Origin of the sequence: Pedobacter steynii, assembly GCF_900103665.1 — a bacterium.
Classification (GTDB): domain Bacteria; phylum Bacteroidota; class Bacteroidia; order Sphingobacteriales; family Sphingobacteriaceae; genus Pedobacter; species Pedobacter steynii.
Map to the genome: position 1 here is coordinate 1 of NZ_FNGY01000011.1, position 230,686 is coordinate 230,686.

Genomic DNA, 230,686 nt, shown 5'->3' on the forward strand with positions numbered 1-230,686 from the left:
AGGGCTGACCTTTACCCCTGTTTTTTGAAATGATAAATTCTGTTTCTGTTAGTTCCATACACTGTTTTTGTGTATAGCCTTTTTAGGAATCGACAGTATCCCGAAAGCAGATTTTACCTTGTCTCGTCCGGCTCTGGCTATACACTTTGTTCCAGCAATGCCCTGCATTGAAATAAGTTTGATCCGCTAGTTCCAATTGTCTATTTTAACATCGACGGGATCAGGAGTACCTTTTCCGGTTTCGATAAGAGACTTAAGGCTCATCAAAAATATCGCCCATTTAGTACTGCAATGGTGCATAAACTCTACAGGTTCTTTCCAGTTCAGATGTTTGAAAAGAACGATAATATAGTCGCCGTCCTGTTTCAATTCCCAGTTAATCGTTGTATCCATCCATTCTTCTGGTCCTTCTGCTACCTCCCATACCACATGGGTAGGTTTGTTAAGCCCGGAAACCTTCATATCGAACCCTCCCGCTCCAAAGCGGAATTTAATGATGCTGCCAACCTGATTTCCTTCTCCCTGAGTGTTGTTTGTCCACCAGCCGGCCAGACCACTTTCTGTCGTCAATGCCTGATATACATCATCAATAGACGATGTTTTAATTCCAATTCTATGCAAGATATCTGCCATGAGTAATTCCTCCTTTTTTTTAGTAAAAATAAGCGCTTACAGGCTGAGATACAGGGTGTAAAATAGACATTACGACGGGTTGATTTGGACAATTAAAATTTTTATATTCGTTAAAAAGAAAACATGAAACACCTCACTATAGTCGTTCCGGATGGACAAAATAACCTAAGCAGCATCATAGGGGCTTATAAAATTTTCACAAGGGCCAATCAGTATCGGGTAAATACCGGAAAAGAAGAATTGTTTAAAATTGAGCTGGCAGGTGTTTCTAAAGAGGTGAATTTCTATGAAGGTTTGTTTTCAGTAAAACCACATGTTCATATTGCGGCGCTCCGCAAAACTGACCTCATTATTATCCCATCATTAAACCACAATTATCAGGAGGCCGTAAAAGGAAATCAGCTCCTGATCAACTGGATCGAAAACCAATATAAATCGGGAGCTGAAGTAGCAAGTATATGTACCGGGGCATTTTTGCTGGCATCAACCGGTTTGCTGGATGGAAAAAATTGTTCAACACATTGGGCCGCCGCAGATAATTTCAGAATGATGTTCCCAAAGGTGACTTTACATGCGGATCAGCTAATTACTGACGAATATGGAATCTATACCAATGGAGGAGCTTATTCCTTCCTGAATCTGATGATTTATCTGGTGGAAAAATATTACGACAGACAAACGGCCATCTTCTGTTCCAAAGTCTTTCAGATTGAAATAGACAGGCAAAGCCAGTCGGCATTTACCATATTTACCGGTCAGAAAATGCACAGCGATGAAATGGTGAGAAAAGCACAGGACTATATCGAAAGCAAACTTGACGAGAAAATATCTGTTGAACATTTATCTACGCTTTTTTCTGTTGGCAGGCGGAATTTCGACAGAAGGTTTATCAAAGCCACAGGAAATACGCCTGTTGAATATACACAAAGAGTGAAAATTGAATCGGCGAAAAAAACATTTGAAACTACTCAAAAGACAATTAGTGAAGTAATGTATGCAGTAGGCTATTCCGACCTGAAAGCATTTCGGGAGGTTTTTAGAAAAATCACAGGGTTATCGCCATTGGAATACAGGCAGAAATACAATAAGGAATCACTAAATTATATTCAATAGCTCAGAGGTTAATGTGTCCAGATCACCCCGCTATAATGTCTATTCTGCCCTACCCCAATTCACATATTTGTATGTAAATTTATGATTAACTTAAGTTAGAACCCTTGTCATAAATTAAGAGAGAAAGCAGCGGTAATTTCTTATGAATTCTAAATCATCAATTTAAATCCAAAAAATATGAAGCTTAAAAGTTTAGTAGTCGTACTGTGTTTAATCATAGGCGGTCAATTGGTAAAGGCGCAGGAAAAAGCAACTGATATGGTAAAGGATTGGGAAAGGTCTAAAGCCTATACTAAAGAATATCTGGATGCGATGCCGGAAAGCGGGTATGCTTTAAAGCCCACTCCCGAAATGCGGTCTTTTGCAGAACAAGTATTACATCTGGGTGATGCCAACTATGCTTTCGCTTCGGCAGCAACCGGCACAAAAAGTCCCATTGGCCAGGGCGAATTGGAAAAAACAAGCGATAAATCCAAAGCTAACGTGAGCAAGTTGGTGTTAGAAAGCTATGATTTTGTGATTGATCAGATCAAAAAAGCGCCTGAAGCACAACTTGATGAAACGACCAAATTGTTTGGAAAGTTCGAGATGTCTAAAAGAATGGCTTTAGCTAAGGCTTTTGAACATCAGGCGCACCACAGGGGGCAAGCCACAGTATACCTCCGACTGGCAGGTGTTAAGCCTCCGCAGGAAAAGTTGTTTTAATATCAACAAAAAAGGCCGTCTCATTTCTCTAAAAATGAGCTACCATACTTATTGCGAGGAATCCCTGGCAATAAGTATGGTATCCAAAATAATTTCCTCAGGAATGTTTCTATAATAATGCTCTTCCTTAATCAGTTTAAGAAACAGTTGAGCAACCACCTCGCCCATTTTTACGGTTTGCTGATCAATGGTACTTAAAGCTGTGGCAACATGTGCTCCAAAAGTTTCATTGGCAAAACCGATTACTTTTACCTGATCAGGCACCTTAATTTTATATTCTTTTAATTTCTTAAGCACACCCAGACCTGTATAATCTTCGAAGGCAAACACACCATCGAAAAGGATATTGTTTTCAATTAAATTTTGAATACACTGATTGCCGAAGTCCAGAGAAGGGGAACCATAAAAGATTAAGGCTTCATTTACAGGCAAATTATATTGCGACAATGCATCCCTATATCCCCTCAGCCGTTCCTTAAATATGGGAACATCCTGATCTGTAGAAAGATGAACAATATGTTTACATCCTTGTTTGATTAAGTGTTCGGTAGCTGAAAATCCACCTCTATAGTCATCGATTCTAACAGAGGGAACGCAGACTTCCTTAACAATACGGTCAAACAGCAACAAAGGAATGTTGCGTTTCTTTAAATCGGTGAAGTGATCGTAATTTGAAGTTTGGAGTGCTATTGAAGAAATGATCCCATCAACCCCAGATTTTATCAAGGTTTTAACTCCAAGAACCTCATTATCAAACGATTCTTTTGATTGATACAATAATACGCTGTAATCATTTTTATTCAATACAGTTTCTATACCTTGTACCACGGAATTAAAAAAACTTCGGTCTAATGTTGGCACCAGTATGCCGATAATATTTGTACGATCGTGTTGAAAAGAAGCAGTCATATCTCTTAAAACAGATCTTGTTGAAGCCTTAATTTCAGGAGCGTCATTTAACACTTTTTTTCGGACGGAAAGCGGAATATTTGAGCGGCTTTGTGTACTGGATGCCTTATACTTAAGTCGATATTGTTTTTGAAATATTACAGGTGATAATCCGGTTAACTCTTTGAACTGTTTGTTAAAATTAGAGTAGTTATTGTAGCCGCAAAGGAAGCTGGTTTCGGATATATTATAATTATCTTCCAGTAATAGTTTTGTCGCATGGCCGATTCTCACTTCTTTTATAAAATCGACTAAAGTCCTGCCGGTTTTCATCTTGAAGAAACGACAAAATGATGCGGGCGTCATCGATAAAATATCAGCAACAACAGGTAATGAAACATGATTACTGAAGTTCCGGAATACATAATCATATACTTTGCTGATTTTTTGTCCTTCATGAGCATTGTCAACAACGTTGAAATAAGAGGAAGACAGTGCCTGTTTTGTCTCCGACTGCGCAAGTATATCCAACAACTTTAACATGAGCGCTGTCCTTGCCATTCCTTCGGAAAGCAGCATTTCCTGCATCACTTTTTTTGCCTTTGGTATCGTTATGCCAGAAAATGAAATTCCTTTCGAAGCGTTGGAGAAGAGCTTATTCAATTGAATTGCCTCCGGACTGTCCAATAATTGCTGCCCTAGAAAATCGGGTAAAAAATGAACCAAAATCGATTGAGACTGAGCCGTTGGATCCAGCTTTTTATCATATTGCCAGCAATGAGGCAGGTAGCTCCCAAGAAGTATCAGCTGTGTTCCCTCAAAGTCAAGAATATGGTCTCCGATAAAATATCTGCCGCAGTAATTTTCAAGCAACACGATTTCAAAATACTTGTGAGATTTTAAGACATTGCAAGGCTTGTCTTCTAATATTTCCGACTGAATGGTAAAGGATTGATCGGGTGGAAACATCAAATTTTCGTAAATACACTGCATAGAAGATTTAAATTTTAATATATAGCCAATTGATTCATTCTCCTTTTTTATCCTGAGCCAGGTAAGCTTATTAATTTAGTGCGCTTACCTGGTTTAAAGATCTACCTCAAAAAACTTAATTCTTTATCAGCTTTACGGATTTTACCCTCCAATACTCATCACCGGTCATATTGGCTACAAAACCAATAGAAACCTGTGTTGGTTCGTTTATGATAAAATCAAAACGCTGATCCTTTAATGAGGCAAATTTTATTGAATTTACAGGGACAAGCGCTACGTCCGGTAGTGTTGAACCTGCCGCTGCAACCACATAAACAGGGTTTGAAAAGCTATTATTCCCTAAAGCAGCTGAAAAAGTATAATTGCCTGCCGGCAAGGTAAATGTTTGAAATATCTTTCCATTAACTACGGGAGCCGCCCCCAGGCCTGACTCCATTGCTAAAACAGTACCATCATCTGAAGCCCAACCTCCATTACCTCCATGATTTAATACTGGATTGGTTACAATCCAGGCTGTTGGATTTCTCCATCTACCCGTACCGCTCCCTGTTGTGCTTGTAAACGGTTGCTGATAGTTTGTAAAATAGAGACTCGTTACATCCGCTTTTATGCCATAAGTCTGATAAGCAACATAAAATGTATCAATAGCTGTAGGATTGGGCAGATATGCTGTCCTGTAGCTAATCGCACTACCTAATTTAAAGTTTGGCAGTCTTGTAGTTAAGCCGGTTGGAACAGATCTGATCAGCGTATCATGCAGCTTATTATTGTTATCTGAGTACTTAATTCCCATATTTATAATGCCTGAATTTGCATTTACATCTACCCAGTTGATCGATGCAGAACCATCGGGCTGGATGGCGGTATCTGTTATTCCTCTGTTTATGCAGGAACTTTGGTATAAAGCTCCATATACCTTCACTGCCGCATTTACCGGGACAGAAATATGCCCCAGGGCATCATACGTTCTTATTTGAAAACCCATAATTCCTTCAGGCAAATCAGGTATCATTACTTTAGCCGTGTCTACACCCGGGGTTCTTTTAATAGTCACCTCTACCGAATCCTGGCGGCTGTTCCAAAAGACTCTATATTTAACTATGTTCAAATCTGAGGTAAAAAGACCGGTAACCTTTACTCTGTTTTTTCCGGAAAAAATCTTTACTGAATCCATTTTCCCAGGGTAAACTATTGCCCCCCCCTTCATGTATTGGTTTTTATAATCATCCATTTTTGTGCAGGCGCCTGTTATTAACACCAGCAATGCCACTATATAGCAAGCTATGATTTTATATCGTTTCATATATTTATATGTTTTCACCTATCATTTATTAATTATATCAGTAATCATGAATATTTCTCCATCAGTTTTTTCAACTGTCAAATGGGACGGGTATCGCATAATTACTCCTGCCCCCATAGCGTAAACTGGGTCAGCGCCATCATATAACTTCCCTGCCAGTTAATTACATACCTTATTCTTACATAGCGATAAGGAGCTGCCCCTACCGGAAAATTAAACTGCCAGCCACTTTTGCCTGATGCACGATCCGCACCTGTTTCAACACCGTAGGGACTTCCTGATGGTTTGATCACGGTACAGGTGACGAGTTTAGTCCAGCTGGCATCTAAAGCGCCATTTGGATTCGGTTGATTAGAGCCCCAGATTTCAAAAATTTTCGGACTACCATTGGTAAAATATAAACCAGTACCTTCTAAATACGGGCTCAACAGCAATCGGCTAAAGATGTATGCTTTGCCAAGATCCAGCGTTATATTTTGTGGGCTGATTGCATTTTGTAAGCTAATAAAATTGCGGTTAAAGGTGCCATTAAAGATATTACTCACACCGTTTCCCACCCAATCGGCTACCGCATCGCCAGGCAATGCATAGTGTCTCCAAATAGATTTCGGCAATAGTTTTTCGAATAAAGGGGTAATTGTTGTAAACAATGTGTCCGAATAATTTAACCACCGGTCTCTTACCAAAAAAGCATATTTTCTGGCTATTGCAGGCTGCCCCCTGTTCGAACCGACTATTGTATCACTGTTGCTATAGATATTTTGCATGGTACTTGTTTGCGTCCATTTACCCGTACCTGTCGTATCTACCAAAGGAATAATGGCTAAATTTTCCTGCGTAGGATTCTTGCAGCTAACATCAAACCCACCAAAAGTAGCCGTAACCTTGAGCGATCTGCGGGCCAAATTTATAGCTGGCGTTAAAGGGTTTACCGTTATACTGACCGGCGTCGAAGCGACTTCGCTGGAATTTACAGCATACAACTGCACCGCATGAGCCAAGGTATCTCCGAAACCCACTAAAGTTAATGTATTGGTGTAACGGGAAGCTTTTATCACTTGTTCAGGGCGCCCCTCGGCGGTCTGGTAAACCGCTTTTATATAGAGCAGGTCTTTATCATCCGGCAGTATATAGGTAAGGGTAGCTTTTCCATGTAGGTTTGTGATGTTTATTCCAGATACTACACCTGGCTTGTTATTATTAATAACAATGGGTTTGTTTAAAACATCCTGTTTACAGCCTGTCCCAACTATTAAAAATAAAGCTATATATAAGAAAGTTCCTGATTTTATTGTTTTCATTTTTAAAATATTTTACAGTTTAAAATAAATGTGCCGTCTGTTCTTTTACCAGTTAGGGTTCTGCATCAAATTTGGATTTACGAGCAAAGACTGATCTGCTATTGGCCACAGATAATCACGCGGTATGACAAACTGTTGTGAAAAAAATGTAATCTCGCGGTAATACAGACTTGGATTACTTTGCGTGATATCCCAACCCGTTATATTGCCGTTAAGCTCTGTCGCAGCTGTTTTCCAGCGCAATAAATCCCAGTAGCGTTGCCCTTCAAAACAAAGTTCAATGCTGCGTTCCTGCTGTATGATGGAGCGCATGCCTTCCTGAGTGCTAAACTTAGAAGGGCTATTGCTAAAATTTGTCCATGAAGTTTGTACTGACTGCAAACCTGCCCTTGCACGTACCTGGTTAACGTAATTATAGACCTCAGCACCAGGTCCCTGGGCTTCATTTAAAGCTTCCGCGTATAGTAAATACAAATCAGCCAATCGTATTTCGGGCCATGCATAATTCTGAAAATTAACACTTGACCAGACAAAACGCCAATTCAGTAGTTTTTTCATGTAATAACCCGTAATAGGATTTGGTGAAACAGCGCCGGGCTGCCCTCTCCGTGATTTCAGGTTCCAGGTATTTTCATCGTTTAAAGACGGACTGTTGGCCATATACCAAACACCACCATCAAATCCTAAATCAGCATAATATCTTGGCTCCCTGTCAAAGTTTAATCTTGCTGTTTGATAGCTTTCTATCAGGTTAAACCGTTCCGCGCGAGTGGCTGTCCTTAAGGTGGTGATGTTACTGAAATCAAGTGTTTTATCTTCATTTACAGGAACACCATTTTTGGTATAAAACATTTTCGCTATTTTTAAAGTGGGGCCTATCTGACCACTGCCGATGACATTGTTAGCGCCCGCAGGATCAAACCTGCCAGCAGCCGATCCCTGTATATTTTGTGTATTGTTATTGTGCGTTAAGCCCCATATTAATTCACTGTTCCATGGTTCACTTGTCGCATTTCTGACACTCATTTGCGTCATCGTGGTATCACTGAGACGATTGGCCTGAGCGGGAAAAACATACAGCTTTATATTAGCTTTGGCGCATAAATCTATAGCCGCTTTGCACGCCGTGGCAGCCCTCTGCCATTTGGCTAAACTATAGGAAGGATTAAAAAGCGCCTCACCATCCTTGTTTTTAAATGAATGATAGTCGGAATTCCCATTAAATAAAGGACTTGCAGCGGTAACCAATAATCTCGACTTTAAACTCAATGCAGCAGGACTGGTAACCCGCCCCAATTCAGTTACCTGATTCGTTATGGTTAAAGGAAGATTCGCGGCGGCAACATCCAGCAAATTGGAAATATAATTCACCACACTGTCTACCGACTGACGCTTAACCTGCATCTGCTCTAATGGAGCACTAATCGGCAAATTCTTGTCTATTACAGGAATAGGGCCATAAGCTCTGAACATCATAAAGTGATAAAAAGCTTTAAGAAATTGAGCTTCGGCAATCCACCTTGCTCTGGTGTCGGGATCCAGGTCGTGAACTTTATCTAAATCACTGATATTTTCCAAAAACACATTGCAGTCTCTGATGGCTTTGAAATTAGCCGATCCGCCTGAAGAGCCTTCCATATAATTAACAAGCGGATTTACGCTATTCTGGTTTCCTCTTGCAATTTCCCAGGCCGGTACATTAATTTGGGGATAAGCTATCCAAAGCTCATCACCTGCCGTAAGACCTGGGTTAGCTAAGGGAGTTGTTTGATTAGGCAAATAGGAATAACAGGTGAACAGATATTTCTCAGCCTCTATTTTGGAAGCGAAAGCATGGTCCGTTGTAGGCACATTATCGGGTACAACGTCTAAATAGGACTTTTTGCAGGAAGTGCTGAATAATATCAGAAGCATAAATATGAAAATCATGCCAAGCAGCATTTTTCTTGCGCCACTTTCATTAAATCTATTATAATACATATAAATTATTTTTTATTTAAAATTAAAACCCTGCCATAATACCTACGTTAAACACCCTTTGCACAGGGTATCCCAATCCTGAGGCCCCCATTTCCGGGTCCCAGAGTTTGAATGCGCTTAAGGCAAATAAGTTGGTACCATTTAGATAGATACGCCCGCTACGCAAACCCAGTTTCTTTAAAAGTGGATCAGGAATATTGTATCCGGCTTCCGCTGATTTCAATCGAAAAAAAGAACCATTTTCTAACCACCAGGTAGAGGATTGACTATTATTCGGGTTAATTGTATTGTCTAACCTTGGCCAAAAAGCATACGAGTTTTGTTTAGCCTCGGACCAGTGATTATTGGCAATAAGCGCCAGCAATCCATTTTGACTGCCCCCATCAATGGCAAAAGGTGTGATAGCGGCCGAGTTAACCAAAAATGACGATCTGGCTGAACCTTGAAAAAATGCGCTGATGTCAAAATTTTTATATCCAAACGAGAAGCCAAACCCATACATAATTTCTGGTGTAGCAGGAAATCCAATCGGGATCCTGTCGGCATTCGTGATTTTCCCATCTCTGTTGATATCCCTGTATTTAATATCTCCTCCCATAACAAATGAACCAAATTGCTGTTGAGGAGAATTGTTAACCTCATACTGATCATCAAATAACCTTTCTGCCGCAAGACCATATATTTGGTCAGCTGAGTTACCAACATGCGACAAATACCGTTCATTAGCGGAGTATTTAGGTTCCAAATCGGCGATAATCTTACTTACCTGATAAGTAAAGGTTCCCCGCGTTTGTAACCATAATGAATTATTAAATGATTTACGATAGTTTAAAGCAGCCTCTATTCCCTTGCCCGAATTAATACCCGAGTTAGACTTGAGATTTGCCTGAAGCCCCATTGAGGAAGGTACATTTGTGGTGATATCCCCTGTCAGCAGTATATTACTCACATGTTTCCGGTACGCGTCCAGCGTTAAATTCAGGTCATGGAAAAGCGTTAAATCCATACCAATATTGGTTTGTTTAGTCAGCTGCCATGTGATATTCCGGTTTTCATACTGCCTTGTCACTACAATAGGTCTGTTATAACTAAAATTTGTACCAAAGGCCCCTGCATTCCCGCCATTTAAATTCACATTAGATAAATAGAAGAAACGTTCATTCGCCGAGCCAATATTATCATTACCTGACAACCCATGTGTGAACCTGAACTTTAACTGGTTAATTGTATTTAGCAATGGTTTAAAGAACTTTTCGTTAGATACAATCCATCCTGCTCCTATTGAAGGGAAAAATCCGAACCGGTGATTGGCTGCAAATCTTTCTGAACCGGTGTAGCCAAAATCATATTCAATCAAGTAACGGTTATCATATCCATAGGTAAACCTGCCTGAAAACCCTTGATTCCGGCCCGGTAGAGAGGTGACTAAGTCGGTAGCGTTTCCTGTCATATAATTGCTCATTGTACCGATCAGCAAACCACCAATACTATGTACGTCGTTAAATACCCTGGAATAATTAATTGCCGCCTCTCCATAAGTAGTGGAATTAACAATAGTGGATGCCGGATTCTGATTGTAAGTCAGGTATTCTGTAGGAGGTGAACCGGGGGATCCATTTATTCCGGTATTCAGCAAGCTCAGACCGGTAAATACACCGTTTACCAGGTTCGACTGATAATAATAGGGGCTAACACTTCGGGCGACCTGAAAATCTGCATGGCGTGAGGTATAAGCCATTACCCGGATAGATAAACCCGGTGTAATACCACCCAGATTCTGTTTTAAACTCACTTGCGCGGTTAAGTTGCTCGTATTTTGCTTTTGAAAGCCCGAAAGAGATCGCGCATAAGGATTCGTATATAATCCATTACCTGGCAGCATCAGTGCGTTTCCAAACAACGGATGTTTTTCATACGGCAATAAATTAGCGGGATAAACCGCGGGAAAAGCGACGGGGTTGCTCGATAAAGCACTGTTATAAACCCCCTTCCCACCACCTATTGGTCCGTTATAGCTATCAAACTGCCCTTTAAGGCTGATCAGCACTTCAGTTGTTTTTGTAACGTTTAAATTAACATTTGATAAAAGAGAATAAGATTGGAGCTTAATATTGTTGCTAAAGCCATTGATTGAGTTACCCTTCAAATTGCCATTGTCAAGATTATACGTCATCGCTATATAATATTTTGACCTGTCTGTACCTCCGCCGGCATTCAAATTGACACGTTGATTATTGGTCGTATTTTTAATCAACTCTTGTATCCAATTATTATTAGGATATAACAATGGGTCATCTCCCCTGGCAGTGTGATCAATTTTATTTTGATCATAAGGCAATGAACCCAGGGGGTTTCTGGTTAGCATCGCCTCATTGGCAAGCGTCATGTAGGTGATGTTATCTGCGAATGAAATATTCTTGGTGTTGGCAGATGTGGAATTCTCTATACGGAAGTTTAATTTCATTTTCCCTGATTCACCTATCTTGGTATTGATCAATATCACCCCATTTGCTCCCCTTGCACCGTACACTGATGTTGCAGTCGCATCTTTAAGTATAGAGAACCCGGCAATGTCATCGGGCTGCAGCCTGGCAAGATCCGTAGATGAGGATTCAATACCGTCGATTAAAATGAGTGGAGTGCTGTTCGTTGCACCAATGTTCCTGATAAAAAACGAGGCATTGTCCTTGCCGGGTTCCCCACTTCGCTGATAGGAAATAATACCGGAAATTTTTCCTGCCAACATGGTGGTCAGGTTGCTGGTAGGACCTTTAAGCTCTTTCGGATCAATTGTAGTAATGGAACTTATCATGGTTGTTTTCTTCTGGGTACCATAGGCAACCACAACCACATCTTTCAATGTAGAGGAGGTTCCCTTTAAAACAACATTAATTTCCTGGCGATTTTGAACAGGTATTTCAATCGGGTTAAAGCCTACATAGGAAAACACCAGGGTCGCATTAGCATCAGCCTTTATAGTATACTCCCCTTTAACATTGGTGACAACCGTTCCTCCCTTAGCGACACCTTTGATATGCACGCTGACACCTGGTAATGGCAGGCCCAGGGTATCGGTTACCCTTCCATGAATATTGACCGGCTGAACAACCTCTGATCTTTCATTCCGGGGAGAAGGTTGATCAAGCCTCAGTAAAATATTCTTATCAACCAATTTAAAGGTGATCATTGAATTTTCAAAACAAGCTTTCAATGTTTCATCAATTGAGCCGTTGGTCACATGCACAGTGACCCTTGCTTCTTTTATCCCTTTGTTGGTATATAAAAACACATACCCCGTTTGCTTCTCAATTGAATGCAAGACCTTTTCTAAAGAAGCATTCTTTTCATTAAGGTTTATTTTTTGGCCATAACTTTTGCCATAAACCTGCATTAACGCCATAATTAAAAAAACAGCAGTTAGTTTCATAACCAGAAATAGTTTAGGGGGTAGCCATGCCTTCGGCCTAGCTATGGAGTAATCATTAAATTCCATACTTTTGTAAAAAATTGGGTTAATACGTGAGATAGTTTGAGCAAATTATTTTTCCCGATAACATCGGGAGGGTTAACCCAAATAATTCCGTAGAGGTGCTTCGACTCACCTCTGCGGTTTTTTTCATTTCATCTCTTTTTTTATTCTGTAAAAGAGATGAAATCTATTTCGGGCCAACCTTGCAGACTGGAAGCTAGGTTTGTAATTGTTTCTTCATGTTTGTTTGGTTTTAATATTTGGTTGTTTATTTATTCGTTAAGGCATTACAATGATCTTCTTTTTTATTCCTTCATTTTCAATCTTAAAATGAATTTTAAAGTAACTAAGGATATCTATGACCTGTGAGGCATTTACCGCTCTGTGCAATTTCCCTGTAAATAAAGTTTCCGGGATTTTCCCACGATACTCTACATCTACATCGTACCATCGTGACAGTTGTCTCATAACAGTTTCAATACTTGCGTCCTGAAAGTCAAACAATCCGTTTTTCCATGCGATCACTTCATTTATATCCACATCAGCTACGAGAATATTGCCCTTTTCGAGCTGCGCCTGCTCTCCTGGTTTAAGTATTTTGGCACCAACCGTTGATGATACTTTTACTTTTCCCTCAAGCAAAGTAGTTTTGACTACATTTTCGTCACGATAAGCATTGATATTAAAGTGTGTCCCTAAGACTTCGACGACTTGACCATTACTGACAACCCTGAAAGGTTTGGTTGCATCATGTCCTACTTCAAAATAGACTTCCCCGGTAATCTCTACCCTGCGCTCTTTTCCGGAAAATACAACGGGATACTTTATAGAGGATGCAGCATTCAGCCAAACATTAGTCCCATCAGCTAAGGTTAGGCGGTACTGACCACCACGTGGGGTTGCTATGGAATTGTAGGTTATGAGCTCTGGATTTTGAACAGGAGTTGCGATTTTCTTATAAACGACCTGTCCGTTATTGGTTTTGTTGATGTTAATTCCGCTTTGGCTTGCCAGGGTCTCATTTTTTGCATCGGTCAAAATGATCTCTTTTCCATTAGCCAAAGTCAATACAGCCTTGTTACCCCCCGGGGCAATGTCATTATGCTGAACCTGATTATGAACGGTTTGCTGACCTGATATGGATTGATGCCATAAAATGTATCCACCGACTGAAATGAACAATAAGACCGAAGCGACAGCAGCTATTTTTTTCCAGGGAAAAAGTCGGGTAATGATTGTTTCACCTTGTTCATGCCGCTCAATCCGCTCTCCAATTTTGGCAAGCAGGCTGGAATCAGGAATAGGAGTAACCGGAGAATCCTTCAGAATTCGCTGGTAAGATTCGATTATCTGCTCATATTCCTCAAGGTCTAATGTTGAAATCAGCTCCATAAATTCCTCCTTCTCGGCGGTCGTTATGGTTCCTTTTGCAAATTTCTCTAAAAAAAGTCTAATTTTTTGCTCGATCATTTCTTTGCTAATTATATAGAAGACGAACGACAAGCAAAAAAGTACACCTCGTTTTTAAAAAAAATAAAAAGTAGTTGTATGTTAAAGAAAAAAGGGGATCAATACATACAGCAGAGGCCAGCCTGTATGGTAATGAAGATGCTGTTTGATGAAGAGAATAGCCTCATACAATTGCTTTTTGACTGCCGACTTACTGATATTCAAAGAGCCGGAAATTTCATCAATAGACATATTCTGCTGTGTACGCATATCGAATATCTTCTTTCTTTGAGGAGTTAAGCAATCGATTGCCATTTCGGCCGAAGTTAAATATTCTGAATAGATTAGGTTGTTCTCCAGAGGTGAGCCCTTAGACTCCTCCTGATGTTCCAATTGACCAATTATTTTTTGGAAACATTGCTCACGTTTGCGGGCATCAATTAGTTGATGCTTGGCCATCTTGAATGTATAAGCCTCAAATGACTTCAAACTAGTTAAAGTTTCCCTCCGAATCCATATCTTCAGGAATACCTCCTGAACTATTTCTTCAGCCTGCTCTTTAGAAGCATCGGTAAAAGGATAAACAAAACGGTATAATAAAGGCGTATAATAAGTATAGAGCTGAGAATAAGCATTACTGTCCCCTGATGCAACTCGTTCGAGAAGCACCTTTTCGTCAAAGACAGGCCCAGAATTTTGCATCTATAGTTTGATTTTGTATTTGGTTTCAATCGAAATTAGTGGTGTAAAACGACATTTCCTAATTTCAGGAAACATAAAAACTATGCAAACGTTTGTCTTTCAATCAAAAGGCCATTTTTAAAATTAGCATTATAATAGGAGCAATCAAAACATAACTTTCCTCATCTTTTGATTGCTACTGCCCCTTATTCCAATCTATTTTAAATACATACGTTTCGGTAAGGGATTGATCGGGCGGAAGCATGAAATTTTCGGAAATACACTGTATAAAAAAATTTCAATCATCTTATTTATTCATTTTGATAGATTTGAAAGTCAGGCAAGCACCTCCACCAGGTGCCAGAGACACATGTAGGATTTCTTTACTGGAAACGGTCTTTTTATCAAGGATATATGTTTCTCTGTTTGTAAGATAGTGCGCATCAGCCCCATCTTGTATGATTTCAACTTCATATTCACCTTTACCCAGAAAAGTTAGCGGAATGTTCAGCTTTCTTCCTGATTCACTGGTAGCAGCCCCTACTAAAAAAGTATCCTTGGTCTGTCGCATCATGACAATGTACTCGCCTATCTCGCCTGCCAGTGTCTTGCTCTCTACCCATGGCATCTTTTGCCCGGAAATGAAACGGAATAAAGGAGGATATTTACGATAGAATTCCGGAATATCAGGTATTATGGTAGCTCCCGAAAAAGTGATTAAAGTACGGGCAGCTTCAGCGGTCAGTGTAGATGGAACAGGCAGATTACAGTCTGTGCGGGTAGTATTACCCTGACGCAAATCAAACATACCATTGTTCATATCTAAAGGGCCCGCAACCATGTTAACAAAAACAGAAGTAACAAAAGTTTTCGGCAGAAATATTTGATGTCCGTCCAACTGAGCCTGACAAAACTCTCGTGTAACCGCGTTCGGCCAAGTGCGCATCTGTCCGTAAGGGTGAACCGGATCATCATGATAATCTACCAATAAATGGTTTTCCGCACAAAGCCTGGTTACTGTTTGCGTCCAACGATTTTTTTCTTCATGATTTCCCCTCATAAATCCATATTTAACACCTGCTGCTCCCCATTCCCCATACTGTTTTAAAGTCTTTTCGATTGGGAATTTCTTACCTCCCACATCGTTCAGGTAAAGCCATATTCCTACTCCCTTTTCTTTTCCGTACTGAATGAGTTTGCGCACATCATTAACTTTATCACCAGATACCGGATCCGAATCCGAATGAAATTCAGGCCCATACCAATTTGCGTCTAGCACTAAATAACCTAAGCCTTGCTCTGCTGCAAAATCAACAGCACGCAGCCATGATGGATAGGACATCTCATAGCTGAATCCGTCCGTTTTTGCACCGTTCATTCTCCAATCCCACAGTGCCAGACCGGGTTTTACCCATGAAAAATCGTATTCGGGCAATGGTGCAGGGTTTAGTAGTTCGATGATATGCGAATCTGTCAAAGCTCCCCGCGTTGTTCCATACAGAATAACACGCCATGCTGACTTATATCCAGGGTACAATTTTGCAGGTTTGGACGAAAGCGTAAATACCCGTCCTCCCTTTTTTGCATTAAGAACCAATGGCTCCCCATCAATTAAATAAGCTTCATGGATGGCTAAGTAGTCCTGACTATCTGCTTTTATCGTCATAGGAGGTAATCTTCTGCCATCACTTTCAGTTAGCAGTTCCGGCCCGATGTTGTGATTCTCACCATTGTAACACCATGCAGTAAAATTGTCGGTAAAGTGGTAAGCTGTTAGTTCCGAAGTAACCCCTATGGTCTTTGTTTCCGTTGAAGGAACTTCGTACCGGAAGGCAATTCCATCGTTATATACGCGTGCTACGATTTGTATGTTTTGTAATAAATTGGATGTCTGATTGCTTATCATCAAAACGAGTTCATTGAAATGGTCGTCTACTTTTGCCCGTTTTCCCCAAATCGGCTTCCAGACATCTCTTACTTCCCGACGAGATGCGCGCACTACCTTCCATCCGACATAAGGGATCACATCCCCATTTTCCAACTTAAAGCCCAATGGAGATCGATCAATAAGTTGTCTGTTCTTCCCTTTGAAAGAATAGATGAATTGTCCGTTTACATTCCGGGACAATTCCATTGTCATACTTTTATCCGGGGACTTGATTTTGTACTTTCCCAATGTATCATTCCCATATAGCGGGTGTAATCCAAGAAAACCAAGAACCCCAATCAGCAGGAAATAGTATCTAATTTTATTTTCCATAATATATTTTTATTTTATTTAGAACGAAATTCCAGAATTCCGCCTTCCATGATATCTTTCACCGGTATAAATGGCTTGTCAAGCACTTTTCCATCAAAAGAAATTTTAGTTAGCAACGCTTTCTTGCCGACTTCTGAAGCTTTGATAATTAATTGTTTATTGTCTTTCAACCTCAATGTGACCTCTTTGAAACGAGGTATACCAAGGGCATATTCACCGGAAGCCGGCGTAAGGGGATAAAATCCCAACGTACTGAAAAGATACCAGGCTGACATTTGTCCACAGTCATCGTTACCTGACAGACCATCAGGTTTGTTCTTGTAATTGCTTTCGATAATCCCCGGAATTCGCAACTGTGTTTTGTCCAGCCGATCACAAAAGTTGTACATATACACAAAATGATGGCCTGGTTCATTGTCATGGTGGTAATGGCCTCCATCGAAATTCTTGTCCAATTCCGAAGCAAACTGTTCTTTTCCACCAAGCAGATCTACCAATCCAGGAACATTCTGCATTACACAAAATCGATACGTCCATTTCCCTCCCTCTGTAAACCCTTCGTCCGGACTGCCCCAGTTTCCGTTTGTCTTACGCGCCTGAAAGAATCCCGTTTTCGAATTATAAAGGTTCTTATAGTACTCCGAACGCTTCATCAATATTTTATAGTCCTCCATATGTCCCAAACCTTTTGCCATTTGCGCAATACTGTAATCATCCATTGCAAACTCCATCGTGCCTGAAACAGATTCATTGGTTTTATCAGCGGCAACGTAACCCAGTTTCATATAATTGGTCAGCCCTCCTCTTGCTTCGTAGTTACCAGTCCATAGTTGACGGTCTGCCCAACGAGAGCTATCGTCACCTGCTGGCGCAGAAAATGCATTCTTCCGGATGGCCTTATAGGCTTCCTCAAGATCATAGCCTCTGAATCCATTCACATACGCATCGGCTATAACAGCATCTGAATGCGTTCCGATCATAATATTCGTATAGCTGGGATTCGGCCATTTGGGTATCCATCCGCCCTCTTGATACATCTGCACCAAAGCCGTCACCATTCCATTCACACGGTCAGGCTGAGTCAACTGCAGCCATGGATGCTGGGCACGAAATGTGTCCCATAGAGAATAGGCATTATAAGAGATTCCTTCGTGTACCTTATCATCAAACGCGCTGTAGTACCTGCCATATTCCGAGAACTCCCTGGGGTATTGCATCGTACGAAAAAAAGCGGTATAAAATATATCCAGATCATCTTTTGAAGCACCTTTAATGGCAATTTTACTCAAATTTGCAGACCAGATTTCTTTTACTTTCTTCTTGGTATCTCCGAATGAAGCCCTTTCCGGCATCTCCTGTTTTAAGTTGTCCTGCGCCTGAACATAGTCGATAAATGACGATCCTATTCTGATCTCCACCAGGTCTGTACCAGCAGCAAATTCTATATATCCTCCAACATTGGAGCCTTCTTCTGTTTGATTTCCTTCTTTTTTAAGGCCGTCTCTCCAGGTTCCATGAACTTGAAATGGCTTAGAGAATTTCAACACGTAATACCCTTTAAGATTTTTTAGCACCGGGCCTAAGTGGCTGTCGTGTCTTTCTTTGTTATATATCCTAACTTCCTGCTTATCCGGAAGTACCTGTATACCTCCTCCATCTTTTTCACGTCCGGCCTCAAGGAATAATATTGCTTTCTCGTTTTTTGGATATTTTATCCTGAAAAACGAACACCTTGAGGTAGCGGTGAACTCCGTTGTAATTGTGCTTTCCTTACTGACACCATATTCAATCTTATATGAATAAGGGGTTGCGACCTCTTTGGATCGATCAAGCTTTACGGCACGCTGTTCAGGCTTTATTTTTAAACTTCCAACCTGAGGCATCAGAGTAAAAAAACCATAATCACCCATCCAGACTGCCGGCTGATGAGTAGCCATAAATCCGAGCAAATGCGCATCGCGGTGGTGATACATTGTTTTTGAAATGTCATTAATCCGCGTCACAGCACACCACTGCGTCATCCCGAAAGGTGCGCTTACAGCAGGCGTCGTCCCTCCGTACTCTGTAGGATGTTTTCCATCGCTTCCGATAAACATGTTTACGTGCTTTATCGGCTCCTGAGCGTCAGCAGGAAGCATACAGATAAACAATAACCAAAACAGTGCACCCGCTTTAATATTTAATAATTTCATCATATTTTAATTCAATTGTTCAATTACAAAGAAATAGGCCGGAGCGCTCTGGTTCCACATCATAAAGCTGTTTTACGATTTTTTTTTAATTTAGCAGAGCATCTTTATCTTTACGTAAAGATGCTCTTACTTTATCAATAGATTTTCTATCTATTTTGCATCTGTGAATTGAAAATCTGCAGTTTGGATCCTAGTGACCGGCTGATTATTGACAAGCGACAGCGATTGTTCGATTCGCGGGCCTTTCGCAACAAAGCCATTCTCCGGCAACAGATACTTCTTTCCACCAACTGTTGTATTATAAGGCTTCTTACCGAAATTGACAATCACCTGAGTACCATCGGAAAACAACGTGCGCTGAACGTCCCGGTCAGCTGTCAGGAATTCATGACTGAGCATTTCCTTTTCTGCAATTGCCTCGTGCAAATTGCAGACATTGCGATACGTCCTCAGAAAGGTCTCCCGGGCTATTTCCCATGATCCTTGCTCATTTGGACCGGGACCACCTGTTTTTTTGTTGGCCCATAGGATTGGCATCGTTCCGTAAAGGATATTAAAAGCATCCTTCTTTGCAGTCAGCTCCGGAGCAGCACTCAAAAGAAAATCGTTGGAATCTCCCCAATACCAAGTGGATACAACACAATCATGAAAAACCAATTCCCAGAGCGGAGCACGATACTGATGGCCGATCCCCCATTTTTCGTACTGCTCCCATTTTGGATAGTCTTTCTTTTTGGGGTGTTGAAGATAGGGTGCAGACCATGCATAGTAATCGGTACCCCCACTCATCATGCCCTCAATATAATCGATTACCGGAACAGACCACCACCGGCCGTGTTCTCCACCTGTAACCAGGCCAAGCGACTGGACATAGCCAAGCAGGTCAACCCCGGCTTGGCGCTTCTCCGTACGTGTTAGCAGATGCTTTTCGTCGTAGCATTCGTACAGGTCTTCAGCCGTGGTCACGTCTATAAATCGTCCAAGATACGGGCGGGTCTTTAAAACCTTAGGGATCGTCAACTCCGCAGCGTGCCTCCAAAAGGCAGGACACCTCTTCATAGACTGTTTCCCATCCCATGAACGCCATGCCAGCATGCGTGTACTGTCACTTTTGAGCACTACGTTTTCCGGCACCAAATCGTGACCACTATCAATTATGCCATTTGCTTCCAGCGGAAAAACATCCTGATAGGCATCGTAAGCGCTCGTTAAATAACCCAGTTCGTTAATGGCCTTCATTTCCTCTGGTGGTGCAGAACCATTAATGATCATCTTCTTAACTCCGGCTGCTTTTGCCGCCTTTGCAAACGCGAGGCTTTCGCCATCCCAGACATCAACTGCTCCAAACAGGCGGTTCAGGTTCGGGTTTTTCTTAATCTTTTCCGAGAAGGGCACGATCAGCCCATGTTTTTGAGCATAGGTCCGATAGCGTTTGGCCAATGCCACATAGCCCCCCTGGGAAATAAAATTATAGATCATACGCCTCGAATATCCAAAGCGCTTCAAACTTGGTCCCCATCCTACACGGGGTGCAACTACCTCATGATCTCCAGTCTTAAGTGGCACCATGTCGAAGTAAGCATCGTCGGATGTTTCCAATATGATTCCATATCCAAACCCCTTCTCCATATCACAGACTCCTACCCAAGGCATATCGAGCAAAGAAGTACCGAAACGTTTTTGAGGAAAAGGTTTGAGGTTTAAAGGGTAGAGGTGGCCATTGCTGAAATCGGCGATAGCAAGAGCCCCACTCTCCGAGTTGAGTTGAAACGGATCGAGAAACGGAATTTCTTCAATCACCGTATTCCGATCCTTCATATCTGCCTCAATAAACAAGTCGGATGATGTATTTGACAAGGTCAGTTTCAGCGTCAATACATAGGGCTTAGTCCCGAACTCCGTCTCAAATTGCAGACCTCGTACCGGGCCGTCAATGGCACTAATGTTTCGAACATGGCGCTCACTCAGGGGCGCTTGCTTCCATTCCCGCCGACCACCTTTATCGTAGACCGTCAAGGCACCACTTTTAGCGTCAACGTTTACCTTTAAATGGTCGTTTTCCAATAACCACGTGTTACCCTTCTGCGCAACACGGGTTTTGGAACTCTCAACATCTGATCGCTTGCTTGTCCTGGAAGACTGCCCTTTTACGACCAAAACAACAAGAACGACTAAACTTATGATTACAAATATTTTTTTCATTTCAACTCTTTCCTATTTAATTTACTGCGCTTCTTTTTTTCAAGAAACACAGGTTAGCTGTACGACTCTTTAATAACCTGGATTTTGCTTGATTTTCCCTTTTGATTCATCAAGGATATTTTGAGGGAGCGGAAATAAAACCATATAGGACTGCGCACTTATATATCCTTCCTGATGAGCAGTTGAGATAAACTTATTATGACGGATTAAATCCCTTCTACGATGACCTTCACAAAATAATTCCCGGCCTCTTTCATCCAGGATAAAATCACTGAATGCGTCCTTCCCTGCAGTTGCTGATGCCGGAATAGAATTAGGTAGTCCAACACGCTTACGTATTTGCTCTACATAGCCGATGGCTTCTGGAGTTGGACCATTTTGTTCATTAATAGCTTCCGCCAATTCCAAAAGGACATCCGAATACCGATAAATCACTTTATCGTTCCCAGCCTTTTCAGATGTTTGCTTCGGATCTTCCGGATATTTGATTGGAATCGCCCCATTCTTCAAATGTTCGTAATTGTAGCGGGTTGCCAACACTGAGTCAGTTGCTCCTGCCGGCAAGTATTTAAACTCTCCAATCAGGGACTTCAGTCTGTTGTCTCCTTTTTCATATTTATCATAAAAACGCCATGGCGTGCTATGCACATTCCATCTTTGGATCAGCGTATTTTTCAACGGATAATTAGGTGGAACAACATGTGTCATCCAGGTATTACCATCTCCCCCTTCAGAAAGGCAGGAAACCGCCCAAATGACCTCTTTGTTTTTCTCATTCTCCACAGCAAAAACAGAAGCATAAGAAGGTTGCAGTTCATATCCAAGTTTTAATATCTCCCGGCAAACCTGTTCAGCATCATTCCAACGCTTTTCCTGCAAATAAAGCTTGGCCAATATGGCATAGGCAGTCCCTTTAGTGAAACGTCCAAAATCAGGCCCGGCATATCTTTCGGGCAGTACGGCAGCAGATTCCTTCAAATCTTTCTCGATCAGGTTTACAAAATCATTTTTCGGCATCCGTTCCAGAATAACTTCATTTCCCGGATCCCTCAAAATTGCCGGATCCATCACTACACCGGCTGTACCATAAAAATCATATAAAAAGAACATGTATTGCCCACGTGCACATTGTACTTCAGCTACAAATTCCTGTTTCCGTTTGTCATTCATTGGTGTACGCTGCAAATCATCCATCAGAAGTGTCGCCCGGCTTACATGCTTGATCCAGTCACTATAATGCTTTGTTACCGCATTCGTTGTCGAATTCCATATGAATTTCTCCACGACCTCTAAATCAGAACGACGCAGCCCCATATCATCGGCTGCCAGGTTTGACAACATCAGGTAGGTTTCTACATAACAATCATATATTCCGCCTTGTCCGCGCATGGGGCTATAAATCGCGGTCACAGCTGCCCGGGCATCATTTTCATTTTTGAAATAATTATCCGGCATGATTCTATCTTTTATGATAGGGTCTAAATTACTCAAGCAGGAAGACATCCCTAATACTAAGAAACACATTAGGGTATATACTACTTTTCTAGTATGCAAAAATCTTTTCATTTTCTATGATTATTAAAAAATTACATTTACTCCAAAAGAAACAGTTAATTGAGTTGGATAAGCCGCTATGCCATCCATTTCCGGATCTACGCCGCTATATTTTGTAATAATAAACGGATTCTGTATATCTGAATAAAGACGAAGACTTTGTACAACTTTACCCAGGCGCTTTATCTTAGGTAATGTATATCCTAAGGTTATATTTTTACAGCGTAGAAAATCTGCATTTTCCAGCCAAAAATCAGAAGGTCTCTCGTATGGATTAGACACGCTGGTCGGATACTTCCCATTTTGATGATCATGAGTCCAACGATTTTTTACGGCATCAGCCATATTTGATCCGGCTCTTAACGCATCAGAACCATTTACATAACCCAGATATGCAGGCGGATCCAGTTTCCTTCCGAAATAACCATAGAAGAAAACATTCAGGTCAAAATTCTTGTATTCAAAAGTATTTCCGAAGCCAATATGAAACTTGGATGTTCTTGTACCGAGATAAACAATATCTGCATCGTCCAGTTTCCCATCCGCACCAGCCACCAATTCACCATTCGCCCCACGTCCATTCACATCCTTATATTTAATCATACCAGGTTTGGCATTTGGCATATGCACAAGCTTTGAGCTTCCATCCGGATTCATGTCGGAAGTCCGTACCAATCCGTCAGACAAATAAATATAATAAGGATTCAACATGTCTTTTGCATTTTCGTAAATGGCTTTCTTCCACTGAGGGTTTCTTTCCAGCCATCGGTCACGATATAACGAAAATGTAAAATCTGTAGACCACTTAAAGTCACCAGTCAGGTTGCGGGAACCAATTCCTAATTCAAAACCTTTACTGCCTTTTGCACCAATATTCGCCATAACGGTATTAATTGGATTATACTGCATTAGCACCTTCGTATCAAGCAAATCTGAGACACGTCGGGTAAAGAATTCCACTGAGCCGGTTATCCTGTTTTTGAAAAATCCGAAGTCCAGCCCCAGATTGAGTTCTGTTGTCGTTTCCCATTTCAAATCAGGGTTGGCCAACTGGCTCTGGGATACGCCGACTGAAGACTGATCACCGAAAATATAATTAGATCCGGTTGAATATAGTGCCAGTGAATTCGCTCCTATATTGGAATTACCGGTCTGGCCGAAACTGACACGCCATTTCAGGTCGGATACCACCTTCTGTTCTTTCATAAAGTTCTCGTTTATGATGCGCCAGGCAAGAGCTACAGAAGGAAAATATCCCCATTTATGATTTTTCGCAAATTTGGAAGAGGCATCCCCACGTATCGTAGCTGAAACCAAATAACGGTCATCATAATTATAGTTTAAACGAGAAAATACTGAGCCTAAGATTTCTTCGTTAGCATAGGAACCAACTCTTGGTTTTATGCTTTCACCCGCGCCCAAATTATTCCATAGAAATGCATCCGTAATAAAACGGCTGTTTCCGGCATCAACGCCATCTGTAGAAAAGTGTTGGTAAGAGTATCCCCCCATTGCTGATATCGTATGACGATCAGCAATCGTTTTAACATAAGAAGCTGTGAGATCAAACAATTCGTTTGAACGATTCAAAAATGCCCTGGTAGCCTGTCCACCTTCCTTAAGTCCATATAATGTCGTTTTAGGCATATATGTATTTCGCTCGCCTTTTTCCTGCTGAAAGCCTGCATTCATTTTTACATCCAGGCCCTGAACAGGAGTTACTGTCAAATAGAAATTGCCCAGCAATCCATTGATTTTATTTTGATCGCTTACATCCAGCAAAGAAACCGCATTCGGTAAAAAGGGCAGGTTCGGGTCTAGCAGAAATTTTCCCTCTTTATCGTAAATAGGAAGTGAGGGGTTCGAGCTCATCGCTGCCCTAATTACACCCGCATTTTCATTTTGGCCATTGCTCAATGCCACATTCGCATTGTTAACCTGACTGATATTAAGGTTAATGCCGGTTTTTATAAATTTCCCTAATTTCTGATCAAAGTTTGCCCGGCCGGAATAACGTTTAATTCCATTATTCTTAATAACGCCAAGCTGATCAAAGATGCTTCCAGAGACGTAATAAGATGTTTGTTCCGTCCCCCCTCTCAAAGACAAGTTGTGTTGGGCAATACGCCCGTCTCTCTCTACCGCACCCAGCCAATCCGTGTTTTGTGCGTTAGCAATATCCTTTTCGGAATACTTAGGAACATAAGGGCTGGCTACAGATCCCGGGTCTATATTTCCATAAGGGCTTATTCTATTGTTGGATAACCAATTTTCATAAATCACCCTATTGGTCTCTTTCATAAAGTCCCAGGCATTTAACATCTCTATTTGTTTCACCTTCTTTTGCGTTGACATGGATCCTGAATATTGAACTGTTGCACGTTCTCCATTTTTACCGCGTTTGGTTGTAATTAAAACAACACCATTAGCCGCACGGGCGCCATAGATCGCTGTTGCCGCTGCATCCTTCAAAATTTCAATCGATTCAATATCCCCCGGATTTAAGTTATTCAAAGGAGATTTACTTCCGGAACTATACTTTCCGCCACCTGGCTCCATATTTTCGGCAGAAATAGGATAACCATCAATGACATAAAGCGGACCTGAATTACCAGCACCACCGGAAGCGTTACCCCTGATCTGTATCCAAACCCCGGATCCCGGTTGGGCACTGGTCTGAGATACCTGCAAGCCCGAAGCTTTACCTGACATCATTTGGCCCAATGACATATTTCCGGTTTGAGGCAGGTCTTTAGCTTTAATCTGGCTGACCGCACCAGTCAAGTCGCCTTTCTTCACGGCTCCATAACCTATGACAACTACTTCCTCCAGATTTTTAGCGTCATTTGCTAAGACGATGTCGATCGAAGATTGCCCATTGACCTCTCTCGCAACCGACTCATAGCTTACATGCGAGAATAGGAGTGTCGCGGTTGACTTCACCTTGATACTATACTGTCCATCCGAACCGGTCAACTGATTGTTCTTCACTCCCTGTTCGCCCACAGATATCCCCGGCAAAGGTTTTCCGTCTTTATCCAGAACGTGTCCGGACACTTGAATCTGTCGCTGCGGTGTCTGAGGGAGATCTTTTCCCTGCCGTATTAGAATGATATTCCGATCCTCGATTACATAACGGATATCCGTTCCTTTAAATAGTTCGTTCAAAACTGTTTCCAGCTTTTCATTTTTAAAATGAGCTGCAACGGATTTGTTTAAATTGATCACCATGTTATCATAAATAAACAGGTAACTGGTTTGCTTTTCAATCTTGCCGATCGCTTCCTTAAGAGAAATCGCATTCGCATTTATCGAAACAGATTTGGTTTGCGCCGACACCTGTGCGCTCGCTAAAGTAAGTGCGATCACAAAAACGGCATATCTGGCTTTTTTAACAAATTGTAAAATATTTTTTAAGTTTATATTTCTCATAAACGTTTATTATTTGGTTGTGCTTGGTCCAGGTTATGAATAATTACGGTGGAGAAAATCTGGCTCTCCTTTTTGAAAGTGGGTCTACTGACTATTTCCGTCATAGGCGTTATGTGTTTAAGTTTATATTTGGTTAACTACACATAAGACGATTTAGCAAAGACTATCCCTAGCCCTTTTCTATAATTTTTATTTTCAGTATCCCAGCGTCAAAAAAAAACGGACTATCAGATTGATATCCTGCTGATTTTAAACATTTCACAAAAAAAATGCTAATGAATTATGTATTCATTAGTTTCAAAATCACGCTGGTAAGTAAAATCATTGTTCAATTGCAAAACCCTTAGCATATGCTCCACACCATCATCCATCCAGAATTTCCCGGTGTATCTTCTATTTGCCAACTTTTTGTTTTTATTCGTAATTTTAATGTGGTAATAGATTTCCACTTTTTGAAACAGACTTTCTACAGACTCATTTTCGAAACACAACAGACCTTCCCTCCAGCGGTAAGGATCCATATTACCTATGGTATCAATTCTTAAATTTCCATGCTCCTCTACTACTTTTTGATTCGGATGGAGTATAAATTTCTTCCCCTTCGCACTTTCGATTTCTACACGCCCACTCATCAAAGCCGTTTCAAAGTTGTCAGTCCCATAGGCCTTGACGTTAAAATCTGTCCCCAACACTTTGACCGCATAGTTTTCCGTTTTCACAATAAACGGCAAGTGCTCATTATGCACCACATCCAGGCGACCTTCCCCGTTCAGATAAACTTCTCTTTTTTCAGCATCGAATCTGCCCGGAAAACGGAAGGTACTGTTCGCATTTAGCCAAACCTTCGTGCCATCCTGCAAAATCAGCTCCACACGCTGACCAGCGGGCACATGAACGGTTTGCATACCCATCGGGTCTTCTAAGGTTGATTTTTCCTTCCATATAAATGACCTCACATTCCAGAACAAACTGATCACCAACAATACAGCAGCAGCTGTACGAAGCCAGGAGAGTCTGATGATGTTATTTTTACGAGGTACTGCTGATTCCTCTTGTTCTTCTATGTCCTCCCAGACCGACACGACATAAGCTTTATGGAGGGATTGATATTCGTTTTTATGGGTAGGGTCTGCCTCAATCCATTCCAATACCTTCCGTCTTTCTTCATCAGAGGCCTGACCATCAATGTATTTTAACAACAGTTTTTCCATAAGTAAGATAGTTTCGTAAAATAAAGACGATTGAGGGCCCCACTTCCCTAACCAGATTAAAAGAAAAACAAGAAAACACTTAAGTAATCTTTCAGATTTACGGAGAGTACTTTCAGTGCTTTAGACATGTGATATTCCACCCCTTTTACCGATATATCCAATTGTTGGGCAATTTCTTTACCGGAAAGATTTTCCTGACGGCTCATTAAAAAAACCTGACGTGTCTTTTCCGGAAGCGACTGCAATGTCTGATTGGCAATCTCTGTAATTTCTTTAGTGAGCATCTCTTCTTCATGCATGCTTTCGAGGGTATCGATGCGCAGTTGCAAATCTCTACTCTCCCAATCTTCAATTGATTCTATTATTTTACGCCTTACCTTCTGATGTTTGAGATAGTCCAGTGATTTATTCTTAATGACCCGAAACAGGAAACTCTTCACCGACAACACCTCTTCCTTCTTCATCCGTTCCCATAGTATACACAAAGCATCGGATGCAATATCTTCCGCGACTTCATCCAGACGCACAAAAGATTTCGCAAACAGAACCGATCGATGATGATAACTTTTAAATAATTGAGCAAAGCTTTGTTTCAGCGTTTCCATTACATAATTAAGGACTCCTGCAAAGACTTATCTTTTTATCCTGACAAAATTCCCTATATTATTCTGTCAGATCTTTAAAATTGGCCGCTCGCAAAATATTGTGAAATGTAACAATTTTATGTAATAATCATAATACTTAGTGTTAAATAATGTTTTCACAAAGCGTATCACTTGATCGAAGCCTTTGATGTCATTACCAGAGATACTCTAAAATGAACGCGATCTGTTTAGGAATTAAATCGGGATGTCGGGAGAAAATATCAGTGGAAAAAACTGCCCTTCCATTTGCTGTCCTGCTTTTATAGGTGGCACACCTTTGAGCAATATTTCGTCCGTATTGGATTTTGTACCGTCAGTAAATACATTTAGAACGAACGCGCTTCTGGAACAAGGTGATTTATTGGGAAACGAACCATGAACCATTAAAGGATGATGAAATGTAGCATGCCCCTTTTTGAGTTCGATAGGAACAGGCTTAAATTCTGCCTTCTGTTCTTCTGTTAAGTACTGCATCAAGCCCTCCATATCACCTGCCAGATCTGGCTTATCCAGCAAGCCCCAATTGTGACTTTTAGGTACATAATATAAACAACCGTTTTCGGTGCTGGCATCATCCAATCCAACCCAGCAAGTTAAATGCTGCATCGGTCCTGTACGTGTCCAATAAGAATAATCCTGGTGCCAGGCCACAACTCCCCCATGTCTTGCTGGTTTACAAAACAACTGATCATGCCAGAAACGTACTGCCTTATTGCCTAAGATCTGACTGGCAGCCATGGCAAAGGCCGGATTCCATATCACATCGTGAAATCCTTCTGTAATGCGCCATGCCCCTAATGCATGAAATAAAACGGAATCAGGATCAACGGATTCATTACTGTGAAACTCATGGAACAATCCATTCAATGGATGTTTGGGATCTACAATTTCCTCTAATTCTTTATGCAGGCGATCAATCTGCCATTCATCCAATAATTTTACGCCACTCAGGTATCCGAACTCTTTAAAAAAATCCAGTTGTTCATTACTGAGTTTGTATGGTTCCCAGTCGGACGATTTTACCGGCCATTTAAACAGATCGGAAATAAGCTGATGTTTTTTTGAAAGGTCCTGGTTAGTTGGCATGGTCATCAATTTTATGAAATGTCAGGTAAATAGATTTTTTCTTTATAGATCTGACATCGCAAATTCGATATTCTCCGATTAAAAAAAAGTAATCTGATTACTTAAAAAAGAAACTATCTTATCTATTTTTCTTATCTTGAAACAGGCATTATAATAATAAAAGTTTTTTTTTACGAGGTTTGATTTACTTAAAGAAATGATTTAAGATGAAACTTATCGAAGAAAAGCTGCCATTAAGCAGCGATTGTTCCTTTATAGTAAAAACCTTTACAACGCCAGAATATGAATTGGGCTGGCACCACCACATCGAGTATGAGCTGGTATTGATTATTAAAGGCGAAGGTACCAGCTTTATCGGTAACCATATTGGCGAATATCAGGCACAAGACATCTATTTTATGGGATCGAATCTACCCCATGCTTTTCCTAAAAAACGAGCTGAAATGATCGCAAGTGCTCTTGTTATACAATTTAAGGACAATTTCTGGGGAGATGATTTCCTTGATTTACCAGAGTGCAAACGGTTAAGGGCATTATTAGACAAGGCCCGTTATGGTATTAAATTAACTGGAAGTGTTAAAAAGGAACTTGCAGTAAGTATCAGCGCCTTAGAACACAAACAAGGGCTGCAACGGATTATTGGCCTTTGTCAATGTCTGGACATGATGAGCCAACAGGAAGATATCCGGCAACTTTCGACCTTAGAGGCGGCTAAGTTAATTGATAAAGACAATGGAAAGATCAATAAGATTTTTCAATATACAATGCAATCTTTCCAGCAAAAGATTAGTTTAAAAGAAGTTGCAGATCTGGCCTGTATGAGCGTACCTGCATTTTGTAATTATTTCAAAAAACGCACGAAAAAGACCTATTTTGATTTTCTCGCTGAGATACGCATTAGCCACGCTTGTACCTTATTGCTGGATACAGCTAAACCCATTGTGGAGGTCTGTTTTGAAAGCGGATATAATTCCCTACCTAACTTCAGGAAACAGTTTTTCAAATTGAAAGAAATCGGCCCACTGCAATACCGGAAAAAATTTTCCGGTATTTGAGTAACAGACCGTATGAGAATAATTCGGCTCAAGTTTAATTTTATCTCTGGTAGCGTATATTAAATTCCTTTCACATCCCTGTTATCATTAAACCAGCCATTATTCACATCGCCATCACATTTCTCAGTTAATATCTTTTTTAAAGTTTCCACTTTATCGGGCTGTTGTAGTATCAGATCATGTTCTTCTTTATAATCGTTGGGCAAATAATAGAGCTGATAAATTTTCTTCGCTGCAAGGTACCGCAGCTTCCATCCATCATTAGTGACTAATGCCGGCCCCATAGGCGATGCGAAGGCAATGGCATGATGTTGTGTTTCATTTTTCTTTCCTTTTAAGGTCGACAAAAACGAAACGCCATCTTTTTTGTCTTTTGGCTTTACCTGTAACAGTTCTGCCATGGTTGCCATAAAATCGTAATTGCCCACCAATTGTTGCGATACCACATTTTGTTTAAAATATCCCGGCCAACTTACAAACAAAGGGACTCTGGCACCGCCTTCCCAATTCATTCGCTTTAAACCAGCCATGCCATTATTGCCATCAAACACATCACCACCAATACTACTATAAAATTTTTCGCTAATGTTGTCGAATCCCTTTCCGGTTTGCATATTCTTGTAGGGCTTCTCTACACGGCCTTTGTAGCTGTAGTACAATTCGTGGCCATTATCTGAAGAAAAAACGATGATGGTATTTTTCTCCAAACCCGTTTTTTTCAACTCATCCATAATTACACCTACGTTATCATCCAGCTTCTTAAGCATGGAAGCATATTCCTTCTCAATTTGCGTTAGTTTGTTGTTAAAAACAAAATCGGGATGAATAGCTGGAATAGCCACAGGGCCGTGAGGCAACTGCGTAGAATGGTAAAGAAAGAATGGTTTGTTTTTGTTTTGATGAATAAACGAAAGCATCTTATCTAAAAACAAATCCTGTGAATAAACCGTTTTTCCCTCCATGTTCCAACGTTCATTCTCACCTTCTACCGAGCCCCATTCGCCGGTTTTTCCAGCATCGGGTCTGGTGTTACCCGGAATAGAAATCATCTTACCGTTTTCATGCAAAAACATAGGATAAAAACCATGACATTGCTGATGGTCGTAATAACCATACCAGTAATCCCATCCATGCTTTTTCATTTGTTTGGTAGTGGTTACAAAACCATAATCCAGTTTTCCAATTTCACCGGTAACGTATCCAGCCTGTTTAAATACTTGTGGTAAATAGGTAATGTCGGGTTCATTATTAACCACACTATCTACTTTGGCTTGTGCCTGCTCATCAGACAATAAACCTTTGGCTACCTTTTCATAAATACCCGCTTGGGTTAATACATATTTCCCTTTGCGGCAATCGCTATAGCCAGTGATTAAGCTAGCCCGCGATGGTGCACAATAAACACCTCCGTACGAACGGTTAAAACTTACGCCTTGTTTTGCAATCTTATCAATATTCGGCGTCTTTACGATTTTCTGTCCGTAATACGATAGCATGCCACGCCCCATATCATCGGCAAGGATATAAATAACATTGGGCTTTGATACCACAGCCTTTTGTGCATTACCCGTAAATGCCTGTATTGAAAACAAAATATAAAAAGTGATTTTCTTCATTTCTCTTTAATAATTTTTATGGTTGATACCGAATGAACAGAGCACCATCTGTTGACATCATACAATAAAGCATGTTCCCGAAATCGGGAACATGCTTTTTGCTTTACTACCAGCCTGGATTTTGTATAATATTTGGATTAAGTGCAATTTGAGCAGTGGGAATCGGATACAAATAATATTTGTCTAACCATCCTTTCCCTCCGGCTACAGGATCATCCCAAACATAGCACCTGCCGGCATCTTTCCCAGTAGTAACAAACTTGAGTGAAGCAGGCAAGCCACCCTGCCAGGATGAAGCTAGTCTTGCACCCAAGGGTTGAACATTGATGAAATAATCCGCCTTCTTCCATCTTCTAACATCATGAAAACTAAAGCCTTCCCCCATCAATTCAACCATTCTTTCTCTTCTTATTTCCCAAAGTACCGGCTCCACCAAAGGATCACGTAAAGGATCAAAAGCAGCATTAATATCAGTCACAATCATTTGACCGACATTTACACGTGCACGCAGTTTATTAATAGTAAGGTTGGCTGCGGATTGATCGAATTCTCCCAGCTCATATTTTGCTTCCGCATAGTTTAGCATCGTTTCTTCTATATGAAAAAGCGGAACATCGGTTGTTGAAAAATTAGCACCACCTGTAACATTGGTTTCAGTGTTGTAATACATGTAAAAATAATAACCCGTATTGCAGGAAACAGGTGCCTGATTAACTTTAGCTCCTTGTATATTGGGAGAATTCAAAATAACAAAGGGCTGCCAGCTTTTTACAGGGAATGACCTGTTAGCCGTTTTATCTAATGCATTCATTACATCGATGTATTCTCTGTCCAGGGTATTGCCGGTATGACTCCAGGTCGTATTGTTAAGCGGTCCGTTTACTTTATATGGAGGAATTACCCGATATAACAAACGAGGATCCCGATTCCTGAATTCGTCATTTATAGTGGCATCGCCGTTATACAAAGGACTTTTTGAAATGGTTTTACCATCAATGCACAAATATCTTTCTAAAGTCCGGGCATGCATTTCCACTTTCTGGCCACCGCCTCTTTCAGCTCTCGAAAATGGCTGCATCATAATGGAGTTTGTATACTCCTTGAACAAAAAGACACCGGGATAATCTTTTAATACTTCAGAAGACCATAACTGTTGATAACTACTACCAATAGCTGGTGTAGCATCTATCAATAATTTTGATACACGGGCACACTCTGTTAAATACATGTTTGCATTTTGGAGGCTATGGTATTTCCTCCATGTTCCTTCAAACAAGGCAAACCTGGACAACAATGCTCTTACCACTTTTTGATTAATCGTATTGCTGGATGCGCCTTCACCCTGAACTTTAATATTTGTTTCGGCATATTGAAGATCTCTTAAAATGTTAGCGGCGACCTCATCCCGTCCTGTTCTTGAACCTTGAATGATATTTTCGTCTGATTCTTTCACGACATGTTCCAGCCATGGTACATCTCCAAAACGGGCCAGTAATTCCAGATAATGATATGATCTAAAGAACAAACCTACCGAACGCCAGTGTTTTTTATCGATATCATTCATTGTTGACTGATCAATATGATCCAGCATGATGTTAACACTTCGTATAAAAGAGAAGTCCCAACCTCCTGCATTTTGTTCAGGAGTAACCAATTGCCATGCCCATGGATTTCGCAATTGGGCTTTATTCTGTAAAATACCACTCAAAAAATCGCCATTATACATACAGCCAAGGGCATCATTGGTCCCTACATATTGCACATGAGTGGGACTTTCGAATATATCATACAATGACCACCCGTACGTTTTAAAATTATCGTAAGTAATAAAAGCTGTTTCCTCAATAAGTCGGTCTTTGGGATATTTGTCTAAAAAACTCTTTTTGCAGGAATATAAACTGATTAATGCAAGTATATAAATAGTTGTTCTTTTCATTGCCTTTAAATTAGAAGTTAACATTTATTCCAAATGAATAGGTGGCCATTTGAGGATATTGCCAGGATAGCAATTCCGGATCCAACCCGGGTATCAACTTAGTGAAGGTGAGCATGTTCTCACCGCTAAAAAATATCCGGGCGCCTGTTACAGGGATCTTTCCAAACCATGATTTTGGAACAACATAGCTAAGTGAAACATTTTTTACACGAAGATAAGAAGCGTTCTGAAGGAATTTAGTTTGTACTCTCTGATTAACCGCATGCGATTCTCCGGCATCTTTGTACAACCGGCCATAATACGCATCTTTGTGCTCCGGTGTCCAATAATCTAATTGGTATTTGTTGAAAGTGGAGAATTTTCCGGCATGTGGAAACATCAGATCTCCCCCAATCCAATAGTCTCTTTTAGCTACCCCCTGCAGCAAAATAGATAAATCCAGATTTTTCCAGCCAACAGAAGCATTAAACCCAAAATTATAACGGGGGCTGTTATTACCTATAACTTTTCTATCGCCGGAATTAGTCAACGTACCATTACCAATATCAATCTGATTGGTGGAATTCGAATCATCCATGAGGTTTTTATATTTTATATCTCCCTCATGCGAAATCACTCCCTGAATAGCAACCACATCTTTTTTCAAAGCACCATTAGCTTCAAAATCATCGGCAGTATAAAATCCATCGGTTACATAACCCCATACCTCACCCAGTTCCATTCCTTCATAGTAATCGCTGAGTACTTTATTTTCATTACGATACCTGGTAATGACACTTCTGGAATTGTACAAGTTGAAAGCTGCCGAATACCTCCAGTCACCTATTTTATCACGCCATTGTATGGAAAACTCCCATCCTTTTGTTTTAAGATCTGCGGCGTTTTGCAATGGTGCCTTTACGCCAACTACTGCGGGAAAATCAAGCCCTGGCGCCAACATCCCGAGTGTATTTCGTTCGTACCAATCAAAATTTGCGGAAAACCGGTCCCCTAAAAAGGCTACATCAACGCCAATGTCAATCGTATTTACCTTCTCCCAAGTAAAATCTTTACGTACCAATCCAGGTGTTGTCAACGAGGTAGGTCGGAGGCCATTGGATATCCAGAATGGTTGGTATGGGCTCATAACTGAATAAAACTGGTAGTCGTCAATGCTCTGATTGCCCAGGGAACCATAAGATGCCCTGACCTTAAGCGTATTCATCCAATGACTAAATGATTCCATGAATGACTCCCTGCTTAACACCCAACCGGCAGATACTGAAGGGAAAAACCCATAGCGATGATCGGCAGGGAATTTGGAACTACCGTCGTACCTGCCATTGGCTTCGAGTAAATATTTGTCTTTAAAATTATAGTTGAGGCGATAAAAACCACTCCGTATGGCATATTCATTAAACCGGTCTTTTGATTCAATTATTCCTGTACCTCCTGAAATGGAGGGCAGACCATTACTAATCATGTAATAGTTCTTGGATGACAGGCCTTCTGAAGTACTTTCCTCCTGGTTGAATCCAGCTGTAAGTTTTATGGTATGAGATTTCAAAAATGTTTTCTCATGGGTCAAATAGGCATTCAGGGATTTATAGGTCATCTGGCTTATCTCTTTAAAATAAGCGGTAGATTGATCAGATGGATCTAATGCATTTTCAACCCCCCGCTGCAGCCAATACAAATTGTTGTACCATTTATGATCTTGAATATTGGTTTCGTAAGTATATTCAAGATAGCCTTTAAGTCCATTAAGAGGTGACAATTCGGTACGGGAAAAGACGCGGGTATTTTTATTTAACCAGCTTTCCAGGTCACTGTTCCTGATAATATTTGAAGGTGTGTTTACCGGATACATGACACCATTATACGGCAAAGAATCTTTAGGGTAATAGGAAGGATGTGAGGTTCCAAACAAACCAAATTCACCAGAATTTTTTGGTGTTGTTCTATACCCATTTGCATATTTAACATCCAGTGAAGTGGCAACCCACCGGTTAATATCTGCGTTTACATAAGCAGATACGTTGGTTCTTTTATAAGCATCTTTATTGGTTATAAGTATCCCATCTTCCGATGTCCGTCCGAGCGAGAACCGGTAGGCGATATGCTCACTGCCCCCAGATGCGGATATATTGTGAATGTACTTGCTAGCCGCCCCTGAGGTCATATCTTTGATCTCATCATTCGACTTTAAAAAATAGCGATAGCCCTCGTCCTCAACCCATCCTGCCTCCGGGAAATTGCCTGGATTAGCATTATACTGTTTAATGAGGCCGAGCCATTTATCTACATTCTGGCCTGACCAATAAGTTGTATACCCCATATCTTTATAACCCTGGATCGTTTCTATTGGCGAAGCTTTTTCAGGAATATCGATCGGCTTTTCAAATGCAAAATTGCCATTATAGGTTAATTGCGTTTTTTGATTTTTTTTACCTTTTTTGGTGGTAATAATAACCACTCCGAAAGACGCCCTTGCTCCGTATATTGCAGCCGAAGCCGCATCTTTTAACACAGAAACTGTTTCAATATCCGCAGGGTTTATCAGGTCAAGATTTGTAGTTACAACGTTATCCACTAAAATCAAAGGGCTTCCACCGTTTATAGAGGTGATACCGCGTATATTTATGCTTTTACTTGCTCCGGGATTTGCACCCCCCGAAACAGTAAGGCCCGGTACCGCTCCCTGCAATGCAGATCCAACATTAGCAACTGGCCGGTCTCCAAGAACCTTGTCCATAGAGACTACAGAAACGGCTCCGGTCAGGTTGCTTTTCTTTTGCGTGCCATACCCAACTACGACCACCTCACTTAACTCTGATTTATTCTCTTTGAGAACAATATTAATACTTGTTTGATTTCCCACAATGATGGTCTGAGTTACAAAACCTACAGCGGATACAATAATTTCTTGTTCTCCGTTTAGTATCGAAATCGAAAAGTCACCATTTTCATTTGTATAGGTTCCCTTTTTTGTCCCTTTTATCAAAATACTTACAGATGGTATAGGTTTACCGCCCTCGTCGACGACCTTCCCTTTAATGTCAATTATTTTAAGTCTTTTATCAAAAAAAAGCTCAGGAAGTCCTTCCTTCTTTTTAATAGAGATCACTTTACCGTTAATTTCATAAGCCAGATCAAGCCCGTCCAGTGATTTTTTAAGTGCATCTTCAATACTGGCATTCCTTATGACAACATTTATCTTTTGTGTTTGGTTCAGTGTTTTAACATCATAAATAAAGCTATAGCCACTTTGTTTCCGTATTTCCTTTAAAACAGTTTCCAAAGATGCATTGCGCTGGTTTATAGTAATGCGCTGGCCAAATGTCGCTGCACTGACCTGCATTAGAGATGCTATTAATATTACGGTGGTTAATCGCATAATTAGCAAGATTTTATGGCATAGGGCATTAGGTATACCCCATTTCACGGTATATTTTTTATACATTTGATAAGTTTGGTTATGTAGTATGCCTTTACTTTCCACGGCGGGGCAACTACTGGTTACAGTTGATAATTTATTGGCTGGCGCCAAACATCAACCAGGTCTTACTATAAGGTCTGGTTGTTTTTTCCACTTTTTCTATTGTAAGTTTTTAGCTATAGTTCCTTTCTTTTTATGGTTCATCATGCGATGTTTTAAATAGGCTGATGAATATTATTTATTTATGTAAATTTTCTTCCCTTCGATCTTAAACTTTACCAATCCGGCAGATTCTATTGATTTCAAAACAGAGGACAGTTTTTCATTTCTCGAAACCCATCCCCCTATTTCCATATCATCAGGGACCGAAGCATTGTAAATGATTTCTACATCGTACCATCTGGCAATTTTTCGCATCGCAACTTTAAAGTTTATATGGTTCAGATATAATTCTCCATTCTTCCAATCTGTAATACTTTCTATATTGACTTCTTCAACTTTGATTTTACCGCTGTTATTCAGGGCCTGCTCACCCGGTTTTATGATTTGTTTATTTATACCGTCAGTTACTTTAACGGAACCTTCCAACAATGTAGTTGCAATTATCGGTTCGTCTGCGTAGGCATTCACGTTAAAATGTGTTCCCAACACCTCTACGCGCTGTCCTTTACTTTCTACAACAAAAGGATGCGTTTTATCTTTGGCAACTTCAAAATAAGCTTCTCCTTCAAGTTTTACCAAACGCGCGCTGTGCCCACGCTCCATAAGGCCGGCAGAATAAGTTAAACTTGAGGCAGCGTTAAGCCAAACTTTACTTTTATCAGGGAGGGTTAAAATATAAGTTTCACCTTTAGCTGTACTTAGGGTATTGATTTGATTAAGATTATCATTGGTTTCTTTGACCTCATAAACAAGCTGCCCGTCTGCTGTTTTCGTTACACTGATACCGGTTTCTTTGGCAATTTGACCATTTGCAGCATCGGATAATCTAATTTTTTTTCCATTGGCCAAAGTAAGGGTAGCGCCTTGTTTGCCTGGGGCAATATCCTCTGATACTGAAACAAGTTCAGGAGTATGATCAGGATCAGGGGATGTATAAAACCAAATGCAGAAAGCAATAGCGACTAGTGCAGCTGTGGCAGCAGCTATGCGGGGCCACAGCCTGAAGGTTTTTGGGGTAGCATATCTTTTATGAAATTCGACCAGTGATAACTCTGTATCAAAACCATTCATTACTTTCAGATCAGAAAATACATTGGTTTTATTGTTAAATGAATCAAACATACGTTTAAACGAAGCATCCCCTATCAGTTTTGCCTCCAGTTCAGCTTTCTGCCGAACGTTCAATTTACCTTCATGATATGCTGCAATCAGATCTGCCAATTGCAATAGATTATCGGTTTCGTTCAAGTTCATCTGGGTTGATTTTACTATGAAACGACGCGAGTGCAAATTGTCCCGAATAAAAAATAAGATTTTCAGAAAAAAATTAAGATTAGCGTCCTGTGCTCCCTGCCAGCAACAAGAACATCAGAAAAAGATCTAATGGGATTTTGGATTTTAAGGTGGCTATTCCTGTTGATTTGAGGTTTCTTACCGTTTTTTCGGATAAGCCCAGCGTCGCTGCAATATCTTCATTCTTCATGCCTTCGAAATAACTCATTTCAATAATTTTTCCTGAATGCCCCGGCAGTTCTTTGATTTCCACCAATATTTTTCTGAGTACCTCGGCCCTCACCAATTCAAAGTCATAAGACCCTTCATCTTTCCAGGTTAAGCTAAATTCAAACTGCCGCTCTTTAGCATGTTTATTCTGCTTTAAATAATCCAGGCTGGCATTTCGGACAGCCGTGTACAGCCATGCTCTGGCATTATCCGTTTCGTTAAACTCCCGTTTACTCAGAATCAGTTTGGTAAAGACTTCCTCAACAACATCTTTAGCTGTTTCTACGTCCCCCACCATCTTCAAGGAGAAAAAGCACAATGCCTGAAAATAAGTCCGGTACATATTATTAAAGTGCTCTTCCGATGGTATTGACATTACGCTTTAGTATTACCCGATTAATTTCACCTATCTAATATACGGCATTTGTTGCCGCCAAAGCTGTATATAATATTCGATATTCTCAAATGAGAAAATTAAATCGTCCAGGTAATTTAACAGGAAATATTAAAGCACAGCAGCAAGATTTTAGAGGCCGAAAATTAGCCAATCCATAAAAACGGTAAGACACTAAAAATCAAATATTTGAATAAAAAAAGAGAGAATCTCATTTCTGAAATTCTCTCTTTCTGTTGTGCTCCTAGATACATATCTCACGAACTCCTTTATAAAGGACATGAGAAATACGCATTTAAAGCTCCATATATCCTTTTCTTTTTAGAACCAGCAACCGTTTCTGCTGCCATTGCACTGCCTGATATAGACAATGCTCCGGCAACTAAACCAATGCCTTTTACAATTCTCTTCTTTTCATTTATTTATCTTTAAAGAGTGTTACTTCTGCCAGTCCAGCCCTACCCTCGCTTGCAGATAATATGGAGACTCTGAAATACTTGATTGTTTTCTTGAAACGAACGGGTTTAAAGTCCCAGCCTGTACATTCCTTTTCGTACACCGGTTCCCAGGTTTTACCGTCTGAGGATACCTCTACCTTATGACGATACTTTGAACTATCTTTTTGAAATCTTACCCGACTTCCAACCACCGTTGTTGATTCTTTCAAGGTCAAAGTAACCACTTGAGGAACTTGATCCTGATTGGCTATCCACCAGCTGTAATCATTGCCATCTAATAAATTTGTTGTTGGAAAATCAGGATGAGAAGATGTTGTAGAAACATTGCTTATCTCCACTTTGGGTTTAGTAAGAAAACCTTTATCCCATTTGGTAGGCTTCACTATTGCACCATCTTCTTCCCGCCCTTTAAACTCGCCATGTGTACCATCCGGCAAATGCATCCCTTTGTATGCGACTGTGTTTATGGTTAACAGGCCTGCTTTCATTCCCTTTGATTCAACCTGGATTTCTATTTTTCCCGCTTTTTTGGATGTTCTGATAAATGCGAAGCCAATCCCTGCCTCTACAGCCTGAGGATTGATTTCCACTCTCGATATACCGTCACCAATCAAGGTACCCTCGCCTTTAACCCGAATAAAAATTTCAGATTTTGCATCATGAACTACTGAACCATTGGCATCGCAGATTTTGAAATAAACGGGAATCATATCTGATCCATCTGCTACAGGAGTGATATGGTGATCAGGAACAACAATCTCAATGTGATCGGCCTTACCTGCCGTCCGAACTGCGTGCTCCGTCACCTTTTTCCCATTTATATATCCTATGGCCTTCAATTCTCCTGGTTCAAAACCTCCGGCATCGAACACAAAACTGGGACTCCCACCCTTAGCTACGATATGAGGATACACCTTCGCTCGTTCAGCACGGGTCTGTTTCCCAATCAGCTTATTGTTTCTATACAACTCAACCGCATCACAATTTGAATAAACTGTGATTTCGGAAGTTGAGGTTTTGTACTTGCCGGATGAGTTAAAGGAAGCAACAAATACCACCGGTCCCTCATACAGTCCCTTTTGCGAAATTCCACTAGGCCGCATGCTCTGCATCATATAATAGGCAAACTTCGGATACCGATTCACATCTACTACTCCTGAATACATCGTTTCTTCCTCTGCACCCCTGGTATAATCGTTGTAACTCCACATAAAATGTCCTCCCATCCGAGGATTGGCATCCAGCATACACCAATCAAAATATCCGTCACCGTTCAATTGCCTCAAACGGCTACGCCCTTGCCGCATCTGTTCATACTCGTTTTCAACCATGCTTACGCGGGGTTTTTCCCCCACACCATCTCCCCATTCCCTTGAAAAAAGTGGTTTAATAGCAATCTGATCTTCCAAATAATTACTCATCACGCTCCCATCTTTAGGGAACTTGCTGACCTGCTTATAGAAAACATCATAATAAGGTTCTGTTTCTTCATGGCTAAAATAGTCGCCGGCTGTATAAAGCTGATCTCCCGGATACTCTTCATGCGCTGCATCAAAAATACGTTTGACAACTTGTAGAGGGTAGCTTGTCTCATTCAGTGCCGTTTCCCATAATATAATAGAAGCTCTATTCCGATCCCTTCTGATCATGTTTCGCGTTATAGATTCGAGGCGATCAGCAAATACTGGATTTTCATTGAAAATCTGCCAACCCGGCACACATTCCACAACCAGCAGTCCATATTTATCGCAAGCGGCCAAAAAAGCCGGATCCTGAGGATAATGCGCTGCTCTCACCGCGTTGTATCCTCCTTTTTTCATCTCAATAACATCCCGCTCCTGCATTGAATTTGACGCAGCATCACCGACGTTAGGAAAAGCTTCATGACGATTGGCGCCTACCAGATACAGGTGCTTTCCATTGATAAAGAAACCTTCATCACGGGTAAACTTAATTGTTCTGACGCCTATCTTTTCTGTTCGAATATCTACAACTTTTCCATCCTCAAACAATACCTGACTCTCCAACGAATACAAATAAGGTGTATATGGGTACCATAATTTAGGATTAATCAAATTCAGATCCTGCTCAATCAACGTATGCTTATTTGCTCCCAAATGAAATTTGCTTTTGTTGCTGGCCACTACTTTTCCGTTTGCATCTTTAAGCAGGGTCTGCAAATATCCTTCTTTCGCAGTGGCATACGAATTGGCAACTTCGGTTTTCACATGAACGAGTGACCGCTTCTCATTTACTTGCGGATAGGTTACAAAGACGCCACTTGCCCTGGTACTATGTTCAGACAATTCACTTGTAATATGAAGTTTATCTGTCACAGTCAAATTTGCATCACGATAAATACCGCTGTAATAGTAAAAATCTAATCGATCTTGCGGTTTGCCAGGGGGAGTCAGCGGATCATATTCTGCCGAAACACGAACAGCGATCACATTATTTTCATTGTTGAATTTTACTTTGTCCGAAACATCCATGGTAAATCCCACATATCCCCCGTGATGGATACCGACACTTTCTCCGTTTACAAACACTTCGCTGTTGCTCATAATTCCTTCAAAATTGAGAAGAACCTGCTTATCAGCCTGATCTTTGGATAGTTTAAAGTAACGACGGTACCATCCGACACCGTCATAGATAATATCAGCTCCGTTGTGTTTCTTTTCCAATTGCATGATATGTGGTAAAACTACCGGCATCCATTTTGAATCGTCATAATTGAGCATCTGGGCCTGCTTCGCATCGCCCCTATAAAATGCCCAACCTGTACTCAGGTTATAATCTACCCTCGGTTTTTTACTTTTACTGTTTGCTTCACCAATCTGCGTCAATATGATGATCGCAAGAACAATGCATTTTTGAAATACTCTAGACATCTTTATTTTATAATCGTTTACTAATAACCCTTATCTTCTGAACTCGGCTGAGTTAGGATAGGGTAGCACTTCTATAGTGTTAATGGTTGCGCCATTAACAGTTTGGCGTAGCCCAAATACGTACACATTCTTCTTAGTTCCAGAATTCAACCAACATTCAGGCAAAAAGAACTCACGTTGTGGGCCTGCTTCCCAATGGCGACCGATGTTATGTCCATACTTATGCATCTTTTTCCGGGAAAGAAAATTCAACATCGAAAGGCATTTTGTTGTTGTAAACTAAACGCTCCGGGCCTTCGTTTGCATCGCCTGCAGAACCCCGTCCACGATCAGTTTCTCCAACAAATAATGAATTGTCAATCCCCTATGCCGTTCTTAATACTCCAGATCGAAAGCCGCTTCTGAATAGGAATGCAGCACCCTGTTCAACTCCGTTTACAGTTTCAAAGAATCCCCCTTGAAATGTGATTCATATCTTGATCGCCTACTAATATCTGCCCTTCAAAAGGACCGAAAGCCCCCTGAGGAACTAAAAAAATCAAATGCTTATAATTTCATCTCTAAGACAAATATTCCATTTCAGTCTGAGGGCTACAACATCAAATTTGATTATTAATGATTCAATTTTTGCCCTACACACGTATCTTATAATCCTGATCTTAGTCAATCAAAAGGAGGGCTAAACAGCCTACCTCTTTACAGGCATTATCAGCAGAAAACAACCAAATTCCTGATACATTCCGGCACCTAACTTAGGTTAATGAGTCAAAAGTCCAGCCCAATCTTTATTTTCCAGCAAAACAGATTACACAACCGTATAAAAAGATGGATATGATTCTATATAACCAGTCATTTAAATTTGTTGCAAAACAGAGCGATAAGTATGAAACTTACTTATAACAATATTCTTAAACCATTCAAATTTTGATCAATACCGAAGTTTTTTTGATAACCAAAAGCGGTCAACAACATCAGGTTCTACGTCCTATCTGTTAATCTGGCCCTAAATTTTTGCAAGCCACGAAGACGTAAGAGCATTCTACCGACCTTTCCACAGTTAGCCAATTAAAAAATTGTCTATTCGCTCCATTTTGCCTGTATATTCCATCGATCAGGCTTAATGCATCTATTCTATATTGGAAAAACAAAAACTACAGGTTCTTTTACGAGCTATGATCAAACAAAGGCCTTTTGCTTCGATAGCAGGAAATTGTTTTCTTAAAAAATCTCCTATGCTTTTTTAAGGGTACTCCCTTCAACCTGAACTCAAAAAATTCATAGATAATTTAAGGAAAATGGCTGGGATTAGTGAGTTGCTTACTTTCCTATCACCATAAGTATTCAAACCAAAAGAGCAAATAAAACATTGGAATATACAAAAAAAGCATCAGTTTGACAGCTGAATAATAACTAGTTTTGTTCAGGGAAACATCTATTAACACACTATTTACGTGTTGACATTTTAACGTCATTATCAAGAAATCTTGTTTTAGTTAGTCATCCTTGCCTCCTTGGCAACGTTTCCCCACAAGCAACCAATTGATTATAGGCGAGCTAAAATAGCCTCAGTTAAAGTAAAACAACAAAATTATGATAAAAAATACATTACTAGGTGCAATGTTGATAGTAGCCACCTCTTGCAGCCAAACATCACAGCAAAATGCACAGAACGAGAAGAAATCTGGACCAGAAACAGAAAATAGTACCAGCCTACTAATAGGTTCTTGGGTTGAGCCCAACCCGATCAACAAAAATGAAGTACAAGGGATTACCATTAGTAATGATGGAACAGCAAAATCTATTAATATGGCAACACTGGTTTATAAAAAATGGTGGAAAGAAGACAATAAATTGGTTTTGGTGGCTGAAAGTATTGGTAATGGCTCCTCTAGTTTGGACACGACCAAATATGAAATTATAAAATTGAATGACAAAGAGCTGGAATTAAAAGATAGAGCGTTAACGATTTACTATAAAAAAAAGTAAAAAACAGCCGCGTTACGCAAAGGCACCAACCGGTAGGCGTTAGGGGGACTTTTGTTTTCGACTATAGAAATTGCCTAAAACGCAAGAAAGCCTTAGATTTCTCTAAGGCTTCTCTCTGTGCCCATAGAGGGACTGTTTTCGCATCATTTTATTGATGATTTGAAGAAAATTGCAAACTTAGACACGTTGTTTAATAGCGAGCCCCTTAGTAGAGATTTCAAGCTAAGGTATAAGCGATGTTATACTAATCAGGAAAGGAATAACAAGCCTTTAACGCAGATTTGGGCAGAAAATGGATTTACAAAATACAAGACTGATTAACCTGATAAAATTTCAGTTTTGTCAAATGGGATGATTTTGCTAGTGATGAAACTACAAAATCATCCCTACTAGAGATAGTCAATTTCCGATCCGTCACTAGTAGGGATAAATTAGCAACTCCATAACACGTTGATATAACTTTTGGATCAGTCAGTGTCGTATCCAGTTATATTTTGAGGAAGAATTATCTTAACTATAAGAGTAAAAGGATGTTAATTCTTTGTATCGTTGAAACGTTGGTTAAGTGTCTTGATCAAGATAAACAACTGCTTTTCATCCGGAGCCTCGCCGTAGATCATATTCTCAAGCATTTCTTTATAATCTGTCTGGTAACCTTTTAACATGCCTTCAGGTGGATAAAAATTAATATGTGTGGTATGCAGCAGGTCATAATTAATTCCCTTCATTTTATTATAGAATCTTCGATGATGTACAATAGCCGCATAAAGATCTTTACTTTCCAGTGCTTTTTGTCCAACCTCAGTATCCATCATCCTTGCAAGATCATGATAATGCCGCGACATCCGTTCTGTTTTTATGATGACTACTTCGCCCCTATGGAATTGCTCATGCAATAAAAAAGCTTTCTCCAAAAAAGTTTTGTGTGGTTCAACAGCCAATACACTAAATGGTTCTTCGGCATAGGCCTGATTTGGGAAGTGTTCATACAATAATGATTGCACAGGCATTGGTGTATAAGGTTCGAGTTTTGAACGCACACTGACTTCAATTTTCACTTCATCAGCCAGATATGGATTTGGATCATATAATGAGGTATATTTTACGAACAATTCCTGAGGGTCTTTATCAGGCATCCCTTCAACAACTTTACCGGCTTCAATAATAATCGCATCTTCTGGGACGCCGAGTGCCATAAGCTGTTCCGTCAGTGCATTTTTCAATTCATTACTTGTAAATGCACATCCAGCCCTTTTGAGTTTGTTTAAATAAGCAGACCCAGGACTTTCCTGGTACTCCATACCAAACAGTTGAGGCGACATTGCAATATCAATATCCTCAGAAAACCTGTTGATCAGCTTCCAACATTTACTTAAGGAAGTTCCCCCTTTAAAAATCAGCAATTCTGCATATGGGGTTTGAAAAAGTGCTTTTAATGTCAGCGTTACCCACCAGTCTTTTTCCAAGGCCTTAGGAATGATTCCGCTTCTGGCCTCTGCCTGCGCCAAACTTGTCCGGCGCTGGTCATCGGTTAATTTAAGCCATCCTATCATTTATTTAAGATTAATTTTAGTATAAAATCATGAACAGCAGCTGATGCCAACTTCAAATCCTGCTTTAAAATTATAGGATTTTCTTTTTCTAAAAGATTACTCAGTTTTAGCTTAGTTGATTCATCAATCTGATCAGTACCTAGTTCCTCCAGCGCTAAGATAATCAAACCACTGAGTTCACCTTTAAGCGCCATTTTCTTGGGAGTTGTCGATTTAAACCTAATGGTATTCTTCCCCACCTTAATAATCCTACCATTACCGTCCGTCAGATAAACCAGCTTGGTAGGCACTTGCAAAGTCAACCCTAGCTTATGCAAAGCGAATGCGCCAGCAGGCTTAATCTTTACTTTTTCTTTTTTTGCCAATGCAATAGCAATTTCTTCTGTTGAAGGCAGAATCTCACCAAATAAAGGATCTTTCTTGGGTAACACATATAGCCCATGTCCCAATCTTTTAATCGTTCCATCAGCAGCAAGTCTGGATAAGGTTTTTTTAATTGCATTCTCAGTACCCTTCCCACGGAAATCAGATGGTACAATTAATTCTCCACGTTTATAACGCTTGATATTATCTTCAATTGCTGCATGTGTTGTAATCATAATAATCAGCTATTTATCAAAGATAATCAAAAATAACAATTGTCACCTTTTTATTTATTTAAGTGACAATAATACATTTTTTTTGTCACCTTTTTAAATATTTAAGTGACAATTTTACCTACAAAAATATAACATATATATTTATATATCAGTATATTATATAATAAAAATCTATATCACAATTTAAAAAACGTACGGGTAAAAATTATCCATCCTATAAAAACATAATATGGGTAAAAAAACATTGAAATATGAATCATTTGCTTATGTCAAAAAAAACAACTAACTTAGCTTTTCTTAAAAATGTATACATTTTTAAGAAAAGCTAATAAAAATTCACATTATTACCCAGTAAAACCTTACTAATTCTGGAAATAGAAATTAATTAAATGCATTATATAATAATATCGACCTAGTATACGTTAGTTATATATAACTAACGTATACTAGGTCGATACCTTTATCAATATTGAAAATCGAATGGCGAATAAGTCCAGAATCTCTATTGCCCTTACCAGTATAAAGAATCGGCTGCTCAAATATCAACCCCATATCTTCCATGAGGAAGATTTAAGGCATATTTTTCTGAAAGGAAAGAAAAAATGGAATCTGCCTGCAGCAATGAACCATCGGAAATTTATCGAAGCATTAGAAAATGAAGGGCTTATTGGTTTATGCCATTTTGATTTTGAAACGGAATGGCACGAAGGCTACTATTTGCACAGCAGCCCTGATTATTACGTTGTTTCCCAACTCATACCCCATTCTTACATTTCACATGCTTCGGCATTAAATATATGGGGGATGACTGAAGAGACACAAGATAAAATTTATGTGAACAGGGAGCAGTCTCAAACCCAATCAAAATCAATTAAAGGAAAATTAGTACAAACAGGAATAGACTCAGCCTTCAAAGGTCCTCAACGCCAAACAGGATTAGTAACGATATTCGATGGTAAGGAAGTAATCTTTGTGAAAGGTAAATCCACGAACCAGTTGGGGGTACTGGACTTTGATTTGAAGGGAAAAGAACAGATCAGGGTTACTGACCTGGAAAGAACATTGATCGACTGTGTAGTCAGACCTGCTTACGCAATTGATCCAACTCTGATGATAAAGGTATTCAGAAAGGCCAAAGATTTCATAACGGTATCTACACTAGCAAATTATTTAGACGAATTAGACTACACTTACCCATACCATCAATCCATCGGTTTTTATTTAGAAAAAGCTGGAAATTATACTGAATCTGAGATTCATCTGTTTCGGTCAAAAGTCATTGAATACAACTTTTACCTCGCCTACGGCATGACAGAACCAGCCTATTCTGAGAACTGGAAACTATATTTCCCGAGACATCTGGAGTAAACCGGATCTAAATTCAAAAAGGTTGTAAACAATAGCAGACTAAAAAAGTTAGTGTGTGGAAAAAGATTAGATAATTATCTAATTATGGTTCCGTAAATTCGCAATAGGTGTTAATTTACAGGGGATTAAATGAACAAGAGCAATACTGTTAGCCGGGGAAATCGATTTGAAGAGCGGGGCTATGATTTAATAAAAGCCGCTGTAGAGAGGCTAGAATTTGGCGTTTTACCTGAATGCTGCAAAATTTTCAGAAAAAAAAAGTACTACTCCAAAGAACTCGAAGATTATATAGAATTCGATCTAAGTGTAGAAATCTGGTTACCTGGCGCAGAAGACTATTCGTTTGTCTATTTGATAGAATGTAAAGATTATCGCACCAAAATCCCTGGAAATGATATTACAGAATTCATCAATAATGTCAGACTAGTCCAGGGACTCAGGGTAAAAGCAGTAGTAATTACGACTACCGAACTACAACCGCGTGCATTAAAGCTTGCGCAAAGCCAGAAAATCATGTGGATACTTGTTAAAGGCGACAGTCATGTCACCAAACTATACAGTTCCAGCAGAAAAAAAGATATCGATCACGATACAGATCTGCTACAGATCAATAAAGAAATCGCACAATTACAAGAAATCAGTTCATTGTTATTTAGCGGGGAAGAATCTAAGATAGAATGGGACGGCTTTATGGAAATGCTCGTAAAACATTCTTTAGAAGGTAATTTACCTGCTCAAACCGAAGATACCGAAACAATTAAGCTGGAAAGACTTTCATCTGAAAAGATCAAGATCATAGCAAATAACATATTAGATGATTTCGATCCAAATATCAGAAAACACTTTTTAGCATTGAACACGGAAGAATTTATAGCCTACCTGCAAAACAAGCACGGTGTGGAGGTAAAGCATGAAAGTATTCCATATGATAACGGAAGGGATAATAGCGGGGCCTTTATTCCAGAAACGAAAACAATACTGATCGACAATAGTATCGTAGGTACAGACCGGTACAAATATATACTTGCACACGAAGCCGGGCATTTCTTTCTTCATGGTCATTTAAAAATTGATCAAAAAAAATATGACAACCAGGAGGATTCAAAATATAACCACAAGACCAAAAGGCATCAGCTACTGAATGAAAGAAATTTTTTAGAATGGCAAGCCAGTAAGTTTGCAACCTGTCTTGTAATGCCCGATTTGAGTGTAATGGTCAAGTTAATCCTTCATCAGAAGAAAAATAACATCAATCATGAGGGAAGAATGTTCGTCGACCACGTCGCAGAAAATCTACAAATATTCACTGTTACCATTGATGCACTGCGCAACTTTTTCGAAGTGAGTGAAATCGTTATGGAATATAGACTGGCCGATCTTAATATCTTAAAATATGGCAAACAATTCAAGCGTCCAAGGCCAACCTATCAAACTTTAACCTCCAGAGTTAAAACTATCGGCCAATTACTTGGACAGGTATTTAGTGATATGGAGCTAAAGTTCACCAACAATATGACGAAAACAACCGAATAATCAATGATCCGAGATCGCGCCATTAAGCTTGCCTTCGATCAACAAGCAGGTATTTTTTTACATGCGGATGAGGTTTTCGCCAATACCCGTGACGCATTTGCCCTCAGGGAACAATATAGCAGAAGAAAACTCCTTTGTTATGAATGTGACGAGCCTTTATTTATCGCAACGAGTAAGTTTGACAGACTTTTTTTCCGACATGGCCCCAATGCAGGAAACTGTATACTCAAAGATCAGGAATTTTCCGGATTTGAATTGGAGCTTTACAACAATACTTTGCAGGCAAAGGAGAGCCAGCGTCATCACGATCTTAAAAATAAAATAGCTGAACTTTTAAAGATTACTGATGGAGTTGAAAAAGACTCAGTTTTTGCTGACACACAATATCTTTTTCATGGCAAAGAAAAGCGAAGACCAGATGTTTATTGTAAGTACAAGGGGAAGGAAATGGTTTTTGAGATCCAGCTTTCGGCACTTTCTTTACGTTACATCCTGGATAGACGAGATTTCTACCGTAAAAAAGGGATTTACCTCGTCTGGATATTAGATGCCTTCGATGTAAATGGGCAAACCCATACAGAAAGGGACATTAAATATCTGAGCTCCTATCAAAATTTCTTCAAACTGGATGAAAAAAGTATTGAAATGAGACTGGTTTGCACTTACAAATCTCCCCACCTAAATGAAAAGAATCAAATTATCACTCCATGGAATAAAAGGTCGGTTACATTAGACCAATTACAATTCTGTCCGGAAGAATTACAACTATATTACCTGAACTATTCTGAAAAGCTAAAAGAAGCAGAGGACAAACTTGAAGCTATTGAAACTGAAACTATCAGAAAAGCACAGGAAAAGCAAGAACAGGAATATCATCAAAGGAGCCAGAGAACTGTAATTGACTTGATGAACAAAATGGCAGCTTACTTTAAGGGTAAATATAACTTCTATAAATTCTCTTCCTTTATTGATCCTCTTAGTGAAAAGGAGTTAGTCTTATTTAACCAAAAACTTAACTTCAACAGAATTTATAAAGGACAAACACAATTAAATCATTACCTCAACGTCGCAACAAAAGACGACCATAGCTTTATTAGTTTTTTGCTGAAAGAACGGCGTATCGAAATGGATGTGAATAAAAACGACCTAAATGGCAAGAGTACACTTCAACAGCTGCTGACTAATCCGTTTCTTTACACCTGTAGGAATATGCTACTTCCCTCTCTTTTCAAAAGGGGATATCTACTAACTCAAAATGACATCGATTTTTATCAGCAGATGTCCCACCCCCTCCAACATGACATTGAGGCAGATATTGTACTTTTAAAAGCGTACAATAGCCTTTCGGACAAAAAGCTTGCAGACCTTATTTTTCGAAATTCAAGACTGATTGAGATCATAGAAAGTTTCCGGCAAAAAAAGATCATAGGCACCAGGTTGCCGGGTTGGTTAGCCGTTGCGATGAATTTAGTAACCAGCCACAAACGTTACTGGAAATACATAGAGGAAGCACTTCGTTATTATGAATTGCTCGACGTTATCATTGCGCAGGATAAAAAAGGAAATTTTCAAAAAAAAATAGCAGAATACCAACTGAACATGCCAGTACAGCAGGAAGATGTTGGCGAAATGTTGCGGGATCTTTTTCCTGAAGTGTATCTCTGACTCACCTTTTGAATAAGATTAATTTGTTGGATAATTTCCAAAACTTGTAAAATCTTTATACAACGCTTAATGCCCGTAGGGCCACCCGCGATTTTAGCCGATGCCGCGGGCATGGCAAATGGCGGGCAATCTGTTTACCAATGTGTGCGGTTTTTCTCCGCACTTATTGGTAAACTCGCCTTATCAGCATTTACAATTCAATCAGCAGTCTTACCGCCAGTGCAAATTTTGGCGGGCAGTCTTCTGTTTCAACATATTGCATTAAGGTATGCAAGGTAAAAAGGCAAACCCTGTCTTTAAACAAACGCTTGGCAAACAGCTTCCCGCAATGGTTAAAGCTGTCCCCGTATCTCCGGAGACAATCAAATGTACGGTCAGCCAGAAAAGTCCAGTAACCATGCTGGATGACATTGTTGCCCCAGCCCCTTGCGATTTCTTCGCTGTCGTCAATAGTCTCTACCGCACAGTTTTTCAGGTAGCTGATGTATTTAGGAATTTCCTCAGGGAATAAACTGTGCAGGATTTTAATTTTATCTTTTAAACTTAAACGGTATATCGGTTTCATGATCATTAAGAATTAGCAGGTAGATTTCTACCCGGAATTTTACATTCAAAAATTAACAGTAGTTTGGAAAAAACATGGGTACGGCCAGTTTAAACCTTTGGTTATAGCATCCTGTTTCAGCGTACTTAGACAGTTGATTGACTGTGATAGTAGCATAATCCAGGAAAAACAGGTGGCTTGCAAAGGCTTCCGAACTGGATTCCAACTTAGGGCGTTTGTTTTCCAAAAGCTGGAGGATATACCCCGAGGTGACCCGCCACCTTTCAAAGTGCATTAACCTAGGATTCCACAACTTCTCATAACCTTCCTGCCGTTCATGTAATTGCGTACAGAATTTTTGCAGGTGGTTTAAAAACTCCGGTATCTCATTGGGGAAAAGCAGATGCAACAGTTTGGCCTTTTCCTTGGTATTGAGTTTTAACAATGGTTTCATGATGATCAGTTTAAGGGGGACTGCTCCCCCATTAAAAAATAAATGAATTCAGGACAGCGCCATCCTTTGGGCGAAATCAGTACAGAGGTCAAAGGCTTTTTGGCCTCTTTGCAAGCCTGTGCCGTACATGATGGATTTAAACTTGCTTTCTTCGTCCTTATAATTGCGCACGTTTTGAAAATATCCGGTAACGCTGTTATAAGCACCAAACAAAGTTCCTTTTGTAGTTTCCTCCTGTTGTGTCGGGCTGCTCATGGCGTATTCAAACACATTTTCAACCGTATTTTTGTAGACCGTGGAAAGCTCTTCAAATTCACCATTGCGTAAGGATTCTACCGTTTCCTTATTTGGTGCCATCGCAAATTGGATCAACCGTTTCACCTCTTTATCCGTAATCCTGACCTTAGCCCATTGGTTAAATACACCTTCCAGTTCATTGGCCAGCTGGTTACTGATTCCTAAAAGCTGGTGCGCTACCTTTAACCTGTCCTGCACATTGGCCGTATGCTTTATGCGGATGCAATTGGTTTTATTACGCAGGGCAGCGTTTAAAGTATTGTTACACACGATCCTTGTGGGTGTAAAGGCTGCTGTAATACTACCGTAACCATCGTGTGAAGTCGTGAGAAAAAGATATTTTTCAATGCAATCGTTGCGGCCTACACGGATGTAATCCGGTAATTTAGCAGTAATAAAAATGCGTTCACCCTTACCTAAAGCGCCCGCAGTTTCATATAAGATGCCTTCTTTCCCGCCCACAATGCTGTCAAAAAAATCAAAAGCCTGAAGGTTCTGCACGATCTCATAATCTTTACCCACCACACCCAAAACCTCGTCTGTATCTGTGCGGAGCGTAGCGAAGTAGTCAGGCACTAAAATCCCGGACTCGACCGAATCAAAATAATCATCCGCATCGGGATCATTAAACACCTTGTTATTGACTGCATCTACAGTAAACAACGGCCGTTTTTCAACGATATAATCCAGCCCCGCAAATTTCAAGGCTTCCGCACTGGTCGGGTAATCCTCTACAACCGTGCCCAGGTTGTGCCATGCTTTTTCTTTCACACTGAAAAAACTGTGTTTTCCGGTCTGCTCATTATAATTTAAATTATGTGCCATGATTAAGGTTTTAAAGGGTTAAACTTTTGTGTTTTCAATAAATCAGTTGCCAGTACCCGCACATTTTGAGTGCTGCTCAGGCTGTAAACCGTGTTACGCTCAAACTCCTGTATGGTATCGGACAGGCTTTTTAACTTGCTGTCCACCTCTACAATGATGGTCAGGTGTAAAAAGTGCTTTTTCATACGGGTTCATTTTGGTTCACATTCGGGTTTCTGATCCTCGACAATAAGATTTCTGTTTCCAGTATGTTGACGTTTGCAGTATCAGTCATGCTGATTTTTGACTGATTTTCTATTTCGCTGACGATTTTTGCGATACTGGTATGATCGGCGTGGACTGCCACACGAACCATGATAAATAGGGTTTCGTATTTCATTTTTAGAATGATGTTGTTTAGAAAATTCGGCTAACTGGCGGTAAAATTCCTGCGGGTTTTCCTCCCTGAAGTCCTGACCATAACCGCCATGATAGATCTGGTCTAAGAATTCGATAAATTTGGCTAACATATACAAAGTGTTAAATGGAAAATTAACGCCCCCGGTATACAGGGGCGTTACCCAGCTAGGCAGGGATCAGGTTAACAATATCCAATTCCACCTCTTCCAGTTTTTCCGTACACAATGTGTTCACCTGTTCGGCTACCCCCCTGATGATGGTCGGGTTTTTAGTGGTAAAAGTTTTGCCGTTATCGTCCTTAATGGTCAGCAAACACCCTTGATAATAATTGCCGTCTGTTTCATCCACGTTATCCTTTAACTGCAATTCAAATTCTTCAAGGGTGGTAATGATGTTTTTTAAATTGTCACGGTGCCTGGTCTTGCGGGCAAGATCATCACCGAGTTTAATGTGGCGTTCCAGTATCGCCCTTTGTTCTGCGATCTTTTCCGCAATACTGGCTTTGATCTCCACTTTGCTAGGTTCTTTAACGGCATCCTGTTCCGCAGTTTTTTCCTCCGGCCTAACAGACAAACTATTTACCGGATTGCCATGAACAAAAGCAGGGGCTTCCGGCTTCCACTCTTTGGTGGTTTTGTTAGCTTCCTCATTTGGCTTTATTGTAGTTGCGTTGTTGTTTACTACTGCTGTTTTAGTATTTTCTGCTGTTGTTTTTCCGGTTTTAACGATTACATTTTTCATGATGCTGTGATTTTAAATTGAATGATTTTTTAAATGATTGATAATTTGAGGGCGTAGCCTTTAGCTTCCTGTCATTTACGCCCTGCTATGGCGGTGCTTTGTTCTGCTGTGTTTTCATGTCGGTAATATTTTTTGCCATTTTGCCCTGCCCTTCGGCAGAGGCCTTTCCTGGCTTTTTGATATTACCCGCACCTGATTTAGCAGGGATGAGAGGCAAGGCTTTTGGAAAAAAAATACTACCCGAGTGAAGCGAGGTGTGGAGATTTTTTTTTCAAAACAAGCGGAGTTTTTACTCCGCCGCCTTGACTAGGTCAGACCTGCGGATCAGATATTTGTCAATCAAACAGCCTAAAACCCTTATATTTCATCATCTTAAAAAATCTTCATTAAAATCAGTTCATCAAACCTAACTGTCCAGTGAAATTAAACCCGGTTGTTTTTTGTACCAGTAATCTGCAAACGAAAATTGGCACCTACCTCTTTTGCTATGCTTTTGGATGGAGAGCACTTGAAAATGGAAAGATTTTATTAGTGGAGAATTTTGATCAGGTAGATATTTAGCAAGTTAAACCAACGAAGAAATTGTAACAACGGTTTCAGCATATGTATAATAAGGTTCTCTAAATTCAACACGACTAGCTATATTTATACTATAAATATAATTAACGACCTTATCATGAGTACTACTGAACCAAATCCAGAAACCTCCGACATACCTCGGAAAATATTTACGCATTTCATTGAAGAATTGAAAACGTCAGAGATTCCCCTTTCCATAATTGAGCAATTGGAAAAGACAATTCTTACTGAAGGAAATTTCACTGAACAAGCACTTAGAGCAGCTTTAACGATTAATACAGAAGTATGATATTAATCAGAAAAATTGAAATTTTTGAATTTCGTGGGATAAGACATCTTGAAATTGATTTTAAGAAGAAGAATTTTGCCATTTGTGGAAAAAATGGCACCGGTAAAAGCGGCATCGTAGATGCTGTTGAATTTGGATTAATCGGCGACATATCCAGGCTTGCAGGAAGCGGAACAGGTGGAATTTCCCTGAAAGAACATGCCCCACATGTAGATTTCCGTAATGACCCTTCTCAATCAAAAGTTATTGTCACAGTGTATATTCCTTCTCTTAGTAAAGAGGTTACTATAGAGCGATGTGTTGCTGACATTCACAATCCAACCATAAAACCCGGAACACCAGATATCCTGGCAATTCTGAACGAGGTTAGTATGCATCCGGAATTCACCTTATCGAGACGTGAACTGATTAAGTATGTTATTTCAGCGCCATCTGATCGGGCAAAACAAGTACAGGTTCTTTTACGTCTAGAAAAGATTGAGACTTTACGAGCAGCCTTACAAAAAATCGCTAATGCAGATAAAAATGCAGTTCCACCTTTAAAAAAGCAGAAAGATGAAGCAAAACAAGAATTACTTACAGCCTTAGGAATTACAGAATTTAAAACAGAAAAAATCCTGCAGGCTGTAAATGATTGGCGTGTTAAGTTAGGCCTGCCTGAACTAACGGAACTTACACCCAGTACATCATTCCGGACGGGATTGACAGAACAAATTGCTAAAAAACCTGTTAACATCTCAAAGCCCCACGCTTTAACAGAAATTGAGAGTTTAAAGGCACTTTTGATAACTTATGCTACTTTTGGTAAATCACAGGATTTAAAAGATATACATACCAAAATAACGGCTTTAAATTCAGACAAAACCGCACTTACTAATCTTACCCGGGAAGAGTTTTTCCAATCAGCACTTGCGCTTGTTGATGATGATTGCTGCCCGGTTTGCGACACTGACTTGGGCATAGACGAACTACAGTCCATACTGAAGAAAAAACTTGAAAGTTTTGAAACTGTATCAGCCAAAAGAACTTCCCTTGTAAAAGATATGGAAGTTTACGCTGATACCTTAAGTAAACTATTGGCTGAAGTACGTGTAATAAAAGAGTACGGTTCTTCTTTAAAACCTGCTATTGAGACTAAACAGCTGGATGAATTTATTACGGTTATCCAGACAAAAATGAATCAGATAAAAGCCTTTTTGCCTATTGATGAATTATTGGATGGTCTCAATTCATATGGAGAGGTTCCCAAAGCAGTGGATGAGTTGATCCAGACAATTGAAGTCGCTATCCAAGCGATACCAGAACCCTCACAGCAGGATGCCGCACGTGACAGTTTATTTATAGCGGAAGGAAAACTCGAGAGTCTAAGAAAAATTTCGTCCACACACAAACAAGCAGATGAGCGCAGCAAAATCAGCTTAACCACCTCCGCAACTTATGGTAAAGTCGTTACTAGCACACTCGAAGACCTGTACAAAGATGTGGAAGCTAACTTTACTGAATTATATCGCTTTATCAATGAAGATGATGAATCGGAATTTACAGCCCAACTAACTCCTTCGGCTGGTAAGCTTGGTTTCCAAGTCGATTTTTATGGTCGGGGTTACTTTCCTCCGGGAGCATATCATAGCGAGGGACATCAGGATGGAATGGGGCTGTGTTTATACTTGGCGTTAATGAAACACCTGCTAGGAGACAATTTTAAATTTGCTGTCCTTGACGATGTGTTGATGTCTGTCGATACAGGTCACAGACGTGAAGTATGTAAAATGCTAAAGGAAAAATTTCCAGATACCCAATTTATATTAACTACACATGACGAAGTATGGTTAAAGCATATGAAGACAGCGGGTCTTATACAATCAGCTGGTGCAATGCAATTCAGAAAATGGGATATTGATCATGGTCCTAATCAATGGAATGATAAAGATGTATGGGGAGAAATCACTCAGCATCTTAAAAAAAATGATGTGCGTGCAGCAGCTGCATTATTACGCCATTATCTGGAATACCTCTGCGCCGATATCTGCGATAAATTAAAAGCAAGGGTAGAATTTAAAGGGGATGCAAATTATACCCTTGGAGATCTGCTATCTCCAGCCACAAGCCAGTTAACAAAATTACTGGATGAAGGAATAAAAGCTGCGAATTCATGGGGTAAATCCGAGGTGGAAGCAAAATTACAAATACAGCAAACAGCGTTAAAAAATAAGATTGCAACATCAAATCTTGAACAATGGCAATCCAACAGTGCGATACATTACAATGAATGGGCAAATCTTGAGGAAAAGGATTTCGCCCCTGTTGCTGAAGCCTTTAAAAATCTGACAGAGGCCTTTACTTGTCTCGAAGAAAACTGCAATTCACTTTTTTATCTTACTTATGATAAAGGTCAAAAGGATACTTTAAGATGCTCCTGTGGAACTGTTAATATTAATCTTAAAAAGAAATAGCTATCCCGATAAAAGTATGAATCCCAATGAAAAGAAAGAGATCCTCAAAAACCTGAGTGAGAAGGAATTTCGTCAAGACTTAATTATACCACTCCTAAGCAAGATTGGATATATCGCACCAATTGAATATCATGGAGTTAACGAGCGAGGTAAAGATATTATCTGCTTTGAATACGATCGGTTAAAAGAACAGCGATTCCTGTCAGTTGTGGCGAAAATTGGTGACCTTACAGGAAATGCGGCTACAAATGCAGGATTAATGACTGTTGTAAATCAAGTTCAGCAAGCCTTTGACAATCCCTATGAAGACTTGTATAATATGCGCCAGCTATTTATCAATGAGGTTTGGGTAATGACTACTGGCAAAATTGTTAGCGGTGCTCAGGATTCAGTAATTCATACTTTACGCAAAAGCAACCTCGACAAACAAATCAGAATCATCGGTGATGATCGATTAATTGAACTGATAGACAGACATTTTAGCACATACTGGAATTCAAGCTCCGAAACAAAGGAAAGCGTTATTATCCAACGGGATAGATTATTATCTTTTCTTGAAGAGCTCCTATCTTCCAACCAAGTGGATAAAGCAACAATTGAATCTATAAAGTCCTCTATTCTATACTCATCTTACAACCCCCGGATATCCAGCAATATTGAAGGGCTTAATATATCGTTTGTTTCTTCGTACTCGGTTGAACTGGCTAAAATAGATCCTGATTTTGATGACTATATCGTGTCAAAGTCTTATGGAATAACAAGCCGAATTTTCCAGGAAGCAAAGAAAAATCTCCGATATAGCTTTTTTGACATAGAGGACACCATTGACCGGGCTGACAAAATCTCGAAGCTGACCGACCCCTGGGAATTTGTTGTTGAGGCTGACAGCTACCTCTTAAACGAATATCCATTTCATCGAGCATTTGGTCGCGCAACCTCTGATTTTGTAAATAATATAAGTTATATGGAGGAGGGGCTGCGGGAACTAAAATATTTCAAGTCGTTTTTGAAACATAAAGACAAACTTGATTGGGTGAAAAATCTAAGTAAATCCATAGTCAATCTTTTACCTGAAATTGAAAATATTATCAGCAATAGCAAGGAAGATGAATTAGTCATAAACTATATCATCAACCAGAAGGAGAATATCATTCAAATAGAATATGATGCATCAACTCCATCGATCTGTTTCAAAACAAACTATAAACGGATAGAAATTGACGGATATAAAAGAAATAAAGACGGTACAATAAACCCTTCAAAGGTCATAGATTCAGCCTTGTTTCAATTTAGGGAATATATCGAGAAACTCCTTGAGTACGATGTAGACAAATGGCTTGAAGAATATATTGAATAATAAAAGCCCATAAAATCCACAGGGCTCAGCTATTAACCTATAGATGAATCTAATTCATTGGTAAATAATTTTCAATCAAGTTGAGTTTTAACACTCTGCGCCTTGTCGATCCTATCAATTATTTCAAGGTTTATTACTCTTTGGGCTTTAGGTTTGGTTTGTAATCCGGATGTGTGTACCGTTGCCAAAAGATATAACTGGAATAGGCATATTCTTTGGTCTTAAGGTGATCGATTTGAGGAATGTGTTCGACCATGAAGTCAAAGGAACCGCTCCCATCGCCAACACAAAGATGTTCTTCTATAAATTTATAAACGTCTACTGAAGGCTTAGATGGTCCAGGCAAAACAATTGCAAACTGTCTGCTTATACTTTTTGTCTTTAGATTAAAAATGACTAAAAAACTTTGGAGTTCTTGAGGCTGACTAATAATATTTATCCCCTCTAACGCTTTAGGGAATTCAGTCTTGATCCAAAACACATTTCCGAGAATATTTTTTTCGGGGTTCAATATCTGTTCTCTAACCTTATATAATCCACCGTTGATGAGAAAACCATTTCCTAAATTCGCATAAGCCAATAAATAGGCAATCCTCAATAAAGCAACATCTGCCCTTCTCTGATTGTATATCCGATTAACATTTAGGGTAAACGTAGGACTCGTCCATTCAAGTGGTTTAGTAAACCCAAATACAGGGCTATAGGTTGACACCGTTTTCGGAGACATTTTATCCAAAAAGAATTTGGAATGTGCAGGATTTGAAATTTTTGGTTCGACGTTTAGTACTAGCTTACCATCTTTATCAATAATAACAGATCCGTTCACCTTTCTTCCGTTAATTTCAAAACTTGCTCTGCTATTTGATCCAGGAAGGAATGACTTGGAATCATTTTCGAGCAAAACATTCAAAAGATGAACGTCCAGTTCGTGACCACTTTTGGAATTGCAGGACTTGCAAGTTAATGTTAATGGCTTACCTCCTAGTGAGACAGGTGGAACATCTTCGAGTGTCAGCGGATTTTTAGCGGTATGAAGCAAATCTTCTGCAAAAAAAGGATCAAAACAAAGCGGACAGATGTAGCCATCGGAAAAATCTGGCACAAAGTTTACATCCGGATGTTCTTTTACCCATTCCAAATTTTGTGAGAAAAGATTAAAAATCCTCTGCTTTTTTTCGCGGTTATTCATCTAGCTGAATTAAAACTATTGTTAGGTTATCTAAAGCTACATATATCAGTTCTATATTCTCAGCATCAAAAGATCATTACTTGTCTCAAAGAAGTTTGCGTTGTAAAAAAGTAGATCTTATAATTGGTAAATGCAGAAAATCTTCCATTTAAGGACCTTTAATACTCGGCATCCACTTTTTCACCCTTAAAATTAAATCAAAGCATTTTCCTCTTCTAACACCAGGTTCGTAAATGTGATGAAAGGATCTACAAAATAGTAAAGTCTAAGGATTTTTACGATGTCTTTATTGAGCAACTTTACAGAATAAGGATCACCCGACTTATCAGTTGGAAACCTAAATATCCTAGAATTTGAATCAAAATTATGTATTATGCTGTACAACTCGTCATACACAGGCTTATAGCCTTTGTATTGTTCCTGCACAACGGGACTTAGTTTTGACTGATCAATTTTTGACAGGTAATCATCATAACAATTGAACAAAGTCGCCAGTGAATGTTCCCATGTCAAATCTTTTTGACTAATGAGACTAGAAGTAGCTTGTATCCGCTGTATATTAAATTTGAGGGCAAGTTCAAGGGAATGCCTGATCAGGAACATCAGCGGAAGATATACCTTATGTATATCAAAGCCATCATTGATGATTCCCTCAATTAGCATTTCTATTGTACCGTCAAACTGTGTACGTAATATGCCAAGTCCGGCACATTCTCTCATATGAAAGGTCAGATCCCATTTTTTCGTTTTAGACGTATAATCAAATGGAGTACAAAGTTGGTCTAAATGAAATGTGTCTGAAGATGCAATGGAATTGAAAAGTTCAAGGGTAGGACATACTTCGATTCTTTCCCCATTTGGAAAATAACTTTCTCCCGTTTCCTTATTGAGATCATATCTTAGATTTGCTCCATCATTGACAAAAACCTGGGCGCTTAAAATCAACTGAAATTCATCAGGGACTAGAGTCTTATCAGGGAACGCATTTAAAATCTCCTTAAAATCATGTGAAATCGGAATGTCAAAATTATTGATCATCAAATTCTTTTTCAGCAGTAATTCAAAATTATGTCGTATCAAGAACAAGACTGGTTTTGATAGTGAGTTCAAAGCGTACTTCTTTGACAATCCTTTATCTAAAATTTGTCGAATGGTATAATTGTAACATTCATAATAGTGGTCCCAGCTAAACATATGAGTCTTGCTGTTTATTTTAAAAAGATCTTTAACCCTTCTATTCTCCAAATCAAGTTTCGTGAATAACATAATTTTTTAAGTTCTAAGCTTGTTGCAGTGAAATCTTTGTACGGCAGTAAAGTTCGACAATTTCAATAATGCATCAATTGATCATTTAAATCAATTTGCAACAAACTATTAGGTGTAATAATGTATCAGAAAAATAGTTCCAAATTAATAATGAAACGTTTACAAATCAATATCGTCACTTTAGCGAACAAAGATTAAAAAAGAAAGGCTGCCAGATGAAACGGCAGCCTTTCTTCCCCAAACAGATATAATCTATTTACTTTCTTTGTTTTTTAATTCCGTTACCTCGGCTCTTCCTGCCTGTGCAAGTACCTTGATTTCTTGGTAAGCCTTACGTAATCTAGTACCTGCGGCTTTGTTTCCCTTTTCATGGAATGCAGTTGCGTTTGCTTCTGTGGCAGCCACTAAATCTTTCAGTTTTTGAAATGTTGACATGATAATAAATTGGTTTTAAAAAGTGAATGTATAAATAACTGTTTGATTTCAGCAGTTTACATGCTCATTTCCTGGTCTTTGACAGCATCTTTACTCTTATTCAGCTTCTTGCTGAAATTGTTTTCTTTTCCCATTGCTTCTTCCTTCGTCAGCTTCTGGAACTGCTCACGGTTTTCAGGCTTGCCGTATTGATTGTAAAAGTTGAGGTTGCCAAAGCGAGGCATCGCCTGCATCCGCAAAATCATTGATTCCCCCTCTCCATTCACGACATTAACCAGCGGTCGGCCGCCGTCTTTTAGTTCTGCGATTAGTTTTTCAGCTGTTTCCGGTTTACCCATTTCCTTAATGGAGTAATTGTCCAATTGCGTTTTCAGATCGAACCCATAACCTTCACTGTACTGTTTGATCTTCAGGTTACCATAGTTATCTCTTGGTTCATTAAGGAGATAATTATTCCAGGCCTTATAATTAGCTCCTTGTCTGCTGACCAGATCATCCCGATAAGCTGAGCCGCCCTGGAGCATATTGGCACTCTGTTTCATGTTTAGGCCTGTTCCCCGATTGACAAATACAGTATTGCGAATGGGATCAATTTTGAACGGAACCTGAAATTCCTTGACCACATAATCTACTTTGCCGTCTTTCATCGTTGCTAAAGTTTGACGGTAATCCAGATTTTCCCGATCTGGAATGCCGATAGCCAATTCGGCATCACCTGTTCTTTTTTTAAAATTTTCAATTGCAGCAATTGGGCTTTCAAACCGCTTGAATTGTGGTTTACCTTTATCATCCTGGGAAAGAATGAAATAGTCCTTGCCCTTTTCTGCTGCTTTGGCGCTGCTCAAAGCCAGATCATACTTGTTGAGGTAATAAAATTCGTTGGCGGAACATTTTAAATGCATGGTGGCTTCCAGGTAGCCTTTACGGGATTCCAGTTGTCCTGTGACCTCGATGATTGGAATGCCTCTTTCCATAAGTTCCTCTACTTTTTTTGCCATTTCGTCCGGGACTTTCAAGGCTTTCACCTGTGCCCTGAATTCCTCTAATGAATTTCTGTTCATACGTTTTGTATTTTATGAATGATTAACTGATGTGCAGGGACTGATCCTGCTGTTGTTTCTTTTCGATCTTTGGACTTTTTGTATGGCTTTTGACCTGTTCAGGCACGAGTTTCAAAGCAGCTTCCTTTTGCTTTTTCAACTGACCTATTGTAATAGGCTGTTGCCTGTCATTCAGGATGGTAATTTCTTTGTTTAAAGGGTTAGCCTCTAAGTAAGTGGTTTTACCATTTAGTTGTTTTAAGGCAATCTGATTGCCTTCCTCCATACCGTTAATGGCATTATTAGAAGTCAGTTCAGGTTTATTCAGTGCTTTGGCAATTTTGGTGACTTCCTGTCTCAAATTGAAATCATGGTCTGCTGGTGTTTCTTTCAATTGAGGTTTCCCGTCAGGAGTCAGATTTTTAAAATCAAGCTGCATCCATTTTGAAGCCATCCTGTTTTCACCAACAGGGTAGTATTTTAGCACCGCTCTTCCCTGTAATAGGTTTGCTGCTTCCCTCGCATTGATTCTCAGATTCACATCAAAGGTATAAGACCTATTTTTTTCAGGATTTGACCAATCTTTCAGCATCCCTGTATAGCTTAACATCTGGTACTGCCCGGAAGCATCTTTCTCAAAATTGACCTTTACCTCGTAGTTGTTCGTACCCCAGGGGGAGATCAGATCAATCGAGGTCTTTGCTTGCTCAAAATCAAGCTTCTGGTCAAGTTTGAGCTTTTCAAGATTTAAGCCAAGTCCTCCAATTGTATCATTAAGAGATGCGAGATTTTCCGTTTTGAGCTTTTTGAATTTTGCCATCTGAACAGGTTGATCATACAAAACTAATTTAAGCCTGCGTAGGATACGGATCAGGGGATTTGGATACAGTTGTTTTTCCAGCTTACCCACTGTCTTTCTGACCATATCCAGCACCAGTTTTTCATCCTGACTGGCACCCTTTGAAATCCGGTTGATCCCTTCCTGTAAAAAATCATACTTCTGCCTGGCAATGTCTTTCTCAATACCTTTTCCGAACACCTCTTCCAGCATGATCATTTTATCCTGCCAGTTTTCGCAAAGCACGATTGCCCTGTTGACTTGCCTTCCCATGTTACTTTAGTTTTTTGCTATTGTCCCTTAACAGCAAGGGATAACCTGCCTTCAATTTCTGTTTAACCCGTTTGATCCTCTTGGTAAACAAAGATTTGGCAGCATCTATGCCCGCCCCGGCGATTTGGGTGGTTAGACTTTGGTCAATACCCATTAACCCTATCCTACCGATGGCATCACTACTGCCTTCATTGATGGCATCTGTGAGTAAAACTTCGGGTGCATTGATACCCTGCATGGCATCCCGCTTATCAAATACGGTTAAGCTTACAGGAATGACAGAGGTACCGAGCCGGATGTTTTTGATTTGCAGGTTTAACCGTTGGTTGCTGAACTCCGCCAGGCCAAATACAGCATGCCCTTTGGGAATGAGCTGGCCGTTTAGCCTGATACTGTCCAGCAACCTGAGTTCTACCACTGAACCCTGTACGGCCTTTTGGTTGGTAGCGATTACCGCAGGAATGGTTTTAAACAGGCTATCTGTATCAACAGGGACAGCTTTCTGGGATTGTTGCCGTACCAGTTCTGGGTTTTGAACCGCCATGATCTTATCCATTAAAGAATTGAGCTGTGCCATTTCAGGATCGTCACCACCGGAAGATTGCATGTTTTTCATCAGACTTTCCAGTCTGGCAACGTCTTTAGATAGAGGAGCATCAGCCGAACCGGAAGCTGTTCTTTTAATGATTTCTTCATAGCTTTTTGAAGGCGCAACCGGATTATTGATTTCCCTGTTAATAGCAGCCAGTCGTTCATTAATCTGTTTGGTCTGCGGATCTTCCGAAGGGGTGAAACCTAAACGCCCGGCTACCGCTTCAATTCCATTTGATGCAGCTGAATCGCTTTCAGTCAACTTGTAAATGTCCATTTTATCGGTTGGCTGCTCTGTTTTAAACTGTGCGTCCGGTAAATTTGTATTGATGCCTTTTGCCGGAACATCGACGGCTGTTTTCTCGGCCTTTCCCCAACCCATAGCATAAAATGCCACTGCTGAAAACAGAAAGACCAATAAGGGCAGGAATAACAAGATCCTGCGTTTGTCTACACGTTGTTTTTTCATTCTTATATTTTTTTTGTGTTTATTAATATTTTAATGATCAGCTAAATCCCTGTACAAGCAACAGCAGGCAATAACTCCCAAATGCTGCGCAGAAACAGATCAGCAGGATCAGCCAGCCTTTGCCGGATATCTGTGCCGTTTTTGTGTTCAGGTAATCGGCTGTCTTACGTTGTGCTTTTAGGATGTGACCTGCAATATTTTCCGCTTTGCGCTGTTGCCCTGGCGATAAAACCTTGTCCTTTTTTTTCTTAAATAGGTTCATGTGCTTTAGGATTTAGGTCTGCGTTCAATACCGTTTCCCAGTTTTGGATCAAAAAGCCATGCGGGTTATTGTCCGTCTGGATGTTCAAGTCCCTGACTGTGCCCTGCGTGACCAGCCTGCGTAGTACCGTACTGCTGGCGCGTACCAGTTTTTGGGTGGCGTAACAGATAAAAGTATAGGGGTACTGGTTAATGTTTAGCCGGGTGCTGTCAATGGTAATTTCCTGCGAAATATTAGCGGAGATCAGGTTATTGTAATACCCCTGTTCTTTGAGGTTATCAAATGCTTTTTTCGCACTCTGGTCGGCCAGGTACAAGGCTTTGGCCATGCTGGCTTTGATGGCCTTGTCATCAGGACTGAGGTTAAAGAAATATTGGTGAAAGGTCTTGATGTGATCCCTTAGCTCTACTTCCAGGTTACTCTTTTTATCTGAAGCAAAAGCCTCCAGCACTTTGCCATTATACAGGATGTGTACGGTCTGTCTTTCCTGCCGGATGACCTCGCAGAATTTATAGATACCAAAGCAGATAGTGACTACATTCGCCAGCAGGAAAAAGATACTGAATTTTTTAATGTGCTGAAAAGCACTGTCTATGTTCTTGAGTTGTTTAAACATGATTCTATAGGTTACTTGCCGGATACTTTGTCTTTGAAATAGTCATTGCCGCTGGCTTCAGCTATGCCCTGGGCGAGGTTGGAACGGGCATTGTCAAAACGGTCTACGATCATGCCCGCACCGCCTTGTGCGGCACCCATGACATTACTGCTTCCCCCCGTCACCAGTGAATTGACCTTACTTAACATGGCATTGCCCCCACCCGCATGAATAATGTAATTGGCAACATTGGGAACGGTGAAGTAGCCGACAATACCAATGACAAGGAAAACTAAATATGCCGTGTCCTGGGTACTGAAGAAGGTGTCTCCTTCATTGCCAATCTGGGAAATATCGATCTTCAGCATGTTTTCCTGTATTTTTCCCAGGATGCTACCGAAGATATTGGCAACGGGCAGCCACATAAAAATATTGACATACCTGGCAATCCAGACCGTCAGTGTATGCTGGAACCCATCAAAGACCGCAAAGCCGAAAACCAATGGGCCAAGTATGGCCAGCACGATCAGGTAAAAAGTCCGAATGGTGTTGATACAAAGGGCGGCAGCGGCAAACAAGACCTGTAGGATTTCCGACATCCATTGCTTAATGGAGTTCCTGAAGTTGTAATAATTCTTATCCATCCAGAACTTCACATCATTGCCCAGGCCTTCAAAAATACCTTCTTTTGTACGTTCCGGGTCTTTCGGATGTGTGAACCGGTACCACTTGTCACTATCGCCATTCCCACTTTCGCCCACATACATCTGCCATTGCTTGCTCTTTTTTACAGCTTGTTCTTTTTGTTTCAGTAAAGCGGCAATCGCCTTATCCGAATCTTTCACCATACTGCCCGTAGCTGTAACCACTGGCTGTAAACCCCCGTTCATCACCGAAATGACCATCGGGAACAGCATAACCGCCATGCCCAGGGCGAAAGGACGCAATAAGGGGTAAAAGTCGACAGCCTCGGCAGCGGCAATCTGCCGCCAGACCCGTGAGGAAATGTACCATAGGGCACCAAACCCCGCCAGCCCACGGGCTACACCGATCAGCTTGCCACAAAGGGGCAGCATGTCATTGTAGACATTGTCCAGTACAGGCTGCATGCCGCTGATGGAACCAGCCAGGCCACCACTTTGCCCGAAACAAATGGCGGGTAAGGCAAATAGCATCGCCAATGCCGTAAAAAATACGGTCACTAAATTCAATTTGTGTTTCATAATTAGTTGAGGTTATAGAACTGTTTTGTTCCCGCTACATCTGCTTTTTCTTTTTGCCTTTGGCTATTCAGCATACTGGTCTTGAGGTTGAAACTTCGCAGGAATATCAGCTTGTCCTGGGTATCGGCAAAAATCCGGTCAATGGCCTGCAAGCGTTCATCATCGCTCATCCTGAGTTTATTGGCAGTGATCACCAGAGTCAGCTGATCTAAATTGTCAAGGCTCTGATCAAACAGCTGGCTGTATACCTTGCCCAAATAATCCAGTTCTGAAAGCGTGAAATTGCCACCGGAATTGAAGCGTTTAAAAGCAGATTTATATTCCGAAACGATGTCAGATTGTGCTGTTATAATGTCTGCGATTCGCCTGTATTTCTTCACTTCAGGGCTGACCAGCATCATGGCATCGAGAAAAACCTCATGCAGGGAAAAATTGCCCTGGGCTATATTCTTTACTGAATTATAACCTTTGGACACGACATCATAACCTTTTTTCATGCTGGAAAGGATGCCCTTTAACTGGCTCAACTTCTCGACATTTAACAATAATTGCTGCGCTTCCTGTGACTGCCCAAATGATCGTGCTATAGAAAAAAGAAGGAGCAGTAATAAAATGATCTTTTTCATATCTATTCTTTAAAGTGAAACATCCTGATCAGTTCACTGATCTCGTTTTGTTCTGAAGCTTTTTGTCGAATCAACTGGGTGGTATGGTTACAGAAATCCTGCGTAAATGCCGACTTATCCAGCATGCTTGTATAAATTTTGTCCAGTCTTTTCAGCCGTTCATCTTCCTTCATCTCCAGTTTTCCTGAAGTAATAACCAATAGCAATTCTTCCAAATCGGTATAACATTCGGCTATGAGTCCTTCGGCAACCAATGAGACATAAGTCAGGTTATCGGTAGACAGAAAGCGGCTGCTTTTGATTGCACCAAAGGATTTCAGGATACCGATCTGCAAAGCAATAACTTCTGCTATGCGGGTATCTTTGCTTATCACAGGACTGACCTGCTTTAACGAACTGATAAAAGCATCGTGCAGTTTAAACTCCCCATTAGAAATATCCTTGATGGTTGTTAAACCACCGTCTACAATTTGGTAGCCTTTCTTTAGGTACCCCGCATAGACTTCAAAAGCTGCGATCTGCTGCAACAGGTATTTTTTCTGAGTTTTCTTTTGCTTAAAGAACTCCGCCCAGGTTTGCGCCCGACTAACCGATGCCGTACCTGCCAGACACATAAAAACCAGGAAACACGCTGTTTGCTTAATCCAGTTCATAAATCTGCTTTAAGGTTCTGAGTTCAATAGCTGATTTCGCACGTTGGATGGACAGGGTAATGTTCTGCTGGTTAAACTGTTTCAGGTCGGAATAATTCTGATCGATTTGATCAGCCGCAGCCGCAATTAGCTCCAGTCTTTTCGCATCTGACATTTGTGTCTTGAAAGAGTTGATGACCACAAAGACCTGGTCTAAGTTCCTGATGCTGGCATCCAGTATTCCTCGGTACACTTCTTCCATATGCAACAGTTCGTCCCCGGTAAAATGCTTATCCTTATGGAACAGACCAATTGCCCACCTGTATTCCTGGACAATGGCGGCCTGTGTTTCCGCAAGGTCTTTGATCCGCTTATAGGTAGAAATCAAAGATTTGACTTCCCAAAGCTTTTTGTAATAATCGGCATATAGTTCCTTCTGTCGTTCCGTCCAGTCCGAAATCTCGGTAAGCTTGAATTTGGACAACTGGTTTTCAATGACCTTCTGCGCATTTTGCAGCCAGATCGTTTCATTTTGCAGGCGCTGAACCTTCAGGTCAACCGCCTTGATTACTTTTTTAACGCCCGCTTTGATCACCTCTACAATGGCCAATTGCGCATTTGCCCCTGTGGGCAAAGCAACCAGTAAAGTCATCGCACTCAAAGGCAGGACAACCATATAGGTTTTCATACGTTTAATGATGTGTTTTTTAATGTTGTGCATAATTTGAATTAGTTAATGCGCTGATACGTGCTGTTTTCCAGCGTTAATATCCCTTTGGTTAAATCAAATGAAATGATCCTTCCTTTGCGGTTCTCGGTCATGCTTTGCGAGCCTTCATCAAATACCGCTTTCCATTCCTCGGTTTCATGTTGTGGTCTTCCTTTTTTACCAGCCTCATCAATGACCTGAAATTTAGTCGTGCGGTGGATCAGGTAATTGTGGTCTTTATCATGTTCCACGATCAAAGTATCATCAGCTACGCTAAACTCACTGGAAGCATGGTTGACATAGGTACCAGTAATGTTATTTTGGGAAATGCCATTGCAGGCAATGAACAATAAGGCTACAAATGCCATAAATAAGGATTGAAATTTTAAGAAGTTTTTCATGATCTTTTGAATTTGATTGTTAAATGGTTATAAACTGTTTATTCCGTTACGGATGTCAGCTGCAAGTGCGGCGACTCCTTTATGGATGTCACCGTACTTAGCAGCGTACTCCTCAACCTTCATCTTCTCGCTTTCTTCTGTTGTGTAGATTAAATATTCCTCAAGGCATAGCTCGTTGCGGTAAACATTCATTTGCTGACCGCCCTGGTCCACAAAGATTTCCCTATATGGATTACCTTCTTCATTGGCCTTGTTGAGCGATAGTAAAAGGGTTTTCGCCTTATCCGATAAGCCCAAAGCTTCCTGTAGCTTATCAAACTTGTTCATAAACTTGCGCATGTCCAGGAACAGCTTGGTATCGGACAGGTTAATGACCGTTTCCTTGATGATTGGTGATGAGATCAGGTCGTCTACTTCCTGAGTAATCAAAGCGGCTATCCCATTGAATTTCCTTACAGTTTTGTAGAGGTACTTGATGAAATTTGCCATGCCGGATTTTGCAATGGCAATCCATGCTTCGTCTATCGCCAAAATCTTTCGCTTGCCTTTCAGCTTCCGCATTTTGGAAATGAACATTTCCATGATGATGATCGTCACAACCGGAAAAAGGATCTCGTGCGATTTGATGTTGTCCAGTTCAAACACAATGAACCGTTCATTGAGCAGGTCAAGGTTCTCGGTGGCATTCAGCAAATAATCAAATTCGCCACCCTTATAATAAGGGTTCAAAACGTACATAAAGTTCGACAGATCAAAATCCTTTTCCTTTACGTCCCCGTTCTTCAGTACCACCAGGTACTTTTCCATTAGGAAATCATAAAAGGAATTAAAGCATGGAAAAACATCAGGATTTTCGCTGAGATGTACATAATATAGGGTAATAGCACCGGAGATCGCCACATATTCACTGCGGTTATAATCTTCAGGGTCTTTCTTCCATAAGGCAATGAGCAGGGTTTTCAGACTTTCCTTTTTCTCTACGTCCAGTTTGTCTCCCGCACCGATATAAAAAGGATTAAAGCGGATCGGGTTTTCCTCTGTATAAGTAAAATAATAGCCATTGACTGCCTGGCATAGCCCCTTGTAACTGCCACCAATGTCAATGGTCACGCAGTGCGCACCCCCATCATAGAGGCTACGGAGCAGGTGGTTCATAGCCAGACTTTTACCTGCACCGCTACTGCCGCAGCAAAATAAATTACGATTGGTAATCAGTCCTGATCTCATCGGGGCATTGAACAGGTCAAGGTAAACCGGCCTGCCATATAAACGATCCCCCAGACGGACACCGGATTCATCAGACCTCTGGCCGCCTTCCATATTCAGGAAGCAAGCCGCCTGCTCCACAAAAGTGTCGAAGGTATCATTCATCGGAAAATCAGCCGCATTGCCAGGCATTCCGGCAAACCAGATTTGCGGTGCCCCATCGGTTTCTTCTTTGACCACCGCATCCATGACCGCCATTGCAGAGCCGACTTTATTCTTCAGTTCTGCCAATTCCGAAACATTGTCCGTCCAGGCCAACACATTAAAATGCGCCTTCACCGGAAGCTTTTGTGTGGCAACGGCCTCATTTAAGAAGTCATTGCAGGCATCCCTGCCAATGGCATTTTCACGGGAATAGGCTGATAAGGATTGCAGACGCAGTTTCTTGGCCTCCAGTTGTTTGATCGTCTTCTGTGCATCACCAATAAACACAAACTGGTTGTACACGTGGTTACAGTCCAGCAGTTGACCTAACGGGGTGGCAAAACCGATGCTGTATCTGGTTTTATCCGTTGAATACTTATCATAGTTGATCCTTGAACCGCATATGGCAGGCAGGTCAACTGCATCCGATAAAGTGTACAGCTGACAATACTGGTCACCAACCCGGATTTCATCCTTAATATGGATGTCCCTGATGACAGATTGCTGGTTACGGTTTAAAAGGAAACAGTATTTTTCGATGACTCCTGGTTTATTGGCTGTTCCAGCAAGTTCATCATCATTCAGTCTGCGCAAACCTATGGCACCGCTGTCTGAAAGAATGCGTTCAAATTGTCCGCAGGCCGAATAGAAACTGGCAAATACCCTGTTGTCTTGCTCCATTACCGGGGCAATGGATTTACGTAGAATGTTAGCATAACCAGATGAGGACAATTTCCTGCTATTAGGCTTTTGCGTCAGGAAGATAAAACACTGGTGGTCTAAATAGGCTCTGCCTCTAAAGAACTGCCCAGCTGCATTAGACAACATATTGTCTGTGGCAACAATTGGCTTAAACTTCGATTTAAGGAACCAATCTGCTTTATGAAACACGGTTCCCTGGTTCAATACCCGCAGGGCTTTGACAAATGCCTGATGTCCAGTCTCGAAATCAGCGATGGATTGCGTACCAATCACTGGTAAAGTTACCTCGTAGGCTATGGTGACATCACCAAACATGGAGATCATGGCACCGGATTCTACTTTCCAGATGGGCAGGATTTTTTCAATCTCGATCATACAGCTCATACGCTTTTCCTCCCTGACTTCAGTCCGGTAAATACCCGCCTTGATCTGAACTTGAGATAAGTAGGCAAGCCACGCTTTGCCATAAATTTGCTTAAGCCATGTACGCCAAAACGCTTAGAAAGCCGGGTTACTGCAAAGAACAGCCCGCCACCTAAACCCAATATCAGGGGTAAAACAATGACCAGTGCTACACCCAAAATGTATAATAAGGCAAAGGAGATCAACAACACGACCAACCCAGCGGCTAAATACGCGATATACTGACCATACAAGCCCCTAAACTCTATGGGTTTATTGATGCTTTTATTGATTTGATATATTGAACTCATAGTTTTTTGTTGTTTTAACATCATAGGCGGACGAAACGCTTACGCCATCTTATTCCAAGCTGCGCTCCGTCCGCTATGATCATTTCTTAATCTTATACGCCAAAGAAGGATTTAAGGACAGTCGCCACGATCACCAGGAAAATGCAGGAACCAAACCACGCTGCAGCCACCTTATTGGTGTCCGGCTCACCCGCATTCCACTTGTTAAATACCTTAACTGCACCAATCAAGCCCACTACTGCACCGATGGCATAAACCAGATCGCAACCTGTATCGAAATAACCCGACACCTTATCTGCCGCAGCCCGGATTCCAGCTTCACCGTCTTGTGCCCTTGCCATCACGCTATTCAATACACTGTACACGCAAAGTGTGATGGATAGCAGCCAGACTTTGCCCGATAATTTTTTCTTTAGCCCAAAAGGATTACTGATTTTTTTCTTCATATATCTTGTTTAAAAATTCCCTGTTCGGCGGAAAGATTTCTGCCATTACCTGTGGCAAGGAATTCAAAAAAGACTATTGGAAAATCGCCACTACACCCAAAGGTTTTCCAGTTCTTCTGCTGAGAGATGAAAAGGCGCATGTTCACGGATGAAATCCTTTAATTCAGGTGCTAGCCCAGAGGAAGCGACTTTTGGATATTTGTTCCTGATCATAGCGAACAGCGAAAAGAAATCCTCCTTGCTCCCATCTTCCTGTTCAAGAATAGCGCAAATGCTTTTAATCTCCTGCTGCACATCAGCCAGTTCTCCTAAGGGATCTAATTCAGAACTAGCCAATTCTCTAGGCAGGAAGCTGAAATCATCCGCTTCAACTATGCTTACCCCATGTTCCTGCACGGACGCACCGATCAGGTTATCCTCCAGAGTGTCTACCTTGTTCTGCCAACCATGCGGCAAAGGCTCCGAAGATTTACCTTTCTCACCGGACAGGAAGTTTGAAATCTCTGTCTTGTAGTACAGCAGTCCAACACCTACGTACCAGACTACACTCAAGATCAACGCAGCAATTAAGAACTGCTGCCATGTGAATGCTTCTAACATCATAATATTTTGATTTTTTTCCGCTGCAACATTGCCTCGGAATTTCAAAAACAAAATTTCAAAAGTTGGAAATTAGTTGGTCTCTAGTAGTGATCAATAAATGTCAAAAAAACTCAAAAACAATCCTTAGACATAGATAAGGAGAGGATTTATGAATCGTCATCGTCCATATAATCCAATAAAGCAACCCGGATCAGATCAATAAAATGAGTACGTGCAATCCTTTTTCTTCGTTTGATTTCCCGAAAGCGATTGGCCGGGATGCCAATCGTTACGCCAAAGCTGTCCTCCAGCCAACGAAATATATCTGCAAGTGAAGCTTTGTTATGGTTTATCTGTTTAGATAGGTAGAGTGCATATCCAAGTTCTACCAGATTAACTACTTCGCCTGTCCAATCAAATTTTTTACTTGTGCCACCGATCATCGGCGTTATCGCCAGATCTTTTATATCCAGCTTTTTAAGTTGATCCAGAATAAAGTCCTGTAACAGTTCATAAGCAATGAATTTGGCAAAGAGATAATCACCACCAGTACAGAAATCAGGATCGAGCTCAGGTAAGTCCATGAGTAAGGGGGAAGAAATAAGAGTCTCCCTTAGAAATAAAGAATCATCCAATTCAGTAAAGCCAGAACGATAATATCCATAATAAAAGGCATGTTGTTTAAAAAAACGGGAAACAAAGGCTAGTTCTTCCAATAAATATGTTCTAACCATTTCATCAGTACCTACAGGCTTCTGACTCATCAAAGTAAATAGGGCTACATGAAAGATTTTCTGAGCATAATATTCCGGCTTTTCAAACTTAAAGAAATAGATCTCCTCAAATTTATCTTTGAAAGCGACTGTGGTCACGGTCGTCCTGACTTCATCTAAGAAATCGTTAACCAGGTTAATAGATTGATTGAACTTTTCTACTAGAGTAAGTTCCGGCTTGTTCAAAATTTCGGTCAGTTTAACGCGAAGCTTTCGAAAATCCTGCTTTGAGATGTTTTTACGCATAGGGAGTGTTGTTTAAAGTAAACCTAAACTGCCTGTTGACTGGCAACAATTAATACACACGGTATAGGAATTCGTAAATATTTATCATAAGCAAATTGATTTTAGTTAAAGTCCAAAGTACAAACGCATCGATAAAAAAACGTAAGGGTAAACCCTGATTTTAGGATATAGGGATAAACCCCTAGCGACCAAAACCAAACTCATCCCCAAGTAACCCAATAAAAAAACACGCCCAGAACTTAATCTGGAACGTGTCAATTATCCCCATAAATAATTATTGATGTTATTTCTACAAACGAATTTTAGATAGCAAAGATTTGATTCATTTCACACCTAGATTAGACGGTTCATTGAAAATCTCTCTAAGTGTTTTAAAGTTTAGATCGCGGTTTGCTAGTTTCCCCGCCTCAAGACCAAAGAGTTTTTCCATAGCTATAACCTTTTCGTAAGGAATGTCCTGTGGGTCATCAATCTCAATTCGTCTGTAATTGTGAAATGTATTAAAAGCTACCCCTAAAATTTTTGGAATCAACCTACTCGCTTTCTTGTAATCCGTTACATTCAAAGAATACAGATATTCATCAATTTTATATTTTTTCATTTCTTCATTCCTATTTTATGTCATTAATAAATGTTTTTAACGTTCTGACAGCTTTCTTTGATTCATCATTATCAGCTGTCTGATGTATGTGGTGAATTAAATAAATTACCTCAATTAATTTTTCAGTATACTCCCGAAGGATTACCATTTCACTACCGTCCTCCATCACTTCATCTATAGTAGATAACCTGTAGGCATATTCAACGAATTGACTAAAAATATGTCTCCATTCGTTAATATCTTGGTGAGCAAAAAAATCCCTAAAGAATATATTAGTATCTTTTAATTCATTTGGAGACAGGAGTCTGAAACAAGATGGCCTAATACTTTCAAAATGAGTTCCAAAGACAATTTTATCCAATCCGGACACTGGCTCATTCTGATGTAATGAGAAGGTTAGATCTTCTGAGAAAAAGATGTACCCTACCTCCAAAAATTTCAGCAACTGCCTATAGTTAAAAAAATAGTGGTCGCTATTACCGAATTTCTTTTTTGAACAAGCAGATTTTATCATATCTCCAACTTCTTCTCGAAATCCATTTAAATCGCACTCGCAGGTGCAAAATTCAACAATAAAGGCAACCGGATTATCTTTCTCCTCCTCTGAAAGATATGTGTAGTGAAGTTTATTTTCCATATACTCATTATTAGCACTATCATAATGAGCCTTATTAGCATAGGATTACCAACAATAACAATAGGGCTGGCTACACGCCTAGTCTAATGTTCACTGGCTCTGACAAAGCCAACCTAACCTTTCGATTAGGCACCCAACAAAAGACATAAGCGAGCACCAGCCCTATAGTACAATATAGGGTTTGGCTGCTACACTTACACTCGTTGGGTTCTAAACTGTCAGATTTATGAACGAGGCTCGATAAGCAGTTCCAATTTTTACATGAAGAACTGCAAAAATATTATTTATTCTTAATTACTCTTAAAATTTATTTCAACGTTCCATAGCTTTTTAAATTATAATCAATACAAAAATCAGTAAACAATAAATAAATATAAACACAAATCAATTAAAATCAAATATTAAATCAATAAAAAATAAAGATCATACATTCTAATTTTAGATACTTTAAAATATTTAGAAATTGAGAAAACACAGGGATTTAAAAGGACGAGGAAAAAGTTTGTATTCAGCTGTGACGATGAGCCAGTTTTCCAATAAAGAAGCTGCTTTGAGGGCAGGGTACAAAGACAATACCTTCTATTCTCATGTAAAGCAAGAATACCTGGATTTTAGCATTCTAGCAAAATATGGTAGAGCAATCAATTATGATTTTTCTATGGAATACCCCGAAATGGATGATATATTTCCTACCATAGTTAACAAAAACGCGGATCACTACAAAGATTACGATTCTCTTCAAACAAAGTACATGACACTTTTGGAGAAGCATAAAGACTTAATGGAAAAGTACACTGAAATCCAAGAACGAATTAATCTACTAGAGAGTAAGCTAAAAAAATAATTTTTTTTATCATAGTTAAAAGACAAAACAATAGCGTTTCACAATTGTCGATCATTCCGACCGACAAAACCAAGCATACCTTGTAAATCTATTTTTTTATTTACTCCAGTCTTAGAAAAAATTTTCTGAACGTGTGAGTCTACGGTTTTTTCGGTAATGTAGAGCATCTCACCAATTTGTTTGTAAGTCATGCCACTACATAGTAATTCTGCAATTTCACATTCTCTTTTTGTCAACTTATAATTTTGGCAATTATGTTTAAAATCCTCTCTTTGTTTTTCGACAAGTTGATCTCGAACCATAAGACGTACTTTTTGTTTCCTCTCATATTTTCCAGATCTCATTAAGAAAAGAATGGTTATAATGACAAATCCAATGTTGGTAAACAAAACTTCAATCCATTGGCTTATATTAAAATAGGCAAATACGGCCAAGCAAACCCATGGAAACACAGCAAAATAAACCAGAATCATTTCGGTTTTTTTTAATGGATATAAGGATGCTTGGTTATGTTTAATAGATTTCCGAATCTCGCGAAGGATCGACCATAAGATATAGAGCGAATAGATAAATGGAATAATGAGTCCGTAATTAATTGAAAAGTCAAGATCCTCTGTATAAGAATAGATGATAACAAAAAATACCACAAAAGGTAAGAGCACAAATAGCGGTACTCCATAAACCGCCATAAAACGCAAACTTCTCAGATTAAAGGATTTGTAAAAATAAAATGGAAAATACGATGCCATTAGAAAACCTGAGCCGTAGGCAATGGTGTTCTGGATATGAACTGATATTAGCGTGATATTTTTATCGGGAAATAAGCCTCCAGTTAAATTATATACAATAAGTAGCAGAAGCAAAATCAGATACCATAGTCTGCCTTTATCCTCTGGCCATACATAATAAGATCAAATTTGTACGCCAAACATCATCAGTTCGATGATCAGAAAAATAAGAGTCAACAAGTGCATTTCGGAGCCGAAAACCAGCATAACGAGCAGTTAATTAGGAATGACATTTTGATTAGTTAGCAATTAATATTTAAGAAAATATAGTCTGTAGCCTACATCCTCATCTGTATAGACTGATAATCCATTTGCAACATAGAATGGCAGATTACGCTCAGTTGAAGTCTCTAAAATCAATTGACGTTTCATTTCAACGCTATCTTTTATTAACTCAGACATTAGATGGCTACCGATGCCCTGGGATTGGAATGAGATATCAACTGCCACAAACCACACATAATATTTTAACCTTTCAGCGCGTTGAGCTTTAGCGACTATAGATTCTTTCTTCAGAATTTTTAAGACATTAAATAGCCCAACGACGGACAAAACCAATTTGACATTTCTTAAAATTGATTTACAAGTCGTCTTCTTTTTTTCAGGATAGAGAACAAGGGCACATGCTTTCATATCTTCAGAAATATAGACAACGCCGAAATCCATACATTCATCAAAGGCATATTCCATCAACCGGTCTATCCGTTGATTACGACCTGCACGACTACCCACTAAGTAACTAACACTCTTATTTTCTGAGAATGAACCACTTAAAATCCTAATTACTTCTTTCCTATCAGAATATGTAGCTCTTTTCATATTTACAAACGGTTATTTCATCTTAAACTAAGCCTAAGAGCTAGTAAACATATGGTTTTTAAAATGTGTCAATTTATTAACCCATTATTATTATTAAACGATTAATTTAACGTTATTATTACCCATACAAAGGATATTGATTAATATTTAAACAAAAAAAATACTTTAGTTATTTTTCATATAATAATAAAGAAAAATATAAACACACAAAAACCTGAGCGATTATTTTATATCCTTAAATTCTTATATCAATCATCTTATGCATTAAAGAAGAATCACATGGACATTGGCTTTTGCTGTTTTTGACTTCCTCTTTTTTTTGTTAGAGGAACTGATTTACGGATGTCGCGTCTTTTAACGTTGCGCTTAGCTATTTCTATTGGTGCATCTTTTTGTAGATCTTTTAATTCATCTTGCACCAATCTTTGAATATCACTTTTTATCTTGTAGTAGTTCTCTTGCAAATCATCATGACTTACCCTTCTAATAACAGGTATTTGCACATAAGCCGCCTCTTCCTTTGCAATGGCCTCATGGTCATTCTGAAGCTCCGCATGGAACATTTTCAGCCTAATCTTCTCATTTGGACTATCTGCAACTATACCAACAAATTCCCCAGAGGATAAAGTCGCTATCTTTGAGGCAGGGATGGCATAATCTAGCTGCGTAGATTTTGAGATAGAGGTTTCACTGCTATTTATACTCAGGCTCTCCCTATCCTGCAGGATTTTTCCAAAGGTTTCAGATAGCTTTTTTGCACTTTCACCTGTAACTTGACCACTAATGATATTACCGGAAATTCCTGCTATGATTTCTGCAAACTCAGCTCCATACTCCTTCTTCATTTGCTCAATAGACTGGATTCCGAGCGTACAACTTATTAAATTTGATCTGCCTGTACTGATCGTGCTAACGATCCCCGTTGCCACTAAAGTAGGGAACTCATCAAAGATCAGGCTGGACTTCATTTTACCTTTCTTGTTAACCAGCTTCAATAACCTGCTAACGTATAAAGACAGTACAGCTCCGTAGGTTTCTATCTTTTGGGGATTATTGCCCATACACACAACTTTAGGGGCCTCAGGATTATTGATATCCAAAGTAAAATCATTACCGGAAAGTACGTAATACAATTGCGGGGATGACAACCTCGCCAGTCCAATCTTTGCACTGGCTATCTGACCTTCCAGTTGTGCCATTGCGTTGTTCCTGTAGGCTGAAATAAAAGGATTGATCAATGCTTTTATTTCTTCTTCCTGCTGCAATAAAGCAAACAAAGGATCATAATCGATCATCATCAGTTCTATGACATGAGGTAAAGTGCAATATTTGCCATTCTTATATTTACGCAGGTACCAGATAATGGCCGTTAAAAAGTTAATCGGACTTTCCACAAAGAAATCCCCGGTCTTTTTTAACCATTCCTTATTTAAACCGAGCATGATTGTCCTGCTTGATTCGGTAGCATCGGTGATATCCTCCATACTTTCTGGGTCAAGCGGGTTGCAACGATGTTTGGGATGCTCCAGATCAATGACATAGAATTCCGGTTTAACTTTATAGTTCTTATGGTATTTAAGCAATTTGTTATAAGCCATTTTACTTAGATCGTCAAACTTGAAATCATATAATAGCATAGAGAAACCCTTTTTAAGGTGCTGGTCTATAATGTGCCGGATCACAAAATAGGTCTTACCCGCACCTGCCGAACCTGAAACTAAAATGCTCCTGAATGGATTAACACAATTGACCCATCCGTTTCTGACTTTGCCTTTCAGCTTATATTTCGTAGGCAGGTTAATTGAATATTCATTTTCTAAAAGCCTTTCTTCCTGCGGAAAGGTTTCATTCTCAGAATTGAATACATCCTTACCTAAATTGAGCTTAATCAACCTTGATAACCAGTTTCCTCCGGAAAGGATCAGCAAATAACCTATACCAGTTAAGCCAATATACAGGCCAGCTATGAGGGGTATGCTCCCTTGCAGATAAAGCACCAGCAGGCTAAGGAAATATACGGATAGCCCACTTAAGATGTGAACGACTATGCTGTTCTTCTGGATTTTCTCATTCTTTTTGCCTTTTGCGCCTAATAAGGATATGCACAAAAACAATAAGGCGGCCAGTTTGGGTTTGAGCCAGCCGTTAAATAAACCCGTCTTTGCGATATTGCTGACCATACGGTCTGTGATCTCTGCTGTAAAACCCCAATGCTGAAAAGCTTTATAGCAGAGGATATAAAAATGAATGACTAATATGGCTATACTGATTAATCTGGTTAGATCAATGATCTTGCGCAAGCCTTGCGCATCTTCTCCGGTATTCATAGAATAATTTTATAAGGTGAGTTCCTGATTGATCTGTTGATTGCGTTTCTTACGCTTTTTCCTTTTACGCGGCATTCCAGTAACGTATTCTGGTCGTGATGTCTCCAATAACTTTTCTAGGAAATGGGTAGGGTTAGGTAATTTTAAATAGGTATCTGATGCGGATTCGGCTTTCTGTTCCCTTCGCAATGCGAGGCGCAATGTTGATTTCTTTTCAGGATTAATCTGCTTGCTGACTTTGCTAAACTTTTCTGTAATGGCCTTTGCACTGTAATCTTTCCCCAAATCGCTGCCGTTGAATACTACCTTGTTCCGGTGGTCTATAAATGTGGTCCCGAAAACGAAACCCTGTTCATTTTCCCGGAATGCGACATGAATTCCAAGTTTGCCAGCTTCTTCCTCAAATCTTGATCTGGTAATATTGCTGTATTTGCCGAATACCTGATCTATCCGCTGTTTAAGATTTACCTTATACTGCTTTCGCTTTTCGGCGTTCCCTTCAAACTTCTGCTCTAAATTTCGCAGTGTCGGTTTGCTGTAAAATGAACTGGCCTTTACCGGAACACCAACAGAAATACCCTTTGCATCCAGTAAAGAGAACATAAGTCCTTTGTTTTCATACATAGGCGTATGTTCCGCACCACGCAGTGCCGTTACATTAAAGCATTTCAGAACGGCATTGTATTCCGCCAGTGAAGTAAACTTGTAATCTCTGGTGACCGCGGTAATGACGTTACTGATTGCCCGTTTCGTGGGTATTTTGCCATACTTTACTTTTTGAGGATCAGCCTTTATAATCCCTGAATTTTGTTTAATCATTTTTGATTCTGCTTTAACCAGATTGTATTCTTCCTCAATTGCCTTCCTTGCTTCCTCGGATTTCAGTGCATTGTTGTGCAGATCAATACGTTTCCCCTGGGCGGTGATATTTGTCGTTACGATATGTACATGCATATGGGCGGCATCATCATGGCGGTAAACCAGAAAAGGCTGGTCATCATAGCCCATCTTTTCCATATAGCTGTTTGCGATCTGTTGTAACTCGGAATTATCAAGATTTTCACTGGAATGGAAGTTCAGGGAAATGTGAACGGCATTTGTTTTTACGTTGGGATTTAATTCCAGTAAATGCTGGAAACGATTCAGTTTCTGGTTAAAATTCATTTGCTCAATTTCTCCGGCAAAGCCGCTTGCCATAATCAGGTTAGCTTCACCTTCATTCACCTTGTTTTCATTGTAATGCAGTGCGCCACGAATGCTTTTTCCTGCGTTTATTTTTGCAACCATTTGTCAGCGAGTTTAGAAATGAGGGTTAACAGTTCATCTACTTTCTTATCCACTTTTTTATACTGGTTGGCCACTTTTAATACATAAAATGCCCGGTGTGTTTCTGCTTTATCCTGATTGAAGCTGCGGGTGATCTGGTTGATATTGATACCAATTGCCTTTAACTCCTTACGGATCAAGGCCAGTTCCTCCATAGTGGCATTCAAGGTCATGTCTTTATAGAAAAGCGTAATCTTTTCCTGGCTCAATAATTTCCTGGCAACACCACCAACAGAATGACAATCACTGTTCAGCCGGATCTTATCCAGCCGCATATAAACCTTTTCTGTTACCCTTGTCCGTACAAAACGGGTCAGCAGTTCATCAGGATTGGGTGATTTCTTTCTTGGCATGGTAGTGTCTTTATAGGAGTTAAAAAGAGGCAAGTTCCGCAGCCGCTTTAAGCCAACTGGTAAGCGGCGAAAAGGGTTTTCGTGGACGAAAATATATCTTTGCTTAGACCACGCGGGCTACAGGAGGCTCCTTACAGCAGTGCTTTTAAACGCTTGTTAATTGTTGAACTAAGTTTGAATGATTATGGGAATGTTATTGTTCGATTTTGTCGGGTGTCCGGTTTGGCCAGAACTGTTCCAATGGGACGAAACTCCTTAACAGTTGCCGGATTTTCTGACGGGGCGATTGTTTCACCATTTTGAATTTCAGGTGCGGGCTGCCGTTAAACTTGCGGCCTTTTACATTGGGGTCTTTGTATCTGCTCATGGCTATCTAAATTTTGATAGCTCAAAGTTGAAAAGCTTGAAAATGAGTTGGTCACTAGTAGTGATAAATAAGCATTTTAGCACTAACTACAAAGTTATTAACCTAATATGCTCTACATGACACATAAAACCTTAAACACGACTATTGAAGCGATTGATGCAATAAAAGAATCTCAAACTCTAAAACTAGAGACAGAACATTACCTATTAAAAAATTATGATATATCGATTGATAAAGTAGAAAAAGGCTATTCAGCAAAAATTCTTTTTAAACCCTTTAGCGGTTACAGTTCTAGCCAAATGCATTTTATTGAATTTCCTAAACCTATAAAATTATCCAGTGAAAAAAGCACCTATTTTATTCCTGAAAATTCAATTCACTTGAATCAGCACTTTACGGATTTTAACAATGACGACCCAACTATTGAAATAACCGGGAGTATAGACAAACTCTCAACTGCTGAAGATGATTCAAATTTTGATGGAAAGTATTTAAGACTTGTAGTTCCAGTTATTTCGAGTCAAGGTAAACTCCGTAATGTTCGAGGATGGAGCTACAAGACCGACTTACCTGCAAAAGATGGAAATCTTATAAAAGTTATTATTAATAATTCTGAATATCATTTTTTTGAATTTCAGATTGATAAAAATTCATATCTGGTGATTGATACTACAAGCATATGTAATACACAGATATTTAAGAACGTCAGCCACGCCATTTTACTTGCACTGGGTTTTCTTTATGGTAATGTTTATTTGGATGAAGGATTTATCTTATCCTCCGAGACAGCCGAATTTACTCAAATAAGTGATATAAGCTTTTCGACTTATCGCGAATCCATGATGACAGGGTACAGAATTCATACTACAAATGCATACTCTGTTTACAATATGACAGGTAAGGATGAAATTGAGATAGAAGCAAAAGAAGTCGAGGTCAAAAAGTGGATTAATGATATCGTAGCGATTGAAGAGCCAATATTTAGTGGTCTTTGCGAATTATTTTATAATAATGAACCGATATCCCGCGCAGTTATAGTTACACTCCAAGGAAATCTGCTAGCGTTGGAAATAAAGGGGTCGGCATATAGTCTTGCACTTGAAGCAATAACAGCTGTTCTTATGGGAGAAAATGATGAAAAGAGACCCAAACCAGTTACAAAGGAAGTATTCAAAGAACTGAAGGATAAATTTCTTGGAACCTTAGATGAGATACTGCCTCCAGACGCCGGAAATGAAACTGCTCGAAAGATTTTTAAAAGCCGTATAGAAAACTTAAACAGCCCTACTAATGCAGACAAGCTTCAAAAATCATTCGATTTAATAAACTATAAGCTAAACGATTATGAACAATCCGCTTTAAGAGCGAGAGATAAATTCCAACATGGAGAACTCCCTGTTTCTGACAATTCCGATGATATAGTATTTCAAGAAGTTTATTTCATGACTTTAATTATGCATAGGCTGATTTATACATTGATTTTAAAGCGTATTGGCTATAGTGGCTACATTATTAATTATCCACAACTTCATTCCAATATAACCCGTAGGAATTTAGGTGAAGAGCTGTTTTATAAACTATAGTAGAGTTATTATTAAAACATGTTTATACTACTAACCATAAATTTTATTTAAGCTTACTCGTCATTAGTAGTGATGAATTTATTTTAGCCATCTTTTTTAAAAGTTTATTCATCACTACTAGTGACCAAGCTATTTTTAAGCACTTCATGTTTGCATTCCAATCTGCAAAACATGAGAGACATAAGAACTACCGGAAAACGTACCATAACCCCTCAAAAAGTTATTAAAATTCTCGAAGAAAATGGGACAATAGTTAACAATACTGAAGCCGAACTAATTTTGGATTTCATGTATAAATTCGCTAATTTATCAGTTAAACAGATAATTAGAAAGGATTCCGGCGAAAATAACCCAGACGTCAGGACACCGAGAAAGCTGTTCAAATAACTGATTTATTAACCAATATTAACATGAAAATGAAAGGAGAAATTTAATGAAAAAAGCATGTTTATACATCAGGGTGAGTACTGATGAGCAGGCAGACAAGGGCTTTTCCCAGCGGGATCAGGCCGAACGTTTACAAACCTACTGTTTAAGGAATCATATAGAGGTTACCAAGATCATCTTTGAGGATTATTCGGCCAAAACTTTTAACCGCCCCGAATGGAACAAACTACTAGCCGAAATGAAGCGGTCAAAAGGCAAAGACTTCGATTATATCATGTTCACCAAATGGGATCGGTTCAGCAGAAATACAGCTGATGCTTACCAGATGATCCGCATCCTCAATTTAGATTACTTTGTTGAGCCAGTTGCCATTGAACAGCCTTTGGATGTAGAGGTGCCTGAAAGTAAGACGATCCTAGCCGTTTATCTTTCCATGCCTGAAGTGGAAAATGACCGAAGGGCATTGAATGTGAAATATGGCATGAGAAGGGCAAAAAAAGAAGGTAGATGGATGGGGCGCGCACCAGCAGGCTATAAGAACAAAACTACCGAAGATGGTAAAAAATATATTGCCATATATGAACCTGAAGCCAGTTACATGAAATGGGCGTTTGAACAGTTAGCCGAAGGTACTTTTGCAACTGAACATGTTTGGATGAAGGCAAAGGAAATGGGTTTAAAGTGCGGGCGCAGCAGTTTTTGGGATTACATCCGAAATCCTGGTTATTGTGGGAAAATTAGAATTCCAGCGTTTAAAGACGAGGAAGCAAGGCTTGTGGACGGGCAGCATGAACCGTTGATTTCTGAAAGCTTGTTTTATAAAGTTCAGGATGTATTGGAAGGTAGAAAGCGCCAGTTCAAGCAGAAACAGGGCAACAAGGCCGTTTCTCCACGTTCTTTAGCATTACGAGGCTTCCTGATTTGCCCTAAATGTGGTGAGGTACTTACGGGCAGTGCATCCAGAGGACGCAAACATTATTATCATTACTATCACTGTAAAGCAGGTTGCCCTAGATTCCGGGCGGATATGACCAATATCTTGTTTGAGCGTGTACTTAAGCAGTTTGTACCCAGGCCAGGAATGGCGGAATTATTTATTTCTGTGGTTTCTGACGCTTATTTTGAAAATCGAGCATCAAAGGCAGACCGTTCCCGAACCATAGAAATTATTAAGGAACAAAATAACCGCATGAATAAGTCGATAGAATTGTTAATCAATGATGTCATTAGTGGAACTGAGTACCAGAATATCAAAAAAGACTGCGAGGAGAAGATCGAAAGGGCTAAAGCAGCGCTGCAAGAGCTGACTGAGCGGGATTCAGAGGAACTTGATATAGAAAATCTGGCAACCTTAGCGACATCTAACCTTAAAAAACTGACTCAGTTTTACTCAGAGGCCGATTCTGACGTCAAAAGATCAATAACTGGTTCGATTTTTCTTGAAAAATGGGTTTTTGACGGTGAAAATCATCGAACCACTAAAATGAATAAAGCGGCTCAGCTTATCTATCACATTAACAAGAAGTTAAGGCATAAAAAAACCGGAGCAAATTTTCTTGAAAAAATTGACTCCGGTAAAGTGCACTTGTAGGGATTCGAACCCCAAACCTTCTCATCCGTAGTGAGATGCTCTATCCAATTGAGCTACAAATGCATTTCCGTTTTCGTTGTTTCGGTAACGGACTGCAAAAGTAGTGTTTGAAATTGATTTTACAAATTTTATTTAAAAAAAAATCTACATTTTCAATCAGACAAACGCCCTCTTATGCTTCTATGGAACGCTTAATCGCATCAAAGTCAGGCATATTACCTGCTTCTTCCAACACTTCTGAGTGAATAATTTTTCCTTCTTCATCAATTACAAAAGCCGATCTTTTGGAGATTCCTTTCATATTGAAAGCAAATTCTTCGTATAAAGCGCCGAATGCACCAGATGCTTCTTTGTTAAAATCAGACAACAAAGGGAACTGGTAGCTTTGTTCTTCTTTGAATTTAGCCAATGTAAACGGAGAATCTACAGAGATACCAACCACATCCGCATTCATTCCCTGATAATAGCCAAAGCTATCTCTCATCGTACAAAGCTGTGCAGTACACACCCCTGTAAAGGCTAATGGGAAGAAATGAACAACCAGTTTTCTACCTTTATAATCAGATAGTGCTACTTCTTTCAGGTCTGAGCTGAATAATTTAAAATCCGGGGCTTGATCGCCAACTTGTAATGCCATAATATATATAATTTATTTATCCTTTAACTGTTCGTCCAATATCGCTAATCCTTCCTGAAAACTGCGGGGCTGATAACCAAGATCACGAATTGTTTTATTTAAGATGAATCCTGTTCTTACCGGGCGTTTTGCACTCTGGTTTAAAGTTGCTGCGCTGATCTCTTTGATCAGGCTTTTATCCAGGTTCCAGTAATCTGCAACCTTCCCAACCAGTTCAGAAATACTCATCATATCTTTCCCCGAAGCATTATAAACACCTTGCGCATTCTTAGATACCGCAAGTAAGCAGCAATCAGCAAGATCTTCTGCCAGGGTTGGCATCCGCCACTGGTCATTCACGACATTAATAGGCTCGCCTTTTTCCAAAGCACCTTTTGCCCATAATACAATATTACTGCGGCTCATGTCACTTACAATACCATATACAATGATCGTTCTCAGGATTGCCCATTTTCCACCTGCAGCAATAATCGCATTTTCGGCTGCTAACTTCGTTTGTCCGTAATAACTCAAAGGACATGCCGGGGCAACCTCATCATACGGTCCGTTTGCACCATCAAAAATAAAGTCTGTAGACAAGTGAATCAGCTGTACATCGAATTGTTTACAGACCTGAATTAAGGTCTCCACAGCAGCTACGTTTAACTCATGTGCCAGCTCTTTTTGCGACTCACAAGTATCCACATTTGTCATTGCTGCCGTATGAATGATCGCATCCGGTTTATATTTCGCTACAACTTCGGTCACATTTGCCGGATTCAGGATGTCCATTTCAGCATAAACATATCCTTCTTTAACAGGGAAACGATTCTCTCCTCTGGAGGTCGCGATCAGGTTAAAATCTTTTGTTGCCAGGACACGTTCAGTGATCTTTTGCCCTGTAAGGCCGTTACTTCCAGTTACTAATATGGTTTTCATCAATTATTTTTTCTTTTTAACAACGAAAGAACCAGACAAAAAAACTCGCTTTTTACTACTAAAAAGCCGCTGTCTGAAGCCCGTTTTATACCCGCTAAATTATTCATTTAAAAACTGTGGAAAAACTTTTTATTTATATATGCAATTTATGTTGGAAAATCTTAACTTTGCAAACCGAATTGTGGGCTTACAAAACGGCCTTTAACAAATTGATATTTATAATTTTACCCAAAACAATATATGCCTAACATTGGAAAAATAGCGCAGATTATAGGACCGGTAGTTGACGTGAGTTTTGCTGACGATGCTCATTTACCTCAAATTTTCTCTGCATTAGAGATTGAAAAAGAAAACGGACAGAAGATCGTTTTAGAAGTTCAACAACATCTTGGTGAAGACCGCGTACGTGCAATTGCAATGGACTCGACCGATGGTTTAGTTCGTGGCATGAAAGCATTAGATACTGGTGCGCCTATCAAAATGCCTGTTGGTGATCAGATTAAAGGTCGTCTATTCAATGTTGTTGGTGAGGCTATCGACGGTATCAACGCAGTTGATAAAACCGGCGGAAGACCAATCCACAATGCTCCTCCTAAATTCGACGAGCTATCAACTGAATCAGAGGTACTATTTACAGGTATCAAAGTAATCGACTTATTAGAGCCTTATGCTAAAGGTGGTAAAATCGGTTTGTTCGGTGGTGCGGGTGTAGGTAAAACGGTATTGATCATGGAATTGGTAAACAACATCGCGAAAGCGTATGCTGGTTTATCAGTATTTGCCGGTGTAGGTGAGCGTACTCGTGAAGGTAATGACCTTTTACGTGAGTTTATCGAATCTGGTGTAATCAACTATGGCGAAGAGTTCCTTCATTCAATGGAAAAAGGTGGATGGGATCTAAGCAAGGTTGACACAGAGAAACTAAAAGAATCTAAAGCAACATTGGTATTCGGTCAGATGAATGAGCCTCCTGGAGCACGTGCTCGTGTGGCTTTATCTGGACTAACCGTTGCTGAATACTTCCGTGATGGTGATGGCGAAGGCGCTGGAAAAGACATCCTTTTCTTCGTTGATAACATCTTCCGTTTCACTCAGGCAGGTTCTGAAGTATCGGCACTTTTAGGTCGTATGCCTTCTGCGGTAGGTTACCAACCAACTTTGGCAACAGAGATGGGTTTAATGCAGGAACGTATTACTTCAACTAAACGTGGATCAATTACATCTGTTCAGGCGGTTTATGTACCTGCAGATGATTTAACGGATCCGGCTCCGGCTACAACGTTTGCCCACTTAGATGCAACAACAGTATTGTCACGTAAAATTTCTGAGCTAGGTATTTATCCTGCGGTGGATCCATTGGATTCAACTTCAAGAATCTTATCTCCGGCGATCTTAGGTGATGAGCACTATAACACTGCTCAACGCGTAAAAGAAATCTTACAACGTTATAAAGAACTTCAGGATATCATCGCGATTCTTGGTATGGACGAGTTATCTGAAGAGGATAAATTAATCGTTCACCGTGCGCGTCGTGTTCAACGTTTCTTATCTCAACCATTCCACGTAGCTGAGCAATTTACAGGCTTAAAAGGTGTACTTGTTGACATTAAAGATACCATCAAAGCATTTAACATGATTATGGATGGTGAAGTTGATGAATATCCAGAGGCTGCATTTAACTTAGTAGGTGGTATCGAAGATGCAATCGAAAAAGGTAAGAAACTATTAGCTGAAGCAAACGCTTAATTAAAGCGCTTATACTTTGAATATGACACTAGAAATATTAACACCAGATAAAAAAGTCTTTGAAGGCGAAGTAACCGCGGTTACGGTACCAGGTACCATGGGTTCTTTTCAAATTTTGAAAGACCATGCGCCTATTATCTCCACCTTAGAAGATGGACCAGTAATTATCAAAAGCAAAAACGGCGAAGAGACCTTTGTAATTAAAGGTGGTGTGGTTGAGGTTTTGAAAAACAAAATTATTGTCCTGGCCGAAGGAGTAGCTTAATATTTAAAGCATAATATATTAAAAGGATGTCTGCAGAGACATCCTTTTTTTTTGCCTTATGAAATCACTTCTTCATTAGAGAGCGCTGAATCCCAAACTCCCAGCGGTTAATTTTGCCGCTCTTACCATCAGAAATATTCTCGAAACGTTCTATCCCTTTATTCATCCGGATGTACAATCGTGTAGAACCACTTACTTTGACTTCCGCATCCAGGGCCAATGACATGAAATTCTTAAATGCCTGCTGATCATCAGTTATCCTGTATTTATACCGGTTGGTATGGAAATTCCATTGCGGCCCTGCTCCGATACGCAGAAAAGGCATGGGGTTGACCTGGAAAAGCAAGGGCACCGACCAATAGCCCATCCCTTTCATGCCTGTCTTCAAGCCGTCGACAGCGACTATATTTTGTACCCGGGTTCGGGTATACAAAACTTCTGTCTGTAAACTGAGGAATGGCAATGGATCTAAATTCAGATAAAGCCCGAGCTGATAACTGATGCGGTTCTTATCAGAAAAATTGGGATTACTCCTCACATCAGTAGTGACACCGCCAAATTTATAGCCGATGTCTACCTGGGCCAGAGCAGAGGAATTACAAATGGTTACAAACGCTAAAATCGCCGGCTTCTTTTTCAACAGGTCTAAGACCTTCTTAAGTTTAATGTTTAATTCAATGTATATCATATATAGGTGTAACTATATTTTATATACAACTGAAAACCGGATAGGGACTAGTGCTGCGACTACTTTATTCTATCCATGAAAGCATTTTTGTAAGTAATACCTATTGGAATAGCGCCATGTACATTTTTCAAACGGACCACATTCCCTTCTATCATCTGAATTCCGGAGATCCGGATGATATAGGAATTATGCACACGGACAAACTGTGCCATGGGAAGCAGCGATTCCAGATCCTTCATATTCATGAGTGCCTGCACGAGTTCTCCATTTTTATAGATCCCCACGTAATTCCGCATCCCCTCCACATAATCAATCTCATCGAAGTTGATCTTGATCAGCTTTCCTTTTTGCTCGGTCTTCACGAAAAGATAATCCTTTCGCTCCTCCTCTACTTTTACCTTGTCTAAACCAGCTATTAGCGTCATTGCCTTCTGGGCACTTTTTAGAAATCGTGGAAAGATGATCGGTTTAAGCAGAAAATCAATAACATCATGCTCAAAACCTTCCATTGCAAATTTACTATATGCGGTGGTAAAGACCACATGATGCTTCCCTCGTAACGCCCTCGTAAATTCCAGTCCCGACAATTCAGGCATTTCAATGTCGGAAAAGATCAGGTCTACCTCCGCTGTATTCAGAAATGCCAATGCCTCCAGCGGATCTGTCGAACTGTAAGTCAATTCCAAAAATGGAACGCGTTTAATGTAAGACACAAGGAGGTCTACAGCATGCTGTTCATCGTCTAGCACTAAACATCTAATCATACACAAGAAGGTTATTTATTTTCCAGGTAAGCTCCATCCCCTATTGAATGTACTTCATCCGGCTCCACTATAAACATTAGTCGTATTATATTTCGTTTTGTTACGCCCAGAAGGCATATTTTCTTAAATAACATGAAATCGATACCGGGAATCGTCAAATCGATGTAGAAAATAATTGCCCTATAACCAATTCCTATAAATTTACTTTAAGACTAACCATCAGTAATAAAGTTCATTCAGAAAAAAGATCCCCCTTAATAATTTCCCAATAGCCCTGCTTCAGCGAATACCCCCAGCTGATAACAGGGCTTTTTTTATGTCCGTTATTCTTACAAAATTTACCAATTTTTTCGGGGTTTTCCACATTTCAGGAAGAAAATCACTAAAATTACAATGCTTGCATAATACCCATACCGAATACCGATTTCATATTCGGTATAGTAGCAGCCAATTAAAGATATTAAAAACACAAATTATCAAGAATAATATTTGTATATTGTAAAAAATAAAAGAATAATATTTTTTTTCAATTATTTTTAGCTGGCTATTGGAAGTGTAGAAGCCAAAGCCTAAATTGGATTTACAAAGCAACAACAAATAAAGAACAAAATGAACCTTATTAGCACCGCCTTAATTATTGTCATTATTAATGTGATTCTTCTGCTGATTACTCAGAGGGATAAGGCGCTGTAAATGAATATTTAATAAAAAAATATACGCAAGCGCCCCCCAAAAGTGGCGCTTTTTTAATGAACCAATAAAAAGAACAAAACATCAATCTACAACCAAAATGAAATACCATAATTCAAATACAGTGTTATACTTAGACGGCAAGTTCCAGAAAGCCGCCAACACAACTGCCGATATCTACGGGCAATCGCTCCATTATGGCTACGCTGTATTTGAAGGGATCAGGGCATATCATACCCATAACGGAACCCGCATATTTAAGATCAGAGAGCATTTCGAAAGGTTAAAAAAATCTGCAGAACTGGTAAATATGCCTTTTCCATGGGATATCAACAACCTGATCAAACAAACCTATAAACTACTGGAATTAAACAATTTAAAAGACGCATACATCCGCCCATTGGTATATGCTGCGCCAAATATGCAATTGGTTGCCGCAACCGATGTTTCCATCATGATCTGTGCCTGGGAATGGGGAGCCTACCTTGGAAATCAGCAATTAAAAGTTTGCATTTCCAGCTATGAGCGTCCAAATCCAAAATCGACACCTATAGAAGCTAAAGTAAGTGGTAATTACGTGAATTCTATCTTAGCCACTACAGAGGCAAAACGCAAAGGATTTGATGAAGCCTTATTGTTAGACATGAACGGCAATATCGCGGAAGCGCCTGGAGCAAATATTTTTATTGAGAAAAACGGAAGGTTATACACCCCTCCTCTTGGCAATATCCTGGCTGGAATCACCCGTGCTACAGTCATCGAATTATGCCGCATACTGGACATCGAACTGGTAGAAAAGCACCTGACGGTAAAAGACCTGAAACATGCAGACAGCGCTTTCTTCTGTGGAACAGCTACAGAGATTGCAGGCATCGCTTCTGTCGACGAATATCAGTTCCCAATCCGTTGGAACGACAGTGTTGGTGCCACAATACAACGCACTTATAAATGTTTGGTTTTAGAAAAGCAAAATTACGAAGTAATCATATAATATGTCACAATCACCAGAAATAAACCGCTACAGTAAAGTATTCACGCAGGACCCAACCCAGCCTGCAGCACAAGCCATGCTATATGGAATTGGTCTGACCAAGGAAGATATGGACAAAGCACAGGTCGGTGTTGCCAGTATGGGATACGATGGAAATACCTGCAACATGCACCTCAATGATTTAGCAAAAATTGTTAAAGACGGGGTCTGGGATAACGGAATGGTCGGTTTAACCTTCAGCACCATCGGCGTAAGCGATGGCATGTCAAACGGAACAGATGGAATGCGCTACTCACTGGTTTCCAGAGATGTAATTGCCGATTCTATTGAAACGATTTGTGGCGGACAATATTACGATGGCGTAATTGCTTTGCCAGGTTGTGATAAAAACATGCCGGGTTCTATCATGGCAATGGGCCGCTTAAACCGCCCGTCGATCATGGTATATGGTGGAAGTATCCACTCCGGAAAGTATAAAGGAAAATCATTAAATATCGTATCTGCTTTTGAAGCCCTTGGCGAGAAACTGGCAGGTACCTTAAATGAAGAAGATTATCAGGGCATCATTCGCCACACTTGTCCGGGAGCCGGCGCATGTGGAGGAATGTATACCGCAAATACCATGGCTTCGGCAATCGAAGCATTGGGCATGAGTTTGCCATACAGTTCTTCTTATCCTGCATTGAGCGAGGAAAAAAGAAAAGAATGTTTAGATGCGGGTAAAGCCATCCGTGTTTTATTGGAAAGAAATATCCTTCCTTCAGACATCATGACCGAAAAAGCATTCCACAATGCGATTGTAACGGTAATGGTTTTAGGAGGTTCTACGAATGCAGTGTTGCACTTAATCGCAATGGCGAAATCAGTAGGATTAACCTTAAAATTAGCAGATTTCCAGGCGGTGAGCGACAGTACTCCTGTATTGGCGGATTTGAAACCAAGCGGACAGTATCTGATGGAAGATGTTCATGAAATCGGTGGTGTTCCGGCGGTATTAAAATATCTGTTGAAAGTAGGCTTAATTCATGGCGACTGCTTAACAGTAACCGGAAAAACACTGGCTGAAAATGTAGCAGATGCTGCTGATCTTGATTTTGATGCACAGAAAGTAATTCTTCCGGTAACCAACCCGGTAAAAGCGACAGGTCACTTACAAATGTTATATGGCAACATCGCCGAAAAAGGTGCGGTAGCCAAAATCAGTGGTAAAGAAGGAGAAAGATTTGAAGGTCCGGCAAGGGTCTTTGAGGGAGAAAAATCATTGATCGCCGGAATCCAGAGTGGAAAGGTAAAAAAAGGAGATGTAGTAGTGATCAGACAGGTAGGCCCTAAAGGAGCACCGGGAATGCCGGAAATGCTAAAACCAACTTCGGCCATTATTGGTGCAGGATTGGGAAAATCGGTAGCCTTGATTACCGACGGACGTTTCTCCGGAGGTACACATGGTTTCGTAGTAGGACACATCACTCCTGAAGCATGGGACGGTGGAAATATCGCTTTTGTACATGACAACGATACGATCATCATTGATGCGGTAAACAACACTTTACACCTGGACATTACTGAAGAAGAAATGGAAAAACGTAAAGCGGTTTGGAAACAGTTGCCACCACCAGTCAAAGGCGGCGTCCTTTATAAATACCTGAAACAGGTAAGCGATGCCAGTGAGGGCTGCGTTACCGACGCCTACACTCACTAATTAACCGAAACCCCTATACCTAAAAATAAAACAATGAACACTGCACAAGAGGAAGCAACAACCTTAACGGAACCAAAGAAAACAGTAAATGTTTCCGGTTCTGTAGCTTTATTGGAAGGATTAATAGCTGAAGGCACGGATACCATTTTTGGTTATCCTGGTGGCGCCATCATGCCTATTTACGATGCGATATACGATTATAAAGACAAGTTAAAACATATTTTAGTACGTCATGAACAAGGCGGCACACATGCCGGACAAGGTTATGCACGTACTTCCGGCAAAGTCGGCGTCGTATTCGCTACGAGTGGCCCCGGAGCCACCAACCTGGTAACAGGTTTAGCAGACGCACAGATCGACAGTACACCTATGGTTTGCATCACCGGACAGGTATATGCACACCTTTTAGGAACGGATGCTTTCCAGGAAACGGATGTAATTAACATTACTACTCCGGTAACGAAATGGAATTACCAGATCACTGATGCAACGGAAATTCCGAGTGTATTGGCGAAAGCTTTTTACATCGCCCGCAGCGGCAGACCAGGCCCGGTATTGATCGACATCACCAAAAACGCACAATTGCAAATGTTCGATTATGAAGGTTATGTACCTTGTGATCACGTTCGCAGTTACCGCCCGAGACCAAATATCCGTAAGGAGTATATCGAACAAGCCGCTGCGCTGATCAATTCTGCAAAAAAACCTTTCATCCTTTTCGGACAAGGGGTTTCTTTAGGAAATGCAGAGCAGGAATTTAAAGCTTTTGTAGAAAAAACCGGAATTCCGGCAGCATGGACCATTATGGGTGCCGGTGCAATTCCTACAGATCACCCTTTAAATGTGGGGATGTTAGGGATGCATGGTAACTATGGTCCAAACGTGCAAACCAATGCCTGTGATGTACTGATTGCGATAGGAATGCGTTTCGACGACCGTGTAACGGGACGTTTAGATAAATATGCAAAACAAGCCAAAGTAATCCACCTGGATATTGATCCTGCAGAGATCGATAAAAACGTAAAAGCAGAAGTTCCGGTATGGGGCGATTGTAAGCAAACCCTTCCTCTTCTGACTGCTTTAGTGGATCAGAAAGAACATAAAGAATGGTTGGCGGAGTTCAGGGCTTTCGACAAAACAGAATTGGAAACAGTCATTCATAATGAGTTAAACCCGCAAAGCGGAGAATTGACCATGGGTGAGGTGATCAACCAGTTAAATATCCTGACCAAAGGTGAAGCGATCATCGTAACCGATGTGGGTCAGCATCAGATGGTAGCTTGTCGTTATGCGAAGTTTAACCACACCAGAAGTAACATTACGAGCGGTGGTTTAGGCACAATGGGCTTCGGCTTACCTGCAGCGATTGGTGCTAAATTTGGCGCGCCAGACCGTACCGTAGTTGCTGTAATCGGCGACGGTGGTTTCCAGATGACGCTTCAGGAATTGGGTACGATCATGCAAAGTGGAATTGACGTGAAGATCATGATCCTGAACAACAGGTTCCTGGGTATGGTTCGCCAATGGCAGCAATTGTTCCATGAGAAACGCTACTCTTTCGTAGACATTACCAGTCCTGATTTCGTGAAACTTGCCGATTCTTATTATATCGCAGGTAAAAAGGTTTCTGAACGTGAAGATCTGGTGAGCTCATTAGAAGAAATGTTAAACCACAAAGGTTCCTTCCTTTTAGAGATAATGGTAGCCAAAGAACACAATGTATTCCCAATGGTTCCGCAAGGAAGCAGTGTAAGTGAAATCAGACTTAAATAATTAGCAGATCATGAGCAGTTCTCAAGAAATAAACGAAAAACAGGAATTTACGATAACGGTATACACGGAAAATCAAATCGGATTACTGAACCGTATTGCCATTATTTTTTCAAGAAGAAAAATCAATATAGATACCTTAAACACTTCGCCATCGGAGATTGAACACATTCACCGTTTCAACATCGTGATTCACGAAACGGAAGAAGTAGTGCGTAAACTTTCCCGTCAGATTGAAAAGCAGGTAGAGGTATTGAAAGTATATTTTAACACCAATGAAGACATTATCTGGCAGGAAATGGCGCTTTATAAAGTGCCTACCGATACGATCGCCGAACTGGTATCTGTTGAACGTCTGTTGCGTGAAAATGGCGCAAGAGCGGTAGTGATCCGTAAAGATTACACCGTGTTTGAAACCACAGGTCACCGCGAAGAAACGGACAAACTGATCGAAGTATTACAACCTTACGGGCTGATAGAATTTGTCAGAAGTGCGAGAGTAGCGATCATCAAGGACAGCGAAGGCTTTAACCGCAAACTCAGAGAATTCGAACGCAGAGAGCCGGGACAGGAAGTGATTGAAAACGAATTCCTTGATAAAGAGAAAAACGTATTCAGTATGTAATTCGAAAAGGCCGAAAGCCTTTCTATAAATAAATATTAAACAAAAAATTAGAACCTATAAATAACCATTAAAAACGATGTCAAACTATTTTAACACACTACCTCTTAGAGAAAAATTAAACCAATTGGGTGTATGCGATTTCATGGACAGCTCTGAATTCCTGGACGGCGTAAATGCCCTTAAAGGAAAAAAGCTGGTGATTATCGGTTGCGGTGCACAAGGACTGAACCAGGGTTTAAATTTAAGAGATAGCGGTTTAGATGTTTCTTATACTTTGCGTAAAGAAGCGATTGAAGGTAAAAGAGATTCCTGGAAAAATGCGACTGAGAATAACTTTACAGTAGGTACTTATGAAGAGTTGATCCCTACAGCCGATGTATTGATTAACCTTACTCCTGATAAACAACATACTTCAGTAGTTACTGCAGTAATGCCTTTGATGAAACAAGGTGCTACATTGTCTTACTCACATGGTTTCAACATCGTGGAAGAAGGCATGCAGGTGCGTAAAGACATTACCGTAATCATGGTAGCGCCTAAATGCCCGGGTAGCGAAGTAAGAGCAGAATATGTACGCGGTTTTGGTGTACCTACGCTAATTGCAGTTCACCCTGAGAACGATCCTCAAGGAAAAGGTTTAGATCAGGCTAAAGCCTATTGCGTAGGAACAGGTGGCCATAAAGCAGGTGTTTTAAAATCATCTTTCGTGGCTGAAGTAAAATCAGATTTAATGGGCGAACAAACGATCCTTTGCGGATTGTTGCAAACAGGATCTATCCTTTCATTTGATAAAATGATTGAAAAAGGAATTGATGCTGGTTACGCTTCTAAATTGGTTCAATATGGTGTTGAAGTGATCACTGAAGCCTTGAAACAAGGTGGTATCACTGCCATGATGGACAGATTGAGCAATGTGGCTAAAATCAAAGCATTTGAAGTTTCTGAAGAATTGAAAACGATCATGCGTCCTTTATTCCAAAAACATCAGGATGACATCATGAGCGGTGAGTTTAGCCGTGTGATGATGGAAGACTGGGCTGCTGGTGATAAAAATCTATTGGCATGGCGTGCGGCTACCGGCGAAACTGCTTTTGAGAAAACTCCTGCTGGCAATGTTAAAATTGGCGAACAGGAATATTTTGACAATGCATTATTAATGGTTGCTTTTGTAAGAGCAGGTGTGGAACTGGCTTTTGAGACCATGGTAGAAGCTGGAATTAAACCGGAATCTGCTTATTACGAGTCACTACACGAAACTCCGTTAATTGCAAACACGATTGCCCGTAAAAAATTATTCGAAATGAACAGGGTGATTTCTGATACTGCAGAATACGGTTGTTACTTATTTGACCATGCTTGTAAACCACTCCTGGCAGATTTCATGACTAAAGTTGATACTGACCTGATCGGTAAAAACTTCAACGACGGTAAAGATGGTGCTGTGGACAACAGAGCATTGATTTCTGTAAATGAAGTGATCCGCTCACATCAGGTGGAAGTTGTAGGTGCTGAATTAAGAAAGGCAATGACTGCAATGAAATCTATTAAAACTGCCTAATCATAAAATTAAAAGGACTCGGGTGTTAAAAACCTGAGTCCTTTACAAAGCAATAAAAAATGTCAAAAACATTAGTAGAAAAAATTTGGGATGCCCATGTGGTAAAGAGTGAAGTCGGATTTCCGGATATTTTATATATCGATACACACTTGATACACGAGGTGACCTCCCCTCAGGCTTTCGATGGTCTACGCAAAAGAGGCTTGCCTGTTTTCCGTCCGCAGCAAACTGTGGCTACGGCAGATCATAATGTGCCTACCTTAAACCAGCTGCAACCGATTAAAGAAGAACTTTCCCGTTACCAGGTAGACATGTTAACCAAAAACTGTGCAGAATTTGGCATTGAGCTTTATGGTTTAGGTCATCCTTTCCAGGGAATTGTACACGTAATTGGTCCGGAGTTGGGCATCACCTTGCCAGGAAAAACCATGGTTTGCGGAGATAGCCATACTTCTACACATGGTGCTTTTGGTGCCATTGCATTCGGAATCGGTACTTCTCAGGTGGAGCAGGTTTTTGCCACGCAATGTTTATTGCAGCAGAAGCCTAAAACCATGAAAATCGAGGTGAACGGTGAACTGGGACAAGGCGTTACTGCTAAAGACATTATTCTATATATCATTGCTAAAATATCTGCTGCCGGTGGTACCGGTTATTTTATTGAATATGCAGGTTCTACCATTGAAGCTTTAAGTATGGAAGCGAGGATGACGATCTGTAATATGAGCATTGAAATGGGTGCCAGAGGCGGTCTAATTGCCCCTGATCAGATTACTTTCGATTACATTAAAGGCAGAGAATTTGCACCTGCAGGTGAAGAGTGGGACAAATCACTGGCTTATTGGAAAACATTATACAGCGATGCTGATGCTAAGTTTGACAGCGTTTTAACTTTCGATGCAGCAGACATCAGCCCAATGATCACTTACGGAACAAATCCGGGAATGGGAATGGGTATCGCAGAACATATTCCTTCTACGGCTAGTCAGGTTTCTTCGGAACAGGCATCTTTCCAGAAAGCTTTGGATTATATGGGCATCGAGCAGGATACAGAACTGGTAGGCAAGCCTATTGATTACGTATTTATCGGCAGTTGCACCAATTCCAGAATGGAAGATCTACGCGAAGTGGCGGAATTTGTAAAAGGCCGTCAGAAAGCAGAAAATGTGACCGTTTGGATTGTACCTGGTTCTAAGCAAATTGAGCAGCAAGCAATTGCTGAAGGATTGGATAAAATCTTTGAAGCAGCAGGATTCCAGTTGCGCGAGCCTGGATGTAGTGCTTGTTTAGGTATGAATGAGGATAAGATCCCTGCAGGAAAATACTGTGTATCTACTTCCAACAGAAACTTTGAAGGAAGACAAGGTCCAGATTCCCGCACATTCTTAGCCAGTCCGCTTACCGCAGCTGCTGCTGCCATTACCGGAAGGGTTACGGATGTAAGAACTTTATTGAACGAATCTGAACACGCTTAAATAGAAGTACAATGAAAAAATTTGAAAAATTGACCTCGGCGATTGTGCCTTTAAATATAGAGAATATAGATACCGACCAGATCATTCCGGCCAGGTTTCTAAAGGCAACAACGCGCGAAGGTTTCGGTGAAAACTTATTCCGCGATTGGCGTTACAATGGTGACAACACCTTAAAAGCAGATTTCGTGTTGAACAATCCAGCTTTTAAAGGCCGGATTTTGGTAGCAGGAAAGAACTTTGGTTGCGGTAGCAGTCGCGAGCACGCAGCATGGGCGATCCAGGATGCAGGTTTCGATGTAGTGATCAGCAGTTTCTTTGCCGACATCTTTAAAGGAAATGCATTGAACAATGGTTTATTACCGATTCAGGTGAGTGATGAGTTCTTGGCGGAAATCTTCAGCACGGTAGGTCAGGATCATACTGCCCAGCTTGATGTTGATTTGGAAGCACAAACGGTAACCAATGTAGTAACCGGATCTAAAACTGATTTCGAGATCAACCCTTATAAAAAATCCTGTTTAATCAATGGTTATGATGACATCGATTTCATCTTAAACCAAAAGCAATTGGTCGTAGAATTTGAACAAAACAGATAATGTCACAACCCGTCGTCCATATCGCCCGCTTTAATCTAAAGTACCACCAGAAACCGGTGTTACAGGATTTGAGCTGGGTAATAAACCGCAATGACAACTGGTTACTGTGTGGATCGAGTGGAACGGGAAAAACATCATTGGCTAAAGCAATCGCTGGCTTAATTCCTGTTCCTAACGGAGAGGTTAAGATCAACTTCAATCCCGAAAGCAGCTTACCAGCTTTGGTGCACTATGTCGCCAACTGGTATCAGTTTAAAGACCTTGAAGGCGCTTCAAACTTCTACTATCAGCAACGCTATAACAGTTCAGTTACGGTAACGACAGCTACAGTGATCGCTGAACTGGAAGTTTATGGCAAAGAACACAGGCTTCAATTTGAAGAAATTGAGCATATTTTGGAAGCTCTGGGCTTTACCTCCTTAAAAAACTCTCCGCTAATCCAGCTATCCAGCGGAGAACATAAAAAATTACAATTGGTAAAAGCCTTATGGTTAAAACCCCAATTGTTAATCCTGGACCAACCTTATAATGGATTGGATACCGTTTCCCGTAAAAACTTAAATGTATTGCTGGAAGAAATCGCTTCTGCCGGAACACAGTTGATTTTAATCAGCAATGAAACGGAACTTCCTGCGGTGATCAATCGCTTTGCGGAGATCCGGGAAGGTGCATTAAAGGAGATTTCTTTTGAAGAACGCGCTTTAGACCTTGTAGAAGAAATCAGCAAACCTGTTCCTTCGTTTTTAAATAATGTCTCGGTTTCCTCCACTGCTGATCACATCATCAAAATGATCGATGTCAACATCAGTTATAGCGGGAAACAGGTATTGAAGAACATTAACTGGGAAGTAAATTCAGGAGAAAAATGGCTTTTGCAAGGATACAATGGCTCTGGAAAATCAACTTTGTTGAGTTTAATTGCTGGCGATCACCCACAGGCCTATTCCAATAATTTTTACCTGTTCGGCAATAAAAGAGGAACAGGTGAAAGCATCTGGGAGATCAAAGAACGTATTGGCTTAATATCACCTGAATTACATTGGTATTTTGATGCTTCTGCTACAGTATGGCAAAGCATTGCATCCGGATTTTACGACAGCTCAGGTTTATTTTGCAATCCTGGTGCGACCAAACATAAACAGGTAGAGGAACTGATCCAGTATTTCGGATTAGGGGAATATAAAAACAGGTTGATGAATGAGCTTCCATTAGGCAAGCAACGATTAACCCTACTGGCCCGGACCATTATTAAAAACCCGGAGATCTTAATTCTTGATGAACCTTGTCAGGGTTTAGATCAGCAACAAACACAACATTTTAACAAGCTGGTGGATGAACTGTGCAAAAATGGAACAACATTGATTTACGTTGGCCATTTTGAATCGCAACTTCCAGGCTGTTTAGAGAAAAGAATTTTATTAGAAAACGGAGAAGTAAAATCCGTAGAACCGATGTTACAAACTATCTAGAACTATGAAGAAAAATATATTAGTTATTCCCGGCGACGGAATCGGACCTGAAGTGACCACTTGGGGTAAAGCAGTATTGGAGCAAATTGCCAAAGGTTTCGGACATGATTTCAGTTATGATGAAGCACTGATGGGCCATGCAGCAATTGAAGCAACAGGCAATCCACTACCCGATGAAACGCTGGAAAAAGCTAAAAAAAGTGATGCCATTCTTTTTGGTGCGGTAGGTCATGCGAAGTATGACAATGACCCATCTTTAAAAGTACGTCCTGAGCAGGGCTTACTTAAAATCCGTAAAGAATTAGGTTTATATGCCAATCTGCGCCCGATTTTATTGTTTGACGAATTGTTAAATGCTTCGAGCATTAAACCTTCTATACTAAAAGGTACAGATATCCTGTTTTTCAGGGAGCTGACAGGTGATGTTTATTTCGGAGAGAAAACCCGCTCTGAAGACAACAATACCGCTTCTGACCTGATGATCTACCATCGCTATGAGGTAGAAAGAATTGCCCGTAAAGCATTCGAAGCAGCAATGCAACGTAGAAAAAGATTGTGTTCTGTAGATAAAGCAAACGTATTGGAAAGCTCCAGATTATGGAGAGAAACGGTACAACAGATTGCGAAAGAATACCCGGAAGTACAAACCGATCATATGTTCATTGACAATGCAGCAATGCAGCTGATCAAAGATCCGAAACAGTTCGACGTGGTATTGACAGCCAACCTTTTTGGCGATATCCTTACAGATGAGGCTTCACAGATTGCAGGTTCTATGGGGATGCTGGCTTCAGCTTCTGTTGGAGAAAGCACTGGTTTCTTTGAACCGATCCATGGATCAGCACATGACATCACCGGAAAGAACCTGGCCAACCCGCTGGCTTCTATCCTATCGGTATCCCTGATGCTGGAAATCGGCTTCGGACTAAAAGATGAAGCAAAAGTGATCATCGATGCGGTAGATCAGGTGCTGAAAGAAGGTTTCAGAACCAACGACATTGCCGACGATACGACCAACCCATACAAAGTTCTTGGAACTAAAGAAATGGGACAATTGGTCTTGAAATATATTACACAGAAAACTAATCCCTAAACTCCAAGAATTATGTTACACGATCCTAATAGAGTCTATGTGTTTGACACCACCTTACGTGATGGTGAGCAAGTACCGGGTTGCCAGTTGGCAACTCCAGAAAAAATTGAAATTGCAAAGGCACTGGAAGCACTTGGAGTGGATGTAATTGAAGCTGGCTTCCCTATTTCCAGCCCTGGTGATTTTCAAAGTGTAGTAGAACTGTCTAAAGCAGTACGGGAACCGATTATCTGTGCCTTAACCCGCGCCAACAGAAAAGATATAGATTCGGCTGTTGCGGCTTTACAATATGCAAAAAGACCAAGAATCCATACGGGAATTGGTTCTTCAGACATGCACATCAAATATAAATTCAACAGCACCAGAGAAGACATTCTTCAAAGAGCAGTTGAAGCAGTAAAATATGCGAAAAAGTTTGTAGAGGACATTGAGTTTTTCGCAGAAGATGCGGGTCGCGCAGACAATGCATTCTTAGCGCAAATGATTGAAGCAGTAATTGCTGCCGGAGCAACGGTAGTAAACATCCCTGATACAAATGGTTATTGCCTTCCGGATCAGTATGGCTCCAAGATCCTTTATTTGAAAGAAAACGTTAAAAATATAGACCAGGCAATTATCTCTGTACACTGTCATAATGATTTAGGCCTGGCAACGGCTAATAGCCTTGCAGGATTGATCAACGGTGCCCGTCAGGTGGAATGTACCATCAACGGAATTGGAGAGCGTGCAGGAAACACAGCGCTGGAAGAAGTGACGATGGTTTTAAAGACACACCATGCACTGAATTTAAAAACGAACATCAACAGCAAACATTTCACAGAGATCAGCGCTATGGTGAGCCGCATGATGCACATGCCGGTACAACCGAACAAAGCGATTATCGGACAGAATGCTTTTGCACACAGTTCTGGTATCCATCAGGATGGATTTTTGAAACATAGAGAAAACTATGAAATCATCAATCCGGAAGATGTAGGTTTAAATTCAGCAGATATCATTTTGACAGCACGTAGCGGTCGTCATGCTTTGAAGCATCACTTAGAGCGCTTAGGTTATGAGATCGACCGTCTAAACCTGGATCAGGTTTATGAGCGCTTCCTGATCATGGCTGATGAGAAGAAAACGATCGGTGATGATGACATTCTTTATCTAATGAGTGATACGGAAGAAGGTGCGGTAAAAAACGGATACAAACTGAACCTGTTACAGGTACTTTGTGGTGATCCGTTGAGCCCTACGGCGAGCATCAGACTGGAATATGATGGGGTAGAGAAAGAAGCAATGGCCACCGGAAACGGACCTGTAAATGCAACGATCAAAGCGATTCAGACGATTGTCGGAAAGGACATCACGCTAAAAGAATTTACCATCCAGGCCATGCATGGCGGAAGTGATGATGTGAGTAAAGTAAACATGAAGGTTGCCTATGAAGGAAAATCTTATGTGGGCTATGGTTTTAGTACAGATATCGTAAAGGCCTCGGCCAATGCCTATCTGGATGCAATGAATAAATTTATATAAGATGAGTGTAGAAAAAGAAGTTGTACTGGATTTTCTGGCGGCAGCAGAACGATTGAAAGGTACGGTAAAACGTACCCCTTTGGAATATAATGCAGGACTTTCTAAAACCTACCAGGCGAATATTTATCTGAAAAGAGAAGATTTGCAATTGGTACGCTCCTATAAACTAAGAGGTGCTTACAACATGATCAGCACGCTGGAGCCGGAACAAATGGCACAGGGTGTGGTATGTGCAAGCGCGGGAAATCATGCACAGGGTGTAGCACATTCCTGTAAAAAACTGAACATCAAAGGGGTTATTTTTATGCCGGAAATTACCCCGAGACAAAAGGTGAAACAAACAGAAATGTTTGGTGGTGACCATATTGAAATCATCCTGGTGGGTGATACTTTTGACGATTGCTTAAAAGAAGCCCTGGAATATACCGCAGCCAATGGAATGACTTTTATCCCCCCTTTCGATAACACAAAGGTGATTGAAGGTCAGGGAACGGTTGGTGTGGAGATCTTTGAAGACCTCCCGGAACTGGATGTAGTGATCATGCCTATCGGTGGTGGTGGACTTGCTTCTGGCGTAGGCAGCTATCTGAGAAACCTGAAACCTGGAATTCAATTGATCGGCGTGGAACCTGAAGGTGCGCCTTCTATGAAACATGCGCTAAATACTGGTGCTCCGGTTTTACTGGGCGACATTGACCGTTTTGTAGATGGTGCAGCAGTGAAAAGAGTAGGAAACCTCACTTTTGAATATTGCAGGGAACTGTTGAATCAGATGTTACTGATCCCTGAAGGAAAAATCTGTACAACGATCCTGAAGTTATATAATGAGGATGCCATTGTGGTAGAACCTGCAGGTGCACTGGCTGTAGCTTCCTTAGATCAGATCAAAACGCAGATCATAGGTAAAACAGTAGTGTGCATCGTGAGTGGTGGTAACAATGACATTGAAAGAATGCAGGAAATCAAAGAGAAATCATTACTCTTTGAAGGATTAAAGCATTATTTCATTGTCCGCTTTCCACAAAGACCAGGAGCGTTAAAGTTGTTTGTGAATAATGTATTGGGCCCTCATGATGACATCACCCGTTTTGAGTTTATCAAAAAAACCAATCGGGAAAATGGTCCTGCATTGGTAGGTATCGAGTTGGCAAAACCAACGGATTACGATGCACTATTGCAAAGAATGAAGGAATTTAAATTTGAGATCATCGAATTGAATAACGATCAGACACTTTTCGAATATCTGGTATAACAACAATAGATAGGATCACCCGGCCCGGCTCAATAGGATTGAACCGGGCTTTTTTGTGATCTGAAGAATTTATTGCTTATTGATTTTGCACAAGAGACCTTCCATCTATACTAAAGACATCAAAAGACACCGCTGGATTTCCAATGACAGGAAGACCAACTTGTATCATTGCACCAATCTTTATCTTACCCACAAATACTTCCTTCCAATAGACGTCGGTTGCACTAAAGGACCCCGCATCAACAGCGTAATTCAAAAGTTGACTACCAGAACCGCCAACAGTAGAAAGAGCAGCGCTAGGATTTACTTCAAGTCCTCTTGTGATACACATCACCCTATCGAAATGCTCAACATTACTAAGGCCTTCAAAGAAATTCGGTTTCAGTTCTATAGATCCCGAACTTTCGCGACGAGGCAAATTATTTGTTAAATTCTGATAGGTTATATCCACTGTAGGTGCATAACCCCTATTAGGATCAGGTGATCTATATAAACTAAGTGCCATTCCAACACCTCTCCATGTCCCGAATATATTTAAATGTTCTGCTCGTCCTTCTAATGCCGCAAAGCTTTGGTAACCTAATGCATCAGAATGCAAATTGTATGCTTTACTTCGGAAAAGAACCCTTCCTCGTTCTTTATTAATAATATGCCATTCTCCTAGTTTCGAAGTAAAACTGTTTCTTTGTGGGGCTGTAAGTTCAAGACTTTCGGTAGAGACCAAATTTGATTGACTTAGCTGCTGAGCTCTTTGAAACGAAACCTCCTTGTACGTAGTCACTCCTTTCTCTCCGAACTGTAAATAATCATCTCCGACTTTGACGAATCCATTTTTGCTTGTTAATATAGCTTCACTAATACCAGAGTTATTTATTCTATAACTGTCCTCGGTAAATAGAAGACTCCCCTTATATTTTTCCTTGAGATTTGAGAAGCCTCTGAAATAATTTTCTTTCGATCCCTTTTCAAGCTCGTTAAGTTCTTCATTAAAATGCTCATATACGGTTTGCATAGATGTAAAATTCAGAGACTTTTCCCACTGTTGCCTCTGACTCTTATCCATGCCACTAACAACTTTGTAATAATCAACAAAGGTTGAATAGTCTTTGAACGCTAAATGATCGCCTTCCAGCTCAACATCACGTTTAATTTCCCCTTTGACGGAGGACTCTTGCTTTTTACAAGAAGAAGTCACCATTGCAAATGCAATAATGAATAGGTAAAAATTGTTTTTCATAGTAATTTTTCTTAAAAGGAACAAAACAATATTATATTAATATGTATATTACATTATTTAACATAATACGATCAAAAGTACATTTTAAAATATAAAAAACATTATTAAAGAAATTATTTTCATTAATAATGTTTCAACACCTATAAAAATAGTGCAATAAATCACAAATTTTCACAATTAAGAACTTATTAATTCAAATATATAGCAGATATAAAACAATAAATCATACATGCATTACTTTATCAGATACTTAAGTAAAATTCACAAAGTATTTTAAGACTATAGATACCCTCACAAAAAAGTTTTTTCTAATTTTATCCTTCATTAGCGCTTTAACTATCAAAAGCACTAGAAATCACATGGAACAACAGCAACTGATCAATGAGGATATACTTCTGGAGAAATTCCCTGGCAAGGGAGGCTGGACTTTTGCACGCCTTCCAGGCATATCAAAGGATAAGCATAGACCTTTCGGGACTAGAAAAGTAAGGGGCTTTATTGATAGCTATGAAGTAAAAGATACTGCGCTGATGCCAATGAAAGAAATGCTGTTTATTACCGTAAGAGCAGAAATACGCAAACAGATTGGCAAACAGGCAGGTGATTATGTAAGGATTGTCTTATACGACGATAGTGAACCTGTTTCCGAAATCCTTCCTGAAGATTTTATTGAATGTTTGAAGGATGAGCCAGCTGCATGGGTATCATTTCAGAAACTAAGCAAGGTGAAACAAGAAGAATGTTTTCAGTGGCTGATGGAATCTCCGGTTGTTCAAACGAGGATTCAGCGCATGGCCGATGCGGTCACGAATTTAGCATCCGGATTACCCTTTCATGCTACAAAAAGATAGGTGTAAACTCTTAAAAAATGATCAAAATCCCTGTAGTTGCATAAAGATCAGAACTAGTATATGCAAAATTATCTCAGAGAAAAAATCATATTATCAATCAATAAACCTGCATTAAATACCTTATTCATAACATTATTCCGTATAACATTTTAATTACAGTATAAGTAAAAGCAAAATTGTAATTTTATGGCAACAGATTTGCTATACGAACATCAAACACACAAATCATATGAAAAGAATTTTATTACTACTCATCGCTACGGTCACGCTAGGCTTGACTTCGTGCAAGAAAGACACTATCATTCAGGAATCATCAGCTGGTAAAACGTATTATTTGGACATTTTGCCATCGGATTGGGTCAAAAACACAAATGGAAGTTACTCTTTTAAATGGAATACAAATGCGATTAACGACGACGTGTTGGCATTCGATGCCGTTGTTGTATATTTTTCACATCCTGTCGATGACAAAACAGATATCGCTCTACCATATACGTTTAATGATGAAATTGCTAGTTATCAGATAGCACCTGGTTATATACAATTTGATATGCAAAGCAAATCAAACATATCTACCACTCCACGACCACCAATAAAGATTCTCGTTAAAGTAGTTGTTCTTCGTTCAGATAAAGTATAGTTTAAATGCTTATTTTGTAATTTATAACTTTAAAAAACGACCAATGTTCGCTTGAACATGGTCGTTTTTTTTATGCTCTCCCCTGTTCAACTGAATCGCTCTGATTGTTACCCCATTTCTTTCCAGCAACAGTTCTTCATAAAAACCTTTGTAATAAACATCCTTCACCTCAAAACGTCTGCTGTTCCAGGAATTGCTTAACTCTACCCATTCCGGATAAAATACCGCATTGCCTTCCTTGATTTCAAGACCAAGTTTTTTTGCATCATCAGTATTGAGTACAACGGCATTTCCCAACATCCGGGCAGTATAAATATGATTTGGATGGTTATAAATCTCTGCAGGCTTTCCTCTCTGCATCAGATGTCCATCTTTCAGGATCAGCAATTCATCTGCTAAGAACAATCCATCGGCAGGATCATGAGAAACCATAATCACCGTTACTCCCGTTTCCGCGGCAATTCTTTTGATATCTGCTCTAAGCTGATTTTTCAATAACGCATCCACCTGACTAAAAGGTTCATCCAGTAACAGCACTGAGGTATTGGTTACTAATGCTTTTGCAATGGCCACCCTTTGCTGCTCTCCCCCACTCAACTGCGTAATCTTTTTATCCTTCAGGTGATCAATGTGTAGGTGAAGCATCATTTCCATCGTCTTCTCATGCTTATAATGCACGTCTGTATTCGCCATCATGGAAGCGATATTGTCATACACTTTTGCGTAAATATTCAGGGAGAAATCCTGAGTCACCATTTTCATTTCCTTATGACCAGGAATCAGTTGTTCATTTGGCCCGAGGATACGTTCTCCGTTAAAAGTTACTTCTCCTTCATCAACACTCAGCAATCCATAGATACATTTCAGCAGGGTAGATTTCCCACTTCCACTTTCGCCGATAATGGCGATGATCTCCCCTTTGTTAATATCAAAGCTGATATTCTGTACTCCTGAAGCTTGTTCCTGCTGGTATTGTTTGCTGATGTTTTTAACGCTGATGATTTGTTCCTTCACCCTGTAAAGATAAAGTATTTACAGCCGTCATGAAAAGAGCGCGGGCCGGTTTTTCTTGTTTCTACGTAAAAAAGCCGCTTCATCAACTAATGATGAAACGGCTTCCGATTATATTTGTGTGCGTGTATTTCTTTTTACAATCCTAAGGTGACACCAAAGGACATATTTCTCAGGCCTTTTTGTGCCGTAGTCGTAAACATATCATTGAAATAATATTTAGTAAAGAGCCCAATTGCGCCATAACCTATACGGACAGTTCCACCATAACGGAAAGGTTCGAAATTATAGTCGTCTTTAAACTTCTCTTTTCCTCTTTCTTTGCTGATCTGTTTCATTTTAGCATTTAACAGGAAGGCCACTTCAGGACCTACGACAAAGTAAAAGCGTTTTCCACTGGCATTCTCTTTTGTACGAAATTCAAAATTTAGAGGAATATGTACATAGCTGCTTGACAATCTGTTTTTTGAGAAGTTAATGCCATCTTCTGTGTAGGCCATTGTCGGGCTATTTTTTAACAAGGTAATGTCCCTTTTCAAACGAATCATCGTCCAGTCAAAACCTCCTGCCACATAAATCTTAAAATTAGGATTAAAACGGTAACCAAACTGAAGGACATCAAAAGAGAACGTGCTTGATTTTCCACCGGTATAATCCAGGAACTCATTGTCTTTGGATAAGGAAAAACTGCCATTATCTACCAGTCTTGTAAATCCCCAGTCTAATCGGGTAAAGGTAATTCCTCCAATAAAACGACCTTTTTTGGCATTTGCTTTCTTTACGTTATCGCTCTTCACCCGGCCTACAGAAATGCTCGTTTCACTACCGATGGATATGCTAATCCTACGTTTTGTCTGGGTACTATCCTGCTGTGCAGATGCGCTTTGAGTCATAACACCGGCAAGTCCGCTTACCAAAAGTGTTGTTAGTAATAATCGTTTCATATGGTTGGTTTGTTCCTAATCTTATTTATTTTTTCTCGAATTGAATTTCAAAATGCCAATGTTGACAGCTATTAAAGATGAGTTGTCATCATCATCCGTATTGAATTGTATAATTTTCTTTTCTCTTTTATCTAATTTATCTACCACAAAGTTGATCACATCTCCTACATTTCTGATGCCTTTACGTTCCCGTACTTCTGTCTCTGCGATTTGATTGCTCTGCTCAGTGATTACCGGAGGATCTACTTTTGCGATCATGATTTCTTTTTCCAGCGTAGCTACCGATTTGATTTCTTCTTTCTGTTCAGGAGCAACATCTACCACTTTAATCTGTTGACGCTTAACGTCCGGGTTTGGTTGCACCGCCAGCTGACTATTTTTACGAACCAGGTTCTCCAGCTTTACTTTCGGTGCCAATACCAATGGTGTACTTTCAGGACGCGCAACAACCGGTTCTTCAACCACACTGTTCTGCTTAGATGGTGTTACAGGAAGCTTTTCTACCTTTGCGGTTTCAGCAGGGTTTCCCTGTAATTTTAAAGGTTCAGTTTTCTGAGAAAGCAACCCAATCGTCGTCGCAATAACCACTACCGCCGCTGCCGCCCAGTATACCGGGAATGCCTTTTTTTTCTTTGGTGTCAGTTCTTTCTCAATCTTGCCCCATAAGTTGGAAGAAGGTTGAATTTCGGCCTCCTCAAACCTGTCTTTAAACAACTGATCAAAATCTTTATCCTGCATAGCTTGCATAATCTATACCCTCCATTTTTATAATCTCTTCTTTTAAGATCGCCCTTGCTCTCGACAACTGCGATTTACTTGCTCCTTCAGAAATGCCCAGTGTTGCGGCAATCTCTTTATGAGAATATCCTTCGATGGCGTACATATTGAATACCATCCTATATCCATCTGAAAGCTTTTGTATCACTTTCAATAAATCCTGCATCCCCAAACGGCTAAAGTCAAATCCGGTAGCAGGTTGTTCGTAAGCATCTTCAATCGGAACCACATTTAAGGTCCTCAGGTTTTTGCGGTAACTTTCAATTGCAGTATTCACCATTACCCTTCTCATCCAGCCTTCAAAAGAACCATCACCTCTATACTCCCCAACCTTTTGAAAGATCTTAATATAACCCAGCTGCAATACATCTTCCGCTTCCATTCTATCTTTTGCATAACGCATACAAACTGCCAGCATTTTGGACGCAGTTTGCTGATAAAGCGCTTCCTGCATCTTTCGCTTACCGGCTTTGCAGCCTTCCATGAGTTCCTCTATCTTATACTGCGTCAAAATCATTGTCTGTTTGGTATATAGAAGATGTGCATAACAACAGAAAGGTTGCATGCAAAAGAAAATAAAATGAAAAAAGAATATATCCCCATGAAAAAGGGAGAAGAAGGGCTAGCAGTCGTGCTTTTTCCTGTAGTGTTTGTACCATTTTACGGCGAGCATAATGACCACAGCAAATATAATCAAACCTATAAGACCATAAACCCAATTTACGGCACTTTTAAGGACTACTGTAAAGACAATAGCAACCAGGAGGATAGTTGCGACTTCATTCCATAAACGAAGCTTAAAAGAGCTCGTTTTGCATTTCCCATGTTTCAGCTGTTTCATGATCCGCTGACAAAGGAAATGGTAGATCAGCAATAAGACAACAAAGGCAAGTTTTACATGAAACCAGCCTGCCTGCAGCAAACCAGGACTCAAACAAACCATACTCACCCCCGCTCCAACTGTAAGTATCATTGCAGGTGTGGTAATGATGTGCCAGAGTTTGGCTTCGATGCGCTCGTACTCTCTTTGCAGGATATTCCGTTCTATTTCAGGCTTATCCTCTGCTTCAACATGATAAATAAACAAGCGGACACTATAAAACAAGCCCGCCATCCAGCTTACCATAAAAATGATGTGAACAGAGAGTATGTAGCGATAGTATTCCATTTATTCTATTGTTTATTTTTAGGATTAAAAGAGGCTATTTAATCAAATAGCCTCTTTATTATATTTTAGTATCTGAATTCTTTAACCACTTCAATCGCATATTTCACGTTATCAAATGGAATATCAGGCATGATGCCATGACCAAGATTAAAGATAAATCCATGCTCTCCACGCATACGCTCAAACAATTGAAGGATGTGCTTTTTGATGACCGGTTTATCCGCATATAAGATATGTGGATCCAGGTTACCCTGAACCGCGATACCTGCAGGAAGTGCTTGTTTAATGTTTAAAAGATCTGCATTCCAGTCTACCGAGATCACATCTGGTTTGGCCTGAGCCATGATTGGTGCAAATACTGAACTCCCTTTACAGAAAGAAATGACAGGAACGTCTTTTCTGTTTAGGTTGGCAATGATTTCCTGGATATAACGGTGAGAGAACTCCTGATAATCGTTCCATGATAAAGCCAGTGCCCAGCTATCAAAAATCTGGATGGCATTTACCCCTGCAGCAATCTGAAGATTCAGATAGTCTGCTGTAACTTTTGCAATTTTCGCAAGCAAGCGATGCGCCAGTTCCGGATGATTGTGCATCAGCAATTTCGTCAGTTTGAAATCTTTTGAAGAACCGCCTTCTACCAGGTAGCTCATTACAGTGAATGGAGCACCGGCAAAACCGATCAAAGGAATACTACCGTTTAAACGTTGCTGAATCACTTTAATCGCGTCAGCTACGTATTCTAATTTGTCCAGTACATCTACATTCAGGTTATCAATATCCTGAGCATTACGTACAGGGTTGGCGAATTTAGGACCGACACCCTGAGTAAAACTCAAATCTCCGCCCATTGCCTCACCTGTGACCAATATATCGCAGAAAAGAATGGCGGCATCAATCCCCAACAAATCAACAGGTAACATCGTTACATCAGCAGCAATTTCAGGCGTTTTGCACATCTCCAGGAAAGAGTATTTGTTTTTGATTTCCCAGTATTCAGGCATAAAACGACCTGCCTGGCGCATCATCCATACCGGTGGACGTTCTGTTTGCTTTGAAAGTGCGGCATCTAAAAATAACGTATTCATGTGTAATTTGTTTGTTTATAAGCGGTTTGCTTCTTGCTCTATTTTATTAATTATCTCTTGCGCCTTTGGTGTTACTGCCAGCTCTTTAGCCTTTTCAATATAAGCTTTTGTGCGTTCCACATCCTTTTTACGGAGTGCCAGATTGGCCAGGTGGATCAATACAAAAGCTTTATCGTTCTTTCCTCCAAGAGGAAAGCGGCTGGCAATCTGAAAATGATGTTCTGCCACATCATATTCTTCTCTTTTCAATGCGATATTGGCACGCATAAATTCATAATACCCTCTCCTGTTCCGGGCTAACCGGTCGGGATTAGGTACTTCTGCCAATATCTTTTCTGTTTTTTCGTAATCTCCATTCTTAAAATGTTTGGAGGCCAGTAAAATGGAGCTGTGTTTAAAATGACTCCAGATCACAAAGGCAAAGAAAAAACCGGCCAAAACAGCCAGTTGAATCTGATCGTAAAAAAGGCATACTCCTGCTGCAATCACGAAGAGTGCCATCAGGGCATACCTGCCTTTTGCGTTATACATTAATGAATATCCGTGAATTTATAACCTACACCTCTGATGGAATGGAAATACACCGGGTTTTTCTGATCTGGTTCGAAATACTTACGGAAAGTCAGGATAAAGTTGTCAATCGTACGGGTAGATGGATATACATCATAGTTCCATACCGTTTCCAGGATCTGCTCACGTGATACTGCTTCGTTCTTACGTTCGATCAGCAATTTCAACAACATCGTCTCTTTCTTCGTCAGGGGAACAATTACACCATCGTCCTGTTTCAATTCAAAAGAGTTGAAATAGATCGTTTTATCGCCGATTTTGTAAGAATTGATTTCTTTAAGGTCATCCGCTTTCATGCTGCGTTTTACCAGAATTCCAACCCTTAAGATCAGTTCTTCCAGGTTAAACGGTTTTACCAGATAATCATCAGCTCCTTTTTTCAATCCCATCACACGGTCTTCACTTGTGTTTTTGGCCGTTAAGAAAAGAATAGGAACTTCTGTATTTTCCAGTCTGATGGTTTCACACACCTGGAATCCATCCATCTCAGGAAGCATGACATCCAGAATGATCAGGTTAAAACGTTCTTCTTTAAAAACTTTTAAAGCAGTTTTACCGTCTTTTACTGCATGAACTTTGTATCCTTCAAGTTCAAGGTTTAATTTTATAGCATCTAATAAGTGGTCTTCATCTTCAACCAGTAGTATTCTTAATTTCTGTTGCATAATTATCAACTAAATGTGATTTCAAAAATAGCACCTTGCGGTACGTTATCTCTAACGCTAATATCAGCGTCGTGCATTTGTAATACTTCCTTAACAATAAACAGGCCCAATCCTGTGCCTTTTGATTTTCTTACATTCTCATTACCGACGCGATAAAATTTATCAAAGACCAACATTTTTTCTGCATCAGGAATACCCGGCCCCCTATCTGAAACCTTTAAAAACGCATGCCCGTCTTTTTCCGCCAATTCGACATCTACATGTGCACATGGACCTGAATATTTGACAGCATTTTCGACAAGGTTAGTCACCACGGAAGACAAAGAGAACTGATCCCCAACCACCTTTACCCCAGGCTTTACCGATAAGGTAATCACCTGCTCGCATCCACAGGAGTGGATTTGTAAGCGGTCTGTAATTTTAGTCACCATTTCTGAAAAGTCAAACTCTTCCTTAGGGAAAGAATAAGAACCGTTCTCAATTTTTGTAGCCAGCAACATGTTTTCCACCAAATCATCCAGGCGCTCAATGTCCTTTAAGGAATTGTTCAGCAGGGAAGTTTGTCTGGCTTTATCCAGGTCGCGCTTAATAATCGTTTGTATAGATAGTTTTATAGCAGCCAATGGCGATTTAAGCTCATGCGTTACAGAAAGTAAAAAATTCTGCTGCTGTTCTCTTAAACGGTCTTCTTTTTTGATCGACTGATGCAAAAAGTAGGCACCTACACATAGCAGGAATAAGAATACGGATCCCTCTCCCATTACCATCGCCATCCTTGCAGGCTCCAGCTTTACGACAAGCGTTCCCCAGGAGATCAACTGTACCAAAGAGTACAGTAACATGAAATAAAATATAACGATTGATTTCTTCAAGGTGCCCCGCTTTATATACTATAAATATACTTTTTAATTTACTTATTTCTGAAAACCACGTCAAGACTCTCCAGGATCGCTCTTTTTGCTTTCTCCAGTTCTATCTTCGTATGCGCTGCAGAAACAAAACCTACTTCATATCCTGAAGGACCGATATAGATTCCCCTGTTCAGCAATTCTCTGTGCAACACTTTGAATTTCTCCATGCTGGTCGGATCGATATCATCCGCCGACTGGATCTTGTCTTTATCCGTAAATGCCAGCCAGAAGATAGAACCTACATGGAACACTTTCAATTTATAATTCCTTGCCGTTGCAAAACGCTGAATGCTCTCTGCAAACTCAGAAGCTTTATTGTTCAGTTCTTTATAGAATCCTGAACGCAATAATTCCGTAAGTTGTGCAATCCCTGCTGCCATTGCTACCGGGTTGCCCGATAATGTTCCTGCCTGGTACACCCCTCCGTCAGGAGAAATATGTCCCATGATTTCAGCTGAAGCGCCATACATTCCTACCGGCAATCCACCACCGATGATTTTACCATAAGTCACGATATCAGGTTTCACGCCATAATGTGCCGCAGCACCTTCAAAGCCCAATCTGAATCCGGTAATCACCTCATCAAAAATCAATAAAGCTTTATTTTCTTTACAGATATTCTCTAAGTATTTGATGTATTCCACATCCTGCATCAACAACCCGTTGTTTGCAGGAATACCTTCAATGATCACTGCTGCTACTTCACCTTTAAACTGTTCGAAGGCTGCTTTGATGGCATCTTTATCATTCAAGGGAATCACAATCGTTTCCTGAGCGAATGATTTAGGAACACCTGCCGAAGAAGTTTCTCCGAAAGTAACCAAACCTGAACCTGCTTTTACCAATAGAGAATCGGTATGTCCATGGTAGCAACCTTCAAACTTGATGATTTTATCTTTACCGGTATATCCACGTGCCAGTCTGATCGCAGACATTACTGCTTCTGTACCCGAGCTCGTGAAACGGATTTTTTCTACAAACTTGTTGTTTTTGATGATCAGTTCTGCCAGCTCATTTTCTAAAGCTGTAGGTGCGCCAAAGCTCATCCCGTTCTGCATCACTTCTGTCACCTTATCCCTAACCTTTGGATGGTTATGGCCGAGTATTAACGGACCCCAGCTACCGCAAAAATCTATAAATTGATTTCCATCGGCATCCCATACAAAACAGCCATCTCCCTTTTGAATAAACAAAGGAGTGCCATATACTGATTTAAAAGCCCTTACCGGAGAATTTACTCCACCCGGAAAATAGTTTTTAGCTTTTTCATACAGTTCTGCCGACTTTTCTCTTGAAATATCAGGTTTACTGCCCGTACTTACCGGCATGTCGCCTTCATTTCCTGAAAACATTTTTTTTAAAGATTCTAACATATTTTTATTTCCTTACAACCAATTCTTTTCAACCATATCCCTGATGTGATAAGTCGTAATGATACTTGCTCCTGCACGCGCAAAGGCATGCATCGTTTCCATTACTACTTTCTGCTCATCGATCCATCCTCTTTGTGCCGCCGCCTTAACCATAGAATATTCACCGGAAACATTGTAACATGCAATCGGCAAATCTGTATGTTGTTTCAGGTTGTGCATCACATCGAGGTAAGCCAAAGCAGGCTTCACCATCAATACATCTGCGCCTTCACTTTCATCCAGCAAAGCTTCTCTCAAAGCTTCATTTCCATTTCTGAAATCCATCTGGTAAGCTTTCCTGTCGCCCTTACTAGGTGCACAATCTGCTGCCTCACGGAAAGGACCATAATAAGCAGAAGCAAATTTTGTAGCATGCGACATGATCGCTGTGTTTACAAAACCTTGTCCATCCAGTAACTGTCTCATTGCGGCAATTCTTCCATCCATCATATCCGATGGTGCAAGCATATCAGCACCTGCCTGCGCATGCGTCAGCCCCATTTTAGCAATCACCTCTACCGTAGGGTCATTCTGAACGTAATCGTCTTTTAAAATTCCGCAATGTCCATGAGTCGTGTAAGAACAAACGCAAACATCGGTTACAATGTATAAATCATCTCCAAAATTTTTCTTTAACAGACGAACTGCTGAAGGAACCAGGGAGTGATCATGATAAGCGGAAGCCGCATCTTCGGACTTCTCATCACCCACACCAAAAAGCATGATCTTGTTTACACCAAGCTTCAATCCTTTTTCCACATCGCTCAATAAAGTATCCTCAGAAAAATGGCTGATCCCCGGCATCGCTTCTAAAGGATGAATTACATTTTTACCCGGTACGATGAAGTACGGATAAATAAACATGTCTTTAGATAACCTCGTTTCAGCTACCATTTCCCTCACTACAGGATTTTTTCTCAATCTACGCGGACGGTGCACCATATCAATTATTTATTATTTTATATCTATTCCGTAAACAGCTTCTGCCAATCCGATCTCATCGGGAGAATAAGGCTGAATGTATTTTACACCCATCTCATCAAATTTCTTCCCTGTAGAGTTTCCGATCGCAATCACCTGTTGTCCGGGTTCTAATAAGTTTTCTACAAAATAAGCGTCAACATTAGAAGGGCTGGTAAAGATCAGTACTTCCGCATAAGTCTGGTCTACATCCTCTTCAATCACAGTTTCATAAATCGGCAGGTCAACTACCTTGGTATCGGCTTTTAATGCTTTCTGAATGCTTAATAACGAGTCCTGTGCCCTTGGGAACAACACTGTTTTTCCAGCTACCAGTTCTGCGAAAAGATCTGCTACCTCATCAATATCCCCACCTTCACCAACGTAATCAGCAAGATGTCCTGCTTTTCTCAAAGAATCTTCAGAACCTCTTCCCGCTACACCAAACTTCACATGTTTAGGCAACAATGGTTTCAGATTGAAGAAATACTCCACGCTATTGCGGCTACTGAAGAAGATCCAGTCTATATGTTTCAGGTAGAAAGGGTCCAGCACATTCACAATCGGGAACGTACGGATCAGTGATCTGCCTTCAATTTCTATCTTATGTTTTTCTAATGCTTTTCTAAAATAGCTATGCTCACCAACTTCTCTGGAGATAAATACCTTGGAAGGTAATTTCCTGCCCGGGCTAAACTTAGCGACAATCTGTTCTGCAACACCTTCTAAGCTATCTACACGGCAAAAGTAACGGTCGGGGAAGTGCTCATCAGTTTCTGCTTTGGAAGTCCAGATTTCATATTGTCCGTCTTCTTTCTTGCAATAACAACCCAATGGCATGTGACAACCACCTTCAAACAGGTTTAGCACTTTACGTTCTACACCGATGGCTTCAATCGTTTCCTGATGGTTTAACTGTTGCAACAGGTCGAACAATTCCTGATCATTTTCTCTGATCTGAATCGCCAATGCGCCTTGTGCAGGAGCAGGAACCAACTCTGTGGTATCTACGACCTCTACATGAAACTCTGAAAGGTCGATGTTCAGACGATTTACACCAGCTTTAGCCAATAAAATCGCATCATAATCTTCATCTCTTAGTTTCTGAATTCTGGTAGGCACATTACCCCTTAAATCTTCGATGTTCAGGTCCGAACGCAACGAAAGCATTTGTGCTTTACGTCTGTTGGAGGAAGTACCCACCATTGCTCCCGTTTTCAGGGAAAGCTTTTGTTTGATGTCTACACAGTCTTTCAGGATCAATAACAACTCGGAAGGATCTTCACGTTCTGTTACTGCAGCAATGATTAGTCCTGCAGGATGTGTGGTAGGTAAATCTTTATGAGAGTGTACGGCTATATCAATCGTCCCACCTAAAAGTTCTTCTTCAAGCTCTTTGGTAAAGAATCCTTTGCCTTCCAGCTTGTCCAACCGAAGGTTTAAAATCTTATCTCCCTGAGTCTTGATGATCTTCAATTCGGCTTCAGCACCAATCTCTGCAAGTTTGTCCTTAATGAAGTTGGCTTGCCATAAAGCGAGGTCGCTGCCTCTTGTACCGATAATAAGTCTTTTCACGTTAATGCTAATTTTTCCGCAAATTTAGCTATTCTTTACCAATATCTCCTTTGCCATAACCATTGGAACACTGATGCATTTTTTTTCCATGTAATTCATCACTTTTTCCAATACCAATCTTGAGTTTTCATCAAGACCGTTGATCTCGTCGGCAAAGACGCCATTGATAGCAGTATGCTTAATTTCCTTGATTTTCTGAGGAACAGAACTCATTGCAATCTCTATTTTGCGCTGACGTAATACCAATTCAAAGTCCTTGATATTTTCTTCTATAATGTGCTCGGCATTCACCAGCTCATCATAACGTTCCTGAATATTTTTGCGGGCAATCTCTTTAAGAGATTCAACTTCTATAAAATGAATAGGGAATTCTGCTACCACTTCAGCAGCGGTATCGTTAGGAATCGCTAAATCGACGATGGTCTTTTTACCGGTTTCTCCATTCAGAAGTTTGGTGTAGATTTCTTTAGTAATGATGGGTTCAGTAGCACCTGTACAGGTAATAATGACATCAAATCCCTGGTTGTAATTTTCCAGTTCGGTAAGCGGATAGGCTGTACCATTTAATTCTTTGGCCAATACCTCTGCATTTTCTAATGTTCTGTTGAAAATGGAGAAGTTGGAGTATTTATGTTTTTTAAGATACTGAGCTATGTTTTTGTTGGTCTCACCAGCACCGATAATGAGGAGCCTGGAGGTGGCGGACATTTTAAGGTCGCGCAGCTTGCGATAAGCCAAAGAAACGATAGAAACCGGATTCTTTGAAATGTTGGTATGGGTATATACTTCTTTTGCTGTCTTTACCACTCTGCCCATGATCATCCGCATATAGTCTCCTGTGAACCCGGCAACGCGGCAGGTTTCATAAGCTTTTCTGACTTGTGCAAGAATCTCTTTCTCCCCTACTACCAGACTCTCCAATGAGCAGGAAGTCCTTAACAGATGGTTGAAGGCAGCCCCCTGTTCATATACAGAAACGTTCTCTACGAACTTATCCATGTATTCTTCGGGTAATCCCATGTTCAATACCGTAAGGAAGCGGGTGATGAATTGCTTGTCCAGCGTGTGATCGGAAGTGAATACAAACTCGACCCTGTTGCAGGTCCCCATGTAGAATATTTCTTTAACACCTAACTCCGATTGAATGTTTCTCAATCTGTCGTCTAATGTCTGCTCACATATCACCAATTTACCCAATGCTTTTAGGTCAATATGTTTATGCGTAAAAGCAATGATCTTTAAATATTCCAAAATGTCGTATCCCTGTTTATTTTTAGCGTAACAAAAGTAACAACCGAACGTTATTTCACTGTCATTATGGAGTAATTAAGAGCTATTTAGAACGATTTCAAATAATAAAATGATTGTCTAAACATCTTTTCTTTAAGTTTGTTATATAAGGTGAATAGATTATTATTTTTCATATATGATTATAAACGAGCAGTTTACATTAAGCGGATCATCAGGGAAACCCATTATTGGCGACTGTACTTACGACGATAAATCCTTAAATCCGGCAATTATAATTTTTGTTCATGGCTTCAAAGGCTTCAAAGATTGGGGTGCACATCATCTTGTTGCCCGCTATTTTGCGCAAAAAGGATACAGATATCTCAAATTTAACCTGTCACACAGCGGGGTTACGTCGGAAAATTTAAAAGATGTAACGGATTTAAATGCTTTTTCATCGAATACGGTGAGTAAGGAACTGGCCGACTTGAATGAAGTGATTGGCTATGTAAGTTTGCATTATTCAGGTGTTCCTGTTTATTTGATTGGGCATAGTCGTGGGGGTGGTTTAGCAATCATTCAGGCAGCAAACGATTCCAGGATTAATAAGCTGGTTACCTGGGCAGCTATTGCTGATTTTTCGGGTTTATGGAAGGTGGAACAGGAGGAAGAATGGGTTAAGACAGGTCGGATATTTGTAGAAAATGCACGGACAAAGGAGAAAATGCCATTAAATAGTACGCTTCTGGAGGATTTTAACGTACATAAGGAAGAGTTTGACATTTTACAGGCTGCAGGACGGATTTCCATTCCGTGGTTGATTATACATGGTGATGAGGATGTGAATGTAAAGTTCAGTGTAGCACAGGAATTGGCTCAGAAACAATTGAAGGCAGAGATCCATAAGATTGAGGGCGCAAACCATGTGTTTGGTGCTTCGCACCCTTATACACTACCTGACTTGCCAGCGCATTTGTTGCAGGTATGTGAGAAGACCCTGGAGTTTTTGAGCAGTTAGGAGTAGGGTTTTAAAGGAGAACTGATTACTTACATAAAAAAGAGATAAATTATTCGAAGGCTGGAACCTTTGCCCTGAAGGGGGCAAAATTCCTAGGCCTTTTCATAACATATCTCTTTTTTCTTTTAATCCTGCTCAATTGGGAGTATACCTGGTTAGAAGCAGAACCTAACTGGGTGCAGACCTTAACTGGGAGCAGAATTTAACAGGGCTCAGACCTCAATTCAGATCAGGTATAAGCGCTTACTTAACTGTAAAGGCAACTACTGTAGTGCCCCATAACAAGCTTACTTTACCTGATTTCTCAATTTTGAAAGTCATCTGTTCTGTTGGCGTTGCTGCTTTTCCTGGTTTTACCACAACACGTAAAGCATCATCGGCTTCCGTATAGTTCGTTCCCCATTGCTTCCATGTTTTGTTGAAAATGATGGTCCATTCTTTTTCACCAGGGATGGTGTATAAACCATACTTGCCTGCAGCAAGGTCTTTTCCCTGAACTTTTACGGCTTTGCTTACTTCAAATACAGTGGCTTCATTGGCACCTGTACGCCATACTTTTCCAAAGGGCGCAATTTCAACGCCTATTGTTCTTCCTTTTACGGAAGGCTGACTATAGTCAATGCCAATTGTAGTGCCGGAGCTCGTGGTTTCTTTTACGCTGGCCGGAGGGCTTGCTTTCTTTTTCTCTTGTGCAGAGGCTGTTACCAGTGTAAATAAGCTCACAAATAAGGTTAATACAAATATCTTTTTCATAATCAATAAAGTTTTTTTAGAACTCTAAGATGCTGAAAAAAAATAGAAGAAGATAGCTTAGGCTAACAATAACTAGCTTATAGCCACAGAATTGTGACAATACATTTTGGATTGGTTACTTTACTTCAACCCAGTTCCCGTCTTCCCTGATCAGGTCGATCAGATCATCCAGTGCACGTTCCGCGTTTACGTTTTTCTTAACCACTTCTTTACCACGATATAAAGTGATTTTTCCGGGGCCAGTACCTACATAACCATAATCGGCATCCGCCATTTCACCAGGGCCATTCACGATGCAACCCATGATTCCAATCTTGATTCCTTTTAAATGATCGGTTCTTGAACGGATCAGCTGGGTCGTTTCCTGGAGGTCAAATAAAGTACGGCCGCAACTTGGACAAGAGATATATTCGGTTTTGGAAATACGGGTACGGGTAGCCTGCAGGATTCCAAAACTGGTGGAGTTTACCAAAGGAAGACCAACTGTTTCGGCAGCATTGATCCATACCCCATCCCCTAGTCCGTCGGTAAAAAGGGCACCAAGATCCGTTGCAGCGTATAACATTAAGTCGTCGGCGTTGAGTTCCGGGTAGTTTCTTTTAATGATGACAGGTATCTGAAGGTTATCCTTTAAGAGTTTTACAAAGAGTTCTCTTTGAGCTGCCATTCCATGTATTGTATTGGTTTCTAAAACCAACACCACATTTTCTTTGAGGATTTCAAGGTTGGCATTTAATGCCTCAACAGCATCTATGCTGACCAGGTTTAAGTGTTCATCCTTTAGCTCCGTTTTTTCATAATCTGAGAAAGGAAGCAGCGGGTGGCAATTATTTTTATCCGCCAGGCCCAGCCAGGTCTGATAGTTGTAGATTTGCTTCAGGTTTCCGGGAAAGGAGAACGAAGGAAGTCCATCACCCAGATAAACCAGGTCACAGGCCTGATCGGCCATATTATATTTATCCAGTCCGGCGCTATATTTATAACCTACCGCCCCCAGGAAGTAAGGATCTTTTAAATTTTCTTTTGATACATCCAGCATGACTACAGGATGGTGATGCCCGCCAATATGCTGTACAGGTTTTGTTGGCCTGCGGTTGTATTCATAAGGATGATATGGAAGGTCCTGTATCCTGATTTTTTCTCTTTCTGCAGAAAGGTCGGTTACCAGTGCACGATTTTCATACCTTAAGGCGAGGGCCTTTGCTACCGGTGCTTCAAACTCCGGATCTTCTGTCAGCGATACGCGGATGGTATCTCCAAGGCCATCTTCCAGTAAAGCACCTATGCCGACAGCAGATTTAATCCTGCCATCTTCGCCATCGCCGGCCTCAGTTACCCCAAGGTGTAAAGGATAATTCATCCCCTCTTTCACCATCGTGGCGACCAATAAACGGTAAGCCTGAACCATGACCTGCGTATTGCTGGCCTTCATCGAGATCACCAAATTATAGTAGTTTTGATCCTCGCACATGCGGATAAACTCCATTGCCGATTCCACCATTCCTCTTGGTGTATCGCCGTAATGACTCATGATCCGATCTGATAAGGAACCATGGTTGGTACCAATTCTCATGGCGGTACCGTATTCTTTACAGATTTTCACCAAAGGCGTGAATTTCTTATAAATACGCTCCAACTCCGCCTGATAGGCCTGCTGGGTATATTCTATATTTTCAAAACGTTTTTTATCTGCGTAATTGCCAGGGTTGACCCTTACTTTCTCTACAATTCTTGCCGCAGATTCTGCAGCATTGGGCGTAAAATGAATATCTGCAACCAGAGGGACCTTGTATCCGCGGAAAAGCAATTCTTTCTTGATATTGGCCAGATTTTCTGCTTCCTTGATACTTGGAGCCGTGATCCTTACATACTCGCAACCGGAATTCACCATACGGATGGTTTGTTCAACGGTACCAATGGTATCCATCGTATCTGTTGTAGTCATAGACTGAATCCGGATCGGATTCAAGCCCCCCATAGGGATGTCACCTATGTTTACCTCGCGGGTAAGGAACCTGGAATATTGTGTTAAACTATTACAATATCCACCATTTAACTCTTTTTGAACAAATACGTCTTCCATCAATTTACGATACAAATATGAAGCAAAGATAAAGATTATGTTTATTATATCAGTCTTTCCTTAGTCACCAGTGTCTCTGCAATAAGGTCATGAAAGCATTGTTGCTTCCGGTTTAGGAAACTATACAGGTAGCCAAAGAAGACCGGAAGGACAGATAAGATCTTTGCCGCATTCCTGCCATAGGAATTGCTCAGGCTGATGGGATTTCCTTCCATATTTGTCACTTTAATGCCCAGTAATGCTTTTCCTACGGTAGCCTGCTTTGCAGAGGCTTCGGCGATACTGCTATAAAAGAACTTGACAACCGGAATAATGGGAAGACCGATCAAAACCGCAGCAATCCGCTCATTTTTTTCTCCTAAAAAGAGAAAGCTCAGCAAGACCAGCAAGGCATAACCAATAGTAATAAAGAAATAATCTATGACTGAGGCCAGCAATCGCTGGTCGAAAGAGGCAAAATACTGAGGGGCAGTTTTGCTGTATTTAAAACCAAGAAGCTCACGCAGTTCCGGGAACTCGTGAGCTTCTTTATAATCGTCCATTCCAGGCTTTCTGATAAAGGTTCCCGGAAGGATTTCTAAGTTTTGTAATGATGCTAATGGATAAGGTCCTGTAGGCTTTCCGTTAATGACAACTGTGTATTCTCCTTTAACAGGACTTTCCATTATTAAATGTTTATATACTGATGAATTCAGCGTTTAGTAACGCTTTACTTCAAAGTTACTCAATCCTCCATCCAAATTGATAAATATCTTTTTTGTGGAAGCACTATAATTTGGCGTTTCATAAGTACCATCTTTCAACTTTGTAAAACCGTTAAAATCTTTGGCAGAAAGACCTGTTTTGGTTTTAATCCTGCATCCCGATTCCGTAGGGATATTGATCTTAACATCCGCCACACCTGTTTTCACATTGATGTCGGTAATTGGAAGTAAGGCACCGAATTTAATGTCCAGCGCGGCTGCACCACCATCAAAGTTAAAGGCACGCAATTTATACTCCGAGAAATCAAAATTCACTTCTCCTGCACCCATGCTCATGTGAACTTCCCATTCAGGTTTTTTATTCAGGCGCAGGTCTACATCATTTCCTCCATCACTCATCGACCAGCCGGATTTCCCTTTCATTTTGAAAGTTAAATTACTCACACTATCGGACACGACATTTTGTAAAGAAAATACGCCTGCTCTTTTTTGCACCTCTGCGTTAATCAGGCTATCTGTTTCTCCCTTTAGATCAAAGGACGTACCACCACCCGAGATGTTCAAAATGGCTTTTTTTGCCAGGGAATCAGCATAAGGTTCCGAGAAGCTCAGTTCTTCATAGTTTTCTTCGGAATTGATATCGTCTTTGATGCGGTCTCCAATCCAGCGCTCTCTATTTTCCGGTACCTGTTGTCCTTTTACAAACAACATCGCTAAGGTAATCACCAGTACTCCGATGGAAACCATTCCACCAACCTGGGATTTGTTCCTGCTGAACAAAATATTTACACCAGCTATGATCAGGAATATCGGCCAAAAGCGGAATACACTGCGCCAGTAAAAATCAATGATATTAAAGTTCTCGAGAAGGAGTACGCCGCCGATAAACAACAGTACAATACCCCATATAATTCTATCCGTTTTCATCTGTATAGATTTAAATTTTTAATGGTCATGTTTAGTAAACCTGTCTTCTGCAGGTGTATCGGTACCCGGTTCCGGGCTTACTGTTGGCTGAACTCCCTCAGGGCTTACCGGGTTTACCGGATCTACGGGTGCAGAAGGGCCGTTGGGTGCAGTTCCTGCATTCCCTTGCTCCTGCTGACTTTTCCAGGTTTCCCAGGCATTTTTATTTTTACCCTTCATGATGAAACTTACCCCGATGGCTACAAAAACCAGCGGCCATAATTTACCAAGGCTAAACCAGAATGGAATAATGTTAAACTCATTCATCAGGAAGTAAAGCCCGATCACCAACAGGAATAACCCGCCTACAGTCCTTCCGGTCTCATTGTTGCTTTTTTGAAAGGGCCTACCAAAATCAGTCATCTTAGAACCTGCCTTAAAAGGATCCTCATTGATACCTGGCGAAGTCCAGCCTGTAGAAGAACTAGTGGTTGAACCTGTAGGCTCAGCCGTATTTTGCGGTTGTGTAAACGCATTTGGAGAGTTAAACGGATTGTTTTTCTGCCCTTTATAATATTCGTTGAATCTTGAGAATTTTGCCGCCGGGTCATTATTCACCGGAACAACAATCCACATTACAATATATACCAATATTCCCGTCCCCACCAAAAATATAGTGGAGAGTACAAACAACAGCCTGATTATGGTTACATCAACCTCCATATACTCTGCAATTCCCGATGAAACACCTGCTACTACTTTGTCGTGCTCATTTCTAAATAATCGCTTGTCCATAATACTTTCCTCCTTTTCTTTATTTATTTATTCTTTAAAATTGTATTGGCTTCAGGGTCACTTCATCAACATTTACACCATCGCTTAAATTTAAAATCGTGTATAAGGTATTGGCAATATCTTCCGGTTGTACAAAACGCTCAGCAGGAATTTCTGTTCCTTCCCATGATGAGGTCAATGTTGATCCCGGCAAAATCGCCGTTACTTTAACGTTGTATTCAGCTAACTCCCCTCTGCATACATCATTAAGACTGAGCAAGGCCGATTTAGTTACACTGTAACCTCCTGCATTTGTTACAATTTCTTTACTTGCTACCGAGCAAATGTTAAAAATATGCCCGGAACGCTGCGTACGCATCATTTTACCGAAATATTTAGAAAGATAATAAGGGGCCAAAAGGTTCAGATTCAACTGTTTCTCCAATGAATCATCGGCCTCATCCAACAGGATTCCCGGCATAAATATCCCCGCATTGTTCACCAAAACGTTCAATTCTGTCATTTCTGCCCTTACTGCTTCACAAAAAGCATAAAGGGCAGATTTACTGCCCAGATCAGCAACATAAGTAAAGACAGAAACACCTGTATACTTCAATTCTTCGACCAAAGCAGCGAGTTCTGCTTCACTTCTGGAACAAACAGCAAGGTTGTATCCGCCTTCCGCCAGCTTAATAGCAATGGCTTTTCCGATTCCTCTGGTAGCACCTGTGATTACCGCATTCATTTTATCTCAATTTGGCAGCAATATTACATAAAATGCCATAGACTCCGTAGCCATTTTGCCAGTTAAAACCGGACAAAACACCCGGTAATTGAAATAATTATTTAATAAATAAAGAATGTCCCAACAATTTTTGTTGTTTCTTTGTAGTATTATTGCATTATTACCATAGCTAATTTTTCATTAAATGAATTTCACCAATTTTGGCAGGTACATCCTTTTATTAAAGGCCGTATTCAGAAAGCCGGAAAAGTTAAGTATATATATGAAGGCCATTTTTAAACAAATGGACTTTATCGGCGTCGGCTCTATCGGACTAATAGCCATCATTTCGACCTTTATCGGTGCGGTAATGACCTTGCAGATTGCCTTTCAGCTGGTGAGTGACTTTATCCCTAAAACCATTATTGGTTCTGTAAACCGCGACTCCAGTATTCTGGAACTCAGCCCAACCATTACGGCAATTGTACTGGCTGGTAAAATCGGATCTGCCATCTCCTCAGAGATCGGAACGATGCGTGTGAGTGAACAGATTGATGCCCTGGAAATCATGGGAATCAACTCTCCGGGATACCTGATCCTCCCAAAAGTCCTTGCCGGAATTACCATGGTCCCGCTATTGGTGATCTTATCAATGGTATTGAGCATTGGTGGCGGATACATCGGAGGAACATTATCAGGAGCAGTTTCTGCAGCTGAATATGTACAAGGGATTACCACTGATTTTAACCCTTATACCATTGTTGTAGCCCTGGTAAAAGCATTTGTTTTTGGATTCATCATTACTTCTGTTCCTGCATATGAAGGTTTTTATGTGAAAGGCGGAGCGCTGGAAGTAGCACAGGCAAGTACCAGAGCCGTTGTAGTAAGTTGTATTACTATTCTGGCATGTGATTACATCGTAACCCAGTTATTACTATGATCGAAATCAAGGACATCTACAAATCGTTCGGCGACAATGAAGTTTTAAAGGGAATTTCAGGACAGTTTAAACCAGGGGTAACCAATCTGATTATTGGAGGCTCCGGTTCCGGAAAAACAACTTTATTAAAGTGTATGATTGGCTTACACCATCCTGAACAGGGAAGTGTAGAATATGATGGGCGTGAATTTACGACCATGAACTTTGAAGAGAAGATTGAGATCAGAAAAGAGATCGGCATGCTTTTTCAGGGTTCCGCACTCTTTGACTCGATGACGGTAGAAGAGAACATCATGTTTCCTTTAAATATGTTTACCGATCAGAAACGTAAAGAAAAGCTGGACCGGGTAAACTTCTGTCTGGAGCGCGTAAACCTGAGCGGAAAAAATAAACTTTTCCCTGCGGAACTTTCCGGAGGGATGAAAAAACGTGTGGGAATTGCCCGCGCAATTGCCATGAACCCTAAATATCTCTTTGTCGATGAGCCCAACTCTGGTTTGGACCCTAAGACCTCCATCGTTATTGATGAGCTCATCAAGGAGCTGACAGAGGAATACAATACCACCACTATTGTGGTGACCCACGATATGAACTCCGTTATGGGAATTGGTGATTACATCTTATTCTTACACGAAGGAAAGAAATTCTGGGAAGGATCAAATAAAGAGATCGCCCATACTGATATTCAAGAACTAAATGATTTTGTTTTTGCCAGCCGCTTCATGAAAGCTGCAAAAGACAAATTTTAAATACCCATATTTTTATGATAAGCCTGTTAACACCCACACACTGGAAAGATTATGAGTTGATTGATTGTGGTGATTTTGAAAAATTAGAACGCTTTGGCAACCTTGTGTTGTGCAGACCTGAGCCTCAGGCCGTATGGAAAAAGGTCCTTTCTGAGCAGGAATGGAAAAAACTAACCCATATCCGGTTCAAAGGACGCTCCGCGACTACCGGTGAGTGGATGAAGAGCTCCGCACACCTGCCCGACAGATGGAATGTAAACTACAAAAATGACGATGTAAGCATCAACCTTCGTTTAGGGCTTACCTCTTTCAAACATGTTGGTGTTTTCCCGGAGCAGGCGGTAAACTGGGATTACATCTCATCCTCTGTTAGAAAATTCAAAACCCCGGTCCCTAAAGTACTCAACCTTTTTGCCTATACCGGTGCTGCGTCATTGATTGCAAAGGCAGCAGGTGCAGATACGACACACGTAGATTCGATCAAACAGGTGGTAAACTGGGCTAATGAAAACCAGGAACTGTCGAACCTTAAAGATGTCCGCTGGGTAGTGGAAGATGCTTTAAAGTTTGTCAAAAGAGAACTAAAACGCGGTAAAAAATATAACGGGATTATCCTTGATCCACCTGCATTTGGACATGGTCCGAATGGGGAGAAATGGAAACTGGAAGATCACATTCAGGAAATGATGCAGGATGTCGTACAGTTATTGGATGAGGAAGAACACTTCTTAATTCTGAACACTTATTCCTTGGGATTCTCCTCTGTGATTGTAGAGAACCTGATCAGGACATCTTTCCCACAGGTACAAAACCTGGAAACCGGAGAGCTGTATTTACAGGCAACTTCCGGAATAAAGTTACCTCTTGGTGTTTTTGGAAAGTTCAATACTTTCAAATAGACCGATAAAAAACAAAGCGTCGGGGCCTAATCCGACGCTTTAAACACACCTAAACCCCAGCAACACCTTACTGGTTATAGACTTTTCTAGCCTTTAACGGCCAATTCATTTACGATTCTCCGCCAGTTTTCATCTTCCGGAATGCCGGGTTTACGCTTTCCAAAAAACTGAACGATAATATTTCCTTCGACATCAAAAACTTCTATACTCGTTACGATTCCATCTTTTGTCGGCTTTTTCACCAACCAGAGCGAAGCAATTCCATCCATTCTTAGATGCATGTTAAACTCCGGATCAAGCACATTGAACCACGGGCCTGTCTCCAGAATCTTTTTCAGCAATCCCGTATGAATCTGAATACAACCGGCACTTCCCGTAAAGACCATGATCTCCAGGTCTGTATCAGAAACCTTATGTAACATCGTTTTCAGGGAATCCAGGGTAACCGGGATCGCATGCCCCTCTGGCGCCAGACGAAGCGCCTGAGTACGCGTCAGGCCATAAGTATTCAGCAAACCATGAAAATCATGGGTATCCTCTAAATCCAGCCATGCCTGTTTAAAATCAGCTACCGCTACTTCGGCATCTGCAAGTTCTACTACAGGTGCTTTGGCTTCGCCAAATGTTAAAGGAATCTGTTGATCTTCGGCAGTATACTTTGTCACCAAAGCCTGATATGCATCCTCATCGCTACTTTCGGTCAGGTAGATTTTATGTACCGCCTCTCCATCTTTTCCAAAGAACTGTAAGCTCTTACGTTCATTTTCGCTGACTGCAAAACCGGAAGCCCATTGGCCCATGAACAACCTCAGGTCGATATCGGGATTCACCGCCAGTCCGATTGAACCACGGAAAGACACTTTTTTATAAATCCCTTTACGTTCATGTACACAATGGTCATTTCTGGTTAATGCCATCACATAGCCCAATCCTTCTACTTCTTTCAAAATTTCCGGAAATTGCTCCTGCAAACGAACCGCAGACTCCCCTACTGTAGTGGCAATCAGTGCCGCTTCAGAAGTCGCCAGTTGCTTTGCAGCATCTCTGATTCTAACCTTTGGATGTTCGGCTTTAAAAGCCGCCCACTGATTTTTTAAATCTAATGTCTTTTCCATAATTGTTATTTTAATATCGTTGCCGGTACCACCAATGGGCAGGTATAACCTTCACATTCCATCAGTTTTACTTTTATACTGAATGTTTCATGTATATTTTCACAATTGATCACTTCAACAGGCAGTCCTTCTGCTACTTTTTTTCCATTCTTCAACATCATAATCCGGTCTGCAAACCTCGAGGCAAAATTGATATCGTGCAGAATGCAGATGACACAATAACCCCGGTCCGCAAGCGATCTTGCCAACACCATAATCTGTTGCTGGTACTGTAGATCCAAACCATTAGTGGGTTCATCCAGAAACAGGCAGGCATTGGGACTGTCGTAAATCTGAGCGATGACCCTGGCCAGCTGCACCCTTTGTTGCTCTCCACCGGAAAGCGTATTGTAATCTCTGGAAGCCAGGTGGGTAATTCCCGTTTCTTCCATCACCTGTTGTACAATTTTGAAATCTCCCACTGTTGGCTTTTGCTGAAAGTGAGGATACCTTCCCATCAGGACGAGCTCATTGACCTGGAAAGAGATGGAGATCGTATTGTGTTGCGACAATACTGCCCTTGTCTTTGCCAGATCTTGCAGTCTGTAATTGTCTAATTCTTTACCATTGATCGTGATCTTTCCGCTAAAAGGCTTGATTTCACGGCAGAGCAATTTCATTAAAGTACTTTTACCAGCACCATTGGCACCGAGTATGGCCAGCAATTCGCCTTTACCTGCATCGAAACTCAGGTTATCCAATAACTTCTTACCCCCTGCCTTATAGCTCAGTGCCTTAACTTTGATCATTTATGGATTATTTTTATTTCTTTCAGTAATGATAATATATATAAACACCGGTGCGCCGATCATGGCTGTTAATATGCCTATAGGTAATTCTGCCGGCGCAACGACTGTTCTCGCGATCAGATCCGCCATTGTTAACAATGCAGCTCCCAGTAATGCAGCTCCCGGAACAACCAAGCGATGATCTGCGGTAAAAGTCATCCGCAAAATATGTGGAATGATCAGCCCTATAAAAGCAATCATTCCTGCAACAGCTACCGAAGCACCCACAGCCATCGTAGCCATAGCAATGATGATCCGTTTAACCACCTTTACATTCACGCCCATATGCATCGCCTGAGATTCTCCCAATGCAAGCGCATTTAATGATTTGGCCAAAAAAGGCAATCCAAATACCGGGATCAATACAAATGGCAATAAGGTGGTTACTGTTGGCCAGCTTGCTCCGCCCAGACTCCCCAGACTCCAAAAGGTGATGTTCCGTAACTGTGCATCAGTTGCCATATACGTCAGCAATCCGATAAAAGCACCTGCTAATGCATTAATCGCAATTCCTCCCAGCAATAAAGTCGTAATAATGGTTTTTCCATTTCTCATGGCGATGCGATAGACAAGCATCGTCGTTAATCCTGCCCCGATAAAGGAAGCAAGAGAAAGCGCATAAAAGCCAATAACGCCCGTCAGTTCTTTGAATATTTTAGTTTCTAAAACAATCATAATTACTGCAAATAAGGTCGCCCCTGAGGAAATGCCAATCAATCCAGGTTCAGCCAGCGGATTGCGGAAGAGGCCCTGAATTGCAGCACCGGAAACGCCCAATGCAGCGCCAATCAGTACGCCCAATAAAACCCGTGGCAACCTTAAATTTAAAAATACGGCCGCCTGCTGCGCTTCAAAATTCTGATGTTCCGATAATCCGGTATGGTAAGCTATAATAGAAATCAGCTCAGAAAAACTGATTTGTACCGCACCTACACAAGAGGAAATGACCATCGTCAGGACCAGGACAACAGTTAAAATTAAAAGGATATATCCAGTATTTTTGATCACTTTATCTTCTCTGCTAATTCTGTTACGGCCTGCCCTAAGCGTGGACCAAAGCTGGTGAGCAATTCACCTTTCATCGTTACAAACCTTTTGTTCTTTCCTGCATTGGTTTGGGAAACGCCCTGTACGCCTAAGAGTCCATTTGCACCACCTAAGCTTTCCAGGCCATCATCAAATAAAAGGATCACATCCGGATTCGCTTTCACCAGGGATTCTGAAGTCAGTGGTTTGTATTCAGCAAACTCAGTAATGGCATTTGTGCCTCCTGCCAATTCAATCACTTTTTCAACCGGGGTTCCTGTTCCCCCCACCATCATCGTACCTGTACCACGCGCATAGATAAACAGCACTTTAGGCTTTTTAGGGTTGCTGATGTGCTTTTGCGCTTCCGCCAGTTCTGTTTCAAAAACTTTGGTCAGCGAGTCGACTTTTAAGGTATGATGCAGACTGTCGCCAACCGCACGGATCAAATCTTTTGTTCCTTTCGGCGTAAACTCCTGGTTAAACAGGATCAGCCTGATTCCTGAACTCCTGAACTGGGCTGCCAGCTGGGGGCTTACTTCTTTCGCGATTCCCACCACGATATTGGGTTGTAGGGATAATACGCCTTCTGCATTGATCCTCCGGTTATGTCCTATTTTAGGCTTGCTTTTCAGGCGCTCCGGATAATTGCTCGTAATATCTGTCCCTACAATATTTTTCTCCAGACCCAGGCCTGCCACAATTTCGCTGATTGTTCCATTCAGGGAAACAATTTTTATGCTATCGGGAAGCTGGTCTTTATTCTTTTTTTCTGCACCGACATTGCAGGCAGAAAGTGCCGCTGCTGCTGCTGTACAAAACAGTATGATTAATCTATATTTCATTGGAATATAATTGTTTTTTATCGGTTATGAAGCTATCATGCGCCTATTCATTACTTTTTGTAAGCGGTATGCTTATGATGGTTTCATCAGTATCTTTTTTAATTAAACCTGGGATTGTTTGGTAAAAAGAGGAGCTTCCGGCATCCACCGGAAGCCTCCTTCAACCTAAACTAACCAAATTTTAGCCCTTTTTAACGAGTACATATTCCAGCACCGGCTCACCGCGTTTACCCGCGTCACCAGCACCCATTGATATGAACCTCAGTTTATATACATTTCCTGCAGCGTCTTTAATCACATAAAAGCGATCTGTTTTCACGCCTGTTGCCGGACTGGTCGAACGCCAGTCCGATCCTATTACATTTCTTTCTCCCTTAAAGGTTGTGGTCGCAATGTTACTTTCTTTGTAATCCGCATAGGCTACTGTTGTAGTAGCCACCTGTGCTGCCTGAGCACCACCAAGGTTGTTTACAAATACTACATCAGAGAAACCATAAGGATATGGTGCTGTTCCCATCAGTCCATAATAAACTGACCAGGTCCATACGAAGTCCCATTTGGCTTTTGAGGGCTCTACATTCACTACTTTAGCGGATTCGTCAAAAGCGATGAATACAAAATTATTCGCAGCATCTTTAGTGATATCCAATGTTTTGAAAGTAGTTTCTTTCAACTTCGCATATTGTAAAGTATATCCGTTGCCCTTGCGAAGAATGCGGATTTTCAATAAGTTATCAAGAGATAGAACAGAAGTATGACTTCCACCAGAAGGGTTCACAATGTAGACCTTGTTATCTGCATCGGTTGCAGAAACATTCGCGATAATATCTTTGGTCACATCGCCATACACATTGTCTATGTTTACAAATGGTTTAACATCATTCGACTCCGGGGTTCCCAGTTGAATGGCCAGGTCATTTAAAACGACATCCGTAGCGGTCACTGTATTTAGGTCTGCTTTAGCACTCAGTTTAATCGCTGACGTTCTGTTGGTGTTGTTTAGTTTCACACGGAAATCAGTTCCTGATGAAAACCCCAGAACCCAGCTATCTCTCTTTACGTTCACCATGGAATTGCTGCTTAAATCCACAAAGACAGAGTTTAGTGCTCCGCTTCCTGCCTCAGCACCTGCAATCCCTTTTAAGGTCAGACGGGAACCTTCAGAAGTGATCGAGCTAAAGCTGAGCTGAGTCTTCACTGTAGTACCCAATACGGTTGGATTTCCCGCAAAACTAATGGTAAAATCTATCTTTTCTGTTCCGTTAATCACCGCATTTGCTACTTTTTTAACTTTAAAAGAAACCGATGTTCCCCCGGCAGGGATTGTCAACGACAGCGTATTATTTGCCGCAGCCGGCTCAGTAGTGTATTCCAGTCCATAACTCAAACCCGTATTGGTCAGGTTTACCGTTAAGGGAACAGCCACAGAAGAAGCCGTTGCCAGGTTAATTTTCACTACGGCTTCTGTCGCCGCAGCTTCCAGACCTTGTTTGGCGCTTTCAAAATTAACCGTATTGTCCGGTGCCGGCGGATCTGACTTTTTACAGGAAACGACCCCGGCAGCTAAAGAGATGATCAAAAGGAAATGGAAAACTTTTTTCATATATTTTTAATTTGATTAGTAATTATTTTTTAGACCAGTGCATTGTTAAACCCAGGAAATAAGAGCGGCCGAATCCGAATGGATTATTGCCATCACCAACATGTCCGCCGCTTTCCATACCAACCGTCCTTACTCTGGTTACATTGAAGAGGTTTCTTACGCCTCCGTTTATGGTTAAGTATTTATTTACAATTTTATTTAAGCTCATATCTGACATATGAAAAGCAGACATTTGGTTCAGCCTGGCCACTTGTTTTCCATCAACAGTACTACTGGTATAAGCGGATTGTTTCCCCGTGAACTTATAGAAAAAACTAACGCTCGTTTCCAGCTTAGGAATTAGGTAACTGATATTTGTACTTACTTCAGGCGACCAGACATATTTAGGATTGCTGCCTGATATCTCTTTTTGGCCTGACAACTCATTATATTGCCCGATATAAGACAATCCGAGGTTTGCCTGAAGATTTTTCCAGGACAATACACCAGTCCATTCTCCGCCCAGCGTTCTGGATTTATCGAAGTTCAGGTAAGTATTTAACCGGTCATTGCCTTCCACTGTTCCCAGAACGATTCTATTTTTGTAATTGTTTAAAAAACCACTCAATATCGTATTCAAGCGGAACTCCGGACTATTTTTCAGGGTCCAGGAAAGAGAAGTATTAAAACTGTTTGAATGTTCAGCCTTAAGGTTTAAGTTGCCGGCAATATCATGGTTTGCATCTCTGAAATAGAAATACAATTCCCGTAATACCGGTGCCCTGAATCCTCTGGCGTAAGACAATCTGAAATCCAGATCCTCATTTAGCCTGATTTTGGTATGCAATGAAGGAATAAAGGGCGGCGCATCGTATACTGAATTCTTAACCATCCTGAAACCCGGTTTAATCTGTATCGCATCTGTCAGCTGTAACTGTGAAGAGAGGAAAAATGCATAATCATTAATTGCAGGTTCTCCTGCGATCCGGTCGCCTTTTCCTGTACTGCGGTTAAACTCTATTCCAGGCTGTAAAATAACCTGAGGAGATAATTTATATTGTAAGGTACTGCGAAAGAAAGTCGACTTCATGACGTCTTTATCCTGTGACCCCGGTTCAAGAGATAAGGTTTCTTTTCCAGTATTCATTTCCTTGTTTGTAGATAAAGTGCGACGGCTATAATCGGTATATGATCCGGCCATATCCAGACTTAGGTTATCACCAAGGAAGAAAGAACCTTGTACCTGGTGGAACCAGCGTTTGGAAAGGTATTGTTTATCCGCCGCCACGGGTGCAGGTAATGTAGGATCATAATCTCCGCGAAGAGTTAAAGTTTCGTCTGTTCCGTTAAAGCGGTACCAAAGGTCCATTTTACTGTTCTTATATCCTGTGGTTGCAGCCGTTAGCCATTGATCTTTTGGCAGCCATTCCTGTGCACGTCCCGTTTTGTTTCCTTTCCAGCCACCAAAATTATTGCGGGTTCCCGAAGCACCTGCATGCCAGCCATTTTTCTGCCAGTTTACACTGAGGTATTCATTATGAATGCCTTTATTATCGAAAGCATCATATTCTTTTCCTGCCGTTTCTTCCTGCACTCGGGCAGTAACGGAGAGCTGATCGGAGTTCCCCCTCTTGGTGATGATGTTAATCACTCCGGCCATGGCATCCGTTCCATAAATTACAGACATCGGACCTTCCACAATTTCAATCCGTTCTACCGTATTGATATCAATCTGGCCAAGACTTTCCTTATCTACCCCCCGATCCATCATCGGCACCCCATCCAAAAGAATTTTGATTCCTGAACTGCTGCTGTTCAGTCCCATAAATTTAGGATTACTGACTCCGGTCATCGGATCAGTGGAGAAGCGAATCCCAAGTTCAGTGCTCAATATGTTTTTTAAATCAGTTGCTCCGCGAAGTTTAATCACCTGGCTGCTGATTGTACGAATATTATATACTGAATTGCGAATAGATTGCGGTTCATACAAACCGGTAATTACGACTTCATTTAGCTCATAGGACTTTTCTCCCAGCAGAACGAAGGGAATTTCCTGTTCCTTTCCTGCAATCACTGTCACCGGAATTTCGATTTGCTTTCTGGTATTCGATTGAACCACCAATACCTGTGAACCTGAAGGAGAAGAAATCCGGAAAGTGCCATTTTTCATCGTATATACAATTCTGTTCAGGCCTTTGAGAAAAACCATCACATTCTCAGCGGGTAATCCATCAGCGGTGTTTACTTTCCCTGAAATCACTCCTCCCTTTTCCTGAGCATGTACAACGAGGACAGACATCAACAGCAAAAAAGGAAGTATTAATCGTTTCATCAAGCAATCTATTTAGAATCGTTTTAAATAACTCCGCAAGTATACGGACTTATTTAGAATAGTTCCAAACATTATTTATAATTGTTCTACATAACGCGTGATAATTTTGAGTATTCCTTTCCGAAACAGCTTTTTTATTCCTATAAAGAACCTTATACTTGTAACAATTTTTATCTTTAAAAAACAATTACCACCATATGAAAATACCACAGTTAGCAGGAACAGTTTTAATCGGAATGGCATCACTTGGTGTATTCATCAGCTGCACTTCCGACGCAAAGAAAACGACCGAACAGAAGAAAACAGTTAATGCCAACGGAGATACCGTGATTACTGCAGAACCGGAAGTAGGGACAGTAAGAGAGGCCGTAGATACGGCAAAATACAATTCACTATTGCAAAAGCTTGCCAATGGTGATACTACAGGAACCTGGCCGGTAAAAAACCAACCTTACCCCCTTGCCGGAGCAATCCTTCCTTTTAAACGTATCGTTGTTTATTACGGAAACCTTCACTCTAAAAAAATGGGTGCTTTAGGAGAATATGCACCTAAAGAAATGTGGAGCAGGTTAAATGCAGAGATCAAGCATTGGGAGAAGGCAGATCCTTCGACTCCTGTTCAGGCTGGTGTGCATTACATTGCTTCTGTAGCAAGCGGAACCCCGGGAAAAGATGGCAAATACATCAACCGTATGGGCGACAAGCAGATTGACTCTGTATTAAAGATTGCTAAAATGCAAAACGCGATTGTATTCCTCGATATACAAGTGGGTTTAAGTACGATCAAGGCAGAACTGCCAAGATTGGAAAAATACCTTCAGATGCCACAGGTACATTTAGGTATTGATCCGGAATTCTCGATGAAAGATGGAAGCAAACCTGGTAAAAAAATCGGAACCTATGATGCAGCGGACATCAATTACTGTACTGAATACCTGGCAAACCTCGTAAAAAAATACAACCTTCCTCCAAAAGTATTCGTCGTTCACCGTTTCACCAGAAAAATGGTAACGAACTATAAAAACGTCAAACTTCGTCCAGAGGTTCAGATTGTAATGCACATGGATGGATGGGGCGAGCCGGAACTTAAAAAAGGAACCTACCGCCACTTTATCTTCCCGGAGCCAGTTCAGTTTACCGGATTTAAATTGTTCTACAAAAATGATTTAAAAAAAGCACCAAACAGATTAATGACACCGGAAGAGTTGCTTAAACTGAAGCCAATACCGAGTTACATACAATATCAATAATGGAAAAGAGGATGCCGAAAAAGCATCCTCTTTTTTTATGCTTATCCTTTTCTGTTTCAAAAAATAAGTCTGAAAATCCAGGTATAAGACACGGTTAAATTCTTCACCGGGCCTTGTCCAATTCCTGTTTTACCTATACAGGTTCTAACCTAGGTCTATACACGCTCTATACTCGGTGCACACCCGCTTGAAAGCCTGTTAAAGGCGGGTAAGCAACGAATCTAAATGGAGCTTAAAGTGCCTGTTTCTGCCAGCATCTCTGACCTGAATTGAAACCACTAAGAGCGGAACAGGACTTCAGTTCCAATACCTTCTATTTGTGTGGTAACCCTCTGAAAAAAGAAAAAAAGAAAGAAATCAGAACGTCAGCTTCGCCTCAGCCTTAGGATTGTCCAGTTTAGTACTTTTCCGCTGACCGTTCAAAGTCACATGAACCATATTGGACTGGGAATCATGTTCATCGAAAAGAATGTCATTCCGGATATCAAAGTTTTTAATGGTCCCTAATTTTTCCGTTTCAAAATAACACCAGGCGGCATCCTCTTCAATCTCGTAACCAATATATTTTAGCAGCAAAGGCTTTTGATTCGCCTTAATCTGTAAATGCTTTTGCAGGTAATCCGCGATCAGCAGGTCAACCTTCTTCCGGTCCACAGGTTTTAAGATGTTCAGCTTCGCTTTATACTTATGGTCCAGTGCTTTTTCAAAATCATCAAAGAAAACACGCACGCTCACCTGTACTGTTTTTGTTTTCGGATTTTGCGTGATTTCCGTTACGCTCACGTAAAACGGATGAAAGAGATGCAGGAAAGAGATCAATAAAATTTGGAACATACTTGCTTGTAAACGCCCTGAAATTAAAAAAAAGTTTGTATAATTAATTCAAAATTACGATTTTAAACCCCAATGCAAGATTTTTGGCTTTATTTCCAGTTAGGTTGGCAACATATTTTAGACTGGCAAGGATATGATCATATCCTTTTCGTAGTGGTATTGTGCGTTACCTACGCCATCAGCGACTGGAGAAAGGTACTGATCCTGGTTACCGCTTTCACTGTTGGCCATAGCATTACGCTGGCATTAAGTGTCTTCAAATTAATTACCATCAATACCCCACTTATAGAATTTCTTATTCCGGTAACCATCCTGATTACTGCCAGCGCTAATATATTAAACAAAAAGCCGAAAAACCGGGGCACGAATTTTAAATATCTCCTTGCGTTATTTTTCGGACTTATTCATGGAATGGGCTTTTCCAACTACCTGAAAAGCTTACTCGGAAAAAGCACCAGCATTGTAGTAGAGCTCCTGGCCTTTAATCTGGGACTGGAAGTTGGTCAGGTAATTATTGTCGTTGGAATTCTTCTGCTTTCCTTTCTACTCATCTGGATTGTAAAAATAAAGCGATGGGACTGGAATTTCTTCATCTCATCAGCTATATTTGGTATATCATTTATTATGGCTGCGGAGCGTTTTTCTGCTGCTTTCTTAAATTGATCTGCTGATTATAAAATAAGCAGCCAACCAGACCAAACTATTCCTAAACCCGATGAAACGTAATTTACTGCTATTTGCTACACTCTTTTTTGCCATAAACACCTATGCCCAACATTTAAACAACCCAGGCTCAAACCATGGAAATAAATTTGAGCAACTGGGAACCATCATTTCAGACCCGAATTCTTACCGCTCGGCCTCCGGTGCACCTGGTCCGGCATATTGGCAACAACGGGCAGACTATGAAATCAATGCCACACTCGACGAGAAAAACTTACGCCTTACCGGTTCAGAAACAATCACTTATTATAACAATTCGCCCGATCCACTGAGTTACCTCTGGGTACAACTCGATGAAAATGAACATAAAGCAACCAGCGACAATAAGCTGACTGAAACGAGTAAAATGAGCGATCAGATGGATTATCAGTCGCTTTCCGGTATTATAGGCGAAGCAAATGATCTTGGTGTAAAAATCATCAAGGTAACGGACGAAAAAGGAACCCCACTTCCTTATACCATCAACAATACCATGATGCGGATCGACCTTCCCGCCACGCTTCAACCAAAGGGGAAATACAAGTTAAATATCACCTGGGACTATAAGATATCGAACAGAATGACTGTCGGCGGCAGGGGTGGTTACGAATACTTTGCTGAAGACGATAATTACCTTTTTACCATTACCCAATGGTTCCCTAGAATGGCAGTGTATTCAGACGTGCAAGGCTGGCAGAACAAGCAATTCGAAGGCAGAGGAGAATTTGCATTGGTATTTGGCAATTACAAAGTTAACATGACCGTTCCCGCAGACCACGTAGTTGGTGCAACCGGTGAATGTCAAAACTATGCACAAGTGTTGAACAGCGGTAGCCTGAAAAGATGGAATGCTGCCCAAACAGCAACATCCCCTGTAGAGATTGTCAATCTTGAGGAGGTAAAATCTGCCATGACAAAAAAGTCAACGGCAAAAAAGACCTGGACTTATACTGCTGAAAACGTGAGGGACTTTGCATGGGTATCGTCCCGCAGGTTGGTATGGGATGCGATGGCAACTCACATCAATGGAAAAAAGATTATGGCCATGTCTTATTATGGTCCTGAAGCCTATCCATTATATAATAAGTATTCGACAAAGGTGATCGCACATACCTTAAAAGTATATTCAAAACATACCATTCCCTACCCTTATCCGGTAGCGATCTCTGTAGAGGCTGCAAACGGGATGGAATATCCGATGATCTGTTTCAACTATGGCCGTGCGGAAAAAGATGGAACCTATACAGAAGCCATTAAATATGGAATGATCGGTGTGATCATCCATGAAGTAGGACATAATTTCTTTCCCATGATCGTCAACTCTGATGAAAGGCAATGGTCGTGGATGGATGAAGGGCTTAATACTTTTTGCCAGTATATGGCGGAGCAGGAATGGGACAATAACTATCCTTCACAGCGCGGCCCTGCACATAAGATCGTGGATTACATGAAAATGCCTAAAGATCAGCTGGAGCCGATCATGACCAATTCAGAAAACATCATCAACTTTGGTGCAAATGCTTATGCAAAACCGGCCACAGCACTGAATATCCTAAGAGAAACTGTAATGGGCAGGGAGTTATTCGACTATGCCTTCAAGGAATATGCGAAACGATGGGCATTTAAACACCCTACTCCTGCAGACCTGTTCAGAACGATGGAAGATGCTTCAGCGGTAGATCTTGATTGGTTTTGGAGAGGCTGGTTTTTCGGAACTGATCCGGTAGATATTGCTTTAAATGATGTTCGCTATTACCGCATGAACAGCATGAAACAAGCAGAAGAGAACAAGGTAGATAAGAAGACATTTGAAAAAAACAATGACAACATCAGCAGGGGAAGAAACCGTTCTGAAGGCGTAAAGTTTGCAGTAGAGCAGGACACAACGCTACAGGATTTTTACAACAAATTTAACCGTTTTGAAGTCAGCAAGACTGCTGATGAGCAATTTCAAAAGTATTATACTTCCTTATCTCCCAATGAGAAAAAACTATATGAGCGCAAGAAAAACTTCTATGAGCTTGATTTTTCAAATGAGGGAGGATTGGTGATGCCGATCATTATCGAATGGACTTTTACTGATGGAACTAAAGAAGTAGACCGCATCCCTGCTTATATCTGGAGAAAAGACGAGAACAAAGTGACTAAAGTTTTTGCTAAAGATAAAGAAGTGGTTGCAGTACAGCTTGATCCTTACCGCGAAACTGCCGATATCAATGAGAATAACAACTCATGGCCGAGAAAAGCTAAACCTTCAAGATTTGAATTGTTTAAGCAACAGCAATCCCCGAGAGGAGCTTCTGCGGGGCCGAACCCAATGCAACAGTCCAGGCAAAATTAAAACAGCAATTCCTTTTGTCTTGTATCATTAAGCGCATACAAGACAAAAGGAATCTTAGCCTTTCCTTAGGCAGGCAATCACCAATAATACCAATGGGCACACCGAACAAATGGTCCTGATCGTATGCCAGTTGTTCCAGGGTCCTGCAAAAGCTTCACGCATCATTTTAGCTTGTTCCAGCGATGATCCCTGTAAAGAAAATCCATCCAGCTGGTTATTCAAAGGGATATTGCCCACAATGGTTACCCCAAAACTTCCGACAATAAAAATTACTGATGCCGCGAATATCCATCCAAATTTAGGAGAACCGGTTTGTCTGCGATAGGCCAGCGTTGCCAGAACCAAAAATAGAGGACTCCCTAAAAAACTAAAGAGAAACACCGGGTTTACGATCGCCTTATTGATCTCCTGCATCGCCAGGAGATACTGCGTATCCGGCAAATGCCTAAAAGCAAGATTTATGGATACCGAAAAAGCATAGAACAATCCCGCCATTAAAGCGGTCGTGATGGTGGCCAGAGCCAGTAAAAGAGAGGAATACCTGATCATATAGAAATTCTGATTTAATAAGACACGCCCGGAGTCTGGTGCACATAGGTCCGGTCACTTAATTGTTTCAACATAAAGTCGGCCACATCAGCGCGGGAGACTTCTACCTGAATATTTTTATCTGTAGCAGCAAAGCCATGTTGGTATACCCCCGTTTTAGCCTTATCTGTCAGGTTTCCCGGACGGACAATCACCCAGTCCAGTTTGCTTTTTTTAATATGCTGCTCCTGAAGCTCGTGGTCTTTAAATGTTTTCCTGAGTACAAAAGGAACAATGATATATTTGAAAATAAATGAGGTCTTGTCCAACACTTTTAAACTATCCCCGTAACCCAGGGAAGTCTGACAGATCAGCCGTTGGATTCCCGTACTTTCCATCGCCTCAATGATGTTCTTTGTGCCCTGAGAACGCATTACTCCTACCTTATTTGCCGGAGAACCCAGCGCCGATAAAATCGCATCCTGTCCTTGCATTGCAGGAATCAGCGATTCCCGGTTCATCACATCTCCCTTAAAAGTTTTCAGATTTGGATGTTGGAGGGATAACTTCGATGGATCACGCACAAATGCGGTTACCGTATGTCCTTGTTCAAGTGCCTGTTCTACGATGTGGCGCCCTGTACCGCCTGTTGATCCGAAAATAAGTAATTTCATATGCTGTCTTTTTTAAGACAATATTACGCCTGCTCAGATTCTAAAAATAGAACAAAACCGACAAGGTTCTATTTTATCAGTTCGGGGAAGTTATCGGCAACATGAGGCGCCTGTTTTTGGTATTGATAGGGGGAGAAACCTGCAAATTCTTTGAAAGTCCGAATAAAATGAGATTGATCGGAATAGCCATTTTCATAAGCTATGTCGGAGAGCTTTTCATATTCATTATTTTTCAGCTGACTCAAAGAAGCCTGAAAGCCACAAATCCGGGAAAACATTTTTGGAGAAATACCGACATGCTGTTTGAACTTCCTTTCGAGACTCCGCTCCGACACTTTCAAGTCTTTTTGTAATGCTTTCAGGGAAATCGTTCCTTTCGAACGGATCATCATCGATAAGACGTAATCCGTCTGCGCATCTATTTTATGATCATTTTTACGAATCTGGGCAAAAATATAGGCACAAAGCATATTGATCTGCTCGGATACATTCCCCATATTCAGCAATTGCTCCCTTAAATAATATCCCTGTTCGGTAGCAAACAAGTCCAGATCAATACAGGTATCCGTTAACTCATTTGCATTTAAGCCAAAAACAGATTTCAGGGCATTCGGAAAAAAGCAAATGCCTATCATCCTGGATTTCCCAATTGAGATTTCTGCATGGGTGGTCGCCTGCCCATACAATAAGACATTAGGCATCTCTTTGTTGTTCTGTTCAAACAATCCGGCTGCCCCATTTTGAAAGATTAAGCCAGGGCTACCGTCTGCGATAACTCTGAATTGGTGATTCATTACCCCAATCTCCAATGTCCAGATATAACGGACATAGTTACTAAGGTATGCCGGAGCAGGAATTTGTTCGTACCTCATCTTCGTATCACAACAGGGTTTTGGTAGTTTTTGAATAAATTTATCTCTAATTATTTAAAAATCAAAGCAATCCTACTATTGATTCTCCAGCAGCACATCTCCCCAGGCATTCAATTGCCATAATATCTTAACCAGACTATTTCCGGTTTCAGTTAAATGATATTCCACTTCCAATGGCTTCAGTTTGACGATCTGTTTTGTCACAAGTCCGCTTTCTTCCAGTTCCTTTAACTGCCGGCTTAAAACCCTGCGGTTAATATCGGCAATGTGATAAAAGAACTCGCTTGGCCGTCTCAGTCCTTGCTGCAAATGCCAGACAATAGGAATTTTCCATTTCCCGCTAATCGTATTTACGGCATGTTCCAGAGCACAGATTTTATTGTCGGCTACACGGATCTTATTTTTCATCTCCAAAGCGGGTTTATGAATGTCTTCTGCGGATGGCAGGGTAGGACAATTTTGTCCCATATTGACATTACAGTTAATACGGCCGAATTTAGCATTTCAAATAAAATTAAAGAAATGAAAGAAAAAGTAGCCCTCAGAAATCAGCAGTTTAACCAATACGTAAATGAGAAAAACAATGCGCAATTGTCTGAACTTTATACGGAAGATGCCCTCATTTTCCCACCGAAACAACCCGCAGTTCAAGGCAAAGAAAAAATCAGCGATTTCTTTGGGGCGGTATTCAATCAGGGGATCAATAAAGGCGACTTTTCCACCAACGAGATTCGCATTGAAGGAAACTTTGCCTATGAAACAGGAAATTACTTCCTTTTTGCAGGAGAAGGACAGCTGGTTGCACAAGGACATTATATGTATGTCTGGAAATACGTTGATGGAGAATGGTATATACATCAGGACATTTGGAACGACTAAAAAAGAGATTTCCGGTTAAAAAATCATGAAATAATTATTACCTTTTTTAGGAATGAACTTTCCTGGAGATTAGCGGTTATCTTTAATAAAAAATAACCCCATCTACCATGGAAAACCAAATTTTACCAGAACTGTCGACTAAGATTCAGGGCCTCTTCTACCTAAGTGAGTCTGAGGCCCCCTTAGTAATTGAGAAGCTCGGAGTGCTTCCAAAAGAACAACTGAATGCAAAGATCGCAGAATTGAACGCAGCGGCTCCTGAAGCCTTAATCAACGTAAAACCAGAAGACTTTTTTGAAAAGATCTTAAAAAGTGCAGACCCTAACGACGACATTGTTGTGGCCAATGCCAACAAATTCCAGGAGCTTCATACTTTTCTAAAAGGTAATTTCTCCGGAATCCAGGTAACCCGGATCGAAGACGGCGTAAAAGTTCCGATCATTATTACGGCATTCTTACCAGACAACACCTGTATTGCACTCACTACTTATGCTATAGAATCTTAACTCATCCATCCTATCCCTATGAAAAATTTCATGAAACATTGCTATGTGCTGGGCATGCTATGCCTGGTACTGGCCTCCTGTAAAAAAGAAGCTCAACCAGAGCTAACGGAACACCAACACAACTCAGCTGTCGCTGCCATACACACAGAAAGTACTCAATTGTTAACAGAAGGCTTAGAAACCGGCAGCAAGGGTGCTTATGCTTCGGCTTCAGTTACCCTGGGCTCAGGCTCCTGGACGCTGGACGAGGCCCTGATCGGCAATAGCGCCGCGGATGTAAAATCAGGAAGCCAGTCGGCCAGAATCCGCAATACAGGTTCCCTTTCTATGAACTTTAACATTACCGCGGGCGATAGCACTACCATTAAAATTGACCATGCTAAATATGGCTCAGATGCGTCCAGTACCTGGCAGTTATGGATCTCTACAAATGGCGGTACAAGTTACACACAAGTTGGCAGTACCATTACCACCAGCAGTAGTACCTTACAAACCGCAACTTTCCAGGTTACCAATACCGGCAATATCCGCCTCTCTGTACGTAAAATTTCAGGTGGCACCAACCGGATTAACATCGACAACATCAGTGTAAGTACAGGTACTGGTGGCGGAACAAACCCAGGTGGGGGAACCGCAGGAGATGACAGCCATTTATTATTGGGCAATCCGAATGGCGCAGTAGCAAACATTACCTCTCCAAATAATTATCTGATGGATCAGACCTATTATACCATCGCCTACAACCGCGACAGAGGAACACCAAACTGGGTGAGCTGGCATATCCAGTCGTCGGATATTGGGAGCACCCCAAGAACCAATGATTTCAGAGCTGATTCCGCTTTACCTTCAGGCTGGTACCAGGTGCAAAACAGCAGTTATTCGGGATCTGGATTTGACAGAGGACACAATTGTCCGTCCGGCGACAGAACCTCTTCGACCGCAGCCAACTCTTCTACCTTCTTAATGACCAATATGATTCCTCAGGCACCGAACAACAACCAGCAAACCTGGGAAGGTCTGGAAAGCTATACCCGCAGCCTGGTAAGTGCTGGCAATGAAGTTTATGTGATCGCTGGTTCTTATGGAACAGGTGGTACAGGCTCAAATGGCGGAGTAACCAATACCATCAATAATGGTAATGTGACCGTTCCATCTAATGTCTGGAAAATCATCGTTGTATTACCAAATGGAAACAATGACATCAGCAGAATTACCAGCACCACAAGAGTGATCGCCATCAATACGCCAAATACAAATACCATTAACAGCGACTGGAAGACTTACAGAACTTCAGTGAACAGTATTGAAACAGCAACAGGCTATAGCTTCTTTGCAAGTATCCCTGCAACAATCCGTACTGCGCTTAAGCAAAATGTAGACAACCAATAAGAAAAAACCTATATACTAAAAAAGCCGCCCTATGTTAGGGCGGCTTTTTTGTTGGTATTGGAAATTAAAATAATCCCAACTGTCCTTTATTGTCTATGTCAACATCATCAGGATTTGTAATCTCTAATGTGATTTTTTTTACTGGTTTTGAATCATTCCATGCCTTTTTAGGCTTTTCCGGAGCCACAGCTTTCTCTTCAACAGGTGCTGTCTGGGGTTCAGGAGTTTCCGCCAGAGGTTCTGCTACAACCGGAAGGCTTTCTTTCGGTTGCTCCTCAATAGCTGGCTCAACAACAGGCAACTCCGTAACAGGTTTTACTGCTTTAGGTACTATAAAGGCTTTCTTCTTAACAACCGGCTCTTTTACAACTACATCTTTTGCAATCGGTTCTGGCGTAATTTTTTCTTCTACAATTGGCTCTGGAGCAATCGGTTCTGGCGCAACGTCCGCAACAGCTGGTTCTCCAGCCGGAGTGTCTGCAATGGTTTTTTCCGCTACCGGCGCTGCTACAACAGCTTCGTCAGAAACCGTCTTTTCAACCAATACCTTTTTAGCTTTCGTAGCCACAGGCTTCGCAGGAACTTTTTCCTCTTTTTCCTCAGCAACATCCTCTGGACTCCCCTCTTCAGTTACTGCCAAAGCTTCTTCTTCAGTTACCTCCAAAACCTCCTCTGCTATTTCCGGAAGGCTGGATTCATCTTCAGCGCTTAAGGCGACTGTAAATTCCGGAACATCAGCAGGCTCAATCTCTTCCTCATCAACAGACGCACTATCCTCAGCTCCCTGATCAGGTTCCGAATCCCCATCCTCTGTTGCTTCCTCTTCAGTTACAGCTTTTCCTTCTTCGATCAATTCTTCTTCCTCCTGGTTGAAGATCTCTATATTCTGAACATCATGCTGTGTCAGTCTGTTTCCGTTTGCGCGGATTCCCTTAACGTCAATAAATTCTGCTAATACGATCTCCAATGTCTCAGGGATCTGTGTTTTACCTTTCAGTACATCCACTTTAAGCATGGCTTCCGGATTGCTCGTCAGGTGCAGGAATTTCGATCCGTTCTCTTCCGAGATTAAGCTGAGCTTCTTCCCTACGCCGATCGCTTCAAAAACAAAGCGCTTGATAAAGTGATTCTTAGCCTTTCCTTCATATTGCACCACCGTAAATGGCTTTTCTGCATCAAATTTCTGGATTAAAATCAGGTCCGCATCAAAATGGTTGCTCAGTTCAAAAGTACTCAGCTCGTACCAGCCATCTCTATGCACCTGAAGGATCTTATCATCCCCATCAAATTCACCAAGATATTTACCACGGCCATCTACATTCAGCCTTCTTAGCAAATCATCATACCAGATCTTTAATCCCGACAAGGTTGAAACACCCTTACTTTTTAGCAATACCTTTTTGATCGGGTATTTAGACACAATATTTCCTTGCGAACCACGCCCTTTAATTGCGATGTCCGCATAGTCCAGATCAAACTGGAGTTTCTTTAACTTCGTATGTGGTTTCAGTAAGATCGTTACGATCTCAGCTTCCCCATTAGGGTTTGCAGTAAAGTATAAAACTTTAGATCCCTTACTTCCCTTAGTCAGGTCGTATTCCTTATCACGGGTTACCCCAACTACGGCAAAACGTTTGACATAAGAAATGCCACTCGCCCCATCTTTATAGATCAGGTTATAAATCGTCCGCTCATCACCTTTCTTAAATACCTGGGCATGAAGAATTCCTTTACCCACAAAATTCTTGTCGGCAACCTTGGTGATGATACATTTACCATCTTCCCTGAACACGATGATTTCATCCAGATCAGAACAATCGGCAATAAACTCATCTTTACGCAAACCTGTTCCGATGAAACCATCTTCGCGGTTCATGTATAACTTCACATTGGCTAAAGCAACTTTCGATGCTTCCACCCTGTCGAACAAACGGATTTCCGTTTTACGCTCCCTGCCTTTGCTATATTTATCGAGTAACTTCTGAAACCAGGCAATGGCATATTCCGTCAGGTGACGCAAATGATTTTTAACCACTTTAATCTCATCCGCCAAAGATTTCATCTGCTCATCTGCTTTTTTCACATCAAAGCGGGTGATACTGCTCATCGGTTTATCGATCAGCTTTTTAAAATCTTCCGGTAGAATTTCCCGGTAGAGCTGTGGCATAAAAGGTGCGAATAATTTATTCAGCACTTCGACAACAACATCAAAGTTTCCTGAATTCTCGTATTCCGCATTTTTATACATCCCTTCCTGGATAAAGATCTTTAGCAGGGAGCTAAAGAAAATTTTCTCCTGAAGTTCATGTAGTTTAATTTCTAATTCCTGTTTTAATAAAGCCTTGGTGTTTTGGGTATTCTCGGTAAGAATATCGTTCACACTCATAAAATGAGGCTTATCTCCTTTAATGATACAGGTATTCGGGGAGATCGAAACTTCGCATGAAGTAAAAGCATAGAGGGCATCAATGGTTACATCAGGAGAAATTCCCGGAGCCAGCTGAACCACAATCTCCACATGTGCTGCGGTATTGTCTTCTATCTTCTTGATTTTGATCTTTCCTTTATCATTCGCAGACAAGATGCTATCGATCACAGAGCCTGTAGTGGTACTAAAAGGAATTTCCGTAATCACCAGTGTTTTCTTGTCTTTCTCCGTAATCTTGGCCCTTACCCTGATTTTACCGCCACGCATCCCCTCGTTATATGCAGAAAAATCTGCCATCCCTCCGGTAAAGAAATCGGGTAATATATTTGGGCGATGCCCTTTTAAAGCTTCAATCGAAGCCTCCAGCAATTCAATAAAATTGTGAGGCATGACTTTCGTTGCCAGACCCACTGCAATACCTTCTGCTCCCTGTGCCAATAGCAAAGGAAACTTTACCGGCAAAGTGATCGGTTCGTTGTTACGGCCATCGTAGCTCAATTGCCATACCGTAGTATCCCCATTGAAGACCACTTCATTTGCAAACTTAGACAGGCGGGCTTCGATATAACGTGGTGCAGCAGCGCTATCCCCGGTAATCGGGTCGCCCCAGTTTCCCTGGCAATCGATCAGCAAATCTTTTTGCCCGATCTGCACCATGGCATCACCGATAGAAGCATCCCCATGCGGGTGATACTTCATTGTATTTCCGATAACGTTTGCTGCTTTATTAAAACGTCCGTCATCCATCTCTTTCAGCGAGTGTAAAATGCGTCGCTGAACAGGTTTTAAACCATCATTTATGTGTGGCACTGCCCGATCAAGAATTACATAAGAAGCATAATCGAGGAACCAGTTCTCGTAAAGGCCATTAATAGGAATTACGGTATGTTTGCTTTCTTCGTTTATGTTGTTTTCTATTTCTTCGCTCATCAAAAAAGGATTGGATGTTGTAAATATAAGGGTTGAAAACGAAATTCTATGAACCGAGTTGCTAACAGTTCTTTGTTAAGAATCCCCTTTTTACAGGGATGAATTACACCACCAGCCGCACTTCGGTAAATACGAAGGGCAATAGGTTTTTAATTCCCTTAACTTTTATAATTTCACCGTTGATGCAATAGAACAAGACTTCAATTTCCTGTTTTTGCTTCTGTTCTACCTCCGCCATAACCTGTAAACAGGCACCACAGGAAGTGACCGGTTTTTCGATGACAAAGTTATCAGTTTTTGCCGTAATTGCCATACTTTCGATCACCGCATTTGGATCCGATGAACCGATGGCAAATAAAGCAACTCTTTCTGCACATAATCCCGAAGGGTAAGCTACATTTTCCTGGTTACTTCCCAATACCACCTGACCTCCCTTTAACTGAAGTGCCGCTCCCACTTTAAACCTGGAATAGGGTGAATACGAGGTATTTAGCGCCTCTTCTGCCTTTAAGCACAATGCTTTATCGTTTTCACTTAGCTCCTCCAGTCCCTTAAACGACTGGTAGCTGATACTAAAATTTCTCTCATTCATGGTTTAAACATACAATTTTTCCATATTTCATGAACATGAAATTTTAATCCCTTGTTTTAAACAATTTTATTATATTGATTGTAGATATACTATAATAACCCTAAAAATGCCTCCGGTGGCATGATTTTGGTTAATAATAGCTAGAAACTCTCAATTAAAATCAATTGAATAAATATATACGTAAAAGTCTTAAAGTTGTACTTTGGATTATCGCCAGCATCATTATGCTCGTTGTCCTTGTTGCACTTTCCCTAAATATTCCTGCTGTCCAAAACTTCGTAAAGGATAAAGCCATCGCCTATCTGAAAAATAAAACCCATACCGAGGTTCGCCTGGAGAGCATTCATATCGCTTTTCCAAAAGACGTAGTCCTCAACAAGTTTTATCTGGAAGATAAAAAAGGAGATACGCTGTTGTATGCACAGAAACTTGCCGTAGACATTAGTTTATTCAAATTACTGAGCAAAAAGGTAGAAATCAACAACATCTCCCTGCAAAAGATCAGGGCCAATGTGACCCGTATTACCCCGGATACCGCTTTTAACTTCTCCTTTTTAGTAGACGCTTTTATGTCTGAAGAAAAAAAGCCGGAAGAGCAGGTACAGAAAGATACCACCTCGACGCTTAAGTTCTCCGTTAGCAAGATCAGTTTGGAAGATATCGGCATTGTTTACAGAGATGATGTTGCAGGAAACGACGTTAAATTAAGCCTGGGTGAGTTTAAAACAAACATTAAGGATTTTGATCTCGATAATCAACGCTATGTGATCAAGACCCTTTCCCTCAAAAATTCAAATTTAAAATACTTCCAGAAAAAGCCTTTGACCCAGTTAAAGGAACATCTGGAAAAAAGCATTGATACCGCAAAAACGGAATCAGGAAAACTCCCTTTTGTGGAGGTCGAAGATTTTGCCTTCAACAACATCAGGATCGCTTTCGATGACCGGCTCTCTAAAATGAGTGCAGATGTGAACCTGAACGAATTGCTGGTCAACAAGCTTATTGCCGACCTGACCAACAATAATTATAAAGCTGAAACGGCGAAGATTAACAATTCTAAGGTCAGCTATACTGCCGCTGCCAGCGAGATGAAGGCCAACGTAGATCTGAAAGAATTTTCTATCAGCAAGCTGATCGCCGATCTGAGCAAGAGTAAATATCAGGTGGATGAGGCAACGCTAAACAATTCGGATGTCCGCTTTGCCTTTAAGCCTGCAGCTCCGGCCAAGACCGCTCCAAAAGCAGACACGGCGTCATCTTCCGCCCCCATCTCTTTGCTCCTGAGTAAATTGAACCTGTCTAAAAACAATGTACAGTTCGACAATATGTCGGAAAAGCCAGGCAAGGGAATGGACTTCAACCACTTGAAAATAAAAAACCTCGGACTGGTTGCAGAAGAACTGGGCTATGGTTCGGATGGCAGCATCAAAGTGAAAGTCAAAGAAGGAATGTTAACAGAAAAAAGCGGCTTCCAGTTATTGAAACTCCAGGGTGATGTCCTTTACTCGGACAAAGCCGTAAAAGTAAAAAACTTCTTGCTGAAGACACCCAACACTGCTGTAGAGAATGCTACGGAACTGAATTACACCTCGATGGAGGATCTGACGAAACATCCGGAACGCGTAAAGATGAGCATGTTGTTCAAAAACTCAACGATAGGGCTTAAAGACGCAGCCTATTTCAGCGACGCTGTTCCGCTGGAATATAGAAATGAAAAAATTAAGGTTAATGCCAGTGTGAATGGATATCTGAATAACCTCTCCATTCCCCGCCTGCAGATTTCAGGATTAAAAAGCACCAATATAGACATCAGCGGAACTGCCAAAGGATTACCGGATATGAACAAGTTATTCCTGGACCTGAACATTAAGAAATTCGCTTTAACGAAAAAGGATCTGTTGGTTTTGATACCTAAAAAATCATTACCAACAAATATTGAATTGCCGAATGCGATTCAGGCAAACGGTAAATTTACAGGCTCGCTGACCAATTTTAAGACCGGCTTTAATATCAATACAGACATGGGAGCGGCAAAGCTTCTTGCCAGCATGAAAGGTCCGAAAGGGAAAGAAAGTTATACCGCAGATATCAATCTGAACAACTTCAATGTGGGCCGCTTATTGAAACAGCAGGCACAACTGGGCAAAATAACAGCAAAAGCGACTGTTAACGGAACAGGGCTGGATGCTAAAAAAGCCGCGGTAAAATTCAATGCAGAGGTGATCAGTGCCTATTACAACAAATACACGTATAAAAACTTAAAGCTAAACGGTACTTATGCGCAGCAGAAGTTAGACCTGAAAAGTAATATGGCGGATAGCAATGCCAATTTTAACTTAACCGCAGCGGTAAACATCGCCGGTAAATATCCGGCGGTAAAAGCCAAAATGGATTTAGGTCAGGTAGATTTAAGGAAATTAAATTTCAGTCCGACTGAATTTAAGGTTGCAGGAACGGTAGACGCTAATCTGAGCACTGCCGATGTGGATTACCTGAACGGAGATGTTTTCATCAGGGGGCTGCAAGTGGTAAAAGATGGACAACGCTTCAATGTGGATACCATTAATCTGCATGCAGAAACCAGTGCTGAAAGAAGTTTACTGACCTTAAAATCAGAACTCATGAGGGCCAGGATTGACGGACAGTATCAACTGACCAATCTGGCTACAGCAGTAACCAATCAGATCAATAAATATTACCAGTTCGGAGAGGTGAAAAAAATCCCTGATCAGCGGTTCCGTTTCTTTGCGAGAATCTATAATCCTAAATTCATTCAGAACTTTGTTCCTGAATTAACCACCTTCTCCCCCTCTATGGTCTACGGACTATTGGATACGAAGAAAGACAGCTTAACGATGAAAGCATGGGTTCCACAGGTGGTTTATGGAGATTACAAGGTAGATAGCACGAAGCTAAGCATAGACAATAACGACCAGAAACTCAATTACAAGCTGACGGTGAAGAGCATGCAAAGTCCTTCCATCAGCCTGTTCAATACAGAAGTTAGTGGTGCTGCCGTAAATAACAACCTTGGCGTCAATATCTTTTTAAGAGACAGCAAGCTAAAAGATAAATATGTACTTGGCGGTAATTTCCAATCCATCAATAAGGATTTCCGCTTTAGTCTGGACCCTCAGAAACTATTACTGAATTATCAGAAATGGGCCATATCGCAGGACAACTATATTCAATTTGGGCAATCAGGTATCTCCGCCAGAAGTTTTGACCTGAGTAAGGATAACCAGTTACTGAGCATCAACAGTGTCAACAACGAGCCTAATTCTCCTTTGAAAGTTTTGTTCAAGGATTTCAGGATAGAAACCCTGACCAAATTTGCAGAGCAGGACAGTGCTCTTGTTGGCGGATCGATCAATGGGACAGTAGACGCAAAAGACCTCGTGGGAACGCCTAAATTTGAGGCCAACCTGACCATCGATCAGCTGCGCTATCAGAAAGACCAGCTCGGTACATTGAGAGTAGCGGTAAACAACAATACGGAAAATGCTTTTGAAACGAATATTGCCTTAACCGGGGTGCATGAACTCCGCGCAAATGGTTTTTATTATACAGCGCCCAAAAGTGCATTGGACCTCACTTTGAATATCGACAAGATTGACCTGAAGAGTCTGGAAAGTGTTTCTATGGGACAGATTAAAAATGGTTCAGGAACGATTACCGGACAGCTGTCGGTAAAAGGCGAACTTACAGCGCCTAAAATATTAGGGGATATCAATTTTAAACAGGCAGCATTCACGGCAACTTATGTAAATTCTTATTTTAAAATGCCTGATGAAACCATCAGTTTCACTAATGAAGGCGTTAAATTTGACAATTTCAGCATCCTTGATTCTATCGGACAACCTTTAAAGGTAGAGGGAATGATCTACACCACAAACTATCAGGACTTCCGCTTCGGACTGGATGTATCAGCTAATAATTTCAGATTGATGAACTCCACGGCCAAAGACAATGAAATGATCTATGGAAAGGTATTTGTCAGCACCCGCTCCTTTAAAATCAGAGGAGACATGAACCAACCGGACATCAACATGAACGTGCAGGTAAACAAAGGGACAAAATTCTTCTTTGCCATGGTCGATTCAGACCCATCCATTGTTGATCAGGAAGGAATCGTCGAATTTATTGATGAAGATGCTCCACCATTTAATGGCAAAAAGGCAATACATACGGATAGCATTCCTAAATCTGCGTTCAAGGGGTTCAATCTGAGCGCGGATATAGATCTGGATAAAGAAGCAGAATTTACTGTTGTGGTGGATGCAGCTACCGGAGATCAGTTAAGAGTAAAAGGTGAAGGCAGTCTGAATGCAACAATGGATCCTAGTGGGAAGATGAGTCTGACTGGACGATACCTGTTATCAGACGGTGCTTATAACCTTAGCGTTGGGCCTAAAAAAATGGACTTTAAGATCCAGCAGGGAAGCAGCATTGTCTGGACAGGGGAACCGACTTCAGCAAACGTAAACATCACCGCAGTACGTGAGGTGAACGCACCGGCGATAGATCTGGTTAACGATCAGGTACAGGATCAGGAAATGTTAAAGAATCAGGCCAAACAAAAATTCCCGTTCCAGGTCTACCTTGACATTACGGGAGAATTGATGAAACCCATCATTGCTTTCCGCATTGCGCTCCCGGAAAATGAGAAAAATGCACTTGGCGGAGCGGTAGAAACCAAGTTGCAACAGGTCAATGCAAATGAAAGCGAATTGAACAAACAGGTCGTTGCCTTGCTTGCCTTAGGTCGTTTCATAGCCGACAATCCATTTCAGAGCCTCGCCACCGGAGGCAATAACATTGCTGAATCTTTCGCCAGATCAAGTGCGACCAGATTGCTGGCCCAGCAGATGAATAACCTGGCCTCCGACCTGATTAAAGGGGTAGACATTAACTTCGGACTGAATTCCTCGGAGGATTACTCTACCGGAAAAATGGAAAACAAGACTGATCTGGAAATCGGTTTGTCCAAAAAACTATTGGACGACAGGTTAACGGTAACCGTGGGTAGTTCCTTCGGATTAGAAGGGCCAAAACAAGCCAACCAAAGCAGCAATAATATTGCAGGAAATGTCAACCTCGAATACTTGTTATCAAAAGACGGACGTTACCGTCTGAGGGCATACCGACGAAACCAGACGGACGGCATCATTGAAGGTCAGATCATAGAAACAGGTCTTGGTTTTGCCCTTGTAGTGGATTACAACAGGTTCAAAGAGATCTTTAGAAAATTCAGAGACAGAGACAACAGAAATAAGAAAAAAGAACAGAAGCCCAAAGATGAGAAAGCGAATTAAACCTATATTATTTATGATTTCGTGTTTGATGATCGCTGCCTGCAGTACGACCAGACACTTGCCTGAAGGAGAAAATCTGTATGTAGGTGCATCGGTGAAAATCAATCCGGATTCCAGCGGAAAGATTAAAGACGAAAAAGGGATTAAAAGTGTGTTGGAAGGTAAGACCAGACCACTTCCCAACAGTTCTTTTCTGGGTTTCAAGTACAAGCTCTTCTTTTACAATTTAGGAGGAGAGCCGGGAAAAGAAAAAGGATTAGGCCGTTGGCTTCGCAATAAATGGGGACAGCCTCCTGTACTGGGAAGCCAGGTAAAATTGAAATACAACAATGATGTGCTGAGAAGTTACCTCAGCACAATAGGTTATCTACAGGCAGAAGTGACTGGTGATACTGTGGTTAAAAACAAAAAAGTGAAAGCCATTTATACTGCGCAAACCGGCGAAAGGTATAAAATCAACAAAGTCACCTTCCCTAAAGACAGCAGCGGAATAGCCGCCAACATCAATAACAATTCTTCAAAATCGCTCTTAAAAGCTGGGAATTTCTATGATTTTGAAACAATCAAGAATGAACGGATCAGAATTGACAACGACCTTAAAGAAGCGGGCTACTTTTACTTTAGTCCGGATTTCCTGCTGATCCAGGCAGACAGTACCATCGGCAAAAACAGTGTTAACCTGTTTGTAAAAGTAAAGGAAAGCACGCCTGATGTTTCAAAGAAGCCGTATACGATTAATAACATCACCATTTATCCAAATTATAATTTAAGAAACGACTCTGCCATTAAAGCCGCTGAGCCGGTATTGTATAAGGATTTCAAAATCATGGATCCTAAGAATACGTTTAAATTGGGTGTTTTTGACCGTCTGGTGTTTTTCAATAAAGGGGAAACCTATAACAGAAGAGATCACAATCAGTCTTTGAACAGAATGGTTAACATTGGTACTTTTAAGTTTGTAAAGGCCGATTTTATTCCGGTAGACAGCTTTAAAAACAATCAATTGAACATCGACTTCTTTTTAACCCCATTAAAGAAAAACTCACTCTCTTTCCAGGTCACAGGAACCAGTAAATCCAATAACTTCGTGGGATCAGAAGTAAAGATCACACAGACGACAAGGAACGTTTTCCGTGGAGCAGAACAACTGGAAGTCAGTGCCAGTGGTGGCTTTGAACAACAGATCAAAGGCGGGCAATCTAAACAAGGAAACTCTTATTCCCTAACCGGACAGGCAAAACTGAGCTTCCCAAGATTCCTTCTGCCCTTCTTCAAATTCAACAGTACCAATGCTTTTATTCCAAGAACCAATATTCTGGCTTCTTACCAGATCCTGAGCAGAGCCGATTATAGCTTAAATGCGATCAAAGGAGAATTCGGGTACAATTGGAAAGAAAGCATTTTCAAAGAGCATACTTTTAATCCGATTTCCATTAACTATGTGAAAGCCAATTTAAAGGATAGCTCTGTACTTAAAACAAGTCCGGCATTAAGAAATTCATTGGAAAATCAATATATTATTGGCCTAAACTACAATTTCACCTATAATAACCAGGTAGACGACAGCAGAAGAAACAATGTTTATTTTTCAGCAGACCTGGAAACTGCGGGAACTGTAGCCGGACTACTTACCTCTAAAAATGACATTGGAAAGAAAACCTTATTTGGTACTGCCCTTTCCCAGTTCATACGTCTGGAGGGTGATTTAAGAAATTATTATAAGCTCAATAAAAACATGACCTGGGCGAACCGGCTAAATGTTGGATATGGCTATACCTATGGGAACAGCACTACCCTTCCCTTTGTTCGCCAGTTCTTCGCAGGAGGTAGCAGTGACATCAGGGCTTTTGGCGCCAGAATCCTGGGCCCCGGAAGCTATATATCAACAGACAACACGTCTACCTTCAGAGATCAGGGTGCCGACATTAAGATCATGCTAAACACAGAGCTACGTTTCAAAATCGTGAGTATTTTCTATGGCGCCTTATTTGTTGATGCTGGAAATATCTGGACCAGGAAAGAAGACCCCAACAGACCCGGAGCTCAATTCAAGTTCAACAGTTTTATGAATGAAATGGCAGTAGGTACCGGTGCAGGATTAAGAATGGATGTTTCCTTCTTTGTACTCCGTTTAGACGCGGCCTTCCCGATCAGAAAACCATACCTCCCGGAAGGAAAAAGATGGGTCATCAACGACCTTAATTTCGGCGATAAAGCCTGGAGAAAAGAAAACTTAACCTTTAATCTTGGGATAGGATATCCTTTTTAAGCAAGAACATGAACTTTATAAAAAAAATAATCCGCTTTCTTAAAGCAACAGGTCACCTGTTTATTGCGGCCGGAAAGGGCTTTATTGAGGACAGGGTAATGAAGCTCAGTGCTGCATTGGCTTATTACACGATATTTTCCCTCACCCCGCTGATCATTATCATCATTTCTGCCGCTACCTTATTTTTAGGAGACAACATGGATCCCAACACCAAATTATTTGGTGAGATCAGCGAACTCGTCGGTAATGATGCTGCGAATCAACTGCGGAGCTTTGTTAACAATGCCAATTACTCCGGAAAAAGCACCTTCGGGTTGATCATTGGGATTGCTACACTGGTTATTGGTGCCACCGCAATATTTATTGAAATCCAGGATAGCATTAACCTCATCTGGAAAGTAAAAGCCGTTCCTAAAAAAGGATGGAAAAAATTCCTGACCAACAGGCTGCTCTCCTTTTCGCTCATTGCTTCCCTAGGCTTCCTGTTACTCGTTTCTCTGGTGGTCAATAGTATTGTCGTCGGCTTAGGCAATAAGATCGCGCAGTACATCCAGATTGAAGAAGTATCAGAGATCATGATGCTCGTAGTGACCAATGCGCTTACGCTTGCGGTAGTGACCTGTATCTTTGCCACTATATTTAAGGTATTACCAGATGTCCGGATCAGGTGGAAACCTGCCATCATCGGCGCCCTGTTTACCGCCCTCCTGTTTGGTCTGGGTAAATATGTGATTGGAATTTATATTGAAAAAGGAAACCCGGGTTCTCCCTTTGGGGCGGCCGGATCCATCATTGTGATCCTGCTCTGGATTTACTATACCGCGATTATCTTATACTTTGGCGCAGAGTTTACACAAGCCTATGCGGAGAAGTATGACCATGGAATTGCACCAAGTAAATATGCGGTACTGACCCGAACTATTGTGGTAGAGAGTGAAGCGGAAGTCCTTCCACCACAACATCCGGAAGATACAGTAGATGCGGAAAAGGGTTAAGCCGATTCCGCAATTACTGATTCATCATCTATGTTTTCTTCATCTACGATATCATGACTTACCGCAGCTGTAGCTGCGCTTTCATCTGCTGAGACCAATGCCTCTATGGTATCTTTTTCCACCCTTAGGTTTCTGATGATGTGTTTCTGTCTGTCTGGCGTATTTTTACCCATATAGTATTCCAGCAAACTCTTAATCGTCTGATCTTTCAGGATCACAGGGTCCAACCTGATGTCTTTACCGATGAACAATCCAAACTCATCCGGTGAGATCTCTCCCAGTCCTTTAAATCGGGTGATCTCCGGTTTGTTACCCAGCTTTGCAATTGCAGCCTTACGCTCCTCATCGCTATAGCAATAAATCGTTTCCTTTTTATTACGAACACGGAATAAAGGAGTCTGAAGGATGTATACGTGTCCTGAACGAACCAGATCAGGGAAAAACTGAAGGAAGAAAGTCATCATCAACAAACGAATGTGCATCCCATCCACATCGGCATCGGTAGCAATTACGATATTGTTATAGTGTAAACCCTCTAATCCATCTTCAATATTTAAAGCATGTTGTAAAAGGTTGAACTCTTCATTTTCATACACTACTTTTTTAGTCAGCTCATAACAGTTCAAAGGTTTCCCTTTTAAGCTGAATACCGCCTGACAATCCACATCCCTTGATTTGGTGATCGATCCCGAAGCAGAATCTCCCTCAGTAATAAATAAGGTAGTTTCGTATCTTTTTTCATGGGTGCTGTTGAAGTGCACCTTACAGTCTCTTAACTTTTTATTGTGCAGGGATGCCTTTTTAGCCCTGTCGTTGGCCAGCTTTTTAATTCCGGCAATGTCTTTACGCTCCCGCTCCGACTGCAGGATTCTTTTCAATAAAGCATCGGCAACATCTGTATGTTTGTGCAGGTAATCATCCAGTTCTTTCTTCACGAAATCATTGATGAAAGTCCTTACAGAAGGCCCGTCCGGTCCCATGTTCTGTGAACCTAGTTTTGTCTTCGTCTGCGACTCAAATACCGGCTCCTGAACACGCACAGAGATCGCGGCAATAATGGATGCCCTGATGTCCGCAGCATCGTATTCTTTCTTATAAAACTCTCTGATCGTTTTCACGACCGCTTCTCTGAATGCAGCCTGGTGTGTACCTCCCTGAGTGGTATGCTGCCCGTTTACAAATGAATGGTAATCTTCCCCATACTGTTGTCCATGGGTCATGGCAATCTCAATGTCGTTTCCTCTCAGGTGAATAATCGGGTAACGAATGGTTTCTGCACCTGCATGTTTATGCAACAAATCATACAATCCTCTTTCAGAGAAATATTTATCTCCGTTAAAATTGATGGTCAGCCCGGCATTCAGGAACACATAGTTCCAGATCATGCTTTCCACAAAGTCAGAGATATAGTGGTAGTTTCTGAAAATACTTTCATCCGGATAAAACGTAATAGCGGTACCATTGCGCTGAGTAGTATCAATGATCGGATTGTCGAGCACGATCTCCCCTTTCGAGAACTCCACCTTTTTGGTTTTATTATCGCGGTAAGATTGCACCGAAAAACTGGTGGACAACGCATTTACGGCTTTCGTACCCACCCCATTCAGACCTACAGATTTCTGAAAGGCATTGCTGTCATATTTACCCCCGGTATTAATTTTGGAAACACAGTCTATCACTTTACCCAAAGGAATCCCACGACCATAATCGCGTACGTTTACTTTTTGATCGGAAACAGTGATTTCGATGGTACGTCCGGAGCCCATTACAAACTCATCAATAGAGTTGTCCATGATTTCCTTAAGCAATACATAAATCCCATCGTCCTGCGCAGAACCATCGCCAAGTTTACCGATATACATACCGGGACGCAGTCTGATGTGTTCCTTCCAATCGAGGGAGCGTATACTATCTTCGTTATAATTCGGTTCAGCCATGATGTATGTGTGAGTAGATTTACAAATTTAAGGTAATATGCCGGGGAATCAATCACAAAGTTTCAACAAATACACATTTTCCTGTATCTTCAAAGAATAAAACCGACATCCTATGCCGCCTAAGAAACAGCTCTCCCTCTTCGACTTATCTATGATTGTGGTGAGCCTGGTCATAGGGATGGGCATATTCCGGACGCCGGTAAATGTCGCTGCCGGCGCACAGGTCCCGGAACTATTCTTTTCTGCCTGGATCATAGGCGGATTGGTGGCACTTTGCGGCGCGCTTACCTATGCCGAAATCGGCTCCAGGTTTCCGGTAACCGGCGGTTATTACAAGATCTTTTCTGCATTTTACCACCCCTCCATTGCCTTTGCCATCAATTGTATCATTGTTGTTTCCAATGCCGCTTCTGTAGCAGGGGTATCCCTTATAGGATCAGAATATTTCAGTAAAATTATCCTGCCTGCAGAACTGCAGACTGAATTCTCCAGAATCATCATTGCAGCCATCACGATCGCTTTATTTTATGTACTGAACCTCATGGGCCTGAAAGTAAGTTCAAAAACGCAGAACGTACTTTCTATGGTCAAAATAGGGATGGTCCTGATCCTGATCTGCGCTGTTTTTGCAGGGCCGGGAGCAGAAAACATCAGCAGCAGTCTTCCTGCATTTAAGACCACCACAGGAATTGCGCCCAGCTGGACGGATTATGGAAAAGCCCTCGGCATTTGCCTGATTGCGGTATCCTTTACTTTTGGAGGTTACCAGCAGGCCATTAATTTTGGCGGGGAAACCAAAGAAGCCAACAGGGTAATTCCCAGGGCAATCATGACCGGTCTGGCCATCATTATTGTGTTATACATGTCTATCAATTATGCCTATGTAAAAGTCATTGGCTTTGAGCAACTGAAAACAGCAGAAAGTATCGCCGCCATCCTAGCCGGGAAACTATTTGGTCCCGCAGGCTTCACGATTCTCTCCTGCCTGATCTATTTGTCTGTATTGGGTTATGTTAACGTGAACCTGCTGAGTAACCCAAGGGCGATGTACGCCATGGGCGAAGAAGGTGCGCTCCCAAAAATCTTCAAGAAAAGAACTAAAAAAAATGAAGTGATGTTTGTCAGTCTAACGGTCTTTGCCATCACCTCGATCTTCACGTTGTTTTATGCACAGACCTTCGACAAAATCCTGAACTATACGATCTTTTTAGACTGTATTGGAATGGCAACCTCCGCAGCAACGATCTTTTTTCTTCGCAAACGGACGGCACACCTCGATAAAAAGACGATCTACAGCATGAAATTCTATCCCTTACTGCCGGTTATTTTTATTGCTGCTTATTCCTTTGTAGGCATCAGCATTTACCTGAATGATCCCGAAGCAGGAAGAAATGGCCTGTTGATTTTTGCAGGATTTATCCTCATCTATTTCATCAACCGCTTCTTTAATGGCAATACAACCCCGCAAAATGAACAGAACTGATCACACTTATATAGCTACCGAAGCCCTTTATTCATCATGCCGATAAAACAATTGCCCCTAAAAAAAGAAATCGCCTACGCTGCCGGAATGATGGGCTGGAGCGTTATGACCAATATCATCATCGTTATGCTACCCTATTTTTATCTTCCACCCAACAATTCAGGTTTACATCCTTTAGTGCCACAACTGCTGGTATTCGGAGCTTTTAACATTTTGTCTTTGATTGCTGCTTCCGGAAGGTTATTTGATGCGATCTATGATCCTTTTATTGCCTCGCTGAGCGATGGTAGTCAGCATCCAAAAGGCAGACGAATTCCAATCATGAAATATGCGATCATTCCCGCAGTCATCTTCTGCTCCCTGGTCTTCTATCCATTGGTAAAGGGAGAAAGTGTAACGAATGCCTGGTGGCTCACTTTTGTACTGGCGGGCTTTTTCATCTCTGTAACGACTTATATCATTCCCTATAATGCACTATTGGCGGAACTTACCCATAGCCCGGACCAGAAAGTGCGGTTATCCACTTATCAACAGGTCGGCTTTGTATTTGGAATGATCATCGGCGCATTGTGCAATAATTACGCTGATATGATCCAACATTTTTTCCAGGTTACCGACCGCGCCCAGGCTTTGCAATATACCATCTGGGGACTGGCCATTTTCTCTGGTCTGGTGATGATCTTACCGATTATATCGATCGATGAAAAGGAGTTTACGGAAGGAAAGCCCACACATATCGCCTTACTTCCGGCCATTAAAAATACGTTTAGAAATTCCAACTTCAAGTATTACCTGATTTCCGATTTCACCTATTACATCGCCCTGAGCATCATTTCCAGCGGCTTACTCTTCTTTGTGACGGTACTGTTGGGACTGCCAGATTCTGATGGTGGCAAATTTATGGGGATCATGGTAATCCTTTCCCTGGTATTTTATCCTTTCATCAATTATGGTTCAAAAAGATTCGGAAAAAAGCCTCTCGTTCTGGTGGCCTTTGGAGTGCTCAGCCTGATATTTGTTACCATTTTTTTCCTGGGGAAACTCCCCTTCTCTTCGACAATGCAAATGTATATCCTGGTGATCTGCGCTTCCTTTCCCCTAGCCTCCCTTGGAATTTTGCCCAATGCCATCCTTGCCGATATCGCACAACAGGATACCCTGGAAACGGGCGAAAACCATGAAGGCATGTTCTTCGCCGTAAAATACCTCTTTGTAAAGTTAGGACAAACAATGGGCATTGCTATTTTTGCCATGCTAACGGTCTATGGTAAGGACCCGGGTCACGACTACGGACTCCGGTTAAACGGAGTGGTAGGCTTTGTCTTATGTGTCCTTGCTCTATTGTTTTTTAGCCGCTTTAAAGAAAACAAACCCACTAACTAACAGCGATTTAAGTATAAATTCATGGAACACATAAAAGCCAAAAGTTATATGTACCTTTGGCGGGAAACGATATTCTTTCGTTTCATTATTATACATTAAAATACAAACACATTGTTATTCGAAGAATTAAACCTGATTGAGCCCATTTTAAAAGCGCTGCAAACAGAAGGTTATACGCAACCTACCCCCATACAAGAACAATCTATTCCAACCATACTTCAAGGCAGAGACTTATTAGGATGTGCGCAAACCGGTACAGGTAAAACTGCTGCCTTTGCGATCCCTATGCTTCAGCTTTTAAGTAAGCCACATACAAATACTAAAGTTCATAAAGCCATCAAAGCATTGGTATTGACACCAACGCGGGAACTGGCCATCCAGATTGAGGAGAGCTTTAAAGCATATGGCAAAAACCTTCCGATCCGTCACCTGGTGATCTTCGGTGGTGTGGGACAAAAAGCACAAACAGATGCCCTTCACCGTGGTGTCGACATCCTGGTTGCCACTCCCGGCAGATTATTAGATTTGATGAATCAAGGTTTTATCAACCTTCGTGATATCGAAATCTTCGTTCTGGATGAAGCAGACAGAATGCTGGACATGGGTTTCATCCATGATGTTAAAAAGGTAATCACAAAGCTTCCTGTAAAAAGACAAACCTTATTTTTCTCGGCAACCATGCCGCAGGAAATTCAGAAACTTGCAGATACCATCCTGACAAGCCCTCTAAAAGTGGAAGTTACTCCGGTATCTTCTACCGCAGAGAAAATCAAACAGGAGATGTATTTTGTAACTAAGAACGATAAGAAAAACTTATTGATCCACATTTTACAGGATAAAACAATCGAAACTGCATTGGTATTTACCAGGACTAAACATGGTGCTGACCGCATCGTAAAAGACCTGATCAAAGTAGGAATCAAAGCAGAAGCAATCCACGGAAATAAATCGCAAAATGCCAGACAAAGAGCATTAACGAACTTCAAAGCAAAAGCAACAAGAATCCTTGTGGCTACCGATATCGCTGCCCGTGGAATTGATGTTGATGAGCTAGCCCATGTGATCAACTATGAATTGCCGAACATTCCTGAAACTTATGTACACAGGATCGGTCGTACTGGTCGTGCGGGATTAAGTGGAACGGCCCTTTCTTTCTGCGATGCGGACGAAAAAGATTTCCTTAAAGATATTGAGAAACTAATTGCACTGAAAATTCCGGTAACGGAAGATCATCCTTATGCCATGAGCTGGCAAAGCCTGATGAGCGCCGCCGCAGAAAAACCCAAAGGTGGAAACCCCAGAGGTCAGGGTGGAAATTCCCGCGGACAAGGAAGCAGAGGGAATGGGAAACCTGCAGGTGGTGGTCAAGGTGGCGGACAACGTGAACCTAACCTTAGCGGTGCCAAGAGAACACCTAGTAGCGGAAGCCGCAGGTGGAGCTCTAAAGGAAGCAAGTAAAAAAAAGGGGCGGAATTTTGCTCTAATCTAAAAATCAAGCATACTAATCGAAGATTGAAATCTTTTGCCCTGAAAAAGGGCAAAATTTTCTAGATCTTCTCTTAGCATACTTGATTTTTTTATTAAATGCTGTATTTCCTGAGGGGAGAAACCAAACAGGGAGCAGAGGTTTGGAGTAAACTTATTAGGAGTAAATTTATCAGGGGCAGGTTTATCAGAACAAGCTTATTAAGCCTAATCTATTAGGACCAGACTTCTCAAAGCAGAATTTTAAGGGTAAATCTATCAAGAAGCAGATTTATCAGCGCAAGATCATTTATACAAGAATGTATTTCTTAATCCTGCAAGTCACTCTTTTTTTATCACATTACCTGATATGGCTTACCGCTAAAAAAGCTACTCCCTGCCTGTCTTCAAAATTTATTTCTAAAAAAATCATTAAAAAACATTTTTGTTAAACTTTTTTTAACATCAGACGTTAAGTATTTTCTATATCTTGTATATAGTTAAAAACAAAATCTATCAAAAAATGAAAAACTTAATGAGCAAAATCATGGCTCTTGTAATGGTTGTAGCCTTTATGGGAGCTACAGTTACCGGATGCAAAAACAAACCGAAAGATGCAGACCTAAAAACTGCGGTGGAAACAGCAATACAGGCTAACCCAAAACTGAGTGCTTCCGGTGTAACCGTTGAAAAGGGAGTGGCTACACTTTCCGGACAGGTTCCTGATGAAGCAACTAAAGAAGAACTGGGTAAAGCAGCAGCTGCAGTCCCTGGCGTAACTTCTGTGGTAAACAACCTTACCATTGCGATTACCAATGTTGAAATTGCTGCAGATAGCCCATTAGCTATAGCTGTAAAAGATGCAACAAAAGATTTCCCAACCGTTACGGCGACTGTCGCAGATGGTATAGTGACCTTAAAAGGAGAACTTCAAAAAGCCAATCTACAGAAACTGATGATGGCATTAAACGCATTGAAACCTAAAAAAGTCGACAATCAATTGGTGATTAAATAATTCAGGAGGAACATAAAAATGGCTTTACAAGAAAAATATAAAGAACTGATAGACGTTGCAACAGCTGCAGGCGTGAATGAATTAAACGTACGTGAGCAAGACGGCGTGTTATACATTGATGGTGCAACCAGTGGAACAGTAAAACAACAACTATGGGATACCTACGAACGCCTTGATCCCAATTACGCATCAGGTGATGTCGTGATGAACATCAACAGCGTTGCCGGCGTAGCAGACGGCAGTAAACTAAAAGTAACCACCAACAGTTCAAACCTAAACATTCGTAAAGGTCCCAGTACCAATGATGACATTATTGGTAAAGCTGCCAGACACGAAGTGGTTACACTAGTAGGAAAAGAAAATGACCAATGGTGGCTGATCAAAACTGATCAGGGGGAACAGGGTTACTCTTTTACTCAATACCTTACCCCTGTCGAATAAGGAATAAAAAAACCGGAAAAACAACCCGCTATTTACGCTGGGTTCTGCTCCGGATAAAAACTGTATCCTCAGAGAAGACATAGAAATTTTTGCCCCTTCAGGCAAAAGGTTTCTGTCTTCGAAGAGTGATGCAGTTTTTTCTTTTAGACTTTTCTAATCCGAATGATGTGAAGCCAATGCATCACTTTCATGATCGGATATGTTGGATCAAACTCAAACCATCGCGAGGCGAAGTTCGGGTTATTTGGTTTTTTGTGGTGGTTGTTCTGAAACAACTCTCCCAGCATCAGGAAATCCAATGGCAATGAGTTTTTACTATGGTCATCATTATCGTGGTTTGAGTAGCCATATTTATGTCCACACCAGTTCACAATCGCACCATGAAGCGGCCCCATTAAGAAATGGATCGGCAGTAATAAAAACATCCACCATGCGGTAGCAAATGCTACATAAAACCATATATAGAAACTAATAAATATAATTCTGGTGATCCAGGAATCACCAATCTTATCAATGATTGGCCATGACGGGTATTTATCTCTGAATTGTTCTTCAGGTTCTACATTATATTTTGAGTAATTGAGGTAGATATTTTTTGTTTTGATCATCATTCCCCAAACATCTTTTACAAAATGTGGAGAGTGCGGATCCTTTTCCGTATCACTAAAAGCATGGTGCATGCGGTGTAAGATGGCATATGCTCTTGGGTTTAAAAAAGAGGAGCCCTGAGACAGGAAAGTAATGGCATAAAAAAACTTCTCCCAAAAACCATTCATTTTAAACATCTTATGTGAAGCATAACGGTGTAAAAAGAAAGTTTGTGAAAATAGGGAGAGGAACCAGTGTAAAAGAAAGAAAACTAAAATGATCATATTTGTTTGTATACGTACGGCTATTAGATTTATACGGATGTTTGGGCTGCAAAATAGCAAAAAAAATCCCGTAAAAGTTTTACCAATACGGGATTATATCATAGATTATATTGTTTTACCTGCCAAAGTCGTCCTGTACCCTCACGATATCGCTTTCATCAGATGGGTTTTCCGGATCGGTATGTTGCCAGATCTCTGAGACGATTCCCCAATCATCCAGACCAATCAGACGGTGTCTTTCTCCTTGTTTTAGCTTGATTGTTTGTGCTGGTGCCAATTGCTGAACATCGCCTTGCTCATCAGTTTCACTGATACTCACGCCTACTGTACCATTTACCACTCTCCATATTTCTGCACGACGGTGGTGATATTGCCATGAAAGACGTGTTTTTGGAGCTACAATTAATATTTTAGGGCTCAATTTACCTGAAATCTTTAATTCATCAACATTTAATCCATCAAAATAAACATTGGCAAACTGCTGCGCCTGGTCTTCATCGATTACAAAAAAACCTCCCCATGGGCGGGTTTCATCACGATTAACCACATTAAATCCTTCAATCTTTAAGCGTTGAGCTACGCCATCGAATATTTCTTTTTTCTGATCTGACATTTTGTTCTGATATTTTACACGCCAAATATAATAATATCGCTGTAAAATGAAACTCCTGTTCAGGGGATTAAGACAGCCGACTGATTTCCAGCAGGTCTTCATTCAGATCGACAATCAGGTCATAGAGCAGTGCTACATTCTTGTCGCCGCTATTTATTTTCTGATCGAGAATCTCATAATAACACTCATGAAACTCCTCATAAGTTTCATCAGGAACATCGATCACCATCAGTTTAAGCTGACAACTTGTATGGTATAGCATCTGCGCCATGGAGAGATAAACACCTGGCAGGTTATCCAGCAGGTCAGTGTAAGTCTGGCTTCCCCAATCCATCAGGTAGCAATAATAATTATCTGAGGCCAGCAAATTGTATTCCTCATTACTTAAAACCTCCACTTCATCCAGGTTATTGATGAGAAAGTAGGTACTTAAGCACTGGAGGGTCTTATCTACAGAGGACAGCAATAGCTTCACGACCTCATCATCTACCGATCTGAGCAATTCATAATCAGTATCAGAATTCGAATCTGCATCAACCAATCCTTTCAGATCCGAAAGCTCCTTCTCATGAGCAAGAAGAAAACCATTTTTACAAAACTCATTGATCGCAAAGCTCAATACGTGTGGCACGATCCCTTTAATTGCATCTTCCAAAATTCCCCCCTTTCGAATATTTAAGTTTTTAAAGCTAAAAAATCTAATGTCATAACAAAACAGAAATGAGAAGAATTAATTTTTTCATGATACCTTTAATCATGGAATATGAAATCTCAGATATTGTGATCATCTACATCAGAAATCAGTTCAACCCCTTCCTAAAAATTGGAGATCGCATTTATTATCAGGTAGAAACAGGGCTCCCACACCCAATAGCAGAGTGTTTAATTACCCACCTCGATCTATATTATCAGTATGAGCTAAAAGAAGATCCTGACATGACAAATAGATTTTATTACGAAATACAGGACCTCAATTGTCATAGTAATGTTTAATTTCAATTCATTGAAACTTTCTTATAGTGAAGTCCGTTATAGTCATAGTTTGTTTGGTTTAGGTTGGTCTGTGGTGGGCCAACCATCAATTAACAGGGATACCTCTCCAAGGTCATCCCTGTTTCCTTTTTACAGCTTTTGTAAATAAAAAAAGCCCTTTTCAGGCATACGGTTAAGTTTGCTCAAAAAGGGCTTATCATATTCGGAAAAGCTGGCTATTTTTCCAGCAGTTTTTTAATTCTTTTAACAATATAATCAATATCGAATGGCTTGCTGATGTAATCATCTGCGCCGGCAGTAATACTGAGTTCTTTATTCTGATCATTTGCGGACATTACAATAATCGGAATATGTTTGGTAAAAAGATCTGATTTCAGGTCTTTACAAATCTCGGCACCATCGCCATCCGGCAACATGACATCTAAAATGAATAGATCAGGCACAGAATCTTTCAATTTTTCTTTTAATTCTGTAAAAGTAGACGAAAGTTGTAATTCATATCCCTCATCCTTAAGTAAAACACCAATTATATATCTGATATCTTCATCGTCTTCAAGTACATGTATTCTTTTGATCATTTTTAATTGTTTTTAAATGGAACTTCAGCGAAGTACTAGCAACAATTTTGCCATAGATTGCAAAAGGGAGTGTAATTGTTACGATAATCTCATTAACATAAAAAACAAGATTAGTTTTTCAAGTCAACATTCTTTGTAGAAACATTTATTTTGGTGATGATTTCATCCAGCTCCAGCGCCGACCGTTCCAGCATTTCCAGCAAGGAGACATCTGTCTGGTTGCGTTCAGCATCAGCTTTCAGCAAATTAAGGATGCCAGCGATATTACTTACCGGCCTGCGAAGTTCATGTGAATTGTTCCAGGCAATATCTTTGAGCATCTGATTTTTACGCAGCAAACGTTGCTCATAATTCTTGCGCAGCGTAATATCCCTTAATGCACCCACCATCTTTTCTGCCTGCCCGTTTTTGTCCAATAAAATAAACGCCTGATTGGAAACATACTTATAAGTTCCATCAGCACACTGTAACTGATATTCACAGCGCCAGGAGTTGCTGAGCTGCGCCAGGGATTCCTCCATACTCTGCTCCACCCGTTCTCTGTCGTCGGGATGAATTTTACTCAGGATCCATTCTCTTGTATTTTCAGAAATTGCGGCTGTGTATCCAAAGATTTCTGTAAAACCATTCATCCAATCCAGTTGATCCGTCCGCGGACAATATTCCCAGATCACATCATTCGTCACACTCGTTACCGTCTCATAGACATCCAGCAGTTCTTTAATTCGTTCTTCTGCTTTGACATGTCTTTCTATATCAATCGCAATTACTGTATAAGCCGGTTTCCCCCGGAATATGGTTTTATGATGAGAGATCAGCATATGAAAAACATCTCCGTTTTTCTTTTTATGCAGCCACACTCCAGATGCCCGGCCTTCCGGATGTTCCGAATTCAGGTATTCTTCCAGTTTATTCCGTTCTTCGGTTGGCCTCAGGTCAAGTACTGTCATTTCTAAAAGCTCCTTCCTGCTATAGCCATATTTACTGACCATCACTTCATTCACCTCCATCAGCCGGTAACTGCTTAGGTCTAATACATAAATAGCCGCAATAGAGCCTTCAAAAAGCTGTTTATAACTTTTCTCTACGCTGGAAAGACTTCTGCGGTGCATTTCGATCAACAGAAACAGGATCAGGCCGGAAACGATTAGAAAAATGAGGTTCTTATAATCATATAGAAAGCTCATGTCCTTCCCTGGAGTACGTTCATCGAGTCTTTCTATCCAATGACTACCCAGATTTAACCAGACCGCCCCCAAGGCAATATAGACGAACGTAATAAAGGCTGATTTTTTCCGCATGCTGAATTCTGCTTAACCTTCTTCGATCAATGTGAGGTCATGATACATTTCTTCCAGCATCTCTGTAGGCTTTACATTAATTGCCAGTGCAATCAGATAGAGCTCTTCAGCCCTGAGCTTGGAAGTCTCCCTCAGGGTAAGCTCATTCATTCTTGCCTTTGTCAACCCCGTCTTTCGTGCTACCTCAGACTTATTTACAGAACGCTGCCCCAAGTAATATCCCAGTTTAGTCATAAAATGTATAGATTTTTTTAACATTAATATAGATAAATATATAAATGAAGAAGATAATCCATACTATAATTGGTTAAATTAAGGTATTATCTATACTTTTGTATAGATAATCTATACAAACCTTATTTCTTAACCCGTCAATATGAAAGAAGAAAACAAAAAACCGGTCAGCCTGACCTTTAGTGCACGCATGTCTGCTTTACATCTGGCCATGCTATATAGCTTTATGATTAAAAGAATCTCCAAAGGCTACTCCACAGCAGAGGCCTCCTTCTTAATGGGCTACCACATAGATTTCATCAAACAAAAGGAAGAGCTGAAAAGTATAGGCTTCTCTTTTGAAGACATGCATTCTTTCAGACATGCCATGGAAGAGATTTCTTTAAGGGCGATGACTCCCGGGTTTGAACAACAGAATTACACGAAAGACTATCTCCTGAAAAAGCATATCGAGGGGTCCAGAATTGAACATAAGATGTTCCGTATAGAAGAAGATCGGTCTGAGGTGCTGGTTTTCCAACTCATGGAAGAGAACCCCGATTACATCAGGTATCAGACCGCAGAAAAGGAAAATGCAGCCGAAGTGAAAGCCATTTTAAATGTTCTTTTTGAAGGTCGTCTGTTTTTTAGTCCGCAAACTCCTTTAGCCATTTATCAGCGTTGCCGCAGCGCTATCGGCAATGAAAGCATTGAACCCCGGTATATACAGGCCGCACTTACAGCACTCACAAAGAAAAATAATTTTCCGAAACTCAAAAGAATCAGATCAAATGAATACGGTTGCAGGTATGAAAAAGTATTTGAATAACCATAACACATCGTTCATGAAAAAAGATAAGCCCAAATTAACCATTCCCCTGGAATTTAAAATTGCCTGTGCCACCTATCATTTAGCAATACCAGAAGTGCTACAGCTGTTCATAGATCACATTTCCTTTTACGATTCCCTAAGCCATAAGTCCAATGACTGTTATCGCTTTGCCACAAATACCTTGCTAAGTCATCCTCATCCACCCATTGAAGGGATCAGCCCGGCTTTTCAAACCAACAGAGATGCCATTATAAAATATGTAAGGGAGATTGTTCACATGAGTGTAAGGCCGCGAACCGCTGAAATTAAAAGAAGAAAGATGTGCATTCCCATTGTAAAAAAGATTTTCAACCTCATGGAACCCAAAGTAACCACCTCCCGAACCCTGCAGCTTGACGAAGCAAATACCCTTCAACTCGGGATCGATTTTTCCATTATGTGCGAAACCCATAATTGCCAGCCGGAAGTATACCTTCAATATTTTATGGATCAGGTTTCCCTGCCGGAAACACATGCCCGAATTGGATTACATCAGCTATTAGAAAACCATGCCATGGCATTTTTCTGCCAGGCCATTACCAAATCTAATGCCCTCCTTAGCTCCCCTTCCCATAAAGCCTTACAGATCGAATTTATCGACCACATCCAGGAGCTGCACCTCCGCTTATTTATTGTCCGCAGCCTGGAGAAACGACGTCAAAAATATTACGAATTATATGAAAATTATTACCACAAGCTCATTCAGTCCGTTTAAAATAAATCAGAAATTATGATCCTTAACTTAAAAATCAGTCTCCCGGAAGACTTCAGTATGCTGTGCGAACTGTTTCAGGTTGATCCTGAAATGATCATTCAGAAATTCGTCAACAGGGTCTCCTTTCCCTTTTACTACAGCAGGCCAGATGGCAATGAACGCTGGGCTACGCTATTCTTCCTCAATGAGATCGTTGAGGGCAGCCCCCAGATTCAGGCAGAGCTTCCACTTCATGAACCGTTTATGGATGCACTTGCAGAAGTGGTCTTTAAGTACCTGGATGGCGGGAACAAAAATGTAGAAAAAGCAGAGACCGCAGGGAGGAAAATCATGAAGAAATGGCACAAACAGATCTTAGCCGAAAGAAAGAAATAACATCTCCGTCATTCTGTGTTTATCATCTGGATGACGGGAGATGTTATCTCTTTCCGGCCTCAATAATTATACTAGATTTGTACAATGGAGCCTTCAACTCATACCTCAGGAAGGGCAAAAATGATCAGATCCTGGGTAGTCTTATACTTTGACAGTTTATATTCCTGGGCTTTTTATAAAACATCAAGCAAGGAATCTGCAGAGGACCTTGTCCAGGATACTTTTTTAGTCGCCCTAAAGTCTATTGATCAGTTTGAAGGAAAATCGGATCCAAAATCATGGCTATTTGGAATTCTACGGCATAAAGTCATGGATTATCACCGCCAAAAATACAAGAACCCCGGCATCGTGGCACTTGCAGCAATTGAAGGTAGGACTGAGGCTCTTTTCGGCACCTTATTCAATACTCATGAAGAGTGGAATGCAACAGAAAGCCCTCAACCATGGCAGGAAGAGCCCGCTCATCTTTTAGACAATCCTGATTTTAATGAAGCGCTTCAGGATTGCCTGAAAAAATTACCCTTAAACTGGTTTTCTGCAATTCAGTTAAAATTTCTGGAAGAAAAAAAACCAGACCAGGTGTGTCAGGAATTAGGAGTTACGCCGACTAATTACTGGCAAATCATCCATAGGGCAAAGTTACAACTCAGAAAGTGCATACAGATCAACTGGTTTAACGGATAACGAAAATGAAGAAAAAAATTATACACCTGGTCTTACTTTCCTGCGTAAAAGCAACAGAACTGATAGAGAAAAAATCGCTATTTGGTTTATCATGGATAGAAAGACTGCAACTCCGTCTTCATACCAATGTCTGTGATGGCTGTACCATTTATCAGCAGCAAAGCATATTGCTCGACAAAGTTCTTCAAACTCAGTCCATCAATTTTGACGAACTAAGCCTCCTTCCTCAAGTTAAAAATGAGTCCTTAAAACAAAGCATTCTTTTAAGTCTGGATAAAGCATCCGACTAATTTCCATGCTAAAAAATGCGCTGATGCCCCCATCAGATCATCAGCGCATTTGATTTATTTGGCTTTTATCCAGGTGGCAATATCATTCACTAATATTCCTGATACACTGACAGGTATTCCGTATTGTGACATATTTCCCTTTTCTTTTTGGGGGCTCAATAGATGGTTCAGATCAGGATATAGTTTTAGTGTCACATTCTTTTTCTTACCTAAAGCCGTATTCCATATTTGATAATCCTGCGGAGATATCTGAAAATCAAAACCTCCCTGTACAATCATCATCTTTTGTTTGATCAGCTTTTTTGCTGTTCCAACCTGATCATAAAGGTTTAAGTCAATCCAATAAGCTGCCGGCAAGCCCAACAATAAAGAATCAGGTTTAACCAGGCCCAGTTTGGTGATTCTGGTTTTTGCTGTTTCCTTTAAGGCCTCTTCCAACTGTTTCTTTACTGCACCGGTAGTATCTTTCACCTGTGCTGCCGCATCCCTGTTTTGTTCATCAATCAGCTCCGTTAATTTCCTTGCCGGAGCTGCTGCCAGGATCAGGCCATTCAGATCCGGGGCAAGTGTAGCCAACCTTGGCGCGAGCATGCCACCCATGCTGTGTCCGAACAGGTAAATTTTCTTTTTATCTGCTCCCGGAATTGTCCGTGCCAATGCAATCGCTGCGAGTGCATCGTCTGTTACGGCTTCCTTAACAGTGAATACTTTGTTAAATTCACCTGGATAGACCAGCGTTCTTTTCACATAGCGGATACTCGCAATGCCTTTAGTCGCTAAACCGGCAGCAAGATCTTTAAAAGGTTTGTTGGCTCCAACTGTTGCATCCATATCGCTAGCACCGGAACCATGCAGTAAAACAACGATAGGGAAGTTAGAACCTTTAGCCGGAGTAGTTAACATACCCACCAGGCTATGGCCGGCTGTCTTGATATAAATCTCTTTTTCTTTATACGCATTCGTATCCGCATACACTGGTCTCAGATATGATTGCTGGTTAGACCTCTGCCTTGGGAAGAGCCCCACCATTTTCTCGCCTTTATTAAAAACCAACAAAAATCCCTGGGTTTCTTTTTCAAATTTAACATCTACAGAAACTGCAAAAAACTCACCTTCTGCTTTACTTTGCAGGACATCTGTACTCAGTACCTTTCCATAATTTGTCTGCAGACTTTTCCAGATCGTCTCCAGATTTTCAGGTGTAATCTTAGACTGCACACTTTCATCGAAAAAGGACTGTGCTTCAGTGAATTTCTCCTGTTCCATCAGTTTAAAGAAGTCGTCAGAGCGGTTAAACAAGGACAATACCCCTTGCGAAAACCCTGTTATGCTGAGAAACAGGGCAAAAAACAATAAAATAATTTTCTTCATGTAATTGCGGTCGTAATTATAGATTATTATGGTTGCTAATAAACCAAAGTTAGCATTATTTGATTCCCTTTTGGAGATTTCGCTGCAACAAAAAAAGGGTCATAAAGACCCTTTTTTCAATATCACATACTTCATTTAATTGTATCCGGAGTTTTGCTTTAATATCCCCTGACTCCGATCAATCTGATTTTGCGGAATCGGGAAATATTCGTCCCGGTCTTCCATCACAACTGGCTTCAGGTAAGGAAAATATTCTCCTTCAAACTGGAAATAACTATCCAGCGTCTGCTTTGCAATCCCCCAGCGTACGAGGTCATAAAAACGATGTCCTTCCAGAGCGAGTTCCAGTCTGCGTTCCATGCGTACTGCATTCCGTGCATAATCCTGATTCGGGAAGGAAGGATAAGGATTCACCTGATAAACCGCTACATTTACCCCGTTCACTTGTTTCGCCTGCAGCTTTGCAGCTCTGGCACGCACCTGGTTAACCAACATTAAGGCATTCGGCACACTTCCGGCTTCCACTTCACATTCCGCAGCCATCAGGTACACATCCGCCAGACGGATGATATTTACATTCAGCCCTGTCACATTGGTATTTCCAGGACCTGTTCCACTGGAAACCTGCGAAGCATCTATTACATTTTTATAGGCTACAAAAGGGCCTCCGTTAGACGGTTCACGAATCCAGGAATCGCCTTGCATCACTCCCCAGTCATGGAAAGGCACCCCCCTTCTCCCCATGGTATAATCTATACGGGGATCTACCCTAAGCGCTTTATCCACTTCGTAAGTTTTTTTCTCTGCGTCGCTAAGACCGAAATCAGACTTATAAGGGTTAGTTCTGTAATCCTGCGCTACCAGATAAGGCAATCCTGCGGCATCCACTTTAAAAGCGTTGGCCAGATCTATGGAAGGCTGAAAAAATCCGCAACAGGTAATCGGCAAGCCATTACCATAAGGGAAATTCAGAATATCGCCAACATTTCCGTTATCCCCTCCCGTACCATCTGCACCAACCGAGTGCTGTACCGCAAAGACAGACTCCGGTCCATTCTCTTTACTAATGTCAAAATTATTAGTGTAAGGTAAAGTTTCGAGCTGTGGTCTCGCAGCGATTACCGCGTTCAGCAAAGGCAAAGCATCCAAATATTTCTTTTGATACAGATAAACCTTTCCTAAATACGCCTGTGCAACCACCTTGTTGACCCTTGTGACCGGATCTTTTGAAGCTACAGTGCCCAGGTTTTCTACTCCAAATTTCAGGTCATTCACAATAGCCGGATAAATATCAGGCGTATTGTCTACCGCCACTGCCGTTGTTGTTTCGGTAATCAGCGGTACATTTTTAAAAATTCTGGCCAGAAGAAAATAATAGTGTGCGCGTAAAACCCGGGCTTCCGCCTGAATTTCAATGGCCCTTGCTTCCGGGAACTTTTTATCTCCGGCTTGCACTATGTTTAAAAACTTCAAGGTATTATTACAGCGCAGGATTCCTTCAAAGCAGCGAACCCAAACGTTCTCCAGGTTATCATTGGTACTTGTTGGTGCATGCCTTTCCAATAAATTCATATTGGGTTGATCGCCGTTGTCACTCCCTTTGTGTGCATTATCGGAGGTAACCTCACCCAATAACCACTGACTTGGTGCTGCACCATAATTCCCGAAAGTACCGTTCACATTTCCATTCAAAAGAGAATAGGCACCCGTTAGAAATCCATCGACTCCCTCCTGGGTGTCCAACTGTCCACCAATTAATTCTCCCTGGGGATTCTTTTCCAGAAAGGACTTACTGCAACTCATTGCGGTAAGCAGGAATATGCTGAATAATATATAATTAATCTTTTTCATCTTTTCTTATTTTAATCGTTAAAAACCTACACTTAACCCCAATAGAAACTGACGCGGACTTGGGTAAATACCACGATCTACGCCAAGCGCAGAAAACGTTTCCGTTTCCTGACTCACTTCAGGATCCAGTCCCGTATAGTTGGTCAGCGTAAAAAGATTGGTAGCACTCGCATAAATCCTCAGTTTACTAACTCCCCATTTGGCCCCGAAGACCTTTTCTGTGGGCAGTGAATAACCGATCTGTAAGTTTTTCATGCGTAAAAAGCTTCCGTCCTGAACATAATAACTGGACGATGCATACTCCAGATCCGAAGCACGGATGTTTGCCGAAGGAATTTTACTTCCGGTATTTGTTGGACTCCAGGCATCCAGAAGTCTTGTACTTTTGGCGCCGTTGAATGTAGAAAAATCTGTAAAATACCGGGTCGCCTCATACAGGTCGATTCCCTGCACCCCATTGAAAAACATGGAAATATCAAAATTTTGATAAGAAGCATTGAAATTCAGAGAATATAAAAAATCAGGATTGGGATTGCCAATAATCGTCCTGTCGCCCGGATCGATTTTATGATCTCCATTAACATCTCTGAATTTAAACCCTCCAACACGTGCTCCGGTATAAGAAGCGCTTCCGGCAATTTCTGCCGCATTCTGATAAATCCCCAGGATATCGTAGCCGTAGAATGAGCCGAAAGGTTTACCCTCCTGCAGGATGCTGGTTTGCAAAGTCCGGAAGGAGCCATAAGGTTGTTTTGTAATTCCCGGTGCAAGCTTCACAATCTTGTTCACATTTTTCGAAAAGTTAACTCCTATATCAAATTTGAAGGGTTTATCGTCATTCTTTCCATAATGATAAGCCAATGTCAGTTCGATCCCCTTATTACTCATATCGCCCACGTTCACGAAAGGTGAAGCTCCAAGTCCCACTCCTGTTGCAGGCAAAGGAATCGGATAAAGCATATCACTCGTCTTTTTATTGTACCAGTCGAATGAACCGTCAATAGTTGATTTGAAAAGGGTAAAATCAATCCCCACATTGATGGAGCTTAAAGATTCCCATTTAATGGCTGGATTTTCATAGTTGTTTTGCCATACTCCAGGTGTAACATTATTATTTCCATCAAAGCTATAGGCAGAATTGATGATGGAAGACTGGAACCGGTTGGCGTATTGAAACCCAGGAATCCTTTGATTTCCAGTTTCGCCATAGCCCACCCGCAGTTTAAAATCGTCGATCCACTTGGCATTGTCTTTAATAAAACTTTCCTCGGAGAGTCTCCAGGCTACACTTGCAGCAGGAAAATAACCGTATTTGTTTTCCGGTCCGAAGTTAGAAGAGCCGTCGCGGCGAATGGTTACACTGGCCAGGTAACGGTCATTATAAGCATAGTCAGCACGGCCGAACAGGGAGAACAGAGACCCAAGGGTGCCGATGCTCATATTGCTGATATTTTTTGAACCTCCACCAAGGTAATAGTAGTCGGGATCGCCTAAAAGAAAGAATTCATTTCGTCCTGCATCTAAGCGGCGTGTATTAGAGCGAATCGCCTCGGTACCAGCCAATAAGTTCAAACTATGTTTCTCTGCAAAAACCTTACTATAAGTTAAGGTATTGGTCCAGGTCCACTCGGTATTGTATCCCTGGTATTCATTCAGGTTGTTGGAGTTGTTACCTTCTGAAAACTCGAGATTGGGATACCGCATGCTCAGGCCATTAAAGTTTTCGTAACGCATCCCGAAGCTGGTTCTGGCGGTAAGGCCATCCACAATATCCAGCTCAGTAAAGACATTACCAAAGAAGAAATTGCTTTTATTCAGGTTGTCTTTTGCCCGAAAGAGGAAGGCCAGAGGATTCTCAGAATTTCCCAGCTGACTTCCGCGGCTACCGGCAAAATTACCTTTGATGTCATAAACAGGAATAATCGTATTCATACGGTAAGCCCAGCTAATCGCACTCCCTTCATCCTGATACTCCCCTGAAACGTTAGGATTCACTCCAAAACCAAAGCCTTCTGAATAACTGTACTGTATATTTTCTCCGAAACGAAGTCTTTTATTCAGCGCAGAAAAAGTGGTATTTGCCCTGACGTTATAGCGTTTAAAGCCCGTGTAGTCAATTGTTCCTTTTTGGTTCAAATGTCCGAGGGCAAAGCTATAGGTGGCATTTTCCCCGCCACCTGAAGCTGCCAACTGATAATTTTGTACCGGTGCATTTTTTGTAATTTCATCAAACCAGTTGGTTCCCTCCTGGTTGGCTTTTGTAATCTGATAGAATGTTGCCGGGTCACGGCTGTAATTATATTTTGAAGGGTCTGCATCGGCAGCAGTAATTTTCTGTCCGGCGATCTTTCCGGCCACCAGGTATTCCGGAAGTGTTGGCGTAGCGCCATTTCCATAATTATCGCCTGTGGCCGGAGCTTCATTTGCATTTTTATAAGCGGAGAAGAGGTATTCGGCATACTGCATCGGGTTCAGCATTTTTGGGAAGGTACCTTTCCTTGGTCGTTGGGTACCATAATAGGTATCAAAGCTTACTTTCGGCGCACCAAGTGTCCCTTTTTTAGTCGTGATGATCACCACGCCGTTATTGGCCCTAGCTCCATAGATAGAAGCAGAAGAAGCATCTTTTAGCACCTGCATGCTCTCAATATCGTTTTGATTGAACCAACTGAGCTTTCCTTCATAAGGCACTCCATCAATCACATATAAGGGGTCATTGTTATTGATGGTCGTTACCCCGCGGACCCTGATTTGCGGCGTAGATCCCGGAGCACCATCGTTTACGACCTGTACCCCCGGGGCTTTCCCCTGAAGTGCTTCCACCGCACTTGCTGCCGGTTGCGATTTGAGCTGGGTGATGTTAACGACTGCAACGGAGCCTGTCAGGTCTTTTTTCCGCTGACTCGTATAACCGGTCACCACAATCTCACTTAAACTGTTAGCATCCGGCTGGAGCACTACATCAATCGTATTTTGTGCCCCTACGGTAATTTCACGCGTTCCATAGCCTACAAAAGAAATGGAAAGCACGTCACCGGATTTGGCCATGATGGCAAAAATGCCGTTAGGATCGGTTACGGTGCCAACCTTCGTGTTCCTGACTTTTACTGAAGCACCGATAATGGGTAGTTTGTCGTCGCTGCTGGTTACTTTACCAGAGATTTTGACCTGGGCACTGACTCCAAAGTATAGGAATAGACAGGCCAGCAAAAGGAGAGACCTCCTTCTGAGATTTGGGATGATTTTAAACATAAGATATTTGGTTAGGATGATTAATAGTTTCGGTTAGTTTAAACTAGGTCACATAGGCATGGGGGATTAAGGTTAATAACTCGGTTAATTGTAACTCATCTAAAATACAATATAAGCATAGTGTAACTAATACACAAGCACTTATCTATTTTTCAAGAAAATTCAAAAAACAGGCCATTTTATAGCAATGAGGCCCAATTTGTCGCTATTACATCGGGGATGATGTCCGATCCGCAATACAAATACGCCTGCTTCATTACAATAACAACCGTCATATTTACGTTTTTTCTTCATCTGACCCTTTTTCATTCTATTCCATACCTCACTCGATCTGAATGGCTTAGTCTTCTTCCTGCAGATTTAACGCTGATCAAACAGGCTGTTTTCTCTAATATTATCGAACAAGCTTTATTATTATTCTCAAATGGACTAATTGTTGCTCTAGTAAAGCTTTGTAATCCATCAAAAAAAGGAATAAAGAACTTTTATTTTCCAATGTGAAATAATTTATTCAAATTAACCGACGTTGTTTAACAAAAAAAGCGATACAGTATAAACATTGTTTCCTTAATAACCATATAAGATAATGAGCCTTAAAACCACTTACACTACTTTTCAGCAAAACGCACAACATAGCGACCTTCCACTACTTCAGGATCTGCAAAAATTCACAAAAGATGACCTAAAAAACCCGGAAGTCTGGCATCAGGCTTTTGCTTTTCTGGAGCATGGCACAGGGCTTCTTCCTGCCAATAACCAAGAGGTATTTGCGCTTTATGAAATGCTTTTTATGGGAGGTCTTGACTTCAAAGCGAGCGTGTATCTGGATGAAGCCGATTACAACTTCCATTTAGACACCGTAATCAATGTTCTGGAACAACTGGCGATTCATTTTCCCGTTGCTTATTCACAAATTGCTTTTCAATATCGTGAAGCAAGAGGCACACGCAGAGATCCAGAAAAGATGTCCATCTATTTAGATAAGGCCATTGAAAATAAGGTAGAACTTGCAGTAGCAGTAAAGGGATATCTCCTTTATTACGGTGTAATTTTAGAAAAAGACGAAGAGACCGGACTTCATCTGCTCAACAGTTCGGATTCCGTATGGAATAAACTATACCGGGGTTATATTTCTATAAATAAAGGGGAAATGGACGACATCCCTGCTTTAATTGCAGCGCTGAAAGAAACAAACGATCCTTTACTCAAGAAAAACGTATTGCTGTTTGAAGGAAATTATTTAGACCATACCGAGCAGATAGAAGCTGCAAAATCCCTTTATCAGCAGCTTGTTGACACCGATGAAGCAGATTTCGCGATGTTCAGACTGGGATCGATCATTTTCTCTCAATCGGAAGAACCAGTTGCGCAGGAAGCAGCTTTTGAATTGTGGAAAAGCGCTTTTGAGCGTGGAACAATAGAAGCAGCCAACCACTTAGGCTACCATTCCCTTCCTACTGATGTAGATACTGGTTCCGTAACGCAGGCCATTTATTGGTTTGAACTCGGGAATTTATACCATAGCCATTTTTCCGCTTATCGCCTGGCACTACTATACCTATATGCGCCATCGGTTCTTGACGCGAAAAAAGGTATGTATTACCTGGATCAAGCCATTAAAAACGGATCTTTAGACGCCATGATCGAAAAGGCCGAAATCCTGATTGAAGGCGCACTTGCGGAAAAAAACGAACAGGAAGCAGGAGAACTGCTAAAAAAAGCAGCAGAAAAGAAATTGCCTTACGCTTTTAACAGGCTAGGTTACCTCTATGAGAACGGCATTGTCATCGCCGATACTCCTGACCTTGCCACAGCCCTTTCCCATTATGAACAGGCGGCAGCACTAAATTTCCCAACCGCAATAAATAACGCCGCCCGCTTCTACCGTTATGGTATTCTCGGAGAACCACATCAGAAAAAAGCACAAGAGTATTTTGAAAAAGGAGTAGCCCTGAATTCTACCTACTCCATGACTGAGCTTGCCTTCATGTATGAAGATGGCACTATCGAAGAGAGCTACCAAAAAGCATTCGATCTGTTTAACCAGGCTGCCGGTTTGGACTACCCTTTTGCCATTCATACCGCAGGAACTTACCTGGAGAACGGTTACCACAACCAAAATCCTGATCCCGAAGCGGCTTTCCCTTATTACCTGAAAGGTGCGGAACTGAATTATGCCAATTGCCAGTTTGAAGTTGGCCGTTGCTACCGCTTTGGTACCGGAATCGCAGAAAACCCGGACAAAGCGCTCGAGTATTACCTGCAGGCAGCAGAAGGCGGCAATGCAAAAGCAATGGTAGAACTTGGTTTATGTTACGAGCATGAATATGGGGTTGAATTTGATGCACAGAAGGCTTTCGACTATATGCAGCAGGCAGCAGATCTGGGTTATTATTATGGTGCCTACAAACTAGGTTACTACTACATGCATGGTTTAATAGAAAAAGATACAGAGAAAGCCCTTCAATGGCTTGAAAAAGCTGCTGAAGCAGGATATCCTCATGCCATGATCGAAATCGGCGATTATTATATGTATGATTACGATCAGATTGATCAGGCCGACAAAGCTTTTGGTTATTATCAGAAAGCACTGGAGGGGGAAATTGTTCACGAAGGACTGGGCTTATGTTATGAATACGGAATTGGCGTAGAGGCCAACAACTCGGAAGCATTTAAATATTATGAGATGGCGGCGAACAACAATTATGTTGTTGCGATGTACCATACCGGACGTTGCTACCTCAATGGCCTTGGCGTAAAAGAAAACCATGAAGAAGCCTTCCGCTGGTTCAATGAAGCCGCACAGAGTGACAATACTTCCGCACAATACTACGCAGGGTCCTTATTGCTGAACGGCAAAGGAGTAACCATGAACAAGGAACAGGGCATTGAATGGCTCAACAAAGCCGCAGCAGAAGAGCATGCTACCGCACAATTTGACCTCGGCAATTGCTACCTCATGGGAGATGGCGTAGAAGAAAGTGAAGACACCGCCATGTACTGGTTTGAAAAAGCAGCAGACAATGGCCATGAAAGAGCAATGAAATTAACAGGTAGAAAAAAAGGAAAATAACATGGATGAAAATCAGCAATACTTGTTTCAGGTAAACCTAAAAGGGATGATCTCCCTCCTATCTGAACATTTGTATAGCAATCCGAACACGTTCGTAAGAGAGCTTCTTCAGAATGGTGTCGATGCCATTACTGCTTTAAGGACAATGGATGAGCACCATGAAGGTTGCATCAGAATTCACCTGCCGGATAGCAAGCGGGCTGAACTGATCTTTGAAGACAATGGCATCGGGCTTAAAGAAGATGAGATTCATAAATTTCTGGCCGTTATCGGTGAGAGCTCCAAACGCGAGGCCTTTGAAGCCAATGACTATATCGGGAAATTTGGCATTGGTCTGTTGTCCTGTTTTGTGGTGAGCAATGAGATCATTGTAGAATCCAGATCAGCACTTAGCGAGACTGCGGTAAGGTGGACCGGAAAATCTGATGGCACCTACCACATTACCCCCATCGAAGAGGAACGTCCCATCGGATCAAAGGTGATCCTTTATCCGAAAGATGAATTTAAATACCTGTTTAAGGCCGATGTGTTTCGCAAGAACCTCGAATATTACGGAGAGGCATTGCCCATGCCCATTTACCTTCATTACGAAGAAACCGTCCATTGGATAAATGAAGCAGGTGCACTTTGGCTGGAATCAACCACCACTAAAGAAGAACTGCTAGCCATTGGAAGGAAAGCCTTTAATACCGGATTTTTAGATGCGTTCCCGATTTCAACATCCAGCGGTGGCGTTAAAGGAGTTGCTTATATCCTGCCTTATAAAACACAATTTAGTGGAAAACAAACCCATAAACTATTTTTAAAGCGGATGTTTCTGAGCGATGACGATTGCAGGTTACTCCCAAAATGGGCGTTTTTTATCCGTTGTATCCTCAATGCAGAGGGACTGGATGCCATCGCTTCCAGGGAGGCACTGGTTTACAATGACGCTTTAAAAGGGGCGAAAAAAGAAATCGGAAACACCATTAAGGCTTACCTGAAATCCATCGGCCTGATTGACCACAACATCTATCAGAAGCTGATCAGCACCCACTACCTCCACCTGAAAGCAATTGCAGCGGAGGATAATGAGCTCTTACAGGTTTTTATCGACGACCTTCCATTTGAAACAAACAAAGGCATCCGGACCTTTAGAAACATCAGGGAACTGGAGCCCACCATTTTCTACACCCCAAACATTGATGATTTCAAACAGGTGCGCCGGATTGCCGGTGCTCAGGGAACCCTGATCATCAATGCGGCTTACACTTTTGAAGAGGAGTTGCTGAAAAAAATTCAACGCCTGGACAGCAGCCTCAGGATCGAACAGATCTCTCCGGGCAGCTTATTAAACAGCTTTCATGCCATTGACACTTCCCTGGACCCTGCCCTGGCTGATTTTGAAATCCGTGCAGCTGAAGTATTAAAAAAATTAAACTGTACCTGTAGCCTGAAACAGTTTAGCCCTGAAGATACCCCGGCGATATATGTCGCCCCTCAGGACGAGATCAATGTAAAACAAGCGGTCTCCCCGAGCAACCCGCTCACAGCGACACTCAGCGCTTTTGCACCAAAAAAGAAAGCCGTACAACCAGTACTGTGTTTCAATGCAGACAATAAACTGGTCAAAAGTATGATTGGAATCAAAGACCCATATGTCTTTCCTTCCATTGTTCACATCTTATACGTGCAATCCCTGTTACTGGGAAAGTATCCTGTAAGTGATACAGAAATGAATTTATTTAACGAGGCACTCCATAGCCTGATCATTATGGGAATGGAGCATTTTATTAACATTTAATTACACCATGAGGTATACATTAGAAGTACAGAAATTATTAAACCGTGCAAACCAGGAAAATATTCATCCAAAGGATGCAGGAAAACTATTGGTCCAGGCGATCCAGATTGCCGATGCGAACGAAGATGTGGAGTTGGGATACGAATTGCGGTCGGACTTAATGGATAAAGAATGGGGTCTGTCTGACAGAACAGAATTCGTAAGCCTTTTCAGCTGGATGTTAAATGCCTATGATGCCGACCCTGAAAACTACGAGATAGAAGACCTGCTTTGGAAATACAAATGGATCATTAATGAGTTGTATTCCAATCCAGATGTTCCATTGGAGCAAATCGAGCTCGTTCTTGAGGATTATAAGCGCAGGTTGGAAGAGAAAGGCCTGGGCATTCGTTCTTATTATTCCAAACAGCTAAACGAAGCCTTGTATCAGCAGGACGCGGCTAAAAGCACGACCTTTCTTGATCTGGTCAATGCAGTGCCCAGAGATGAATTGAGCGACTGTAACGCTTGTGAGATGGATACAGAGGTGACTTACCTGATCAATGAAGGTGATTTTGGCAATGCTTACACCAAAGCCCTTCCCCTGCTTCAAAAACAGTTTACCTGTGCCCATGTACCGGTGATTACTTTCTGTCAGCTTTGCTACATGGCCATCAGGAACAACGAATTTGAAAAGGCGGCAGAATTGTTCCATCAGGCAGAAGAAGGTTTGCAGGAAGTGGAAGACGACAGCTCACTGATCACTTCCATTGGTGCACTGATCGTTTATTTGTTCCATACCGATAAAGATAAAGGCTGGCATTATATCGAGAAATACCTGCCATGGGCCGACTCGACAAAAACAAGCCGCAGGTTCTTCTTCTCCCTGAATATGGCGGAAGCCTTAAAACAGGAAGATCAGGAGAAAGAGGTAACTATAGAATTACCGCATGAGCATCCGCTATACACGACATCAAATACTTATAAAGTAAAGGATTTATACGACCACTATTACCAGGAGGCTCAACGATATGCTGTTGAGTTCGATGAACGTAACAGGAACTCAAACTTTTCCCTTCAAATAGAAAAAGCGCTTAGTTAAGCGCTTTTTCTATTTATTTCTTCAGGATCTCCAACTCATCAAGAATACCATAGACAATGTTCAAACGAGCATTGTCTATGGTATTCTTGTTATTTATTAAGTTCAATCTGGTAAATATTGGCCCATAGTTTCCCTGTAACGTATATTTTATCTGCATCAGGGTCATAAGCAATCCCATTCATTTCTAAAGCGCCAGGATTGTTACTTTTCTCCGTGACGGCTAAAGCATTAAAATCCAGTTTACCGACCACTTTAGCAGTAGCCGGATCAATTTTAACGATATCATTGGTGCCCCAGACATTGGCATAAATAAAACCCTTAATAAATTCCAGTTCATTCAATTGAGCTAAAGGCTGCCCGTTTTCAGTCACTGAAATTGTCTTAACCGGCGACAAGCTTTCAGGATCAAGAAACGTTAATTTATCGGTACCATCACTCATGATTAAGGAAACACTATCCGTTGTTAGCCCCCAACCTTCGGCATTGGCGTACTTAAATTCCCTAAGTTTTTTAAAGGTAGTTGCATCATAGATGAATCCAAGCTGATTTTTATAGCTGAGCTGATAGAGCTTATTTTTCAGGATTACAATACCCTCTCCAAAGTATTTTGACCTGTCCAGTTCTACCTTGACATCAAGCTTACCTGTTTTTAGGTCCTGAATACCGATGAGAGAACGCGTACTGGTCATGTCAAGTGGAGAACCTGTACTTTCAAACAGTTTTCCCTGATGAAATAAAAATCCCTCGATAAACAGCGTTGTATCATGAGGAAAATTATTCGTCACATAATAACTGAGTACAAGAGTCGAAAGCGATGCAGCTGCAATCGTTGTTTTCTCTACATGATGGCTGTTCCGGCAGCTTTGCAAAGCCAGCAACAGGAGAACCGGGTAAATAATTTTTCTTTTCATATCGTTTAAAAGAAAATGTATTCGTATTAAAATTACAAACCTAAAAATTATTCCAAAAATACCTTTAGCCGGCTGTTAAACTCCGCGACAATCTCGACAGGGGCATAATGTGTTGCTCCTTCAAATATGACCAATTGGGAAGAGGGAATATTTGCTGCGATGTATTTGGTATGTTTTTCCAGAACCATATCCTTTACTCCCGCCATCACCAATACCGGCGCCTGAATCTGTTTTAGATTTTCAACAGTGATGTGGGGTTCATTCAACAACATGGTAAACAACCTGGCCTGTTGTTTCGACTGATCGTCCGATTTTGCCTCCAGACCCAGGATTGACTTCTTTATCTCCTTAAGGATGCTTCCCGGAATTGCTTCTTCCGTTGCAAACATAACGGCCCCCATCACAGCCAGTTTATTTACATAAGTGGGGTACTTATAAGCCATGATTAAGCCTGTATTTCCTCCATCACTCCAACCATATATATGGGTTTTTGAAATGTGCAGCGAGTCAAGAACTGTTTTCATGTCCTCTGCAAACAAATCGTAAGTAAGGGGATCGGTGCTCAGGTCCTTACTTTTCCCCTGACCACGGGTATCCACAGCAATCACCTTGTAATATTTAGAAAATTCTATAATCTGTTTCTTTAAAGCAAAGATCGACTGACTGTTGCCGTGCAGCAATAATAAGGGCTCCCCTTTACCATAAGTCTCGTAATAGATATTCGCGTTATTAACTTTAACGTAGGCCCCTGCTGCAGGGTTATTTCCGTATGGAATATAAGGATGAGGAACACTATCGAAATCAGGTTTTAATCCAGCCTGACTGATGTCCTTTCCATCGATCAGAATCCGGATATCATCGACCCATAATTTACCTGTACCAGCCAATCCGGGCCATATCCGAATATACCTTCCCTCTTTTGGCAAAGGAATTTTAACACTATACTCTTTCCAATCCTCAGTACCTTTAAGCTTTTTATAGTCGACCTGCGCATACTTTATCCGATCATAATCTGCATCATCAACGGCAACTCCCAGTGACACAAACTCGGAAACCGACTCAAACTTCAGGTAGACTTTGACCTCCATTTCCTTACCCTCGTATTTTGCAGGTATCACACCCAATGATTGCACCATAGATGAGGGTTTCAGCGCATCGGTTTTTTCTATCAGCAGGGAACGTTTGCCACTATGCTTTTCCGTACTGTCTGTGATGATCTTATACCCATTCTTTTGTTGATGACCAATCCATGAATATGGCAGGTTATGATCCGTTGTGATTTCAAAACCCAGGTTAAATTCGCCGGGCTTCTGATTTGACGAAGCTGTTCCCTGAGCCTGAGCAAAAGTGATACTGAACGAGGCTAAAATGAAAGTTATAATGCGCATCATGTTATTTTATTTCCCACTAATCTATTGTTTTAACAAATGACATCCCACATTTTAACAATAGTTAACATTTCTACCGAAAAAATTATTTCCATATCCGCATATTTGATCATGGAGTTTATTTTTCAGCCGACAACACTTATACTCATTTTATAAACCGAATTTTAACATAAAAAAACTATAACAAATGAAATCAAATCTTTATTTAAAGGCTGTGCTAACCATTATAGCCATCAATCTCACATTATTGACAATCAAAGAACTGCATTTGATCCCTACCGCAAATGCTTCAGTTCCTTTGCCGAAACGGGAGATGCCCGCAGCAAATTATGGTCTTGTTCCGGTTAACGAAGATGGATCAATAAATGTCAGGATAAAAAACAGCGACGTGCTGGATGTTCAAATCAGAGGTATAAACAGAGGATTAATGTTCAGTTGGGATGCCATCAGAACAAGGTAAGCATATGATGATGCAGAACTTCGAGGCACGTACTAAACAAACTTTATAATGCAAAAGCCCATCGTTTTAAAAAGACGATGGGCTTTTAGTTTGTAAAGGACGTTCATAACTTTAGAAATTAATCCAGGTTCGTCCCATACAATTAACGGGGGAACAACTGAACAAGGTCATAAAACTCTGGATAAGCAACTTTTCCGGAGCCCATTTTCCTATTAAAAAAGAAACTTTGAACCTTACCACGCGAAACTCCATCGTAGGGTATTTCCAGGTTAAGGATACTATCATCCCTTTTCTTATTGACGTAATACTCCTTGGTCTTTGAATCTTTTATCACGACAATCTGATATAATTCAGTCCCACTTTGCTGTGGGGTTACCATTGGCACAGGGACCTTTAAGTAAGGTGTCCATTTCCCGGGTTGAACATTTTCCACGATTGGAATCGTAGTCGTATTTACCACGATCATGGGATTCGGCTTGGTATCGTCAAAATAGTACTCGAGTACCTCAATGTTGATGTCTATTGGCGTAGCGCCACCTGAGGGTTCCAAATAAAAATTTGCAATATATTCATCTCCCTGCGGTTCCGGGTAGGAATAGCCATTACTGAACTTCAGTCCGTCGAAATAGAAACCAGGAACAATATTTGTCTTGTCATTGATGTTGAATTTCTGCTGATAAATCGTCTCTCCTGTGCTTTTTCTTTTCAGTTCCATGTTGATCTCATCCTTGACAAAGGCAAGCTGACTCTGCGAACCTGCAACCTTCACCTGCCCGTAATACTCACGCATTTTAACGCCATCAAAATATTGTTCAACAGTATCGCCTAAAACAAATCCGGTGATACTAAATTCTTTATTAATCGCTTTTATCTCCGACAACACAGGGATTCCGTCCTTTTCACACGCACTGAACAGCAATACGATAATTGCCAGGTAAATTATTTTAAATGTTTTAATCATGATCTGCTTAAATTAGAAATTATAAGAAAAAGAGAGACTGAACGTGCGACCTGTATAGCGGGTAGATGTTTGCCGGTCGCCAACTTGTCTGTTCGACACCGGGTCTACATAACCTTCTTCAAATTTCTCCGAGAAACCGAACTTATATTTGTATTTATCGTTCCATTCCAAATCCTGCAAATGTTCTGTACCGGGCTTTTGTTCGTAGGTACTCTGCGCATTGATAAAATAACGGAAAGGGGCATCCAGCAGGTTGCTCATGTTTAGTTTAGTTTCCATTTTCCCCTTCATAAATTTATAGCTGATCTGCGCATCCATTTGTGAACGCGGCCTTTCATACTCCACCAAACTGGGATCTATTCCGGTAATAAACGTTTTATACCCTGAATGGTTATAGGTAAGGTTCAATCCCAGCTTTTTACCCACATATTGTATTCCTGCATTGTATAATAAGGGCACTTGTCCATATAATGCACGCGGATATTTCAAGTATCTATAATACATGGTGTCGGTTTTACTGGCCGTCTCTTCATATTGAACGACCCGAGCCCTGACTTCTGACTTCTGAAGGGTAAGGTTCCCACTCAGGTATATGTTTTTAAGAAACGGAAGTCCCTGGTATATAAAACCCAGACTCTTACGCAGCTCAAATTCCCAGCCTTTCACTTTCGCCCAGTCAGAATTAGAAATGGTGATGTAGCCTCTTCCATTATTCTCATTGTCGATCCTGTAATATTCTGCTGGTTTATCAAAATACTTATAGAAATAAGCCACCGACAAAAGTTCTCCTGCTCCGGGAAACAACTCAATCTTGGCATCGTAATTATTTATCAAAGTACTACTTACCCCATTGCTCCTCACATCTGAACCGTAATTTGGGTTGAATCGGGAGAACCTTGAATTTTCCATCAGTCCTGGCCTGACAGCAGCTTTTGCATAAGATGCACGAAGGTTCAGGTCTTTTAAAGGGGAGTAAGTCAGGTTGGCTGAAGGCAGGAAATACCAATCTTTCTTTTCTTCAAAAAATATTTTGCTCTTTAAGTCCCTCAGCAAACTGGCAGAATTCACGATGGTATCCATCTTAAAATATTCAGCCCTGGCCCCCCATACTACACGCAGGTTAGGCAGCAATTTGTGATCGAACATGGCAAATACACCTTTGTTTACGCTTTTAGCTTCAAATTTATTCGAACCGTAATTTTGCTTAAAATAAAACAGGCTGTTTGCGACATTTTCCATGCTCATATAATTGCCCCAGTCCTGGATGGAAAGCAATTCTGTTGGAACTGTTGAATTCGTTCCTTTAGCGATGGGAAGGACTTCCCAGTCGTAGTAAGCATGTTTTTTCAAATAGTTTACACCGGCTTTAAAGATATGCTGAGTACTGCCCAGCTTAAAATCGTATGCAGCACTAAGGCTCCCATCAAAATTTTGTTCCTTGTAAATGTATTCATCGCGATGCAGCGTACCAAAGCCAGGATCACTGGTACTACTGGGTGTATAAATATAAAGCACCCTGTTTCCGATTTCTTTACTTCCCAATGAAGCAGATATCGCGTCCTGCTCTAAAGATTTCAAGGAGGTTCTGGCGAGGCTCCATTCTATCTTAAGCGGCTTTATGTGATGAACGCCGCTTACCTTATTCTGCAGCAGGTCTGTGAATTTCGGCCGGTCATCTTCCTCTATGCCCGGAAATTTCCTTTCACTTTCCTCCTTTGGATTGTTGTGCTCCCAGCCCGTATAGCGACTAAACCTGTTATCAAAGATCCGCGTGTACAAATTGTAGGTATTGATCTGGTGCCTTTCGGTCTTAAAACCTCCGTTCAGCAGCAATCCCAAAGTCGTATTAAACCCATATATATTTCCGGTGTTGATGTCGGCAGGATCATCTCCGCGCGTAGGCATCTGTGTCCAGTCGCCACGGCGCATGGTGGAAATGTAATCATTGGTCTGCGTATTCCGGTAACTCAGCGAGCCCACAAAACCAAGCTTACGTTCTTTTTTGCTGCTCAGTGCATAGGTCCTTCCCAAACTTAGCTGATAATTTTGCGAAGGCATTGATTCAAAAACACGTGCACCTAAACGGGCAGTGCTCCCGATACGTTTGTTTTGTTCGCCAACCTGTGCGGCCTTGATTTCATTCTGACTGTCTCCCAGAGTCGGACTGAACTTACCGGCCAGGTTCAGCAGGTCCTTTGGAAAACGATCTCTTCCACCGTCATCAAAACCCAGATAATCGTATTTACCCCGGCCATAACCCAGAAAATCTTTCCCCGTGGTACGACTGTTAAAAGAGGTACCTGCACTTACAGACAAGAAATTGCTTTCAGGTACAGATTTGGTCGTGATCTGAACCAAACCTCCGGCAAATCCATAAGGCATATCTGCGGTGATGGACTTAGCCACAACGATATTTTCAACCAGATTGGTTGGGATCAGGTTAAACTCAAAATCGCGCTCCTGTACATCTGTGCTTGGCAATGTACTGCCGTTGAGCAGCGACACATTGTAACGTTCTGCAATGCCGCGGATCACTACCTTTTTGTTTTCGTTGGTAGATACTCCGGTAATCCGTTTCAATGTTTCCCCTACATGCTTATCCGGTGTTGCGCCGATCTGCTCTGCGGAAATCCCGTCTGAAAGGTTGGAGGTATTCTTTTGCAGCGCATATAGCCCGACCGCCGATGCCTTTTTATAACTGGAAGTTATGATTACTTCCGATAAACCTCTGGCGTCGGGTTTCATGGAAATATCCAGGGCCGTAATTTCCCCTGCTTTAACCACAACATCGGTAATCCGTTGTTTCAGATAGGAGATATAACTGACCTCCAGTGTATAAGTACCCGGCTTAAGGCTGATGCTGTACCTGCCGTCTACCGTGCTTTGCACCGCCTGTCCGGTCTCTACAATCTTCACAGTAGTACTCGGCATGAGCTCCCCCCTGTTATCTGTGATTTTTCCTGTAATGCGCCCCGGCTGTTGCGGAACAGGCTTAGCATCGATGATGATGTAATTCTTAAAGAGCCGATAATTAAGATTTGTTTTCTCGAGGATGCTTCGCAGCACAGCGCCCGCTGTAATGTCATTATTGTTTAAAGTGATCTTTTTACTTTCCTTTTGGAGCATTTCATCTGCATAGGATATTCTGATGCCACTTTTTCGCGAAAGCGCGATCAGCCCTTCTTCTACAGAAGCGTTATTAAGTTTAATCTCGATCTTTAGCTTATCGAGGTTTTGGCCCCGTACATTACTGGCAACCAAAACCCCAATGAAGCTGAGCTGGAAGACTGCAAAAATCAGGGATAATTTCATGATAAATGGAATTGTTGGGCGTAGTTTTCCTACATTATGCATATTTTTGAATGTTAATGTTGTTTGATAAAAGCACTTTAATTGTATCCGGGCCTGGCCCGGAGCATTTCACCTGCAGTACAGCGTCTTGGTAAACATGTTACTGCATGTGATCACATCTTCCGTTTCCGGATTACCGGGAACGGATTTTTTGTTTTAGTAAAGATTAACTGTCCATTTTTCTCCTTTCTGTTTTTTTCTTATTTGTTGCCGGAAATAATGACTTTCTGACTTCCGTTAAAACGGTATTTCAGCTGAGCCGTATTACAGATGATGTCTAGCGCATCTGTCAGCGCTGCTGTCCCGTCTATACTTAGTGAAAAGCGTTTGCGAACCGATGCAGACTTTTCAAAACTAATTTCTACACCATACCAATTTCCAAGCTCAGCGCCAATTTGCGCCAGCGAACGATTTTTGAAGGAAATTTCTCCTCTTGCCCAGCCTTTAACCGAAGAGATATCGGGAGCTGTTGTTACTGCACTTCCAGTTCTATCATCCCAGCTGATTCCCTCTCCCGGGGTCAGCACTGCGAGTTCAGACTTTACTTTCGTGTTTTCCAGCCTGGATACCTGAACTTTGCCGGTCGCCACTTCAACACTCAGTGCCTCCCCTTTAAATGCGGTAATTTTGAATGAAGTACCTAAAACCCTGGTTTGTATTTTCCCGGTATGAATCACAAAAGGCCGTTTTGAATCTTTTGTAATTTCAAAAAACGCTTCCCCACTAAGCATTAATGTTCGTTCGTTCCCTGCAAATTGCTCGGGGAATCTAATACTGCTGCCCGCACCAAGGTAAACCATTGAGCTATCCGGCAGCGTGATCCTGGAACGGACACCTCTTGGATTGACCTTTTCTATCATGGCAATGGAAGCAACATGCGTTGCCCCTGCTCCCGATTTGTTGAAAAAATATCCGGCAATACCTAGCACTAACACACAAGCCGCAGCATAAGCCATCCATTGGCTGCTCCATAATTTAACAGCTGGCTTTTTAAAATATCTATCACGGAACTCCTGGTTCCATTCTTCCAAAACGTTTTCATCGGACGATACCTTCTCCATTGCAGAAAAGTCAGCTTCCAGCAACTCTTCCAATGCCTGCTGCCAAGTTGGATCTTGAAGAAACTGTTGCACCTGTAGCAGGTCCTCAGCTGTGCAGCGGTCATTGATATAGCGGATTAAAAGTTCCTTGTCTATTTCTTTCTTCATGCTTATGGTATTGGGCAAGGTGCCCTATCCATACATACCGTAAGAAATAGAATTTATACCCAATGGAAATAGCGGCCATTTTTCAAAAAACCTACAACACACTGATAATGAGACGGAAAATTTAATTAAAAACCGAGATTCCAAGAATAGATAGAAAAAACAAGACCATCTCTCCATTTTTGCGCATGAAGTTTCTAACGGTATGAAAAGAATCCGTAAGATGGCGGTTTACCGTTTTTGAGGAAATATCAAGTTCAGCGGCTATTTCCTGGTAGCTCATTCCTTGTCGCTGACGCATTTCAAATACCAGTCTTCTCTGAGGGCTCAGGCAGTTCAGGCTTTCCTCATACAATGTAGTTAGTTCGCGGTACTGAATCAGGTCATCTGCCTGTTCAACTGACACAGGTTCCACGAGCATTTGCTCCATAGGCAATAAAGAGAGGGTTTTCTTTCGGAACTGATCGACTATCGCTGCTTTCAGCAAGTGAAAAAGGAAGGGTTCCAGGCTTTGGCGATCATTGGCTAACTCCTCCTTTTTTTGCCAGGCCTTGAACATCACATCCATCGCAATTTCCTTCGCCAGTTCTGAGTCTGAGTTATAACGGGAAGCAAACCTGAGCAGTTTAGGAAAATGAAGTTTAAACAACTGGCTGAATGCACTCTCGTCTCCATTTTTCCAAAGGCTAATCAATTCACGTTCGTCTTTCGGAGTTTGGGACATTTCGACCAATTTTATTTCCACCAAAAGTACGGTACAGGTAAATAACGACAGGTTAAATGTATGTTAACGATTTGTTAGGTATAAATCCATGTCATAGACAAAAAAATCTTCCAGAACTGTTCATACAAATTTTTAGTATTGCCGACAAGATCAATCAATAAGTAGAAAGCATCCGTAAAAGTGACTAATCTTAAAGAATAAAAGCCTTTTAGTTTTGACGCTAAAAGGCTTTCTAAGGTGGAGAATAGCGGAGTCGAACCGCTGACCTCTTGCCTGCCAGGCAAGCGCTCTAGCCAGCTGAGCTAATCCCCCTCGTGGCTTGTGGGTGGCAAAAGTAATTAAAAGTTCAGCTTTTGCAAATTAAAAATCAAAATAGATGATAATCTCTGTTTCACACCTTCAGCTTGGGGATTAAATGAATAAAAAGAATGGCGTTATTTTTTTGTGAACTAAGTGACTGACTATAAATTTAACATAGCCAAACGAACCTTCCATTCTCATATCAAAATGTAACCGTCCTCATTTTGATCAAACGCTGCTCATTTCAAATGCAAAAAGGCTGATTCATTCCATCGTAATTACACTTTAAAAGTATTTTCCACTACAATAATCATTAAAAACCAAATACAAATCTGAACCGGTATCAGGTATGCGATAGTTTAAATATTCAAATTAAATCAAGGTAACATTCGGACTTACCATCCAAGGTCGGAAATGCGGAATAACGACACCAGCGTGCTAAACAAAAACCATCCGCAGCAACAATAATTATTAACATAAAAAAACTAATCATCTAAAACATGGAACTAAAAAATGAAAATGCAAAGAAATTCTTTGCCAGTCTTTACGCCACAAAACATGTAGACACCGACGGACATTTCGACTCAATGGTAACTTCTCTTGTAGCTAAACTCGGCGATAAGGTAGTAACCGGAGACCAGGCTCTGCAAGGCTTAATGTTTAACTATGTTCTTTCAGATCCTAAACATGCAGCAGAAGGCAGAAAAATTTCCGCTGCATTGGCAGGAATTAAACAACGCTCAGTTGATGCGTTCCTGAAAGCTTTTCCAAAATCTGACATCAACAGTTTGATTGACGCAGCAAAAACAGCTGGTTACGCTGTAGATGTCTTAAAAAAATAAACAGCAACACACCAACACAGGCAGGGCCCGCATCAGTCTGATGCGGCCCTCCTATTTAAAATTCATTCCAAATGAAAAACAGCTTAGCTACTATCCATGAATTAAGAATTGAAAGTAACTGGAGAATCGATAACGGTAAGGATTCATTTGTAGTCCCTTTTCCCTCCACTTACCCCTTTACCTTAGTCTTCCACGGCCAGTCTAAATTTGAATACGGACACTACGGCATTCACCTTGGCCAGGAAGACCGACTGACCTTTCTAGGCGATCCCAACCAGGAAATCAAAGCCTATTTTATAGACTGCAGGAAGGATTCTCCAACCAAAGGAAAAAGACTAATTTATATATTAAATCCATCCAGCGAATACTGCCTCTGCATTCCGCCTGGTGTCGCACATGCATTTGACGGACTGGAAAACATCTATACGCTAAATACCTATAAACTATATTTACCCAGCCCGGACAAGTGGTTAAACGGAGAAACAAACTGGAATATCGAAAATGATGTGATTAATTTGCCTATGGATGTTTCAGATGATCAGCTTAATTTTTTTGAGCCCAACAATTGTGAAGCATCAGAAGTATTTTATGAATTAATCCGGGCTCATCAAAAGGAAAACTTACCTAAAATAGACTCAGAATACCCATTCACCGAAGATCTTGAATTTAATGATGGTTCCTCTGCACGCCTTATGTTTAGAAAGACGGAGCTGAAAAAGAACCACTTCCCGGATTGGGAACCAATAGAAGGTATCCAGGGTTTAGGATGGGAGAAACATTTAATCTATTGGAGTGGTGATGAATCGGGTTTTATCCCTTTTCTCGACAGCTCAACCTTCTATGTGGTAGATCATGGCGTTGAATCGTATACCCATGACGCCTTTGGCATTCACCTTTCCCAGCAAGACAGGTTAACATTTGTCGGTGACCCGGATCAAACTGTGACTTTACATCTTGTAGATTGCCGGCAAGACTCCCCAACAAAACACCAGGAAATAAAAATTGAGTTTAAACCATCACCATTAAGGTTTTTAGTCATTCCTACAGGAGTAGCCCATAGGTTCGAGAATTTACATAAAGTTTTTACGATCAACAGGCCTTTCATTTACTCCGACGATATCGAAGAATATGAGCCAGGAAATGATGTGATTGACTGGGATATCGCCAATAAATCTTATCCAAGTTACCAGGTTTCTTCACAACCTGCAACCGAAGCTTTTTATAAATTGCAGGCCCGGTCACAACAGTCATTAATGTCTCAGCCAGCAACCCATTCTACACCTATAGTTATTGCAACGGTAGACAACGAGGGTAATGACATCAAAGTAGCGATCAGAAAAAATGAATAACACCAAATACGCTGATTTGATATTTATCAACTGAAGTCAAATCAGCGTATATCTTCATAAACAACTTCAAAACCATGGTATTCAGATTTCAATTTAATACACAATCCTTTTTGGAAATTCTCCTTGATTAAGCCCTCTGCAATACAATATAAATCTAGTCCGGGTGGTTTGATGATCAAAGTCAGCTGATAACGCTGAACCTCATCATTCTTTTCCGGCAGTGGATAAACTTCCAGCGTTCTGTTTTTGATATATGCTCCGGCGCTGTGCAAAGCATCGTCGATGAGATACATCACATTATCGTCCCAGGTCACATCTAAATTTGAAGGCCCGTTATATTCACAAAGTACAGAAACAGGGAATTCTACCCTGATTTCAATTGCCTGTTCATATAAAACGCTGACTTCAGATCTCTTCATGCTCCAAAGATTGGGTCCAGCTTTTTGTTTTCATGATCGCTTTAACTTCATCATAAGATAGCGGATAAAAATTCTGTGCATCCACCCCAACATCAAAAGAAAGCCGATGAGGCAAGTCCGGTAAATTTCCATGGGAATGTCCATATAAATGCCATGTACCCCTGGAATCTCCCCTCCATACCCTCATTGCATAATGAAAAAGAACAATTCTTTGTACACCGTTCCCGCGTTCCTCATCTTTAATCTTAATTTCGTGGTATTCCTTTATCCACTTGAACCTTTTCCTGTTTCCCAAAGCCGAACCTTCATGATTTCCGACAATCAGGTAAATAATGCCGTTTAGCCTGTTGACAATCGCTTGAAACTCTTCCGGACTGGTAATTCCAAAGTCACCAAGATGATAGACCTCATCAGTTGGCCCAATCTTCTCGTTCCATCTGGCAATCATGACCTCATTCATCTCCTCAACATTTAGAAACGGCCGATTGCTAAATTTAATAATGTTAGCATGTCCGAAATGATGATCAGATGTGAAAAATATTTTACTCATTAACTTATCATATTAGTATATCCAGGTATCCCCAGTTTTATTGAAAAAACTGCTCATACAAATCCCGCCCGATCTTAAGCTAAGATAGGTTTCTTTAGGAAAAAGCTATATTTTTATTGGTCATCACCCAGGTTTCCCCGGAAGGTGCTCCAGTTTCTTTTTCAGCACCTCGTACTCTCTTTCCAGATTTCTGAAGGCTTTGGTATCGACGGGTTTCCCCCGATTATCCTCCAGCTGTTTTAAATAATCGGCTTCCACTATCTCAAAACGCTGTTTTACCAGGGCATATTTATCTTTCTGCTCCCGCTTTTCCTTGCTTTCCATCTCTCCGTTCAGGTTTCCAATGTAAGCACTGTCTGAAATGGCCTTACCATTCGCGGATTTAAAGCAGATGTACGCTTCAATCGGTTCATGAAGCAGCTGCTCAGGCAAGTTCACAAAATATGACCCGGCATCTCTCCTGCAGGCGTTAATCACAGGCATTGCTTTTTTTTCCAAAGGATGATAAAGAAGAATCATTACGGTATCATTGTACTGGCCACTAGGGTTCCAGCTTACCAATACACCTTTTTCTCTCTTCTCGATTTTCAGGTCATTTGCGCCTGGTATATTACCGTTGCTGAGTATAACCTTGCTATAATCCACGGATATATTAGGGTATTCCCCCTTTAAAGCGTGTTTTTTAATATAGGAAGTGGCGAGGTTATGGGCATTCCGAACCGTTCCTCTTGCTTCCAGCTCAAAACTGACATTTGTAAACTCAGAGATCCTGCTCACCATTTCCATGGTCACTGACATTGCCTGACGGTTAGCCAGCTGATTCCTGCTTGGTTTGCCTGGATCGCCGATGGTACGAACAATAGGCTGTCCGTTCAGCATGTAAAAAACCAGGTTATGTAATTTTCCGTTTAAGGCGCCCAGAGGACCATTCGGTGCTTTTGCCATATTCAATAGATTAATTGTTCAACAACAACAGTTAATAAGTTTAATATCAATAATACTAATATAGCGAATAAATTTTATTAAAGTCAACAATAAGTGTACACCAAGCTGCCGCCTGCTCTTATTTTACAATTAATTTTCACAGGAGAATAATGGAGATTGATTGGGCTACAGACCCTATTAGGCCCTAGCAACCTACAGTTAATAAAGGAACAAAATAAAAGTAACCGGAAGCCTGGTATAAGCGCTTCCACTACGACGACACCGGTCAGCTATAACCAAATGTCTTTTTTACAAGAGGATAACAGGTTGTAACAAAACATTTAAAGTTTTTCCTATCTTCAGATTCTCAACAACAACAATTAGGGACGGATATATTTATTAAAATGAAACCAAGGGAATTAATCATCAACAGCATTGAACAGACCTTAGTTGAACCACTAAGTAAACTGGGATTTACGTTTTCAAAAAGTACACTGACGTTTAAGCGAAAACTTAAGGAATTCGTTCAGACCATTAGTTTTCAATTGAACAGGCATAATGAAGAAGATACATGTGCTGAATTCTGGACCTCCTACAGCGTATCCTCCAAGGAATATTCCCGCTGGCACAAAGCAGAATTCGGAACAGGAGATACCAATGATCATTTGAGTACCGAAATGGACTGGAACATCAAAGGCATGACATTTCCTGTCATTGACGACAAGCAAGAGTTACATTTTCAAATCATAGCCGCATCACATCGTGAAAAAGTGCTGGGTATTTTAAAAGAAAACGTAATTAACATCGGCATTCCTTATCTGGATCGTCTTTCTGACTGGGAAAATGCAGCGCACGACTTAGTGGATAAAGATTGGTTTCATGACAAAGCCGCCGACTTCTTCCTGATTGCAAGCAATAAAGAGAAAGCACGATGGGCATTACAGCAAGGGCTTGATTATTGGGACCGGCATCCAAAGGCTTCCTTCCCTGAAAGTAAAGATGAACTTCATAAAAGGATTGTCAAATACTTTTCATAGGATTGTCGTAGCTAGCACAATTATTTCTTATCTTTAAGTTAGATAAAACAATTTACTATCACTTAAAATGCTTTTACCTACTGTCGGCATTGAACAAATTTTCAATCTTCCTTACACCAAGGAGGACTTTAAAGTAGTTCATCACCAACCGATCAATATGCCCTCTATTCCTCATGCCCATAAGCATGATTTTTATATGATTTTGCTCATCGAAAAAGGAAGCGGCACACATACCATAGATTTTAAAGCGCATGAAGTAAAGGATCAAATGGTGTTTTTCCTTGCCCCCGGACAGGCACATCAATGGGAGCTTTCAAAAGATACCACAGGGTATCAGCTGATGTTTTCTCTAAAATTCCTATTGCCTGGAAGTCAACGTTTCCCCTATTTCAACCTATCGGCTTCGCCATTTCTTCCCTTAACAGACGAGCAGTACCTGGCCTTGACCCAGGAACTTGAAAAAATGGAAAAAGAGGTGCATCATTCACAAGACCTATACATTGATGTCCTTCAATCCCGTTTACAGGTGGTCTTATTATTGATAAAAAGATGGTACAGCGATAATTTTTCGGTGCAGGAATTCGCCCCTGATCACCGCATTATCAACAGTTTCCTAACGCTTCTGGAAACACATTATGCCACACATAGTGAAGTTTCCTTTTATGCCAATGAGATGAGTGTCACGGCAAATTACCTGAATCAGGTGTGCAGAAAAAAATCGGGAATTACGGCTGGGGACTATATCAGGGAGCGGATTTTACTGGAAGCAAAGCGAATGCTCACGTTCAGCAAACTGGATATTAAAGAGATTGCCTATACACTTGGCTTTAATGATACTTCTTACTTTTCCCGCTTTTTCAGGAAATACACCAACAGCAGTCCTCAGGAATTTCGCAAAATGAATAATTAGTACCCTTGATGTGCTAAACAGTCCTACGCCGGTATTTTAGGGAAATATACATTTGCATATGAATTACCGCATTACCTATTTAGTGGCTTTGCTGATCTTCAGCCTATGCACTTTAACCGCATGTTCACAAGAAAAAACTATGGACCCTACGAAAACCGGAGTCTTCGATATCATCGCAGCACAAAACACCACCAAACTTAAAGAATGGATTGCCAGTCATAAAGACGTGGAAATACGAAATGAAAAAGGAGAAACGCCGCTCATGGCAGCGACCTATCTAAACCACCTGCCAATGGCCAGCCTATTAATCGATGCCGGGGCCAGCGTAAATGCTCAGGATAAGATGTTAAACAGCCCTTTCCTTTATGCCGGAGCTTCCGGTTACCTCGATATTGTTAAACTTTGCTTAACAGCAGGCGCAGATTATAAAATCTTTAACCGATACAATGGTACTGCATTGATTCCTGCCTGTGAAAAAGGCCATGTGGCCGTGGTTGCTGAATTGTTAAAAGACAAGTCCTTCCCTATCGACCATATTAACAGGCTGGGCTGGACTGCCTTATTGGAAGCTGTGATTCTGGCTGATGGCAACAGCAGGCAGGTCCAAATTGTACAAATGCTCGTAGATGCCGGAAGTGATGTGAATATCGCCGACAAGGATGGTGTGACCGCGCTGACGCATGCACGTCAGAAAAACTTCAAAGAAATCGTCAGCATCATAGAAAAAGCAGGTTCAAAAAAATAAACACCATGAAACCATTATAAGCATACCGCTTAAAAGACAATATTCTGATGAAAAAAATAACATTTCTATTGCTTGCCCTATTCTTCATTCAGGCATCATTTGCCCAGAAAAAAGCGGCAGACCTTTTGATTAAGTCGGCCACAATTATTGACGTAAACACAGGGAAAATCATCCCAAAACAGATGATTGCCATTAAAAACGGCCTTATCATCGCAGTTTTACCGGAAAGCCAACTTAAAAAATACACGGCGGTAAAGACCCTGGATGCCCGGGGTAAATACGTGATGCCCGGCCTGTGGGATATGCACATGCATTTTGGAGGCGGAACAGAAATCATTGAAGAAAACAAAAACCTTCTCCCCTTATATCTTGCTTATGGGATTACGACCATTCGCGATGCAGCGGCCGATATTAGTCCGAGTGTATTGCAATGGAGGGCAGAGATTGCAGCCGGAAAACTACAAGGGCCAACAATTTTCACTTCGGGACCTAAACTGGAAGGTTATAAATCAGTATGGAAAGGAGACATTGAAGTCGGCAATACCGGGGAAATCAAACAGGCACTGGATTCTCTGCAAAAGATGAAAGTCGATTTTGTGAAGATCACAGACAATACCCTGAGCCCGGAGCTTTTTTTAGAAAGCATCAGAATGGCCCGTCAGCGTGGTTATCAGGTGTCTGCACATATCCCGAACGCACTGACGATGGAACAGATCGCAGCGGCGGGGCTAAGCTCGGTAGAACACCTTGGCTATGCGCTTAAAGCAGGATCTAAAATAGAGCGGGAAATTTCTGCGGAAGTGGCAGCAGGGACGTTAAAAGGCAAGGCATTTAACCAAAAGGTGATGGACACTTTTGAGGAAACCGCAGCAATGGCGACCTACAGAAATATGGCCGAACATGGCATGTACATTACCCCAACCTTATCACTAAATTACATTCTGACTTATTTCGAGAAGGATAACCATAAGCATGACACCTACCTTCAATACATTGGAAAAGGGCTTCAAAAAACTTATGAAGGAAGGGTAAAAAGAGTAGAGCAGGATGATGCCGAAGCCATTGAATTCAGGCATCAATTATTTGAAAAAACCGTTAAAACCTTACCATTATTGCAAAAGGCAGGCGTAAAAATAATGGCAGGAACAGATGCCGGATACCTGAATTCTTATGCCTATCCCGGAATCGGCTTACATAAAGAACTGGAATTATTGGTTAAATACGGACTAACACCACTTCAGGCATTGCAGGCATCAGTGGTTAATTCCCCTGCTTTTCTGAATAAGAAGGTATATGGAAGTCTGAGTACAGGAAAAAGAGCAGACCTGCTATTGTTGAATGAAAATCCATTAAAAAATATCAGCGCTACCCAAAAAATATATGCTGTAATTACAAAAGGGGAACTGCTCGACAGGCATACCCTGGATCAGATGCTGGAGAATGTTAAAAAGAAAAATGATTTATCATTATAAAATGACCTCATATTAAGTACTTTAGGGATTGATTAATGCTAACTCAATCTTATGAAGATCTCAATAATCCTTGCGGATGATCATCCGGCAATTCTGGAAGGTATACAAGCTTACCTCAGCAAAGATGATCAGTTTAACATTATTGATCGTGTATCCAATGGGCTTGCCCTTTTACAATCCGAAGCCATCTACCGGGCAGATTTGATCTTACTTGACCTGAATATGCCTGGTTTGGATGGTTTAAAGACACTTGATGAGTTGAAAAGCCGATCATTAAAGGCTAAGATCATCATCATGACCAATTACAATTCTCCCGAACTGATTAAAGACTGCAGGTCAAAGGGAGCGAGTGGATACGTGGTTAAATCAGGTAAACTGGAGTTGCTTTCGGGGATCATTTCGCAGGTATTGGAAGGAAAACTCTATTTCCCGATTTTGGGAGAAAATCAGACAGGGGCTTCTTCTTTTTCCTATTTTGATGATTTTCTGAAAAAACATAAGCTGACGAAACGTGAGGTGGAAATCATCAGACTGGTTTGTCAGAATATGAGAACCAGGGAAATCGCAGAGCGGTTATACCTATCGGAATTCACCATTCATACCCACAGAAAAAACATCATGCGAAAATTGGAGATCGGAGATTCTACCGTTGCGCTTTATGACTTCGCGATCAAGAATAAGCTCATTGTGAGCTCCTAAAAAGCGCCTGTCGGGGTATTCCGGCAGGCGCTTTATCTCTATTTTAGTTTAGTACCCTAGATTTTGAGGTCTAAGGTTTGGATTGTTTTTAATCTCTACACTTGGCAGTGGGAAAAGTAAGTGTTTTTCCGCCAATACCGTTGAAGGACTTTCAGCAAATGCATGTCCGACAAAGTTATCGAAGCCATTGGTCGACTCATTGTACACTTTTCTTAAGCGTACCATATCAAACCAGGTGATGCCTTCGTAACATAACTCATGCCAGCGTTCGCGCCATACAGCTTCCTCAAAAGCGGTCTGGGATAAACCGGAAAGCTCTGGTATCAATGCACGTCTTCTGATCTTGTTCAGCGCCTCATATGCAGCGATATTTGGAGTCCCGTCTGCCCGGTTTTGTGCCTCAGCATAAGTCAACAATACCTCTGCAAAGCGGATTTGTGGCCAGTTTAAATCACTTTGTGTAGTTCCTGCAGTACCCAATGTCCCATTCGCCACCACATCAAAATGTTTAAAAATATAAGGTGCATTCAGTGCTTTCAGTTCTCCGTTCCCGCCTGTGTAATAAGAAGTATAAAAGAAGCCCTCTCTGTCTTTGGCCCTTAAATCCCCGGCCTCAAAAGACTGATAAAACTTTGTGGTTGGAACCGTACTTCCCATTTCATCGCTATAGGCAGAAACATTCTTAAAATTGGGTAACAGCAATTGCTGCATTGGATTTCCCGAAACAGTAGCCAGGTACTGAATCTGAAAAATGTGTTCTCCTTTATTTTCCTGGCTCAGGCTATGAAGGTCTGCATAAGAAGGAAAAAGGCCATAACCGCTGCTGGTCATCACCTCAAGAGATTTATCTGCGGCAAGTTTATAATAAGCAGCACCTTTGTTTAGCGGTTGTCCGGCCATGGTAAGATAGACCTTAGACAGCAATGATTTTACCGCACCTTTGCTCACTCTTCCACTTGCATCCTGCCATGGCAGCCCTGCCTCTTCTGCAGCAGTCAGGTCATCTGTAATTTGCTTATAAACCAATTCCGTTCCGGTTCTGGTTGGATAAAAATCAGGCGAAGTTGCAGTCTGGGGAGTGGTAATCAATGGTACGTCCCCATATAGTCTCACCAGATAGAAATACGCCCAGGCACGAAGAAACCTGGCCTCACCGAGGATCTGGGCTTTTCTGGTTGCATCCATCGGATTGATTGCGGGAACCTTTTCAATGACCAGATTCGTTTGCGCAATCACATTGTACAGCCCTGCCCACCAGTTTCTCACCAATAAATTTTCTCCGTTAAAAGATAAACCAAGAAGGTTATTCAAATCGGAATTCTGTCCGGTTTCTGTTCTCGCAGTTCCGGTGACCATTTCGAGCATCGAAAAGTTTGCGACGAAAATGCCGGCCCCATTCCCAATGAAGCGTGTTTGGGCATAAGCCGCAGCTATAGCGGCTTCCCCATGCTCAGGAATGGTATAATAGGTTTCAGGAGTTAAATTTGAAGGGTCTTTTTCTTCGAGGAATTTTTTACATCCTGTTCCAAGTACGACTAACGCAACGAGAAGGATTTTACCTGTATATTTTATATTTAATTTCATGATATATTTAATTAAAGTAGAAGCGATCAAAACTATAAACCAACATTTAAACCAACCATATATGTGGTGGGCTTAGGGTAATCAAAGAAGGTTTGTCCTTGTGCAAATGCATTGGAGTAAGTAGTTACCTCAGGGTCATTTCCGGAGAATTTAGTAGCCAGGAAGAAATTCTGCACACTGGTATAAACCCTCAATCGGTTTAATTTCAATTTTTTGGTGATGGCTGCAGGGAAATTATAACCTAATAAAAGGTTTCTTCCACGAATGAATGAGCCATCTTCTACCCAACGGGTATCCACATTGGTTACATATCCGGCCCTGGTATCACGAATTGCTGCAATTGGTGTGTTCTGATTTTGAGGAGTCCAGGCATTGAGCACGGAACTGTAACTATTGGCCAATCCAACGCGGTCTTCTGCGGAGTGTTTTGTCATGTTGAGTACATCATTTCCTGCAGAATATTGAAGTTCAACAGTCAGGTCGACATTTTTGTACTTAAAGGTATTTGAAAATGAACCCCATGCTTTCGGACTTCCGTTACCAATGATCATACGATCGGCATCGTTAATCTGATAATCTCCATTTACATCAAGGTATTTAACATCTCCCGGTAATATTGTTTTCCCTCTGTAGTTATATTTTGCGGCTTCTGTACGTTCACTTTCGCTCCAGGTACCCAGGCGGGTCAGGCCCCAGAATGAACCTACTGCTTCACCTACACGAATGATTCCGGTTTCATTAGTAAAACCTGGGTTTCCCACGCCAAAAATATCTGCCGGAGTAGCAAGGGAAAGCACTTTATTTCTATTCATTGAAATATTAAATGCGGTATTCCAGGTAAAATCTTCTGTACTGACGTTCACTGTATTGATCGCAAATTCCAAACCTCTGTTTTCCATGCTACCAATATTTCTCGTGATAAAGCTATATCCACTGGTGAGTGGCACCGGCGCATCCAGCAGCATATCGGTAGTTTTACGGTAGTATACATCGGCTTCAATGCTGATCCTGTTGTTAAATAATCCCAGCTCTACACCAATATCAGACTGGCCTGTTTTTTCCCATTTCAGATTTGGATTTGCAAGGCGATTGGTTCCCACACCGCCAAATCGGGTATTGTTAAAGATGGCCGCATATCCTGTTCCCAACACCCCCAATGAAGAGAAACTTGCGATCTCGGAGTTTCCGGTCAAACCATAACTTGCACGCAGTTTCAGATTAGAAATCACCGGACTTCCTTTGATAAAATCTTCTTCAGAAACTTTCCATGCCACTGCTCCTGAAGGGAAAAAAGCATATTTATTGTTGGATCCGAATTTAGAGGAACCATCCATACGTCCGGTTACCGTAAACAGGTACTTGTCCTTGAAGCTATAATTCAAACGTCCAAAATAGGAGTTAAAAGCAAAACGGTCCGCCCTTGAACTCCCCGGAATTGGTTTACTTGCCCCGCTTAAATTATTATACTCTAAATAATCTGTGGAAAAGTTCTCTCCTCCTACTGCAAAGCCGAAGATATTTGTTTTCTGCCATGATAAACCCAGTAAGCCGGTGATCGCATGGTCTTTAGCAAAACGCTTATTATAGGTCAGATAATTTTCAAAAGACCAATAGGTTTCCCTGTTGTTATCTAAAGTAGCCGTTCCTTTTTGATCGAAAGAGATTCCATATAAGCTTCGTCCGTTATATTCAGAACGTCCGCGGGTTACAATATTCGCACCGATTACACTCCGGAATTCCAGTCCTTCCGCCAGGTTAATATTGGCATAAGCGTTTCCAAGTGTATTTTGCGTCTGTAAAATATATTTACGGTCTGTCAGGATATGTACCGGATTGGACCCTCCTTCAGCACCAGGATAATTCTGGTTATCTGCCCAGGTTCCATTAGGATATTTAACAGGTAAAAAAGGGAAACTTTCGGTGATCATCCTAACCGAGTTTAATCCGCCAGTACCTATATCCACCAAATTTTCCGTTTGATTGGTATAGTTCAGGCTTCCTCCTACTTTCATCCATGTTTTGATCTGACTATCCATCGTAAACCTACCGGAATAGCGTTTCAGGTAAGAATTTTTCAACAAGCCGTTATCATCACGGTAGTTCAGGAACAGGCCGTAGGTATTTTCTGCATTACCTCCTGTAAACCCGAGCTGATGATTTTGCGAAAGCTTATTTTGCGTTGCTTCTTTAAACCAGTCGGTATCGTATAAAGGATTTCCATTGGAATCGAAAAGCAGAGGCAAATTTTTTCTTTTAATTCTCGGGTCCACGTATTTTCCTCCGGCAAAACCTTCAGGATCGTAGATTTTAGCATTATCGAAAGCCAGGTTTTCTACCTCAATAAATTCTTTTGCATTGAGCATTTCCACTCTTTTCGGGCCTATTGTCGGCACGCTAAAATCAACATCATAACTGATCTTGCCACCAGTAGCAGAACCTTTTTTCGTGGTCACTAAAATAACCCCGTTGGCACCTCTGGCTCCATAGATGGCAACAGAAGATGCGTCTTTAAGCACCTCTACAGAGGCAATATCTCCCGGGTTTAAGAAGTCTATTGCATTACTGTTCTGAGTTTGAGAACCCACAGGAAGAATTACGCCATCGATTACATATAAAGGATTGTTGGTCGTTTTGATGGAACTGAAACCACGGATTCTGATATTGGTCTGACCACCAGGGCGTCCGGAGTTTGAATTCACCTGCACTCCTGAAATACGCCCGGACAAGGCCTGGTTTAAAGAAGCTGCAGGGCGTTCCTTCAGTTGTTCTTCTTTTACAGATCCTACAGCACCGGTCACATCAGATTTCCTCCTTGTTCCATAACCTACCACGACCACATCGTCCAGGTTTACCCCTTCAGCAGGCACCAGTTTGATGCTCAAGGGAGTCGCACCCGATCCGGCAGCACGTGTTTGCGTCGTATAGCCGATATAACTGAAGGACAGTTGCTCTGTGGCACTCTCTACTTCAATACTGAAACGGCCTGCAGCATCGGTTACCGTTGATTTATTTGTTTTTAAGGATTTAATCCCCACCCCCGGTACGGGCGTTGACTTTTCATCCAGCACTGTTCCGCTGATGATTATCTTTTGTGTTACCCCCTGAAAGAAAAAAGAAGTATGGGAATTGGCACTGGAACTGATTCGCGCTGATGTCGCAGCGAAGGCCTCGATTCCCGTTAGACAAAGCATAGGGAGCCCTGCCAGAACTAAGTGTTTGATTTTCATTTTTGTTGTTTTTAGGTTAGTAAATTATGGGTTGGCATTTGGGAATGCTTGCTGCTTCGACACCAATGGTTCATGATGGCGGATGTCGAAACAGGGATTGGTACTGAGTGACACTAAACCGTTTTAACAATTTAATATCAATGTTGAGTTGGCTTATTTATTCATGCGATTTGCGTTAGGGGGTGAATACTTGGGTTGATTATTAAATATATAGTAATACGTTTTATCAATTCCTTCAAAAAAAGAGTATGAAAGCTGCTGTTCGATTAACTCCGGGAATCCCGGTTAAACCGGATTGCCCATAGCCCCACCCTCCTTCGAAGATCAAAAGGCCATAAATCACTAATAATTAAAAGCTAATACGTTTTATAAATCCGTCAACGGTAATCTATTAGAAATAGTAAAGACATTCATATTTGGTTATATTTAGGTTAATTAATGGTCTATGTAAAGTATCAGGCTCGAACTAATACGTTTTACTAAATCAATATTAAAGAATAAATCCTAAATTTCAAACAATATCTGAAACTAAATGTAATTCAAGGTTTTGGAGGATTTAAAGCCCTTTAAGGAAACGCATGATGAGCTTGGCTGTTCTTTCTGAAGCACCTGCTGTTCCCATTTTACCAGATAATTCGGCATAATCCTCCAGCATTTGCTCCCTTTCGCTGCCTTCCAGCAGATTTTTCAGGTTTCTACTGATCTCTAAAGTATTGCAATCCTGCTGAATAAGTTCTGTAACAACTTTTCTATCCATGATCAGGTTCACAAGAGAAATAAAACGGATGTTGACCAGCATTCTGGCGATAGCAACAGAAATTGCCCCTCCCCTATAGACTACGACCTGTGGAACATGAAATAACGCAGTTTCCAGGGTAGCTGTACCTGAGGCCACCACAGCGGCTTTTGCGACATGGAGCAGCTGATACGTTTGTCCGAAAACAAGGGTTACGTTTGCCGAGTTGATAAACTGCCGGTAATAGGTCTCCTCAAAGCTCGGTGCTGCTGCCACCACAAATTGCTGTTCTGGGAAGTCCGCGGTTACACTCAACATATCCGGTAACAGGCGTTCAATCTCCTGTTTCCTGCTCCCTGGCAATAAAGCGATAATGTCTTTGTCAAGCTGGTACTTGCTCCGAAAATCCGGATCAGGGATAAATTGAGCGATCTCATCCAATAATGGATTTCCCACATAATCGACCTCCATTCCCCAGGTCTTGTAAAATTCTACTTCAAAAGGCAGAATGCAGAATAGCTTATCCACAATTCTCTTTATTTTAAGTACTCTTTTCTGATTCCAGGCCCATACTTTTGGAGAAATATAATAACATACTTTGAGGCCGTTCTCCTTCGCAAATTCTGCGATTTTAAGGTTAAAACCAGGGAAATCAATCAGAATCAATACATCAGGACGGTAAGCCAGCACATCTTCTTTACAGGCTTTCATGTTTTTGAAGATGGTGCGAAGGTTCAGCAGTACTTCTGTGAAGCCCATAAAGGCCATTTCCGAATAATGTTTTTTCAATACCCCACCTTCTGCCCGCATCTTATCTCCACCATAATAACGAAAATCAGCAGCGTCATCTTCTGCTTTAATGGCTTTCATTAAATTAGCACCGTGCAGATCTCCGGAAGCTTCTCCCGCTACTAAATAGTATTTCATCAGTATATAATTTGATTTTTTTCGATCTTTTTATTGATTTTCAATGGTTTTCAAGAGCTCCCAAGCGAGGTTCATTGCTTTTTGTAAGCGGTGTGCTGATGATGGTTTCATTATTGGTTGATTTTATAGAAAAAGAACACAAAAGCCCACATGAATGTAGCGCTGATGATGCCTCTTCCCAGATTTTCCTTGTTCAATTTAAAGAAGTAATGGAGTAATCCGGCATTTGCCGCAATACAGGCAATCAGCAGCAGGTCTGCTTTCGCAAGGAAAGCATAACGGTGCATGAGGAACCACACGATACTGATCAGGATCCCAGGGACCATAATTCCGATCCCCAGGCCTATAAATACGGAATCTTTAATCTTTTTTAACATCAAATGTCCAGGAGTTTAAAATGGGGATGGCATGGTGTGCGGTCAGGTCAAACTGTACCGGAACAACAGATACAAAGCCGTTTTCCAAAGCCCATACGTCGGTATCCTCTCCTTTATCATTGTTCTGGAATACGCCTGTTAACCAATAGTAAGGCCGTTGATATGGATCTTTACGTTCGTCAAATTCCTCTGCCCATTTTGCATTTGCCTGTCTGCATATTTTGATCCCTTTCAGTTCCGCTCCTTTTGGAAAGTTGACGTTCAATAGGGTTGCCTGTGGCAAACCATGTTTCAATACTTCTTCAGAAATGGATTTAATGAATTTTTTACAATGGCTGAAGTCTGCACCTTCAGAAAAATCATCCAGGGAGAAACCTATAGAAGGAATTCCTTCAATCGCCCCTTCCACCGCAGCAGACATCGTTCCTGAATAGATCACATTGATAGAGTTGTTCAGGCCATGGTTGATTCCGGAAACACATAAATCAGGCTTTTTGCCTTTAAAAATCTTATTTACTGCCAGCTTCACACAATCCACAGGAGTGCCGGAACATTTGTACATTTCTACGCCTTCGTAAAGATCAACGCGATCAAAACGTAATGGTTTTCCGATGGTAATGGCATGTCCCATTCCAGACTGCGGGCCATCAGGTGCTACGACAACCACGTTACCCAGCTCCTTCATCACGTCGATCAGGTTTTTAATACCCGGTGCAGTGATTCCATCATCGTTTACCACTAAAATATTAGGTTTAGACTTTTGCTTCATCATGTCTGTAAAAATACAAGATTTCAAGAGAATGTTCAGGAATAATGCACATTCCCGAGTATATTTGAATTATAACTTATTAAACATGAAGAAGAAATTATTACTGCTCGCCTGTTTTCTGATTGCAGGAACGAGTATGATGGCCCAATCCGGTTTTCAATGGAAAACGGCCAGTTCGGGCGGGTATACGTATAAATACGTGACCAATGACCCTACTCAGTCTCGTTTTTATACCTTAAAAAACGGATTAACGGTCATTTTATCGGCAAACACCAAAGAGCCGAAGATTGAATACCGCATGAGTGTCAGAGCTGGTAGTAATACGGATCCACGTACCGCAACAGGGCTGGCCCATTACCTGGAGCACCTTCTTTTTAAAGGAACTGACAAGTTCGGAACATTGGATTTTGCGAAAGAGAAACCTTTATTAGATAAAATCGACGGTCTTTATGAGCAGTATAATAAAACGACTGATCCGGCTAAACGTAAAGCTATTTATGCGCAGATTGACAAAACCTCCGGCGAAGCTTCTAATTATTCTATCGCCAATGAGTACGACAAAATGATGAAAGCGATTGGCGGTCAATCCACCAATGCACATACCTGGTATGAAGAAACCGTTTACAACGAAGATTTCCCTTCCAATGCAACCGATAAGTTCCTGGCCTTACAGGCAGAACGTTTCCGTAACCCAATTTTCCGTATTTTTCATACAGAGTTAGAAGCTGTTTATGAAGAAAAGAACCGCGGACTGGACGAGGATGCCTGGAAGGTAGAAGAGAAAACAGCAGAGTTGTTGTTCCCTACCCATAATTATGGTCAGCAGACCACGATCGGAACAGTAGCGCACCTAAAAAACCCTTCACTGATAGAAATCAGAAAATATTACAATAAATACTATGTTCCTAACAATATGGCCTTGGCCATGGCGGGAGATTTTAATCCGGATGAAATGATTAAGAAAGTAGATCAGTCTTTCTCTTTCATGCAGAATAAACCGGTAGTGCTTTATAATCCTGCTCCGGAAAAACCTCTGACAAAAATCCAGAAACTGGACATCTATGGTCCAAGTGCGGAAAGTGTAAGGCTATCTTACAGAGGCTACGCTGAAAACAGCAACCAAAGTTTATTATTGGATCTGATTTCCAGCATCCTTGCCAATGGCAAAGCGGGTTTAATCGATATCAACCTGAACAAACAGCAAAAAGTACTTCGTGCAGGTGCAGGTTATCAGCAAATGAAAGATTATGGCGTCTTTACTTTAAATGCTCAGCCTAAACAAGGACAGACTTTAGAACAGGCGAAACAATTGCTGTTAGACCAGATCAATATCCTTAAAAAGGGAGAATTTGATGAAAGTCTGATTAAAGCTACTGTGGCCAATCAAAAGTTAAGTTTATTGCAATCTTTTGATAACAACGGCTTCCGTGTAGAGGCGGTAACGAATGAATTTATCCTGAACCGTGCCAATAAATGGGACAAGTCCTTAAGCGGACAGGATGCCATGGCAAAGCTGACCAAAAAACAGGTAACAGACTTCGCCAATCAATTCTTCAAAGACAATTATGTAGTCACTTACAAACATAAAGGAGAAGACAAAAGTATCGCGAAAGTAGAGAAACCTACCATCACACCAGTGAAGACCAATGCGACAGAAACTTCCCCTTTTGCAAAAAATTTATTGGCAATGCCTTCTACAGAGATTGCACCTAAATTTCTGGATTACCAGAAAGACCTTTCTTTCGGTAAAGCAGGAATCGCGGATGTGATTGAGGTACAAAATAAAGAAAACCCTATTTTCCGTTTGTCTTACCGTTTTGAAATGGGCGCATGGAACAACAAGCTGATGCCTTATGCAGCACAATATCTTGCATTCCTGGCTACAGATAAATATAGCGCAGAACAGATCAGCAAAGAGTTTTACAATATTGCCTGTAACTATACCTTCTCGGTAAGTAACGAGGTGGCCACTATTAATATCAGCGGATTACAGGAAAACTTCGATAAGGCAGTGACTTTAGTAGAGCATATCTTAGCGAACTGTAAGCCCAACGAAACAGCCTTAGCAGGACTGAAAAGCAGAATTCTGAAATCCAGAGAAAACAACAAGCTCAATAAGGCGATGATCCTGAATGGATTGATGAGCTATGCACAATATGGCGCCAGCAACCCTTCCAACTATATCCTGACCAATAATGAAGTGAACAACATCACTTCAGCAGATCTGCTTGCTATTCTTCACAATGTGAACAACTATGAGCATAAGATTACGTATTATGGTCCGCAAAGCTTGCCTGAATTTACAGCAAACATCAGCAAGCTGCATAAACTTCCGGCTACGTTCACACCTGAGCCTCCGGTAAAAAGGTTTGTTTATACGAATAATGCAACAAATCAGGTTTACTTTGCTGATTATGATATGGTACAGTCAGAAATTAGATGGGTAAGAAATTCGGGTAAATATGAAGCAGACCTGGCGGGTAAAGTAAACCTGTTCAACAGCTATTTTGGCGGGGGTATGGGTTCTATCGTTTTCCAGACCATCAGAGAATCTAAAGCATTGGCATACTCTACTTTTGCAGTTTATTCTGCGCCGGACAGAGCGGACAAACAATATGCAATGGTGGCTTATGTAGGTAGTCAGGCTGATAAAATGAACGATGCTGTAAAAGGGATGAATGAATTGTTAAACGATCTTCCTGAATCTGCAAAATCATTTGAAGCTTCTAAGTACAATGCGATGAATGCAATTGAAACCGACAGAATTACCAAAGACGACATCATTGCCAGCTACTTTGCGAATAAAAAACTGGGACTGGATCATGATTCAAGAATCGATGAGTACAATGAACTGAAACCTTTAACCTTTACAGATATCAAAGCTTTTCATACTAATAATGTGGCCAATAAGCCTTACAATTATTGTATTGTTGCCTCTGAGAAAAATGTAAAATTAGATGACATGCAGAAATTTGGAACAGTGAACAAATTGACTTTAGAACAGATATTTGGTTATTAAGCTCTCTTTTTCAAAAGAGAAGGGCTGATTGCGTTTTTTTTTGCAATCAGCCCTTTTCTTTTTATAGGTGCTACAATGATTTGATCCAGGTCACCAGTTCATCACGGGTCTTCCCGGTTTTCTGTTGTAACTTTCCATACAACTCATCATCTTTCCCCTCTTCATATTTCAAATCGTCATCGGTAAGATCCGCATAAGCTTGTTTTACTTTACCCTTGATCTCATTCCATTTTCCTTTCAATTCTAGCTTATCCATGATCCGTTTTTTTTAATGTTTAACAATAAATAGATACCATAATAACAGGTTTTGAAAATATTTGTTTGATTTCATGTAACCATTGCCCTGTTTTGTTCATCTGGTATATAAGAGACATTCTGATTTACGAGCCAGAGGACATTCTGATTTCGAACCGATAAAAACCTATATAACTGATATGAAAAAACTATTTTACGCCTCCCTTATTTTGCTTTCCTTGTCGCAGACTTCCTGCACCATGATGGTCAAAGGCTTAGTCAAAGCAGTAGTGAAAGGATACGATAACTATACGGACATGAACGTGTCTTCGTTTCAACTGGCGGATCAGCAGGGAAAGAAACATACCTTTGCCAGCTTATATGCGGGTAAGACGGTTTACTTTTATATCTGGTCAACTTTATCAAACCGCCCTCCCGGAGAAAAAAACAAGGACTATACCGCCTTAAAGAAACGTTTTGCGAAGTATCCTGATGTTGTATTTGCTGATTTCTTTATCGGGACAGATCAGGCAGCCTGGACTGCCGATGAGCAAAAGAATGCTGGTCAAAACAGTTATTTTCTCGTTCAGGACGCGGCTTCTGAAAATTTCCTTTCTGTGTTAAAAGAATCTACCATGGTTCCCTTTATTATTGGAACAGATGGGAAGATGCTCGTCTTCAAAGGACCAAAACCAAATGATGATACCTTAGTTGACTATGTACTTTATGAAGCCAGAAACGGTATAGACGGTACAACTTCAGCAAGAAAGCTTGTCAGAGGGGTAAACAGCAACGAGAAATTCAAAACGCAGGAACTGAGAGACTGGTACAGCGGTCATTTCAACAGGAGCCCTGAGCATGTTAATTTCAGTGTATCTTCCACACAATAGGGAGTTACACGATGAAGCGCTATGGCTTAAAATAAAAATACGCAATAAAAAAGAAGCCTTCTGTTGATTTGACAGAGGGCTTCTTTTTTAGATTAAAATCTTATTTCTGCGATTTTTCGATGATTTCTTCTACTACGGCAGGATCTAACAAAGTGGTGATGTCACCAAGATTTGAAGTATCTCCTTCTGCAATTTTTCTTAAAATACGTCTCATAATCTTACCCGAACGCGTTTTCGGCAATCCTGTAACAAACAGAATTTTATCCGGTTTGGCGATGGCACCAATCACACGGGTTACCGTTTGCAGGATATCCTTACGGGTAAGGTCTGCATCTTCATGGTGGTTCGGAAAGATGACAAAAGCATAAATTCCCTGACCTTTTACTTCATGAGGGAAACCGACTACTGCGCTTTCCACCACTCCGGCATGCATGTTAATGGCATTTTCCACTTCAGCAGTACCAATCCGGTGCCCGGATACATTGATCACATCATCTACCCTACCAGTGATTCTGTAATAACCATCCTCATCCCTCAAACAACCATCACCAGTAAAATAAAGGTTCTCGTAGGTAGAGAAATAGGTTTGTTTACAACGTTCATGGTCTCCGTAAGTGGTGCGGATCATTCCCGGCCATGGAAACTTAATACAAAGGTTTCCGTTTACGCCGTTTCCTTCGATTTCTTTTCCGTTCTCATCTACCAGGATCGGTTGAATGCCCGGTAATGGTAAAGTGGCGTAACTAGGTTTGGTAGGAGTTACAAAGGCGATTGGGGAGATCATGATTCCACCGGTTTCCGTTTGCCACCAGGTATCCACAATCGGACATTTACTTTTTCCGATGTTTTCATCGAACCAATGCCATGCTTCTTCATTGATCGGTTCACCAACAGAGCCCAGTACCCGAAGGGAGCTCATGTCTATGCCATTTAAAGGTTCTTCTCCGAAGCTCATTAAAGAACGGATGGCTGTTGGTGCAGTATATAAGATGTTTACTTTATGCTTTTCTACTACCTGCCACATTCTGGAAGCATCGGGATAGGTTGGAATTCCCTCGAACATTAAGGTTGTTGCTCCCTGAGAAAGCGGGCCGTACACGATATAAGAGTGCCCGGTGATCCAGCCAATATCAGCCGTACAGAAAAATACTTCATCTTTCTGGTAGTTAAATACGTTGGAGAAAGTATATCCTGCATAGACCATATATCCGCCAATGGTATGTACTACTCCTTTAGGTTTTCCGGTGGAACCGGAGGTATATAATATGAACAACAAGTCTTCAGCGTTCATCTCTTCAGCCGGACAGTTGGTATCTACCAGTTTTATTTCATCTTCCCACCAGATATCGCGGCCTTTAAGCATAGATACCGGCGTACGGGTATGGGTTAACACGATCACACGCTCCACTGTCGGGCAACCGATCAGGGCATCGTCAATCACTTCTTTCAATTGAATTTGTTTGTTACCTCTGAAAGCACCATCGGCAGTGATGACTACCTTACATTCGGCATCATTGATCCTGTCGGCAATAGATTTGGCAGAAAACCCACCGAAAACCACAGAATGGACAGCACCGATCCTTGCACAGGCCAATACAGCTACAGCAAGTTCCGGAACCATAGGCATATATATACATACCCGATCTCCTTTTTTAACGCCGTTTTTCTTCAGCACATTGGCGAAGCGGCATACTTGTTCGTGTAAAATTTTATAGCTTAACGTGATGCTATCCTTTTGGGGATCATTAGGCTCCCAGATAATCGCTGGTTTATCTCCATTTTCTGCAAGGTGACGATCAAGGCAGTTCTCGGTAATGTTTAACTTTGCCCCTTCAAACCATTTAATGTTTGGCTCGGAGAAATTCCAGGACAATACTTTATCCCACTTTTTTCTCCACAAAAATTTGTCTGCTATACCAGCCCAGAATTGTTCGGGCTGCTCAACGCTCAGTTTATACGTTTCCTGATACTCTTCAAAAGAATTAATTTGCATGATTTGGTTTAGGTCAATAACTAAAACTCAAATATACCTTTATTAAAAAGCTAACAAAATTTTAATCGCAGGTTTTAACGCCTTTATCCGTTTTCTTTTTAAACCAAATGCCAGGTTGAATTGTCTATTATTTAACCTGACACACCTATCTATGAATAAACAATTATTCGACCAGATTTCGGACACCTTAAGACGGGCAGAACTGGCCAATCAGCATTACCGTACAGATTCCTTAAAGTGGAATCTGGATACCCATAAGGCTCAGCATCAACACCTCCGGTCCTTACTTAAGGAAATTTACGAAGTGCTCCTTCCCATTACCATTGTTTCAATGATGAAGGCCATCTCCCTTCCGGGGATTTCCGAACTGGACCTGCATGAGGTTTTACATCCTCAACTGAAAACGCCGCATAAGGCCTATGGGGTAACGGCTACATTGTATCATTTACAAGCACATAAACAGCTTTGGATACAGCAATTGGGCAAGGAAGAAAGGCCGGAACTGGTACATTATATTAACGAAGCGAGGCGTTATGTGCTACAATTTGAGCATCTTTTAGGTGATTTGGAAGAGGCGGTGGTCGTTTAATCCGTTTAAATGTTGTATATTGCGCCCCGGGAGCGTCCTCAACAGGAATCTAAGCTACAGTTCGCAACGTGCTGTAAATAAATTGAAAATATTTTAGATACCTACTTGATGATTACAAATATTTTATTGATATTTGCACACTCTTAAAAAATTAAGAAAGAACAATTAACACACTATATTTAAAGGCATGTCTAGAGTTTGTGATTTAACCGGAAAAATGGCAATGACAGGTTTTAATGTTTCTCACTCAAACGTTAAAACTAAGCGTAAGTTTTATCCCAACTTACAACTTCAGAAATTTTATATTCCTGATGAGGATCGTTGGATAACACTGAAAGTTTCTACTTCAGCTATCAAAACCATTAATAAAATTGGTATTACTGAGGCGATTAATCGCTTCATGAAAAAAGGATATTTGTAAATAACAATGGTTGATGTGAATCGACCTTAAGATTAATAAAATGGCAAAAAAAGGTAACAGAGTACAAGTTATTCTAGAGTGTACGGAGCATAAAACTAGTGGCATGCCTGGTATGTCTAGATATATCTCTACTAAAAACCGTAAAAACACTACTGAGAGATTAGAATTGAAAAAATTCAATCCAGTTTTGAAAAAGGTAACTGTACATAAAGAAATTAAGTAATACATTTAGTATTTAACTAAATACAATCTATTTAGATCATGGCAAAAAAGGTAGTTGCAACCCTCAAAACGGGAAAAGGAAAAGAATATTCAAAAGTTATTACAATGACTAAATCACCAAAAGGTGCTTATTCTTTCAAAGAAGTTATTGTTCACAACGATCACGTTCAAGATGCTATTTCTGCATCTAAAAAATAATTTTAATATTTAATTATATTAAAGCCGTCCCTTTTAAATGGGAGGGCTTTTTTTGTTTAGTTATACATTCGTATGGGTTTATTCGATTTTTTCAAGAAAAAGGAAACCGCTCCGGAAGCGCAGGAAGCTCTAGACAAGGGATTAGAGAAAACTAAAGAAGGCTTTCTGAGTAAGATCACCAAAGCAGTTGCAGGTAAGTCGACTGTGGATGATGATGTACTCGATAACCTGGAAGAAGTTTTGGTTACTTCCGATGTTGGAGTAAGTACTACCTTAAAAATTATCGACCGTATTCAGAGCCGTGTAGCTAAGGACAAGTATTTATCAACATCAGAATTGCATCGCCTGTTGCGCGATGAGATTCAACTGATGCTTTCCGAAAACAACAGCAATGATTTCCGTAAATTTGAATACGGACAACATAAACCATATGTAATTATGGTGGTTGGTGTAAACGGGGTTGGTAAAACAACAACGATCGGAAAGCTGGCGCATAAGCTGAAGGCAGAAAACCTGAAGGTAGTTTTAGGTGCGGCAGATACTTTCAGAGCGGCCGCTGTAGAGCAGATTAAACTCTGGGGTGAGCGTGTTGGGGTACGTGTGGTTGCACAGGCTATGGGCTCTGACCCTGCTTCTGTAGCTTTCGATACCTTACAATCTGCGGTAGCCAATGGCGAGGATGTCGTGATTATCGACACTGCCGGACGTCTGCACAATAAGATCGGTCTGATGAATGAATTGGGCAAGATCAAAAATGTGATGGAAAAGGTAATCCCTAATGCACCGCATGAAATACTATTGGTACTGGATGGATCAACCGGGCAAAATGCCTTTGAACAATGCAAGCAATTTACAGAGGCGACCGATGTAAATGCACTGGCCATTACCAAACTGGATGGTACCGCCAAGGGTGGTGTCGTGATCGGAATCTCCGATCAGTTTAAAATTCCGGTAAAATACATAGGCGTTGGCGAAAACGTAAACGACCTGCAATTATTTGATAAAAAAGCTTTTGTGGACAGTTTATTTAATTAAACACTATTTAAAGATCCGCTTCAAGATAAAAAACACACATGAATACAAAAACCACATCTAAGATTATCCCTGTTAAAAAACCTAAAATCAATGTAATTACTTTGGGTTGTTCCAAAAACCTTTACGATTCAGAAGTTTTAATGGGTCAGCTTCGCGGCAATAGTATGGATGTGACTCATGAATCCGATAAAATGGGTAAGGATGATATCGTAGTGATCAATACCTGTGGTTTTATCGACAATGCAAAACAGGAATCTATTGATACCATCCTGCAATACAGCGAACTTAAAGAAGCTGGAAAAATAGGAAAAGTAATCGTGACCGGCTGTTTGTCTGAAAGGTACAAACCAGAGCTGGAAGCGGAGATTACCAATGTAGATGCTTTCTTTGGCACCAACGATTTAAATAACATCTTACATTCCTTAGGTGCGAATTATAAACACGAACTGATCGGAGAAAGGTTATTGACCACTCCTTCTCACTTTGCCTATTTCAAAATCGCAGAAGGCTGTAACCGCCCCTGCTCTTTCTGTGCCATTCCTTTAATGCGTGGAAAACACGTTTCCCGCGACATGCAGGAGTTGGTAAACGAAGCAAAGATCCTGGCTGCCAACGGAACAAAAGAACTGATCCTGATCGCTCAGGACCTGACCTATTACGGTCTGGATATTTATGGAAAACGTAACCTTGATGAATTGTTAAGACGTCTTTCTGATGTTCCTGGCATTGAGTGGATCAGGTTACAATATGCTTATCCTTCCGGCTTCCCTATGGAAATCCTGGACGCAATGAACGAACGTGAAAACATTTGTAAATATCTGGATATGCCTTTACAGCACATCACAGATAACATGTTGAAATCGATGCGTCGTGGAATCACGAAACAGAAAACGATAGACATTGTGAACCAGATCAGGGATAAAGTTCCTACCATCGCCATGCGTACTACTTTAATCTGTGGGTATCCTGGTGAAACAGAACAGGATTTTGAAGAAATGCTGAGCTGGGTAGAAGAAACAAAATTTGACAGATTGGGATGTTTCACTTATTCTCATGAAGAAAAAACACATGCACACAATCTGGTAGATGATGTACCTGATGAAGTGAAACAGGAACGTGTAGATGCGATCATGGAATTACAACAAGGTATCTCATTTGATATTAATCAGGAAAAAGTTGGAAAAACCTATAAAGTTCTGGTCGACAGAAAAGAAGGTGATTTCTTTGTAGGACGTACAGAATTTGACTCTCCTGAGGTAGATAATGAGGTTTTAATTGATGCTGCGACAGGTTATGCAGCCAATGGAAGCTTTGTTAAGGTGAAGATTGACAGGGCTGAAGACTTTGATCTATATGGACAAATTGTAAAATAAAAGCGGGATGTAAGGAGTTCTGGTTTATTAACTTAAATTCGTGGCAATGCAGGCCAAATACATCTCTTACCAGGAAACAAATGCCTTCTCCTCCGCTGTACTGGATTACATCAGTGGGAAGGATCAGTTAAATGCTTTTTATAAGTATACACCGGATTTTGAAGGCTTTGCAAAGGCCATCGCCAACCGCAACTTTACAGGAAACAGGTCTACATTGACCCGGATCCTCAAAAAGCAATATTCATCTATTGAGCCTTCGGCTTTAGTAGCACACCACATTAACCTTCTGGCTGATGACCGGACTTTTACCATTACTACCGGTCATCAGCTCAATATATTCACCGGCCCTCTTTATTTTATTTATAAGATCGTTACTGCCATCAATCTTGCAAAAGAGCTGAAGGAGAAATTTCCGGATTATAATTTTGTTCCCGTATACTGGATGGCTACCGAAGATCATGATTTTGAAGAAATCAATCATGTGAAAATCGAAGACAGAATGCTGACCTGGAACAAGAAGGCGGCAGGTGCTACCGGAAGATTGAGCACAAAGGACATCACGGAAGTGTTAATCGCTTATAAAGGTTATCTCGGCATTACTGAAAATGGCTTGCAATTATCTGAAATTGTAGATCATGCTTATTCGCATCATGAAAAACTTTCTGATGCAACACGCGAACTGGTAGACGCTTTATTTGGAAAGTACGGATTGGTTTGTGTAGATGCAGATGAACATGAGCTGAAAAAGCAATTTGCGACTATTATTGAAGCCGATATAATCGGGCAACACAGCTTTAAGCATATTTCTTCCAGCAATGCTTTATTGGAAGAAAACGGATATAAAACACAGGTCAATCCGAGAGAAATCAACTTCTTTTATATGACTGATCAGCTTCGCGAAAGAATTATCGAAGAAGATCAGGTTTATAAGGTCATGAATACGGACATCCGTTTTACAGAAGCTGAGCTGCAACTGGAGATCCTTGATTTTCCAGAGCGTTTTAGTCCGAATGTAGTGATGCGTCCGGTATATCAGGAAGTGATTCTTCCAAACCTTGCTTATATTGGAGGGGGTGCCGAACTTACCTATTGGTTACAACTGAAAGCCAATTTTGACTACTATAAAATAGATTTCCCGGTATTGCTGCTCCGCAATTCAGCCTTGCTGATTGATAAACGCAGTCAGACAAGAATGCAAATTCTGGGAATTAACCATACCAATCTGTTTAAAGACCCTTTGACCCTTAAGAATGATTGGATTAAGGCACATGTGACTTTACAGTTGTCGCTGGACGATGAACAGCGTGCCATTAGTGCAGTTTTTGATCAGATCAAGCTCAATGCTTACAAGATCGACAAAACGCTCTCTCAATCCGCCGATGCGGCAAAAACAAGGGCCTTAAAGCTCATCGCCAATCTAGAGAAAAAAATGCTGAGGGCAGAAAAGCGCAGGCATGTTACTTCACTCACACAGATTGACAATTTAAAAGAAAAGTTATTCCCTACCGGAGTCTTACAGGAACGTGTGCTGAATATTGCCCCGATGTATGTGGGGTATGGAGACAACTTTATCCATTCGCTGATTCTTAATTTCAAACCACTGGACCATCAATTTACGGTTCTCTTTGCTTCATCATAATGATTTTCCATACTTTTACCGAACAAAAACTACGTCAGTTTACAGAAAGCGTATTCCTGAAAATGGGATGCCCAGTTACTGATGCGCAACTGGCTGCAGATGTCTTGTTAAAATCTGACCTGAGGGGAATAGACTCCCATGGGGTTGCCCGTCTGAGCGGCTATGTAAGGTTGTGGGAAAAAGAACGGATCAATGCAAAGCCAGATGTTAAAGTAGTCCATGAAACAGCAACTACCGCTACTGTAGATGGAGACGCAGGTTTAGGATTGGTCGTCGCTCCCTTTGCAATGAAAGTGGCCATTGAAAAGGCCAGAATTTACGGAAGCGGATGGGTGGCCGTTAAAAACTCCAACCATTTTGGAATTGCCGGATACCATGCTTTAATGGCCGTAGAACAGGACATGATTGGGATCAGCATGACCAATGCCAGTCCGCTTGTAGCCCCTACTTATGCCAATGAAAGGTTATTAGGGACTAACCCAATGTGTTATGCTTTTCCTGCGGGGAAGTATCCTCCTTTAGTGGTAGATATGGCTACCGCAGCTGCAGCGAACGGGAAACTGGAAATCGCCCAGAGGGCAAACCAGCCTATTCCTGAGGGTTGGGTACAGGATAAAGATGGCAATTCTTCTACGAGTGCACATCAGTTGAAAGATGGAGGTTCCCTCCTGCCATTGGGTAGTGATAAAGATCATGGAAGTCATAAAGGCTATGGTTTGAGCGCCACCGTAGATATTTTATCTGCAGTGCTTTCCGGGGCGAATTATGGCCCCTGGGTGCCTCCTTTTGTAGCCTTTTTAGAACCTTCGGCAAATCCGGTTGGTGAAGGCATCGGTCATTTCTTTGGTGCTATGCGAATAGATGGTTTTCGTCCGGCAGATGATTTTAAACAACACCTGGACAACTGGATTGAACGGTTTAAGTCTGCGAAGACGGTTGACCCGAATAAAAAGGTCATCATTCCAGGTGAGCCGGAATATGCTTTTGAACAAGAACGGAAGATTCAGGGCATTCCTTTGATTGATGTTGTAGTTAATGACCTGAATGAACTCGCGGTAAAGCTTGGGATCGAAAGACTTTAGTCTTTATTTGTCCAGTTCGAGGTTTTCGTCCCCTTCTTCGTATTTAAGGAAGACCATCAACATGGTCATCATTTCATCTGTTGTTTTCATGTCGTTGGCAGAGAAGACCATTTTTGGAGGGTGATTGGGATTCTTCGGATTCTCCTTAGTATTATCATAAAGTGCTTCTATGGTTAGAATCGATCCTTTTGGAATTTTTATCAGCTTTTTATACCTGTAAATTTCCTGCCATTTGAAGTCCCAGGAAGGAATAGAAACCAATTTAACAGTATCGCCCTGCGGTGTTACCGCATACGCTTTAAAAGTCTTACCCAGCAAATGCATGTGTGGCCATATGTATAGCAGGGATTGATCCTGAGGTGTTACAATTTTAAGGTTGAAGGCTTTGGTTGTATCCGCGGGAATCATAAAATAAGGTTCAATGGAGCTTTCTCCCACTCCTGCTGAGCCCAGGCTAATCACATCAACTTTTCTTTTAATTGCGGATTTGGTGAAGAAAAAATTGATACCAGACATTTCTTCTTCATCTTTACCTGTAGGGGCATAATGAATGGTTAGTAAGATTACGCCACGTTTTGGCATTACCCAACCAAAATCTTTAGGATAGGATTCAAATGAAGTTCCGGGAATCCAGCCTCCATAATAGTCCATTTTCTTTTTGAAGGGCAGGTATTGATCATATTTACTCCGGTCTGAGCCACTGAGGTCGACATAGTCTGCTCCCTGAAGGATATCTACCTCGTTTTCCACAGGATGAACGGCAAAGTTTGCATGGTGAATCACTTTTTTATTGCTGGAAACAAACTCTACAGCTTCCACGTTTTGGTCCTTAGCCAGGTCAAAAGGGATTTTAAAGACCAGGAATCTTTCTTCATTGTCGCCCTTAATAAAAAACGGCTTACTCACTTTCAGTACCGTATCTGGTTTTCTATGGTATTGCGTACCCTGAATATAGACAATAGCTGAGTTCTCTTTCGCTGATTTCTTTACTGAACCTTCGGGCATTTTACTGTCCACCCATTTCACAATCAGTTCTTTTTCTGCTTTACTCAGGGAGCGGTCATTATGGAATGTTCTGTAATTGTTATCCGGTTTCCAGGGCGGCATATAACCAGACTGTACGACGTCCTTAATAAAGGTTCCTCTTTTAGCCACGTCCTGATAGGTTAGCAAAGAAAATGGTGCGGCTTCTCCAGGTCTGTGACAAGGCGCACATTTTTGTTGAATAATCGGGGCAATATGCGTCGAAAAGGTAATTTTTTGAGCGACGATTTGATTGCAAAAAAAGAAGGAAAGAAAAATAAAAATCAGGATTCTCATAGCTATAAGAAATGTAGGAATTATATATCGTTTATCAAACAGCCAATAGGCTTGGTTTGTGACGTGGCGGGGATTCTTTGGTTTAAAACATCTTCGATGGCATTTTCAAGAAATTTCTCGGTAGTTACCTTTCTTTTTTGCCCCAGGCCGCTTGCCCAGTTGTCGATCAGTCCTCGATATGGGATAGCGCCCAGTTTAGAGATGAGGATGCTTTCAGGTGTTGTTGTGGCTTTCAAATAGTGCGTCAGTTCCTTCTTCCTGTCGATAAGCAGGTTAAAGCTTACCTTATATTCCTTTTGAAAATCATTGATTTGCTTTGCAGTATAGGCTGTGCCGGGGAATATTCCGAAAATCTGTACCTCTGTGTGTTTTTTTTGAAGCGTATTGAGCACCTGGATATAGTTTCGGCAAAGCGGACATTCCGGAGATAAAAAGACCAGCACAATTACTCTTGTCTGGGATATTGTCTCGGTTTTACCGGCGTTATTTAGTAAAGTAATACCGCTCATCTTTTTCCAGGAAATCGTTTTTAACTGCCCATTTACAGAGATTGCCAACAGCAACATGAATAGCAAGTTTAGCCCTTTTAAATAAGATGATTTCATGTCTGTATAGCTCTTTAATAAATAAAGGGTGCCATAATGGACACCCTTTATTTAATTATTATAATGTTATTTTTTGTCCCACCATACACGGCCGAACATATCCGTTGGCCCTTGTCCAAAATCAGGATCCGTTTTCATATCGTCGTATGCATTAATGATATTCTTATAATTTAAATTCCCCGGACCAGGTAATGGAAGCGCTGCTCTTCTGGGAATCTGTTGTTCTGTCCCCAAAGCAATGATCTTCTCCAGAGGGAGTGTACTTGTATGATTTGGTAATCCTGTTCTTTTATACAAAGCCCAGGCTTCAGCCGGTTGCTTAAAGAAATGCAGGTAAGCCTGAGAAGCGATCATATCCACTCCCTTGGCAGGATCGAATAAGACTCCTGGTTGAGTTAAATAGGTTGTAATCTCCTCCTGTTTGGTAGGTACATAGCTATTTTTTTCCTGTCTGTCTGTGATCAGTGCTCTGCTGGCCATATCATCATACATCTGGATACTCGCTGTAATTCCTCTTTCATACCACATTTTAGCATCATCAGCAATCACATTTCTCGCTGCAAGTTCTGCCCTCATGAAACAGACTTCTGCATAGGTTATCAGTGGAAAGAAGTTAATTCCTTTTCCGCCTTCTTCTCCAGCTGCAAATAAACGGCGTTGTAAATTGGATAAAGTATCCAGTGTAACCGGTGTTTTCACTCCTTTTATCAAGGACTCGATTTGCACACTATTGAAAAACTTAGCAAAATCCGGTGCGGAAGATACGTCTGGACTGACTGGTACACCATAATAGCGTCTGTTGTCGTATACGGCATTAGCAGGGATTTTACCTTGAGCTTTTGCCGCATCAAAGTTCTCTCTTGTAAAATAGTTAGGCTGATAGAAGTATTTCATCCTTGGATCGGAGTTGTTATACATAAAATCCACCACTCCCTTAGGTGCTCTGATGTTCTGTACAGACCAGTCTCCACCTGGCGCAAAATTTGCTGCAGTTTCAAATACCCAACTATCAGCGTTGCCAGCCATCTGCTGACCAGAACTTGCCAGGGCTTCTTGTACACGAGCAGTCATTTTCGCTGCATCTCGCTTCATCAGGCGCATTGCCATCCTCAAACGGACTGCATTCGCTGTCTTTACCCATTTTGAAACATCTCCTTTAAAAAACAGATCATTCGTGTCGAAAGAAGCCTGAGGTACAGCCGGAGTAGCAGTCAGTTTCGCAACACTCGTCTTTAAAACCTCATCTAACAAATTAAACAATTCTTCCTGTTTATTATATTTTGGTGTGAATGTACCTCCGTATTTTCCTTGAAAAGCTTCTGTATAGGGAACACTTCCATTGATATCTGAAACATAAAAAGCATAATATGCTTTTACAATATTCGTAATCGCCAATTGATGAACTCTGGTTTCCTGCTCTTCGGCCGAAAGTTTAGAAATGATATATTCTACATCAGACAATGAGGCACCTACCCCCGGGTAAAAGATGCCAAACCTTACATTTCTCATGCTGCCTGATTCAGACACAAAAGAGGCTCCGTTACCATTTAGTCCGGTAGCCATCTGCATCCAGGGCATAATTCCCCTCACGTTATCGTAGTACCACTCACTGCGGTCCTGCATTCTGACAATCGCATTCATGAATTGCTGCTCAGGTGTGATTTTATCCAGCAATTGCGGATTGGTATTCAATTCAACAAACTTTTCTTTTTTACAAGAGGATATGGAGATGCATAGCAAGCCAACAAGACCGATCCACGCTTTATAA

At 41.0% G+C, this 230,686-nt stretch carries 197 protein-coding genes, 2 tRNA genes and 1 pseudogene (1 of these 200 cut by a window edge); 75 read left to right on the plus strand and 125 right to left on the minus strand.

Annotated elements, in window-relative coordinates:
• Positions 1-186 precede the first annotated feature (186 nt).
• Positions 187-633 (minus strand): SRPBCC family protein, encoded by a 447-nt coding sequence (locus BLQ87_RS25605; protein WP_074611782.1) that lies wholly within the window; start codon positions 631-633, stop codon positions 187-189.
• A gap of 123 nt (positions 634-756) precedes the next feature.
• On the opposite strand from BLQ87_RS25605, the gene BLQ87_RS25610 reads away from it, so the two are divergent.
• Positions 757-1,746, plus strand: coding sequence for a GlxA family transcriptional regulator (locus BLQ87_RS25610; protein ID WP_074611783.1), 990 nt, complete (start codon positions 757-759; stop codon positions 1,744-1,746).
• Between the two features lie 177 nt (positions 1,747-1,923).
• Positions 1,924-2,451: a DinB family protein gene (locus BLQ87_RS25615; protein ID WP_074611784.1), complete on the plus strand. Its 528-nt coding sequence runs from the start codon at positions 1,924-1,926 to the stop codon at positions 2,449-2,451.
• A 48-nt stretch (positions 2,452-2,499) separates the two neighbouring features.
• Here BLQ87_RS25615 and BLQ87_RS33260 read toward each other — a convergent pair whose 3' ends face one another.
• The 15 genes from BLQ87_RS33260 to BLQ87_RS25690 all read right to left on the minus strand — a co-directional run bounded on the left by BLQ87_RS33260 (position 2,500) and on the right by BLQ87_RS25690 (position 29,096).
• Positions 2,500-4,332 (minus strand): substrate-binding domain-containing protein, encoded by a 1,833-nt coding sequence (locus tag BLQ87_RS33260; RefSeq protein ID WP_083362058.1) that lies wholly within the window; start codon positions 4,330-4,332, stop codon positions 2,500-2,502.
• 115 nt (positions 4,333-4,447) lie between these two features.
• On the minus strand, positions 4,448-5,635 hold the full coding sequence (locus BLQ87_RS25625; RefSeq protein WP_074611785.1) for a DUF4998 domain-containing protein: 1,188 nt from the start codon (positions 5,633-5,635) through the stop codon (positions 4,448-4,450).
• 101 nt (positions 5,636-5,736) lie between these two features.
• Entirely contained in the window at positions 5,737-6,936 is a 1,200-nt protein-coding gene (locus tag BLQ87_RS25630; protein WP_074611786.1) for a DUF4959 domain-containing protein, read from the minus strand.
• 45 nt (positions 6,937-6,981) lie between these two features.
• Positions 6,982-8,916, minus strand: a complete 1,935-nt coding sequence (locus tag BLQ87_RS25635; RefSeq protein ID WP_083362059.1) for a RagB/SusD family nutrient uptake outer membrane protein — start codon at positions 8,914-8,916, stop codon at positions 6,982-6,984.
• 22 nt (positions 8,917-8,938) lie between these two features.
• On the minus strand, positions 8,939-12,343 hold the full coding sequence (locus BLQ87_RS25640; protein WP_245723929.1) for a SusC/RagA family TonB-linked outer membrane protein: 3,405 nt from the start codon (positions 12,341-12,343) through the stop codon (positions 8,939-8,941).
• Positions 12,344-12,664: 321 nt separating this feature from the next.
• Positions 12,665-13,855, minus strand: coding sequence for a FecR family protein (locus tag BLQ87_RS25645; protein WP_074611787.1), 1,191 nt, complete (start codon positions 13,853-13,855; stop codon positions 12,665-12,667).
• Between the two features lie 81 nt (positions 13,856-13,936).
• Positions 13,937-14,536, minus strand: coding sequence for an RNA polymerase sigma factor (locus BLQ87_RS25650; protein ID WP_074611788.1), 600 nt, complete (start codon positions 14,534-14,536; stop codon positions 13,937-13,939).
• Between the two features lie 286 nt (positions 14,537-14,822).
• On the minus strand, positions 14,823-16,775 hold the full coding sequence (locus tag BLQ87_RS25655) for a glycoside hydrolase family 97 protein (protein ID WP_074611789.1): 1,953 nt from the start codon (positions 16,773-16,775) through the stop codon (positions 14,823-14,825).
• 14 nt (positions 16,776-16,789) lie between these two features.
• Complete coding sequence (locus BLQ87_RS25660) at positions 16,790-18,970, minus strand: GH92 family glycosyl hydrolase (protein WP_245723930.1); 2,181 nt, start codon at positions 18,968-18,970, stop codon at positions 16,790-16,792.
• Between the two features lie 147 nt (positions 18,971-19,117).
• Entirely contained in the window at positions 19,118-21,169 is a 2,052-nt protein-coding gene (locus tag BLQ87_RS25665) for a glycoside hydrolase (protein WP_074611790.1), read from the minus strand.
• A 69-nt stretch (positions 21,170-21,238) separates the two neighbouring features.
• Positions 21,239-22,624 carry a RagB/SusD family nutrient uptake outer membrane protein gene (locus BLQ87_RS25670; RefSeq protein ID WP_172664968.1) on the minus strand — a complete coding sequence of 462 codons (1,386 nt, stop codon included), beginning with the start codon at positions 22,622-22,624 and terminating at the stop codon, positions 21,239-21,241.
• 123 nt (positions 22,625-22,747) lie between these two features.
• A complete protein-coding gene (locus tag BLQ87_RS25675; protein WP_074611791.1) occupies positions 22,748-26,155 on the minus strand; it encodes a TonB-dependent receptor in 3,408 nt (1,135 codons plus the stop codon).
• 272 nt (positions 26,156-26,427) lie between these two features.
• Positions 26,428-27,366: a FecR domain-containing protein gene (locus BLQ87_RS25680; RefSeq protein WP_074611792.1), complete on the minus strand. Its 939-nt coding sequence runs from the start codon at positions 27,364-27,366 to the stop codon at positions 26,428-26,430.
• Between the two features lie 56 nt (positions 27,367-27,422).
• Positions 27,423-27,971, minus strand: coding sequence for an RNA polymerase sigma-70 factor (locus BLQ87_RS25685; protein ID WP_074611793.1), 549 nt, complete (start codon positions 27,969-27,971; stop codon positions 27,423-27,425).
• A 234-nt stretch (positions 27,972-28,205) separates the two neighbouring features.
• Complete coding sequence (locus BLQ87_RS25690; protein ID WP_074612002.1) at positions 28,206-29,096, minus strand: phytanoyl-CoA dioxygenase family protein; 891 nt, start codon at positions 29,094-29,096, stop codon at positions 28,206-28,208.
• 206 nt (positions 29,097-29,302) lie between these two features.
• Here BLQ87_RS25690 and BLQ87_RS25695 point away from each other — a divergent pair, with 206 nt between their 5' ends.
• Positions 29,303-30,151 (plus strand): AraC family transcriptional regulator, encoded by an 849-nt coding sequence (locus BLQ87_RS25695; RefSeq protein WP_074611794.1) that lies wholly within the window; start codon positions 29,303-29,305, stop codon positions 30,149-30,151.
• Between the two features lie 59 nt (positions 30,152-30,210).
• Here BLQ87_RS25695 and BLQ87_RS25700 read toward each other — a convergent pair whose 3' ends face one another.
• The 5 genes from BLQ87_RS25700 to BLQ87_RS25720 form a co-directional block, all read right to left on the minus strand.
• Positions 30,211-31,767 (minus strand): sulfatase-like hydrolase/transferase, encoded by a 1,557-nt coding sequence (locus BLQ87_RS25700; RefSeq protein WP_074611795.1) that lies wholly within the window; start codon positions 31,765-31,767, stop codon positions 30,211-30,213.
• A gap of 106 nt (positions 31,768-31,873) precedes the next feature.
• Positions 31,874-33,703, minus strand: coding sequence for a RagB/SusD family nutrient uptake outer membrane protein (locus tag BLQ87_RS25705; RefSeq protein ID WP_074612004.1), 1,830 nt, complete (start codon positions 33,701-33,703; stop codon positions 31,874-31,876).
• A gap of 10 nt (positions 33,704-33,713) precedes the next feature.
• A complete protein-coding gene (locus BLQ87_RS25710; protein ID WP_172664969.1) occupies positions 33,714-37,043 on the minus strand; it encodes a TonB-dependent receptor in 3,330 nt (1,109 codons plus the stop codon).
• A gap of 312 nt (positions 37,044-37,355) precedes the next feature.
• On the minus strand, positions 37,356-38,504 hold the full coding sequence (locus BLQ87_RS25715) for a FecR family protein (RefSeq protein WP_245723931.1): 1,149 nt from the start codon (positions 38,502-38,504) through the stop codon (positions 37,356-37,358).
• A gap of 112 nt (positions 38,505-38,616) precedes the next feature.
• Positions 38,617-39,162, minus strand: coding sequence for an RNA polymerase sigma factor (locus BLQ87_RS25720; protein ID WP_083362062.1), 546 nt, complete (start codon positions 39,160-39,162; stop codon positions 38,617-38,619).
• 207 nt (positions 39,163-39,369) lie between these two features.
• Between BLQ87_RS25720 and BLQ87_RS33600 the strand changes: the two genes are divergently transcribed.
• Entirely contained in the window at positions 39,370-39,612 is a 243-nt protein-coding gene (locus tag BLQ87_RS33600) for a hypothetical protein (RefSeq protein ID WP_143010546.1), read from the plus strand.
• On the opposite strand, the gene BLQ87_RS25725 is transcribed toward BLQ87_RS33600, so the two are convergent.
• Positions 39,599-42,529, minus strand: coding sequence for a glycoside hydrolase family 2 TIM barrel-domain containing protein (locus tag BLQ87_RS25725; protein WP_074611798.1), 2,931 nt, complete (start codon positions 42,527-42,529; stop codon positions 39,599-39,601). The two genes, BLQ87_RS33600 and BLQ87_RS25725, sit on opposite strands and share 14 nt — an antisense overlap.
• A gap of 30 nt (positions 42,530-42,559) precedes the next feature.
• The gene (locus BLQ87_RS34285) at positions 42,560-42,784 is read right to left on the minus strand and encodes a hypothetical protein (RefSeq protein WP_074611799.1); all 225 of its coding nucleotides are present in this window, start codon (positions 42,782-42,784) and stop codon (positions 42,560-42,562) included.
• 1,335 nt (positions 42,785-44,119) lie between these two features.
• On the opposite strand from BLQ87_RS34285, the gene BLQ87_RS25735 reads away from it, so the two are divergent.
• On the plus strand, positions 44,120-44,515 hold the full coding sequence (locus BLQ87_RS25735; RefSeq protein WP_074611800.1) for a lipocalin-like domain-containing protein: 396 nt from the start codon (positions 44,120-44,122) through the stop codon (positions 44,513-44,515).
• A 533-nt stretch (positions 44,516-45,048) separates the two neighbouring features.
• Here the strand turns inward: BLQ87_RS25735 and BLQ87_RS25740 are convergent.
• Both BLQ87_RS25740 and BLQ87_RS25745 read right to left on the minus strand, forming a co-directional pair.
• Positions 45,049-46,068: a nucleotidyl transferase AbiEii/AbiGii toxin family protein gene (locus BLQ87_RS25740; RefSeq protein ID WP_074611801.1), complete on the minus strand. Its 1,020-nt coding sequence runs from the start codon at positions 46,066-46,068 to the stop codon at positions 45,049-45,051.
• A complete protein-coding gene (locus tag BLQ87_RS25745; RefSeq protein ID WP_074611802.1) occupies positions 46,065-46,667 on the minus strand; it encodes a DUF6088 family protein in 603 nt (200 codons plus the stop codon). Before BLQ87_RS25745 ends, BLQ87_RS25740 begins: the two co-directional genes overlap by 4 nt.
• Before the next feature lie 480 nt (positions 46,668-47,147).
• Here BLQ87_RS25745 and BLQ87_RS25750 point away from each other — a divergent pair, with 480 nt between their 5' ends.
• The 3 genes from BLQ87_RS25750 (at position 47,148) to BLQ87_RS25760 (ending at position 51,233) form a co-directional block, all read left to right on the plus strand.
• Positions 47,148-48,035, plus strand: a complete 888-nt coding sequence (locus BLQ87_RS25750) for a type IV toxin-antitoxin system AbiEi family antitoxin domain-containing protein (protein ID WP_074611803.1) — start codon at positions 47,148-47,150, stop codon at positions 48,033-48,035.
• A 129-nt stretch (positions 48,036-48,164) separates the two neighbouring features.
• The gene (locus BLQ87_RS25755) at positions 48,165-49,568 is read left to right on the plus strand and encodes an ImmA/IrrE family metallo-endopeptidase (RefSeq protein ID WP_074611804.1); all 1,404 of its coding nucleotides are present in this window, start codon (positions 48,165-48,167) and stop codon (positions 49,566-49,568) included.
• Positions 49,569-49,571: 3 nt separating this feature from the next.
• Complete coding sequence (locus tag BLQ87_RS25760; RefSeq protein WP_074611805.1) at positions 49,572-51,233, plus strand: DUF6035 family protein; 1,662 nt, start codon at positions 49,572-49,574, stop codon at positions 51,231-51,233.
• Positions 51,234-51,423: 190 nt separating this feature from the next.
• Here BLQ87_RS25760 and BLQ87_RS25765 read toward each other — a convergent pair whose 3' ends face one another.
• The 6 genes from BLQ87_RS25765 to BLQ87_RS25790 all read right to left on the minus strand — a co-directional run bounded on the left by BLQ87_RS25765 (position 51,424) and on the right by BLQ87_RS25790 (position 54,493).
• The gene (locus tag BLQ87_RS25765; RefSeq protein WP_074611806.1) at positions 51,424-51,798 is read right to left on the minus strand and encodes a hypothetical protein; all 375 of its coding nucleotides are present in this window, start codon (positions 51,796-51,798) and stop codon (positions 51,424-51,426) included.
• 52 nt (positions 51,799-51,850) lie between these two features.
• Positions 51,851-52,231, minus strand: a complete 381-nt coding sequence (locus tag BLQ87_RS25770) for a hypothetical protein (RefSeq protein WP_074611807.1) — start codon at positions 52,229-52,231, stop codon at positions 51,851-51,853.
• A gap of 48 nt (positions 52,232-52,279) precedes the next feature.
• Positions 52,280-53,353: a DUF932 domain-containing protein gene (locus BLQ87_RS25775; RefSeq protein WP_074611808.1), complete on the minus strand. Its 1,074-nt coding sequence runs from the start codon at positions 53,351-53,353 to the stop codon at positions 52,280-52,282.
• A gap of 2 nt (positions 53,354-53,355) precedes the next feature.
• Entirely contained in the window at positions 53,356-53,538 is a 183-nt protein-coding gene (locus BLQ87_RS25780; protein WP_074611809.1) for a hypothetical protein, read from the minus strand.
• Positions 53,535-53,732 (minus strand): hypothetical protein, encoded by a 198-nt coding sequence (locus BLQ87_RS25785; protein WP_074611810.1) that lies wholly within the window; start codon positions 53,730-53,732, stop codon positions 53,535-53,537. Before BLQ87_RS25785 ends, BLQ87_RS25780 begins: the two co-directional genes overlap by 4 nt.
• Before the next feature lie 185 nt (positions 53,733-53,917).
• Positions 53,918-54,493, minus strand: a complete 576-nt coding sequence (locus tag BLQ87_RS25790) for a hypothetical protein (RefSeq protein WP_074611811.1) — start codon at positions 54,491-54,493, stop codon at positions 53,918-53,920.
• A 676-nt stretch (positions 54,494-55,169) separates the two neighbouring features.
• Here BLQ87_RS25790 and BLQ87_RS25795 point away from each other — a divergent pair.
• The 3 genes from BLQ87_RS25795 to BLQ87_RS25805 are packed head-to-tail and all read left to right on the plus strand — an operon-like array spanning position 55,170 to position 59,171.
• Positions 55,170-55,361 carry a hypothetical protein gene (locus BLQ87_RS25795; RefSeq protein WP_074611812.1) on the plus strand — a complete coding sequence of 64 codons (192 nt, stop codon included), beginning with the start codon at positions 55,170-55,172 and terminating at the stop codon, positions 55,359-55,361.
• Entirely contained in the window at positions 55,358-57,814 is a 2,457-nt protein-coding gene (locus BLQ87_RS25800; protein ID WP_074611813.1) for an AAA family ATPase, read from the plus strand. The genes BLQ87_RS25795 and BLQ87_RS25800 overlap by 4 nt, the downstream gene beginning before the upstream one ends.
• 16 nt (positions 57,815-57,830) lie before the next feature.
• The gene (locus BLQ87_RS25805; protein WP_074611814.1) at positions 57,831-59,171 is read left to right on the plus strand and encodes a hypothetical protein; all 1,341 of its coding nucleotides are present in this window, start codon (positions 57,831-57,833) and stop codon (positions 59,169-59,171) included.
• A gap of 133 nt (positions 59,172-59,304) precedes the next feature.
• Here the strand turns inward: BLQ87_RS25805 and BLQ87_RS25810 are convergent, their stop codons facing one another.
• The 20 genes from BLQ87_RS25810 to BLQ87_RS25905 form a co-directional block, all read right to left on the minus strand.
• The gene (locus tag BLQ87_RS25810; protein ID WP_074611815.1) at positions 59,305-60,360 is read right to left on the minus strand and encodes a hypothetical protein; all 1,056 of its coding nucleotides are present in this window, start codon (positions 60,358-60,360) and stop codon (positions 59,305-59,307) included.
• A 192-nt stretch (positions 60,361-60,552) separates the two neighbouring features.
• On the minus strand, positions 60,553-61,626 hold the full coding sequence (locus tag BLQ87_RS25815; RefSeq protein WP_143010547.1) for a hypothetical protein: 1,074 nt from the start codon (positions 61,624-61,626) through the stop codon (positions 60,553-60,555).
• Between the two features lie 252 nt (positions 61,627-61,878).
• Complete coding sequence (locus tag BLQ87_RS25820) at positions 61,879-62,061, minus strand: histone H1 (protein WP_074611817.1); 183 nt, start codon at positions 62,059-62,061, stop codon at positions 61,879-61,881.
• 56 nt (positions 62,062-62,117) lie between these two features.
• On the minus strand, positions 62,118-63,122 hold the full coding sequence (locus BLQ87_RS25825) for a hypothetical protein (RefSeq protein ID WP_074611818.1): 1,005 nt from the start codon (positions 63,120-63,122) through the stop codon (positions 62,118-62,120).
• A 22-nt stretch (positions 63,123-63,144) separates the two neighbouring features.
• A complete protein-coding gene (locus BLQ87_RS25830; protein ID WP_074611819.1) occupies positions 63,145-64,212 on the minus strand; it encodes a hypothetical protein in 1,068 nt (355 codons plus the stop codon).
• Between the two features lies 1 nt (position 64,213).
• Positions 64,214-65,272 carry a conjugative transposon protein TraM gene (gene traM, locus BLQ87_RS25835; RefSeq protein ID WP_074611820.1) on the minus strand — a complete coding sequence of 353 codons (1,059 nt, stop codon included), beginning with the start codon at positions 65,270-65,272 and terminating at the stop codon, positions 64,214-64,216.
• Positions 65,273-65,309: 37 nt separating this feature from the next.
• Positions 65,310-65,534, minus strand: coding sequence for a hypothetical protein (locus BLQ87_RS25840; protein ID WP_074611821.1), 225 nt, complete (start codon positions 65,532-65,534; stop codon positions 65,310-65,312).
• The gene (gene traK / locus BLQ87_RS25845; RefSeq protein WP_074611822.1) at positions 65,521-66,150 is read right to left on the minus strand and encodes a conjugative transposon protein TraK; all 630 of its coding nucleotides are present in this window, start codon (positions 66,148-66,150) and stop codon (positions 65,521-65,523) included. Before traK ends, BLQ87_RS25840 begins: the two co-directional genes overlap by 14 nt.
• 11 nt (positions 66,151-66,161) lie before the next feature.
• A complete protein-coding gene (gene traJ / locus BLQ87_RS25850) occupies positions 66,162-67,352 on the minus strand; it encodes a conjugative transposon protein TraJ (RefSeq protein WP_074611823.1) in 1,191 nt (396 codons plus the stop codon).
• A gap of 2 nt (positions 67,353-67,354) precedes the next feature.
• Positions 67,355-67,978, minus strand: coding sequence for a hypothetical protein (locus tag BLQ87_RS25855; RefSeq protein WP_074611824.1), 624 nt, complete (start codon positions 67,976-67,978; stop codon positions 67,355-67,357).
• A gap of 2 nt (positions 67,979-67,980) precedes the next feature.
• Positions 67,981-68,631 (minus strand): hypothetical protein, encoded by a 651-nt coding sequence (locus tag BLQ87_RS25860; RefSeq protein ID WP_074611825.1) that lies wholly within the window; start codon positions 68,629-68,631, stop codon positions 67,981-67,983.
• Positions 68,618-69,298 (minus strand): conjugal transfer protein TraI, encoded by a 681-nt coding sequence (locus BLQ87_RS25865; RefSeq protein WP_074612005.1) that lies wholly within the window; start codon positions 69,296-69,298, stop codon positions 68,618-68,620. The genes BLQ87_RS25860 and BLQ87_RS25865 overlap by 14 nt, the downstream gene beginning before the upstream one ends.
• Positions 69,299-69,339: 41 nt before the next feature.
• The gene (locus BLQ87_RS25870) at positions 69,340-69,720 is read right to left on the minus strand and encodes a hypothetical protein (protein ID WP_074611826.1); all 381 of its coding nucleotides are present in this window, start codon (positions 69,718-69,720) and stop codon (positions 69,340-69,342) included.
• A gap of 27 nt (positions 69,721-69,747) precedes the next feature.
• Positions 69,748-72,207 (minus strand): TraG family conjugative transposon ATPase, encoded by a 2,460-nt coding sequence (locus tag BLQ87_RS25875; RefSeq protein ID WP_074612006.1) that lies wholly within the window; start codon positions 72,205-72,207, stop codon positions 69,748-69,750.
• Positions 72,208-72,212: 5 nt separating this feature from the next.
• A complete protein-coding gene (locus BLQ87_RS25880; RefSeq protein WP_074611827.1) occupies positions 72,213-72,545 on the minus strand; it encodes a DUF4133 domain-containing protein in 333 nt (110 codons plus the stop codon).
• 92 nt (positions 72,546-72,637) lie between these two features.
• Positions 72,638-72,991, minus strand: a complete 354-nt coding sequence (locus BLQ87_RS25885) for a DUF4134 domain-containing protein (RefSeq protein WP_074611828.1) — start codon at positions 72,989-72,991, stop codon at positions 72,638-72,640.
• Between the two features lie 90 nt (positions 72,992-73,081).
• Positions 73,082-73,594, minus strand: coding sequence for a hypothetical protein (locus tag BLQ87_RS25890; protein ID WP_143010549.1), 513 nt, complete (start codon positions 73,592-73,594; stop codon positions 73,082-73,084).
• Positions 73,595-73,740: 146 nt separating this feature from the next.
• Positions 73,741-74,592, minus strand: coding sequence for an RteC domain-containing protein (locus tag BLQ87_RS25895; RefSeq protein WP_074611830.1), 852 nt, complete (start codon positions 74,590-74,592; stop codon positions 73,741-73,743).
• A 322-nt stretch (positions 74,593-74,914) separates the two neighbouring features.
• Complete coding sequence (locus BLQ87_RS25900) at positions 74,915-75,193, minus strand: hypothetical protein (protein WP_074611831.1); 279 nt, start codon at positions 75,191-75,193, stop codon at positions 74,915-74,917.
• A 10-nt stretch (positions 75,194-75,203) separates the two neighbouring features.
• Complete coding sequence (locus BLQ87_RS25905) at positions 75,204-75,830, minus strand: hypothetical protein (RefSeq protein ID WP_074611832.1); 627 nt, start codon at positions 75,828-75,830, stop codon at positions 75,204-75,206.
• A 463-nt stretch (positions 75,831-76,293) separates the two neighbouring features.
• Here BLQ87_RS25905 and BLQ87_RS25910 point away from each other — a divergent pair, with 463 nt between their 5' ends.
• A complete protein-coding gene (locus tag BLQ87_RS25910) occupies positions 76,294-76,674 on the plus strand; it encodes a hypothetical protein (protein ID WP_143010550.1) in 381 nt (126 codons plus the stop codon).
• A gap of 38 nt (positions 76,675-76,712) precedes the next feature.
• On the opposite strand, the gene BLQ87_RS33885 is transcribed toward BLQ87_RS25910, so the two are convergent.
• The 6 genes from BLQ87_RS33885 to BLQ87_RS33890 all read right to left on the minus strand — a co-directional run bounded on the left by BLQ87_RS33885 (position 76,713) and on the right by BLQ87_RS33890 (position 82,654).
• Positions 76,713-77,147, minus strand: coding sequence for a helix-turn-helix transcriptional regulator (locus tag BLQ87_RS33885; RefSeq protein WP_172664970.1), 435 nt, complete (start codon positions 77,145-77,147; stop codon positions 76,713-76,715).
• Positions 77,148-77,711: 564 nt separating this feature from the next.
• Positions 77,712-78,281: a GNAT family N-acetyltransferase gene (locus BLQ87_RS25920; protein ID WP_074611834.1), complete on the minus strand. Its 570-nt coding sequence runs from the start codon at positions 78,279-78,281 to the stop codon at positions 77,712-77,714.
• A gap of 275 nt (positions 78,282-78,556) precedes the next feature.
• The gene (gene mobC / locus BLQ87_RS25925; RefSeq protein WP_074611835.1) at positions 78,557-80,608 is read right to left on the minus strand and encodes a conjugal transfer protein MobC; all 2,052 of its coding nucleotides are present in this window, start codon (positions 80,606-80,608) and stop codon (positions 78,557-78,559) included.
• A gap of 9 nt (positions 80,609-80,617) precedes the next feature.
• Positions 80,618-81,895: a relaxase/mobilization nuclease domain-containing protein gene (locus BLQ87_RS25930; RefSeq protein ID WP_074611836.1), complete on the minus strand. Its 1,278-nt coding sequence runs from the start codon at positions 81,893-81,895 to the stop codon at positions 80,618-80,620.
• Positions 81,880-82,287 (minus strand): plasmid mobilization relaxosome protein MobC, encoded by a 408-nt coding sequence (mobC, locus tag BLQ87_RS25935; RefSeq protein WP_074611837.1) that lies wholly within the window; start codon positions 82,285-82,287, stop codon positions 81,880-81,882. Before mobC (BLQ87_RS25935) ends, BLQ87_RS25930 begins: the two co-directional genes overlap by 16 nt.
• Positions 82,288-82,480: 193 nt before the next feature.
• Complete coding sequence (locus tag BLQ87_RS33890; protein ID WP_172664971.1) at positions 82,481-82,654, minus strand: hypothetical protein; 174 nt, start codon at positions 82,652-82,654, stop codon at positions 82,481-82,483.
• Positions 82,655-82,770: 116 nt separating this feature from the next.
• Here BLQ87_RS33890 and BLQ87_RS25940 point away from each other — a divergent pair, with 116 nt between their 5' ends.
• From BLQ87_RS25940 to BLQ87_RS25950, 3 genes are all read left to right on the plus strand, one after another.
• Positions 82,771-84,237, plus strand: coding sequence for a hypothetical protein (locus BLQ87_RS25940; protein ID WP_143010552.1), 1,467 nt, complete (start codon positions 82,771-82,773; stop codon positions 84,235-84,237).
• A 171-nt stretch (positions 84,238-84,408) separates the two neighbouring features.
• Positions 84,409-84,624: a hypothetical protein gene (locus BLQ87_RS25945; RefSeq protein WP_074611839.1), complete on the plus strand. Its 216-nt coding sequence runs from the start codon at positions 84,409-84,411 to the stop codon at positions 84,622-84,624.
• A 46-nt stretch (positions 84,625-84,670) separates the two neighbouring features.
• Positions 84,671-86,215 (plus strand): recombinase family protein, encoded by a 1,545-nt coding sequence (locus BLQ87_RS25950; protein ID WP_074611840.1) that lies wholly within the window; start codon positions 84,671-84,673, stop codon positions 86,213-86,215.
• On the opposite strand, the gene BLQ87_RS25955 is transcribed toward BLQ87_RS25950, so the two are convergent.
• From BLQ87_RS25955 to BLQ87_RS25965, 3 genes are all read right to left on the minus strand, one after another.
• Positions 86,205-86,278, minus strand: a tRNA-Arg gene (locus tag BLQ87_RS25955). The genes BLQ87_RS25950 and BLQ87_RS25955 overlap by 11 nt on opposite strands.
• A 109-nt stretch (positions 86,279-86,387) precedes the next feature.
• Positions 86,388-86,852 carry a redoxin domain-containing protein gene (locus BLQ87_RS25960; RefSeq protein WP_074611841.1) on the minus strand — a complete coding sequence of 155 codons (465 nt, stop codon included), beginning with the start codon at positions 86,850-86,852 and terminating at the stop codon, positions 86,388-86,390.
• 12 nt (positions 86,853-86,864) lie between these two features.
• Positions 86,865-87,770: an SDR family oxidoreductase gene (locus tag BLQ87_RS25965; protein ID WP_074611842.1), complete on the minus strand. Its 906-nt coding sequence runs from the start codon at positions 87,768-87,770 to the stop codon at positions 86,865-86,867.
• Positions 87,771-88,010: 240 nt separating this feature from the next.
• On the opposite strand from BLQ87_RS25965, the gene atpD reads away from it, so the two are divergent.
• Together atpD and atpC are read left to right on the plus strand one after the other, a co-directional pair.
• Positions 88,011-89,516 (plus strand): F0F1 ATP synthase subunit beta, encoded by a 1,506-nt coding sequence (atpD, locus tag BLQ87_RS25975; RefSeq protein WP_074611844.1) that lies wholly within the window; start codon positions 88,011-88,013, stop codon positions 89,514-89,516.
• Positions 89,517-89,538: 22 nt separating this feature from the next.
• A complete protein-coding gene (gene atpC / locus BLQ87_RS25980) occupies positions 89,539-89,781 on the plus strand; it encodes an ATP synthase F1 subunit epsilon (RefSeq protein ID WP_074611845.1) in 243 nt (80 codons plus the stop codon).
• A 64-nt stretch (positions 89,782-89,845) separates the two neighbouring features.
• Here the strand turns inward: atpC and BLQ87_RS25985 are convergent, their stop codons facing one another.
• Entirely contained in the window at positions 89,846-90,469 is a 624-nt protein-coding gene (locus BLQ87_RS25985; RefSeq protein WP_074611846.1) for a hypothetical protein, read from the minus strand.
• A gap of 59 nt (positions 90,470-90,528) precedes the next feature.
• The gene (locus BLQ87_RS25990; protein WP_074611847.1) at positions 90,529-91,233 is read right to left on the minus strand and encodes a LytR/AlgR family response regulator transcription factor; all 705 of its coding nucleotides are present in this window, start codon (positions 91,231-91,233) and stop codon (positions 90,529-90,531) included.
• Between the two features lie 790 nt (positions 91,234-92,023).
• Between BLQ87_RS25990 and BLQ87_RS25995 the strand changes: the two genes are divergently transcribed.
• From BLQ87_RS25995 to ilvA, 11 genes are all read left to right on the plus strand, one after another.
• A complete protein-coding gene (locus BLQ87_RS25995) occupies positions 92,024-92,914 on the plus strand; it encodes a branched-chain amino acid transaminase (RefSeq protein WP_074611848.1) in 891 nt (296 codons plus the stop codon).
• A gap of 1 nt (position 92,915) precedes the next feature.
• Entirely contained in the window at positions 92,916-94,613 is a 1,698-nt protein-coding gene (gene ilvD / locus BLQ87_RS26000; protein WP_074611849.1) for a dihydroxy-acid dehydratase, read from the plus strand.
• Between the two features lie 33 nt (positions 94,614-94,646).
• Positions 94,647-96,386 carry a biosynthetic-type acetolactate synthase large subunit gene (ilvB, locus tag BLQ87_RS26005; RefSeq protein WP_074611850.1) on the plus strand — a complete coding sequence of 580 codons (1,740 nt, stop codon included), beginning with the start codon at positions 94,647-94,649 and terminating at the stop codon, positions 96,384-96,386.
• 10 nt (positions 96,387-96,396) lie between these two features.
• Positions 96,397-97,008, plus strand: coding sequence for an acetolactate synthase small subunit (ilvN, locus tag BLQ87_RS26010; RefSeq protein ID WP_074611851.1), 612 nt, complete (start codon positions 96,397-96,399; stop codon positions 97,006-97,008).
• Positions 97,009-97,084: 76 nt separating this feature from the next.
• Positions 97,085-98,566, plus strand: a complete 1,482-nt coding sequence (ilvC, locus tag BLQ87_RS26015) for a ketol-acid reductoisomerase (protein WP_074611852.1) — start codon at positions 97,085-97,087, stop codon at positions 98,564-98,566.
• Between the two features lie 59 nt (positions 98,567-98,625).
• The gene (gene leuC / locus BLQ87_RS26020) at positions 98,626-100,041 is read left to right on the plus strand and encodes a 3-isopropylmalate dehydratase large subunit (protein ID WP_074611853.1); all 1,416 of its coding nucleotides are present in this window, start codon (positions 98,626-98,628) and stop codon (positions 100,039-100,041) included.
• Between the two features lie 11 nt (positions 100,042-100,052).
• The gene (gene leuD, locus BLQ87_RS26025; protein ID WP_074611854.1) at positions 100,053-100,637 is read left to right on the plus strand and encodes a 3-isopropylmalate dehydratase small subunit; all 585 of its coding nucleotides are present in this window, start codon (positions 100,053-100,055) and stop codon (positions 100,635-100,637) included.
• A complete protein-coding gene (locus BLQ87_RS26030; RefSeq protein WP_172664972.1) occupies positions 100,637-102,106 on the plus strand; it encodes an ATP-binding cassette domain-containing protein in 1,470 nt (489 codons plus the stop codon). Before leuD ends, BLQ87_RS26030 begins: the two co-directional genes overlap by 1 nt.
• Before the next feature lie 4 nt (positions 102,107-102,110).
• Positions 102,111-103,199 carry a 3-isopropylmalate dehydrogenase gene (leuB, locus tag BLQ87_RS26035; RefSeq protein ID WP_074611856.1) on the plus strand — a complete coding sequence of 363 codons (1,089 nt, stop codon included), beginning with the start codon at positions 102,111-102,113 and terminating at the stop codon, positions 103,197-103,199.
• A 12-nt stretch (positions 103,200-103,211) separates the two neighbouring features.
• Positions 103,212-104,720 carry a 2-isopropylmalate synthase gene (locus tag BLQ87_RS26040; RefSeq protein ID WP_074611857.1) on the plus strand — a complete coding sequence of 503 codons (1,509 nt, stop codon included), beginning with the start codon at positions 103,212-103,214 and terminating at the stop codon, positions 104,718-104,720.
• Between the two features lies 1 nt (position 104,721).
• A complete protein-coding gene (gene ilvA, locus BLQ87_RS26045; RefSeq protein WP_143010553.1) occupies positions 104,722-105,972 on the plus strand; it encodes a threonine ammonia-lyase IlvA in 1,251 nt (416 codons plus the stop codon).
• A 76-nt stretch (positions 105,973-106,048) separates the two neighbouring features.
• Here ilvA and BLQ87_RS26050 read toward each other — a convergent pair whose 3' ends face one another.
• Positions 106,049-107,209 carry a hypothetical protein gene (locus tag BLQ87_RS26050; protein WP_074611859.1) on the minus strand — a complete coding sequence of 387 codons (1,161 nt, stop codon included), beginning with the start codon at positions 107,207-107,209 and terminating at the stop codon, positions 106,049-106,051.
• Positions 107,210-107,568: 359 nt separating this feature from the next.
• Between BLQ87_RS26050 and BLQ87_RS26055 the strand changes: the two genes are divergently transcribed.
• On the plus strand, positions 107,569-108,060 hold the full coding sequence (locus BLQ87_RS26055; RefSeq protein ID WP_074611860.1) for a YdeI/OmpD-associated family protein: 492 nt from the start codon (positions 107,569-107,571) through the stop codon (positions 108,058-108,060).
• Positions 108,061-108,289: 229 nt separating this feature from the next.
• The gene (locus tag BLQ87_RS26060) at positions 108,290-108,700 is read left to right on the plus strand and encodes a hypothetical protein (RefSeq protein ID WP_074611861.1); all 411 of its coding nucleotides are present in this window, start codon (positions 108,290-108,292) and stop codon (positions 108,698-108,700) included.
• Positions 108,701-108,721: 21 nt separating this feature from the next.
• Here the strand turns inward: BLQ87_RS26060 and BLQ87_RS26065 are convergent, their stop codons facing one another.
• From BLQ87_RS26065 to hemA, 13 genes are all read right to left on the minus strand, one after another.
• Complete coding sequence (locus BLQ87_RS26065; protein WP_074611862.1) at positions 108,722-109,714, minus strand: ABC transporter ATP-binding protein; 993 nt, start codon at positions 109,712-109,714, stop codon at positions 108,722-108,724.
• Between the two features lie 134 nt (positions 109,715-109,848).
• On the minus strand, positions 109,849-110,655 hold the full coding sequence (locus BLQ87_RS26070; protein WP_074611863.1) for an outer membrane beta-barrel protein: 807 nt from the start codon (positions 110,653-110,655) through the stop codon (positions 109,849-109,851).
• A 21-nt stretch (positions 110,656-110,676) separates the two neighbouring features.
• A complete protein-coding gene (locus BLQ87_RS26075; RefSeq protein ID WP_143010554.1) occupies positions 110,677-111,402 on the minus strand; it encodes a hypothetical protein in 726 nt (241 codons plus the stop codon).
• The gene (locus BLQ87_RS26080; protein WP_074612007.1) at positions 111,383-111,949 is read right to left on the minus strand and encodes an RNA polymerase sigma factor; all 567 of its coding nucleotides are present in this window, start codon (positions 111,947-111,949) and stop codon (positions 111,383-111,385) included. The genes BLQ87_RS26075 and BLQ87_RS26080 overlap by 20 nt, the downstream gene beginning before the upstream one ends.
• Before the next feature lie 105 nt (positions 111,950-112,054).
• Positions 112,055-112,600 (minus strand): protoporphyrinogen oxidase HemJ, encoded by a 546-nt coding sequence (hemJ, locus tag BLQ87_RS26085; RefSeq protein ID WP_074611865.1) that lies wholly within the window; start codon positions 112,598-112,600, stop codon positions 112,055-112,057.
• 65 nt (positions 112,601-112,665) lie between these two features.
• Positions 112,666-113,688: a uroporphyrinogen decarboxylase gene (gene hemE, locus BLQ87_RS26090; RefSeq protein WP_074611866.1), complete on the minus strand. Its 1,023-nt coding sequence runs from the start codon at positions 113,686-113,688 to the stop codon at positions 112,666-112,668.
• A gap of 15 nt (positions 113,689-113,703) precedes the next feature.
• Positions 113,704-114,219, minus strand: a complete 516-nt coding sequence (locus BLQ87_RS26095) for a hypothetical protein (RefSeq protein WP_074611867.1) — start codon at positions 114,217-114,219, stop codon at positions 113,704-113,706.
• Positions 114,219-114,923, minus strand: coding sequence for a response regulator transcription factor (locus tag BLQ87_RS26100; RefSeq protein ID WP_015809248.1), 705 nt, complete (start codon positions 114,921-114,923; stop codon positions 114,219-114,221). Before BLQ87_RS26100 ends, BLQ87_RS26095 begins: the two co-directional genes overlap by 1 nt.
• Positions 114,924-114,928: 5 nt before the next feature.
• On the minus strand, positions 114,929-115,765 hold the full coding sequence (locus BLQ87_RS26105) for a sensor histidine kinase (protein WP_143010555.1): 837 nt from the start codon (positions 115,763-115,765) through the stop codon (positions 114,929-114,931).
• Between the two features lie 68 nt (positions 115,766-115,833).
• Complete coding sequence (hemL, locus tag BLQ87_RS26110) at positions 115,834-117,207, minus strand: glutamate-1-semialdehyde 2,1-aminomutase (RefSeq protein ID WP_074611869.1); 1,374 nt, start codon at positions 117,205-117,207, stop codon at positions 115,834-115,836.
• Positions 117,208-117,219: 12 nt separating this feature from the next.
• Positions 117,220-118,188 carry a porphobilinogen synthase gene (gene hemB, locus BLQ87_RS26115; RefSeq protein WP_074611870.1) on the minus strand — a complete coding sequence of 323 codons (969 nt, stop codon included), beginning with the start codon at positions 118,186-118,188 and terminating at the stop codon, positions 117,220-117,222.
• 12 nt (positions 118,189-118,200) lie between these two features.
• Positions 118,201-119,781 carry a hydroxymethylbilane synthase gene (gene hemC, locus BLQ87_RS26120; protein WP_172664973.1) on the minus strand — a complete coding sequence of 527 codons (1,581 nt, stop codon included), beginning with the start codon at positions 119,779-119,781 and terminating at the stop codon, positions 118,201-118,203.
• Between the two features lie 24 nt (positions 119,782-119,805).
• Positions 119,806-121,032, minus strand: a complete 1,227-nt coding sequence (gene hemA / locus BLQ87_RS26125) for a glutamyl-tRNA reductase (protein WP_074611872.1) — start codon at positions 121,030-121,032, stop codon at positions 119,806-119,808.
• Between the two features lie 175 nt (positions 121,033-121,207).
• On the opposite strand from hemA, the gene BLQ87_RS26130 reads away from it, so the two are divergent.
• A complete protein-coding gene (locus BLQ87_RS26130; RefSeq protein WP_074611873.1) occupies positions 121,208-122,029 on the plus strand; it encodes an alpha/beta hydrolase family protein in 822 nt (273 codons plus the stop codon).
• Between the two features lie 243 nt (positions 122,030-122,272).
• Here BLQ87_RS26130 and BLQ87_RS26135 read toward each other — a convergent pair whose 3' ends face one another.
• From BLQ87_RS26135 to BLQ87_RS26160, 6 genes are all read right to left on the minus strand, one after another.
• Entirely contained in the window at positions 122,273-122,782 is a 510-nt protein-coding gene (locus tag BLQ87_RS26135; protein WP_074611874.1) for a DUF2911 domain-containing protein, read from the minus strand.
• 115 nt (positions 122,783-122,897) lie between these two features.
• Complete coding sequence (gene ispG, locus BLQ87_RS26140) at positions 122,898-124,865, minus strand: (E)-4-hydroxy-3-methylbut-2-enyl-diphosphate synthase (protein ID WP_074611875.1); 1,968 nt, start codon at positions 124,863-124,865, stop codon at positions 122,898-122,900.
• A 44-nt stretch (positions 124,866-124,909) separates the two neighbouring features.
• Complete coding sequence (locus BLQ87_RS26145) at positions 124,910-125,530, minus strand: RDD family protein (RefSeq protein WP_074611876.1); 621 nt, start codon at positions 125,528-125,530, stop codon at positions 124,910-124,912.
• A 33-nt stretch (positions 125,531-125,563) separates the two neighbouring features.
• Positions 125,564-126,496, minus strand: coding sequence for a LiaF transmembrane domain-containing protein (locus BLQ87_RS26150; protein WP_074611877.1), 933 nt, complete (start codon positions 126,494-126,496; stop codon positions 125,564-125,566).
• 18 nt (positions 126,497-126,514) lie between these two features.
• Positions 126,515-127,270 (minus strand): PspC domain-containing protein, encoded by a 756-nt coding sequence (locus BLQ87_RS26155; RefSeq protein ID WP_074611878.1) that lies wholly within the window; start codon positions 127,268-127,270, stop codon positions 126,515-126,517.
• Between the two features lie 34 nt (positions 127,271-127,304).
• A complete protein-coding gene (locus tag BLQ87_RS26160; protein WP_074611879.1) occupies positions 127,305-127,994 on the minus strand; it encodes an SDR family oxidoreductase in 690 nt (229 codons plus the stop codon).
• A gap of 184 nt (positions 127,995-128,178) precedes the next feature.
• On the opposite strand from BLQ87_RS26160, the gene BLQ87_RS26165 reads away from it, so the two are divergent.
• From BLQ87_RS26165 to BLQ87_RS26175, 3 genes are read left to right on the plus strand one after another with little or no spacing between them, the layout of a single operon-like run.
• On the plus strand, positions 128,179-128,913 hold the full coding sequence (locus BLQ87_RS26165; protein ID WP_073229842.1) for an MlaE family ABC transporter permease: 735 nt from the start codon (positions 128,179-128,181) through the stop codon (positions 128,911-128,913).
• Complete coding sequence (locus BLQ87_RS26170; RefSeq protein ID WP_074611880.1) at positions 128,910-129,662, plus strand: ABC transporter ATP-binding protein; 753 nt, start codon at positions 128,910-128,912, stop codon at positions 129,660-129,662. The genes BLQ87_RS26165 and BLQ87_RS26170 overlap by 4 nt, the downstream gene beginning before the upstream one ends.
• A gap of 14 nt (positions 129,663-129,676) precedes the next feature.
• The gene (locus BLQ87_RS26175) at positions 129,677-130,561 is read left to right on the plus strand and encodes a class I SAM-dependent rRNA methyltransferase (protein WP_074611881.1); all 885 of its coding nucleotides are present in this window, start codon (positions 129,677-129,679) and stop codon (positions 130,559-130,561) included.
• A gap of 86 nt (positions 130,562-130,647) precedes the next feature.
• On the opposite strand, the gene BLQ87_RS26180 is transcribed toward BLQ87_RS26175, so the two are convergent.
• From BLQ87_RS26180 to BLQ87_RS26205, 6 genes are all read right to left on the minus strand, one after another.
• Positions 130,648-131,676: a hemin-degrading factor gene (locus tag BLQ87_RS26180; RefSeq protein WP_074611882.1), complete on the minus strand. Its 1,029-nt coding sequence runs from the start codon at positions 131,674-131,676 to the stop codon at positions 130,648-130,650.
• 5 nt (positions 131,677-131,681) lie between these two features.
• Entirely contained in the window at positions 131,682-132,464 is a 783-nt protein-coding gene (locus tag BLQ87_RS26185) for a heme ABC transporter ATP-binding protein (RefSeq protein ID WP_074611883.1), read from the minus strand.
• On the minus strand, positions 132,465-133,511 hold the full coding sequence (locus tag BLQ87_RS26190) for a FecCD family ABC transporter permease (RefSeq protein WP_245723933.1): 1,047 nt from the start codon (positions 133,509-133,511) through the stop codon (positions 132,465-132,467).
• The gene (locus tag BLQ87_RS26195) at positions 133,508-134,374 is read right to left on the minus strand and encodes a heme/hemin ABC transporter substrate-binding protein (protein ID WP_074611885.1); all 867 of its coding nucleotides are present in this window, start codon (positions 134,372-134,374) and stop codon (positions 133,508-133,510) included. The genes BLQ87_RS26190 and BLQ87_RS26195 overlap by 4 nt, the downstream gene beginning before the upstream one ends.
• A gap of 181 nt (positions 134,375-134,555) precedes the next feature.
• Entirely contained in the window at positions 134,556-135,977 is a 1,422-nt protein-coding gene (locus BLQ87_RS26200) for an HmuY family protein (protein ID WP_074611886.1), read from the minus strand.
• Between the two features lie 22 nt (positions 135,978-135,999).
• Positions 136,000-138,288, minus strand: a complete 2,289-nt coding sequence (locus BLQ87_RS26205; RefSeq protein WP_083362064.1) for a TonB-dependent receptor — start codon at positions 138,286-138,288, stop codon at positions 136,000-136,002.
• Positions 138,289-138,485: 197 nt separating this feature from the next.
• On the opposite strand from BLQ87_RS26205, the gene BLQ87_RS26210 reads away from it, so the two are divergent.
• Entirely contained in the window at positions 138,486-139,538 is a 1,053-nt protein-coding gene (locus BLQ87_RS26210) for a hypothetical protein (protein WP_074611888.1), read from the plus strand.
• Between the two features lie 357 nt (positions 139,539-139,895).
• Here BLQ87_RS26210 and BLQ87_RS26215 read toward each other — a convergent pair whose 3' ends face one another.
• Positions 139,896-140,372, minus strand: a complete 477-nt coding sequence (locus BLQ87_RS26215; protein ID WP_074611889.1) for a DUF6702 family protein — start codon at positions 140,370-140,372, stop codon at positions 139,896-139,898.
• 72 nt (positions 140,373-140,444) lie between these two features.
• On the opposite strand from BLQ87_RS26215, the gene BLQ87_RS26220 reads away from it, so the two are divergent.
• A complete protein-coding gene (locus BLQ87_RS26220) occupies positions 140,445-141,035 on the plus strand; it encodes a HupE/UreJ family protein (protein WP_074611890.1) in 591 nt (196 codons plus the stop codon).
• Between the two features lie 52 nt (positions 141,036-141,087).
• A complete protein-coding gene (locus BLQ87_RS26225) occupies positions 141,088-143,415 on the plus strand; it encodes a M1 family metallopeptidase (protein WP_074611891.1) in 2,328 nt (775 codons plus the stop codon).
• Positions 143,416-143,469: 54 nt separating this feature from the next.
• On the opposite strand, the gene BLQ87_RS26230 is transcribed toward BLQ87_RS26225, so the two are convergent.
• From BLQ87_RS26230 to BLQ87_RS26245, 4 genes are all read right to left on the minus strand, one after another.
• Complete coding sequence (locus tag BLQ87_RS26230; RefSeq protein WP_074611892.1) at positions 143,470-143,964, minus strand: anthrone oxygenase family protein; 495 nt, start codon at positions 143,962-143,964, stop codon at positions 143,470-143,472.
• A gap of 14 nt (positions 143,965-143,978) precedes the next feature.
• Positions 143,979-144,617, minus strand: a complete 639-nt coding sequence (locus BLQ87_RS26235) for an NAD(P)-dependent oxidoreductase (protein ID WP_074611893.1) — start codon at positions 144,615-144,617, stop codon at positions 143,979-143,981.
• 68 nt (positions 144,618-144,685) lie between these two features.
• Complete coding sequence (locus BLQ87_RS26240; protein WP_074611894.1) at positions 144,686-145,489, minus strand: helix-turn-helix transcriptional regulator; 804 nt, start codon at positions 145,487-145,489, stop codon at positions 144,686-144,688.
• Positions 145,490-145,564: 75 nt separating this feature from the next.
• Positions 145,565-145,957 (minus strand): winged helix-turn-helix transcriptional regulator, encoded by a 393-nt coding sequence (locus tag BLQ87_RS26245; protein WP_245723934.1) that lies wholly within the window; start codon positions 145,955-145,957, stop codon positions 145,565-145,567.
• Between the two features lie 54 nt (positions 145,958-146,011).
• On the opposite strand from BLQ87_RS26245, the gene BLQ87_RS33895 reads away from it, so the two are divergent.
• The 3 genes from BLQ87_RS33895 (at position 146,012) to BLQ87_RS26260 (ending at position 148,263) form a co-directional block, all read left to right on the plus strand.
• The gene (locus tag BLQ87_RS33895) at positions 146,012-146,368 is read left to right on the plus strand and encodes a YybH family protein (RefSeq protein ID WP_172664974.1); all 357 of its coding nucleotides are present in this window, start codon (positions 146,012-146,014) and stop codon (positions 146,366-146,368) included.
• Between the two features lie 107 nt (positions 146,369-146,475).
• Positions 146,476-146,874 (plus strand): nuclease A inhibitor family protein, encoded by a 399-nt coding sequence (locus BLQ87_RS26255; RefSeq protein WP_074611897.1) that lies wholly within the window; start codon positions 146,476-146,478, stop codon positions 146,872-146,874.
• A gap of 18 nt (positions 146,875-146,892) precedes the next feature.
• The gene (locus tag BLQ87_RS26260; RefSeq protein ID WP_074611898.1) at positions 146,893-148,263 is read left to right on the plus strand and encodes a DNA/RNA non-specific endonuclease; all 1,371 of its coding nucleotides are present in this window, start codon (positions 146,893-146,895) and stop codon (positions 148,261-148,263) included.
• A 679-nt stretch (positions 148,264-148,942) separates the two neighbouring features.
• Here BLQ87_RS26260 and BLQ87_RS26265 read toward each other — a convergent pair.
• Positions 148,943-151,621 (minus strand): annotated as a pseudogene (locus tag BLQ87_RS26265) (DNA gyrase/topoisomerase IV subunit A); the annotation flags it as partial.
• Between the two features lie 103 nt (positions 151,622-151,724).
• Positions 151,725-152,213: a cytidine deaminase gene (locus tag BLQ87_RS26270; RefSeq protein ID WP_074611899.1), complete on the minus strand. Its 489-nt coding sequence runs from the start codon at positions 152,211-152,213 to the stop codon at positions 151,725-151,727.
• Positions 152,214-152,377: 164 nt separating this feature from the next.
• On the opposite strand from BLQ87_RS26270, the gene BLQ87_RS26275 reads away from it, so the two are divergent.
• Genes BLQ87_RS26275 through BLQ87_RS26285 form a run of 3 tightly spaced genes read left to right on the plus strand, consistent with a single transcriptional unit; the run spans position 152,378 to position 160,792 of the window.
• A complete protein-coding gene (locus tag BLQ87_RS26275) occupies positions 152,378-157,528 on the plus strand; it encodes a translocation/assembly module TamB domain-containing protein (protein ID WP_074611900.1) in 5,151 nt (1,716 codons plus the stop codon).
• A gap of 13 nt (positions 157,529-157,541) precedes the next feature.
• On the plus strand, positions 157,542-159,797 hold the full coding sequence (gene tamL, locus BLQ87_RS26280; protein WP_245723935.1) for a translocation and assembly module lipoprotein TamL: 2,256 nt from the start codon (positions 157,542-157,544) through the stop codon (positions 159,795-159,797).
• An 8-nt stretch (positions 159,798-159,805) separates the two neighbouring features.
• Complete coding sequence (locus BLQ87_RS26285; protein WP_074611902.1) at positions 159,806-160,792, plus strand: YihY/virulence factor BrkB family protein; 987 nt, start codon at positions 159,806-159,808, stop codon at positions 160,790-160,792.
• On the opposite strand, the gene BLQ87_RS26290 is transcribed toward BLQ87_RS26285, so the two are convergent.
• A complete protein-coding gene (locus BLQ87_RS26290; RefSeq protein ID WP_074611903.1) occupies positions 160,789-162,729 on the minus strand; it encodes a DNA topoisomerase IV subunit B in 1,941 nt (646 codons plus the stop codon). The genes BLQ87_RS26285 and BLQ87_RS26290 overlap by 4 nt on opposite strands.
• A 112-nt stretch (positions 162,730-162,841) precedes the next feature.
• Here BLQ87_RS26290 and BLQ87_RS26295 point away from each other — a divergent pair, with 112 nt between their 5' ends.
• The 5 genes from BLQ87_RS26295 (at position 162,842) to BLQ87_RS26315 (ending at position 168,515) form a co-directional block, all read left to right on the plus strand.
• On the plus strand, positions 162,842-164,212 hold the full coding sequence (locus BLQ87_RS26295; protein WP_074611904.1) for an APC family permease: 1,371 nt from the start codon (positions 162,842-162,844) through the stop codon (positions 164,210-164,212).
• A gap of 36 nt (positions 164,213-164,248) precedes the next feature.
• On the plus strand, positions 164,249-165,595 hold the full coding sequence (locus BLQ87_RS26300) for an MFS transporter (RefSeq protein WP_074611905.1): 1,347 nt from the start codon (positions 164,249-164,251) through the stop codon (positions 165,593-165,595).
• Between the two features lie 111 nt (positions 165,596-165,706).
• Positions 165,707-167,053, plus strand: coding sequence for a DEAD/DEAH box helicase (locus BLQ87_RS26305; protein WP_074611906.1), 1,347 nt, complete (start codon positions 165,707-165,709; stop codon positions 167,051-167,053).
• Positions 167,054-167,582: 529 nt separating this feature from the next.
• Entirely contained in the window at positions 167,583-168,074 is a 492-nt protein-coding gene (locus BLQ87_RS26310; RefSeq protein WP_143010556.1) for a BON domain-containing protein, read from the plus strand.
• Positions 168,075-168,092: 18 nt separating this feature from the next.
• Entirely contained in the window at positions 168,093-168,515 is a 423-nt protein-coding gene (locus tag BLQ87_RS26315) for an SH3 domain-containing protein (protein WP_074611907.1), read from the plus strand.
• A 143-nt stretch (positions 168,516-168,658) separates the two neighbouring features.
• On the opposite strand, the gene BLQ87_RS26320 is transcribed toward BLQ87_RS26315, so the two are convergent.
• From BLQ87_RS26320 to BLQ87_RS26330, 3 genes are all read right to left on the minus strand, one after another.
• A complete protein-coding gene (locus BLQ87_RS26320; RefSeq protein WP_074611908.1) occupies positions 168,659-169,387 on the minus strand; it encodes an acyl-CoA desaturase in 729 nt (242 codons plus the stop codon).
• 115 nt (positions 169,388-169,502) lie between these two features.
• Complete coding sequence (locus BLQ87_RS26325) at positions 169,503-170,000, minus strand: cupin domain-containing protein (protein WP_074611909.1); 498 nt, start codon at positions 169,998-170,000, stop codon at positions 169,503-169,505.
• Between the two features lie 67 nt (positions 170,001-170,067).
• A complete protein-coding gene (locus BLQ87_RS26330; RefSeq protein WP_074611910.1) occupies positions 170,068-170,655 on the minus strand; it encodes a hypothetical protein in 588 nt (195 codons plus the stop codon).
• 65 nt (positions 170,656-170,720) lie between these two features.
• Between BLQ87_RS26330 and BLQ87_RS26335 the strand changes: the two genes are divergently transcribed.
• Positions 170,721-170,993: a hypothetical protein gene (locus tag BLQ87_RS26335; protein ID WP_074611911.1), complete on the plus strand. Its 273-nt coding sequence runs from the start codon at positions 170,721-170,723 to the stop codon at positions 170,991-170,993.
• Positions 170,994-171,208: 215 nt separating this feature from the next.
• On the opposite strand, the gene BLQ87_RS26340 is transcribed toward BLQ87_RS26335, so the two are convergent.
• The 3 genes from BLQ87_RS26340 to BLQ87_RS26350 all read right to left on the minus strand — a co-directional run bounded on the left by BLQ87_RS26340 (position 171,209) and on the right by BLQ87_RS26350 (position 173,106).
• Positions 171,209-171,571, minus strand: a complete 363-nt coding sequence (locus BLQ87_RS26340) for a response regulator transcription factor (RefSeq protein WP_074611912.1) — start codon at positions 171,569-171,571, stop codon at positions 171,209-171,211.
• A gap of 110 nt (positions 171,572-171,681) precedes the next feature.
• A complete protein-coding gene (locus BLQ87_RS26345) occupies positions 171,682-172,872 on the minus strand; it encodes a PAS domain-containing sensor histidine kinase (protein WP_074611913.1) in 1,191 nt (396 codons plus the stop codon).
• Positions 172,873-172,884: 12 nt separating this feature from the next.
• Entirely contained in the window at positions 172,885-173,106 is a 222-nt protein-coding gene (locus tag BLQ87_RS26350; RefSeq protein WP_074612009.1) for a helix-turn-helix domain-containing protein, read from the minus strand.
• Positions 173,107-173,248: 142 nt separating this feature from the next.
• On the opposite strand from BLQ87_RS26350, the gene BLQ87_RS26355 reads away from it, so the two are divergent.
• From BLQ87_RS26355 to BLQ87_RS26375, 5 genes are all read left to right on the plus strand, one after another.
• Positions 173,249-173,914, plus strand: a complete 666-nt coding sequence (locus tag BLQ87_RS26355) for a hypothetical protein (RefSeq protein WP_074611914.1) — start codon at positions 173,249-173,251, stop codon at positions 173,912-173,914.
• 16 nt (positions 173,915-173,930) lie between these two features.
• Positions 173,931-174,671: a hypothetical protein gene (locus BLQ87_RS26360; RefSeq protein WP_143010557.1), complete on the plus strand. Its 741-nt coding sequence runs from the start codon at positions 173,931-173,933 to the stop codon at positions 174,669-174,671.
• A gap of 15 nt (positions 174,672-174,686) precedes the next feature.
• Positions 174,687-175,046 carry a hypothetical protein gene (locus BLQ87_RS26365; RefSeq protein WP_074611916.1) on the plus strand — a complete coding sequence of 120 codons (360 nt, stop codon included), beginning with the start codon at positions 174,687-174,689 and terminating at the stop codon, positions 175,044-175,046.
• Between the two features lie 84 nt (positions 175,047-175,130).
• Positions 175,131-175,730 carry a sigma-70 family RNA polymerase sigma factor gene (locus BLQ87_RS26370; protein WP_074611917.1) on the plus strand — a complete coding sequence of 200 codons (600 nt, stop codon included), beginning with the start codon at positions 175,131-175,133 and terminating at the stop codon, positions 175,728-175,730.
• A 5-nt stretch (positions 175,731-175,735) separates the two neighbouring features.
• Positions 175,736-176,020 carry a hypothetical protein gene (locus BLQ87_RS26375; protein WP_074611918.1) on the plus strand — a complete coding sequence of 95 codons (285 nt, stop codon included), beginning with the start codon at positions 175,736-175,738 and terminating at the stop codon, positions 176,018-176,020.
• 54 nt (positions 176,021-176,074) lie between these two features.
• On the opposite strand, the gene BLQ87_RS26380 is transcribed toward BLQ87_RS26375, so the two are convergent.
• The 3 genes from BLQ87_RS26380 to BLQ87_RS26390 all read right to left on the minus strand — a co-directional run bounded on the left by BLQ87_RS26380 (position 176,075) and on the right by BLQ87_RS26390 (position 182,494).
• Positions 176,075-177,391, minus strand: coding sequence for an alpha/beta hydrolase (locus BLQ87_RS26380; RefSeq protein ID WP_074611919.1), 1,317 nt, complete (start codon positions 177,389-177,391; stop codon positions 176,075-176,077).
• 135 nt (positions 177,392-177,526) lie between these two features.
• Complete coding sequence (locus BLQ87_RS26385) at positions 177,527-179,242, minus strand: RagB/SusD family nutrient uptake outer membrane protein (protein WP_074611920.1); 1,716 nt, start codon at positions 179,240-179,242, stop codon at positions 177,527-177,529.
• Between the two features lie 18 nt (positions 179,243-179,260).
• A complete protein-coding gene (locus BLQ87_RS26390; RefSeq protein ID WP_074611921.1) occupies positions 179,261-182,494 on the minus strand; it encodes a SusC/RagA family TonB-linked outer membrane protein in 3,234 nt (1,077 codons plus the stop codon).
• A 586-nt stretch (positions 182,495-183,080) separates the two neighbouring features.
• On the opposite strand from BLQ87_RS26390, the gene BLQ87_RS26400 reads away from it, so the two are divergent.
• From BLQ87_RS26400 to BLQ87_RS26410, 3 genes are read left to right on the plus strand one after another with little or no spacing between them, the layout of a single operon-like run.
• The gene (locus BLQ87_RS26400; protein WP_074611923.1) at positions 183,081-185,567 is read left to right on the plus strand and encodes a tetratricopeptide repeat protein; all 2,487 of its coding nucleotides are present in this window, start codon (positions 183,081-183,083) and stop codon (positions 185,565-185,567) included.
• Between the two features lies 1 nt (position 185,568).
• Complete coding sequence (locus tag BLQ87_RS26405; protein ID WP_074611924.1) at positions 185,569-187,350, plus strand: HSP90 family protein; 1,782 nt, start codon at positions 185,569-185,571, stop codon at positions 187,348-187,350.
• A gap of 7 nt (positions 187,351-187,357) precedes the next feature.
• The gene (locus BLQ87_RS26410; protein ID WP_074611925.1) at positions 187,358-188,431 is read left to right on the plus strand and encodes a hypothetical protein; all 1,074 of its coding nucleotides are present in this window, start codon (positions 187,358-187,360) and stop codon (positions 188,429-188,431) included.
• Between the two features lie 89 nt (positions 188,432-188,520).
• Here BLQ87_RS26410 and BLQ87_RS26415 read toward each other — a convergent pair whose 3' ends face one another.
• On the minus strand, positions 188,521-189,342 hold the full coding sequence (locus tag BLQ87_RS26415) for a glutaminyl-peptide cyclotransferase (protein ID WP_074611926.1): 822 nt from the start codon (positions 189,340-189,342) through the stop codon (positions 188,521-188,523).
• 47 nt (positions 189,343-189,389) lie between these two features.
• The gene (locus BLQ87_RS26420; RefSeq protein WP_074611927.1) at positions 189,390-190,733 is read right to left on the minus strand and encodes an alpha/beta fold hydrolase; all 1,344 of its coding nucleotides are present in this window, start codon (positions 190,731-190,733) and stop codon (positions 189,390-189,392) included.
• 184 nt (positions 190,734-190,917) lie between these two features.
• Here BLQ87_RS26420 and BLQ87_RS26425 point away from each other — a divergent pair, with 184 nt between their 5' ends.
• Positions 190,918-191,190 (plus strand): hypothetical protein, encoded by a 273-nt coding sequence (locus tag BLQ87_RS26425; protein ID WP_074611928.1) that lies wholly within the window; start codon positions 190,918-190,920, stop codon positions 191,188-191,190.
• Between the two features lie 142 nt (positions 191,191-191,332).
• Here BLQ87_RS26425 and BLQ87_RS26430 read toward each other — a convergent pair whose 3' ends face one another.
• The 5 genes from BLQ87_RS26430 to BLQ87_RS26450 form a co-directional block, all read right to left on the minus strand.
• On the minus strand, positions 191,333-192,151 hold the full coding sequence (locus BLQ87_RS26430) for a hypothetical protein (RefSeq protein ID WP_074611929.1): 819 nt from the start codon (positions 192,149-192,151) through the stop codon (positions 191,333-191,335).
• A gap of 12 nt (positions 192,152-192,163) precedes the next feature.
• On the minus strand, positions 192,164-195,463 hold the full coding sequence (locus BLQ87_RS26435; protein WP_172664975.1) for a TonB-dependent receptor domain-containing protein: 3,300 nt from the start codon (positions 195,461-195,463) through the stop codon (positions 192,164-192,166).
• Positions 195,464-195,702: 239 nt separating this feature from the next.
• Positions 195,703-196,710: a FecR family protein gene (locus tag BLQ87_RS26440; RefSeq protein ID WP_074611931.1), complete on the minus strand. Its 1,008-nt coding sequence runs from the start codon at positions 196,708-196,710 to the stop codon at positions 195,703-195,705.
• Between the two features lie 121 nt (positions 196,711-196,831).
• Entirely contained in the window at positions 196,832-197,431 is a 600-nt protein-coding gene (locus tag BLQ87_RS26445) for a sigma-70 family RNA polymerase sigma factor (protein ID WP_074611932.1), read from the minus strand.
• A gap of 238 nt (positions 197,432-197,669) precedes the next feature.
• A tRNA-Ala gene (locus tag BLQ87_RS26450) sits at positions 197,670-197,743 on the minus strand.
• 488 nt (positions 197,744-198,231) lie between these two features.
• On the opposite strand from BLQ87_RS26450, the gene BLQ87_RS26455 reads away from it, so the two are divergent.
• Together BLQ87_RS26455 and BLQ87_RS26460 are read left to right on the plus strand one after the other, a co-directional pair.
• Positions 198,232-198,573 carry a hypothetical protein gene (locus BLQ87_RS26455; RefSeq protein WP_074611933.1) on the plus strand — a complete coding sequence of 114 codons (342 nt, stop codon included), beginning with the start codon at positions 198,232-198,234 and terminating at the stop codon, positions 198,571-198,573.
• 71 nt (positions 198,574-198,644) lie between these two features.
• Positions 198,645-199,922, plus strand: a complete 1,278-nt coding sequence (locus BLQ87_RS26460) for a cupin domain-containing protein (protein ID WP_074611934.1) — start codon at positions 198,645-198,647, stop codon at positions 199,920-199,922.
• Between the two features lie 41 nt (positions 199,923-199,963).
• On the opposite strand, the gene BLQ87_RS26465 is transcribed toward BLQ87_RS26460, so the two are convergent.
• From BLQ87_RS26465 to BLQ87_RS26475, 3 genes are all read right to left on the minus strand, one after another.
• Positions 199,964-200,341 (minus strand): hypothetical protein, encoded by a 378-nt coding sequence (locus tag BLQ87_RS26465; protein ID WP_074611935.1) that lies wholly within the window; start codon positions 200,339-200,341, stop codon positions 199,964-199,966.
• On the minus strand, positions 200,328-200,891 hold the full coding sequence (locus BLQ87_RS26470) for a phosphoesterase (RefSeq protein WP_074611936.1): 564 nt from the start codon (positions 200,889-200,891) through the stop codon (positions 200,328-200,330). Before BLQ87_RS26470 ends, BLQ87_RS26465 begins: the two co-directional genes overlap by 14 nt.
• A 123-nt stretch (positions 200,892-201,014) precedes the next feature.
• Positions 201,015-201,836 carry a DUF6266 family protein gene (locus BLQ87_RS26475; RefSeq protein ID WP_074611937.1) on the minus strand — a complete coding sequence of 274 codons (822 nt, stop codon included), beginning with the start codon at positions 201,834-201,836 and terminating at the stop codon, positions 201,015-201,017.
• Between the two features lie 383 nt (positions 201,837-202,219).
• Between BLQ87_RS26475 and BLQ87_RS26480 the strand changes: the two genes are divergently transcribed.
• The 5 genes from BLQ87_RS26480 to BLQ87_RS26500 all read left to right on the plus strand — a co-directional run bounded on the left by BLQ87_RS26480 (position 202,220) and on the right by BLQ87_RS26500 (position 206,678).
• On the plus strand, positions 202,220-202,852 hold the full coding sequence (locus tag BLQ87_RS26480) for a DUF4304 domain-containing protein (protein WP_074611938.1): 633 nt from the start codon (positions 202,220-202,222) through the stop codon (positions 202,850-202,852).
• A 67-nt stretch (positions 202,853-202,919) separates the two neighbouring features.
• Positions 202,920-203,762 (plus strand): helix-turn-helix domain-containing protein, encoded by an 843-nt coding sequence (locus tag BLQ87_RS26485; RefSeq protein WP_074611939.1) that lies wholly within the window; start codon positions 202,920-202,922, stop codon positions 203,760-203,762.
• Positions 203,763-203,901: 139 nt separating this feature from the next.
• The gene (locus tag BLQ87_RS26490) at positions 203,902-204,507 is read left to right on the plus strand and encodes an ankyrin repeat domain-containing protein (RefSeq protein WP_245723936.1); all 606 of its coding nucleotides are present in this window, start codon (positions 203,902-203,904) and stop codon (positions 204,505-204,507) included.
• 47 nt (positions 204,508-204,554) lie between these two features.
• On the plus strand, positions 204,555-205,979 hold the full coding sequence (locus BLQ87_RS26495; RefSeq protein WP_074611941.1) for an amidohydrolase family protein: 1,425 nt from the start codon (positions 204,555-204,557) through the stop codon (positions 205,977-205,979).
• A 51-nt stretch (positions 205,980-206,030) separates the two neighbouring features.
• Positions 206,031-206,678, plus strand: coding sequence for a response regulator (locus BLQ87_RS26500; RefSeq protein WP_074611942.1), 648 nt, complete (start codon positions 206,031-206,033; stop codon positions 206,676-206,678).
• A gap of 48 nt (positions 206,679-206,726) precedes the next feature.
• Here the strand turns inward: BLQ87_RS26500 and BLQ87_RS26505 are convergent, their stop codons facing one another.
• The 5 genes from BLQ87_RS26505 to surE all read right to left on the minus strand — a co-directional run bounded on the left by BLQ87_RS26505 (position 206,727) and on the right by surE (position 214,301).
• Positions 206,727-208,262 carry a RagB/SusD family nutrient uptake outer membrane protein gene (locus tag BLQ87_RS26505; protein WP_074612010.1) on the minus strand — a complete coding sequence of 512 codons (1,536 nt, stop codon included), beginning with the start codon at positions 208,260-208,262 and terminating at the stop codon, positions 206,727-206,729.
• Positions 208,263-208,294: 32 nt separating this feature from the next.
• Positions 208,295-211,489 (minus strand): SusC/RagA family TonB-linked outer membrane protein, encoded by a 3,195-nt coding sequence (locus tag BLQ87_RS26510; RefSeq protein ID WP_074611943.1) that lies wholly within the window; start codon positions 211,487-211,489, stop codon positions 208,295-208,297.
• Positions 211,490-212,045: 556 nt separating this feature from the next.
• Complete coding sequence (gene lpxB, locus BLQ87_RS26515) at positions 212,046-213,152, minus strand: lipid-A-disaccharide synthase (RefSeq protein WP_074611944.1); 1,107 nt, start codon at positions 213,150-213,152, stop codon at positions 212,046-212,048.
• Positions 213,153-213,262: 110 nt separating this feature from the next.
• Positions 213,263-213,529 carry a stationary phase survival protein SurE gene (locus tag BLQ87_RS26520; RefSeq protein WP_074611945.1) on the minus strand — a complete coding sequence of 89 codons (267 nt, stop codon included), beginning with the start codon at positions 213,527-213,529 and terminating at the stop codon, positions 213,263-213,265.
• Complete coding sequence (gene surE / locus BLQ87_RS26525) at positions 213,513-214,301, minus strand: 5'/3'-nucleotidase SurE (RefSeq protein ID WP_074611946.1); 789 nt, start codon at positions 214,299-214,301, stop codon at positions 213,513-213,515. Before surE ends, BLQ87_RS26520 begins: the two co-directional genes overlap by 17 nt.
• An 82-nt stretch (positions 214,302-214,383) precedes the next feature.
• Between surE and BLQ87_RS26530 the strand changes: the two genes are divergently transcribed.
• Positions 214,384-217,317 (plus strand): M16 family metallopeptidase, encoded by a 2,934-nt coding sequence (locus BLQ87_RS26530; RefSeq protein WP_074612011.1) that lies wholly within the window; start codon positions 214,384-214,386, stop codon positions 217,315-217,317.
• Positions 217,318-217,387: 70 nt separating this feature from the next.
• On the opposite strand, the gene BLQ87_RS26535 is transcribed toward BLQ87_RS26530, so the two are convergent.
• Positions 217,388-217,573 (minus strand): CsbD family protein, encoded by a 186-nt coding sequence (locus BLQ87_RS26535; protein ID WP_073229720.1) that lies wholly within the window; start codon positions 217,571-217,573, stop codon positions 217,388-217,390.
• Between the two features lie 178 nt (positions 217,574-217,751).
• On the opposite strand from BLQ87_RS26535, the gene BLQ87_RS26540 reads away from it, so the two are divergent.
• Complete coding sequence (locus BLQ87_RS26540) at positions 217,752-218,441, plus strand: hypothetical protein (protein ID WP_143010558.1); 690 nt, start codon at positions 217,752-217,754, stop codon at positions 218,439-218,441.
• Between the two features lie 100 nt (positions 218,442-218,541).
• On the opposite strand, the gene acs is transcribed toward BLQ87_RS26540, so the two are convergent.
• Entirely contained in the window at positions 218,542-220,434 is a 1,893-nt protein-coding gene (acs, locus tag BLQ87_RS26545) for an acetate--CoA ligase (RefSeq protein WP_074611948.1), read from the minus strand.
• A 151-nt stretch (positions 220,435-220,585) separates the two neighbouring features.
• On the opposite strand from acs, the gene BLQ87_RS26550 reads away from it, so the two are divergent.
• From BLQ87_RS26550 to BLQ87_RS26585, 8 genes are all read left to right on the plus strand, one after another.
• Entirely contained in the window at positions 220,586-221,023 is a 438-nt protein-coding gene (locus BLQ87_RS26550; RefSeq protein ID WP_074611949.1) for a hypothetical protein, read from the plus strand.
• 187 nt (positions 221,024-221,210) lie between these two features.
• Positions 221,211-221,444: a 50S ribosomal protein L28 gene (gene rpmB / locus BLQ87_RS26555; protein WP_039866682.1), complete on the plus strand. Its 234-nt coding sequence runs from the start codon at positions 221,211-221,213 to the stop codon at positions 221,442-221,444.
• A gap of 40 nt (positions 221,445-221,484) precedes the next feature.
• Entirely contained in the window at positions 221,485-221,667 is a 183-nt protein-coding gene (gene rpmG / locus BLQ87_RS26560) for a 50S ribosomal protein L33 (protein ID WP_008242799.1), read from the plus strand.
• Between the two features lie 38 nt (positions 221,668-221,705).
• Positions 221,706-221,864, plus strand: a complete 159-nt coding sequence (locus tag BLQ87_RS26565) for a DUF4295 domain-containing protein (RefSeq protein ID WP_073229713.1) — start codon at positions 221,706-221,708, stop codon at positions 221,862-221,864.
• A 72-nt stretch (positions 221,865-221,936) separates the two neighbouring features.
• A complete protein-coding gene (gene ftsY, locus BLQ87_RS26570) occupies positions 221,937-222,899 on the plus strand; it encodes a signal recognition particle-docking protein FtsY (protein ID WP_074611950.1) in 963 nt (320 codons plus the stop codon).
• Positions 222,900-222,937: 38 nt separating this feature from the next.
• The gene (gene rimO / locus BLQ87_RS26575; RefSeq protein ID WP_074611951.1) at positions 222,938-224,272 is read left to right on the plus strand and encodes a 30S ribosomal protein S12 methylthiotransferase RimO; all 1,335 of its coding nucleotides are present in this window, start codon (positions 222,938-222,940) and stop codon (positions 224,270-224,272) included.
• Between the two features lie 46 nt (positions 224,273-224,318).
• Complete coding sequence (bshC, locus tag BLQ87_RS26580; protein WP_074611952.1) at positions 224,319-225,911, plus strand: bacillithiol biosynthesis cysteine-adding enzyme BshC; 1,593 nt, start codon at positions 224,319-224,321, stop codon at positions 225,909-225,911.
• Complete coding sequence (locus BLQ87_RS26585; protein ID WP_074611953.1) at positions 225,911-226,993, plus strand: Ldh family oxidoreductase; 1,083 nt, start codon at positions 225,911-225,913, stop codon at positions 226,991-226,993. Before bshC ends, BLQ87_RS26585 begins: the two co-directional genes overlap by 1 nt.
• Positions 226,994-226,996: 3 nt before the next feature.
• On the opposite strand, the gene BLQ87_RS26590 is transcribed toward BLQ87_RS26585, so the two are convergent.
• The 3 genes from BLQ87_RS26590 to BLQ87_RS26600 form a co-directional block, all read right to left on the minus strand.
• A complete protein-coding gene (locus tag BLQ87_RS26590; protein ID WP_074611954.1) occupies positions 226,997-228,313 on the minus strand; it encodes a calcium-binding protein in 1,317 nt (438 codons plus the stop codon).
• A 20-nt stretch (positions 228,314-228,333) separates the two neighbouring features.
• A complete protein-coding gene (locus tag BLQ87_RS26595; RefSeq protein ID WP_083362067.1) occupies positions 228,334-228,918 on the minus strand; it encodes a redoxin domain-containing protein in 585 nt (194 codons plus the stop codon).
• 66 nt (positions 228,919-228,984) lie between these two features.
• A protein-coding gene (locus BLQ87_RS26600; RefSeq protein WP_074611956.1) for a SusD/RagB family nutrient-binding outer membrane lipoprotein crosses the window boundary here: on the minus strand, positions 228,985-230,686 show its 3' portion. It continues 11 nt past the right edge of the window; 1,702 of the gene's 1,713 nt are visible here — the last part of the coding sequence; its start codon lies beyond the right edge, outside the window — the gene reads right to left on this strand; the stop codon is at positions 228,985-228,987.

Bases quoted from the DNA above. Each gene is read 5' to 3' on its own strand.
- BLQ87_RS25875 (WP_074612006.1), bottom strand. From the start codon at position 72,207: ATGATCGAGATTGAAAAAATCCTGCCCATCTGGAAAGTAGAATCCGGT.
- BLQ87_RS26080 (WP_074612007.1), bottom strand. From the start codon at position 111,949: ATGATTTTGACGCAGTATAAGATAGAGGAACTCATGGAAGGCTGCAAA.
- BLQ87_RS26350 (WP_074612009.1), bottom strand. From the start codon at position 173,106: ATGACTAAACTGGGATATTACTTGGGGCAGCGTTCTGTAAATAAGTCT.
- rpmG (WP_008242799.1), top strand. From the start codon at position 221,485: ATGGCAAAAAAAGGTAACAGAGTACAAGTTATTCTAGAGTGTACGGAG.
- BLQ87_RS25675 (WP_074611791.1), bottom strand. From the start codon at position 26,155: ATGAGAAATATAAACTTAAAAAATATTTTACAATTTGTTAAAAAAGCC.
- BLQ87_RS25865 (WP_074612005.1), bottom strand. From the start codon at position 69,298: ATGAAAACCTATATGGTTGTCCTGCCTTTGAGTGCGATGACTTTACTG.
- BLQ87_RS25945 (WP_074611839.1), top strand. From the start codon at position 84,409: ATGAGAGACATAAGAACTACCGGAAAACGTACCATAACCCCTCAAAAA.
- BLQ87_RS26070 (WP_074611863.1), bottom strand. From the start codon at position 110,655: ATGAAACGATTATTACTAACAACACTTTTGGTAAGCGGACTTGCCGGT.
- BLQ87_RS26470 (WP_074611936.1), bottom strand. From the start codon at position 200,891: ATGAGTAAAATATTTTTCACATCTGATCATCATTTCGGACATGCTAAC.
- BLQ87_RS26495 (WP_074611941.1), top strand. From the start codon at position 204,555: ATGAAAAAAATAACATTTCTATTGCTTGCCCTATTCTTCATTCAGGCA.
- BLQ87_RS25720 (WP_083362062.1), bottom strand. From the start codon at position 39,162: ATGTCAATACCATCGGAAGAGCACTTTAATAATATGTACCGGACTTAT.
- BLQ87_RS26040 (WP_074611857.1), top strand. From the start codon at position 103,212: ATGTTACACGATCCTAATAGAGTCTATGTGTTTGACACCACCTTACGT.
- ilvN (WP_074611851.1), top strand. From the start codon at position 96,397: ATGAGCAGTTCTCAAGAAATAAACGAAAAACAGGAATTTACGATAACG.
- BLQ87_RS25735 (WP_074611800.1), top strand. From the start codon at position 44,120: ATGATAAAAAATACATTACTAGGTGCAATGTTGATAGTAGCCACCTCT.
- BLQ87_RS25765 (WP_074611806.1), bottom strand. From the start codon at position 51,798: ATGAAACCGATATACCGTTTAAGTTTAAAAGATAAAATTAAAATCCTG.
- mobC (WP_074611835.1), bottom strand. From the start codon at position 80,608: ATGAATACCGGAGAAGATGCGCAAGGCTTGCGCAAGATCATTGATCTA.
- BLQ87_RS25855 (WP_074611824.1), bottom strand. From the start codon at position 67,978: ATGAAAAAGATCATTTTATTACTGCTCCTTCTTTTTTCTATAGCACGA.
- BLQ87_RS25805 (WP_074611814.1), top strand. From the start codon at position 57,831: ATGAATCCCAATGAAAAGAAAGAGATCCTCAAAAACCTGAGTGAGAAG.
- BLQ87_RS26205 (WP_083362064.1), bottom strand. From the start codon at position 138,288: ATGAAACGATTAATACTTCCTTTTTTGCTGTTGATGTCTGTCCTCGTT.
- BLQ87_RS25685 (WP_074611793.1), bottom strand. From the start codon at position 27,971: ATGGAAACGCTGAAACAAAGCTTTGCTCAATTATTTAAAAGTTATCAT.
- BLQ87_RS26435 (WP_172664975.1), bottom strand. From the start codon at position 195,463: ATGAAATTATCCCTGATTTTTGCAGTCTTCCAGCTCAGCTTCATTGGG.
- BLQ87_RS26380 (WP_074611919.1), bottom strand. From the start codon at position 177,391: ATGAAGAAAATTATTTTATTGTTTTTTGCCCTGTTTCTCAGCATAACA.
- BLQ87_RS26535 (WP_073229720.1), bottom strand. From the start codon at position 217,573: ATGGATAAGCTAGAATTGAAAGGAAAATGGAATGAGATCAAGGGTAAA.
- BLQ87_RS25760 (WP_074611805.1), top strand. From the start codon at position 49,572: ATGATCCGAGATCGCGCCATTAAGCTTGCCTTCGATCAACAAGCAGGT.
- BLQ87_RS26060 (WP_074611861.1), top strand. From the start codon at position 108,290: ATGAAAAGAATTTTATTACTACTCATCGCTACGGTCACGCTAGGCTTG.
- BLQ87_RS26510 (WP_074611943.1), bottom strand. From the start codon at position 211,489: ATGAAAATCAAACACTTAGTTCTGGCAGGGCTCCCTATGCTTTGTCTA.
- BLQ87_RS25795 (WP_074611812.1), top strand. From the start codon at position 55,170: ATGAGTACTACTGAACCAAATCCAGAAACCTCCGACATACCTCGGAAA.
- BLQ87_RS26370 (WP_074611917.1), top strand. From the start codon at position 175,131: ATGGAGCCTTCAACTCATACCTCAGGAAGGGCAAAAATGATCAGATCC.
- BLQ87_RS26215 (WP_074611889.1), bottom strand. From the start codon at position 140,372: ATGTTCCAAATTTTATTGATCTCTTTCCTGCATCTCTTTCATCCGTTT.
- BLQ87_RS25650 (WP_074611788.1), bottom strand. From the start codon at position 14,536: ATGCAAAATTCTGGGCCTGTCTTTGACGAAAAGGTGCTTCTCGAACGA.
- BLQ87_RS26365 (WP_074611916.1), top strand. From the start codon at position 174,687: ATGATCCTTAACTTAAAAATCAGTCTCCCGGAAGACTTCAGTATGCTG.
- BLQ87_RS25690 (WP_074612002.1), bottom strand. From the start codon at position 29,096: ATGCCAACTAACCAGGACCTTTCAAAAAAACATCAGCTTATTTCCGAT.
- BLQ87_RS26345 (WP_074611913.1), bottom strand. From the start codon at position 172,872: ATGCGGAAAAAATCAGCCTTTATTACGTTCGTCTATATTGCCTTGGGG.
- BLQ87_RS26175 (WP_074611881.1), top strand. From the start codon at position 129,677: ATGATAAGCCTGTTAACACCCACACACTGGAAAGATTATGAGTTGATT.
- BLQ87_RS26185 (WP_074611883.1), bottom strand. From the start codon at position 132,464: ATGATCAAAGTTAAGGCACTGAGCTATAAGGCAGGGGGTAAGAAGTTA.
- traM (WP_074611820.1), bottom strand. From the start codon at position 65,272: ATGAAAAAACAACGTGTAGACAAACGCAGGATCTTGTTATTCCTGCCC.
- BLQ87_RS26030 (WP_172664972.1), top strand. From the start codon at position 100,637: ATGTCACAACCCGTCGTCCATATCGCCCGCTTTAATCTAAAGTACCAC.
- ilvB (WP_074611850.1), top strand. From the start codon at position 94,647: ATGAACACTGCACAAGAGGAAGCAACAACCTTAACGGAACCAAAGAAA.
- BLQ87_RS26420 (WP_074611927.1), bottom strand. From the start codon at position 190,733: ATGATGCGCATTATAACTTTCATTTTAGCCTCGTTCAGTATCACTTTT.
- BLQ87_RS25610 (WP_074611783.1), top strand. From the start codon at position 757: ATGAAACACCTCACTATAGTCGTTCCGGATGGACAAAATAACCTAAGC.
- BLQ87_RS26130 (WP_074611873.1), top strand. From the start codon at position 121,208: ATGATTATAAACGAGCAGTTTACATTAAGCGGATCATCAGGGAAACCC.
- BLQ87_RS26255 (WP_074611897.1), top strand. From the start codon at position 146,476: ATGGAAAACCAAATTTTACCAGAACTGTCGACTAAGATTCAGGGCCTC.
- BLQ87_RS26505 (WP_074612010.1), bottom strand. From the start codon at position 208,262: ATGAAATTAAATATAAAATATACAGGTAAAATCCTTCTCGTTGCGTTA.
- BLQ87_RS26460 (WP_074611934.1), top strand. From the start codon at position 198,645: ATGAAAAACAGCTTAGCTACTATCCATGAATTAAGAATTGAAAGTAAC.
- BLQ87_RS26340 (WP_074611912.1), bottom strand. From the start codon at position 171,571: ATGATCAAAAGAATACATGTACTTGAAGACGATGAAGATATCAGATAT.
- BLQ87_RS26315 (WP_074611907.1), top strand. From the start codon at position 168,093: ATGGCTTTACAAGAAAAATATAAAGAACTGATAGACGTTGCAACAGCT.
- BLQ87_RS26475 (WP_074611937.1), bottom strand. From the start codon at position 201,836: ATGGCAAAAGCACCGAATGGTCCTCTGGGCGCCTTAAACGGAAAATTA.
- BLQ87_RS26325 (WP_074611909.1), bottom strand. From the start codon at position 170,000: ATGTCAGATCAGAAAAAAGAAATATTCGATGGCGTAGCTCAACGCTTA.
- BLQ87_RS26195 (WP_074611885.1), bottom strand. From the start codon at position 134,374: ATGAAATATAGATTAATCATACTGTTTTGTACAGCAGCAGCAGCGGCA.
- BLQ87_RS25900 (WP_074611831.1), bottom strand. From the start codon at position 75,193: ATGAAAAAATATAAAATTGATGAATATCTGTATTCTTTGAATGTAACG.
- BLQ87_RS25745 (WP_074611802.1), bottom strand. From the start codon at position 46,667: ATGATTACAACACATGCAGCAATTGAAGATAATATCAAGCGTTATAAA.
- BLQ87_RS26335 (WP_074611911.1), top strand. From the start codon at position 170,721: ATGAGAAGAATTAATTTTTTCATGATACCTTTAATCATGGAATATGAA.
- BLQ87_RS26240 (WP_074611894.1), bottom strand. From the start codon at position 145,489: ATGAGGTACGAACAAATTCCTGCTCCGGCATACCTTAGTAACTATGTC.
- BLQ87_RS26165 (WP_073229842.1), top strand. From the start codon at position 128,179: ATGAATTTCACCAATTTTGGCAGGTACATCCTTTTATTAAAGGCCGTA.
- BLQ87_RS25710 (WP_172664969.1), bottom strand. From the start codon at position 37,043: ATGCAGGTCAGTGCAGCGACATTTGGCCAGCGCATTACTATAAACCAG.
- BLQ87_RS26540 (WP_143010558.1), top strand. From the start codon at position 217,752: ATGAAAAAACTATTTTACGCCTCCCTTATTTTGCTTTCCTTGTCGCAG.
- BLQ87_RS26135 (WP_074611874.1), bottom strand. From the start codon at position 122,782: ATGAAAAAGATATTTGTATTAACCTTATTTGTGAGCTTATTTACACTG.
- BLQ87_RS26375 (WP_074611918.1), top strand. From the start codon at position 175,736: ATGAAGAAAAAAATTATACACCTGGTCTTACTTTCCTGCGTAAAAGCA.
- hemE (WP_074611866.1), bottom strand. From the start codon at position 113,688: ATGAATACGTTATTTTTAGATGCCGCACTTTCAAAGCAAACAGAACGT.
- BLQ87_RS25750 (WP_074611803.1), top strand. From the start codon at position 47,148: ATGGCGAATAAGTCCAGAATCTCTATTGCCCTTACCAGTATAAAGAAT.
- BLQ87_RS25740 (WP_074611801.1), bottom strand. From the start codon at position 46,068: ATGATAGGATGGCTTAAATTAACCGATGACCAGCGCCGGACAAGTTTG.
- BLQ87_RS25830 (WP_074611819.1), bottom strand. From the start codon at position 64,212: ATGGGAAGGCAAGTCAACAGGGCAATCGTGCTTTGCGAAAACTGGCAG.
- BLQ87_RS26180 (WP_074611882.1), bottom strand. From the start codon at position 131,676: ATGGAAAAGACATTAGATTTAAAAAATCAGTGGGCGGCTTTTAAAGCC.
- BLQ87_RS26235 (WP_074611893.1), bottom strand. From the start codon at position 144,617: ATGAAATTACTTATTTTCGGATCAACAGGCGGTACAGGGCGCCACATC.
- BLQ87_RS26170 (WP_074611880.1), top strand. From the start codon at position 128,910: ATGATCGAAATCAAGGACATCTACAAATCGTTCGGCGACAATGAAGTT.
- BLQ87_RS25880 (WP_074611827.1), bottom strand. From the start codon at position 72,545: ATGAGTTCAATATATCAAATCAATAAAAGCATCAATAAACCCATAGAG.
- rpmB (WP_039866682.1), top strand. From the start codon at position 221,211: ATGTCTAGAGTTTGTGATTTAACCGGAAAAATGGCAATGACAGGTTTT.
- BLQ87_RS25625 (WP_074611785.1), bottom strand. From the start codon at position 5,635: ATGAAACGATATAAAATCATAGCTTGCTATATAGTGGCATTGCTGGTG.
- hemB (WP_074611870.1), bottom strand. From the start codon at position 118,188: ATGGTGCACCGTCCGCGTAGATTGAGAAAAAATCCTGTAGTGAGGGAA.
- BLQ87_RS26200 (WP_074611886.1), bottom strand. From the start codon at position 135,977: ATGAAAAAAGTTTTCCATTTCCTTTTGATCATCTCTTTAGCTGCCGGG.
- BLQ87_RS26590 (WP_074611954.1), bottom strand. From the start codon at position 228,313: ATGAGAATCCTGATTTTTATTTTTCTTTCCTTCTTTTTTTGCAATCAA.
- BLQ87_RS26155 (WP_074611878.1), bottom strand. From the start codon at position 127,270: ATGGACAAGCGATTATTTAGAAATGAGCACGACAAAGTAGTAGCAGGT.
- BLQ87_RS26550 (WP_074611949.1), top strand. From the start codon at position 220,586: ATGAATAAACAATTATTCGACCAGATTTCGGACACCTTAAGACGGGCA.
- BLQ87_RS26225 (WP_074611891.1), top strand. From the start codon at position 141,088: ATGAAACGTAATTTACTGCTATTTGCTACACTCTTTTTTGCCATAAAC.
- lpxB (WP_074611944.1), bottom strand. From the start codon at position 213,152: ATGAAATACTATTTAGTAGCGGGAGAAGCTTCCGGAGATCTGCACGGT.
- BLQ87_RS25920 (WP_074611834.1), bottom strand. From the start codon at position 78,281: ATGAAAAGAGCTACATATTCTGATAGGAAAGAAGTAATTAGGATTTTA.
- BLQ87_RS25860 (WP_074611825.1), bottom strand. From the start codon at position 68,631: ATGAACTGGATTAAGCAAACAGCGTGTTTCCTGGTTTTTATGTGTCTG.
- BLQ87_RS26245 (WP_245723934.1), bottom strand. From the start codon at position 145,957: ATGGGACAAAATTGTCCTACCCTGCCATCCGCAGAAGACATTCATAAA.
- leuB (WP_074611856.1), top strand. From the start codon at position 102,111: ATGAAGAAAAATATATTAGTTATTCCCGGCGACGGAATCGGACCTGAA.
- BLQ87_RS26150 (WP_074611877.1), bottom strand. From the start codon at position 126,496: ATGAAAACGGATAGAATTATATGGGGTATTGTACTGTTGTTTATCGGC.
- BLQ87_RS25630 (WP_074611786.1), bottom strand. From the start codon at position 6,936: ATGAAAACAATAAAATCAGGAACTTTCTTATATATAGCTTTATTTTTA.
- BLQ87_RS26465 (WP_074611935.1), bottom strand. From the start codon at position 200,341: ATGAAGAGATCTGAAGTCAGCGTTTTATATGAACAGGCAATTGAAATC.
- BLQ87_RS26210 (WP_074611888.1), top strand. From the start codon at position 138,486: ATGAAAATACCACAGTTAGCAGGAACAGTTTTAATCGGAATGGCATCA.
- BLQ87_RS26530 (WP_074612011.1), top strand. From the start codon at position 214,384: ATGAAGAAGAAATTATTACTGCTCGCCTGTTTTCTGATTGCAGGAACG.
- BLQ87_RS25700 (WP_074611795.1), bottom strand. From the start codon at position 31,767: ATGAAGAAAATCACTTTTTATATTTTGTTTTCAATACAGGCATTTACG.
- BLQ87_RS25825 (WP_074611818.1), bottom strand. From the start codon at position 63,122: ATGAACAGAAATTCATTAGAGGAATTCAGGGCACAGGTGAAAGCCTTG.
- BLQ87_RS25635 (WP_083362059.1), bottom strand. From the start codon at position 8,916: ATGTATTATAATAGATTTAATGAAAGTGGCGCAAGAAAAATGCTGCTT.
- BLQ87_RS25655 (WP_074611789.1), bottom strand. From the start codon at position 16,775: ATGGAAAATAAAATTAGATACTATTTCCTGCTGATTGGGGTTCTTGGT.
- BLQ87_RS25605 (WP_074611782.1), bottom strand. From the start codon at position 633: ATGGCAGATATCTTGCATAGAATTGGAATTAAAACATCGTCTATTGAT.
- BLQ87_RS25985 (WP_074611846.1), bottom strand. From the start codon at position 90,469: ATGATATACATTGAATTAAACATTAAACTTAAGAAGGTCTTAGACCTG.
- BLQ87_RS26405 (WP_074611924.1), top strand. From the start codon at position 185,569: ATGGATGAAAATCAGCAATACTTGTTTCAGGTAAACCTAAAAGGGATG.
- rimO (WP_074611951.1), top strand. From the start codon at position 222,938: ATGAATACAAAAACCACATCTAAGATTATCCCTGTTAAAAAACCTAAA.
- BLQ87_RS26050 (WP_074611859.1), bottom strand. From the start codon at position 107,209: ATGAAAAACAATTTTTACCTATTCATTATTGCATTTGCAATGGTGACT.
- BLQ87_RS26385 (WP_074611920.1), bottom strand. From the start codon at position 179,242: ATGAAAAAGATTAATTATATATTATTCAGCATATTCCTGCTTACCGCA.
- BLQ87_RS34285 (WP_074611799.1), bottom strand. From the start codon at position 42,784: ATGTTGAATTTTCTTTCCCGGAAAAAGATGCATAAGTATGGACATAAC.
- BLQ87_RS26445 (WP_074611932.1), bottom strand. From the start codon at position 197,431: ATGTCCCAAACTCCGAAAGACGAACGTGAATTGATTAGCCTTTGGAAA.
- BLQ87_RS25930 (WP_074611836.1), bottom strand. From the start codon at position 81,895: ATGGTTGCAAAAATAAACGCAGGAAAAAGCATTCGTGGCGCACTGCAT.
- BLQ87_RS25990 (WP_074611847.1), bottom strand. From the start codon at position 91,233: ATGATTAGATGTTTAGTGCTAGACGATGAACAGCATGCTGTAGACCTC.
- ilvA (WP_143010553.1), top strand. From the start codon at position 104,722: ATGAGTGTAGAAAAAGAAGTTGTACTGGATTTTCTGGCGGCAGCAGAA.
- BLQ87_RS33885 (WP_172664970.1), bottom strand. From the start codon at position 77,147: ATGATTCTGGTTTATTTTGCTGTGTTTCCATGGGTTTGCTTGGCCGTA.
- BLQ87_RS25640 (WP_245723929.1), bottom strand. From the start codon at position 12,343: ATGAAACTAACTGCTGTTTTTTTAATTATGGCGTTAATGCAGGTTTAT.
- BLQ87_RS26355 (WP_074611914.1), top strand. From the start codon at position 173,249: ATGAAAGAAGAAAACAAAAAACCGGTCAGCCTGACCTTTAGTGCACGC.
- BLQ87_RS26310 (WP_143010556.1), top strand. From the start codon at position 167,583: ATGAAAAACTTAATGAGCAAAATCATGGCTCTTGTAATGGTTGTAGCC.
- BLQ87_RS25695 (WP_074611794.1), top strand. From the start codon at position 29,303: ATGAAACTTATCGAAGAAAAGCTGCCATTAAGCAGCGATTGTTCCTTT.
- traK (WP_074611822.1), bottom strand. From the start codon at position 66,150: ATGTTTAAACAACTCAAGAACATAGACAGTGCTTTTCAGCACATTAAA.
- BLQ87_RS25870 (WP_074611826.1), bottom strand. From the start codon at position 69,720: ATGAAAAACTTCTTAAAATTTCAATCCTTATTTATGGCATTTGTAGCC.
- BLQ87_RS25820 (WP_074611817.1), bottom strand. From the start codon at position 62,061: ATGTCAACATTTCAAAAACTGAAAGATTTAGTGGCTGCCACAGAAGCA.
- BLQ87_RS26440 (WP_074611931.1), bottom strand. From the start codon at position 196,710: ATGAAGAAAGAAATAGACAAGGAACTTTTAATCCGCTATATCAATGAC.
- BLQ87_RS26520 (WP_074611945.1), bottom strand. From the start codon at position 213,529: ATGTTAAAAAAGATTAAAGATTCCGTATTTATAGGCCTGGGGATCGGA.
- BLQ87_RS26360 (WP_143010557.1), top strand. From the start codon at position 173,931: ATGAAAAAAGATAAGCCCAAATTAACCATTCCCCTGGAATTTAAAATT.
- BLQ87_RS26425 (WP_074611928.1), top strand. From the start codon at position 190,918: ATGAAATCAAATCTTTATTTAAAGGCTGTGCTAACCATTATAGCCATC.
- atpD (WP_074611844.1), top strand. From the start codon at position 88,011: ATGCCTAACATTGGAAAAATAGCGCAGATTATAGGACCGGTAGTTGAC.
- bshC (WP_074611952.1), top strand. From the start codon at position 224,319: ATGCAGGCCAAATACATCTCTTACCAGGAAACAAATGCCTTCTCCTCC.
- BLQ87_RS26295 (WP_074611904.1), top strand. From the start codon at position 162,842: ATGCCGCCTAAGAAACAGCTCTCCCTCTTCGACTTATCTATGATTGTG.
- BLQ87_RS26585 (WP_074611953.1), top strand. From the start codon at position 225,911: ATGATTTTCCATACTTTTACCGAACAAAAACTACGTCAGTTTACAGAA.
- BLQ87_RS26415 (WP_074611926.1), bottom strand. From the start codon at position 189,342: ATGAAAAGAAAAATTATTTACCCGGTTCTCCTGTTGCTGGCTTTGCAA.
- BLQ87_RS26270 (WP_074611899.1), bottom strand. From the start codon at position 152,213: ATGAATGAGAGAAATTTTAGTATCAGCTACCAGTCGTTTAAGGGACTG.
- BLQ87_RS26230 (WP_074611892.1), bottom strand. From the start codon at position 143,964: ATGATCAGGTATTCCTCTCTTTTACTGGCTCTGGCCACCATCACGACC.
- BLQ87_RS26400 (WP_074611923.1), top strand. From the start codon at position 183,081: ATGAGCCTTAAAACCACTTACACTACTTTTCAGCAAAACGCACAACAT.
- BLQ87_RS26455 (WP_074611933.1), top strand. From the start codon at position 198,232: ATGGAACTAAAAAATGAAAATGCAAAGAAATTCTTTGCCAGTCTTTAC.
- BLQ87_RS25905 (WP_074611832.1), bottom strand. From the start codon at position 75,830: ATGGAAAATAAACTTCACTACACATATCTTTCAGAGGAGGAGAAAGAT.
- BLQ87_RS25775 (WP_074611808.1), bottom strand. From the start codon at position 53,353: ATGGCACATAATTTAAATTATAATGAGCAGACCGGAAAACACAGTTTT.
- BLQ87_RS26285 (WP_074611902.1), top strand. From the start codon at position 159,806: ATGAACTTTATAAAAAAAATAATCCGCTTTCTTAAAGCAACAGGTCAC.
- BLQ87_RS26595 (WP_083362067.1), bottom strand. From the start codon at position 228,918: ATGAAATCATCTTATTTAAAAGGGCTAAACTTGCTATTCATGTTGCTG.
- BLQ87_RS25815 (WP_143010547.1), bottom strand. From the start codon at position 61,626: ATGTTATTCACGAAACTTGATTTGGAGAATAGAAGGGTTAAAGATCTT.
- mobC (WP_074611837.1), bottom strand. From the start codon at position 82,287: ATGCCAAGAAAGAAATCACCCAATCCTGATGAACTGCTGACCCGTTTT.
- ilvC (WP_074611852.1), top strand. From the start codon at position 97,085: ATGTCAAACTATTTTAACACACTACCTCTTAGAGAAAAATTAAACCAA.
- BLQ87_RS33895 (WP_172664974.1), top strand. From the start codon at position 146,012: ATGAAAGAAAAAGTAGCCCTCAGAAATCAGCAGTTTAACCAATACGTA.
- BLQ87_RS25800 (WP_074611813.1), top strand. From the start codon at position 55,358: ATGATATTAATCAGAAAAATTGAAATTTTTGAATTTCGTGGGATAAGA.
- BLQ87_RS33260 (WP_083362058.1), bottom strand. From the start codon at position 4,332: ATGCAGTGTATTTACGAAAATTTGATGTTTCCACCCGATCAATCCTTT.
- BLQ87_RS25950 (WP_074611840.1), top strand. From the start codon at position 84,671: ATGAAAAAAGCATGTTTATACATCAGGGTGAGTACTGATGAGCAGGCA.
- BLQ87_RS25940 (WP_143010552.1), top strand. From the start codon at position 82,771: ATGACACATAAAACCTTAAACACGACTATTGAAGCGATTGATGCAATA.
- BLQ87_RS26075 (WP_143010554.1), bottom strand. From the start codon at position 111,402: ATGCAAGCTATGCAGGATAAAGATTTTGATCAGTTGTTTAAAGACAGG.
- BLQ87_RS26100 (WP_015809248.1), bottom strand. From the start codon at position 114,923: ATGCAACAGAAATTAAGAATACTACTGGTTGAAGATGAAGACCACTTA.
- BLQ87_RS26145 (WP_074611876.1), bottom strand. From the start codon at position 125,530: ATGGAAAGTCCTGTTAAAGGAGAATACACAGTTGTCATTAACGGAAAG.
- BLQ87_RS25645 (WP_074611787.1), bottom strand. From the start codon at position 13,855: ATGATCGAGCAAAAAATTAGACTTTTTTTAGAGAAATTTGCAAAAGGA.
- BLQ87_RS25995 (WP_074611848.1), top strand. From the start codon at position 92,024: ATGAAATACCATAATTCAAATACAGTGTTATACTTAGACGGCAAGTTC.
- BLQ87_RS33890 (WP_172664971.1), bottom strand. From the start codon at position 82,654: ATGAGCAGATACAAAGACCCCAATGTAAAAGGCCGCAAGTTTAACGGC.
- BLQ87_RS26290 (WP_074611903.1), bottom strand. From the start codon at position 162,729: ATGGCTGAACCGAATTATAACGAAGATAGTATACGCTCCCTCGATTGG.
- ftsY (WP_074611950.1), top strand. From the start codon at position 221,937: ATGGGTTTATTCGATTTTTTCAAGAAAAAGGAAACCGCTCCGGAAGCG.
- BLQ87_RS25960 (WP_074611841.1), bottom strand. From the start codon at position 86,852: ATGGCATTACAAGTTGGCGATCAAGCCCCGGATTTTAAATTATTCAGC.
- BLQ87_RS25670 (WP_172664968.1), bottom strand. From the start codon at position 22,624: ATGCCGGATAATTATTTCAAAAATGAAAATGATGCCCGGGCAGCTGTG.
- BLQ87_RS26055 (WP_074611860.1), top strand. From the start codon at position 107,569: ATGGAACAACAGCAACTGATCAATGAGGATATACTTCTGGAGAAATTC.
- BLQ87_RS25755 (WP_074611804.1), top strand. From the start codon at position 48,165: ATGAACAAGAGCAATACTGTTAGCCGGGGAAATCGATTTGAAGAGCGG.
- acs (WP_074611948.1), bottom strand. From the start codon at position 220,434: ATGCAAATTAATTCTTTTGAAGAGTATCAGGAAACGTATAAACTGAGC.
- BLQ87_RS26430 (WP_074611929.1), bottom strand. From the start codon at position 192,151: ATGATTAAAACATTTAAAATAATTTACCTGGCAATTATCGTATTGCTG.
- BLQ87_RS26320 (WP_074611908.1), bottom strand. From the start codon at position 169,387: ATGATCATTTTAGTTTTCTTTCTTTTACACTGGTTCCTCTCCCTATTT.
- BLQ87_RS25790 (WP_074611811.1), bottom strand. From the start codon at position 54,493: ATGAAAAATGTAATCGTTAAAACCGGAAAAACAACAGCAGAAAATACT.
- BLQ87_RS26480 (WP_074611938.1), top strand. From the start codon at position 202,220: ATGAAACCAAGGGAATTAATCATCAACAGCATTGAACAGACCTTAGTT.
- BLQ87_RS25770 (WP_074611807.1), bottom strand. From the start codon at position 52,231: ATGAAACCATTGTTAAAACTCAATACCAAGGAAAAGGCCAAACTGTTG.
- BLQ87_RS26565 (WP_073229713.1), top strand. From the start codon at position 221,706: ATGGCAAAAAAGGTAGTTGCAACCCTCAAAACGGGAAAAGGAAAAGAA.
- BLQ87_RS25705 (WP_074612004.1), bottom strand. From the start codon at position 33,703: ATGAAAAGAACAACTATTTATATACTTGCATTAATCAGTTTATATTCC.
- BLQ87_RS25665 (WP_074611790.1), bottom strand. From the start codon at position 21,169: ATGAAAAAAATATTTGTAATCATAAGTTTAGTCGTTCTTGTTGTTTTG.
- BLQ87_RS25660 (WP_245723930.1), bottom strand. From the start codon at position 18,970: ATGATGAAATTATTAAATATTAAAGCGGGTGCACTGTTTTGGTTATTG.
- BLQ87_RS25965 (WP_074611842.1), bottom strand. From the start codon at position 87,770: ATGAAAACCATATTAGTAACTGGAAGTAACGGCCTTACAGGGCAAAAG.
- BLQ87_RS25780 (WP_074611809.1), bottom strand. From the start codon at position 53,538: ATGAAAAAGCACTTTTTACACCTGACCATCATTGTAGAGGTGGACAGC.
- BLQ87_RS25785 (WP_074611810.1), bottom strand. From the start codon at position 53,732: ATGAAATACGAAACCCTATTTATCATGGTTCGTGTGGCAGTCCACGCC.
- BLQ87_RS26500 (WP_074611942.1), top strand. From the start codon at position 206,031: ATGAAGATCTCAATAATCCTTGCGGATGATCATCCGGCAATTCTGGAA.
- surE (WP_074611946.1), bottom strand. From the start codon at position 214,301: ATGATGAAGCAAAAGTCTAAACCTAATATTTTAGTGGTAAACGATGAT.
- BLQ87_RS26160 (WP_074611879.1), bottom strand. From the start codon at position 127,994: ATGAATGCGGTAATCACAGGTGCTACCAGAGGAATCGGAAAAGCCATT.
- tamL (WP_245723935.1), top strand. From the start codon at position 157,542: ATGATTTCGTGTTTGATGATCGCTGCCTGCAGTACGACCAGACACTTG.
- BLQ87_RS26410 (WP_074611925.1), top strand. From the start codon at position 187,358: ATGAGGTATACATTAGAAGTACAGAAATTATTAAACCGTGCAAACCAG.
- hemL (WP_074611869.1), bottom strand. From the start codon at position 117,207: ATGTTAGAATCTTTAAAAAAAATGTTTTCAGGAAATGAAGGCGACATG.
- BLQ87_RS26300 (WP_074611905.1), top strand. From the start codon at position 164,249: ATGCCGATAAAACAATTGCCCCTAAAAAAAGAAATCGCCTACGCTGCC.
- BLQ87_RS26105 (WP_143010555.1), bottom strand. From the start codon at position 115,765: ATGTTACTGTACTCTTTGGTACAGTTGATCTCCTGGGGAACGCTTGTC.
- BLQ87_RS25725 (WP_074611798.1), bottom strand. From the start codon at position 42,529: ATGTCTAGAGTATTTCAAAAATGCATTGTTCTTGCGATCATCATATTG.
- BLQ87_RS26390 (WP_074611921.1), bottom strand. From the start codon at position 182,494: ATGTTTAAAATCATCCCAAATCTCAGAAGGAGGTCTCTCCTTTTGCTG.
- atpC (WP_074611845.1), top strand. From the start codon at position 89,539: ATGACACTAGAAATATTAACACCAGATAAAAAAGTCTTTGAAGGCGAA.
- leuC (WP_074611853.1), top strand. From the start codon at position 98,626: ATGTCAAAAACATTAGTAGAAAAAATTTGGGATGCCCATGTGGTAAAG.
- ilvD (WP_074611849.1), top strand. From the start codon at position 92,916: ATGTCACAATCACCAGAAATAAACCGCTACAGTAAAGTATTCACGCAG.
- hemJ (WP_074611865.1), bottom strand. From the start codon at position 112,600: ATGGAATACTATCGCTACATACTCTCTGTTCACATCATTTTTATGGTA.
- BLQ87_RS25890 (WP_143010549.1), bottom strand. From the start codon at position 73,594: ATGATGTTAGAAGCATTCACATGGCAGCAGTTCTTAATTGCTGCGTTG.
- BLQ87_RS25895 (WP_074611830.1), bottom strand. From the start codon at position 74,592: ATGCGTAAAAACATCTCAAAGCAGGATTTTCGAAAGCTTCGCGTTAAA.
- BLQ87_RS26095 (WP_074611867.1), bottom strand. From the start codon at position 114,219: ATGTATAACGCAAAAGGCAGGTATGCCCTGATGGCACTCTTCGTGATT.
- BLQ87_RS25615 (WP_074611784.1), top strand. From the start codon at position 1,924: ATGAAGCTTAAAAGTTTAGTAGTCGTACTGTGTTTAATCATAGGCGGT.
- BLQ87_RS26485 (WP_074611939.1), top strand. From the start codon at position 202,920: ATGCTTTTACCTACTGTCGGCATTGAACAAATTTTCAATCTTCCTTAC.
- BLQ87_RS26490 (WP_245723936.1), top strand. From the start codon at position 203,902: ATGGACCCTACGAAAACCGGAGTCTTCGATATCATCGCAGCACAAAAC.
- BLQ87_RS26220 (WP_074611890.1), top strand. From the start codon at position 140,445: ATGCAAGATTTTTGGCTTTATTTCCAGTTAGGTTGGCAACATATTTTA.
- leuD (WP_074611854.1), top strand. From the start codon at position 100,053: ATGAAAAAATTTGAAAAATTGACCTCGGCGATTGTGCCTTTAAATATA.
- BLQ87_RS25885 (WP_074611828.1), bottom strand. From the start codon at position 72,991: ATGAAGAAAAAAATCAGTAATCCTTTTGGGCTAAAGAAAAAATTATCG.
- BLQ87_RS25680 (WP_074611792.1), bottom strand. From the start codon at position 27,366: ATGGAAAAACTGTTGTTAAAATACATTGATGGTCAGGCCTCTGATGAA.
- ispG (WP_074611875.1), bottom strand. From the start codon at position 124,865: ATGGAAGACGTATTTGTTCAAAAAGAGTTAAATGGTGGATATTGTAAT.
- BLQ87_RS25810 (WP_074611815.1), bottom strand. From the start codon at position 60,360: ATGAATAACCGCGAAAAAAAGCAGAGGATTTTTAATCTTTTCTCACAA.
- traJ (WP_074611823.1), bottom strand. From the start codon at position 67,352: ATGAAACACAAATTGAATTTAGTGACCGTATTTTTTACGGCATTGGCG.
- BLQ87_RS25840 (WP_074611821.1), bottom strand. From the start codon at position 65,534: ATGAACCTATTTAAGAAAAAAAAGGACAAGGTTTTATCGCCAGGGCAA.
- BLQ87_RS26260 (WP_074611898.1), top strand. From the start codon at position 146,893: ATGAAAAATTTCATGAAACATTGCTATGTGCTGGGCATGCTATGCCTG.